Source organism: Pseudoalteromonas sp. T1lg10 (genome assembly GCF_002964545.1).
In the GTDB taxonomy this organism is placed as follows: domain Bacteria; phylum Pseudomonadota; class Gammaproteobacteria; order Enterobacterales; family Alteromonadaceae; genus Pseudoalteromonas.
Genome location: NZ_PQBV01000002.1, coordinates 1 through 186,067, shown reverse-complemented (window position 1 = coordinate 186,067; position 186,067 = coordinate 1). Strand labels below are relative to the sequence as shown.

General features: G+C 49.8%; 145 protein-coding genes, 8 tRNA genes, 1 other RNA gene and 5 pseudogenes. 56 read left to right on the top strand and 103 right to left on the bottom strand.

All coding sequences use genetic code 11. From position 1 onward, the window contains the following. Window positions 1–107 (top strand): annotated as a pseudogene (locus tag C2M17_RS02215) (tyrosine-type recombinase/integrase); the annotation flags it as partial. Here C2M17_RS02215 and C2M17_RS02210 read toward each other — a convergent pair. From C2M17_RS02210 to recC, 8 genes are all read right to left on the bottom strand, one after another. Then, window positions 72–383: a transposase gene (locus C2M17_RS02210; protein ID WP_199774400.1), complete on the bottom strand. Its 312-nt coding sequence runs from the start codon at window positions 381–383 to the stop codon at window positions 72–74. The pseudogene C2M17_RS02215 and the gene C2M17_RS02210 sit on opposite strands and share 36 nt — an antisense overlap. A 128-nt stretch (window positions 384–511) precedes the next feature. Further along, window positions 512–787, bottom strand: a complete 276-nt coding sequence (locus C2M17_RS02205) for a hypothetical protein (protein WP_158677937.1) — start codon at window positions 785–787, stop codon at window positions 512–514. Between the two features lie 386 nt (window positions 788–1,173). Then, entirely contained in the window at window positions 1,174–2,511 is a 1,338-nt protein-coding gene (gene astB / locus C2M17_RS02200) for an N-succinylarginine dihydrolase (protein WP_105199244.1), read from the bottom strand. Between the two features lie 242 nt (window positions 2,512–2,753). Next, window positions 2,754–3,257, bottom strand: a complete 504-nt coding sequence (locus C2M17_RS02195; RefSeq protein ID WP_105199243.1) for an Mpo1 family 2-hydroxy fatty acid dioxygenase — start codon at window positions 3,255–3,257, stop codon at window positions 2,754–2,756. Window positions 3,258–3,313: 56 nt separating this feature from the next. Next, window positions 3,314–3,691, bottom strand: coding sequence for a hypothetical protein (locus C2M17_RS02190; protein WP_105199242.1), 378 nt, complete (start codon window positions 3,689–3,691; stop codon window positions 3,314–3,316). Further along, window positions 3,691–5,532, bottom strand: coding sequence for an exodeoxyribonuclease V subunit alpha (gene recD, locus C2M17_RS02185; RefSeq protein ID WP_105199241.1), 1,842 nt, complete (start codon window positions 5,530–5,532; stop codon window positions 3,691–3,693). Before recD ends, C2M17_RS02190 begins: the two co-directional genes overlap by 1 nt. Continuing rightward, on the bottom strand, window positions 5,525–9,091 hold the full coding sequence (recB, locus tag C2M17_RS02180) for an exodeoxyribonuclease V subunit beta (protein WP_105199240.1): 3,567 nt from the start codon (window positions 9,089–9,091) through the stop codon (window positions 5,525–5,527). Before recB ends, recD begins: the two co-directional genes overlap by 8 nt. After that, window positions 9,078–12,335 carry an exodeoxyribonuclease V subunit gamma gene (recC, locus tag C2M17_RS02175; protein ID WP_105199239.1) on the bottom strand — a complete coding sequence of 1,086 codons (3,258 nt, stop codon included), beginning with the start codon at window positions 12,333–12,335 and terminating at the stop codon, window positions 9,078–9,080. The genes recB and recC overlap by 14 nt, the downstream gene beginning before the upstream one ends. A gap of 159 nt (window positions 12,336–12,494) precedes the next feature. On the opposite strand from recC, the gene C2M17_RS02170 reads away from it, so the two are divergent. Next, a complete protein-coding gene (locus C2M17_RS02170) occupies window positions 12,495–13,040 on the top strand; it encodes a DUF6795 domain-containing protein (protein WP_158683965.1) in 546 nt (181 codons plus the stop codon). A 139-nt stretch (window positions 13,041–13,179) separates the two neighbouring features. On the opposite strand, the gene C2M17_RS02165 is transcribed toward C2M17_RS02170, so the two are convergent. After that, window positions 13,180–14,958 (bottom strand): choice-of-anchor I family protein, encoded by a 1,779-nt coding sequence (locus C2M17_RS02165; RefSeq protein ID WP_105199237.1) that lies wholly within the window; start codon window positions 14,956–14,958, stop codon window positions 13,180–13,182. Between the two features lie 136 nt (window positions 14,959–15,094). Next, the gene (locus C2M17_RS02160) at window positions 15,095–16,138 is read right to left on the bottom strand and encodes an alkene reductase (protein ID WP_105199236.1); all 1,044 of its coding nucleotides are present in this window, start codon (window positions 16,136–16,138) and stop codon (window positions 15,095–15,097) included. 122 nt (window positions 16,139–16,260) lie between these two features. Between C2M17_RS02160 and C2M17_RS02155 the strand changes: the two genes are divergently transcribed. Next, window positions 16,261–16,845 carry a TetR/AcrR family transcriptional regulator gene (locus tag C2M17_RS02155; RefSeq protein WP_105199235.1) on the top strand — a complete coding sequence of 195 codons (585 nt, stop codon included), beginning with the start codon at window positions 16,261–16,263 and terminating at the stop codon, window positions 16,843–16,845. A 187-nt stretch (window positions 16,846–17,032) separates the two neighbouring features. Further along, a complete protein-coding gene (locus C2M17_RS02150) occupies window positions 17,033–17,899 on the top strand; it encodes a patatin-like phospholipase family protein (protein ID WP_233997900.1) in 867 nt (288 codons plus the stop codon). A gap of 33 nt (window positions 17,900–17,932) precedes the next feature. Here the strand turns inward: C2M17_RS02150 and lepB are convergent, their stop codons facing one another. From lepB to glk, 9 genes and pseudogenes are all read right to left on the bottom strand, one after another. Further along, window positions 17,933–18,643, bottom strand: coding sequence for a signal peptidase I (gene lepB, locus C2M17_RS02145; RefSeq protein WP_105199233.1), 711 nt, complete (start codon window positions 18,641–18,643; stop codon window positions 17,933–17,935). Window positions 18,644–18,735: 92 nt separating this feature from the next. Next, complete coding sequence (gene arsJ / locus C2M17_RS02140; RefSeq protein ID WP_105199232.1) at window positions 18,736–19,953, bottom strand: organoarsenical effux MFS transporter ArsJ; 1,218 nt, start codon at window positions 19,951–19,953, stop codon at window positions 18,736–18,738. A gap of 12 nt (window positions 19,954–19,965) precedes the next feature. Continuing rightward, a complete protein-coding gene (locus tag C2M17_RS02135; RefSeq protein WP_105199231.1) occupies window positions 19,966–20,970 on the bottom strand; it encodes an ArsJ-associated glyceraldehyde-3-phosphate dehydrogenase in 1,005 nt (334 codons plus the stop codon). Between the two features lie 27 nt (window positions 20,971–20,997). Continuing rightward, a complete protein-coding gene (locus C2M17_RS02130; protein WP_199775984.1) occupies window positions 20,998–21,342 on the bottom strand; it encodes a metalloregulator ArsR/SmtB family transcription factor in 345 nt (114 codons plus the stop codon). Between the two features lie 139 nt (window positions 21,343–21,481). Then, window positions 21,482–22,485: pseudogene (gap, locus tag C2M17_RS02125) on the bottom strand (type I glyceraldehyde-3-phosphate dehydrogenase). Between the two features lie 17 nt (window positions 22,486–22,502). Further along, window positions 22,503–23,123 (bottom strand): bifunctional 4-hydroxy-2-oxoglutarate aldolase/2-dehydro-3-deoxy-phosphogluconate aldolase, encoded by a 621-nt coding sequence (gene eda, locus C2M17_RS02120; protein WP_105199229.1) that lies wholly within the window; start codon window positions 23,121–23,123, stop codon window positions 22,503–22,505. 24 nt (window positions 23,124–23,147) lie between these two features. Further along, entirely contained in the window at window positions 23,148–25,010 is a 1,863-nt protein-coding gene (gene edd / locus C2M17_RS02115) for a phosphogluconate dehydratase (RefSeq protein WP_105199228.1), read from the bottom strand. Between the two features lie 362 nt (window positions 25,011–25,372). Beyond that, window positions 25,373–26,410 (bottom strand): LacI family DNA-binding transcriptional regulator, encoded by a 1,038-nt coding sequence (locus C2M17_RS02110; RefSeq protein ID WP_105199227.1) that lies wholly within the window; start codon window positions 26,408–26,410, stop codon window positions 25,373–25,375. Between the two features lie 18 nt (window positions 26,411–26,428). Beyond that, the gene (gene glk / locus C2M17_RS02105; protein WP_105199226.1) at window positions 26,429–27,478 is read right to left on the bottom strand and encodes a glucokinase; all 1,050 of its coding nucleotides are present in this window, start codon (window positions 27,476–27,478) and stop codon (window positions 26,429–26,431) included. A 354-nt stretch (window positions 27,479–27,832) separates the two neighbouring features. On the opposite strand from glk, the gene C2M17_RS02100 reads away from it, so the two are divergent. Then, complete coding sequence (locus C2M17_RS02100; RefSeq protein ID WP_105199225.1) at window positions 27,833–28,858, top strand: LacI family DNA-binding transcriptional regulator; 1,026 nt, start codon at window positions 27,833–27,835, stop codon at window positions 28,856–28,858. Window positions 28,859–28,890: 32 nt separating this feature from the next. Here C2M17_RS02100 and C2M17_RS02095 read toward each other — a convergent pair whose 3' ends face one another. Beyond that, a complete protein-coding gene (locus C2M17_RS02095) occupies window positions 28,891–29,355 on the bottom strand; it encodes a hypothetical protein (RefSeq protein WP_158683964.1) in 465 nt (154 codons plus the stop codon). Window positions 29,356–29,731: 376 nt separating this feature from the next. Here C2M17_RS02095 and C2M17_RS02090 point away from each other — a divergent pair, with 376 nt between their 5' ends. Further along, window positions 29,732–30,313: a hypothetical protein gene (locus C2M17_RS02090; RefSeq protein WP_105199223.1), complete on the top strand. Its 582-nt coding sequence runs from the start codon at window positions 29,732–29,734 to the stop codon at window positions 30,311–30,313. A 36-nt stretch (window positions 30,314–30,349) separates the two neighbouring features. Beyond that, on the top strand, window positions 30,350–30,973 hold the full coding sequence (locus C2M17_RS02085; protein WP_105199222.1) for a hypothetical protein: 624 nt from the start codon (window positions 30,350–30,352) through the stop codon (window positions 30,971–30,973). Between the two features lie 68 nt (window positions 30,974–31,041). On the opposite strand, the gene C2M17_RS02080 is transcribed toward C2M17_RS02085, so the two are convergent. The 5 genes from C2M17_RS02080 to C2M17_RS02060 form a co-directional block, all read right to left on the bottom strand. After that, on the bottom strand, window positions 31,042–33,441 hold the full coding sequence (locus tag C2M17_RS02080) for a glycoside hydrolase family 15 protein (RefSeq protein ID WP_233997899.1): 2,400 nt from the start codon (window positions 33,439–33,441) through the stop codon (window positions 31,042–31,044). A 14-nt stretch (window positions 33,442–33,455) separates the two neighbouring features. Then, complete coding sequence (locus C2M17_RS02075) at window positions 33,456–34,943, bottom strand: MFS transporter (protein ID WP_105199220.1); 1,488 nt, start codon at window positions 34,941–34,943, stop codon at window positions 33,456–33,458. Then, entirely contained in the window at window positions 34,933–36,774 is a 1,842-nt protein-coding gene (locus tag C2M17_RS02070) for an alpha-amylase family glycosyl hydrolase (RefSeq protein ID WP_105199219.1), read from the bottom strand. Before C2M17_RS02070 ends, C2M17_RS02075 begins: the two co-directional genes overlap by 11 nt. Before the next feature lie 123 nt (window positions 36,775–36,897). Next, window positions 36,898–38,409, bottom strand: a complete 1,512-nt coding sequence (locus C2M17_RS02065) for a tryptophan halogenase family protein (RefSeq protein WP_105199218.1) — start codon at window positions 38,407–38,409, stop codon at window positions 36,898–36,900. A gap of 62 nt (window positions 38,410–38,471) precedes the next feature. Beyond that, window positions 38,472–41,270 carry a TonB-dependent receptor gene (locus C2M17_RS02060; protein WP_105199217.1) on the bottom strand — a complete coding sequence of 933 codons (2,799 nt, stop codon included), beginning with the start codon at window positions 41,268–41,270 and terminating at the stop codon, window positions 38,472–38,474. Between the two features lie 654 nt (window positions 41,271–41,924). Here C2M17_RS02060 and C2M17_RS02050 point away from each other — a divergent pair. Further along, window positions 41,925–43,542 (top strand): annotated as a pseudogene (locus C2M17_RS02050) (alpha-glucosidase family protein). Between the two features lie 248 nt (window positions 43,543–43,790). Beyond that, window positions 43,791–44,027 carry a hypothetical protein gene (locus C2M17_RS02045; protein WP_105199215.1) on the top strand — a complete coding sequence of 79 codons (237 nt, stop codon included), beginning with the start codon at window positions 43,791–43,793 and terminating at the stop codon, window positions 44,025–44,027. A gap of 122 nt (window positions 44,028–44,149) precedes the next feature. On the opposite strand, the gene topA is transcribed toward C2M17_RS02045, so the two are convergent. Then, window positions 44,150–46,801 carry a type I DNA topoisomerase gene (gene topA, locus C2M17_RS02040; protein WP_105199214.1) on the bottom strand — a complete coding sequence of 884 codons (2,652 nt, stop codon included), beginning with the start codon at window positions 46,799–46,801 and terminating at the stop codon, window positions 44,150–44,152. A 692-nt stretch (window positions 46,802–47,493) separates the two neighbouring features. On the opposite strand from topA, the gene C2M17_RS02035 reads away from it, so the two are divergent. Beyond that, window positions 47,494–48,828: a dicarboxylate/amino acid:cation symporter gene (locus C2M17_RS02035; protein ID WP_105199213.1), complete on the top strand. Its 1,335-nt coding sequence runs from the start codon at window positions 47,494–47,496 to the stop codon at window positions 48,826–48,828. A 74-nt stretch (window positions 48,829–48,902) separates the two neighbouring features. On the opposite strand, the gene sohB is transcribed toward C2M17_RS02035, so the two are convergent. Together sohB and C2M17_RS02025 are read right to left on the bottom strand one after the other, a co-directional pair. Beyond that, entirely contained in the window at window positions 48,903–49,919 is a 1,017-nt protein-coding gene (gene sohB, locus C2M17_RS02030) for a protease SohB (protein ID WP_105199212.1), read from the bottom strand. Between the two features lie 102 nt (window positions 49,920–50,021). Then, the gene (locus C2M17_RS02025) at window positions 50,022–52,445 is read right to left on the bottom strand and encodes a VolA/Pla-1 family phospholipase (protein ID WP_105199211.1); all 2,424 of its coding nucleotides are present in this window, start codon (window positions 52,443–52,445) and stop codon (window positions 50,022–50,024) included. A 197-nt stretch (window positions 52,446–52,642) separates the two neighbouring features. Between C2M17_RS02025 and C2M17_RS02020 the strand changes: the two genes are divergently transcribed. Then, window positions 52,643–53,389 (top strand): YciK family oxidoreductase, encoded by a 747-nt coding sequence (locus C2M17_RS02020; RefSeq protein WP_105199210.1) that lies wholly within the window; start codon window positions 52,643–52,645, stop codon window positions 53,387–53,389. Between the two features lie 75 nt (window positions 53,390–53,464). Here C2M17_RS02020 and rluB read toward each other — a convergent pair whose 3' ends face one another. The 5 genes from rluB to rnm all read right to left on the bottom strand — a co-directional run bounded on the left by rluB (window position 53,465) and on the right by rnm (window position 57,270). Beyond that, window positions 53,465–54,334: a 23S rRNA pseudouridine(2605) synthase RluB gene (rluB, locus tag C2M17_RS02015; protein ID WP_105199209.1), complete on the bottom strand. Its 870-nt coding sequence runs from the start codon at window positions 54,332–54,334 to the stop codon at window positions 53,465–53,467. Further along, the gene (gene scpB, locus C2M17_RS02010; protein WP_105199208.1) at window positions 54,334–54,921 is read right to left on the bottom strand and encodes an SMC-Scp complex subunit ScpB; all 588 of its coding nucleotides are present in this window, start codon (window positions 54,919–54,921) and stop codon (window positions 54,334–54,336) included. The genes rluB and scpB overlap by 1 nt, the downstream gene beginning before the upstream one ends. Window positions 54,922–55,011: 90 nt before the next feature. Then, complete coding sequence (locus C2M17_RS02005; RefSeq protein WP_105199207.1) at window positions 55,012–55,794, bottom strand: segregation/condensation protein A; 783 nt, start codon at window positions 55,792–55,794, stop codon at window positions 55,012–55,014. After that, complete coding sequence (locus C2M17_RS02000; RefSeq protein WP_105199206.1) at window positions 55,791–56,411, bottom strand: L-threonylcarbamoyladenylate synthase; 621 nt, start codon at window positions 56,409–56,411, stop codon at window positions 55,791–55,793. Before C2M17_RS02000 ends, C2M17_RS02005 begins: the two co-directional genes overlap by 4 nt. A gap of 19 nt (window positions 56,412–56,430) precedes the next feature. Further along, window positions 56,431–57,270 carry an RNase RNM gene (gene rnm, locus C2M17_RS01995; RefSeq protein ID WP_105199205.1) on the bottom strand — a complete coding sequence of 280 codons (840 nt, stop codon included), beginning with the start codon at window positions 57,268–57,270 and terminating at the stop codon, window positions 56,431–56,433. 520 nt (window positions 57,271–57,790) lie between these two features. On the opposite strand from rnm, the gene C2M17_RS01990 reads away from it, so the two are divergent. The 6 genes from C2M17_RS01990 to trpA are packed head-to-tail and all read left to right on the top strand — an operon-like array spanning window position 57,791 to window position 64,333. Then, window positions 57,791–59,386 (top strand): anthranilate synthase component 1, encoded by a 1,596-nt coding sequence (locus C2M17_RS01990; RefSeq protein ID WP_105199204.1) that lies wholly within the window; start codon window positions 57,791–57,793, stop codon window positions 59,384–59,386. Beyond that, window positions 59,383–59,973 (top strand): aminodeoxychorismate/anthranilate synthase component II, encoded by a 591-nt coding sequence (locus tag C2M17_RS01985; RefSeq protein WP_105199203.1) that lies wholly within the window; start codon window positions 59,383–59,385, stop codon window positions 59,971–59,973. Before C2M17_RS01990 ends, C2M17_RS01985 begins: the two co-directional genes overlap by 4 nt. Window positions 59,974–59,976: 3 nt before the next feature. Then, the gene (gene trpD, locus C2M17_RS01980) at window positions 59,977–60,981 is read left to right on the top strand and encodes an anthranilate phosphoribosyltransferase (RefSeq protein ID WP_105199202.1); all 1,005 of its coding nucleotides are present in this window, start codon (window positions 59,977–59,979) and stop codon (window positions 60,979–60,981) included. Beyond that, the gene (gene trpCF, locus C2M17_RS01975; protein ID WP_105199201.1) at window positions 60,974–62,338 is read left to right on the top strand and encodes a bifunctional indole-3-glycerol-phosphate synthase TrpC/phosphoribosylanthranilate isomerase TrpF; all 1,365 of its coding nucleotides are present in this window, start codon (window positions 60,974–60,976) and stop codon (window positions 62,336–62,338) included. Before trpD ends, trpCF begins: the two co-directional genes overlap by 8 nt. Before the next feature lie 7 nt (window positions 62,339–62,345). Continuing rightward, complete coding sequence (gene trpB / locus C2M17_RS01970; RefSeq protein ID WP_105199200.1) at window positions 62,346–63,530, top strand: tryptophan synthase subunit beta; 1,185 nt, start codon at window positions 62,346–62,348, stop codon at window positions 63,528–63,530. Beyond that, window positions 63,530–64,333, top strand: coding sequence for a tryptophan synthase subunit alpha (trpA, locus tag C2M17_RS01965; protein WP_105199199.1), 804 nt, complete (start codon window positions 63,530–63,532; stop codon window positions 64,331–64,333). Before trpB ends, trpA begins: the two co-directional genes overlap by 1 nt. Here trpA and C2M17_RS01960 read toward each other — a convergent pair. Continuing rightward, window positions 64,330–64,605 (bottom strand): HU family DNA-binding protein, encoded by a 276-nt coding sequence (locus C2M17_RS01960; RefSeq protein ID WP_105199198.1) that lies wholly within the window; start codon window positions 64,603–64,605, stop codon window positions 64,330–64,332. The two genes, trpA and C2M17_RS01960, sit on opposite strands and share 4 nt — an antisense overlap. 134 nt (window positions 64,606–64,739) lie before the next feature. Here C2M17_RS01960 and C2M17_RS01955 point away from each other — a divergent pair, with 134 nt between their 5' ends. Then, window positions 64,740–65,348 carry an inner membrane-spanning protein YciB gene (locus C2M17_RS01955; RefSeq protein WP_105199252.1) on the top strand — a complete coding sequence of 203 codons (609 nt, stop codon included), beginning with the start codon at window positions 64,740–64,742 and terminating at the stop codon, window positions 65,346–65,348. Between the two features lie 58 nt (window positions 65,349–65,406). Next, on the top strand, window positions 65,407–66,045 hold the full coding sequence (locus tag C2M17_RS01950; protein ID WP_105199197.1) for a CPBP family intramembrane glutamic endopeptidase: 639 nt from the start codon (window positions 65,407–65,409) through the stop codon (window positions 66,043–66,045). A 15-nt stretch (window positions 66,046–66,060) separates the two neighbouring features. Here the strand turns inward: C2M17_RS01950 and C2M17_RS01945 are convergent, their stop codons facing one another. Then, window positions 66,061–67,485 (bottom strand): sodium-dependent transporter, encoded by a 1,425-nt coding sequence (locus tag C2M17_RS01945; protein ID WP_105199196.1) that lies wholly within the window; start codon window positions 67,483–67,485, stop codon window positions 66,061–66,063. A 244-nt stretch (window positions 67,486–67,729) separates the two neighbouring features. On the opposite strand from C2M17_RS01945, the gene C2M17_RS01940 reads away from it, so the two are divergent. From C2M17_RS01940 to C2M17_RS01925, 4 genes are all read left to right on the top strand, one after another. Beyond that, complete coding sequence (locus C2M17_RS01940; RefSeq protein ID WP_105199251.1) at window positions 67,730–68,032, top strand: YciI family protein; 303 nt, start codon at window positions 67,730–67,732, stop codon at window positions 68,030–68,032. A gap of 164 nt (window positions 68,033–68,196) precedes the next feature. Next, window positions 68,197–68,448, top strand: coding sequence for a PepSY domain-containing protein (locus tag C2M17_RS01935; protein ID WP_105199195.1), 252 nt, complete (start codon window positions 68,197–68,199; stop codon window positions 68,446–68,448). Beyond that, on the top strand, window positions 68,448–69,122 hold the full coding sequence (locus C2M17_RS01930) for a response regulator transcription factor (RefSeq protein WP_105199194.1): 675 nt from the start codon (window positions 68,448–68,450) through the stop codon (window positions 69,120–69,122). The genes C2M17_RS01935 and C2M17_RS01930 overlap by 1 nt, the downstream gene beginning before the upstream one ends. Continuing rightward, a complete protein-coding gene (locus C2M17_RS01925) occupies window positions 69,116–70,453 on the top strand; it encodes an ATP-binding protein (RefSeq protein WP_105199193.1) in 1,338 nt (445 codons plus the stop codon). The genes C2M17_RS01930 and C2M17_RS01925 overlap by 7 nt, the downstream gene beginning before the upstream one ends. Before the next feature lie 244 nt (window positions 70,454–70,697). Here C2M17_RS01925 and C2M17_RS01920 read toward each other — a convergent pair whose 3' ends face one another. After that, complete coding sequence (locus C2M17_RS01920) at window positions 70,698–71,714, bottom strand: AI-2E family transporter (protein WP_442792495.1); 1,017 nt, start codon at window positions 71,712–71,714, stop codon at window positions 70,698–70,700. 264 nt (window positions 71,715–71,978) lie between these two features. On the opposite strand from C2M17_RS01920, the gene C2M17_RS01915 reads away from it, so the two are divergent. Beyond that, window positions 71,979–72,869: a TIGR01777 family oxidoreductase gene (locus C2M17_RS01915; RefSeq protein WP_105199191.1), complete on the top strand. Its 891-nt coding sequence runs from the start codon at window positions 71,979–71,981 to the stop codon at window positions 72,867–72,869. A 23-nt stretch (window positions 72,870–72,892) separates the two neighbouring features. On the opposite strand, the gene C2M17_RS01910 is transcribed toward C2M17_RS01915, so the two are convergent. Together C2M17_RS01910 and C2M17_RS01905 are read right to left on the bottom strand one after the other, a co-directional pair. After that, entirely contained in the window at window positions 72,893–75,394 is a 2,502-nt protein-coding gene (locus C2M17_RS01910; RefSeq protein ID WP_105199190.1) for an ABC transporter permease, read from the bottom strand. Beyond that, window positions 75,384–76,100, bottom strand: a complete 717-nt coding sequence (locus C2M17_RS01905) for an ABC transporter ATP-binding protein (protein WP_105199189.1) — start codon at window positions 76,098–76,100, stop codon at window positions 75,384–75,386. The genes C2M17_RS01910 and C2M17_RS01905 overlap by 11 nt, the downstream gene beginning before the upstream one ends. Here C2M17_RS01905 and C2M17_RS01900 point away from each other — a divergent pair, their 5' ends adjacent. From C2M17_RS01900 to C2M17_RS01865, 8 genes are all read left to right on the top strand, one after another. Continuing rightward, entirely contained in the window at window positions 76,101–76,751 is a 651-nt protein-coding gene (locus C2M17_RS01900; protein WP_105199188.1) for an arylesterase, read from the top strand. It abuts the gene before it with no gap. A 135-nt stretch (window positions 76,752–76,886) separates the two neighbouring features. After that, window positions 76,887–76,963, top strand: a tRNA-Pro gene (locus tag C2M17_RS01895). Window positions 76,964–77,221: 258 nt separating this feature from the next. After that, on the top strand, window positions 77,222–77,728 hold the full coding sequence (locus tag C2M17_RS01890; RefSeq protein ID WP_105199187.1) for a hypothetical protein: 507 nt from the start codon (window positions 77,222–77,224) through the stop codon (window positions 77,726–77,728). A 105-nt stretch (window positions 77,729–77,833) separates the two neighbouring features. Continuing rightward, window positions 77,834–78,574, top strand: a complete 741-nt coding sequence (locus tag C2M17_RS01885) for a LysR family transcriptional regulator (protein WP_158683963.1) — start codon at window positions 77,834–77,836, stop codon at window positions 78,572–78,574. A gap of 85 nt (window positions 78,575–78,659) precedes the next feature. Then, window positions 78,660–79,688, top strand: a complete 1,029-nt coding sequence (locus C2M17_RS01880; protein WP_105199185.1) for a CNNM domain-containing protein — start codon at window positions 78,660–78,662, stop codon at window positions 79,686–79,688. A gap of 242 nt (window positions 79,689–79,930) precedes the next feature. Next, entirely contained in the window at window positions 79,931–80,470 is a 540-nt protein-coding gene (locus C2M17_RS01875; RefSeq protein WP_233997898.1) for a helix-turn-helix domain-containing protein, read from the top strand. Window positions 80,471–80,532: 62 nt separating this feature from the next. Then, window positions 80,533–80,952 (top strand): hypothetical protein, encoded by a 420-nt coding sequence (locus C2M17_RS01870; RefSeq protein ID WP_105199184.1) that lies wholly within the window; start codon window positions 80,533–80,535, stop codon window positions 80,950–80,952. Between the two features lie 173 nt (window positions 80,953–81,125). Continuing rightward, a complete protein-coding gene (locus C2M17_RS01865; RefSeq protein ID WP_105199183.1) occupies window positions 81,126–82,634 on the top strand; it encodes a leucyl aminopeptidase in 1,509 nt (502 codons plus the stop codon). A gap of 82 nt (window positions 82,635–82,716) precedes the next feature. On the opposite strand, the gene exaC is transcribed toward C2M17_RS01865, so the two are convergent. Continuing rightward, a complete protein-coding gene (exaC, locus tag C2M17_RS01860) occupies window positions 82,717–84,237 on the bottom strand; it encodes an acetaldehyde dehydrogenase ExaC (protein ID WP_105199182.1) in 1,521 nt (506 codons plus the stop codon). A 156-nt stretch (window positions 84,238–84,393) separates the two neighbouring features. Here exaC and C2M17_RS01855 point away from each other — a divergent pair, with 156 nt between their 5' ends. Beyond that, on the top strand, window positions 84,394–85,287 hold the full coding sequence (locus C2M17_RS01855) for a helix-turn-helix domain-containing protein (protein WP_105199181.1): 894 nt from the start codon (window positions 84,394–84,396) through the stop codon (window positions 85,285–85,287). Window positions 85,288–85,336: 49 nt separating this feature from the next. On the opposite strand, the gene C2M17_RS01850 is transcribed toward C2M17_RS01855, so the two are convergent. The 3 genes and pseudogenes from C2M17_RS01850 to C2M17_RS01840 all read right to left on the bottom strand — a co-directional run bounded on the left by C2M17_RS01850 (window position 85,337) and on the right by C2M17_RS01840 (window position 90,517). Beyond that, a complete protein-coding gene (locus tag C2M17_RS01850; protein WP_105199180.1) occupies window positions 85,337–86,170 on the bottom strand; it encodes a Tim44 domain-containing protein in 834 nt (277 codons plus the stop codon). A gap of 153 nt (window positions 86,171–86,323) precedes the next feature. Continuing rightward, window positions 86,324–89,529: pseudogene (locus C2M17_RS01845) on the bottom strand (amidohydrolase family protein). Between the two features lie 160 nt (window positions 89,530–89,689). Further along, window positions 89,690–90,517 carry a M90 family metallopeptidase gene (locus tag C2M17_RS01840; RefSeq protein WP_105199179.1) on the bottom strand — a complete coding sequence of 276 codons (828 nt, stop codon included), beginning with the start codon at window positions 90,515–90,517 and terminating at the stop codon, window positions 89,690–89,692. 91 nt (window positions 90,518–90,608) lie between these two features. Here C2M17_RS01840 and C2M17_RS01835 point away from each other — a divergent pair, with 91 nt between their 5' ends. Then, complete coding sequence (locus C2M17_RS01835; protein WP_105199178.1) at window positions 90,609–92,975, top strand: DEAD/DEAH box helicase; 2,367 nt, start codon at window positions 90,609–90,611, stop codon at window positions 92,973–92,975. Here the strand turns inward: C2M17_RS01835 and C2M17_RS01830 are convergent. The 5 genes from C2M17_RS01830 to C2M17_RS01810 form a co-directional block, all read right to left on the bottom strand. Then, the gene (locus C2M17_RS01830) at window positions 92,972–95,830 is read right to left on the bottom strand and encodes a ligand-binding sensor domain-containing diguanylate cyclase (protein WP_158681451.1); all 2,859 of its coding nucleotides are present in this window, start codon (window positions 95,828–95,830) and stop codon (window positions 92,972–92,974) included. The genes C2M17_RS01835 and C2M17_RS01830 overlap by 4 nt on opposite strands. 274 nt (window positions 95,831–96,104) lie before the next feature. Next, on the bottom strand, window positions 96,105–96,764 hold the full coding sequence (locus C2M17_RS01825) for a CatA-like O-acetyltransferase (protein WP_105199176.1): 660 nt from the start codon (window positions 96,762–96,764) through the stop codon (window positions 96,105–96,107). Between the two features lie 250 nt (window positions 96,765–97,014). Next, complete coding sequence (locus tag C2M17_RS01820; RefSeq protein WP_105199175.1) at window positions 97,015–98,055, bottom strand: Leu/Phe/Val dehydrogenase; 1,041 nt, start codon at window positions 98,053–98,055, stop codon at window positions 97,015–97,017. A gap of 366 nt (window positions 98,056–98,421) precedes the next feature. Then, window positions 98,422–100,494 carry a S9 family peptidase gene (locus C2M17_RS01815; protein WP_105199174.1) on the bottom strand — a complete coding sequence of 691 codons (2,073 nt, stop codon included), beginning with the start codon at window positions 100,492–100,494 and terminating at the stop codon, window positions 98,422–98,424. Between the two features lie 54 nt (window positions 100,495–100,548). Further along, on the bottom strand, window positions 100,549–102,075 hold the full coding sequence (locus C2M17_RS01810; RefSeq protein WP_105199173.1) for a fumarate hydratase: 1,527 nt from the start codon (window positions 102,073–102,075) through the stop codon (window positions 100,549–100,551). Window positions 102,076–102,232: 157 nt separating this feature from the next. Here C2M17_RS01810 and pabB point away from each other — a divergent pair, with 157 nt between their 5' ends. The 3 genes from pabB to C2M17_RS01795 all read left to right on the top strand — a co-directional run bounded on the left by pabB (window position 102,233) and on the right by C2M17_RS01795 (window position 105,648). Beyond that, entirely contained in the window at window positions 102,233–103,585 is a 1,353-nt protein-coding gene (gene pabB / locus C2M17_RS01805) for an aminodeoxychorismate synthase component I (protein WP_105199172.1), read from the top strand. Between the two features lie 10 nt (window positions 103,586–103,595). Continuing rightward, entirely contained in the window at window positions 103,596–104,174 is a 579-nt protein-coding gene (locus C2M17_RS01800) for an NUDIX hydrolase (protein WP_105199171.1), read from the top strand. A gap of 97 nt (window positions 104,175–104,271) precedes the next feature. After that, the gene (locus C2M17_RS01795) at window positions 104,272–105,648 is read left to right on the top strand and encodes an L-serine ammonia-lyase (RefSeq protein ID WP_105199170.1); all 1,377 of its coding nucleotides are present in this window, start codon (window positions 104,272–104,274) and stop codon (window positions 105,646–105,648) included. A 72-nt stretch (window positions 105,649–105,720) separates the two neighbouring features. On the opposite strand, the gene cysB is transcribed toward C2M17_RS01795, so the two are convergent. Together cysB and C2M17_RS01785 are read right to left on the bottom strand one after the other, a co-directional pair. After that, a complete protein-coding gene (gene cysB / locus C2M17_RS01790; RefSeq protein ID WP_105199169.1) occupies window positions 105,721–106,698 on the bottom strand; it encodes an HTH-type transcriptional regulator CysB in 978 nt (325 codons plus the stop codon). A gap of 309 nt (window positions 106,699–107,007) precedes the next feature. Continuing rightward, window positions 107,008–108,300, bottom strand: a complete 1,293-nt coding sequence (locus C2M17_RS01785; protein WP_105199168.1) for an NCS2 family permease — start codon at window positions 108,298–108,300, stop codon at window positions 107,008–107,010. Window positions 108,301–108,533: 233 nt separating this feature from the next. Here C2M17_RS01785 and C2M17_RS01780 point away from each other — a divergent pair, with 233 nt between their 5' ends. After that, entirely contained in the window at window positions 108,534–108,992 is a 459-nt protein-coding gene (locus tag C2M17_RS01780; protein ID WP_105199167.1) for a hypothetical protein, read from the top strand. 193 nt (window positions 108,993–109,185) lie between these two features. Continuing rightward, a complete protein-coding gene (locus C2M17_RS01775; RefSeq protein ID WP_105199166.1) occupies window positions 109,186–109,644 on the top strand; it encodes a YchJ family protein in 459 nt (152 codons plus the stop codon). A gap of 48 nt (window positions 109,645–109,692) precedes the next feature. On the opposite strand, the gene C2M17_RS01770 is transcribed toward C2M17_RS01775, so the two are convergent. Continuing rightward, on the bottom strand, window positions 109,693–110,229 hold the full coding sequence (locus C2M17_RS01770) for a hypothetical protein (RefSeq protein WP_105199165.1): 537 nt from the start codon (window positions 110,227–110,229) through the stop codon (window positions 109,693–109,695). A gap of 285 nt (window positions 110,230–110,514) precedes the next feature. Here C2M17_RS01770 and C2M17_RS01765 point away from each other — a divergent pair. Next, window positions 110,515–110,599 (top strand) — tRNA-Tyr (locus C2M17_RS01765). A gap of 38 nt (window positions 110,600–110,637) precedes the next feature. After that, a tRNA-Tyr gene (locus C2M17_RS01760) sits at window positions 110,638–110,722 on the top strand. 89 nt (window positions 110,723–110,811) lie between these two features. Here the strand turns inward: C2M17_RS01760 and C2M17_RS01755 are convergent. From C2M17_RS01755 to C2M17_RS01745, 3 genes are all read right to left on the bottom strand, one after another. Beyond that, complete coding sequence (locus C2M17_RS01755) at window positions 110,812–111,522, bottom strand: M48 family metallopeptidase (RefSeq protein ID WP_158683962.1); 711 nt, start codon at window positions 111,520–111,522, stop codon at window positions 110,812–110,814. 88 nt (window positions 111,523–111,610) lie between these two features. Beyond that, window positions 111,611–112,009, bottom strand: coding sequence for a VOC family protein (locus tag C2M17_RS01750; protein ID WP_105199163.1), 399 nt, complete (start codon window positions 112,007–112,009; stop codon window positions 111,611–111,613). Beyond that, window positions 112,002–112,640 (bottom strand): HD domain-containing protein, encoded by a 639-nt coding sequence (locus C2M17_RS01745; RefSeq protein ID WP_199775985.1) that lies wholly within the window; start codon window positions 112,638–112,640, stop codon window positions 112,002–112,004. The genes C2M17_RS01750 and C2M17_RS01745 overlap by 8 nt, the downstream gene beginning before the upstream one ends. 207 nt (window positions 112,641–112,847) lie before the next feature. On the opposite strand from C2M17_RS01745, the gene C2M17_RS01740 reads away from it, so the two are divergent. Then, entirely contained in the window at window positions 112,848–114,038 is a 1,191-nt protein-coding gene (locus tag C2M17_RS01740) for a class I SAM-dependent methyltransferase (RefSeq protein ID WP_105199162.1), read from the top strand. Window positions 114,039–114,097: 59 nt separating this feature from the next. Here the strand turns inward: C2M17_RS01740 and C2M17_RS01735 are convergent, their stop codons facing one another. The 25 genes from C2M17_RS01735 to pspA form a co-directional block, all read right to left on the bottom strand. Beyond that, window positions 114,098–114,397, bottom strand: a complete 300-nt coding sequence (locus tag C2M17_RS01735) for a PilZ domain-containing protein (protein ID WP_105199161.1) — start codon at window positions 114,395–114,397, stop codon at window positions 114,098–114,100. 19 nt (window positions 114,398–114,416) lie between these two features. Continuing rightward, window positions 114,417–114,791, bottom strand: coding sequence for a response regulator (locus tag C2M17_RS01730; RefSeq protein WP_105199160.1), 375 nt, complete (start codon window positions 114,789–114,791; stop codon window positions 114,417–114,419). Window positions 114,792–114,862: 71 nt separating this feature from the next. Beyond that, the gene (gene hrpA, locus C2M17_RS01725; RefSeq protein WP_105199159.1) at window positions 114,863–118,765 is read right to left on the bottom strand and encodes an ATP-dependent RNA helicase HrpA; all 3,903 of its coding nucleotides are present in this window, start codon (window positions 118,763–118,765) and stop codon (window positions 114,863–114,865) included. Window positions 118,766–118,832: 67 nt separating this feature from the next. Continuing rightward, window positions 118,833–119,261 carry a CBS domain-containing protein gene (locus tag C2M17_RS01720; protein ID WP_105199158.1) on the bottom strand — a complete coding sequence of 143 codons (429 nt, stop codon included), beginning with the start codon at window positions 119,259–119,261 and terminating at the stop codon, window positions 118,833–118,835. Between the two features lie 76 nt (window positions 119,262–119,337). Then, window positions 119,338–120,372: an isoaspartyl peptidase/L-asparaginase family protein gene (locus tag C2M17_RS01715; RefSeq protein WP_105199248.1), complete on the bottom strand. Its 1,035-nt coding sequence runs from the start codon at window positions 120,370–120,372 to the stop codon at window positions 119,338–119,340. 171 nt (window positions 120,373–120,543) lie between these two features. After that, a complete protein-coding gene (htpG, locus tag C2M17_RS01710) occupies window positions 120,544–122,451 on the bottom strand; it encodes a molecular chaperone HtpG (RefSeq protein WP_105199157.1) in 1,908 nt (635 codons plus the stop codon). A 144-nt stretch (window positions 122,452–122,595) separates the two neighbouring features. After that, window positions 122,596–123,207, bottom strand: coding sequence for a recombination mediator RecR (gene recR, locus C2M17_RS01705; protein WP_105199156.1), 612 nt, complete (start codon window positions 123,205–123,207; stop codon window positions 122,596–122,598). A 100-nt stretch (window positions 123,208–123,307) separates the two neighbouring features. Beyond that, window positions 123,308–124,096, bottom strand: a complete 789-nt coding sequence (locus tag C2M17_RS01700; protein WP_105199155.1) for a hypothetical protein — start codon at window positions 124,094–124,096, stop codon at window positions 123,308–123,310. Between the two features lie 460 nt (window positions 124,097–124,556). Beyond that, window positions 124,557–125,390: an HNH endonuclease gene (locus tag C2M17_RS01695; protein ID WP_105199154.1), complete on the bottom strand. Its 834-nt coding sequence runs from the start codon at window positions 125,388–125,390 to the stop codon at window positions 124,557–124,559. 55 nt (window positions 125,391–125,445) lie between these two features. Then, window positions 125,446–126,729: a hypothetical protein gene (locus tag C2M17_RS01690; protein WP_105199153.1), complete on the bottom strand. Its 1,284-nt coding sequence runs from the start codon at window positions 126,727–126,729 to the stop codon at window positions 125,446–125,448. 130 nt (window positions 126,730–126,859) lie between these two features. Continuing rightward, window positions 126,860–127,795 (bottom strand): hypothetical protein, encoded by a 936-nt coding sequence (locus tag C2M17_RS01685; RefSeq protein WP_158683961.1) that lies wholly within the window; start codon window positions 127,793–127,795, stop codon window positions 126,860–126,862. Window positions 127,796–127,836: 41 nt separating this feature from the next. After that, on the bottom strand, window positions 127,837–129,150 hold the full coding sequence (locus C2M17_RS01680; protein ID WP_105199151.1) for a restriction endonuclease subunit S: 1,314 nt from the start codon (window positions 129,148–129,150) through the stop codon (window positions 127,837–127,839). Beyond that, the gene (locus C2M17_RS01675; protein ID WP_105199150.1) at window positions 129,147–130,679 is read right to left on the bottom strand and encodes a class I SAM-dependent DNA methyltransferase; all 1,533 of its coding nucleotides are present in this window, start codon (window positions 130,677–130,679) and stop codon (window positions 129,147–129,149) included. Before C2M17_RS01675 ends, C2M17_RS01680 begins: the two co-directional genes overlap by 4 nt. 73 nt (window positions 130,680–130,752) lie before the next feature. Continuing rightward, on the bottom strand, window positions 130,753–134,187 hold the full coding sequence (gene hsdR, locus C2M17_RS01670; protein WP_105199149.1) for a type I restriction-modification system endonuclease: 3,435 nt from the start codon (window positions 134,185–134,187) through the stop codon (window positions 130,753–130,755). Window positions 134,188–134,461: 274 nt separating this feature from the next. Then, the gene (locus C2M17_RS01665; RefSeq protein ID WP_105199148.1) at window positions 134,462–134,788 is read right to left on the bottom strand and encodes a YbaB/EbfC family nucleoid-associated protein; all 327 of its coding nucleotides are present in this window, start codon (window positions 134,786–134,788) and stop codon (window positions 134,462–134,464) included. A gap of 56 nt (window positions 134,789–134,844) precedes the next feature. Beyond that, window positions 134,845–137,337 carry a DNA polymerase III subunit gamma/tau gene (gene dnaX, locus C2M17_RS01660; protein WP_105199147.1) on the bottom strand — a complete coding sequence of 831 codons (2,493 nt, stop codon included), beginning with the start codon at window positions 137,335–137,337 and terminating at the stop codon, window positions 134,845–134,847. A gap of 3 nt (window positions 137,338–137,340) precedes the next feature. Next, a complete protein-coding gene (gene apt, locus C2M17_RS01655) occupies window positions 137,341–137,886 on the bottom strand; it encodes an adenine phosphoribosyltransferase (RefSeq protein WP_105199146.1) in 546 nt (181 codons plus the stop codon). Between the two features lie 208 nt (window positions 137,887–138,094). Then, entirely contained in the window at window positions 138,095–138,439 is a 345-nt protein-coding gene (locus C2M17_RS01650; protein WP_105199145.1) for a 4a-hydroxytetrahydrobiopterin dehydratase, read from the bottom strand. A gap of 10 nt (window positions 138,440–138,449) precedes the next feature. Beyond that, complete coding sequence (gene phhA / locus C2M17_RS01645) at window positions 138,450–139,247, bottom strand: phenylalanine 4-monooxygenase (protein WP_105199247.1); 798 nt, start codon at window positions 139,245–139,247, stop codon at window positions 138,450–138,452. A gap of 237 nt (window positions 139,248–139,484) precedes the next feature. After that, entirely contained in the window at window positions 139,485–140,669 is a 1,185-nt protein-coding gene (megL, locus tag C2M17_RS01640; protein WP_105199144.1) for a methionine gamma-lyase, read from the bottom strand. Between the two features lie 108 nt (window positions 140,670–140,777). Further along, entirely contained in the window at window positions 140,778–141,827 is a 1,050-nt protein-coding gene (locus C2M17_RS01635) for a TIGR01620 family protein (protein WP_105199143.1), read from the bottom strand. Further along, a complete protein-coding gene (locus C2M17_RS01630; RefSeq protein WP_105199142.1) occupies window positions 141,824–143,215 on the bottom strand; it encodes a YcjX family protein in 1,392 nt (463 codons plus the stop codon). Before C2M17_RS01630 ends, C2M17_RS01635 begins: the two co-directional genes overlap by 4 nt. Window positions 143,216–143,291: 76 nt before the next feature. After that, window positions 143,292–143,690: an envelope stress response membrane protein PspC gene (gene pspC, locus C2M17_RS01625; protein WP_105199141.1), complete on the bottom strand. Its 399-nt coding sequence runs from the start codon at window positions 143,688–143,690 to the stop codon at window positions 143,292–143,294. Further along, complete coding sequence (gene pspB / locus C2M17_RS01620; RefSeq protein WP_105199140.1) at window positions 143,687–143,920, bottom strand: envelope stress response membrane protein PspB; 234 nt, start codon at window positions 143,918–143,920, stop codon at window positions 143,687–143,689. Before pspB ends, pspC begins: the two co-directional genes overlap by 4 nt. 82 nt (window positions 143,921–144,002) lie before the next feature. Continuing rightward, a complete protein-coding gene (gene pspA, locus C2M17_RS01615; RefSeq protein WP_105199139.1) occupies window positions 144,003–144,674 on the bottom strand; it encodes a phage shock protein PspA in 672 nt (223 codons plus the stop codon). 189 nt (window positions 144,675–144,863) lie between these two features. On the opposite strand from pspA, the gene pspF reads away from it, so the two are divergent. The 6 genes from pspF to C2M17_RS01585 are packed head-to-tail and all read left to right on the top strand — an operon-like array spanning window position 144,864 to window position 151,230. Beyond that, window positions 144,864–145,955 carry a phage shock protein operon transcriptional activator gene (gene pspF / locus C2M17_RS01610; RefSeq protein WP_105199138.1) on the top strand — a complete coding sequence of 364 codons (1,092 nt, stop codon included), beginning with the start codon at window positions 144,864–144,866 and terminating at the stop codon, window positions 145,953–145,955. A 3-nt stretch (window positions 145,956–145,958) separates the two neighbouring features. Beyond that, entirely contained in the window at window positions 145,959–147,563 is a 1,605-nt protein-coding gene (locus C2M17_RS01605; RefSeq protein ID WP_105199137.1) for an ABC transporter substrate-binding protein, read from the top strand. After that, window positions 147,560–148,594 (top strand): ABC transporter permease, encoded by a 1,035-nt coding sequence (locus C2M17_RS01600; protein WP_105199136.1) that lies wholly within the window; start codon window positions 147,560–147,562, stop codon window positions 148,592–148,594. Before C2M17_RS01605 ends, C2M17_RS01600 begins: the two co-directional genes overlap by 4 nt. Beyond that, a complete protein-coding gene (locus C2M17_RS01595; protein ID WP_105199135.1) occupies window positions 148,581–149,474 on the top strand; it encodes an ABC transporter permease subunit in 894 nt (297 codons plus the stop codon). The genes C2M17_RS01600 and C2M17_RS01595 overlap by 14 nt, the downstream gene beginning before the upstream one ends. Next, entirely contained in the window at window positions 149,474–150,469 is a 996-nt protein-coding gene (locus C2M17_RS01590; RefSeq protein ID WP_105199134.1) for an oligopeptide/dipeptide ABC transporter ATP-binding protein, read from the top strand. The genes C2M17_RS01595 and C2M17_RS01590 overlap by 1 nt, the downstream gene beginning before the upstream one ends. Next, window positions 150,469–151,230, top strand: a complete 762-nt coding sequence (locus C2M17_RS01585) for an ATP-binding cassette domain-containing protein (protein ID WP_105199133.1) — start codon at window positions 150,469–150,471, stop codon at window positions 151,228–151,230. The genes C2M17_RS01590 and C2M17_RS01585 overlap by 1 nt, the downstream gene beginning before the upstream one ends. Before the next feature lie 25 nt (window positions 151,231–151,255). Here C2M17_RS01585 and C2M17_RS01580 read toward each other — a convergent pair whose 3' ends face one another. From C2M17_RS01580 to C2M17_RS01525, 12 genes and pseudogenes are all read right to left on the bottom strand, one after another. Next, a complete protein-coding gene (locus C2M17_RS01580; protein WP_158683960.1) occupies window positions 151,256–152,386 on the bottom strand; it encodes a hypothetical protein in 1,131 nt (376 codons plus the stop codon). Between the two features lie 190 nt (window positions 152,387–152,576). Then, a pseudogene (locus C2M17_RS01575) lies at window positions 152,577–154,477 on the bottom strand (SurA N-terminal domain-containing protein). 158 nt (window positions 154,478–154,635) lie between these two features. Then, window positions 154,636–154,908 carry a nucleoid-associated protein HU-beta gene (gene hupB / locus C2M17_RS01570; RefSeq protein WP_105199131.1) on the bottom strand — a complete coding sequence of 91 codons (273 nt, stop codon included), beginning with the start codon at window positions 154,906–154,908 and terminating at the stop codon, window positions 154,636–154,638. Between the two features lie 224 nt (window positions 154,909–155,132). Beyond that, window positions 155,133–157,493 carry an endopeptidase La gene (gene lon, locus C2M17_RS01565; protein WP_105199130.1) on the bottom strand — a complete coding sequence of 787 codons (2,361 nt, stop codon included), beginning with the start codon at window positions 157,491–157,493 and terminating at the stop codon, window positions 155,133–155,135. Window positions 157,494–157,649: 156 nt separating this feature from the next. Further along, the gene (gene clpX, locus C2M17_RS01560; protein ID WP_105199129.1) at window positions 157,650–158,933 is read right to left on the bottom strand and encodes an ATP-dependent protease ATP-binding subunit ClpX; all 1,284 of its coding nucleotides are present in this window, start codon (window positions 158,931–158,933) and stop codon (window positions 157,650–157,652) included. A gap of 122 nt (window positions 158,934–159,055) precedes the next feature. Further along, window positions 159,056–159,670, bottom strand: coding sequence for an ATP-dependent Clp endopeptidase proteolytic subunit ClpP (gene clpP, locus C2M17_RS01555; protein ID WP_105199128.1), 615 nt, complete (start codon window positions 159,668–159,670; stop codon window positions 159,056–159,058). A 104-nt stretch (window positions 159,671–159,774) separates the two neighbouring features. Further along, window positions 159,775–161,079, bottom strand: a complete 1,305-nt coding sequence (tig, locus tag C2M17_RS01550) for a trigger factor (protein ID WP_105199127.1) — start codon at window positions 161,077–161,079, stop codon at window positions 159,775–159,777. Window positions 161,080–161,592: 513 nt separating this feature from the next. Further along, window positions 161,593–161,669 (bottom strand) — tRNA-Pro (locus tag C2M17_RS01545). 52 nt (window positions 161,670–161,721) lie between these two features. Then, window positions 161,722–161,798, bottom strand: a tRNA-Pro gene (locus C2M17_RS01540). A gap of 21 nt (window positions 161,799–161,819) precedes the next feature. Beyond that, a tRNA-His gene (locus C2M17_RS01535) sits at window positions 161,820–161,895 on the bottom strand. An 8-nt stretch (window positions 161,896–161,903) separates the two neighbouring features. Then, a tRNA-Arg gene (locus C2M17_RS01530) sits at window positions 161,904–161,980 on the bottom strand. 53 nt (window positions 161,981–162,033) lie between these two features. After that, a tRNA-Pro gene (locus C2M17_RS01525) sits at window positions 162,034–162,110 on the bottom strand. A gap of 363 nt (window positions 162,111–162,473) precedes the next feature. Here C2M17_RS01525 and folD point away from each other — a divergent pair. Further along, entirely contained in the window at window positions 162,474–163,328 is an 855-nt protein-coding gene (gene folD / locus C2M17_RS01520; RefSeq protein ID WP_105199126.1) for a bifunctional methylenetetrahydrofolate dehydrogenase/methenyltetrahydrofolate cyclohydrolase FolD, read from the top strand. A gap of 31 nt (window positions 163,329–163,359) precedes the next feature. On the opposite strand, the gene C2M17_RS01515 is transcribed toward folD, so the two are convergent. Then, window positions 163,360–164,256: a DMT family transporter gene (locus C2M17_RS01515; RefSeq protein WP_105199125.1), complete on the bottom strand. Its 897-nt coding sequence runs from the start codon at window positions 164,254–164,256 to the stop codon at window positions 163,360–163,362. Between the two features lie 139 nt (window positions 164,257–164,395). After that, window positions 164,396–165,775 (bottom strand): cysteine--tRNA ligase, encoded by a 1,380-nt coding sequence (gene cysS / locus C2M17_RS01510; RefSeq protein ID WP_105199124.1) that lies wholly within the window; start codon window positions 165,773–165,775, stop codon window positions 164,396–164,398. 187 nt (window positions 165,776–165,962) lie between these two features. Between cysS and C2M17_RS01505 the strand changes: the two genes are divergently transcribed. Next, the gene (locus C2M17_RS01505) at window positions 165,963–166,454 is read left to right on the top strand and encodes a peptidylprolyl isomerase (RefSeq protein ID WP_105199123.1); all 492 of its coding nucleotides are present in this window, start codon (window positions 165,963–165,965) and stop codon (window positions 166,452–166,454) included. A 48-nt stretch (window positions 166,455–166,502) separates the two neighbouring features. Continuing rightward, window positions 166,503–167,240, top strand: coding sequence for a UDP-2,3-diacylglucosamine diphosphatase (locus C2M17_RS01500; protein ID WP_105199122.1), 738 nt, complete (start codon window positions 166,503–166,505; stop codon window positions 167,238–167,240). A 95-nt stretch (window positions 167,241–167,335) separates the two neighbouring features. Here C2M17_RS01500 and miaE read toward each other — a convergent pair whose 3' ends face one another. Next, entirely contained in the window at window positions 167,336–168,106 is a 771-nt protein-coding gene (gene miaE / locus C2M17_RS01495; RefSeq protein ID WP_105199121.1) for a tRNA isopentenyl-2-thiomethyl-A-37 hydroxylase MiaE, read from the bottom strand. A 153-nt stretch (window positions 168,107–168,259) separates the two neighbouring features. Between miaE and C2M17_RS01490 the strand changes: the two genes are divergently transcribed. Further along, window positions 168,260–168,859 (top strand): Yip1 family protein, encoded by a 600-nt coding sequence (locus tag C2M17_RS01490; protein WP_105199120.1) that lies wholly within the window; start codon window positions 168,260–168,262, stop codon window positions 168,857–168,859. Between the two features lie 74 nt (window positions 168,860–168,933). Here the strand turns inward: C2M17_RS01490 and purF are convergent, their stop codons facing one another. The 10 genes from purF to fabB form a co-directional block, all read right to left on the bottom strand. Further along, window positions 168,934–170,448 carry an amidophosphoribosyltransferase gene (gene purF, locus C2M17_RS01485; RefSeq protein WP_105199119.1) on the bottom strand — a complete coding sequence of 505 codons (1,515 nt, stop codon included), beginning with the start codon at window positions 170,446–170,448 and terminating at the stop codon, window positions 168,934–168,936. 17 nt (window positions 170,449–170,465) lie between these two features. Then, complete coding sequence (locus C2M17_RS01480; protein WP_105199246.1) at window positions 170,466–170,960, bottom strand: CvpA family protein; 495 nt, start codon at window positions 170,958–170,960, stop codon at window positions 170,466–170,468. Between the two features lie 60 nt (window positions 170,961–171,020). Further along, window positions 171,021–171,689: an SPOR domain-containing protein gene (locus C2M17_RS01475; protein ID WP_105199118.1), complete on the bottom strand. Its 669-nt coding sequence runs from the start codon at window positions 171,687–171,689 to the stop codon at window positions 171,021–171,023. Window positions 171,690–171,700: 11 nt separating this feature from the next. Then, a complete protein-coding gene (gene folC, locus C2M17_RS01470; RefSeq protein ID WP_105199117.1) occupies window positions 171,701–172,960 on the bottom strand; it encodes a bifunctional tetrahydrofolate synthase/dihydrofolate synthase in 1,260 nt (419 codons plus the stop codon). Between the two features lie 27 nt (window positions 172,961–172,987). Then, window positions 172,988–173,863 (bottom strand): acetyl-CoA carboxylase, carboxyltransferase subunit beta, encoded by an 876-nt coding sequence (gene accD, locus C2M17_RS01465; protein ID WP_105199116.1) that lies wholly within the window; start codon window positions 173,861–173,863, stop codon window positions 172,988–172,990. 187 nt (window positions 173,864–174,050) lie between these two features. Next, complete coding sequence (truA, locus tag C2M17_RS01460) at window positions 174,051–174,839, bottom strand: tRNA pseudouridine(38-40) synthase TruA (RefSeq protein ID WP_105199115.1); 789 nt, start codon at window positions 174,837–174,839, stop codon at window positions 174,051–174,053. A 101-nt stretch (window positions 174,840–174,940) separates the two neighbouring features. Next, complete coding sequence (locus tag C2M17_RS01455) at window positions 174,941–177,181, bottom strand: FimV/HubP family polar landmark protein (protein WP_105199114.1); 2,241 nt, start codon at window positions 177,179–177,181, stop codon at window positions 174,941–174,943. A gap of 347 nt (window positions 177,182–177,528) precedes the next feature. Next, window positions 177,529–178,545, bottom strand: coding sequence for an aspartate-semialdehyde dehydrogenase (locus tag C2M17_RS01450; RefSeq protein ID WP_105199113.1), 1,017 nt, complete (start codon window positions 178,543–178,545; stop codon window positions 177,529–177,531). 17 nt (window positions 178,546–178,562) lie between these two features. Further along, on the bottom strand, window positions 178,563–179,678 hold the full coding sequence (locus tag C2M17_RS01445; protein WP_105199112.1) for a 4-phosphoerythronate dehydrogenase: 1,116 nt from the start codon (window positions 179,676–179,678) through the stop codon (window positions 178,563–178,565). 105 nt (window positions 179,679–179,783) lie between these two features. Continuing rightward, window positions 179,784–180,998, bottom strand: coding sequence for a beta-ketoacyl-ACP synthase I (gene fabB / locus C2M17_RS01440; protein ID WP_105199111.1), 1,215 nt, complete (start codon window positions 180,996–180,998; stop codon window positions 179,784–179,786). A gap of 187 nt (window positions 180,999–181,185) precedes the next feature. Between fabB and mnmC the strand changes: the two genes are divergently transcribed. From mnmC to ssrA, 4 genes are all read left to right on the top strand, one after another. Beyond that, window positions 181,186–183,165, top strand: a complete 1,980-nt coding sequence (mnmC, locus tag C2M17_RS01435; protein ID WP_105199110.1) for a bifunctional tRNA (5-methylaminomethyl-2-thiouridine)(34)-methyltransferase MnmD/FAD-dependent 5-carboxymethylaminomethyl-2-thiouridine(34) oxidoreductase MnmC — start codon at window positions 181,186–181,188, stop codon at window positions 183,163–183,165. Window positions 183,166–183,330: 165 nt separating this feature from the next. Then, window positions 183,331–183,690: a hypothetical protein gene (locus C2M17_RS01430; RefSeq protein ID WP_105199109.1), complete on the top strand. Its 360-nt coding sequence runs from the start codon at window positions 183,331–183,333 to the stop codon at window positions 183,688–183,690. Window positions 183,691–184,158: 468 nt separating this feature from the next. After that, window positions 184,159–184,830 carry a ribonuclease T gene (rnt, locus tag C2M17_RS01425; protein ID WP_105199108.1) on the top strand — a complete coding sequence of 224 codons (672 nt, stop codon included), beginning with the start codon at window positions 184,159–184,161 and terminating at the stop codon, window positions 184,828–184,830. A 164-nt stretch (window positions 184,831–184,994) separates the two neighbouring features. Further along, window positions 184,995–185,351: a transfer-messenger RNA gene (ssrA, locus tag C2M17_RS01420) on the top strand. The last annotated feature ends 716 nt before the right edge of the window (window positions 185,352–186,067 follow it).

Here is a 186,067-nt window from a genome sequence, read left to right as displayed (position 1 = left end):
AACAGTCGGGGATTACAAAGTTAATTACACCACATACGTTTAGACACTCGTTCGCGACTCATCTTTTGCAATCAGGAGCAGACATTCGCAAAGTACGCGGCTGCCTTTTTTAAGAATTCATTTTCCTCTTTCAGGTCGTGCAGCTCACGCTTAAGACGGCGTAACTCCTCGCTTTCATGTTTCGAGTAATCGACGCCTTGAACGGTATTAAATTGCTTGTCGGAAAGACGGTTGAATTGCCTGCGCCAGTTATAGATTTGCTGGGCGCTGATCCCCAGTTCTTCGGCGACTGATTTATTGGTATTACCCGGTAATTCCGCACGACGTACTGCTTCGCGACGGAATTCTTCGGTATAGGCCTGGGTTCTTTTCTTTTTAGTCATGAGACACCTCTTTTTCTAACTATAGAAGGTGTCTACTTTTTTTGGGTAAGTCCTACACATAACGCCCGCCACAAACGCGAGCAACTTGTTGTGAATCGAGCCGCGAAGCGGCGTTTTGATGGCGATTGTTATGTGCCACGCATATCGTTACCACAGTTATGACAGATATACTCAGACCATTCGATAAATAATGTTTTTTTAATATGCCCAATTTTTGGCGCGTACTGCCATGGTTTATTACAAGCTGGGCAAATAATTTCTGAAAGTTTGACCTCAATTATTGTTAGAGCAATGAAACCGAAGAAGAAACCAAATGCAATCAAATAAATGTTGTTCATCAGATTTAAAAACAGCAATAAACAGATTATCAATCTCATGTATAAAAGTCTGTCAAATTTACTCACGGTCTCTCCTTAGCACATTACAGTATCAAGTGATTAGTGTTGACACCGAGGGAGTCTACATAAGCCTATTAGTGCGAATTCCCGGTTAAGGAAGTTATCCACAACCTCACCATTGCCCACCAATAAACTTTTTTATTCAATAATAGCAATAAGTTATCAGGTGTTTTTCTTACGAGCAATTAAGAGATGGCTCATAAAATACGTGCCTTCACTTATTCTGGCCCTACTTGGCTCGCGATATAATTTATTTTCTCATTAAATATCATCAGATTATCTATTATCACCACATAACCGAGCCGGTTTTTTGTGTTACATAGTGTGCCAAACAACTCTAATTACAGGCATAAAAAGAGCAGCCGTCGGCTGCTCTTTTTATATTGCTAAGCTTAATTTTGCTGGAAGGGATACACTGAGCCAATAGAGAGTATCTGAGTCAGCTCATCAAGCGCCGTTTGGCTTTCAGTCATCAGGCTGGGGTCGGCCAAGTCCTTGTCTGAGACTCTGTCACGGTAGTGTTTTTTCACCCAGTCGGATAAAACGGCGTAAAGCCTGTCATCCAATAGACAGGAAGGGTTAACCGCCGCCAGCTCCTGCTGTGACAGTGCAACACGCAAACGCAGGCAAGCCGGTCCGCCGCCATTTTGCATGCTTTGCTTCAAGTCCAAATAGATCACCTCATTAATCGGGTTACTGGCCTTGCATAACAGTGACAGATAGCGCTCCACCCTGCCTATGGTCTGACACTCGCTTGGCGCAATAATGGCCATGCCCCCGCTTGGCAGGCTTACTAATTGGCTGTTAAATATATAGCTTTTAATCGCATCTTCCAGGGTCACGTCTGTTGTTTTCACTTCTATCAGGTGCAGAGGACGTGAACCTGAATATCCGTTGCGGATCTGCGCTATCACCGCCTGCTGCTGATAAAACGCCTGCTCGTGGAACAGAAACACATTTTCGTTGCCAATGGCTATGACATCGTTGTGAAACACTCCCTGATCGATAACGTCGGGATTTTGCTGAATAAACAAGGTGCGCGCTGGGTCGAGCTGATGACTGCGTGCTATCGCTTCACTCGCCTGGCGGGTTTGTCTGGCGGGAAAGGCGGAGGGCCTAACATTGGAATTCATGTCTTCGCCATAGACAAACAAGGCAAGCCCACTGTGGCCGTAACTGTCGACCAGCCTGGTGTAGTTTGCCGCCCCCTCATCACCAAAGAGTGAGTGCTGGGGCAAAGGCGGATGATGCACAAAATGCGTATCATCATTAAAGGTGGCACGCAAAATTTGCCCCGTGGTTTTCGCCTCTATCGCCCGGTGCAGCTTATTATTAAGGTTGGCTGGCGTAAAGTGCACCTTGGCGTCTTGCGTAGCACACCCGGGCGAGACGGTCGCAGCGTTGGCTGCCCACATGGATGATGCCGAATAGCAGGCCTTCAACAACATGGGCTCGGTTTTCGCTGCCTTGTCGATCACCGCCGCATCCGAGCCGCTGAAGCCCAGGGCTCTTAGCGTCGCTAAGTCAGGGCGGGCATTGGGCGCCAGCACTCCTTGGTACAGCCCCAGTTGTACTAAAGACCACATTTTTTCCAGGCCCTGCAGCGCCGCTTGCCTGGGATTAGCCACCTTATTGGCATTGGATTTAGATGCAATATTACCGTACGACAAGCCTGCATAATTGTGGGTAGGCCCTACCAGGCCATCAAAATTAACCTCGTAATAACTCACTGCTGCCCCCTTTTGGTGCGTGATGCACTATGTTGGTTTTGATTGTTCCCGCGTTGTCGCCCGCTGTTTACCAGCCCATCCCCCCAGCTCTCCTACACTAAGGGAGCAAAGCGAATCAGGTGTAAAACGTATCGGCGCGATAAAGAGTAGGCAATCAAGTCCTGTGCCAAGGTGCACAAAAAAGAACTAGTTTGGTTAGGCTGGTAAGCAGCTTTCCCGCAGGTTACCAAGTTCAACACCTGCTAACGGACTTTACCGGCAATCTGTTCAATGTCCTGCTTCAGTCCCCGGTATAGGCCGAGCATAAACAACAGCTCCACCACCACAAACAGCGGGCCGATCACCAGGCCAATCAGATCGTCGACGAACGCCGGTTTCTTCCCTTCAAAATAGTGACCAACAAATTGAAATAACCAGCCGAGCAGGAAGAGCCCAACACCCCAGCCCAGCCATTGTGGCCAGGGTAAGGCGGCCAAAGGTGCCGCGCCCACCAAGACGGCAGCCATCAGTACCGTCATCACTAACCCCAGGGACAGGGATAGAAACAAATAATAAACACAGGTGATGGCAACAGCTATGGTGGCGGGAGTGAGTGTGAGTTCGGGAGTGAGCGTAAAGTTTGGTCGCGATAACAACACCGCCAAGGCATACACTATCAGCGGGATACCGATAAAATGGGTGTAAATGTTGCGCATATCCCTGTGATAGTGGGCATAGTTAGCCAGTTGGCTGACAAGTGATTTCATCGTCTCTAACCTGCTTTACGTATAAAAACCAGTTTAGAGTAAAAAATCCAATCTGCCTACGCATTTTCCGCCGGGCCGCTACCCACCTGATCTTTATAGATAAAATAGCTTCTTATCAGCATAAAGATAAGTGTCGCGCCAATAAAGGCCGCCATCATATGATGTAAAACCAGGTGGCTGGCAATTAAGATGGGCACATCCTCCCATGACTCAAGCGTGAAGAGTTTTATCAGCAACATGGCATAGGCTAAAAGATGCAGCCCAAGCGCGAGCTTGAGTATTTTCGCGGCGCGGCGGCGTAACCAGGGTTCCGGCTTGCCCAAACCCAAGCGCAGCAATAATAACCCCAACAGTGCCAGCACTATGGAAAGGCCACCCAACCCCAATAGTGACGTTTTTACCAATATCAGGGCGAGAATAATGTAAGGCCACATCAGTGATTTGCTCCTTGCAGTCGCTGATAAAGCCCGGAGGCACGACTAATGGGCTGATTAATGGCATGGAACAAGGTGCGCATATCGCAGATAAGCTCAATATGCTTTTTAGCCCGGGTAATGCCGGTGTAAACCAGTTGGCGGTTAAGACGCTGGCCGCCACGGCCCAAGGGCGGTAATACCATGGCGGTATGAGCAAATTCCGAGCCCTGCGACTTATGTATGGTCATGGCAAAGACCTTATCAAACCCGGGCAGGCGCCCCGGCTCTATGGCGCGGATAGTACCATCACTGCCGATAAACATGGCCTTCAGGGCACCGTCCTCGTCCGGTAAAACTATGCCGATATCGCCATTAAAGAGACGTAACTGATAGTCGTTTTGGCTGATCATCAAAGGCATACCTAGATAAAAACGTTGCCTCAAATCGATTAACCCCTGCTGTGCCAAACGCTGTTCAATACGTTGATTAAGCTGTTGCACGCCAAAGGGACCTTCGCGCAGCGCCGCCAGCAATTGATACTGAGCAAAAGCCTGATGCACGGCCTTGGCATCCATCCCCTCACCAGCCAAGTTTAAATAGGTACTGTATTGGGTTGCGGCGCGGTCGATAAGCTGGGAATAGAATCCCTCCTGCAAATCAAAATAGCTGATATCCTCGGCATCGCTTTGCAGCAGCTGCCTGGCGGTATTTTGTTCGGCGCGATTGACCGCATAGGCCAGACGGCCAATGCCACTGCCCTGGGCAAAGCGGTAACTGTGCTGCAAAAAGGCAATATTGTCGCGCAGCAGATAAGGGGTTTGCTGCTGGCTGTGGTACTGGTGCTCCCCACACAGGCCAGCCAATTGCTGCGCCCAAGGCGCGCTGTAATTGGGTAAGTGGCCAAGCTGACACTGGCAACAGAGATCCGCCATGATATTGCCACTGTCCACCGAGCTCAACTGGTCCTTATCGCCGAGCAAAATCAACCGGGTATGCGGCGCCAGGGCATCCACCAGCTTGGCCATCAAGCTGATGTCTATCATGGAGGCCTCGTCGACTACCACCAGATCAGCATGCACCGGGTTGGCGGGGTTATGACGAAACTGATTGGAGTATGGCAAGGTACCGAGCAAACGATGCAGGGTTTGCGCCTGCTCGGGAATAAGCGCCGCCACCTCCTGAGCTGCTTGCGGTAAGTCCAGCTTGGCTCCTTGTATGGACTCGCTTAAACGTGCCGCCGCCTTGCCTGTAGGTGCCACCAGCTCGATATGCAGCGGTGCCTCACGATACAGGGATTGCAAAATGGCCAATAGCCGGGTCACTGTAGTGGTTTTACCTGTACCCGGACCGCCGCTGATCACACAGAATTTGCGCGTGGCCGCAGTGGCACAGGCAACCTTTTGCCAGTTCGGGCTTTGCGCATCCTCGGCGCCAAAATACAATTGGATCAATTCCGCCAGACGGGCATTGTCCAAGGTGATGGGCGCTGTGGCCAACGCGCTAAAACGCTCGGCCAATATCGCCTCATACTCATCATACCGAGCCAGATACAGGGCGTTATCGCGAAGGCGCAGCGGCATCTGCTCACCAATGCAAGGCAACTGAGATAGCCCTAGCTCAATATCAAGCCCAAGTTCCAGCCCTGGCTCAAGACTGCGCAGGTCAAGGGCAAAGGGGTTACTGATATCAAGTGTGGTTAAATCCAGACAGCTATGCTGCTCATTCATGGCCTTAAGCAGCAATAAGAGCAGGTAGAAGCCCATTTCATTGCCGCCGTGCAGGGGCTCACCCAGCAGCAGCTTGGCCAGCTCAATATCCACGGTGCGCACCTTGTCGTGCGCTTGTAGTAACTCAATCACCGCGCTCTCCTTGGGCGAATAAGGCATCCAGTTGATTAATTTCATTGATGCTAAAGGCTTTGCTGTAGACCCCTTGCTGCTGCGGCATGGCGCGCATAAAGGTGTAGATCATGCCGCCCAAATGACGCTCGGGATCGTAATCCGGCAAGCGTTTTTGCAACAAGCGATGCAGCGCCACCATATAAATAGCGCCTTGCACATGGTAGCTGTGCGCATTCATGGCATGAGTGAGGGCATTTTGATCATAGTCCAAGGCGTTATCACCCAGGTAATTTGATTTATAATCAAGCACATAATAACGACCCTGATAACAGAAAATAAGGTCGATAAAGCCCTTTAAGACGCCCTTAACCCGCTCAAAGTCAAAATCGAAGTCATAGCCGAACAAGCTCAGCATAGCGTGGTTAAAGGCTTTTGGTTCGAGCTCAAGCAGAGGCAGATGAAACTCCATTTCCACCAGGCACTGCTTATCTTCCAGCGCCCCCAGACTTAAGCCTGTGTTATCGAGCGGACAGCGCACTATGTCCACCATCCAATGTTGCAATAATTCCAGCCAACTCTCGTCCAGAGCGTACTTGTGCAGGCTCTGCTCACATACCTGTTGCAGCTGGGCTAGCGCCGATTCCTCGCCCTTGGCGACCCCGGCGAAGGAAATTTGCTCTAGGATATCGTGCAAGCAACTGCCCGGCCCCGGCCCCTTGGGGAATTCGTAGCTGCTAAGGCTTGCCTCATCGACGCTCCTGGACGGGTATAAATACTGCTCCATACGATGGTCTTCATCGTCGTCACCACCACCGGCGCCAAAACTCGGCGCTTCATGGCGTTTATAACTTAAGGCACTAAAGCTGGTCGCCCGCCAATGACGCTCTATACCCGCCGGTGGCGTAGCAAGGTGCAATTCAACGGCGTCACTGTGCGCCAGTGCTATATCAGACACGGGCACCTGCTCTGTTAGCATCAGCGCCATATCCGCATTCGTTGCAACCTTGTCGGCCAGTAAGGCATAGAAGTCTGACTGCGGCTCGGCCTCACTAAATAGCAAATAGCCAAGGGCGCAGCTGTGCATCTGCGAGCGCCCTCTCTGCCCTATGCCGTACATTCCTAAAGAACAGTGATAGATAGCGCGGGTCAGCGCCACATAAAGCAAGCGCAGGTCTTCGGCCAAACGCTCACGCTCGGCGGCCATCATGGCCTGCTCGCTCTCGGCCAGATCCAAACGTAACTGGCCGTCGCTATGGTAATAAGCCATGGCGGCGCTGCGATAACTCTGGGCAAAGGGTATAAAGACTATGGGGTATTGCAAACCTTTGGAGGCGTGCATAGTAACGATTTGCACCAACTGCGCATCGGTTTCCAGGCGCAATTGGGCGCTGTCGCCCTCACCATATTCGCTGCTCAGCTGCTGATGAAAATAGCTGAGCAAACGCGTGGTGCCATCAAGTTCAATTTGCTTATGTTGCAGGATTTCGCCCAGATGACGAAAATCCGTTAACGCCCGCTGTACATCCCAGCCCAGATCGTGCCAGCGCTGAGGGAGTTTATTTTGCCAAAGCAGCTGCTCCAGCATGGCCAGGGCACCATCGGCATACCAGCGGCGTCTTAGCTCGGCAAATTCATTTAAAAGCTCACCCCAACGTTGCTGATCATCGCCAAGGGCATAGATCTGTGCCGCCGAGAAATTATAAAAGGGGCCGCTCAACATACCGCGCAGCAAGCGCTCGTCATAAGGCCCGTGCAGCACGCTTAACAGACGATACAAATGCTGCGCCAATGGCTGCTTAAAGACGCTGTCACGAGCCAGATAAACACTGGCCACCCCGGCCTCAGCCAGAGCTTTTTTCATCAGCGCCGCTTCACGACGGTCACGCACTAAAATACAGAAATCGCCGGCACAGGGAGACGTCTCACCCAGGGTTAAACGCCCCTGTTGTGCTTCGCCCAGCAGATAATGGATGCGTTTGGCAAAACTCTCGGCCAAGGCGCCCTGCCCCAGCTCCTTAGAGAGGATCTCAGTGCCACCGCCATGCCAGATAAACTCCATCGCCGCCAAGGGCTTGCCATCAAGGCATAACTGCTCTTTCTTGCCCTTGGCTTTGACATTGAAAAACGGAATTTGCTCGTTATAAATAAAGCTCTGCGGATGGCCGCTAAAGAGGTCGTTCACGCAGCCCACCAGTTGTGTGCTGGATCTGTGGTTGACCGCCAGGGTATACAGGCGCTGCTCATCAAGCTGTTGTTTGGCGTCTATATAGGTAAAGATATCGGCACCGCGAAAGCCATAAATGGCCTGTTTGGGGTCGCCTATCATGGTCAGACCGCTTATCGCCGAGCTTAAAGGGCGATACAGGGTATTAAAAATCCCGTATTGGACGGGGTCGGTGTCCTGAAACTCATCGATCATGGCCACCGGATATTGGCTGCGTATCTGCCGCGCCAACTCACCTTCGCTGTCATTACCTAGGGCCTGATAGAGGCCGCTCAGCAGGTCGTCCGGAGCCAAGAGTTGCTGGCGTTTTTTCGCCGTTTGCACATGGGTGCGCACATAATCCAGAGCGTAAACACACAATAGCTGGGCCAAAGACTGGCCAAAACCGGCGCTGAGCTCACTTAAGCGTTCAAACTCGCTCACCAGTTCATGGCTGAACTCCTTGCCATTTTTCTTATAAATGCTTGGGTCTTGCAGCGACTCGCTTGACCAAAGCGCAAACGACTTTTTGCCTTTATCCAGCTCAAGATCATCGCTGTGGGCAAAGGCCTGCAAAGCGGCAACATTGGCCTTGTGCTTAGGTTTAGCTGTCCCCTTGATATCGCTGGCGGCCAGGGCACTGAAGAAATCGCCGTTTCTAAGCGCCTGCTTAAACGGCTCCAGGGCCTCAAGGTATTGCGCTTGTTGCTGCCAAACCTGGGCTAATGCCTGCTGCGGGTCGTCAAAGCGCGGCTCTATGATCAGTTGCTCGCGATTGATCAGCGGGCTCAGGGTTTTTAGCAAGCTGTAAGGTGACTTATAATGGGCCAACACCGCCTGTACCTGCTGCGCCGATAAGGGGTAAACGAATTGCCGCCAAAAATCGAACACAGCCTGTTGCTGCAATTCACTTTCGTCCATAACGAAATGCAGGTTAAAGGCCATATTGGAGGCAAAGGCATGCTGTTTTAGCATGCGCTGGCAAAAGCCATGTATGGTGAAGATGGCGCTGTCATCCAGAGACTTGGCCGCTGCATCCAGCAGGTTATAGGCCTGCTGTGGCTCTTTGACCTGAGCCAGCAATTGCTGCACCAGCTCATCGCTACTTGCTTTACCAAGCAGCACTTCCTTGGCCTCGGTGATGCGCGCCCGCACCCTGTCTTTAATTTCACTGGTGGCCGCCTCGGTAAAGGTCACCACCAGAATTTGCTCAACGCTTAAAGGCTCACCGTCACTGCCATCTGAGCGCTGGTACATGCCCAACAAGTAACGCAGGTATAAGCCAGTAATGGTGTAGGTTTTACCCGTACCGGCACTGGCCTCAATCAGTTGCTGGCCAATCAAGGGCAAGCTAAGGGGATCAAGAATCTGCATATTTTTGCTCCTCAGCCATCTCATCGATAGGGGCTAACAATTGCAGCGCCCAGTCGCAAAATTCCTGCTCGCATTGGTATAAATCTCGGTAGTCGGCACTGATATAAGGATCGGCACGCTCCGGCACGCCGATATAGGCGCCAACAAATTTTAAATTCGCCTTGCCGATTTCCCCCTGTTGCAACCATTCCCAGGCACTGATAGGGAAAAATGCCGGGCTGCGTGTTTGCGCCTCACGGTAAAGAGCCAACCAGGGTAACAAGAGTTGCTCGGCATGAGCCACAGTTAGCGGTTCAAAACGCACTTGCTCATCAAGGCCCATCACCAAAGTAGTAACTTCCTGGCCGCTTAATTGCGCCAGCAAATGATAAATAAAGCCCTTGATACGGTCCTTGGGTTTAATACTGGCGCTGCGATAAAACACCTGCTCATTGGCGTAAACATGACTTAGCCAGCCCTGAATTTGGTAGCCGCCGACGCTGACATCCACTTCCACCAGCTGTGGCTCTTGCCCACCGATGCGCATTTGCACCTGCTGCGCTAACGCAGTAATACGGGTTTTTAATTGCTCCAGGGTCACTTCAGCCATGATCCCTTGTGGTAACACGCCGCGTTGAATTAACTCGGCATCGTCTACCTCTTTATCATTGACGGCACACTCAAGCAGCTCATCGAGCAGCTGATAGCGAGCCAGAGGATCGACGGTAAAGTGCTCATTATCATCGCTGCCTTCATCTATGTCCTTGATGCGCACCGCCAGCACCTGCTGATAAAAAAACTGCTGGGCACGAGTGGCGCAGTGCAATAAGGCATCGAGCTCGATAATGGACTCAGGTGACGCTGCCAGTGGTTGTTGCTCGCCTTGCTCCGGCCCCTCTTCATAGGTCAAGGCCCAAACCGGATTAAAGCTCTGCCAGCGTCCTTGGCTTTGATAGTAGTCACTGTGAAATGGCTGCAAATGATGTACGGCGGTAAGGGCAGCACTCACGGCTTGGTCCTTATCCGGGTAATAAAAACAGCGGTCGATATATTCGCATAGCTCGCTTAACAAGATAGAAGGCATGCGCTCACTGTTATCACGGCTGGAGCGGCCAATATAGCTAAGATATACGCTGTCACGGGCACTCAAGAGCGCCTCTAAAAACAGGTATCTGTCGTCCAGGCGACGCGAGCGGTCGCCCTTGCGGCGTTTGCTAAAGGGCACCAGGTCAAAACCAATGGGCTGTACGTTACGGGGATAATCCGCATCATTTAAGCCAAGAATACAGACCTTTTTAAAGGGCACCGCCCGCATCGGCATCAGGGTACAGAAGTTCACCTGTCCCATTAAGAAACGCTGACCCACGCCCTTGTCGTCTATGCCCTGTTGCAGGAGGTTTACAAACACCCGCTGTGAGATGAGGCCAAGATAATCACCATTATGGTAATGCTTGTCGACGGCGTTAAAGAGCCTGTCCATGGTCGCTAAATCCACCGCACTGAGACTCGTACTGGCAAACATCTGCTCCAGCACCTGACGCATGGACGCCACTTTTTGCGCCAAGTCTGCATCCGGGCTAAGCAAGGCTTTGGCCGCCAAAAGCGCATTGATAAAGCTCAGCAACTTACTCAAGATATCGCTGTTCATCCCCTCAACCGCATCGGCGGGATACAAACCCAAATAGGGTTCGCTTCGGGTTGCCATACCGAGCAACAAACGCTGTAAGCCCAACTGCCAGGTGTTCAAAGCCAATGTCGGCAGGGCAAATTCACTTTTATGCTCACCGTCTATGCCCCACTTCACCCCGACCTGCTCAAGCCAGACATGGCATTGCTGCAATTCCGGCTCGGACAAGGCAAAACGCTCGCTGATGGCGCTAATTTGCAGCAGGTCCATTAATTCGCTGACGCCAAAGCGACTAAAAGGTAAATTTGCCAGCACTAAAATGGCATTGAGCAGCGGGCGCTCCTGGGCGATAGATAAGTCGGCGATGGCATAAGGAATATGGCGCGCGCCCTTGGCACCACCAAACACCGCCTCGATAAAGGGACTGTATTGGCCGACATCCGGCATCATGACAATAATGTCTTTGGGCGTTAGGCTTGGGTCTTTAGCGAATTCCCGCAGCAGGTAGTCGTGCAGGCATTCCACTTCCCGTAGCTGGGTATGGCAATTGGCCAGCTGCACCGAGGTGTCATCATCGCACACCGGCATCTTGCCTTCGTCGCTTACAAACCAGTGCGTATCTTCGGCCAGACTCTGACCCTTAAAGGCCAGTTCATAGACTTCTTGCTGAAGGCGGCCAAGCAAATGCGGCGCAAATTCATCGTCAAAGCCGTCCAGCCACTTGCCGTCGAGCTGTATTAGTTGCTCTAAATAATCCCGCCCCAGTTTGCCCCAGGACGCCAATAATGGATTACCGACAATATAATAATGCTCGCCCTTTTGCGCCGCATCCAATTCGGGTTTGACCTTATAGCGGCTGTTAACCTTGGCCAGGGTTTTCTCATCAACCAGATCGCCCCAATAATGCTCGCTGGGGTTAAACAAGAAAACCAAGACCTGGGTATGGTGCGCCAGGGCGTTAAACACTTCTAACTGCGACTGAGCCAAGGCCGAGATGCCAAATAAACAGATGCGCGGTGGCAGTTGTACCTTATTACTGGCGAGCGCCGCCAACAAGGCATCATGCATATTGGCGCGGTGATACGGGCTTTGCCCAAGCTCGGCCACCACAGCAACCAGGCTGCGCCATAAATCGGGCTGCCAGGGGGCATGGGAAATATCGACTTCATCCAGCTCATCCACGCCCTGCTCCCATATTTGCAGCCACTGGGGCCGGTACATCAAATAATGGTCAAAAACATCGGCGATTTTTTCGCACAGAGCAAAACGCTTGCTGCCATCGACATCATCTTCAAGATAGCTGGCCAGCGCCTGATACGGTTCTAGAGACAGCTTTTGCATTAATAACTCATAGAGCTTCCAGGCCATATTGGCCTTATTGAATGCGGACTCTTCAGGCACATCGGGCAGAACTTGCTGGTATAAGGACCAGATAAAGCTTGAAGGTAAGGGAAAGTCGACCTGAGCACAGACGCCCTGTTGCTTTGTCAGCTCAAGTTTGAGCCATTGAGACATACCGGGCGAGTGCACCAACACCAGCTCCCGAGCGAAAATATCATCGCTACTGGGGTTCGCTAACACCGCACATAACTGGGCGCTGAGAATCTCCATGCGATTAGACTGAATGATATGCAGCATGCGTAAAAGCTGTTAAATAATAAAGACCCAGTGTACGCAATTTTTCTTCTATACTCTAGGCTACTGTTACATAAGGTGAATTAGCCCATTGGTTTGCAAAAGCCGAGATTATGCAGTACCTTCAGACTTTCTCGGATGATATTTTCACAGGGTGTGAATATGCGTTTAATCGTCTCCAGTTTACTGTGTGCCGGTATCCTAGCCTGCGCCGTATTATTGTTTACCCAAGCCAACTCCAATCGCCCTCAACTGTCCCAATTACTGCTCCAAGCTCATACTCTCTCCCCGCAAATTCAAGGCCGTTTAGCCATAGGTGATACTGACCTGGCCAATATTAAAATTACCCGCACCTTATCCATAGGCCAGCAGCACTTTGTCAGTCAGGCGATCACAGACGAGCATGGCCAGTTCAGCTTTGCCGCCCATACTTCGGATGAGCCCCTGTTAGGGCGTTCACCCGACAGACTATGGCAGGATATCAGCGTGCAATATCAGGGCCAGCAATATGTGCTCTGGTACACCGCCATAGATCATGAAATGGATAATTTGATTGTTCAGGAAGCCCTGTCAAAGCTCGACTGCAACCTGCTTTGGGGAGAGGACGAATTCAGTATTCAGGACAGGCGTCGTATTGGCCTGCCGGTCAATGTCTATTCCATCTGCGATTTAGCACCGGAGCAGATACAAAAAAAGCCGCTCATATGAGCGGCTAAGTCAGGGTTGTCTAATCAGAATTCAAGCAACAAGCAGGTCATTACTTGCCGCCTAGAATAAGTAATTGATATTTCAGTTTAATGACAAAAGTCATAAAAATGTGACCTTAGTCATCACTGCATAAAACCAGTTACTTTACGTCGATTTGCCACACGCTTACCGAACCGGAAATTTCATTGCCTACCACTAAGAGCGGCATGCCGTTAGGGCTTTGCTCAGCACTGATAAAACGCATGCCTTCCGGTGCCAGGTCGCCGGTAATATCGGCGCCTTCGACCAGGCCGCGGTTGCTGGCATAGTTTTTAAATTTCACATCGAACGGATTGGTGATGTCATACACCATGATGCCACCCATACGCTCAAGGCCGACAAAGGCATAGGTGCGACCTTGGACCTGACCTAAAGCCAGAGCTTCAGGCTCGGCACCTTTGGCGTCGGAGCGGGTGTCCCCTTCGTTTTCATCTTCATTATTGTTAAAGGCACTGCCGTGAATCGCCGCGGTAATACGACCTACATCGTCACCAGAGTCAAAGACCAGGCCGGTATTGGCATCCCAGATAGAGAAAGAGCGCGCACCATAGGCATACAGTTGCTCATAACGACCATCCTGATCCGCATCGCCACGTACCGTGCTCACAATAAGACGACCGATATCATCATCGTCGTTATTCACATAGGCAAAGTTATCCGCCAGGTCGAGGTCTTCTGCGCGCGACTCATCGATATAGGCCAAACAGCCATCATCTTCATCAAACTCTAAACCGCCTTCGGCCAAACAGCTGGCTTCATCGGCAGAGTCAAAGAAGTATTCACGACCATCGCCTTCGTTTGCCGAGACCACAAAATCCGCGCCCTGCCATTGGTAGGTGGCAATGGTATCCGGTTGATACATGCCGAACAGGCCTGGGTATTGTTGGAAGTTAATGCCGCCGTCTTTATCCGAGGCATCGATTAGCAAATTGCCCCAGTCCTTAAAACCCAGAGCACGTACTTCCAATGTCATATTTTCAAGGTCAACAACCGCAAGGGCGTTGTTTTCCTGCAATGACACATAAGCGGTTTTGCTGTCAGCGCTGATTGCCACATATTCCGGCTCAAGATCCATGGCTACTGTGGTATTGATCAACTGGCCCTTAATGGTACGGCCGGTTGGGTTGGCAAATACCACACCTTGGGCTTCAAGTTCCGCTTGTTGGTCATTGAATTGACTAAAACCTAGTAGGCTGGCCTCAATCGCCGGCTTACCCGATTCGATAGCAATAACGGCAATTGAACCTTCCGGATCAACACTGTAATCGCCCGCCGGCTCACCTTCATTGGCCACCACCACCTTGGCGCCATCCGGTGTAAAGGTCACCATATCCGGCAGGTAACCCACTTCAACATTGTGTAAGAACAACGGCGCTTCACCGCTGATATCATAAAACGCTACCTGACCTTTTACGCCTGTTTCAGCGGCCATGGCCACCGCCAGTAAGTCGTTGTTGGCGTCGATGGCGATACTGTTGGCATCGCCCGGCGTGTTAGCAGACACATCCAAGGTGGTTGTGATATCAAGATTGGTGCTGCTGATCACCCCTTCGTTATCAGCAACTAAAGCAGCGACATCGAAGTTATCGGCGGCAATAATTTCCACCGTGGCTTTATCGCCGGAGCTGTTAATAGCGTAAATTTGATGGGTACGGGCATGGAAAGCGACGATTTCCGCCGCCCCTTCCGGCGACTCTGCGTTAAGTACCGCGCGACCTACCAGTGTTAATTCCAGATCGCCACTGATAGCCTGACCTGACTCGCCCTGCTCACCTTGAGGCCCTTGTGGTCCGGTTGCGCCCACGCTGCCGTCGTCACCATCAAGTGAACAGCCCGCCAATACGCTGGCCAAAGTTAACGCTATTAATGTTTTTTTCATAACCCTGTCTCAATTGTTGTAAGAAATAGAAAGGGCTAAGTAAATAGTCGGAAGGTGACAATACAATGGCATGCTTATGAAAGGAGGATGACGATTTTATGGCAACGCCGGAACGCTCAGGCGTTGCCAGTGGGGATTAGACTAACTCAGCGAGCATGTCTTCACTGTATGGAGTCAGCGCCTGCTGGCCCTTGACCTTGGCGATCAAATCCGGATTAGCGATAAAGGGGCGGCCTATGGCCAACAAGTCAAAGCGTTCATTGGCAATGGCCTCGGCCCCTTGCTCTGGGGTATAGCTACCAACGCCCACCAAGGTGCCTTTATAGCGTTTGCGTAAATACTCCGAAGCGCGACCACCGAGATAATCAAATTCCATGGCATCATCGAAAATACCCAGATGCAAAAACGCCAGCTCCCGTTGATTGAGCTCCTGCAACAAATAATCAAAGGTCTTGGTGTCTTCGCTGTCACCGGGCTCAAGCAGGAAGTAGGCACCCGGAGACAGACGTAAACCAACACGCTCACCGCCGATACGGGCGGTTATGGCATCAACCACCTCCAAGGCAAAGCGGGCACGATTTTCGGCGCTGCCGCCATAACGGTCGTCCCGCTGGTTAACGCTGTGATGCAAAAACTGGTCGATCAAATAGCCATTGGCACCATGGATCTCGACGCCGTCAAAGCCAGCGGCAATGGCATTTTCTGCCGCTTGAGCATAATCACCGATAAGCTCAGCAATTTGCTCTTGGGTAGCGGCTTTCGGAGTCTGGTAGCTAAGCTCACGCATTCTTGGTACCGTACCTTCTATCCCGATGGCGCTGGCACTTAGCACCTCACCATCAAAAAAGTGAGGATGGGCAACGCGGCCAACGTGCCATAACTGGCAGAAAATTTTCCCGCCCTTGGCATGCACCTCATCGGTCACCTTACGCCACCCGGCTATTTGCGCCTCGCTAAAAATACCAGGTACATTGGGGTAGCCTTGGCCATCGGGGCGAATAATGGTGGCTTCGCTGATGATCAATCCCGCATCCGCTCGGCGTCCGTAATATTCGGCCATGGCCTGGGTGGGAACCAAGTCGTCATCGGCCATACAGCGCGTGAGCGGCGCCATCAAGACGCGATTGTTAAGCTTTAGTTCTGAGGATAAAGCATAGGGTTGTAACAATAAATCCGACATAATGACTCAATAGTTATTTGAATGTTCAATCAAGATAAGGGCACTTGAATGAACATTCAAGTATATCCAAAAAATAAATGATACTATCTTATGCATCTTAAAAATAAGGGACCTCTACGCCCATGCGCAGTGCCGAGTTCGACCGCTCCCATGTCTTAGAGCAAGCCATGCATACCTTTATGGAACATGGCTACGCCAAAGCGAGTATGCAGAAATTAACCCAGGCTACCGGTTTACACCCGGGCTCTATTTACTGCGCCTTTGGCAGTAAAAAGGGGCTGTTTATTGAGGCTGTCAGCTTTTATCATCAACAAAAATTGCAGGCCTTTGAGAGCCTGTTTAGCGAAGACCAGCCGGTACTTTCAAGCCTCAAAGAATTACTCGCCAATACGGTACAGGAGTGTGTACAGAACACCTGTGCCAAGGTCTGCTTGTTAACCCGCTCGCTCAATGAAATCGAAGGCCAGGATCCGGAGATCGCCCGACTAATCGCCACGAATTTACAACAAATTGAGCTCAGTCTTGGCGAGCAAATCGCCCGCGCCCAGCGCCAGGGTGAAGCCATCAGTGATGAGGAACCTTTAGCTTTAGCGCGCTTTATCACCATGGGGGTTTACGGTATGCGCACCTATGCCTTTACCAACGCCGATCAAAGCATTTTAGAGCAGATGGCCACGCAACTGCTCAGAGCCATTGAAAAACACTGACTTGATATCAGCGTGATGCGCCCTTATTGCTATACTAAGGGGTAAGCGCTTATCCAATAAGGCAAATTCTTGGTTAATTGCTTAATCACGCGCCGACCTTAATCGGCGCCCCACCCGATTTCTCTCTTAACGGTAATCGGAAGCCTCTTCACAGTGACGTTAATAACAACAGTAGAGGATGAAACACATGATAAATTCTGCATTGGTTGCCGAAGGCGGCGGCCAAAAAGGTATTTTTACCGCCGGTGTGTTAGATGCATTTTTAGAGCAAAAGTTTACCCCCTTCGATTTAAAAGTTGGCGTTTCTGCCGGCGCCCAGAACCTTGCCGCCTATTGCGCCAGAGCCCAACAGTACGCCCACACGGCGATACAACTGACCACAGAGCAACAGTTTTTTCGCCCGGCGCGGTTTTTTACCGGCGGCAATGTGATTGACCTGGATTGGTATTTTCATGAGGTGCAGCACAATGGCAAGGTGCGCTTTCCCACCACGCCCGCCAACCTGACGCCACAAAGCAACTTTTATGCGGTGGCCAGTCATTTTGACTCCTTCGCCCCCCATTATCTGCACACCTGGCACGATAATATGTTTTCGCACCTGAAGGCTTCTTGCGCCATCCCGTTTTTATATCGCCCCGGAGTTGAAGTTCAAGGGCAAGGGCTGATGGACGGCGGTGTCGCCGATCCGCTGCCTGTACGCTGGGCTCATGAACAAGGCGCGAAAACCATCTGGGTGATACGAACGGTGGAAGCCCATAATGACGGTAAGATGCCCATACTGGAGCGTTTAAAGCCGATCATGAGCCGCATTAATCAGTCGCCGCGCATGTTTGCCATGTATCACCATTATCAACGCCGTTATGCGGAAGCGGTGGACTTTATGAATGCGCCGCCAGAGGGCGTTAACATAGTACAAATAGCGCCGACCCGGCCCTTGCACTCCATGGTGTTGGGCTCAGATCCGGCAACCTTGCAGGACGACTATCGTCTCGGTTTTGAACTGGGAATGGATGCGGTGCAGAAATGGCAAGATGCCAGTGCTTATGTGGGGTGAAATTTAAAGCGGGCTTTCCACCCCACCCTAAGGCTAATCCTGATACAGGCTTTTGCCAAAGCGCTGCGACTTGGGCAAGTAGTGGTCGTTATAATCCAGTGAGTAGGCAATATGATGCGCCTTGCCCTTAAGCTCGGTACGCGGCACTAAGCCATAATAACGGGAGTCGGCACTGTTACGGCGGTTGTCCCCCATCATCAGGTAATGATCGGCGGGGATATGCACGGGAGCAAAATGGCCGCTGGCGCCAGGGCGGGTCTTATCTATACGGATAGCATGCACCACATCACCTAATTCCTCGGTAGCCAGCAGTTCGTCGGCGTTATCCTTTGTGATGGCATAAGTTAGCGCCTCACCGTTGATCGTCAGCACCTCATTTTTCATGGCCAGGGTATCGCCCGGCAGACCCACCACCCGCTTGATCAAGAGCTCATCAGCGGCGGCTGATTGAAACACCACAATATCACCGCGCTCGGGCTCGCCGGTACGCATCAGTGAATAGCTGGTGAAGGGAATACGTAAATCATAAGCCATCTTATTAACCGTGATTTGATCGCCAATTTCTATGGTTGGTAACATGGAGCCACTGGGGACCCGATACCAGTCGGCAAAGGAGCTGCGCATGGTAAATAAACAGGCGAGAAAAAGGATCAGGCCCCAGTTATTTTTGAGGCCTTTATGCAATATCAAGGAAAGAGAAGAAATGGCTAGCGATGATTTATTGTTGGCTGCTTTTTTTAACATCGGACGCTCCGGGCGAATTATGCTTTCATCCTTAGAGCGCCTGGTGTTGGAAAAGTTTAGCTGCAAATGTAACAACTTATATAGTCGCTACATTAGCCTTCGGATTGTTCCCCAGAAGATAAGTGCCGCGACACCCACCAGGTTGCCAGTTGCAGCATCAGGGCACAGGCCAAACAAGCCAGCAAACCGCTGACCTGATACAACCAACCGGACAGCAAGGTGCCAATTAAGCGACCGCTGGCATTGGCCATATAATAAAAGCCCACATCCAAGGATACGGCATCGCGGTCAGCCAGCTTCACAACCAGATAACTGTGCAGCGACGAGTTAATGGCAAACACGGCACCAAACAGCAATAAACCCAGTACTAAAACCCAGGTTTGAGCGTTGCTGTTATTGCCGATAAAGACCAAGGCCAGCAGCAAGAGCAAGGTCACCAGAGCCAGCAAACCACTGTAACGCTGCGCCTGCTTAAACACCGAATGACTGTTACTGCGGGTAAACCTGGGCGCCATGCTTTGCACCACACCGTAGGCAATGATCCACAGCGCCATAAAGCCGCCCACCTGCTGATGCTGCCAGCCCAGTTGGCTGATAAAAAACACCGGCAAGGCCACCACAAACCACACATCCCGTGAGGCAAACAAAAACAAGCGCGCCAAAGACAAGCGGTTTAAGGCAGCGCTTTTAGAAAACACATCCTTAAACTTGGGCTTAAACTTGCTGCGTCCCAAGTCTTCACCCAGTAATACTGAGCTAAGCACAAAGCCCAAGGCTACCAGGGCGATTAACGCCCATACCGCGCCTTGAAAAGACAGCATGGATAACAATAAACCACCAAGAAAGTACCCTAAACCCTTAAGGGCATTTTTCGAGCCGGTAAGCAGTGCCACCCACTGGTATAAACGCCCCTGCTGTTGCTCCTTGACCACGAGCTTAATGGCGCTTTTGGCACTCATTTTATTGAGATCCTTGGCGATGCCACTGAGCGCTTGCGCCGCCATCACCCAGAGCACGGTTAACAGGCTTTTATCCACCAAGAGCATGGCCAGGGCGCCGATTTGCAGCGCCATGCCCAGTTGCATGGTGCGATTAAGCCCGATGCGGGCGCCAAGCCAGCCGCCCACCAAGTTAGTGACGACACCAAAAAACTCATAAAACAAAAACAGCATGGCTATCGCCAAGGGCGTATAGCCAAGCTGATAAAAGTACAGCACCACCAACATACGTAGGGCGCCATCGCTTAGGGTAAAGGCCCAGTAATTGGCGGTGATCACCCCATACTGCTGCAGTGGCGTTGACTTCATCATGATGTGCCCTAATTAAAGATCCGCGGCTACTTTTGCGACCAGCTCGGCGCTACGATTGGCATAGCCCCACTCATTGTCATACCACAAGTACAATTTGGCCTGAGTGCCGTTCACCACCATGGTTGAAAGCGCATCGACTATGCTCGAGCGCGGGTCGGTGCGGTAGTCAATCGACACCAGCGGCTTTTCCTCATAACCCAAAATGCCTTTTAGCTCGCCCTCGGCGGCGGCCTTAAACCAGGCGTTGAGCTCCTGCTCCGTGGTTTCACGCTCCAGCTCGAACACGCAGTCCGTGATTGAGGCATTGGCAAGGGGCACACGAATGGCGTGACCATTAAGCTTGCCCTTAAGCTCGGGGAAGATATGAGTAATGGCGGTGGCCGAACCCGTGGTGGTCGGAATAAGGCTCATGCCACAGGCCCGGGCACGGCGCAGATCCTTATGCGGCGCATCCAAGATGGTTTGCGTATTGGTGATATCGTGCACCGTGGTCATGGAGCCGTGCTTAATGCCGATATTATCTTGCAGCACCTTAACCACAGGCGCCAAACAGTTGGTGGTGCACGAAGCAGCCGTCACAAGATCATGCTCATCGCTCTTATAGAGATGATCGTTCACCCCCATGACGATATTGAGCACGCCCTCTTCTTTAACCGGGGCCGTTACCACTACTTTTTTAACCCCTTGATCTAGGTATTGCTGCAACAACGCACGGGTTTTCATTTTGCCTGAAGCCTCAATCACAATATCGCATCCTGACCAGTCAACCTCGGCAATCGTCTTTTGCTGTGAGCAACTTAGGGTTTGGCCGTTAACCAGCATGTGCCCATCGCTGGCGCTTGGGGCGTGATGCCAACGACCGTGCACGGAATCAAATTCTAATAAGTGCGCCAAGGTGGCGGCATCGCCGCCTGGGTCGTTGATCTGTACAAACTCAAGCTCGGGCCAGTCGAAGGCGGCGCGCATGATCAGCCGCCCCATGCGACCAAAACCATTGATCCCTACTTTGATTGTCATCTGTATCTCCTTTGGGTGAAATTCACCCTAGTTGCAGCATGAAGCCTGGCGCTCGGGCCTGGCTCCCATATTGTCTAAACCGGTTAAGGCCGCAGCCAGAAGGTGCGGGTTCTCAGTTAATGTGGTTTCTAATACCTGACGCTGCCAGCTCGGCAACTGCTCGTTAATGCGGTAGTAGACCCATTGTTTATGCTTGCGCGTACACAAGAGTTGCGCCTCTTTCAATAGCGCTAAATGCCGGGATATTTTCGGCTGACTCAGTCCTAATGCACTGACCAGCTCGCACACACACAACTCCCCCTGATGTAAAATCAGCAGGCAAATAAGTAACCGAGTGTCATCGCTTAGTGCTTTAAAAAAGTTAACGGCCATCTTGTATATATGAAATTTCGTATGTGGCGAATACTAGCCCAGCTTTTTTATATACGCAATATCGTATATAGCTAATCTTTCCTAACGCCAAGGCATAAAAAAAGCCGCTCAAGGCGGCTTTGACATAACAACAATGGAATTATAAAAACTTGGCGAGGTTTTGCACCTGATCCAACATGCGGTTAGAAAAACCCCACTCGTTATCGTACCAGGCCATCACCTTAACCAGTTTGCCATCAACCCGGGTTTGCGTGGCATCGAATACCGATGAAGCCGGGTTATGGTTGAAATCGATAGACACCAGCGGCAGCTCGTTATAGGCCAGCACCTCAGCCATGGCACCTTGGGAAGCGGCCTTCACTGCGGCATTAACTTCCTCGATACTGGTTTCGCGCTTGGCGATAAAGGTCAAATCAACCAAGGACACATTAATGGTCGGCACCCGCACCGCCATGCCATCGAGCTTACCGGCCAATTCCGGCAGCACTAACCCCACCGCCTTGGCAGCCCCGGTTTTGGTCGGGATCATCGACTGCGTCGCACTGCGCGCCCGATAGAGATCCGGGTGATAAACGTCTGACAGGTTTTGGTCGTTAGTATAGGAATGAATGGTGGTCATGCTGCCCTGCTCTATACCTATGGCATCGTTTAGGGCTTTAGCGACAGGAGCCAAACAGTTGGTGGTACAAGAGGCATTGGAAATAATGTTGCATTGAGCATTGAGCACCTCGTCGTTAACACCATGCACTACCGTGGCATCCATATCTGTGCCTGGCGCAGAGAGGATCACCTTCTTGGCACCCGCTTCAATATGCTTGGCCGCCGCTTCGCGGGAAGTAAACAGGCCAGTACACTCTAAAACGATGTCGACGCCGAGCTGTGCCCAAGGCAGGTTTGCCGGGTCGCGTTCCTGCAGCAGCTTGATCTCATATGACCGACGATCATTACATCATCTTGCAGGCTGACTTTTTGCGAAAACTGCCCGTGTACCGAGTCAAATTGGGTCAAATGAGCGTTAACATTAGCCGGTGCCAAATCATTAATGGCAAGGATACTGATGTCTTTATTACGACCTGATTCATACAGTGCTCTAAGGGTGTTACGACCGATGCGACCATAACCATTGATAGCTACCTTAATCATCTTCACTCTCCCCGTTATTATTTAAGTTGGCTGGCTTGGTGCGCAAGTTCTTCTATCGCTTGCCAGTCCTTGTTTTCGATTAATTTTTTATCCAGCATCCAGGTACCGCCGACACAGACTACGTTATCCAAGGCCAGGTACTCAGGTGCGCTTTGTAGGCTGATACCGCCGGTGGGGCAGAATTTAATACCGGGTAAAGGGCCACCGATGGATTTGAGCATGGCCGGACCGCCCGCGGCCGCCGCCGGGAAAAACTTTAAAAAGGAGAAGCCACGCTCGGCGAGCCTCATTACTTCGCTTGGTGTGGCCGCTCCGGGCAAGAAGGGAATATCGCTTTGGCTGGCCAAGGCCAGTAATTCATCGTTCACGCCCGGGCTCACCATAAAGTCGGCACCGGCGTTTACTGAGGCTGCAAAAGTGGCCTTATCGATCACCGTCCCCGTGCCCACATAAGCGTCGGGAACGGTTTCTTTCATAATTTTCACTGCCTCTGCCGCCACCGGGGTGCGCAGGGTAATTTCCAAGGCGCGCAAGCCCCCCTTGTACAGAGCCTGAGCCAAGGGAGCGGCGTCCTCAAGGCGCTCAATCACCACCACAGGAACCACGGGTGCCGATGCTAAAATCTGTTCTATTGCCATGTTAAATCCTCATTCCCAGTGACATTATTCTTGTTCGTAGGCCGGTGCGAAGGCACTGGCTCCTAAATCAGCGCTGCTGACAATATTTCTAAATCCAGCAAACAGTTCGCGGCCGGTGCCATAGGTGGCGCCGCTGTGCACCAGTTCGATGTCACGGGCGGCCAACTCTTCATCGCTGACATGCAGTTTTAGTACGCCGTTTGGCGCGTCTAATGTCAGCAAGTCGCCGTCTTTGATTTTGGCTATCATGCCGCCTTCAACCGCTTCAGGAGCCAAATGAATGGCCGCGGGTACCTTACCCGAGGCGCCGGACATACGCCCGTCGGTAACTATGGCCACCTTAAAGCCTTCATCTTGCAAGCTGGCCATAACCGGGGTCAGCTTATGCAGCTCCGGCATGCCTTTGGCTTTTGGCCCCTGCTCCTTGATCACGGCAATAAAATCCTGGTTGAGTTCGCCGCGAGCAAAGGCGCTTTGCAGCGATGCCTGATCGGCAAACACCTTGGCCGGAGCACTCACTACCTGATGTTGCTCCTGCACTGCGGAGACCTTGATCACCGCCTTGCCAAGATTGCCGGTCAGCAGTTGCAGACCGCCGCTGCGGTTAAATGGATTATCCGCCGGACGTAACACCTCCTGATCATGGGATTGCTCGGCGCACGGCACCCATTTCACCTTGGTCGGGCCATTGTTATCGGAGATGATTAAATTCACATCTTTATCCAAGCGCGGCTCTGTGGTGTAGGTTTCAAGCCCCTCACCCAAGATGGTTTTGACATCATTGTGCAGCAGGCCTTTGGCAAGCAATTGCTTCATCAAATAGCCCATGCCGCCAGCGGCCTGGAAATGGTTTACATCGGCAGAGCCGTTGGGGTAGATACGGGTTAACAGAGGCACGACTTCGGATAAGTCCGCCATGTCTTTCCAGGTCAGTTCAACACCTGCGGCCTTGGCCATGGCCACCAAGTGGATGGCATGGTTGGTCGAACCGCCGGTGGCCAAAAGGCCAACCAGACCATTGATAATGGTTTTTTCACTCATCACCTCGGCCATGGGCACCGCATCCTTACTTGTGACTAGCTGTTTAAGCATGGTCTCTACCGCGTGTGCGGTCAAACCATCGCGCAGCTCGGTATAAGGGTTCACAAATGAGCTGCCCGGCAGGTGCAGGCCCATGATCTCCATCAGCATTTGATTTGAGTTCGCAGTACCGTAGAAGGTGCAGGTACCGGCGCTATGATAAGACTCGCTTTCGGCCTTTAACAGCTCTTCACGGCTGACAAGGCCCTGGGCAAATTTTTGTCTTACGCGGGCTTTTTCTTTGTTGGGAATGCCTGAAGGCATGGGCCCTGCTGGCAGGAAAAATACCGGTAAATGGCCAAATGATAAGGCGCCAATAACCAGTCCAGGGACGATTTTGTCACACACGCCCAAACAGAATACGCCATCGAAAACATCGTGTGATAAGGCGATGGCCGTCGACATGGCAATCACATCGCGGGAAAACAGCGACAGGTCCATGCCATCACGCCCCTGGGTCACGCCATCGCACATGGCCGGCACGCCGCCGGCAACCTGAGCAGTGGCATCGAATTTGGTAGCGATTTGCTTAATTAAATCCGGGTATTCCTTATACGGCACATGGGCCGACAACATGTCGTTGTATGAATTGATAATGGCTAAATTTGGCTTTTCATCACCGCTTAGACGCGCCTTGTCATCGCTTGTACAAGCCGCCATAACATGGGCAAGGTTGCCACATCCGATACCAGCACGTACGCGCGTTTGTGATTTAGCCGCTTGCATACGGGCCAAATAGGCGGCACGGCTCGCTTTACTGCGTTCGATTACCCGTTCGGTGACTTCTTTAATACGCGGATGCAACATAGTTCTGCTCTTTCTTGCCAGTAAGTCGATAAAAGGCTCAGCACATCAGTACAGACTCCCCGCACTGAGGTACTGAGCAGCTTGGATTACCCGTTCAAAGGTACGTTGCCAACTCGTCTCTCACAACCGAGCTGACACCGGTGTCAGGATATTAACTCACAACCATGACACCGGTGTCAACCCTCCATGTAAATTTAGTCTAAAAAATCTATGTTGCGAGTTTTTGACCTTTTATTGCCATTTTTCACACCAGCTGAGGGCACTTGGCAAAGATTGAAGAAAGAGCGCCGAAAACAAAAAACCAACACCTGGGCAAACCCGGATGTTGGTTTTTAATTTCCGTGCAATTGGGGTTTAAAACGTTAGGACTTTGGCGCTGCGGTGGACTCGCGACAAATAAGTTTGGCTTCCAAGGTGATTTGCAGCGGCTCTTTTTGCTGCTCTTCATCGCCATTATCGCCCTGGTTGATTTGCTCGATTAAATGCTCAACCGCCAGGCGTGTCATCTCCTCCACCGGCTGGGCTATGGTGGTGAGCCCGGGCCAGATATGGCGCGCAATGGGAGCATTATCAAAACCGGCAATGGCAATATCGTCGGGGACCTTTAAATCCATTTGGGTGGCCGCTTTGAGTACTGCCGCCGCCATATAATCATTTGAGGCAAACACGGCGGTGGGTCTGGGGTCTAAATGCAATATGGTTTCGGCGCTGTCGGCACCTGAGTGATAGGAGAAATTCCCCTCTTCCACCAGATGCTCCTGATAGGCAATGCCATGTTCGGCAAGCGCCCGGCGATAGCCGTTAAAACGCTGCTCGGTGGCACTGTGATCCGGATGGCCCTTAATAAAGGCAATGTCTTTGTGACCGAGCTCGATAAGCAGCTCGGTAATTTCAAAGGCACCCTGCTCGTCATTGCTGCGCACCGAAATCGACTCATCATCGAGTTTCACCGAAGCCACCCGGGCAAAGGGCACTTTTTTCTGACGTAAAAAGGCCACCAGCTCACCGTGGTCGGAAAACGGTGGCGTTAATACCAGGCCATCGATACGTGAGGTTTGTAACAGTTGCTCAATATTGTCGAGCAGCGCCTGACCGCGCAGCTCACAAGGATGGATCAAGAGATTAAAACCATGTTGATGGCAGGCCGCCAAAGCACCGCTTTGCAGACGGGTAATATAACTTTTCGAAGGATTGTCGTATAAGCAGGCAATAATAAAGCTGCGATTACGGGCCAATCCCCGGGCAATAGGGTTAGGTGTATAGTCGAGCTCTTTAAAGGCCTTAAGCACCTTTTCCCGGGTCACGTCGCTGACGTTGGGCTCATTATTAAGCACCCGGGAGACGGTCTTTTTCGATACACCAGCATAGCTAGCAACACTGTTTATAGTTATCTTTTTCATCGTTGACTAGTATCTTCCTTAATCGCCTTGCCTTGTCGAACAGCCCGTTGAGCTAGCCGTTGGGCTCGCCGTATGAATACAGGCCGCGGCGCCAATAAAGGGAATATGTTCTTGGCACACCAAGGTCACAGGTATTTGACTGTTATACTGCGACATCACCCCTTTAGCAATAAATCGTTCATTAAATCTACTCGTTAGCAGCCGCTGTTGCATACGCGGCAAAATACCGCCACCGATAAATACGCCGCCTAATGCACCAAAGCTCAGGGCTATATCACCGGCAACGCTGCCAAGCCAATCGCAAAAATGGTTCAGGGTACGCTCGGCAATCATACATTCTTTATTTTCTGCCAGAGCCGCTATTTGCGCCGCATCTATGTCTTCTACCGTTTGCCCATGAACCTTGGCCATGGCGCGATACAGACGGGCGATGCCGGGGCCGGCAAAGACATTTTCCACCGACACATGTTGCAGGTCTTCGCGCAGCACATTATGCAATTGACGGTCTAACTCTGTCACCGGGGCCAAACTAATATGCCCCGCTTCACAGCTCATTACCGCCTGTTGACCCTGCGAGCGCACCAGACAAGCGGCGCCAAAGCCGGTGCCCGGTCCGAATACGGCGATATTGGCATGCTCCTGGGCAATGCCTTGCTTAACGCAGATATTATCGCGCTCATTCAAATAAGGAGCGGCATAGGCAAAGGCGGCAAAATCGTTGATCACTTGTAAATTGTCAAACCCGAAACGCTGCTTCAGTTGCTGGGTATTAAATTGCCACCCCAAATTGGTGAGCATCACTTCTGCCCCCTTAACCGGACCGGCTACTGCCAGACAGGCTCGGGTAATGCTGATGGCATTAATCTGAGATAAATAGGCATCGACCGCGTCTTCAAAAGATTTAAAGTCGCAGCTTGGAAAGGTGTGCTGATGTTCAATGGCGAAAGATTTGCTGCTATTGCAGTAGTCGGTAATTAACGCAAAACGGGCGTTAGTGCCGCCAATGTCGGCGACTAAAATAGGTGCAAAAGCCACCTTGTTACCTGCCTGTGGACCTGATGAACTCATTGTCGTTTCTCTTTTTTAATTTATACCAAGTTTTTGGGATTTCCAGGTTTTCCCCAGAGCATTACTTAATCCCAACATTGACTTACCTGGCATAAACTTATTAAGTTTATGTTAGCAGTTCTTTTTTCGCGCTACTGAAAAAAGTGCTGCCCGGGCAGCGGGCAGCCAAACCGTTTTGTGACAACAAAATGATAAAACGCTGACATTATGACACCGGTGTCAGACGGTGATCAATAAAAATTTTCAGTTCCCGCTAAAAATATTGCAAAATGCGCCCCCTATTCGGCCTAATGGCCAAGTGCAAATGCGCACCTAGAATTTCAGCCGGGTTTGTATTAACCCATGAGGACATACATGAAAGGTAAAGCCACCTCCTTCGATATCGCCCACTATGCCGGGGTATCGCAATCAACGGTGTCACGGGCACTGCGCGGCAGCCCCTTGGTCAATGAAGAAACCCGCCGCCGGGTGGTCGAGGTAGCGCGTAAGCTCAATTACAAGGTCGATAAAAATGCCAGTAACCTGAGGGCACAGCAAAGCTCGACTCTGGCGGTACTGCTGTTTGAAGACCCAACCTCGGATGAGTCTCAGATCAACCCCTTTTTCTTGTCCATGCTCGGCTCAATTACCCGAGCCTGTGCCAAGGCCGGCTATGATCTGTTGGTGTCCTTTCAATCCAGCAGCAACGACTGGCACGCCGATTATGCCGAAAGCCACCGCGCCGATGGTATTATCCTGCTCGGCTACGGCGACTATATGGACTACCAAAGCAAGTTTGAGCGCCTGCTAGAGAGCGATACCAAGTTTGTGTGCTGGGGTGCCAATGTTGAAGGACGCCCGGAGTTAACCGTCAGCTGTGACAACAGTCGCGGCGGCGCCCTGGTGGCCGAGCACTTAATTGAATTAGGACGCACCGACTGTGCCTTTATCGGCGATACATCACACCATAGCCCGGAGTTCAGCGCCCGTTTTAATGGCTTTGCCGAGCGCCTTAAAACTCATGGTGCTCATGTGAGCGAACGCAAAATAGCCACCGCAATTTCCACCGAGGAGTCCGGCTATCAGGCGACCAAGTCCTTATTGGCCAATAACATTAAATTTAATGCCCTGTTTGGCGCCAGCGACCTCATTGCCATAGGCGCCATTCGCGCATTGCAGGAGGCAGGCTTAAGGGTGCCCCATGATGTGTCCGTGGTTGGCTTTGATGACCTGGCTGTGGCGCGTTTTTGCACCCCGCCACTGTCGACTGTGCAGCAAAACACCACACTCGCCGGGCAAATGCTGGTCGCTAATTTATTGAATTTGATAGCAAAGCAGGAAGTGGATGTTGCCAGCAGCGTCTTACCACCACAATTGATTGTTAGACAATCAAGTAAATAGGTAATGCAGTTTTGTCTAATAGAAAGGCAGTGTTAGGAAATAATAACCTTTTCTGTTAGCCCTTGTGGCAAGGGTAAACCGAGTTTACTCTTGCCTCTTATCTCCCATATCTCATCCACATCGGCGGCATCGACCTCTAATATAAAGCCGTCTGACAGGCTGATAAATCCGAGTCTCGATGCAAGCTCTTCATCATGGGTTATTAAACCAAATGCTTTGGAACGAGAACTATATCCGCAAATAATAAACTCCAGCCCCTTGTAACGCCCTCTTGTTGCTACTTCATAAGCATTGTTCATATCTGCAATCTTGATGCTTTTACAATAGCGGCCTTCGTTGTCATCTAATTTAAACCCCTTGATATAACCTAACTTTTTTGCATAGGAGATTTCTCTCATATGATCTATATCTGGGTCTGATATGCCATGCCCGTAATACTCCCTGACCAGCATATGGGTATTATTATACAGGGTGTAAGTTCCATTTCTTATTTCCACACTATTACCTCGAGTAAAGCTGGTTTCTCTGGTTTATATCTACGCCAACTTACATCAGGTAAATTCATTGCGCCTAGTTTAACGATCACTTCTTAACAGCGTCTAGATAAAACAACCAAGAACACTCACAGGAGTATAACGCACACCTTGATACACATGCTAATTAACTGCTTGTTTTATTTACAATAATAAATCAAGGGCTATTATGAAAATGCCCCCCTAGTCAATAACAATAAAAGAAGGAACTTGTCCTACGTCTCGCAGCTTTTTCCTAAGTGCATTAAGTATTGCCGTATTAGCCGGTTGTGGTGGCTCAGGCGGCTCTGATTCAACAACGCCCCCTGAACCCAGCGGTAAAACGTTAACCATTACCGCTGTGTATAGGGACGCGTGTGGCAACGAAACCCCGGACAGGGATGCAGCCCTGATCATACATAATGCCGATTATTCCAACAAAGCCACGGTGTATGCCGATGACAATGGCGTCATTAGCTACCCAACAACGAAGGATCACGAAACATTTTCTTTAGTCAGGCTAGTCCAAGAGAAAATCGATGGTATTACGCCCGTAGATTTGCTCACCTTCGTTGACCACCCTGTGATCGATTTAGGAAAAAACGCTTTGCAAACGGATGATACCAGTGCATGTGAATGTAGGACCAGCAATGTACAAGTAGCCATCCCCGCACGCGTTAACAGCTATGTAGAAAGTAGCATGTTATATGGTGCAATGTTCGACACCTATCAAAAAGGCGTTGGTTCAGTCACGTACCAAGCAGTTGTTCAGTGTAAACAAAGTGGTTCCGAGCAATGGCCGCAGCTTTCTGTGATTAACCAGTTTAGCTCGCCGGAGCAAGCGTATGGCGCTTTATTCGCCGACCTCAATGACGGTGGCACAACTGAGGTTGCAGCGGAGCTTGTCGGTACCCCTGTTGTCATTAATTCTGATATGTTTTAAAAGCAAGTCTCTGCTATCGTTGATAGTAATAGTCACTTGTACAATTATGGAGTTAACGGCTCCAAAGATGTCTTCGCTTTCACCCATGAAAGCATAGAGAACCACAGCATTACTGCATACGAACATGAAAATTTAGACAATCCATCCGGTGATGGGTACATCATTACCTCATCAACGGTCAGAACCAAAGAGATTAATCAAGCATTTGATTTACCACCCATGGCTCTGAGCTTAGATGACCTGGCCTCTGTACTGACTCTTGACGGTCAAGATTATGATATAGCCCAAAGCGGCGTAGACTACGCTTTCATTTTCATTGGCATGGAAGCCTCTTACAATAATCGTCCACTTCTTGGCTGGAGTATTTTTGCGCCGCCAAGCGGCACAAGTGTAAACATCGAAAATTTAAACCTTGCTGAGTTTATAGATGAGTCAGTACTTGAGTCTAAGGTGAATTCACTAAGTATGTCTGTAACAGCTAGAGACTATGGCGGCATAGCCGGCTACGAAGACTATATGAAGCGACGTCCGACTAGACAACCCAGTACCTTTAATGACCCTGAATATGCGCAAGCTAAAACCAAGACAGTTCAATTGACAGTCGATGACCTTAGTTACTCGAAATCAGCCTTGTCTAACCTAATACCGACACAGTTTTAAACGACTCCACACTAAAATGCCGCCTATAAATATAGGCGGCATTTTTTGCCTAATTGGACGCAGCCCAATTAATTTTGCTTAAGTTTTTGCTCTACCACAGGATAGTGATCCCACACCCGTTTATCGCTTAGTGAGCGCAGCAGTTTCACGTATTCGGCGTGAGTCCATGCCAGAGGTGTGGCCGAGTTGGTGCCCTGCCCCATCTCATAACCGAAGGGGTTAACGCCAACGCCATCCCATACCTGCTCTGGTAGCATCATGCCCTTATTGGCAAAGCCTTCCATACCGCGTACATAGGTGTGCTGGATATCCGCATACTTCTGCGCCGCAGCGTCGCCTGTTAGCGATTGCGCCACGGCAATTTCATAGTGACCGCGCTCACCGGTAAAGAAGGGCCATACACGACCGCGTTGACCATCGCTATTCACTCCACCCTCGGCGTAGTTGGTACCACGTTTTTCATCTTCACCATAGCCATCGTTACCGTAACGGCGCCAGCCCGGGAAGGCCTCGCCTTCGGCATCGGTGAAGCTGTATTTAACGCGCAGGTTTTCCGCTAGGGTTTGATCATCGTACTCCGGCAGTGATTCGAGTACCGAGTCACTGCTTGCTGCACGTACGCCATAACGCACCAGCTCCAGGAAACCGCCATCGAGGATCAGCTTCTTATCCATGCCCTGACGGCCATTGTTGGCGGCCAACTTGGTATCGGCGTTGGCATTCAGGTCCTGAGCGATACGCACAAAATAACGGCCATTGGCATTGTCGCCCTTGAGCGTACCCTTGGTAGTAAACATCAGGGCTTCAACGTCCTGGTTATATTGTTTGGCCGTTGCTAGGTAACGTGCAGCATTTTTATCATCGCCGCTGAGCTTGGCGATTTCCGCGGCACTGATAAGGCCCGCAATAACCGCGGCCGTGGTTGAGGGCGAATAACCGGCCTGCTCTTCCCAACGCTCTTGTTGGGTTAACGGCGGGGTGATCTGCACATCATTCCAAAGAATTTTCGCCAGGCCACCGTCAACGAGAAAGTCGGCGGCAGGTTTAAGCATATCTGCATACCAGTTGCTTAACTCTTCCTTGGTGAGTACCTCACCCTGGTAAAGTTTCCACGCCAGCATAATAGGCATGGCGGTTTGATCCAGCTGGACACCCACCCATTCCAACTCACCATCAACATGGGTCTTTTGTAAGAACCAGCCACTGTCGCCCTGATTACCGGGCGTGTTTTCATGCACCTGCACCTTAGGCAGGTAGTTGAATGCAGCCTTAGCGGTGTCACTGTCGCCCATGGCCAAAAACGCCATGGCCACCTGATAGAAATCACGCACCCAAACCGCCTTATAGCCTGTGTGCCCCTGCTCGGCTTTGACCGTATCACCCCAAGGGTTCGACAAGGACGCAATAAGCGCGCCGGCGTGAGTTTTATCTTCCTGCGCTTTAAGCACCAGAGCACTGGTGTTAAGCAGCTTGCCGCCGTCTTTGGTCGCAGCGTATAAGTCAGCTACAGACAGGCTTTGCAAATAGTCCTGCCAGCCAATAAAGTCGCCTTGGCCATTGTAATGCGCCAATACTGTGTCATAGCCTCGACTCAGGGTCTTTTGTCCCTCGGCCAGAGCGCTTTGCTCCGTGTTGCCATAGCTCAGTACCAAATCAAATTCGGTACCTTCTTTAATCTCACCCAGGGTCGCACTCATGGTGACGTTCCCGGTTTGCTCGCCGGTGCTGGTGTAGCGGGCAAAGCTATTACCTTTATTGAGCTGGGTTAAACGGTCGCTTTGACCGAAAAAGCCTACCGAAGCATCTTTTAGGCCCCGTTTGCTTTGCAGGCTTAAGAAGTGTTTGCCTTGGCTGTAGGCAAGCAATGCATCGCCGGCCACCTTGGCGCTGTCATTTAAGCCATCATTATTTACAAAGGGATTAACCTGCACATGGGCGCTTAGGCCAGGCTGGTTTGCTTCAAAGCGCACGCGCACCATCAGCGACTGAGCATCCGGATCGGTAAAGATATCCTTGATAATACGAAAACGCCCCTGCTCATCTACACTGGTTACCCGGTAGGCCAAAGAAAGCGGACGGCCTTGCTCGTCGGTATCCAGGTACTCAACCGTGTTTTTTAAGCCATCTTGCTCGCTGACCACAAAGTCATCGCCGGTGACAATAAACTGCATATCGCGAATTTGCGCCTGGTGGATAAGGCCAAACATGGTTTCGGTGATCATACCTTTAGCCAGGGAGAACCACACCTTAGACACGGGGCCGGTCGCAGCCTGCTCGCTGTATTGGCCGTTATGATAGGCCTCAAACGAGGTGCCTATGCCGGTTTTGCCCGAATAGGCCCAATAAGGGGTGTCACCTGGTGCACCCGGCGCTACCGCCTGTACCTGAGTTGTTTGCTGCTCGGCGCTGTTACAGCCCGTCAGCCCTGCGACCAGCATGGCCGCCATAACTGAATTTAAAACTTTCACTGAGTGTCCCCTTATTATTTTACTAATTTGACTCGACTAACCGCGATGGCACCTAGGACAAAGGAAATGCCGCCAATCACTAAGGCATAAATAGGCTGGTTGGCGAACCCATGCTTGAGAATAAGACCCAGGACGCTGGCCGCGAGCAACTGTGGAATAACGATAAAGAAGTTAAAAATACCCATGTAGACCCCCATTTTTGCGCTCGGCAAAGTGGTCGATAGCATGGCGTAAGGTAAAGAGAGAATCGACGCCCAGGCAAAACCTATGCCTACCATGGGTAACATCAACCAGCTTGGATCTGCAATAAACATAAAGCTGATTAGCGCCGCCGCGCCTAAGATAAGATTCAGCGCATGGGTCAAACGTATGCCCATGCGCTTAACCATGATAGGAATAATCAAGGCAGCCAAAGCGGCAAAACCATTGTAGGCGGCAAACAGTACACCCACCCAGTCGGCACCGTCGTTATAGGCCTTGGAAGTCACATCTAAGGTATCGTAGTGGTAACTGGTTACCGCCGCCGTGGTATAAATCCACATGGCAAAGAGTGAGAACCAGCTGAAAAACTGCACCCAGGCCAGCTGGCGCATGGCCGTTGGCATGGTGAAAACATCGTAAACCACGGCGAAAAAGCCGTTTTCTGTGTATTCCTTCGCTTGCTGCCACAGGGCAATGCCTTGCAACAAGGCAAAGGCCACTAGTCCGGCGCCCAGCAGATACAGCTCTTTTTCCAGATCTAGGGCCGTCACCAAGGCGATAATAGACACGCCAATCACACCACTGATGCTCATGGTGCGGCCAAAATTAATCTCTTGCTTTTGCATGTCGCTCTCAAGATGCGCTTCGCTCTTTTCAAACGCCGCCAACTGCTCTGGACTGTATTCCTTGGTGGTAAACACTGTCCACATCACGCTCACCAATAAGAAGGCACCGCCAATATAGAAGGCATATTGCACCGACTCAGGGATCACCCCGGCAGCGGCAGTATTGCTGACATCAAACCAGTTACTCAGAATCCAAGGCAGACTTGAGGCCACCACGGCGCCTATGCCGATAAAGAAGCTTTGCAGCGAATAACCCAGGGCCCGCTGTTTATTCGGCAGATTATCGCCCACTAAGGCACGAAACGGCTCCATGGTAACGTTAATGGACGCGTCCATAATCCACAGCATACCGGCGGCAACCCACAGAGTTGGCGAGTTCGGCATTACCAGAAGTGCTGCCGTGGTCACTATGGCACCATAGAAAAAGTAAGGACGACGACGGCCTAAGCGTCCCCAGGTTTTATCGCTCATATAGCCGATGATCGGCTGTACGATCAAACCGGTTAAAGGCGCTGCGACCCAAAGAATGGGAATATCATCGATATCGGCACCCAGGGTTTGGAAAATACGACTGACATTGGCATTTTGCAGGGCAAAGCCGAATTGTATGCCCATAAAGCCCAAACACATGTTCCAAATTTGCCAGAAGCTCAGGCTAGGCCTTTCAATATTCATCTACTTGGATCCCCATCTGAAACACGGTAACGCCCTGATATGGCAACTTGATTGGAATTTCCTTATCTAAATACAGAGGATCCGTACCCAGGAGGGTTTTCCCGACCATGGCTTCCTCTGGCTCAATATCCACAAACACCGGATGCTTGCCAAAGTTAGCAACCACGACAATACGCTGATCGCCTAGCCTGCGCTCAAAACTGATCACTGCATGGGGCGCCGAGTTTGGCACTGGGATCAGCTCACCGGCGACAATTGCAGGAAGAGAATTAAGCGCCATCAAATCTATATAAAACTGGCGCAGCGCACGCTGCTCATCGTTAAGCGCGCCGCCGTCGAACTTGCCGCCATTCATCCACTGCTGATGCGCGGGCACGCCGATATAATCAAAAATACTGGTGCGCGTTGGGTCGCCGAATCCCGGCTCTTCAGAGCCGTCTTCGCCCACGGTTTGGCCGAAATACAGCATGCTAGGTGAGCGCCCAATCAGGGTTGAGACCGTCATCGCCGGCTTGCCCCAGCGCATATCGCCAGCAAAATCCGGGCTCGCCAGGCGCTGCTCATCGTGGTTTTCCAAAAAGTGCAGCATATGCTGTTCAATATCTGCCACCTCTTGGTGCGTTGCCAGCAGCTCGCTGGCCTCTGCTTTACCTTGAATAATGGCCTTAAGGCTGTCGTAGAAACCGACCTTGTCGTACAGGTAATCCATCTTGCCTAAATGAATATAAGGGCGGTACAGCTCGGGGTTATAAACCTCGGCCAGCAAGAAGGCATCCGGGTTGCTCATCTTGATGGAGGAGTTTAAAAAGCTCCAAAATTCCACCGGCACCATTTCCGCCATATCGTAGCGGAAGCCATCGACGCCCTTTTCGAGCCAGTATTGGGTGATATCGCGGAACTTATACCAGCTATCGGGCAGCTCCTGCTCCTGCCAAAAGGCATAATGGGCACGATAATCCAGCTCGGCGTAGTTATCCGGCAAACGGGGGAAGTCATAGCTGCCATCCGGCTTGACGCCATAGTTGATCTTTACCGTTTCATACCAGTCGTTAATATCCGGCTGGGCCTTGCGAGCACCATTACCTGTCCATTTCGCCGGGCTTTCGGCAAATTTACCGTCCGCAAGCGGGTGGCTTTGGCCGCCCAGCACCTGATAGTTGGTGTCTTGGGGAACAATAAAGTCCTCACCGGCCACATAATAGAAGTTGTTGTCGCGCTTATAAGCGACACTGGTATCGTCATTGGCACCGAAATCTGCAGTGCCCTGAGGCTTGCTGACGGAATGATAATCGCGGGCGACATGATTGGGCACTATGTCGATGATCACCTTCATGCCATGCTTATGGGTGCGTGCGATCAGCTCTTCAAATTCACGCAGGCGGTCGGCGGGTTTGGATGCCAAGTCCGGATTCACATTGTAGTAATCCTTAATGGCATAGGGCGAGCCGGCGCGGCCTTTAACCACGTCTGGATCATCGCTTGGCAGGCCAAAATCGCTGTAGTCGGTCACCATGGCATGGTGCAAAACACCGGTATACCAAATATGAGTGACACCCAGCTCTTTAATGCCTATAAGCGCCGCATCATTGAAATCTGCAAATTTACCGACGCCGTTTTGCTCCAGCGTGCCCCAGGGTTCATTGGTGCTCTTGGTATTACCAAATAAACGGGTAAATACCTGATAGACCACGGGCTTTTGCATCTGCTGCATGCCCTGCTCTGCGGTGTTCTCAGTGCTTGCGTCTTGTTGTTGTGGCCCCTGGCCACAGGCGACAAGCGCGGCGCTGAGCGACAGTGCCAATAACGGCGTTTTCAACTTGCTATTTATCATTCGCTTACTTTATTTATCTTTTGTTATGACAAAAATATTACGTGCTCTAGACCCGCTTGGGTATGGCGTGCATACGTATTCAAACCAGTCCGGTGCCATATTATCGGCGGATTCAGGCGAGTATCAGCGCCCTTGTTTGGCGCTTTTTACTAAGGAACCGAGATAATCCTGGTGGCTCGGCATTTGTGCCACTGTGCGCTCAATTAAGGTGCGCAAACTGGCCAACAATTCGCTGCGCTGCTCGGCGCTAAATTGCTCTGCCAAGGGATGATGTTGCTGCGGCCAGCAATTTTGTCCAAGCAACACCTGCTGCCAGGCAACCTCGGCGAACAGCTCATCCTGATAGCGAAATACCGTACCCGTTTTTTCAAACAGTTCCAGCTTTTGCGTTAAAGAGTCCGGCAATTCCATGCTTTGGCAGTGGCGCCAAAAGGCGCTGTCTTGGCGTTGGTTCAAGGCATAGTGGAGAATGATAAAATCGCGAATTTGCGCCATTTCCGTACTAAATTGCCGATTATAGGAATCCCGCGCCTCAGCGCTAATCTCCCTGTGGGGGAAATGTTTAACCAGACGAATAATCGCCGTTTGAATAAGGTGAATACTGGTGGACTCCAAGGGCTCCAAGAAGCCACTGCTGAGGCCAATGGCCACCACATTGTTTTGCCACTGTTTGCGTCGCTGCCCGGTGCGAAATTTAATAACCCTGGGCTCGGTAATGGGCTTACCCGGCAGGTTTTCAAGCAACTGGGTCATTGCCTGCTGCTCATCCATATACCGGGAGCAATACACCAAACCGTTACCCATGCGATGTTGTAACGGGATTTGCCACTGCCAGCCACACTCGCGGGCGATGGCCCGGGTATAAGGTTTAGGGCTGTGCCCTTCGGGCAATTCGCATTGCACCGCAATAGCACGGTCGCACGGCAACCAGTGGCCCCAGTCTTCAAAGCCCACTCCCAGGGTTTGCTCGATAAGCAAAGCACGCAGGCCGCTGCAATCGATAAACAAGTCGGCTTCAATCTCGCTGCCTTTGTCGAGCGTAAGGGCGCGAATATCGCCGTTGTTATGCTGACTCACCTGCATCACCTTGGCATCTATGCGCGTCACCCCCATGGCCTCGGCACGCTCGCGTAACAATTGGGCATAAAGTGAAGCATCGAAATGATAGGCATGTTGGGTGCCGGGCAATTGCGTACCGGGTATCTGTGCCAGGGGTGTAAAACGCTCGGCTTTGGCAGCCTGATAATTTAATGAGTAATCCCACAGCGAGCCGCTGTAACCCTGCTCTTTTGCGGCATGAAAAATATGGTGGAAGTCACAAAAGGGAAACGCCTTACCGAGTGAGCCAAAGGCATGCATATAGCGCTCGCCCACCTGCCCCCAGTTTTCGAACTCAATACCCAGTTTAATGGTGGCGCTGGTGCGCTCTACCAGGGTTTGCTCGTCTATGCCAAGGGCCTGATTAAAAGCGACTATCGGGGGAATGGTGGCTTCGCCTACCCCTACTGTGCCAATCTGCGTCGACTCCACCAGGGTAATATCCAGACGCGCGCCCATCAGTTTTGCCAATAAGGCCGCACTAAGCCAACCAGCGGTACCACCACCGAGGATCAATACCTTTTTCACTTCCGCCATTATCCTGCTCCTGTGAAAAAGCCCTTGAAAATTCAAGGGCTTTTTTTAACTTCAGTTAAGAGTTATAGCTCATACTTGAAGCCCAGCAAGTAAGTACGACCATAATCCTGGTAGTCACGTACTTGCAGCGAGTTATCACCTTGCAGTGATACAAACGGCTCTTCGGTGATGTTTTGTACCTGGAAGGTCATTTCCAGACCTTCTAGGCCGGCAATACCCGACTCACCGAAGTCATAACCGATTTGCGCATCCCAAATGGTCTCACCTTGGATAGCAACCTGATCGGTTGAGAAACCAGGGCCATAGATATCGCCTTTAAAGTCGCTACGCTTACGCATGCTGGTACGGGCGCTGAAACCATAACGCTCATAGTAAAGAGTAAAGCTTTGAATACTATCAGACAGACCCGGCAGTTCATATTCATCGCCGTTAGGGGTTTCCACATCCTGCTCTACGCCTGTGTGGCTGGCCAGTAAACCAAAACCTTCAAGCTCATCGGCAAAAATATTGAACGGCAGTGCAAGTGACAGCTCGTAACCCCATAAGTCGCCGCCACCGCCATTAATTTTACCCGAGCCGGTCGCCGTGCTGTGCTCTGGCACTAGACCGGTGGCCGGATCAGCAGTGCCACTCATATCCGCTTCATAAATACCGTCGAAAATCCACTCGTTCAGGTCCTTGTAGAACACGGCAACGGAGAAGTAGCCTTCATCGCTGAAGTAGTTTTCATAGCTTAAGTCAAAACCTGTTGCTTCTTTTGGCTCCAGCGATGGGTTACCACCAGATACAGACCAGTGATTGCCGTTTTCATCAGGTCGATCCGGATTGTATGAGGCATCGATAGAGGCATTCATTTCATCCAGACGAGCACGAGAAATAGTCTTAGCTGCACCAAAACGTACGGTTTGATCTTCTGTAATGGCGAAGTTCAGGTTGATGCTAGGTAACAAGTGTGAGTAATCGTGACTGATATCGGTTGGCTCTGCCACTACTAGGCCATCGGCATCAACGCTAAAGGCATAACCTTGTGACGACTGCTCGGTGCGTACATAACGCAGACCAACATTACCTGTCACTGGCACATCACCCAAAGCGGCATCGATATTGGCTTGCACAAAGGCGGCCGTCACTTCTTCTTGCACTGTCCAAGAACGCGTTAAGTGCTTAGAATCGGTCAGGCTCTCGGCCATTAGATTATAATAACCGTCGTCAACAAGGGCGCGGGTATCGTAAGCGATCATCTCGCCCATGCCGATAAAGCTAAGATCGGCTGTACCTAAACGGTATTGCTCTGGTACCACTAGCATGCCTGGGTTGCTCAAGGAGAAATCCGCAAGCGTCATAAAGTAACCTTCAGACAGCTTGGTCTTTTCACGGTCACGGTACGAGATACCAAAATCTATGCTATTGATATATTCGTTATCGAGCAGCTTTTTGGCCGCTAGTTTTAACGTCGTCAGTTCATCTTCAACTTCCGGCGCATTAATAAAGCCATCTTGAGCGGTATTTTGATACTCAGTACCAGTCAGGCCGTAGTGATTATTTAATGCGGCGCTGTGACCCCAAGATAGCGGTCCACCTAGTTGGATCAGGTTAAAGTCACTGTAATCCAGACCATGAGTAAACTGGGCGCCTGTGTTGCCACTGTTGAAGGTGTAGCCCAAGTCATCGGCTACGCCATTGTTGTCGCCGCGACCAGTACCCGAATAACTTTCGATACTCCATACCTGACGGTCTACTTCAGAGCGGCTGGCGTCGAATTCAACCGACCATTCGTCACTTACTTGATATTCAAGATTAAAACCAAACTGAGTAAGCTCGGCCTTACGCTCTTCAAAGTCGTTACGTACGACAACGCGCTGACCTTGGGTAATCGCACTGGTAACAAATCCCGTTTCATCATCAACGGCCAGTGGTGTTCTTGTACCCTGACCCCAGGCAAAAGGTACCTCGATACCACGGAGGATCTTCTCATCAGAGAAATCCACATACAGGGCGTCAAAGGTCATGTTCAGGTCGCTGGTCGGTGCATATTCAAGCACCAACATGGCGGAGTCGCGCTCTAGTGTAGAAGAGCGAACGAAAGGTTTGGCGCCGCCCAGGATAGAATAAGTGTTGCCATCTGGCGTTTCAACATCAGGGTAACCCCATGAGTTCCAACGCTTTTCCTGGTTAGGCGAGCTCATGGTGGTGTAGGCAAAGGCCACACCCAAGGTGTCATCGGCAAATTGATCGATATAAGAGATGGTGCCACGGAAACCTTTATCGTCGCCATCCGGGTTTAGCTTATCGAAACTGGTTTGCTCAAATTGACCATTGAATTGGATAACCTGCTCGCCCTTGCTTAAAGGACGTACGGTTTGCATGTCGATCACACCGGCGATGCCTTCGGCTTCAATCGAGGCACTCGGTGTTTTATATACGGTTACGCCGCTCATGATCTCAGAAGGATACAGGTCAAACTCAACACCACGGTTATCGCTGATTGAAACCTGCTCGCGACCATTAAAGGTAGTGGCGCTTTCGTTTTCGCTAAAACCACGTACGCTAACGCGTGATGCACGGCCATCTAAGCGCTGGGCTGTTAGACCCGGTAGACGCGCGATTGACTCGGCAATAGATGAATCCGGTAGCTTACCAATGTCTTCGGCAGAAATAGACTCTACCACTTCGTTGGCGAAACGCTTGGTGTTGATTGACTCGGCGACGCTGCGGCGGAAACCGCGCACTTCGATCACTTCAACCTTTTGTTGCTCTTCGATGTTCGCGGCGTCATTTTCTTGCGCCAACGCAACATTGCTACTGGCAACCCCGGCGCTGATCAGCGCAAGAGTTAGCATACTTGGTTTGAACATAGACATACTGTTTTACCCCAATTAACCATAATGTGTGGCCGAACGAGGTGGAAGTTAGCGCTGCACCAAGTTGGCTCATGTTGTTGTCACAAAAAATACTAACTCTCGTGCTAAATTAATAACAAATTTATGCATACGTATTCAGGCCCCGCAACAGGCATTTTATTAACATTAAGGTTACAACAACTGTTACATCATTATAGCCATAACGCCCACTGACGCCCCCTGCAGCGAGGACGCATTTGTAAACGTCTTGGGTGGCAAAGAAGAAGCCATTACAACAGGGTAAATGTTAATAAAAGTCCGACCTCTGTCACCACTTGGTTTGCTCAAGCCCAAGCCTTGATTTATGCGCTCGACACAGTGTTAATTGGTCAGACCAAAATTAAATTACACCATACTGGTGCAAAACCCAGCCGCAACGCCCAAATTCAGTGCATTCTCATTATTGCATTTATGACAATCAAGTAATGTGTTTTTCCCATTGGTAAACTTGGTTTGAGTTACTTCCCGCCCCTTTTGCAGCCCAATAGGAGGCTTTTGCTTCTTTTTCTGCATACGTATCCACAATGCATACGTATGCAGTTCTTTTACAAGCCTTTGTAGCATGCCGTATTCTTTTCTCAGTTTGACTAATTAGGTTTTCATCTGGAGTGTGATATGGCAAACCCACAATGGTGGAAAGGTGCGGTTATTTACCAAATTTATCCCCGCAGTTTTCAAGACACCAATGGCGATGGCATTGGCGATCTTCGCGGTATTATCAACCGCTTAGACTATATTAACGATCTCGGCGTGGATGCCGTGTGGATCTCGCCGTTTTTTAAGTCTCCGATGAAAGACTTTGGCTATGATATTAGCGACTACCGCGATATCGACCCCCTGTTTGGCGACCTTGCCGACTTCGATGAGCTGATAGCCGAAGCCCATAAGCGTGACATCAAGATTATTATCGATCAGGTATTAAGTCATACCTCAGATCAGCACCCTTGGTTCTTAGCAAGCCGCGAAAGCAAAGACAATGACTTATCCGACTGGTATGTGTGGGCCGATGCCAACGAAGACGGCACTCAGCCGAACAACTGGTTGTCTATTTTCGGCGGCCCGGCATGGCAATGGGAGCCCCGTCGCGGTCAGTATTATTTGCATAACTTCTTAACCGAGCAACCGGATCTTAACTTCCATAACCCGGACGTACGCAAAGCGGTACTCGATAATGTTGAGTTCTGGTTGGAAAAAGGCGTTGATGGTTTCCGTTTGGATGCCATTAATTTCTGCTATCACGATGCCCAGCTCCGTGACAATCCGGCCAAGCCGAAGGAAAAACGTCAGGGTCGTGGCTTTAGCGAAGATAACCCTTACGCCTTCCAATACCACTATTACAATAATACACAGCCAGAAAACCTAGAGTTTATGCGCGATATCCGTGCCCTGCTCGACAAGTACCCAGGTACAGTAGCGCTGGGTGAGATCTCTTCGGAAGACTCCTTAGCGACCATGGCCGAGTACACCTCAGGTGGCGACAAACTGCACATGGGTTACAGCTTTGAGTTGCTAACCAATGACTACAGCAGTGAATACATTCGCACCACGGTGGAAACCTTAGAAGCGCGTATGCTTGAAGGCTGGCCGTGCTGGGCCTTTAGCAACCATGATGTGGAGCGCGTTGCCAGCCGCTGGTCACCAAGCGGCGAAGTACAGCCACAGCAGGTGAAAATGTTGACCGCACTCCTAGCGTCACTGCGCGGCAGTGTGTGCATGTATCAAGGTGAAGAACTGGGTCTGGGCGAAGCCAGCGTGGCGTTTGAAGATCTGCAAGACCCTTATGGCATCACCTTCTGGCCAAACTTTAAAGGCCGTGACGGTTGTCGTACGCCCATGCCTTGGCAAGACACTGAACAAGGCGGCTTTAGCAGTGCCCAAGCCCTGGCTGCCACTGAGCCCTGCCCACCTGGTAAACAATGTGGCCTCACAACAGCAAGAGCAGGACTCTACCCTTAAGGCCTATCAAGAGTTTATGCATTGGCGTCGCAGTCAGAGGGTATTGCTTGAAGGCGACATCGCCTTTATTGACAGCGATGAGCCAATTTTGGCGTTTCGTCGTCAGCATCAGGGCAAAACCCTGCTGTGTTACTTCAACCTGGCAGCGCAGAGCGCACAGATAGACCTAGAGGCACAGCCTGTGCAGCAGTTTAACCAGCTTAGCCATCACACCGGCACGCTTGAGGGCAACACCCTGACTCTGCCTGGCTTTGGTTGCTGGTTCGCGCAGCTTTAAGCACGCTTTAAGCAAGCTTAAAACCGGTCAACAAGATTCACAGTGACTAGCGCACACCCACAAGAGCACCCTAAGGTGCTCTTTTTTTATCGGCAAATCTTACCTTGCATAACGGCGATTTTCTTTATCCTAACGATAAAAATAACTCACTTTTCTAAGTACCCACACTGAGCTAAAAATACAGCCATGTTGAATGGTTTTGCCCTTGGCAACCATGGCAACGATATTAATTCCTAGAGGATAAGAATATGAAATGCCAAGTTTTAAGTGTGTTATTTGCTATTAGCTTAAGCAATGCTTACGCCAGTGATGATTTACCAGTCGCCCCCGCGGAGACGATCAAGGAGTACACGCAGATGTGCCTAGACTGGGCCAGGGAAGATGACATCGACGAGCAAGGCTTGTACAAGTATGTTTTGGACTGCGTCAACGAGGAGTTGACCTCAGCGGGCTATCAAACTGTAGAAAAAGTAGATATCAAATAACCACTTAGCTTATTCATAGCACGCGCGTTCAAACGCTTGCTATAAGCCTAGGGGAAAATAAAAGCCGCCTGGAATCCAGAGCGGCTTTTTTTATAGCGAGTTAGATGGACTTACTGCGAGCCCTATTTGGCCTTTTTAGCAGCGGCTTTTTGCTTTTCTTCCACCACCCATTTGCCATGCTCATAGGTTGCCTTCCAGCCCGTGGCCTTACCATCTACCTCTGTCATCACATACTGAGACTTGGTTTTGCGGCTAAAGCGGACTATCGCCGGGTTACCATCCGAGTCCTCACTAGGCGCGTCGGCAAGGTAATAGAATTTCGGTGAAATTCGGTCACGGAAGCGTCGCAGCTCTTCCACTTTAGGCGCTCGTGTTTCCCTTGATTTCGGGAAGGTCGAAGCGGCAAGGAAAATACCTGCAGCGCCGTCACGTAACACAAAGTAGGCGTCCGATTTCTCACACTCTAGTTCCGGCAGGTGCACAGGATCTTCTTTTGGTGGCGCCGGCTCACCATTTTTCAACAGCTTGCGAGTGTTTTTACATTCTTCATTGGTACAGCCGAAGTATTTACCGAAGCGGCCGTTTTTCAGCTCCATATCGCTGCCACATTTATCGCACTCGATAATGGGACCATCATAACCCTTAAGCTTAAACTGACCCTGTTCAATAAGATAGCCGCTACAACCCGGGTTATTACCACAGACATGCAGTTTACGGTTTTCATCGATAAGGTAAGAGTCCATCGCCGTTTCGCACTTAGGACAGCGCTTCATCTGCATCAGGGTCGAGGTTTCTACGTCTTCCACCTCATCGGCGTTCACCGCTTCCTCACCTGGGGTAAGATTCATGGTGGTGGTACAACGCTCCTTCGGCGGCAGGTTATAGCCGGTACAACCCAAGAACACGCCGGTTGATGCGGTACGAATACCCATTTTACGACCACAGGTCGGACAATCGATATCGGTTTCCACCATCTGATTTTGGCGCATGCCGCCTTCGGCTTCATCGCCACCGGCAATGCTCAGCTGGCTGCTAAAGTCGGCGTAGAAGTTATCCAGTACCTGAGTCCACTGACGCTCGCCCTCGGCGATATCATCCAGACGTTCTTCCATTTTGGCGGTAAAGTCATAGTTCATCAACTCGGTGAAATTCTCAAGCAGACGATCGGTGACGATTTCACCCATTTTCTCGGCAAAGAAGCGACGGTTTTCAACACGCACATAGCCGCGATCCTGAATGGTACTGATAATGGCCGCATAGGTAGAAGGACGACCAATGCCACGCTTTTCAAGCTCTTTAACCAGACTCGCTTCGCTAAAACGCGCCGGCGGCTTGGTAAAGTGCTGCTGCGGGTCAAGCTCAACCAAGGACAGTTCATCACCGACTTTTAATGCCGGTAGCGCCTGCTCTTCTTCGTTTTTCTTACGTACCGCTGGCTGCACTCGCGTCCAACCGTCAAAACGCATCACTCGGCCCTTGGCTTTAAGCTCAAAGTCACCGGCTTCTACGCGAATGGTGGTTAAATCGTATTGCGCCGGTACCATCTGACAGGCCACAAACTGGCGCCAGATCAGTTCATACAGCTTCTTGGCATCGGCGTCGACGCCTTCTACATGACCTGAAAGTATATTGACATCGGAAGGACGAATAGCTTCGTGCGCTTCCTGGGCATTGCCCTTAGCGCTGTAAATATTGGCGGTTTCCGGCAGATAATTAGCACCAAACTTGTCGTTAACATAGTCGCGACACATGTTTATCGCGTCTTGCGACAGGTTGGTCGAGTCGGTACGCATATAGGTGATATAACCGGCTTCGTACAGACGCTGCGCCAACATCATGGTTTTCTTTACGCCATAGCCCAGGCGCGTACTGGCTGCCTGTTGCATGGTCGAGGTAATAAAGGGGGCACTCGGACGGCTCTTGCTCGGCTTTTCTTCTACTTCGCTGACCACATAACGGGCATCTTGTAAAAGTGCCGTTGCGGCGTCGGCCTGTTCTTTATTTACAGGTTTGAATGCTTCACCTTGTTGTTTGCTCACCAACAGGCGCAGGGCTTCTTTCTTGGCGCTAACATCGGCGTGAATATCCCAGAATTCCTGAGGAATAAAGGCCTTGATCTCGCGCTCGCGTTCAACCAACAAACGCACGGCAACAGACTGAACGCGACCGGCAGACAAACCGCGGGCAACTTTTTGCCACAACAGCGGCGACACCATAAAGCCCACTACACGGTCGAGAAAGCGGCGGGCTTGCTGCGCCTGCACCATATCGGTGTTGAGTTCGCCAGGAGCTGAGAAGGCTTGTTGAATGGCATTTTTGGTGATTTCGTTAAACACCACGCGCTTATACTTATCTTTATCGCCACCGATAATCTCTTCGAGATGCCAAGCAATGGCTTCCCCTTCTCTATCCAAATCGGTTGCGAGATAGATTTCATCGGCATCTTGGGCTAGCTTTTTCAGCTCCTGAACAACCTTCTCTTTACCGGGAAGGATTTCATAATGGGGCTGCCAGCCTTTTTCCGGGTCTATGCCCATGCGCGCAACTAGGTTTTGGTAGTCTCGCTTCTTTTTATAGGCCGCCTTTTCCTCCGGCGCCATTTTACGTACTTCTGCCGGAGACTTGCCTGCAGGTGCTTTGGCTTTACCCGAGCCAGACGTAGGTAAGTCACGGACATGACCAACGCTGGACTTAACGATGAAGTCCTTACCCAGGTATTTATTGATTGTTTTTGCTTTTGCAGGAGACTCTACAATGACTAGCGATTTGCCCATAATAGTCTAAGTTGACCCATCTCTTATATATAATGACTGCCCTTGTCCTGGGCACGAATAAATATAGGTATATCTACTATCACCCATTGTTACAAGCTTTAACACTAAACTTTTATCCAATCAGTGATTTTTTAACCAGCGCTTGCTGCGCTTTTAACCAGAGGCGAATTATGTAAAATAGCGGCCACTGGCTAGGGTCTGTTTATCTTTGCGGTTTACTTTATGTTCAATCTAAACGCATTCTGATCGCGACGCGAGCTATGCAGCTTAGTTATTCTATGTAAATAGTGAGCAACAAAGAGCAGGAGGCGTTTAGATGAACCCACAGGGCAGCGCTTGTAGTGTCTTTCTACTGTGTTATCGCATGCTCATGTAGAATAACTACACCACACATACTCTACCTTGTATAAATACACCTCAAACTGCTGCAGAAACAAACAGCAAAGGTCAACAGACCCTTTTGCGGGGCAAATATATAGGAATAAAAACAAAATTGCCAACCGCGCACCCTGCATTTACCTCCCAAAGCATAAAAACTGATTGTTTATCCCGTGTTCAGAGCCACAAAATCAGGGTTATCGGCCTGCTTATTTAGTGCGCAGATTGATAAAAAGTTATCGTTTTTCGCTGCATTAAAGCCGGTTCGCTGATAGGCTATAGCAAAATTATTATAATGAAGTTGATCGTTACTTATGTCTTCACAAGGTTCATTAAGTCTCACCACACGCATTATGCTGGGTATGGGACTGGGAGTATTTGTTGGCTTCCTGTTCAAATTTATCCTCGGCGGTGAACAAGAATTACTGTTGAACTTAGGGCTTTTTTCCCTGCCAATTAAAGCATTTTTCGTTGATGGCCTGTTCCATATCGGCGGACAAATCTTTATCGCCAGCTTAAAAATGTTAGTGGTGCCCTTGGTGTTTGTGTCCCTGGTTTGCGGTACCTGTAACTTAAGCGATCCGAAAACTTTGGGGCGTTTGGGCGGCAAGTCCATCGTTTTGTACCTTGCCACCACGGCCATTGCCATTACCGTTGCCATCACCCTGGCGCTGCTGTTTAACCCAGGTGAAGGCATCGCCCTGCCTCATGATGCCAGCTTTGATGCCAAACAGGCACCGACCCTTGCGCAGGTGATCATCAGCATGTTCCCGACCAACCCCATTGATGCCATGGCCAATGGCAACATGCTGCAAGTAATCGTCTTTTCTTTACTCTTTGGTGTCGCCATGGCCCTTAGCGGCGAAGCGGGACAGCGCTTAAGCGCAATTTTCGAAGACCTAAACAATGTGATTCTTAAGCTGGTGACCCTACTTATGAACATCGCCCCATACGGGGTATTTTGTTTGATGGCAAAACTCTTTACCACCATAGAAATCGCACTGATCTGGAGCCTGGCCAAATACTTTGGCGTGGTGCTTTTGGCTCTGGCCATCCATGGTTTAATAAACTACTCGGTTATCTTCAAAGTCTTTACCGGCCTAAGTCCATTTAGATTCCTGGCGCAGATGAAAGACACCTGCTTGTTTGCCTTTAGTACCTCAAGCTCCAGCGCCACCATGCCGGTTACCCTTGAGACGGCAACCAAGAAGCTGGGCGCCAGCAACTCTGTGGCTTCTTTTACCGTGCCTCTGGGCGCCACCATTAATATGGATGGCACCGCCATTATGCAGGGTGTGGCCACCGTATTTATCGCCCAGGTCTTTATGGTTGATTTAACACTATCCGATTACCTTATGGTTATTCTTACTGCAACTCTGGCCTCGGTAGGCACAGCCGGCGTACCCGGTGTTGGTCTGATCATGCTGGCCATGGTGCTTAACCAGGTTGGCCTGCCGGTAGAAGGTATCGCCCTGATCATAGGTGTTGACCGCCTGCTGGATATGACCCGCACCGCGGTTAATGTGACCGGCGACTGTATGGTGACTTGTGTGGTAGCCAAGTCCGAAGGTCAGCTCGATGAAGCCGTGTTTAACGACTTAGAATCGGCCAAGGAACTTGAAGAATACAACCCCAAGGCTAAGAGCTAATGGCTCAGGCCTACGGGCTGTGATCTACAAAAAAAGCCTCGCAACACGCGAGGCTTTTTTATCACACTATAAAATTAAGGCCTAAGACTTTTGCTCTTACTCCAAAGGCGCATCCCAAGCTGCTCAATGGTGATGGCAAAATTCTTTGCTACCTTCTCCGCCAGGCCTTTTTTCTGCTTATAGGTCACCTTGTAGGTTTGGTAGTCCTTCACCAGGTTTAATAGCTCATCGTCACTGGTGCTTATTCTATCCACCAGACCCTTGTTATGGGCATCCAAGGCAAACCAATGCTCCCCGGTGGCCACTTGCTCGATATCCAGCGCGGGACGATGCTCGGCAACAAACTGCTTAAATAAAGTATGAGTTTGCTCTATTTCTTCACGGAACTTTTCCCGTCCGGCATCGGTATTTTCGCCAAACAGAGTCAGGGTGCGCTTATATTGACCCGCGGTGATCTGCTCATAGTCAATATCGTGCTTTTTGAGCACCTTATTAAAGTTAGGGATTTGCGCAATCACACCGATAGAGCCGACGATGGCAAAGGGCGCGGCGATTATTTCATCGGCCACACAGGCCATCATATAGCCACCGCTAGCGGCAACCTTGTCTATGGCCACGGTCAGCTTAATCTCAGCATCTTTAAGACGTTGTAATTGCGATGCACCAAGGCCATAGCCGTGTACTACCCCGCCGCCGCTCTCTAAACGCACCAGCACCTGGTCTTTATCCTTATCCGCCAAGCTGATAATGGCGCTCACTTCCTGGCGCAAGGACTCAACTTCATGAGCATCCATAGAGCCTTTAAAGTCGATAACATAAAGCCGCCCCTTGGGCTCTTTGTCCGCCTCTTCCTTAGCCGCCTGCTTGCGCTCTTTATTAAGTACCTTTAACGCTTTTTTATCCAACGTATTGTCTAGGAAGTCATCCTTTATCTGCTTCATCTGCTCGGATAAATCATCTACTTCCAAAGTGCCGGGTTTAGTTTTTGGCTTGGCCGCGGCGCCAACAATAAGAGCAATAACCACACCTATGGCCACCACTATGGTCAGGGCTTTAGCCAAAAACAGGCCATATTCAAACAAGTATTCCACTGAAATTCCTCTTAAATTTACTATGCAGGCAATGTAACACAGCGTACCGACATAAAAAAAGCCGCACCCTAAGGGTACGGCTTCAATCTCTAGGTTATACGCTTACTTGGCGATAACAGACGCATCTGAAATCGGCAATACCGTACCTTTAGTTGCCAGGTATGTAGCAAACTGGCGCTGCATCTCCGCATTAGCCGCGGCGCTGCTTTGCGCATCTTCCTCAGCGGAAGAGCTCAGGCTAGCCGATGGATCTGGAGCTGGGGTTAATAGCGAACCATGGTGACCCTTGGCATAGCGTACCAGGTAACTGGCCGGCTCTGGAGTCATTTTCATCTCGGTAGCAACCGTTGCGCCCATCAAGAGTGACAAAGGAATGGTACCGGCAATCGGGTTGGTTGCCACTTGTACCGGAACTACGGTATCGGGTTTTGTTGTTGTACCATCACCCACTACAGCGGTTGTCAGTACAGGTGTACCCTGAGCATTGACACGCATGGCGTAGTTGGTCGGATCGCCGGCATCAATAATGGTCTGCGCCGCAAATGAGAACTCACTGACCAGGCCTTGAATGTTCGCCAAACTGGCACTGTCGCCCGTGGCTTGCAGTGAAGCCAGGAAGGCCTGATAACTACAAGTTACATAGGCTTCTTGGTTTTCTACATACTGAGCACAGCTGGCCAAGGCATCGCCTTGCATAAAGGCGCTAAAGGCGGCCGATTCTGCGCTACCTGCGCCTAACAATACCGACCCCTGGATAAAGGGACCGAAGGTATCGGAATTAAGTAGGATGCTGGCGGCACCGCCACCACCACTGCTCAGCGCTGCGGTATGTACCTTGAATAATGGGTCTACCTGAGGTGCCAGCGGCGTATTGGTTGTGGCCAAGAACGACGGCGACACGATAGAGCCCATGGAAATGGCACCCAGGCTCACGTCTTGGGCGTTTAGTTCAGGGTCGCCACTGAAGTTTAAGGCCAAACGCAGACCCAATAGATCCGCCGTCGATTGACGTACATTATCACGGCCTACCAACAGGGATTGCAGGTTCATATAGGCCAGGATAGAGCCGGTGGTGGCATTGAAATCGTCTTTACCATCATGGTCAACGTCTATACCGCGCTCACCGTGCGCCGGTAAATCTATGGCCACGGTTGCCAAGCCTTGCAGGCTAAGCGCACCAGTTAATGCCAGCATGTCTTCTTTTTGACGGGTAATACCGTGTTGTAAGATAACCACGGGCCAACCGCCTTCAGGCATGCTCATCGCTGGCAAGCCTAACTGACCACGAATGGCGTTTAGGGTGGCCAAATCGCTCGGCTTGGTGATCTGCACCGGCACATTGGCGTAGCTTTGTACTTTCGGGATCTTATTGTACTTGGTGAGATGACGCTTATCATCTAGACCCAGATCGCGCAGTAACCCACCACTTAGAGCATGACATAAGGCATCCTCGGTCGTTTGTGGTTGTTCAGGGAAAGCTTCACCGACATTGGCTCTATGGGCCATCACCGCAACGGCATTATCGCAGGCACCCTGCCAGTAAATGTCGTTTAAATCGCTAAGCTCGGTGCCTTCAGGAGTCTTTAGATAGTTAGGAAGCAGCACGCTGCCTTTTTCATAACTGACCGCGTTAAACATCACAGGCACATCTTGCATGCCTTGCATGGCGAAGACCTGACCCACGGTAATAAGGGGCTGCTCTGGAATTTGCACCGCAGGCGTCGGCAGGCTTGGCTCTTGTATTGAGGCCGCCAGGATACTCTTAATGGTATTCAAGATTTCGCCGGCCGATTGCATGGTCATGGCCGCCGAATAAATAATATCGTCCTTGCTTAAATCTGTGCTGCCAACAATGACATTTTCATAGCTGTTGAGCACCGCTTGCAGTGATTTTTGCTCTGGCGTCACCAAAGGCTCTTCACCGCTGGCCAAGGCGTAAGTTGACGAAGACGCGATGGCGCGACCTTCACTGTCTTTCAGGCTGGTTGTTAATACCGTGATGTAAGAGCGGCCTTGCGTGAAAGGTTTCAACGGCACTACGGCCACTGCGTCACCACTGCCCTGGGTGATAAAATCTACGCCGAAGCCTAATTCCTTAACGAACTCACAAGCGATACCAGCGGGCACGGCAGCACAGCTTTGCGAGCTTTGATCTGCGCCCATCACCACTTCAAAAATACGCACGCTACCCGGGGTGGCTGCCGAGGTTGGATCTAAGCTTACGCCGGCTGCGAATTTTAAGTCGATTTTAAATGGTGTTTGCGTCGACCAGCCGTCCAAGGCACCAAGGGCCAACTGGGGGCTACTGTAATCATCGCCTTCGCCGGGAATAGCTAAAGTACCGTCTTGAGTGCCGCTAAATAGCAGGTCGTTGGGAACCGACACAGCGCCGTTACTTGGGTCAAAAACCACGGTAGATAGTGGAATGACTGTTGGGGTTTCTGTTTTGATTTCTTCGAGCGTGTCTTCGCTGCCACAGCCAGCGAGAGCAGAAGCTACAGCGAGAGAAAGTAGCATTTTTTTCATTGTGTTGGCTCCAAACCTGTTCTTATTGTTCTGCGCAAATAATGTTAATCAAAATGATAGAAAATCGTTAATGACACATTAGACCAGTTTAACTTATCGTAAACAGGTACGTTTCGCTACTTAAATTTGTAATAAATCACTTACTTGTTTATTGACTGTGGTAAAATCCAGCAAAAATCATGCGCTAGGTGCTACTGATGCAAAACTACAATGCAAGTGCGAATGCACTAGACCAAAAAACTATACTTGTTACCGGAGCCGGCGACGGCATCGGCCGTGTTGCCGCCCTGACTTACGCCAAGCACGGTGCGACAGTGATCTTGCTGGGTAAAACCACCAAAAAACTTGAGGCCGTGTACGATGAAATCGTTGCCGCCGGTTACCCACAGCCTGCGATTGTACCTTTGGATTTAAAAGGTGCAACCAAGCAAAACTATCGCGACTTAGCCGCCACCATAGAGCAGCAATTCGGCAAGCTTGATGGCCTGTTGAACAATGCCAGCATCCTCGGCTCTCTAGGTCCCCTTGAGCACTTCTGCTCATCGACCTTTGAAAGCATTATGAAGGTTAACGTCACCGCCCAAGCGCTGTTAACCAAGGCCATGTTCCCTGTGCTACGCAAGGCGCCGCATGCATCTATTATCTTTACCTCATCGGGTGTAGGCCGCGAGGGTCGTGAATTTTGGGGTGCCTACTCTATCTCTAAATTCGCCACCGAAGGCATGATGCAAACCTGGTCAAAAGAAGTGGGTAAAACCAACATCCGCATCAACTGTATTAACCCAGGTGCCACCCGCACCAGCATGCGTGCCAGCGCCTTCCCCGGTGAAGACAGAGATAAACTGGCGACGCCAGAAGATTTGATGCCGACCTACCTGTACCTGATGAGCGATGACTCAATCGAGGTAAATGGTCAGTCGCTGGATGCGCAAACAAAAAAGTAAGCTAATAATTTAATTTGGCTTAGACATAAAAAACGCCGTATTACACGGCGTTTTTTATTGGCTGTTTCGCAGTGACTATCTGCGTTTCTTTTGCTGCTGCACACGTTGGTTGTGCTTTTTCACTGCCTTACGAATACGGTTCACCTGAGCGCGCTTATCCTTACGCTTAGGCTGCAGCTGCTCTACGGTCAACTTGGTTTGCTTTTCCGGGCGCAGGCCAACACTCTTACGTAGGTAGTTGACGCGACCCAGCTCCAGCTCTTCCCAGCCACCCTGAGGCAAACGTTTATTCAGATCCAGCTCACCGTAGCGTACACGAATAAGACGGGATACTTCCACGCCCTGTGATTGCCACATACGGCGTACCTCACGGTTACGGCCTTCACTCAGGGTCACATTAAACCACTTGTTGATCCCTTCACCACCCATGGGCTTGATGGTATGAAAGCGTGCCGGGCCGTCATCGAGCTCGACGCCCTTGGTCAGGGTTTTCAAGGTGTCATTGGTGACTTCGCCGAAGACACGTACCGAGTATTCACGCTCGATTTCATAGCTGGGGTGCATCAGGCGGTTAGCCAGTTCCCCGTCATTGGTAAACAACAACAGGCCCGAGGTATTGATATCCAAACGACCGATGGCAATCCAGCGATCGCCGTCGATACGCGGCAGGCGGTCAAATACGGTGCGGCGGCCTTCAGGATCTTTACGGGTACACAACTCGCCTTCCGGCTTATGGTACATGATCACTCGACAAATACGCTCCGCCGGCTGCTCAATCTTGACGATATGGCCGTCAACACGGATCACCTGGTTTACTTCAACTCGGTCGCCCAAACGCGCCACCTTGCCGTCAACACTGACACGGTTCCCTTCGATGTACTTTTCCATCTCACGACGGGAGCCAACACCGGCACGGGCTAACACTTTTTGTAACTTTTCACTCATTAAGATGGTTCTCTCACAGAAGGATCATGTAATAGTTTTTCTATCTGGCTGTGTTGCTGCGCCGGTAAGGGCGGTAACTGCTCAAGGCCAGATAAAGAAAAATAGTCTAAAAATTCATTGGTGGTGGCATACAAGGCCGGTCTTCCCGGTACCTCTTTATGGCCTACCACCTTTACCCAGCCCCGCTCCTGCAGGGTTTTGATAATATTACTGGCCACGGTCACACCGCGTACCTGCTCAATCTCACCCCGGGTAATGGGCTGGCGATAGGCGATAAGTGACAAGGTCTCCATCAGCGCCCGCGAATACTTGGGGGCACGCTCCACAAACAGCTGACTTAGCCAGGGGCTGAGACTGCTACAGGCCTGAAAACGATAGCCCGAGCCCACCTTAACCAGACGAATGCCGCGGGTTTGATAATGCTCTTCTATGCTTTCCAGTGCCTGGTTCAGGCGCTTGGGCGCCACGCTGATATCACTGAGTAGGGTTTCTTTTAGTTGTTTTTTTGTCAGTGGTTGTGGTGATACAAAAATAGCCGCTTCAATAAGCTCGACCAGTTGCTCATCACTAATACGTCTGCTGCTCATGACTGCACCTCCGTCGCAGCGGCTATTATGGCAGAGCCGGGCCCGAAGGCAAAGCGCTTCATGCCTCTTGTGGTTTTAGGCGCACATGGATCAAAGACTCGCTCGTGGCCGCTGACACAAGATCAGCCCTTCTTTGGTCAGCTCTAAAATGGCAATAAAGGTGACGACAACACCGGCACGGCCCTCGGATACGGTAAATAAGGCATGAAAGTCGAGGTAACCCGGCGCCTGTTGCAGCCGCGTGAGAATATCACTCATGCGCTGGCGAGTAGATAAGTGCTCTGGACTAATATGATGATGCTCAAAGGTTTTTGCCCGCGCCATCACATCACTCAGGGCCAGCATCAAATCCTGCATGGAGACATCGGGGAACAGCGGCTCGGGCTTGGCCTGCTCGTCAACCAGGGCATGAGCGGTAAAGATATCCCGCTCAAGGCGCGGAATTTCGTCGAGACGCTCTGCCGCCTTTTTAAATTGCTCGTATTCCTGCAGACGGCGCACCAGCTCGGCTCTGGGGTCTTCTTCGTCTTCCCCCAACTCCTGGTGCACCGGTAACAACAGTCGCGACTTAATTTGCGCCAACAGCGCCGCCATCACCAGGTATTCCCCCGCCAGTTCAAGCTGAAACTCGCGCATCATCTCTACATACTTCATATATTGTTCTGTGATGCTAAACACAGAAAGCTCCAGCACATCGAGCTTATGCTTTTTGATCAGATATAAAAGTAAGTCGAGGGGACCTTCAAAGGTTTCCAGTACCACCTCTAAGGCATCGGGAGGAATATACAAGTCCTCCGGCTTTTCTATCACGGCTTCGCCGCGGATAAAGGCCAGAGGCAACTTTTGTTGCTGGGGTACGACTTGCTCTGTCATTGAAATGGACTTGGGTCACCACAGCCTATGCGCAGCACCTCGATATCGTCTTCGGACATATCGATCACAGTCGTGGCCTGCTCGCTTAAATAGCCGCCGTGAATAATCACGTCTACCTGTTTTTCCAAACGCAGGCGGATTTCATCCGGATCTGACTCGGTAAACTGCTCACCTGGTAAAATTAGCGAGCAACTCATCAAGGGCGCATCCAGCTCTTCCAATAAAGCCTGGCTGATAGGATGGTCGCTGACGCGAATGCCTATGGTTTTCTTTTTCTCATTGAGGACCCGGCGCGGTACTTCTTTGGTACCTTTTAAAATAAAGGTATAGGGCCCCGGGGTATTGTTTTTAATCAAGCGGAACATCTGGTTATCGACCCGGGCATAGGTGGCAAGCTCAGATAAATCACGACATATCAGGGTGAAATTATGGTGCTTTTCGATGCCGCGAATGCGGGTGATGCGCTCCTGGGCTTGCTTTTCACCCAGTTGGCAGCCGATGGCATAGCCCGAGTCGGTTGGGTAGACCACCACCCCACCTTGGCGGATAATGTCTACCGCCTGCTGAATGAGGCGACGCTGCGGGTTTTGCGGATGGATATGGAAAAACTGACTCATGGCTGTCCTTGGTATTGTTTTATGACTGTGACTGCCAGCGTTGCCATACGCCATCACAGTCTTTTGGTAAGTATAGGTTCTTTCCTAATTCTATGTAAGGTAAAGGGAAATGGAAATCTGAACCCTGTGAACCTAGCAGTCCATTTTCACGCGCCAGCTGGCCTAAAAACTGCCGCTCACACGGCGCCTGCTGGGTTTGTGCTACTTCCATGGCATCGCCGCCTAGGCCACTAAACTCGCCAATGAGCTTGCGCAGCCATTTATTCGACATCTTGTAACGCCCGGGGTGCGCCAACACCGCCTGACCACCGGCGCTGTGAATAGCGTCGATAGCCGTGCCCATATCACACCAGGTGCTTGGCACATAGCCGGTGTTACCTCGGCTGAGGTACTTTTTAAACACGCCTTGCATGGTTTTTGCGGCGCCCTGGGCCACCAGCACACGGGCAAAATGGGCGCGGGTTACCTGGGCTTTTTCAGCGAGCGCCAAGGCCTGCTCATGGGTGTTTTCAAAACCAGCTTTATCCAGACGTTCACCAATTTTAAGCGCACGTTCTCTGCGTTTTTGCTGCTGTTGACCTAGCAATTCGTTAAGCTCTTCGTTTTCAGTATCGACCTGCAGACCAACAATATGAATTTCAAAACTATGCCAGCGGGTGGATATTTCAACCCCAGGCACTAAGGTCAGCGGCAGGTTCAACTCGCTGATGGCGGCCTGCGCCGGTGCAATGCCCGCCAAAGTGTCATGATCGGTCAGGGCCAAGACATCCACGCCCTTATCTGCGGCGCGCTGCACAAGCTCAGCAACGCTTAACTTGCCATCGGAAAATTGACTGTGGCTGTGGAGATCATACTTCAACGCGGTTATCCCATTGTGGTCTTTTGTTAAATCCCTGCCAGTGTACCATTTTATCCGGCGCCTAGGGGCAACTTATGTCATTGCCAAGGCCAGCAAAGTTTTCTTTGCACTTTTATGCCCCTTGGGGTTGACTCTGATGCCGAGGTAAGTTTTACTAACTGGCATAATTTTTCGGTTCAAAAAGAAATAAATATGCGCTCAGCAAAACTAATTCATATCACTTGGTGGTGGCACTCGAACTAGCGGGTGGGATTAGTCGTGGCTGTAGCCAGCACAGAACTGATAACAAACCCGCTCATGTCGCGGGTTTTTTTGTAACTAAATTTGGTAAATAACAATGATTTTTACTCAGTCTAAACACATGATGATTTGGTGGTGGCACTCGAACTAGCGGGTGGGCCTGATCATGGCTGAGCAATTTTCAAACCCGCTGCTTATCCTTAAGTCAGCGGGTTTTTTATTATGTAGCGTTTAAAACCGAACAAATCGGTTAAAACAAAAGGGAATGAGGACCTTTTTTATGATATTTAGTCACATCTCGACGACCGCCGGGCAAGTGACCAGCATTAGTTTGCGACGGGATTATATTCCGTCGGCGCTAAGCCTGTTTGCCAAGCTGGACAAGAGCAATGCCTTATTGCTGGAATCGGCGGAAATCGACTCCAAAGCCAATTTAAAAAGCCTGGTGCTGGTCGATGCGGCGCTGCGCATCGAGTGCAATGGCAACCAGGTGCAGGTTCAGGCCTTGTCCAATAATGGTGCCCAGCTACTGCCTTATTTGCAGCAACACCTAAGCGATGCCAGCACCGAGTTGCAAAATGACACCCTGAATATTTGCTACCCAAGTGTTAACCAAAACCTTGATGAGCATGCCAAACTCAAGGCCGCTAACGCTTTTGATACCCTAAGACAATGTATTGAGCGTATCGACAGCAACGGTGACAACCCCTTCTCGGTATTTCTCGGTGGCGTAATGGGTTATGACATGGTCGCCAACGCGGAGGCTTTACCCAGCGTGCCCACCAAGGAAAACACCTGTCCCGACTATGTTTTTTATCTGGCAGAAACCCTGGTGGTGATTGACCATCAACAACAAAGCACAGAAATTATCGGCAATGTCTTTAATGGCCCCGAGGTTCATGCCAATTGTTTTGAGGTTGGACAACAGGTTGAGCGCCTAAATGCGCTCTGTGACGACCTGAACGAATTCACGCTAGCGAGTACAACAAATCCCTTATCGCCAAGCCAGGCTCAGGTCGATATTGACGATGCCCGCTTTATGGCCCAGGTTAGGCAATTGCAGCAGCATATTATCGATGGCGATATTTTCCAGGTCGTGCCTTCGCGCACCTTTACCCTGCCCTGCACTGAGCCGCTGGCCGCCTATGCCACATTAAAGCAGCAAAACCCCAGCCCTTATATGTTTTACCTGCGCGATCAGGATTTCAGCCTGTTTGGCGCTTCGCCTGAGTCAGCACTGAAATATTGCGCCAGCAGCAACCAGGTTGAGGTCTACCCTATTGCCGGTACCCGCCCACGTGGCAAAAACGCCGATGGCAGTATCAATCTCGACCTCGACTCACGTATCGAGCTGGATCTTCGTGATGATGCCAAGGAACGCGCCGAGCATATTATGCTGGTTGATTTGGCTCGTAACGATGTCGCCCGCATCAGCAAGGCCGGCACCCGTTATGTTAAGGAGCTGCTTAAGGTCGACCGCTATTCTCATGTGATGCACCTGGTATCGCGCGTTGTCGGTCAATTAAAGGATGATTTAGATGCCCTGCACGCCTATCAGGCCTGCATGAATATGGGCACCCTGGTCGGCGCCCCCAAAGTCAGCGCCGCCCGTCTTATTCGTGAGGTAGAGCAAAAACGCCGTGGCAGTTATGGCGGTGCCGTTGGTTACCTTACCGGCGATGGCTCCATGGACTCCTGTATCGTCATTCGCAGTGCCTTTGTAAAAGACGGCTATGCCCATGTCCAAGCTGGTGCCGGCGTGGTGTTTGACTCAGACCCACAAAGCGAAGCGGATGAAACCCGTGCCAAGGCCAGTGCCGTGCTAAGCGCTATTGCGGCTAGTCAATCTGCTCGCGGAAAGGAGACAAGGGCATGAAATATAAGATTTACTTCTTAGATAATATCGACTCATTCAGTTATAACCTGGTAGATGAGTTTGCCCAGCTAGGACAAGACCTGGTGGTGTATCGCAATACCGTCGATGCCCAGAGCATTTATCAGCGCATGTGCGCCGAAACCCAGCCCGTGGTGCTGGTGCTCTCTCCCGGCCCTGGTGCGCCAAGCGATGCCGGTTGCCTGATGGCTTTAATTGAGCTGTGCCGTGGTCACTTTCCCATACTTGGCATTTGCCTTGGCCAGCAGGCATTGACTCAGGCCTATGGCGGCACTGTCGGTCACGCCAAGGAAACGGTACACGGTAAGTCATCGGCTATTTCCTTGGCACCACATCCGGCGTTTAGCGGCTTTGACGATACTCTGGTGGTGGCCCGTTATCACTCCTTGGTGGCAACCAGCGTACCGACCCAGCTTGAAGTGATCGCCGAGTACGACGGCATGACCATGGCCATTTGCCAGGCGCAGGATAAGGTGCTCGGGTATCAATTCCACCCGGAGTCGATCCTCACGACCAATGGCGCCCAATTACTGCGCCAAAGCCTAGACTATTTGACCGCTAAGGAGTAAGCCATGGACCTGTTAGCACAACTATACCAACAGCAGGACCTGAGCTTTGCCCAGGCAGAAGCGCTGTTTAACGACATTATGCAAGGACGTGTGGACGATATTACCCTGGCAGCCATCCTCACGGCACTCAAAATCAAGGGCGAATGCAGTGACGAAATCGCCGGTGCGGCCTCGGCCATGCGCGCCAATGCGGTGCCCTTTCACACCCAGGCCAAGGACTTAATCGACAGCTGCGGTACCGGCGGCGATGGCGCCAATACCATAAATATCAGCACCACCGCCTCTTTAGTAGCCGCAGCCTGTGGCCTTAATGTGGTCAAACACGGTAATCGCAGCGTCTCCAGCAACAGCGGCTCGTCCGACTTGCTTGCAAGCCTGGGCGTCAATATTAATATGACCCCAGAGCAGGCGGCTAATTTGCTTGAGCAAACCGGTTTTACATTTTTGTTTGCGCCCCTGTACCACAGCGGTGTAAAACACGCCATGGCGGTGCGCACCACCTTAAAAACCCGCACCCTGTTCAACCTGCTTGGTCCCTTGGCAAACCCGGCTAAACCTCAGGCGCAACTGCTTGGCGTGTACGACCCGGCCTTATGCCTGCCGATGGCAAAAACCCTAAAGCAACTGGGTTGCCAACGCGCCATGGTAGTGCACGGCAGTGGGACCGATGAAATTGCCCTGCACGGCGACACTAAAGTCGTAGAGCTAAATGATGGCCAGTTGCGCGAATATACCTTAAGCCCCAGCGACTTTGGCTTGGCACACTTTAGCCTGGACGAACTCAGCGGCCAGGGCCCAGAATATAATGCCAAGGCCACGCGCGCGATTTTAGCCGGCCAAGGGAGCGACGCGCATAACGGAGCCATTATTGCCAATGTCGCCGCCCTGTTGGTTATCAATAATAAGGCGAGCAGCTTTAAGGAGGCCGCCGAGCAGGTGCGCCAGGTTTTGGCCAGCGGCCAGGCACAACACACACTTAATGCCATTATCGAGGTGAGCCATGGCTAATGTTTTAGAAAAAATCGTCGCCGACAAGCGCATCGAAGTGGAAGCGCTTAAACAGGCACGCCCGTTGGCAAGCTTTAGCGCGCAAATCGTGCCAAGTCAGCGCGATTTTTATGCCGCCTTGAGTGCGGCGCCAACGAGTTTTATTCTCGAATGTAAAAAGGCCTCGCCCTCAAAGGGCTTGATCCGCGAGGTGTTTGACCTTGATGCCATCACCTCAGTGTACAAGCACTATGCCAGCTGCATCAGTGTGCTGACCGATGAAAAGTATTTTCAAGGCAGCTATGATTATCTGACCAAGGTACGTACCCTTGTGGACCAACCGCTGATCTGTAAAGACTTCTTTATCGACCCCTACCAGGTTTATCTGGCGCGCCTGCACGGCGGCGATGCCATTTTACTCATGCTTTCGGTGCTCGATGATGACACCTATCTGGAGTTGGCTGCGCTGGCGCACTCCTTAAATATGGCGGTGCTGACCGAGGTCAGTAACGAAGAAGAAGTCACTCGTGCTCTGGCCCTAGATGCCAAGATTATCGGCATCAATAACCGTGATCTTAGGGACTTAAGCACGGACTTGGCCACCACGGAGCGCCTGCGCTCACTTATTCCTGAAGATAAATTGGTGATCTCCGAGTCCGGTATCTACAGCCATCAGGATGTTAAGCGCCTAAGCCCCTTGGTGGATGGCTTCCTGGTAGGCAGCTCACTGATGGCCCAGGCAGATTTAGAAGGCGCCTGTCGCAGCCTGATCCTTGGCGAGAATAAGGTCTGTGGCCTGACTCGCATTCAGGATGCCCAGGCCGTGTACCAGGCCGGTGCCTATTATGGTGGCCTTATTTTCTACCCGGGCTCGCCCCGATATGTGGATATCGACTGCGCCTCTGCCATAGTCGACAGCGCACCGCTGCGCTATGTTGGCGTGTTTGTCGATGCCGATATTGCGCAGGTCAGCGAGTACGCCAATCGCCTTAAATTAGCTGCGGTGCAGTTACATGGTCATGAAGATGAGGCTTATATTCGCACCCTCCGTAACACCCTGCCCCTGACCTGCCAGATCTGGAAGGCCCAGGCGGTGGCCGACACCCTCCCCGTGGGTATTCAAGGGGTGGACAGAGTGCTGTACGACACCTATAGCAAAACGGCCAAGGGGGGTACAGGCGTACAATTTGATTGGAGCTTACTCGGCGGCGCCACGGCGCCCTATATGCTCGCCGGCGGTATTCAGGCCGACAATATCCAAAGCGCCCAGCAAACCCAGGCTTTGGGCTTAGATTTAAATTCCGGAGTGGAGTCCACCCCCGGGAAAAAATGTATTAATAAGATTAACGCTGCCTTTGCGGCAATTAGGAATTACTGAGGTAGTTATGAAAAATTCAGCCTATTTTGGCGACTTCGGCGGCATGTATGTGCCGCAACTTTTGGTCCCGGCGCTCAAGCAGCTAGAAGATGAATTTAACAAGGCGCAACTGGATGCCAGCTTCCAGAAAGAGTTCCACTCATTGCTAAACGAATATGCCGGCAGGCCAACACCCCTGACATTGACCCGCAATCTGGTCAAAAACCCTAAGGTAAAGCTCTACCTTAAGCGAGAAGATCTGCTCCATGGCGGCGCCCATAAAACCAACCAGGTGCTTGGCCAGGCCCTACTTACCAAGCGTATGGGCAAAAATGAGGTGATAGCGGAAACCGGTGCCGGACAGCACGGTGTGGCCACGGCCCTGGCCTGCGCCTTACTGGGCCTTAAATGCCGCATTTATATGGGTGCCAAGGACGTCGAGCGCCAGCAACCCAATGTCTTTCGCATGCGTTTAATGGGCGCCGAAGTGATCCCGGTCACCGCCGGCTCCGGCACCTTGAAGGATGCGGTTAACGAGGCGCTGCGCGACTGGTCTGCCAACTATAAAACCGCGCACTATCTATTGGGCACAGCGGCGGGGCCGCATCCCTTCCCGACCCTGGTGCGTGAGTTCCAAAAAATGATCGGTGAAGAAGCCAAACAACAGGTATTGGCGGCGGAAGGCCGTTTGCCGGATGCGGTGATCGCCTGTGTTGGCGGTGGCTCAAATGCCATCGGCATGTTTAACGACTTTATCGACGAGCCTGGCGTTAAACTAATCGGCGTTGAGCCTGCGGGTAAGGGTCTGGACAGCGGCGAGCACGGCGCCACCTTGTGCAAGGGCACCAAGGGCGTGCTGCACGGTGCCTACACCTATATTATGCAAACCGAGCAGGGGCAAATTGAAGAGTCCTACTCGGTATCCGCAGGACTGGATTACCCTGCAGTGGGACCGCAGCACGCCTATTTACATGAAACCGGGCGCGCCCAGTATGTGGGCATTACCGATGATGAAGCCCTGGATGCTTTTAAGGCATTGGCTCGCAATGAAGGGATCATTCCGGCGCTTGAGTCCAGCCATGCCCTGGCCTACGCCTTAAAGTATGCCGAGCAGCAAGAGCAGGACACCATTTTAGTGGTTAACCTCAGTGGCCGAGGGGATAAGGATCTGGCCCATGTCCACACTGTGTTACAAGCAAAAGGAGAGCAGTAATGAACCGCTATAGCACCACCTTCGCCAACCTAAGCGCCAACAACGAAGGTGCCTTTGTGCCCTTTGTCACCATAGGCGATCCCAACAAGGAGCAAAGCCTGGCAATTATTAAAAGCCTTATCGATGGCGGCGCCGATGCCCTGGAGCTGGGCATTCCCTTCTCCGACCCCATTGCCGACGGCCCGGTGATACAACAGGCCAATATTCGCGCCTTGGCGGCAAATATCGATACCGATACCTGCTTCGATATCATCAAGCAGGTGCGCGAGTATAACGCCGATATTCCCATCGGCCTGCTGTTGTATTCAAATCTGGTGTTTGCCAAGGGCATAGATAATTTTTATCGGTTGGCCAAAGAAGCGGGTGTGGACTCCATTTTGGTTGCTGATGTGCCTTTGCATGAATCCAAGGTCTTTCGCCGTGCGGCCATGAGCCAGGGCATAGCGCCTATTTTTATCGCCACGCCCAATGCCGATGATGACACCTTGCGCCAATGTGCCTCCTATGGCCGCGGCTACACCTATTTGCTCTCTCGCGCCGGGGTCACAGGCACAGAAACCAAAGCGCAGATGCCGCCCCAGGAGTTAGTCACAAAGTTGAGCGAGTATCACGCCGCTCCAGCCTTGCTGGGCTTTGGGATTAGCACCCCGGAGGATGTAAGGCAAGCACTGCAAAGCGGTGCAAGCGGTGCCATCAGTGGCTCGGCCGTGGTTAAAATCATTGCCCAGCATCTGGATGATGAAGCGGCCATGTGCCAAGCACTGCGCGAATTTTGCGCCGAGATGAAGGCGGCGACCCGCTAAGCTTGTAATCGGTCTTTAAGTGCCTTGGCGCACTTAAAGGCCACCTTGTTTTGCCCGGCAATTTCAATTTGTTCGCCGGTTTGCGGATTGCGGCCCATCTTGGTCGGATGATAGCTTAAGGAGAAGTTGCCAAATTTGGGAATAAATACCGCATCACCTTCGTGTAATGAACGACTAATGGCATCGAGCATGGCCGTAAGTGCCGCACCGCATTGCTTTTTCGTTAAACCGCTGTGTTGCCCCATGGCATCAGTAAGCTGTTTTTTGTTCACTTGAATCCCTACTAAAAACTTTAAAGGCGCGCAGCCTAAAAGCGCAGCCCTTAAATGTCAAACCCAGCCTTTACCCTTGAGCTTAGGCGCCGATGCTGGTAAAACACCTGCTACCAGAAGTAATGGATGTGGCTATGAGCACACTAATCGAATATATCCCGCTAATTTTATTTTTTGCCGTTTATAAAATGGTCGATATCTATTGGGCCACCGGGGTCTTGGTCGCTGCCAGCGCCATACAAATGGCCTACGCCTATTTTAAGGAAGGAAAAATCGGCACCCGCCACTGGGTGTTTTTCGCCATCGCCCTGGTGCTTGGCACCATGACCATCTTGTTTCGTGACGAGCACTTTATTCAGTGGAAGGCGACCTTCATCTACGCCATCTTGGCACTGACGCTTGTTATTTCGCGCTGTTTTTTCAAAAAGAACCTGGTACAAAAAGCCTTGGTTGGGCTCTTAAATTCCGTGGCGGAAAAGCAAAGTGACAGCAGTGCCGACAGTAATGCCGGCAGCAGTGATGCCAACAACATCTTGGTACCGCAAAAAGTGTGGGAGCAATTGAATATTTTTTGGGTGGTGTTGTTTAGTGCCATTGCCGCCCTCAATATCTATGTGGCCTATAACTTCTCCCTTGATTTTTGGGTGAATTTTAAGGTCTTTGGGCTGATGGGGATCACCTTTGTTGCCATCATCTTTACCATAGTGCGCGTCTACCCCTATTTTCCTGACGAACAGTCATAACCCTGCCTCAATCCATTGCTACACTTAATGCATCGCGCTGTAGCAATGGAGCGTTTCCTTGACTAATACCCAGTATCGCTGGCTTGAGCTTTTCTGCGTTTTTATCATATTGCCCCTGGTGGGCCTTGGCTTGCGTGAACATTTACAAAACTGGCTGATCCCGGCGCTGATCATTCTCACCGCTGTGTGTTGTTTTATTCTTCTGACCGACCCTCATTTTAAACGCTTTCGCATTACCTCCATGGGCCAGTTTCCGGTAGTGAAAAAGCGCATGGCCACGTTTTTTCTGACCGGCGCCCTGCTCTCTGGGGTCTTGTACGGCATTATCAATCAGGAAAACTGGTTTAGTTACCCACTGCAATCGCCCATGAGCTGGTTGATGCTGCTCATCCTCTACCCCTTGCTCTCAGTCTTGCCGCAGGAGTTGATTTTTCGCACCTATTTCTTTCATCGCTATAAACCTATTATTCCCAATAAGACCAAGCGGGTGTGGCTAAGCGCCGCCGTATTTGCCCTGGCCCATGTGGTCTATGGCAATCTGGTGGCTGTGCTGTTGGCGTTTTTTGGCGGCTTATTGTTTTCTTACACCTATGCGCATTCGCGCTCGACTATCGCCTGCGTGCTTGAACATAGTTTATGGGGCTTGTGGATGTTTACGATTGGGGCGGGCAGTTATTTGGATGCGGGCGCCATATAGGCACCCGCGCTTGATTTAGAAACCAAAGATACTTACGGCGAAGAACTTGGTTGCCACGGTATTAATAAAGATCAGCAATAAGATCACTGGGATAAAGGTCGACAGTGAAAAGTTCAGGTACTTTTCCATAAAGCTGCCGGCATAGCCGTCAGAGCCTTGTGAAAGCTCTTCGCTTAGCTTGGCCTTCTTCCAGCGATACATAACGAAAATACAGACCATCAGACCGTTGAGCGGCAATATGGTGTCATAAAAGACATCATAAACCACATCGAACATGCTCTTGTCGCTGCCGCCATAATTGGTCAATTGTGTCAGCCAATCAACCATGCCAAACGACAGGGTGCAGCCCACGGTCAGAATACCTATGGCGCCGGCTAACACCACAAGCGCTTTTTTACGGCTGTAGCCTTTTTCTTCAATCAAGGTCGCGGTAGGTACTTCAACGATCGACACCAAAGAAGTGATGGCGGCAAAGAACACCAATAAGAAGAATACAAAGGCGACGATGGATGCACCCACGTAACCTATATCGGTTTGCAGTGCCAGCAGAATTTTCGGCAGGTAAACGAAAATCATGGATACAGAAGAGTCGGATAACTCGCTTGGATCCGTGTTCGGATTAAAGCTGAAGATAGCCGGAAGCACCATAAGACCTGCGGTAAAGGCCACCAAGGAATCGGTGATCGCCACCATTTTCGCGCCACTGACGATATCATCTTTTTTCGAGATATAAGAGGCGTAGGTCATCAGGATACCCATGCCCAGCGACAGTGAGAAAAACGCCTGAGATAACGCGCCGTTTAGCACACTGGCATTCATTTTAGAAAAATCAGGTACCACATAGTAACGCACCCCGGCCATGGCGTTGTCCAAGGTCAGCACATAGGCCACCAAGGCAATCAATAAAACAAACAGCGCGGGCATTAAAAACTTTGCCGCCTTTTCGATGCCGTCTTTTACGCCACCGACTAGGATAAGGTTGACCACCACGGCCACCACCAGCATATATGCAAAAACGCTGTATTCATTAATAAAGCGCCCAAAGTTACCCGGATCGGCCAGGGCTTCAAGGTTACCGAAGGCAGTTTGTGCCAGATAGCCGAAGATCCATACGGTGATAACCATATAGAAAACGGCAATCATAAAGGGAGTCAATACAGCTAAAATGCCGGCACCACGCCAACGGGGTGAATTTCCCGATAGCTGGCGATAAGCACCGTAAGGGTCTTTTTGCGCCTTACGACCCATGGCCATTTCCGCCATCATCACAGGAAGACAAATAAAGGCCACAAACAGGGCATAGACGATTAAGAAGGCACCACCACCATTCTTAGTGGCCGATACAGGGAAACCAACCAGGTTACCGATACCAACCGCCGAACCGGCGGCTGCGAGAATAAAGCCCAGTCGCGAGCTAAAGTGTTCACGTTTTTCGCTCATAGAAAAACCTTGTTATTGTTTTAACCCGACTCTAGCAGTGTTAAACCGGCATTTTCAAGCTTTATAGACGTATTTGCCCGAGTAAATCGGTGTGTATTTGTTTACAGCGTAAATTACGTGCATTCGTGTTAATACATGCCCTTTTATTCGTCAAGCGACTATGTCATTGCACGATAAAAATTTACAAGCGCCCTCAATGCTGGCTATCATAAAAGTAATTCATACCAAATACTTGGTTTTATTTATGTTGTACATGATTTACTCAACCGATGTTGAAAATTCGCTGGAAAAACGCCTTGCTGCTCGCCCTGCTCATTTAGCCCGTTTACAGGAGCTTGATAGCCAGGGTCGCTTGTATGTAGCCGGTCCGCTGCCTGCCGTTGACAGTAACGACCCAGGTGACGCCGGCTTTACCGGCTCACTGGTTATTGCCGAGTTCGACTCGCTGCAACAGGCACGGGAATGGGCCGCCGAAGACCCGTATATCGCCGCTGGCGTTTACGACAATTCTGTGGTCAAACCATTTAAAAAAGTACTCGGCGCATAAGTTCAGTAAAGGTTAATTGGTGTTTCGTATGCTAACCAATATGCCACCGCCTGTAGCTATGCCTACGGCTTAGCCTTTGGGATTATCCTCGGACTAATCCAAAGGATAAACCACAGGTTAACCCATATTAGGTTACCGAAGATTCACCGGGAGCTCTTTGAATCATGTTAAGACTAATCGCAGCCATCTTTATCACATTTACACTGTCTCTCTCTGCGGCCCACGCTGGTTCGCCCGCTAAGGTGGTCGATAAGAAGCAGGCAGTGGCGATTGCGAAAGAAGCCGAAAACGGTAAAGTTTTAAAGATTTCGGAACAAAAGGATAAATTCGTTGTTCGAATCTTAAACCCCAAAGGCCGAGTTATCGACATTATTGTCTCTAAACGCACGGGACAAGTTGAGAAGGAAAATAATTAATGCGTATTTTAGTCATCGAAGACGATTTGCATTTAGCAGATAACTTACGTAGCGCTTTAGAAAAAGAGCGTTATAGCGTGGATTTATGTAATGACGGCGAAGCCGGTTTATTCCACATTTGCGAATATCCGCTGGATATGGCGGTGGTCGACCTGGGTCTGCCAAAAATTGATGGTATCGAAGTAATTAAACAAGCCCGTAAAAACGGCGTTGATATTCCTATTCTAATTTTGACCGCTCGCGACCGCTGGCAGGACAAGGTAGAAGGCCTGGATGCCGGTGCCGACGATTACCTGACCAAGCCTTTCCATGTTGAAGAGTTGATCGCCCGTTGTAATGCCTTAATTCGCCGCAGCGCCGGACAGGCCAACCCGGAAATTAAAAATGGTCCTATCCGTATTCATACCCGCTCGCAGCAGGTCTGGGTTGACGACCGTGAGCTTAATTTAACCGCTTACGAATACAAGGTGTTGGAATACCTTATGGTTAATCCGCAAAAGGTAATTTCAAAATCGGAATTGACCGAACACATTTACGATCAGGACTTTGACCTGGACTCCAACGTTATCGAGGTATTCGTACTGAGGTTACGTAAAAAGCTTGACCCTGAAGGCACGCTAAACCCTGTTGAGACCCTGCGTGGTCGAGGATACAGGTTGCGCTCCCAGTGGTAGTCAATCAGGTTTCACTGAAAATAAGACAAGGATTTATCCTTGTCTTTTTGTTGATCGTGGCAATGCCAATTCTCTTTGTCTCAATCGGCAATGCCTATCGCGCCTCCTTGATTGAGGCCACCGAAAAAACCCTCGAAGCACACCTCTACTCCTTAATTTCCGAAGTCGAATACTCGGAGCAAGGGGTGGAAATGCCACGCAGTATTCTTGCCCCAGAGCTCAACCGCGTTACTTCAGACACCTATGCGATGATCTACGCCGGTGAGCAACAGCTCTGGCAAAGTGAATCGGCGCTCAATACCGACTTTAAACCGGATCTCTTTATCACAGAAACCGGCAAGTCCGATTTTCGCCTGGTCACCCACAAGGGTAAAAAATATTGGCAGTTATCGCTTACCGGCATTCTTGGCAATCTCGACCAGGATATAGAAGCGCGCTTTATCCTGGTAAAAAGCAATGATGCCATTTTGCGCCTGATGGAAGGCTTTAAACAAACCTCCATTAACTGGATGCTGATCATGGGTGTGGTGATCACTGTATTGATGATTATCGGCTTTATCTGGAGCTCTCGTCCCCTGCAACGTCTGGATAAAGAAATTAAGGCCATAGAAAGCGGCGACAGCATGAGCATTAAGGGCCATTATCCAGTGGAGCTGCAAACCATTAAGGCGGATCTGAATCTGCTACTGGAATCACAGCTGCGACAAAAAGAACGTTATCGCGCTTCCTTAAGCGACCTCGCCCATGCTCTGAAAACCCCATTGGCGGTATTAAAGTCCAGCCCGCTGGCACAAGATAGTGATGCCCAGGAGCAACTCGACCGCATTAATGTGATGATCGAACACCAATTAAAGCGGGCCGCCACCGGCGCCTCCGATACCTGGAAAAAACAAACCCTGATCAAACCGGTTGCTGACTCCATCTTTAACGCCATGAGCAAGGTATATCGCGATAAAAATATCCAATTTAGCGTCGAGGTTAACAATAACCACTTCTTCCTTGGCGATAAAACAGATTTAATGGAACTGCTTGGCAACCTGGTGGATAACGCCTGTAAGGCCTGCGACTCAAAGGTGAGCCTTAAGGTAGTGCAGAAGAAAAAGCGCCTGCGCCTGATTATTGAAGACGATGGTCCCGGCGTTCCAGAGAATAAGCGTGAATTGTTATTGCAGCGCGGTACACGCCTGGATAGCTATGAAAGCGGGCACGGTGTCGGGATGGCCATAGTTGCCGATTTGGTCAATGGTTACCATGGTCACTTAACCATAGGCGACAGCCCTCTTGGCGGCGCCCTGTTCGAACTAGAGTTTGATTATCAGGAAACCAGTTAAGCGCGGTGACACCCTATACACAGCGCTTTGTAGCTTTCCTGGCCAGCCAAAAACTGGAATAAGCGTACTAGGCCAATAAGTCGATGCTCTCTAGCTCGACTTATACCAGTTCTGTTAAGTATGTGATCAGAGATAGCGTTGGATAAATGATATGCTAACAAGGCGGAATTTTTCTTATGTAGTTATTCTCCATAGAAAAATTCCAACGCAGTTAGCATGATATTTAGCCCGCTAGAATGATTAGCTATTTAAGTGAATTGGTATTATTGGCAACTTGTGCATCGCTGCCTAACAAGGTGGCTATCCAGCGCCCTTCCTCACTCTCTTCAAGGGCAATCTTCACCACCATGGTCAGCGGCACCGACAACAGCATGCCGACACTGCCAAGCAGCCAACCCCAGAAAATTAACGATAAAAACACCACCAAGGCCGACAAGCCCAGGCCTCGCCCCATAAAACGCGGCTCTATCATGTTACCCATCACAGTATTGATAAGGATATAACCACCACCCACTATGGCTGCGGTTAGCGGACTTTGGGTAATAAGCGCCAGCAACACCGCGGGTACGGCGGCAATAATAGAACCTATATTGGGAATATAGTTGAACATAAAGGCAACCACACCCCAAAGCAGGAAGTAGTCGATATCAAGTAGCCACAGCATAAAGGTAACTAAGATACCAGTGGCCAGACTCACCAGGGTTTTAATCGCCAAATAGGAATTGATAGAGGCAAGAAAGCGGTCTATTTGCGCCATTTTCATGTCCGGATCATCCATCGCCAGGTGGATTTTATTGCCTATACTTGGCCCCTCAAACAGCATAAACACTACAGTGACTATGATTAAAAACAGGTTCGCCATCACCCCACCGAAGCCGGTGAGCATATTGGTGGCTACATCTATCATTTTGGCCGGGTCGAACATGGCCATAATTTGCGCCTTATCAAGAAAAATATTGTATTGCGCCAGGGTATTGACCAGCCATTCAAACTCGTTTTTTAGCTGCTCTTTGTATTGAGGTAATTGCGCCGAAAAGTCATTAACCGACTGCCCTACCAAGCCTGCCAGGCTCAGAATCAAGCCAAAAACCAACATGATCACCAGAACAATGGCCAGCCCTTTAGGAATACGATAACGCCCCAAGGCATTGATTAGGGGGCTGCAGATCACCGCAATAAATACCGAGAGAATAAAGGGCACCACCAAGGGGCTGGCAATTTTAATCCCGGCCAAGACGATCACCAGGGACGCCAACACCATTAAACTTTTACTTGCTCCAATAAAGCTAGGCACAGTTAATTCCTTTTTGTTTTTCTGGGGGTTAATTTGCGGTTTTTGAGCGCTAAATCGAAACAAACCTGATCGCGAAGCGACCTAGGCCCGTATACATCTTTCTTATTAACGCCTAGTTTAGGCGACTTACTAATGAAAATAAACTCTTGATATGGGACAAAAAATAGACGTAATCGGCACAGAGCCAGAAATGTCCTACACTTGTATAGAGCGGCTTGGCGTTATAGCGACATGAACATTCTTATTACCGGGGCCACCGGACTAATTGGCTCCGAGCTTTATAAACATCTGTTAAACCATCACAGCGTGACCGTGCTTACGCGCACGCCCGCTAATGCCTATTTGAAACTTGGGCACCGCATCGAAGCGGTACGCAGCCTGGACAAGGTTGATTTCAATGATACCGATGTGGTGATCAACCTGGCCGGTGAGCCCATAGTCAACAAACGTTGGACGCCAGAGCAAAAACAGCGGGTCTATGACTCTCGTATTACCCTCACAGAGGAAATTGCCGAGCGTATAAACCAAGCCGAGAAAAAGCCAAAAACCCTGATCTCCGGCAGTGCCATAGGCTATTACGGCCGCCAAGGCGAACAGGTGATTGGCGAAGATTATGAACATTGTTATGACGAGTTCAGCCACCGGCTGTGCAAAGACTGGGAGCAAGCGGCACAAAAGGCACAAACCCGAGTCTGTTTGCTGCGTACCGGCATTGTGCTTTCCGCCCGTGGCGGCGCGCTGACAAAAATGTTGCCGGCATTTCGCTGTGGTCTAGGTGGGCCTTTGGGCGATGGTCACCAGTATATGTCCTGGATCCACCTTGATGATATGGTGCAGGTGATCATGTATTTAATCAAATACGACCATATCAGCGGCCCCATCAATGCCACCGCCCCACACCCGGTGAGTAATGAAGAATTCAGCAAAACCCTGGCACAAATACTGCGCCGTCCTGCCTTTTTGCGCATGCCCAAAGCAGTGCTGCGACTGTTAATGGGAGAAATGGCCGATCTTATGCTGTACGGACAAAATGTGCAGCCCAAACGCATGCTCAAAGAAGGCTTTCGCTTTCGCCATCCCGAACTAAGACCGGCTCTTGCCCAAATCCTCAGCCGCCATTAGCGGCCTAGGCAAAAACAACCCCACTACATGATTTTACGCAGCAAACCACTGGTGTTTTTATTCAGTGTGCGGGCGATCATGGTGTAGCCCAGAACAGCCACAAATAAGGCACCGGATAAGGGGCCAATCAACCAGATATCCGGATGCAGCTTGCCCGGCAGTTCAAACAAGGTGCGCTGTACGATAAACAAGGCAATATCACTACTTAGCGCTGCAACCACACCAGCCACCAAACCGAGCAAGAGAAACTCATACAGGGTTGCATGACGAATAAGTTGTCCGCGAGCCCCCAGGGTACGAAGTATCACCACCTCCTGCATGCGCTCACCCAGACTCGCCTGTACCTGAGAAATAAGCACCAAGGCGCCGCAAACCACAACTATGGCAAGCACAAAACCAATCGCCAAAGAGACCTGCTCTATGGTTGAGCGAATTTGATCGACAAAGTTATCGACATCTATGGCTGTGATGGTCGGATACTGACGCAGCAACTGGGTAAAGGCCTTGCTTTGCCCCTCATCGATGCGCGCTGCGGCTATATAGGTTGCGGGGAAATCCGCCAGTACATCCGGGCTTAAAATCATAAAGAAGTTCGGCTTTAAGGTGGACCAGTTCACCTCGCGGAAGCTGGTGACCTTGGCCTCAAAGCTCTGTGCGCCAATTAAAAAACTCACTGAGTCGCCAAGCTTTATATCCAAACGTTCGGCCATGGACTGCTCCACCGACACCTCGCCACGGCTTTGCTCGTCAAACCATTGCCCGCCACTTAAGGTATTATGACTTGGCATCTCACTCACCCAGGTAAGATTGAGCTCGCGGCCCACTCCCGAGCGCGCTTCCTCGTCTTTTTTCTCGTTGTCCTCTAACGACACTTCCCGGGCCACGGGCTCACCATTGATGGCATTAACACGACCGCGAATAGTGGGGTAAAAACGTGAGACTTCTATATTCTGGGCCGCGAGGTAATCACCGACCGGCTGCTTTTCTTCCTCTGTGATGTTCACTAAAAAGGCGTTCGGCGCATCCGCTGGCAGCTGAGATTGCCAGTCATTGATCATGTCGTTTTTCAGTACGATTAAAAACAGCAGCAACTTAATGGCCAGTGCAAAACTGATCAGTTGCACCGCATTGGCGTTGGCCCGCTTTTGAATCGAGGCAATGGCCAAAGACCAACTGTTTCCTGGGCTTAAGCCTAGCTTACGGCCACCGCCAAAAATCAGCTTGGAAAGGATAAAGAGCACCAAAACCACCGCCGCCGAGGATAAGAATAAAATGATAGTGATCATAATCTTACCGCTGAACAGCCACATTAAAGCAAAGACGGTAAAGGCAGACAGAGCAAGGTGAATCTTACTCACCAATAAACGGTCACCCAGGTTGCGACGCAAGACCCTAAGGGGGGGAATATCAAAAAGATCCAGCAGTGGTTTAATGGAGAACATTACAGCGCACACCACACCGATAAACACCGCACTTAACCAAGGGCGTATTGACGCCGGGGGCAACTGCACATCCATATTGGCGGCCATGTAATTGCCCGCCGCATACTGCAAGCCATACCCTGCCGCCAAGCCAAGCAGCAGCGAAAAGCCACATACCAAGGCCAGGTGCAGCAGGTAGATATTGCGAATTTGCGAGCGCGCTCCGCCTAAGGTTTTCATCATGGCCACCGGGTCGTACTGGCGCTCACAATAACGCTTTGCCGACACCGCAATGGCCACGGCTGCGAGAATAATGCCAAGCAGGCCCGCCAGCAGTAAAAACCGCTCCGAGCGCTCAAGTGAGTTGGAAATGGGTGACTGTCTGTCTTTAACCCCATACCAGCGTTGATTCTCGGCCAGTTGGGGTTTTAACCACTGATAAAAGGCCTCAACCTTGTCGCTCTCGCCGGCATACAACTGGCGATAAAACACCCGACTGCCGGGCTGGATGACCTTGGTTTTTTCAATGTCTGCTTCATTGAGCAGCACACGGCGACTGCCGGAGAAAATATTAAAGGGCGCGTCCGGCTCTTCACTTAAAATGGCACTGACCGTAAAGGTCGCGGCGCCAAGCTCTAGGCTGTCGCCCACCGCCAAGTCCAGTGAATACATCACCGACTCATTGAGCCAAACCGTGCCTGGCTCTGGGCCACCTTTGGCAACCTGCTCCTGGGCATCGAAATCACGCTTGATCAACAGCTCGCCCTTAAGGGGATACGCTTGTGAAGCCGCCTTGATAGCCGCCAATTGCATGCGCTCATTGGCAAAGAGCATGGTATCGAAAAAGGTAAGCCGGGCAGTTTGCAACCCCATATTTTGCGCCTGCTCCTGATAATTCTCAGGCAAGGCATGATTACTGGCTAAGGCACGGTCGGCGGCGATAAAGGCGTTAGACTTTTGCAAAATAGCCTGGCCGATACGGTCGGTCACCGACGAAAGGGTTAATACAGTCATCACCGCCAGAGCAATGGCGGCACAGATCACCGTCAGCTCGCCACGACGCAATTCTCTAAAAAATAATCGTATCGCTAACTTAGCCCACATGCGCGCGCTCCTGAGGCTCACGTAGTTGGGTTAGCTCACCGCCCTCAATATGCAAGATGCGCTCACAGCGATGGGCCAGAGCTTCATCATGGGTTACCAGCACTAAGGTGGTGCCCTGCTGCTGATTGAGCTCAAATAGTAATTCTTCAATCAGCTTGCCGTTTTTGCTGTCGAGGTTGGCCGAGGGCTCATCGGCAAAGAGAATTTTGGGAGTGCCAACAAAGGCGCGGGCAATAGCCACCCTTTGCTGCTCACCACCGCTGAGTTGCGATGGGTAATGTTCAATACGATGACTCAATCCCACTTTTTCAAGCAATGCCAAGGCCTGCTCTTTGGCGTCTTTTTGATTGGCCAGCTCCGCCGGTAACATCACGTTCTCAAGGGCACTTAGGCTTTGTACCAGCATAAAAGACTGAAACACAAAACCGACCTTTTGCGCCCGCAAGGCTGCGCGGCCTTCTTCATCAAGGCTCTCAAGGGCGTCGCCATCAACAATAATGCTTCCGGATGAGGCTCTATCCAGCCCCGCCAACAGGCTTAGCAAGGTTGATTTACCCGAGCCCGAGGCGCCTACTATGGCCACCGACTCGCCCGGCTTGACATTAAAGCTGATGTCGCTGAGGATCGTTAAATCGCCGTCAAGCGTATTAACGGACTTGGTTAATTCTTTGACTTGAATAATGTTTAATTGAGATAACGCTGACATATGAATGCTTTAATCCTACGTATTTTGCTCGTCCTATTAGTTGTCACTAAACCATTTATGGCTTGGGCTGACAACCAAATCCTGATCCTAGGAGACAGCTTAAGCGCTGCCTATGGTCTAAAACAACACCAAGGTTGGGTGCAATTGTTACAAGATACGTATGAAGAGCAAAAAAAGCCCATTAAATTAATCAATGCCAGTATCAGCGGCGAAACTACCGGTGGCGCACTAAGGCGCCTAGAGGGCATTTTAGCCAGCCACCAGCCCAGCCATGTGCTGATTGAACTGGGCGGTAACGACGGCCTGCGTGGATTCCCTATTCCCAAGATGCAGCAAAATCTCACGGCCCTGATCAAACAAAGCCAGGCGGCCGGTGCCGAAGTGGCGGTGATGGCCATTCGCATCCCGCCCAATTATGGTCCCCGCTACACACAAATGTTTGAGGCCAGTTTCGCCACAGTGGCCGAACAACAGGGCGCTCATCTGCTGCCATTTTTTGTCGAGCAAGTCGCTACCGATGGCTCCTTGATGCAAAACGACAATATTCACCCCAATGCCGAGGCTCAGCCGCTGCTGCGCGATATTATGGCCGAGCATATCGAGGCCTGGTTAGCCGCTCCCCAATTAAGTTCAACTAACGCGGCTAAATAAGACGCAAAAAGCGCTGTGATAACAGCGCTTTTTCAAAAGTGGATAAAAAACCTTATCGATATGAATAATTTATAGGCAAACGATTCAACACCCACTTGCAATTGAAAAAATTATCCGTACTATTGCAGTCCTAGTCGGCATATAGCGCAGCTTGGTAGCGCACTGTCATGGGGTGTCAGGGGTCGCAGGTTCAAATCCTGCTATGCCGACCATTCTTTTCTCTCCCCAGTCAAATCTTAATTCGTTCTCGCACTCAAGGTGCGCTTTATTTCCTAAACAAACTTTCCCCCCTTAAAAAAATTTTTTCTTAGCGAAAACCTTACGTCCTTTTCTTTGTTTGCGTTTAGCCTTATTCCGACGTTATGCCCGTGTGTTGCAAATCCGCACCAGGGTAACGACAAAACAATCCACGCCCTTACGTGATTAAGTTGATACGCTTAAGCGGTCAATTTTGCTCCAAGGGGAACCTGATGCGTTTAACTAACTTACTGTTTTTACTATTAACTCTATTTTTAGCGCCGCTGTTTTGCTCGCAGGCTTTGGCCGCAGGTTCGGCACAGCAAGCAAAGGACGAGGCCGCTATTAAAGCCCTCTTTGCCAGCTATATGAATAAGTACAACGGCTATATACAAGGAAACTCGCTGGCGCATGTAGAGCAATTATATATGCCTCAGGTCATGCTCATGTCCAGTGCTAATCCACCAGTGGCAATGCCCGCCAAAGACTTCAGCAAGCAGGTGGTGGGCTTTCTCGACAGCTTAAAATCCAAGGGAGTGGCCTCGGTCAACTGGCAACAGGTTAATGTGCGCCTGATCGATAAAAACATTGCCATAGCCACCAATCTGGCTGTTCGCTATCGCGATAATGGCGAGGTGTTCAATAAAGTCGGAGCAACCTACTTCTTGTATAAAACAGATGAAAATTGGCGTATTGCTAGTTTTGCGGTACATGAGCATACTGGAGTGCAAACTCTTTGATGTGATACATGGTTATGGAAGATTGGGATGCATATCGCCTGATACTGGCAATACACCGGGGCAAGACGATTAGCACAACTCAATCACAGCCATGGCTATACCCTGGTGGAGTCTGCCCCCTCTGGGTACGCACTCACTTTGGCAGGGCATGCCTTATTGCAAACCGCGCAGCAAGTTGAGGCACTGGTACTCGCAGACAGGCATGCACAACGCGCAAATCACCTAGAACACAGCGGTCAAATTACCCTGTCTCTTCCCCCTGCCATTGCCCAGTACCTGCTTCTTGAAGATTTGGGAGCCTTTGCTAAACGCTACCCACAGATTCGCCTGGTGATGCAATGCAATTATCACCTTGTTGATATCGATAACTGCGAGGCGGATATTGTCATTCGCGTCGCCAATGAACCATGTGAGCATCTGGTTGGCCATCGCGCCGGCGCCGTGTACGTGAATTACTATGCCCAAGAACAATACTTAACCGACACAGCCAGCGAACAATATTCATGGCTGGTTAGTTCTGCCGACGATACCAACACACTTTGGATCAAACAAAGTCCTTTCCCACAGGCTCCCGCCGGCTTAGTGATTGATGATTTAATTGTCCGCCATGAGGCCGCGCATACAGGCCTAGGGCTTATTCGCGGCGCCTGCTATATCGCCGATACCATGGAGCAACTTAGAGTCGTCGGAGATTCTGAGCCACTTGAGTTTGCACAGATTTGGGTACTGACACACCCTACGCTTATTGAAGTCCCCAGAATCAAATTGCTAATGGGCGAACTCTACACTTTACTTAAGCAGAGACAGCATCGATTAATGGGGCGCGCCGCAAAGTTTATCTCTTAGGACCCTTTATTTATGGGTTTTAACCCAAAGATCGTTAACTAAACTAACAATAAGTCACTTTGCTAACAGGCCTATACAACCTACTATGCTATTGCTCATTGCTTTCGCCGTACTCTCTATTGCCGTGTCGTTTATGTGCTCTATTTTAGAAGCCGCATTGCTCTCCATTACACCTAGCTATATTGCTAAACAAAAATTAGAGAACCCGGTTCGCTATCAGGCACTGAAAAATCTCAAAGAAAGGATTGATCAACCGCTGGCGGCAATTCTCACCCTCAATACGGTGGCGCATACGGTCGGGGCTGCCGGGGTTGGCGCCCAGGTCACGGTCGTCTTCGGTAATGGCTATCTGGGTATCGCCTCAGCGGTCATGACAATTCTTATTCTCGTGCTATCAGAAATTATCCCAAAAACCATAGGCGCCCTGTTCTGGCGCCAGCTAGCTGTAGTTCTGCCGCCAATACTCGCCTTCTTAATCTGGATACTCAAACCCTTTATTTGGATTTCGGACAAAATAACCCGCTTACTCGGTGGCAGTGCCAGTGAAGAAGATCTGCGCTCAGAAATTAAAGCTCTGTCCTCTCTTGGCACCGAGCTTGGTAGTGTCGATGAGACCGAGCACAGAGCGATAAGCAACATTCTCGATTTACATACCATCAAGGTGCGCGAGGTTATGACGCCTCGCATCGTCTGTGAAACGCTAAAACCTGACTTGCCCCTTGATGACATTCGCGACAAGGTGCTCAAAAGCCAGTTCACCCGGTTTCCCATCCTGGATGAAGACGAGGCTCCCCACGGCATGCTTTTTAAGTCGGATCTGATTATGGTAGGCGACAAAAAGTTCGCGATTGAGTTTGCTCGACCAGCTAAGGTTGTCTCTGACAACACCAGCTTGGAGCAATTGCTTACCCAACTCCTAGAAGATCAGCATCATATGTGTTTGGTGTATGACGAGTACGGCTCGTGGCAAGGATTAATAACCATGGAAGATATTATTGAGACCATTATCGGCCGCTCAATTGTCGATGAAACGGATCAAATTGCCAACATGCGTCGCTATGCCCGACGACGCTGGCAGAAGCAGAAAAAAGCACAAAAGAAATCACAGGAATAGTGTTTAAGGCAGGTCATCTCGCCAATTAGGATAAGTTGTCGATAACTAAAGCGTTTAAAAATAGTATTTTGGGGCGCTGATTTATTGTGCGCAAAATTTAAAAAATCTTTTTAAAACAACATTCATCACCTATAGTGTCGTATTCGTTACGTAATGATTTCGGGTGCATGTCGCAACCCTAACGTATTGCTGGAGAGGGTCTCTTGCTAATTTGAAGTCCAGTTAGCAAGGAGACCCACAAGATGAAAATGAAAGTAAATGTTCAGGTCATAAAAACCCTGCGTGATAGCCGCTGTTACTCGCAAGAGCAGCTGGCGGAGATGGCAGGATTGAGTTTACGCACGGTACAACGAATCGAAGCCAAGGGCGTTGCCTCATTAGAGTCGATAAAAAGCATGGCCGCGGCGCTGGATATCGATTGCCAGCAATTATTGGCTTTGGATCACAGTGTCCATATGCAAGACAGCGCATGCGCTGCCGGTGCGCCTGAGCACACTCAACCCTCTTCCACAGAGACTGGCTCAGAACCTGTCGCAGTGAAGGCTTCACAAGACCCGACTGCCGCTAAGCCGAAAACCAACAGGCACACCTATCTGTGGAGTATGCTACTGGTCATTGCCGCCAATGCCTTCGGCTTTTGGGGCATTTTTGATGCCTACAATGCCGGGCGCATCGATCAGGATACCATGCGTTTACTAAAAAACCTGGTGTCGCTGGCGCTGCTCTTTTCGGTGGGCCTGCTGGCCTACAAGGGCTACAAAGAAGGTATCTTTAAGTCATAGTCGCTTAACAAAAGCATCGGCGTTCTCCTTGCTAACTCCACTTTAACCAAAGGAGAAAACCCATGTTTAACAATAAATTAGATATAAAACTCATCAGCACAACCATAGCAGTCTTTTTCATATACGTGCTTGTTGCAGGCATAGTATTGGTACAGTTATGGATCCCCGATGGCATCGCACAAGAGCAAGCCATGATACTGGCCGAGCAGGACGTAGGCTTGCAAATTCAGAGCATGCTTGCAGGCCTTATTGGTTGTCTGCTTGTTGCTGCGATGAGTGTGCGTTTTGGTAAGGAGCTGGGATATAAAAATACCCTGGTGTGTGGCATCTTCCTCACCCTTTACGGAATCTTAGGAGTGTACTTGCACCCGCAACATGCTCTTTGGGCGCAATTTATAAAGGTGCTGGCACCACTGCCTATTTCCCTGCTCACGGCCATGCTGCTTTGCAACATGCGTAAATGCTCCCTCAAAACCGCATAATACTTTATCCGCCCAACTAGGTGGCGACACAAGATGGCATAGCCATGTGTCGCCCCGCTCACACACCCAGCACCGACGTTAAACTGTAATTCTCGTTCATTCACCGCCAATTGGTTAATTTTAATAGTGAAATAAGGTAAAAAGGCGCAACTTTGCGAATCTAGGAGAGCAATATGTCGCGTATTTTTAGTCTTAGTGCGGTTGCCGCCACACTCTTGAGTGCTCATGTTTATGCAGCAGATTTTAATTTTACTGGCCTAAGCGGCGCAAAAACCTTAGTGGTTATGCAAACCAAAGGGCAAGACTTACCTGCAGGTCAATTATCTGCAGCAACTCAGGCGCAACTGAAAAAAGCAGCGGACGCCGCTCAATTTGATGCCAGCCTGGGTAGTACATTTGAGCTTCTAGCACCTATTGACTCGAACTATGAACGCATTTTGGTTGTGGGTTTGGGTGACAAGGATGAGTTAAACGCTGCCAATCTGGCAAAGCTGGGTGGCAATGTTCATGGTCAGCTTAAAGCCAATAAAATCACCGATGTCGACCTGGCTTTCGCCGAGGTACAAGGCCAATTAAGCAATGCGCAACTGGCAGCCCAGTTTGCCCACGGTGCCAACCTTCGCGATCACAGCTTCGATGTCTATAAAAAAGACGCCGATAAAACCACCGTCAGCTACCACTTTAGCGTTGCCAACGCCGAGCGCGCTCAAGCGGCCTACCAAGCCCTGAGTCATATCGAGCAAGGCGTATTTCTAGCCCGCGACCTAACCTCAGAAGTGGCCACAGAAATGACCCCGGTCGAATTTGCCAAAGCTGCTAAAGAGCTTGAGCAATACGGTGTCAAGGTAACTGTACTAGGACCAAAACAGCTTAAAAAGCTGGGCATGGGTGCTTTGGAAGGCGTTGGCCGCGGCAGTGAGCATGGCGCCCGCCTAGTTGTTGCCCATTACAAGGGGTCAGACGAGGCGCCTATCGCCCTGGTAGGTAAAGGCATTACCTTTGATTCCGGCGGCTACAGCATTAAAAGCGGCCCGTCTATCGCACGCATGAAATCGGATATGGCCGGTGCCGCCGCGGTACTGGGCACGGTTAAAGCCATGGCGCTGAGCAAGGCCGATGTCAATGTCGTCGCGGTAATGGGTATGGCAGCGAACATGGTTTCTCAATACGCCATTGCCCCGGGTGATGTACTACGCACTGCAGAAGGCTTAAGCGTAGAAGTGGTGAACACCGACGCCGAAGGCCGCCTGGTGCTAAGCGATGCTATGTGGTACGCCCGCGAGCATTATAAGCCTGAGATCATGGTGGATGTAGCCACATTAACCGGCTCTAAAGTACGCGCTCTGGGCGATCGCTACAGCGCCGTATTCTCTGAAGATGATCAGCTTATCAGCGAGCTTACCGCTGCCGGTAAGGTAGTGAATGAGCAGGTATGGCGTCTGCCGCTGGGCTACAAAGACATGCTGAAGTCGGATATTGCCGACTTACAAAATGTCGGCTCGGGCGGTCCGGGTGCCACCACGGCCGCTTCTTTCTTACAACACTTTGCCGGTGACACCCGTTGGGTACATATTGATATCGCCGGTAATGCCCTGTCCAGCAAGGCCAAAGGCGAAGTGAATGTGGGCGGCACAGGTTACGGTGTGCGCCTGCTGAGCGAGTGGATTTTAAAAACCAAATAAGCGCACAGATGAAAAAGGTGGCCAAGGCCACCTTTTTTGTTGGTTGGGTAACCAGCTGGAAAGCCTAGCTAAAAAGCCCGGGTTAGAAGAAACCCAAGGCATTGTCTGAGTAGCTGACCAAGAGGTTTTTGGTCTGCTGATAATGTTCCAACATCATCTTGTGGGTTTCTCGCCCTACTCCGGACTTCTTGTAACCACCAAAGGCCGCATGAGCAGGATAATGGTGATAACAGTTGGTCCAAACGCGACCCGCTTCTATGGCGCGGCCCATGCGATAAGCGCGGTTCATATCCCGTGTCCATAAACCGGCGCCCAGACCAAACTCGGTGTCATTAGCGATGGCAATGGCATCGGCTTCATCCTTAAAGGTGGTAACGCTCACTACCGGGCCGAAGATTTCTTCACGGAATACCCGCATCTGATTGGTGCCCTTAAACAGAGTCGGCTGAATATAGTAACCCTGACTAAACTCGTTATCGAAACGCTCCGCATCACCGCCAATAAGCACCTCGGCGCCCTCGTCGCGGCCAATGCTAAAGTAGCTCATGATCTTATCGAATTGCTGCTGCGATGCCTGGGCACCGACCATGGTTTCGGTATCAAGCGGATTACCGCGCTTAATTTGTTTGGTCCGCTCGACCACCTTGGCGATAAACTCATCATAGATACTCTCTTGCACCAATAAACGCGATGGACAAGTACAGACCTCGCCCTGGTTGAAAAACGCCAGCACAGCGCCTTCCACACACTTATCGATAAACTCATCCGATTGCTCAAGCACATCTTCAAAGTAGATATTGGGTGATTTACCGCCAAGCTCCACCGTTGACGGGATAATGTTTTCGGCGGCACATTTTAGGATATGCGCACCGACCGGGGTGGAGCCGGTAAAGGCGATTTTGGCGATGCGGGTACTGGTGGCCAGGGCTTGGCCGGCCTCGGCGCCATAGCCGTTAACCACATTAAGTACACCCGGGGGCAGCAAGTCGCCAATTACCTCGACCAGCTTTAAAATCGATGCCGGAGTTTGCTCGGCGGGTTTTAGCACCACACAGTTACCGGCAGCCAGGGCTGGCGCCAGTTTCCATGCTGCCATCAGCAGCGGGAAGTTCCACGGGATGATCTGTCCGACCACACCTAGGGGCTCATAGAAATGATAGGCCACGGTGTTTTCGTCGATATCACCGATACTGCCCTCCTGGGCACGAATACAACCGGCAAAATAACGGAAGTGATCCACCACCAAAGGAATATCCGCATTCAGGGTTTCTCGCACCGCCTTGCCGTTATCCCAGGTTTCCGCCACCGCCAACTGTTCCAGATTGGCCTCGATACGGTCGGCAATTTTCAGCAGCAGATTGCTGCGCTCGGTGACCGAGGTTTTTCCCCAGGCGGCTCTGGCCTGATGCGCCGCATCCAATGCCAGCTCGATGTCTTTGTCGTTCGAGCGCGGCACGCGGCAGAAGACCTCACCGGTAACCGGCGTGGTGTTATCAAAATAATTACCATCCACAGGCGGCACCCAGGCCCCACCAATGTAATTCTCGTATTGGGTGGCAAAAGACACCAGGGCGTCGGTTGAATTAGGTTTTGCATAGATCATTGTTATTGTCCTTCTTTGCTGCAATCCCTTTAACGCTAGACCAATTTGCCGATAAAAACTTGATTGTCATTCCATCTTGCTTGACTCCAAGTACACTTTTTGGCCATGCTAGAGCACGCCTTAAACAAGCTATGGTCATAGCAAAGGAGCCTAGCCATGCCAGCAGCCACACACCCAGATGCACTCGAGCGCCTCGATACCTTGGTCGATCACCGCTCGGTGTTTAACGCCGATGGCGTGCAACTGTGTTTATACGACACCTATGAGCACAGTGACGGTGTGCCCTTTAAGGCAGACGAAATTATGTTTTGCGCCATGATCCAAGGGCGTAAGGTGATGCACCATTCGAGCCTGAGTCAGGGCCAGGACTTTATCCCCGGACAGAGCTTTGTAATTGCGCCACAAGAGCATGTAGCCATAGACTTCCCCGACGCCACCTTGAGCACACCGACCCGTTGTTTGACCATAGAAATAGACACCCAAAAGCTGCATCAGGTAGCCGGGCAAATGCGCCTGCACAGTGAGTCTGAGACATACGCGCAAACCGCCACCTTGCAGCTCAACCACAGCGCCAGCACCCAGGGCGTGTATCAAAGATTAATTGAAGCATTTAGTGAAAATGAGAAAGACAGAGGCTTACTCATTGAGCTTGCCAGCACCGAATTACTGGTGCGCTTACTGCGTGAGCAAGAGCATAGCAAGTTACTAAGCTGTGCCCAGCAAGACCCTCAAGCCACCCTATGGCATGCTGTGGTCGCCCATATTGAGCACAACCTCGGCGGCCTTATTGATGTCGATACCCTGTGCAGCCTGGCCTGTATGTGCCGCAGCAAGTTTTTTAACGCCTTTCGCCAGCGCTTTGGGGTCAGCCCTCAAGCCTATATTCTTAAGCGCCGCTTAGAGCGGGCGCAGCTGTTGCTCAATCAGGGCAAGTCGGTGACCAATGCCTGCTTTGAAACCGGCTTTAACAGCGTCAGTCATTTTAGCCGTAGCTTTAAGGGCCATTTTGGGGTGTCGCCGCGGGGCTATCGCCAGCAAGGTGTGAGTTAAACGAAAAAGGCCGCATCTGCGGCCTTGTTAGAGAAAATTAGCGCTTGGCTTAGTCAACCAAGTCTTCGGTGCCGACGATCAACCAAGGCGCCGCTTCACTGTTTTTACGCTCCATATGCCAAATCTCATCGATGCGCTCTTTAGCATGGGCAATACGGTCCTGATACTGGCCGCTAAAGTGGATGCTGATAGCCCACACATCATTGTCGCAGCTGGCGCGAACAATATTGGCATCAACAAACAACACTTCTGTCAGTACTTCACCCTGCTCGGCGCGCAGGGCCTTAAATTCCTCGATAAGCTCGGGAGCCAAATACTCCGACACCAGGTCAAAGTTATTGTCATTCCAGGCCTGCTGAATGGTGACATAGTGCTCTTTGGCAGCGCGTATAAAGCCGACCTGGTCAAAGTTCGGCGGTAGTTGCATGGGCACAGAGCTAGGTTGCGGCTGAGGCTGAGCCGAGGCACTGCTTTGCTGCCACTGACCCTGGCTCGCATAGGCCTGGCCATGCGGCGTTGCCATCATGGGACGCGGCTGGTTTTTACGCATCGCCGAGCGAATAAACTTAAAGAGTAAAAATCCGATACCTGCAAGTAATAGAATTTCCAGCAGTTGCACGCCTTCAAAGTCATCACCCATCATGGCGGCAATTAGACCACCGGCCAGCAGGCCGCCAAGCACACCGGCCATAATGCCTTTTTTGCTCGAGGTTTTCTTCGCCGCCACCGTGCTGGTGTCCGTGGTTTGCTGTTTTTGTGTGGTCTGAGTTTGCTCGGTCTTACCGGTCGTGCGTTTCGAGCCAAACTTTTTACGCGCCTGGGCATCGAAGCTGGCGGTAAACAACACGCTCAATAGCGTTAACATAATTACCAGATTTTTCATGGTTATCCTTAAAAATAAATACTGGCGGCAGTGTACCTTAGCAGCCCCCTAAGGCAAGCAATTCGGGATATCAGGCAGGCTATATGCCCAGTTTTTAATCATAAAAAGGCCCGTAAAATACGGGCCTAAATGCTCTGAAAAACCTAGAAGGAGTTATTCAAAAAACAGCTTAGTACGTGCTTTTTTACCCACTTCCGTCATGGTTTCGGCGTCATATAAACGACCGTTTATCATGGTGTATTGCACCTTATCGGACTGACGAATATCGCTGAGGATATCGCCGTCAATCACAATTAAGTCCGCCAGTTTACCTGCTTCCAAAGAGCCCAGATTTTTATCCAAACCTAAGGTTTTGGCCGGGTCTATAGTGGCGGTGCGGATCACCTCAAGGGGCGTCATGCCGCCTTGGGCAAACATCCACATTTCCCAATGCGCTGCCAGGCCTTCACGTTGACCGTGGGCACCCACATTCACTAACACACCTTGGTCTTGCAACTCGCCGGCAACACGGGCGTTATTGAAGTGGTTGTAGTGATGATCAGGCGCCTTGGTACGACGCATAGAGCGTGGCAATAACTGGTTTTTAGGGACAAATTTACTTAGACGCGGGTGGTTCCACACCTCGGTTTTATCGTACCAGTAGTTCTCACCCCAGATACCGCCGTAAGCCACGCCAAGCGTCGGCGTATAAGCCACGTCGCTTTGCGACCACAGCTGACGAATATCATCATAGATATTGGCCGCCGGAATAGAGTGCTCTATGGTGGTGTGGCCATCTATCACCATGGTGAGGTTATGCTGCAATAGTGAGCCACCTTCAGGTACCACCATCATGCCCAATTCGCGTCCTGCTTCAATCACCTGCTGGCGCTGATCGCGGCGCGGCTGGTTGTAGGATTTGACGCTAAAGGCACCGACCTTCTGCAAACGCTCAAGATGGAATTTGGCATCATCCAGAGAATCAACGTGCGAGGTGTAACCCGGCATATTAGCACCATAGAGGATAGTACCGGTGGAGAAGATACGTGGGCCCACTATCTCGCCGGCTTTTTGCATTTCGCTGGCAGCGAAGATTTCCGTAGTATCGTTACTTGGGTCGTGAATAGTGGTGACACCTAGGGATAGACCGGCCAGGTTTTTCCAGTTCTGCTCGGGAATAATTTCATCACTACCCTGGCCGCCATGGGCGTGGGCATCGATGATCCCCGGCATAATAGTTTTTCCGGCCACATCAATTATCTTAGCGCCTTCAGGGATCTGCACATCGGCCTGTGCACCTACGGCTTTAATATGCTTGCCATCGGTTAGCACCACGCCGTTTTCGATAACCTGCTCACCCTTCATGGTGATCACCTTGGCACCAACCAGGGCAATCATACCCTTAGGCTCGGCCATGGCTTTTTTGAAACCAATATTTTCGCCGCTTTTCACCTTAAAGTCGGCATCGGCATCGCCTTTAATATTGAACATACCGTCGAGAGAGGCATGGTAAAGCTCAGGGCCCAGGCTCCAGTACAGGCGATCGCTGCTACCGCTCCAGCTGATGTTCTCACCAGCGCGCACAGAAAGCTGTTCAACCGGGAACTGGCTGTCTTTCGGGCCAATGCTGATGGTTTTGCCCGCTCAACGAAAGGCGTTACATATACCTTGAAGCGCTCGGCAAACGCCAGGTACTGACCATCGGGCGAGATGCGGAATTCGGTGGCATGCTCGGACTCATACAGCTTACGAATTTTCTTACTCTCTAGCTCAACCACGCTGAAGGTCGGCTTAGGCCAAGGGCTCATCACATAAACGCGGTCATTGTCTTTACCGAATTGCGGCTGATAGCCGTGCTCGGTGATTAGCTCAGGCTTTTTCGGCTTATCCACATTGACCGCATAGATACCCGGTTTAAGCGACCATTCTGGCGCCAGCAAACTGCTGCCGGATGACTTTCTAAAGACCAGGGTTTCACCATCCGGGCTAAATGCCGGTTCCACATATTTGCCCGGCTCTGTGGTTAGGGTATCACCGCGGCCCGAGCGTGCAGAAACAACACGCACACTGCCCTGCTTTTCGTCGTCCCAGGTAACATAGGCGATTTGCTTACCATCACGTGAGAAGGTTGGGAAAAACTCAAAGTGATCGTCTTGCTTGGTCAGGCGTTTGATTTTGCCCGATTCAAGGTCGCGCTTGTAGATATGACCCATGGCCTCGAAAATCGCGGTTTCACCGTCCGGCGACACCTGCACATTGCGCAGCATTTTTACGTCAAATTCATCGGTATCCAGGTTTTGCGTAAAACGCAGCGCCTTTTGAATCGACTTGGTGGTTTCAACCTCAAAAGCGATTTCTTCGCTCTCGCCATTGTCTACGTCCAGCTTATGGATTTTACCGCCGGCCCAAAACACCAAGGACTCGCTATCCGGCGTCCAGGCCATGGTTGGATACACGCCGTGAATGGCCCAGGTTTCCTGCATATCACGCTCAAGCTTATCGTACAGCTTGGTTTCTTTACCTGACTCTAAATCATAGAGGTAAAGCGTGCTTTGGAAGTCATCGCGCTTGATATAAGCCAAGGTCTTGCCATCGGGCGATGGCGTTGGACGAATGGCGCCGCCAGTGCCGCTTAGTATGGTCTCGATTTCACCGGTTTCGCGGTCATAACGCTTAATTTTGTAGATGCCTTGCACCGAGTCTTTGGAATAGTGGAAGGTCTTACCTGGGGTGTCATCCTGAGAGAAATACACATAACGGCCATCCGGTGAAAACGCCGGCTCGCCCAGGTCTTTTTGGTCATTTGGGCGCTCCGTTAACTGCACACCCGAGCCACCGGCCTTGTGATACATCCATACTTCACCGGCACCCAGCGAACGACTGGCGGTAAAGTGTTTACGGGCAACGATAAAGTCGCCGTCCGGGCTCCAGGCCGGGCTGTTCAACAGGCGGAAGGATTCTTTGGTCACTTGAGTTTGCTCTGAGCCATCGACCTTCATCACCCAAATATTGTCGCCACCGCCTTGGTCTGAGGTAAAGGCGATATGTTGGCCATCAGGGCTAAAGCGCGGCTGCATTTGCCAGCCTATATCCGAGGTCAGCTGAGTGGCCTTACCGCCGCTAATGGGCATGGTGTAAATATCACCGAGCAGGTCAAATACCAGGGTTTGACCATCTGGGCTGATATCCACGTTCATCCAGGTGCCCTGGTTGACGCTGATTTTCGCATCCAAAAATTCGCCCTGAGGGCTGTCTACTTGCCATTTTTGTTCTTCTTTTTTGGCTTCCTCGGCATAAGCATTTGGCTGCGCCAAGGGCTGTGCCAACGGCAATGCCAGGGAAATTGCCAGTGCCAAGGCACTGTATAATGGAGTCTTCATAGAGTTCTCATCGGATTTAGTTATTATCACCCCCTACTAAAGCAAAATGTACGACAAAGGGAAAGTCAGTTGGGGTTAATGGGCGAAAATGAGGGATGGATGTCCCCCCATTGCTCTCATTGCTAGGTTTGTGTTTAATCAAGCTTAGCTTATGCGTCAACTAGCGCTGCCAGTCACTGGGATCAAACTGATAATAGTCTTTAAGGACATTAAAAAGCTCGGCATCAAACTGGCGCATGGCGGCGGGCTTCTCGATAAAGGTTTCGGTGGCTACGGCGAAAAACTCCGCCTCATTGGTGGCTCCATAACCATGCATAACATGAGGCATATTGTAGGCGATATGGCTTTTAAGCTTATTAAAGGCGCGCGAACACACCTCACCCCAACGCTGGTAGCTTTGCCTATTTGCCAATAAAGGTGTGCCATTGGTTTGTCCGGTCACCTGGTCGAGTTGATGGGCAAATTCATGAAACACCAGGTTGTGGCCATCGCCGGGCAAGCGATTGCCCTCAAGCACATCATGCCAGCTTAATACCAGGGTGCCGCCAGGCCAGGATTCGCCTTCACGTACCACCTGATGGTAACTGACCAGACCCGCCATATCGCGCTCGGTCACACCGGCATAATAGGCACTGGGGTACAGCAATATCTCTTTAACATTGGGATACAGCGGCCAGGGTTTATTGAGCATAAGCAGACTGGCATTGGCCGCCACTACCAGCTTCATGGCCTCATTGACCCTTAAGCCATCGCGACCTAAAAAACGTTTTTCTCCTAAAAACCAACAGATATGACGCTCCAGCTTAGCCCTGTCCGCATCCGTCATGGCGCGATAGATGGGCATGGCCCTTTGCAGTAACTGCTGTTGTGCCTGGTTTAAAGCGGCACCTTGATATTTACGTCGCCATAGACGCAAACGCAACTCGTCCTGGCGCCAATACACAAGCACAAACACCAGCATCAGGCCTATCAATACGACATTTATCATCTGTTAATTCCTTGACATAGTTACTTGTAAATATGACCCTTAGCCCGCTATTTCAATCTCAACGACACAAATTCACGAATAAAAACACATCATGACGCTTCCCATCTACGCGATAGAGCAGGCCTTTTTAGCCGCCCTAGAACACCACAATGTCATAGTTCATGCTCCCACAGGCAGTGGTAAGTCAACCTGCTTACCCCTTTGGGCCAAAGCTCAGGGGCGCGTTTTGGTGGTGCAGCCTAGACGCATCGCCGCCACTTCTCTGGCGGACTATCTGGCGATGCAAAGGCAACAAAAGCCTGGGCAAGAAATTGGCTTTGCCATTCGCTTTGAGGCCCAACTGAGTGAGCAGACTCAAGTGGTGTTTGCCACTCCAGGGGTGGCCTTGCGCTGGTTTTTCGAAAATAAACTAAGCGATTATGATGTGGTGATGCTGGACGAATTCCACGAGCGTCGCTGGGATACAGATCTGTTATTGGCACTGCTAAAGCAGCATAACAGCCATCGCCTAATCGTCACCTCGGCCACCCTCAATGATGATCGATTGGCCGGCTATTTAGGCGCCAAAACCCTGCACAGTGAAGGCCGAATTTTCCCAATAGACTGTGAATATCTGGCTGACAACAGCCAAAGTATGCCCTCGCGTTTTGACTTGGCCCCACGGGTGCGCCAGGCCTGCGCTTATGCGTTAGAGCACAGCAACAAAGATATCCTGGTATTTTTACCCGGCCGTGCGGAAATTAACAGCTGCCTCAGTGCCTGTCGCGACCTGCCCGCCGAGGGCATTGCCCTGCATGGTGCCAGCCCAGTGAGCGAGCAACGCTGTGCCATGCAAGAAGGCATGCAGCGCCGCATTATATTCGCCACTAACGTTGCCGAAACCTCACTGACGGTACCGGGAATAGAGTGTGTGATAGACTCCGGCCTTGAACGGCGTACCCATCTGCGCAAAGGCAAAACCGTGCTTGGGCTCGATGCCATAGCCAGAGACTCACAGCTACAGCGTAAGGGGCGGTGTGGGCGCACCGCGCCGGGTCTTTATATCGCGCTTTTTGGTGAGCATGCGCCGCTATTGGCACAGACGCCGGTAGAGATAGAGCGCGAAGCCCTGGATGAGTTGGTTTTGGCCAGCGCCTGTGCTGGCATTGCCATAGATAATCTTGAACTGCTGACGCCGCCGGCACCTTCCAGTCTGACTCGGGCAAAACAGACCTTGAGCAAGCTCGATGCCATTGATGCCCAAGGCCTGGCCACCGAGTTGGGGCGACGCATTTATCCCCTGCCCGTGGATGCAGAGCTAGGTTACCTGATAGAAAAAATGCCCAGCTCCACCTTGCGCCAGGCCATGATAGACTTGGCTGCGGTTATCGCCACACCGGCGCAGCTTTATTCGCTGCCAAACCAAGACACACTTGCCGAGTTAGCCAAGGCCTTGGGTGAGCACCTTAAACACAGTGATATCGCCCTGTGCATCGCCGCGCTGCGCGGCCAGTGCAATGAGCACCTGCACATAGAAGAGACGGCTCTGACTGAAGCACAAACCTACAGCAATTATTTACGCTCGGCCTATCAATTGCCCGAAATTGAACGCTGCGCCCGTTTCGATTATCAGGCGCTGATACAAGCCATAGCCAGGGCGCGCCCGGATTGTATTTTTGTGCGCCGAGATAACCGCCGCGGCGGCTTTGGCAATGGCGGACTGGAAATTCGCCCGGCAAAAAACTCCTTGGTAACCGAGGAACAAGAAGCTGCTCTGGTCCTGGCCACTTTTGCACTGGCGGGCAAAGGCAAAAAACACGCCGATACTTTGGCAACCTTATGCGCGCCTTTGACCTTAAAGCAGGTGTTGGAATTTGCCCCGACCACACCAAGACTCAGCAACTATTACTGGCATCCCGATGAGGTAAATACGGACGAGGGACTGGCGGGTGAAATAAGAGCCACCCTGACATACAGCTACGCCCAAGTTACCCTTACTAGCATGGATACCCGGGTAGACGATGAGCAGCTACTGCCTGCGCTAACCGAGCTGATATTAGATGGCACCTTATTTCCCGGGGTTGCTCAGCAGGTGAGCGACGCCCTTGCCTACCATAATCTCTATCTGCTTTATCACCAGCAGGAGCAAGGCCTTGCCACCGCTGGCGAGCATTTACGAGCCAGACTTGTTGAATTAGGAATTCAAAGCCAGGAAGATTTAATGCTTATTGAGGCGGAAGATCTATATTACCAAGGGCTTGAGCCCTGGCAGAGCAAGGAGTTTATGGAGCGTTTTCCGCTGCAACTGGTGTTGCCGGGCATGACTCTAGATATTGAGTATTTATTTAAGGCCAAGCGGGTCATAGTCCATTATCACAGCGGTGAGCGCAAAGAACCACCCAAACGCTGGGAGTTACCCAGTTGGAGTGGTCTGCAAATTCGTTATAAAAAAGCCAGTAAGGTGGTAGATATTCGCTAGGGCAGCTCTTCGCACAAGAGGTAATCCCGGCGATGACCCAGGCAGCGATTGCGGCCTTGCTCTTTGGCCAGATACAGGGCTTTATCGGCGTGTGATAACAATCTATCGGCATTGACCGCGCAGTCGATATCGGCGGCGCCAATACTGACACTGACCTGCAGACCGTGGGCCAGCACCGAGTAATCATAACTGGCTATCTGATGGCGAATGCGTTGTGCCCAGCACAGCGCCCCATCCTCATCAAGGCCTGGGAATAAGATGGTGAACTCTTCACCGCCCCAGCGCGCAAACAGGGCTTGTGGCGGTAAACAGCGGGCGATAATCTGCACCACGGTAGCAATGACCTGATCACCAACCAGGTGCGAATAATGATCGTTAATTTGCTTAAAGTGATCTATGTCTAATAACAGCAGGCTCAGCGGCTGCCCGTCACGTTGAGCTTGGACAAAATGCACCACCAGCCACTGGTCGAAGGCACGGCGGTTAGCAATGCCGGTCAGCTGGTCGTGAGTGGCCTGATGCTCAAAGGCCTGCGCTTGCTTCGCCAGCACCTGAGTTTGCTCCTTCACCCGCTTTTTCAATCTCGCTTCGGAGCGTTTAAGGTGATAAAAACGCAGTCGATAAACAAGCAGCAAGAGCAATAACAAGAGCGCCACAACAAATATTTTGAAGCCTAAAGTTTGCCAGACCTTGGGCGCTACCTTAATCTCTACCGCAGCACCGCTTGCTTGCCAGATGCCATACGGATATCGGGCGCGCACCTCGAATCGATAACTTCCCGGTGGCAAGTTAGTGTATTCGGTAATATGCAGGTTGCCACGGTCAACCCAGTGTTGCTCGTAGCCCAATAAGCGGGTTTGATATTCAATACGCTCGGTCATCACATAACCGAGTCCCGCATAGGTAAAAGAAATACGGTTATGCTCCGGGGGCACATCAACCACGGTATTTTGATAGGCCTGTTGCGGATGGCTATCGAACTGCACCGCCTCTATGCTCACTGGCAACGCCATATTAGCCATACGGGTGAGTTTATTAGGGTCCACCATGACGGCGCCACGCGCAGTGGCTACCCAGACATTATTGTCGTTATGCAAAATAGCCGGATACTGAGAACCGCCATTGGCTTGCGAGCTCAGCATGCCATCCCCCTGATCAAACAAGGTGTATTCCATTTGCCGCGCGGGCTGCTCCATACTGGCGATGATACTTGCACGGCTAACGCGCATAACGCCTCGGTTGCTGCTGAGCCAGAAGTAATCGAATTCGTCCACCACCACGGCAAACAGTTTATCAACGGGTAAGCCTTGCTCCTTGCCCACCTTCTGCAATTGTCCGGTCTCGCCGTTATAGCGTACCAGGCCGCGGTCAGTGGCCATCCATACCTGCCCAGGCTCCATTAGAAAGCCAAAGGCATACTCTGTATCGAATTGCTCATCTAACGACAACCGATAAAACTGGCCCTGCTCGAAGTAGCCCAAGCCAACCCCAGTACCAACCCAAATACGCCCCTTATAATCTTCGCTTAAGGCCATAATAAAGTTGCCCGGCAAACCGTCCTCATCGGTAAAGAACTGCAACTGCCCGTGCCTATCTCGGTGCACTAACCCCCCTGCGGTGCCTATCCAAACACCACCGTCATCCTGCTCCAAAACGGCGCGCACTTCATTGCTGGGCAAGCCGGTATCACGGTTTAAATAGCTGGTTAACTTCCGCCCATCGAAATACATCAGGCCGTCGGTATAGGTGCCGACAAAAATACCGCCGTCACTGCCCGAGGTCAGACTTAATACCGAAATGGGCGCGCCAGGGCGCTGCCCCAGGGGCGTGGCTCGGCCATTTTGATAGCGATTTAAACCATTGCTGGTGCCTAGATACAGGTATCCGTCGCTATGACTTAACAGGGTTCTTACATAATCGCCGGAGAGCCCCCGCGAGTGGCTTAGAGTGGTAAAAGGAGCCTGACGCAGGCGAAATAGTCCGGCATTGGTGCCAATCCAGATACTGCGTTCCTGGTCTTCTAATAAAGAAAGAATACGGTTGCTCGGCAGGCCAACATTGGCATCGAGTTTTTCTAGGCCGAACTCACTGTAGCGAAACAAACCGTGGTTAATGGTGCCAAACCAAATATCACCACGGTAATCGACCATCACCGCCGACACAGACTCATGCTTAAGCGCTTTATCCAGCAACTTGAAGCCTCTGTTCTCCTCACGCCAAATGCCCTGCTCAGCACCCACAAGCAAGCGCTGGTTATGATCCAGCGCCAGCTTATAAGTCATGCCATTGAGGGCATTGTTAGTCGTTTCAGGGCGCTGCATTTGCCCGTTTTGATAAACATATAAGCCATCGCTGCTGGCCACCCACACCTTATCGCCCTGCTCGAGAACATGGTAAGTGCTGGCTCCGGTGAGAAAATGCAGATCTTGCCCTTGATAGCGACGCACTACGCCTCCGTCTTCAAGCGCCAGCCATAATGCGCCATCGCTTACACGCAGCGCAAAGTTGATCATATAGGCTGCAGCAGGCAAGGCCTGCCAAAAGTTGCCCTTGACGCTGCTCACACCGCCGCGAGAGCCGGCTACATACAACTCATGAGTTTGACTATCCAGGCTCAGGCTGCGTATCCCGGAATCGGGTAAACCCGTTTCCTCACCGCGAGTAAACAAGGTGAATTTACGGCCATTAAAGCGCGCCACCCCTTCCCAGGTACCAGCCCAAATATAGCCATCAGGAGTCTGTGCTAGGGCATTAATACTGTTGTGAGGGAGGCCATCACGGGTATCCCAGGTTTCAGCAAAATAATGACTCAGGGGGACATTTTCAGGGACGTTAACAGCCGCATTTGCAAACACGGGGGCAACTTCAGAGCCGGGGGAGCTCGTAGGGATCTGCTCAACTGCCTGTAAAGAAGCAGCAAGAGTCAAAAATACAAAAGTAAATATGCTGAAAATTAACGTCATGGAAATAAAAGTAAAGCGCACCTAGCCTATTTGAATTCTTAATTCTTGGTTTGAGGCAACATTAACATAAGATGAACGTATCACTTTACACGCTTGTGGCGTAATTACAAAGGATTACCTGATCATTTAGCGTCCACCTTCACATTTTTCATGGCTTAACTGTTAACTAGCCGGTTAGGTAGCGCTGCGGATCGCGAAATTTTTGCTGTAATTGTCCAATAAACTGGCCGCTATGCAGGCCATCCATCAGCGCATGGTGCACATCTAAAGATAAGGTCATGCTGCCGGTGCCCTTATCATATTGGCCAAATACCAGCTTAGGCACACCGCTGGCATTACCCTCATGGGTGGCGTGAGAAAAGGCGGAAAAGTTAAGCCAAGGCAGCACAGACACATGAATTAAATCACAGCGCCCTTCACTTTCGGCAAAGCCTTCACTAAACAAGGGCTGTTGTAAGGCTCGGGTCTTGGCCTGAGCGTGCTGCTGACAATACTCGCTAAAACCTTGCACCGAAGGCAAATAACTAAAACGGAAGGTGTCATCGTCCGCCAATTGCACCACGCTGATACTGGGGTTGGCACAATGCACCGGACGGCCATCGACAATGCGCAGACCCATGGGCCAATATTCGGCGGCGCTAATATGTGCCAAATAAAGATAGGCTAAGAAAAAAGACTTTTGCTGAACACGACAATAATCGTACAAGGGTTCGGCTCTGAGGCTGACGCACACATTAAAATAAGGTTGTTGGAAATCTTTAAAAAAGGAAAAGTGCTGCTGCCTTTCCCAGTTATCTAAATCGACATGAGTGTAAGATGTTGACATAAGGTAATTACGTATAAAAAAGGCACGCTCTGGAGCATGCCTTATTCATCATTGCGGCGCAATCTATTACGCGCAAGTAATACCAATTCACTTAAATAGCTAATCATTCTAGCGGGCTAAATATCGTGCTAACTGCGTTGGAATTTTTCTATGGAGAATAACTACATAAGAAAAGTTCCGCCTTGTTATCACATCATTTATCCAGCGCTATATCTGATCACATACTTAACAGAATTGGCATAAGAAAAGATTAAAGCCCGTTGGCAATAATTTCTTCAGCCAGTTCGTCAGCAACCACGTGCGTAGAAACCTGTTCAACGTCTGAACGTTGGAAGATTTCGATCAGGGTATCGTAAATGCCCTCAACGTGCTTGGTAGCCGCTTCTGCGCTGTAACCTTCTTCTTTCGTCTCGTAGTATACGTTGATGATACCACCAGCGTTGATCACGTAATCCGGTGCGTAAAGAACGCCCTTCTCACGCAGAATTTCACCGTGACGAGACTCGGCTAGCTGGTTGTTTGCACAACCGGCAATGATGCCAGCCTTAAGGCGTGGAATGGTATTGTCGTTTACCGTTGCGCCCAGGGCACAAGGTGCGTATACGTCTACATCCAGGTCATAGATTTCATCTATGCCCACGGCAGTCGCATTGAACGCATTAACAACACGGGCAACCGACTCTTCATTGATGTCTGTTACGAATAGCTCAGCACCGGCATTGTGCAGGTGTTTACATAGGTCGTAAGCAACCGCGCCCAAACCTTGTACTGCCACCTTGACGCCCTCAAGGTTTTGGTGACCGTGCTTGTGCTGATACGCTGCTTTAATACCTAGGAATGTACCTAGCGCGGTGAAAGGCGAAGGGTTACCACTTTTACCTTCAAGACCCATTACATAGTTGGTCTCTTTGTGCATAACCATAACATCGCCTGTGGTGATGTTTACGTCTTCGGCCGAGTAGTAGCTACCACCCATACGCTCTAGTTGCTTACCAAAGGCACGGAACAAAGCTTCCGATTTAATCGTTTTCGCATCACCTATGATCACCGACTTACCACCGCCGAACGGTAAACGCGCTACCGCGTTTTTGTAAGTCATACCCTTAGACAGGCGCAGAACGTCTGTTACTGCGTCTTCATCACTGGCGTAGTTCCACAGACGACAACCGCCTACCGCTGGACCTAGCTTGGTGTTGTGAACTGCGATAATTGCCTTAAGGCCTGATTCTTTATCGCTACAAAATACCACCTGCTCGTGGTTATCGAAGTCAACTTGATTAAAAACAGCCACTATTATTCTCCGAACTTTATACCCGAGATACGGGTGCGCTGAAATTGCCGCTGACTCTATCACTAAGTCACGTCTCTTACCACTCAATGAGATGATAAAGTCTCGACTGGTTAACAATGCAAATATTGCTTCCCACTTATCTTAATTATTTGAAAAAAATATGCAGGTAAATACCAAAAAGCAAATTTTGGAACCACTTCAAGCCAGCTTAGTAATAACATCTACCCCTTAGGTAGTGACGTTTACGTCAACGGCAATAATGATGTAAATATTTTAATACGCATTGGGGAGTTGTCTAACCCCGAGGTGGCGGGAGCTGGCGCCGAAAAAGCGCCAGCCCAAGGTTACTGGTCAGACTTGATGATATTACTGAGTGTATTTCGCCATCCAGGTAAATACTTGCTCATACCAGTGTTTAAGATTATCCGGATTGCGGATCCAATGGTTTTCATCCGGGTAAACCACCAGGCGTGAGTCGATGCCCTTGCGCTGCAAGGTAGTAAAGGCACCCAGGCTTTGCGCATAAGGCACACGATAGTCCTTCAGGCCCTGAATCACCAGCATAGGAGTTTGCCAGTTTTCAACAAAGTTGGCCGGGTTATAACGCTTATAGTCCGCGTCTTTAGCCCAAAATGGCCCGCCCATTTCATGCTCAGCAAACCACAGCTCTTCGGTGCTTTGGTGGAAACTCGGCATATCGAACAAACCGGCATGGTTTACCAGGCAGTTAAAGCCGGTCGGCCAGTTGCCTGCTATCCAGTTCATCATATAACCGCCGTAAGAGGCGCCGAGCGCACAAGCGTTATCGGTATCAAGCCACTTATAGTTGCTCTTCACATAGGCCAGACCTTTTTGTAAGTCCTCAAGCGGCTTACCGCCCCAATCCCGGGAGATAGAGTTGGTGAATTCCTGGCCGTAGCCCACCGAGCCATGGAAATCTATCATCACCACGCCATAACCTTGTGCCGCCCACAACTGCGCATTCCAACGGCTATGGAACATATTGCCGAATGAACCCTGCGGGCCGCCGTGCACTAAAAACGCCAGCGGGTAACGTTGCTGCGGGTCGAATAAGGCCGGTTTAACCAAATAACCATACACCTGCTCATCGTTGGCGCCGGTAAACGAAAATTGCTCCGTCTCACCCAGTTGCAGGGTTTCTAGGTTGGCTTTATTCACCTGAGTCAGTTGACTCAATCCGGCACCATCGCGATTAATACGATACAGCTCTTTGGGAGAATTAAGGGCGTGGCGGGAGAAGATGATCTGCTGACCCTGCACCTGCACATCGCCGACGTAACCGTCGGAGAACAGGCTGCGCACATCGCCAAAGGCGGTGCTGATTTCAAATAAGCTGGTTTGTCCTAAATCTTTGGCGGTGGCATAGATTGCACGGCCATTAGGACCAAAGCTAAAGCCCTCGACGCTTCTGTCCCACTGCTGTGCCATGGACTGGCGCTCACCAGTGCGCAGGTCAATCAATTGCAGGGTAAACTTATCCGCTTCAAAGCCGGGTTTACTCATGGCCTTATAGGCAAGATAACGACCATCACTGGAAAACTGCGGGCTTGAGTCCCAGGCTTTATTTTCCTCGGTCAGGTTACGCACCGCACCGCCTTCAATGGCTACTTCGAACAAGTCAAAGTTGGTGCTCCAGGCATTGTCCTTGGCCTTCACCTTGGCGCTAAACACCACCTTTTGCCCATCCGGACTGATGGCCACTTCTTCCATGCCGGAAAATGGTTTGGCCGGCACATCAGTTTGCCATTGCGGCGTCAGGTCTTTGGCATCTTTAATGATCTCCTTGCCCATGCTGGCAACAAACAAATGTCTGACCTTATCATCATTCCAGTGATCCCAATGACGCACCATCAGGCTATCGTAGACCTGTGCATTATGGGCAACACTCTGCTGTTGCTTTTCTTTGTCGAGTGAGCAGGCAAGCGTGTCGCATTCGGGATACACATCAAACGTCACCACCAAGGAGCGGTTATCAGCGCTCAAACGATAGCCTTCGATATCCAGCGGGAATTGGGTGATAGGCTTGGCTTCACCGCCGGCTAATGGCAAATACCAAAGTTGCTGTGAGCCGGAACGCGACGATAGAAAATAGATGCCCTTGCCGTCGGCGCTAAAGCTGACGTCCGACTCGGTGCCGGCGCTGTAGGTTAATTGCTTTACTTGTGGCGGTTGCGCTTGCAGCGACGAGGCCATCGCACCAATTGCATTTAGCGTCTGGGCGTAAAGCTCACTACCCTCAGGCGTTTTAATGGCGTAGATCAGGGTATTACCATCGGGTGACAGCGCCACGCTGTGAATTTTGTTTAGGTTATTAAGTTTATCTACCGTCAGTACATCAGCCTGAGCACTTTGACTGAAACCACTGAGGCTGAGACCACTTAGCGCCAATGCGGCGGCGATACGAGTTGTTGTTATCATTATTTTACTCCATAAAAAAGAGCGCAAAAGCGCTCTTTTTCTAAGGTTTAGACATTACTTTAAAGCGCCGTCCAATTCTTCGATTTTTGCTTTCCAAATAGCTGGACCTTGAGTGTGCGCATTGGCACCTTCGCTGTCTACCGCTACGGTTACAGGCATGTCTTCCACTTCAAATTCGTAGATGGCTTCCATACCCAGGTCTTCAAACGCCACCACGCGGGCTTTCTTGATTGCTTTAGCAACCAGGTAAGCGGCACCGCCGACGGCCATCAGGTAAACCGCTTTGTTTTCTTTGATTGACTCAACGGTTGCCGGGCCACGCTCTGCTTTACCTATCATGCCGATAAGGCCGGTTTTCTCCAGCATCAGGTCGGTGAATTTATCCATACGCGTTGAAGTTGTTGGGCCTGCTGGGCCTACCACTTCGTCGCCAACGGCATCAACCGGGCCCACGTAGTAGATAAACTTGTTGGTGAAATCCACACCCTCTGGCATGCCTTCACCGCTTTCGATCATGCCTTGCAGGCGTTTGTGCGCAGCATCACGACCGGTGAGGATTTTACCGCTTAGTAGCACGGTCTCACCCATTTTCCACTCTTTGATATCGTCTTTGGTCAGGGTATCAAGGTTTACGCGACGCGTGTCTGCACCCACTTCCCAAGTCACTTCTGGCCAGTCTTCAAGCTTTGGCGCTTTAAGGTCGGCCGGGCCGCTGCCATCTAGCGTGAAGTGTACGTGACGGGTCGCCGCACAGTTAGGGATCATCACCACCGGCTTAGAGGCCGCGTGCGTTGGCGCGGTTTTAACCTTGATATCAACAACCGTAGTTAAACCGCCCAGACCTTGGGCGCCAATACCGGTTTTGTTGGCACGCTCAAAGATTTCCAAACGCAGTTTTTCTTCTGTAGTCTCGGCGCCACGCTCCATTAGCTCGTGAATATCAACCGGATCCATAAGAGATTCTTTTGCCAGTACCGCGGCTTTTTCTGCGGTACCGCCGATACCTATACCCAGCATACCCGGCGGACACCAGCCTGCGCCCATGGTTGGTAAGGTTTTTTCAACCCACTCGGCGACATCGTCAGACGGGTTAAGCATGACCATCTTGGTTTTGTTTTCAGAGCCGCCACCCTTAGCGGCGATCATCACTTCCACTTCACCACCTGGTACCAGGTCGATGTGCACAACAGATGGCGTATTGTCCTTGGTGTTCTTACGTGAACCAGCAGGATCGGCAACGATAGAGGCACGCAGTGGATTATCCGGATTTAGGTAAGCGCGACGGGTACCTTCGTCAACCATTTGCTGCACCGTCATGTCCGTTTTATCCCACTTCACGTCCATACCCACTTTTACGAAACAGGTTACGATACCCGTATCCTGACACAGTGGACGTTTGCCTTCAGCAGACATACGAGAGTTAATTAGGATTTGTGCAATGGCATCTTTTGCCGCTTTGTTTTGCTCTTTGTTATATGCTTTTTCAAGCGCCTGAACAAAATCCAATGGGTGATAAAACGAAATGTACTGCAACGCATCGGCAATGCTGTCGATGAAGTCTTGCTGACGAATAGTGCTCATAAATCTTCCTTCATACTGGGTCGTGGTGCCATTAACAAGCAATGGCAGGCACGACAACTCGGTGACGTGCGCACGGTGAGAGACCGCGACTTCTGAAAAAGTGTAACTTATGATACCCTCCCAGCCCGTTTCGGGCTAGCTCTTCGAGTTGAAGATAATGACAAAATCGCAATTGCACTGCATCAAGGCGCCAATACAGGCACAACCCTGTGATGTTTTTACCCATTTTCACCATTTGCCGGGGGCTATTTTCCTCGACTCGGCAAGCGATAGCCATGTCAATAGTCGCTATGACATCATCGCCTTTGCGCCCACCAAGTGGCTCAGTGTTGAAGATGGCAAGGCTATGTTGGACAACCAGCCCCTAGAACAAGACGTTTTTGTGCAAATGCAGGCCGAGCTCGGCGCACTATGCCCGGACAGAGCCCCTTATGGCCTGCCCTTTAACGGCGGTTGGCTTGGCTATTTTGGCTATGATCTGGGTCGCTTATTGGAGCGACTGCCCGAAACCGCCGAAAAAGATATTCACCTGCCCGAGATGCAAATTGGTTTGTATCTCGATGCGCTGATTTTTGATAAGACCGCCAAGCAATGGTATTACCTGGCGCAGCCTAGTATCGACGCCGAAGCCGGATTACAAAAATACCTCAACCAGCTTGAAAAGGCCCCCAAGGCCGGTGGCTTTGCCCTGAGCTCAAAGTGGCAATCGAATATGAGTTATGCGTTTTATGCGCAGCAATTTGCCAAAATTCAGGACTATTTGCGCAGCGGCGATTGTTACCAAATCAACCTGGCACAGCGCTTCTGCGCCCAGTACCAGGGCTGCGAATGGCAAGCCTATCAGCGTCTGCGCGAGCATAACAGAGCGCCCTTTTCCGCTTTTATTCGCCTAACCCAAGGCGCCATTTTGTCCATCTCGCCGGAGCGCTTTATCGAGGTAAAAGGCAAGCAAGTGGAAACCAAGCCCATCAAGGGCACACTGCCGCGTAGTAAGGACGCGCAAGAAGACAAGGCGCTGGCCGAACAACTTGCCAGCTCGCCAAAGGATCGCGCCGAAAACGTCATGATAGTGGATTTGCTGCGCAACGATTTAGGTAAGGTGGCTAAACCCGGCAGCGTCACCGTGCCCTCACTGTTTGCTATCGAGAGCTTCCCGGCTGTACACCACCTGGTCAGCACGGTGCAATCCCAACTGGCCGAAGGTAAGACCGCCATAGATCAGCTGCGCGCCGCTTTTCCAGGAGGCTCGATCACCGGAGCGCCGAAAATCCGCGCCATGGAGATCATCGAAGAGCTGGAGCCACACAGACGCAGCGCCTATTGCGGCTCTATCGGTTACTTGAGCGCCTGCGGCGATATGGACACCAGCATTACCATTCGCACCTTGGTTGCGAACGAAAATAAGCTCTACTGCTGGGCCGGCGGCGGCATAGTCGCGGACTCAAATGTTGATTTGGAATACCAGGAAACCTACCATAAGGTAAATAAAATCTTACCCGTATTAGAGTGAGTATCGCCTTTTGCCAGCAAGTACCTGTGCCCAGTTGATCAGCCGCTTTAACCTCTCGCAGGTTACAGATCCGCAGCCCAAGCGCCACCCAAAACGGCGCAGCGCTGTGGTTATGCTGCTTAGCGACTCGCCCCAGGGCGCTCAGGTCCTGCTATGTAAACGCCCTCGCCATTTACGCAGTCACCCCAGTCAACTATGTTTTCCCGGCGGCAAGCAGGAGCGCCAGGACGCCAGTCTCAAGCACACGGCGCTGCGCGAGCTGCATGAAGAACTCAATATTGCCCCGCGCGAGGTGGATATTATCGGTCACCTCGAGGACATTGAAACCCTGGGCGGCATGGTCATTACCCCCTATCTGGCCTATCTGCACCCAGGTGCCCATTGGCAACTGGATCGCAATGAAGTGGATGCCGCATTTTTTATGCCCTTTTCAACCCTGGTTGAGCGCCAAAACTGGTACCCTCTTCGCGTTGAGCGCAGCGGTTCCCCCTTAGAATTTCCTTTACTGAACACGCCCTACGGAGTGCTATGGGGCGCTACCGAGCGCATCATCAACCAATTCATTCAACAGCTTGGCCTGAACAGCTAAAAAACACCGCAAAGAAAATCAGTTCCCGGGATTACATCTATAATTATTTAACGTTATCATGGCCGACCGTTCAAAGGTTATGTGAGTAATAGGTTATATGATCAGTGCATTCGATATGTTCAGCATTGGTATTGGACCCTCCTCGTCGCACACAGTAGGCCCTATGCGTGCCTCGCGACTGTTTGTCCAAGCTCTTGAGCAGCAAGGTAAGCTTAAGGATGTTACCGAAGTTAAAGCCGAGCTGTTTGGCTCGTTAGGCCAAACGGGGGTCGGCCACGGCTCGGGTAAGGCGGTGATCTTAGGATTAGCCGGCTATGATCCTGAAACCGTTGATGCCGATGCGGTACCGGATATCCTAGACAAAATCGAGCAAGAGCAAGTCATTCACCTCGACAAAAAGCATCAGGTCAAATTTCCCAAGCAAGGCGCGATTGTCTTCCATCGCCGTAAAACCTTGCCCAAGCATTCTAATGCCATGGAGCTGATAGCCTTTAAAGACAAAGAGATTATCGCCTCCCAGGTGTACTACTCCATCGGCGGCGGCTTTATCGTCAGCGATGAAGATTTCGATAAAGAAAAACAGGCGGCACTGGATATTCGCGAGCAAAATCCGGCGCCCTACCTCTTTGATAGCGCCCAGGAGCTTTTAGAGCTGTGTAAAGAGTCAGGGCTAAGCGTCTCCAGCCTAATGATGGCCAATGAAAAAACGCTGCGCAGCGAGAGCGATATTCGCGATGAACTCTTCCATATCTGGGAAGTAATGAAAGCCTGTACCGAGCGCGGCATACGCACGGAAGGTATTTTACCCGGTGGCCTTAAGGTACGCCGTCGCGCCCCAAGCCTGTATTTAAAGCTCAATGTTGAGAGCAATAACGACCCACTGCGCGCCATGGACTGGGTTGATTTATTCGCCTTGGCGGTGAATGAAGAAAATGCCGCCGGCGGCCGCGTAGTAACGGCGCCGACCAATGGTGCGGCGGGTATTTTGCCTGCGGTGCTTATGTACTACCACACCTTTATCAAGGAAGTGGATAAGGAAATCGCCACCCGTTACCTGCTCACCGCAGCGGCTATTGGCATCCTGTATAAGAAAAACGCTTCTATCTCCGGCGCCGAAGTAGGCTGTCAGGGCGAAGTGGGCGTGGCCTGCTCCATGGCCGCCGGTGCGCTCACCGAAATCATGGGTGGCAATGCCACTCAAGTTGAGAATGCTGCGGAAATCGGCATGGAACACAACCTGGGCCTAACCTGCGATCCGGTTGGTGGTCTGGTGCAGGTACCTTGTATCGAGCGTAACGCCATGGGCGCGGTGAAAGCCATTAATGCCTCTCGTCTGGCCATGCGTGGCAGCGGCGAGCAAAAAGTGTCCCTGGACAAGGTGATTAAGACCATGTGGGATACGGGCAATGATATGAAAACCAAGTACAAGGAAACCGCCCGTGGTGGTCTTGCGGTTAATATTATTGAGTGTTAATTCGGCTTCGAGTTACAAATAAAAAAGGCGACCTAAGGTCGCCTTTTTTAATACGCTCAAAAGCGCCAGCGCTTAGCGTACCGGCAGCTCAATATTGGCAAACATGGCATCCACATCGTCCTGGTTGCGCAACAAACAGGCTTTTTCTACTCTGTCTTTAGTCAGATGCGGGGCAAAACGCTCGATAAAGTCGTACATATACCCGCGCAGGAAGGTGCCCTTTCTAAAGCCAATCTTAGTGGTGCTGGCTTCAAATAAATGACTGGCATCGATACAGACCAGATCTGTGTCGCTCACCTGATCTATGGCCATAGAGGCAACCACACCCACTCCTAATCCTAAACGCACATAGGTTTTAATCACATCTGCATCGGTGGCAGTAAAGACGATATGCGGCTCGTGACCATGGGCGTTAAAGGCCTTGTCCAGCTCGGAGCGACCGGTGAAACCAAAGACATAGGTGATAAGTGGATATTGGGCAATATCGGCTATGGTGAGGCTATGGGCCTTTTTCGCCAAGGGGTGATCCTTAGCCACGACAATACTGCGATTCCAGTGATAACAAGGCAGCATCACTAGATCCGAATACAAATGCAATGCCTCGGTGGCAATGGCAAAATCCGCATCACCGCGGGCGGCGGCGTCAGAGATTTGCTGTGGCGTGCCCTGATGCATATGCAAGGACACCGCCGGATACTTTTTCATAAAGCCCTGGATCACACCGGGTAAGGCATAGCGGGCTTGAGTATGGGTGGTGGCAATATTGAGTTTACCCTGATCCGGCAAGGTATGCTCATTGGCCACGGCTTTAATGCCCTCAACCTTAGAAAGAATTTCTCGAGCAATATTAATAATGTCGTTACCGGCGCTGGTAACATGGGTCAAATGCTTACCACTGCGGCCAAATATCTGCACACCGAGCTCGTCTTCAAGCATACGAACTTGCTTAGAAATCCCCGGCTGGGAGGTATAAAGACTCTCTGCGGTGGCGGACACATTGAGGTTATGATTAAGCACCTCAACTATGTACTTTAGCTGCTGTAATTTCATGATATTTACTTTCTTTTATTATTTTACTTAAAAACAAACACAAGCAGCGGCCACAAGGGGCAGCGCTGGGCGCCGCAACGCGTATGTCAATTTAGACAGCCAAACGACGAATCGGTAAACGTCAAAATGAGCCAACTATTGCGGAGGGTTAGGCTAGCATATTTAATTGCCACTCGGTACTGTTGATTTAGCTGTCAGCCCCAGAGGTCTTACCATTACGCACACTGTGCTTACGCTAACACCCTCATGTTAACAGCGAGTACATTATCGCAAGGGAAGAAAAAAGCCGCTTAACAGCGGCCTTCTTAATTAAGACAGGAAGATAAACTTGAGCACAAATAAGGCACTGAGTATCCAGACACTGATACTGACCTCGTTGGCCTTATTACAAACCACCTTCACCGCGGTATAAGCGATAAAGCCTAGCGCAATACCATGGGCAATCGAGAAGGTCAGCGGCGTCATTAGTAATACAACGGCCACAGGGATGGCGTCTGTCATATCGTCCCAATCAACCAGTTTCAGGTTTTGCAGCATCAAGATAGAAACATACAAAATCGCCCCCGCAGTGGCATAGGCCGGCACCATGGAGGCTAATGGCGCAAAGAACATCATCAATAAGAAACACAGGCCCACCACAACGGCGGTTAAACCCGTGCGTCCACCGACGGAAACACCGGCCACCGACTCAATATAAGAAGTCGTAGTTGAGGTGCCCAGCATGGAGCCGGCTATGGTAGCGCTACTGTCGGCGCTCAATGCACGACCCAGGCGCGGCATACGCCCTTCATCATCGGCCAGGCCCGCTTTTTGCGTTACCGCAACCAAGGTGCCCGAGGTATCAAATAAGTCAACGAATAGGAATGCAAAGACCACACTGAGCATAGAGAGCTCAAGGGCACCGGCGAAATCCAGTTGCATAAAGGTCGGCATAATAGATGGCGGCGCCGAGACAACCCCCTGATACTCAACCAAGTCCAACCCAAGGGCCACCAAGGTAACCAGCATAATACTGATCAAAACACCGCTTTTGATATCGCGATACAGCAAGGCGGCAATAATAAAGAAGCTCAAAATAGCCAAAAGCGGACCACTGCTGGTGATATCGCCCATCTGCACCAGGGTCGCCGGGCTGGCAACAACAATGCCGGCATTTTTTAAGGCGATCAAGGCTAGAAATGCACCTATACCCGTGGCGATGGCTCTTTTCAACACTAAGGGAATGGCGTTGATAATCCATTCCCGCACCTTAAACAGGCTTAGCAGTAAAAAGATACTGCCCGACATAAAGACCGCGCCCAATGCCGCTTGCCAGGTGTAACCCATGCCCAGCACCACACCATAAGTGAAAAAGGCGTTCAGCCCCATTCCCGGCGCCAATGCCAGCGGGTAATTGGCCCAAAAACCCATAATAAAACAGCCAATTGCTGCGGCAATACAGGTAGCGACGAAGGCCGCGCCTTGGTCCATCCCCGCTTCCGCCAGCATCGCCGGGTTAACAAAAACAATGTACACCATGGTGATAAAGGTAGTGATACCGGCAATCACCTCACGTTTCACAGAGCTTCCATGCGCTTTGATCTTAAAAACACTCTCTAGCATTGGTCTTTTTCGAGCTAATAAACAAGCCGGCAATGCTAGCACAAATACGGACAAATGACCGCATAAATAGCCGCTTTAACCCATATTTCCGTGCAAACTTTTAATCTCGGCTAAAAAATACCGTTTAAAAAAGAGGCAAAAAAAAGCTTGCACCCAACAACTGTATAAACTACTGTATATGAATACTGTATAAAACACTGTATATCGTTTACTTTACCCCCAGCGAGGCATTTATGTTACATACAGCAGCGGTTCGACACGTAAAAAGCTATCAGCAAGAAAACCCGGCGGCCATTAACCTGGTGCATACAGAAGATGAGATCTCGGCGTCTTTTGAATTACTGAAAATTATCCATCGCTACAATAGCAGTAATGGTTGGACCCTGCTGGTTGCACCGGATCATATCCCCAGCCGCGACCTGCTAGATTCTTGCTCTATCGACACCAGTAAGCTCTTGGTGATCCGCCGCAAACACATTGTTGATTGCGAATATATGCTTAATTGTGCACTGCAAAACGGTCGCTTCGCCGCCATTGTTACCTGGACGGATATTGTTAGCTTGGCGCAACTTGAAGCCATGCAACTCAATACCCATCAGGCCAAGGCACAATTATATTGCTTTGCCTCCGATGCTGACGCGGATTCCGATGCCGTTCAGACCACGCTGCCCCAAGCCATGCAAATTTGCTAATACCAGTTCTGTTAAGTATGTGATCGGGTATAGCGCTGGATAAATGATATGCTAACAAGGCGAAATTTTTCTTATGTAGTTATTCTCCATAGAAAAATCACAACGCCGTAAGCATGATATTTACCCCGCCAGAGCGATTAGCTATTTAAGTGAATTGGTATAAAATGCGGCTTTTGCCTTTGTGGGATCATGTATGTGTTATTGTGGGTCTGAGAAACAGTATACCGATTGTTGTGGCCGCTTTATCAGCGGGAGTGAACAAGCTGGTGATGCCCTTACTCTGATGAAATCGCGCTACAGCGCCTTTTGCACCCAGGCCATTGAGTATTTAGTTGCCACTTGCTCGGCGGCAGCCCTCAAGAATAACCAGGCAGAAGATGTCGCCGAATTTGCCGAAGCGGCTAAATTCACCAAACTTGAGATAGTCGACACCGACCTCACTGCCTATCCAGCCGAGGTTGAATTTAAGGCCTATTATCTATTTGCCAATAGCCTGTGTTGTATTCATGAGCGCTCGACCTTTATCCAACAAGATGGTCATTGGCTTTACGACGCGGGTACCCTGATGCCCACAACAGAACGTAAACTCAGTCGCAATGACTCCTGCCCCTGTGGCAGCGAAAAGAAATTTAAAAAGTGTTGTGGAAGCTAGAATAAAAAAACGCCCTCACTGGGGTTGTGTGGGCGTTGAGAAGAGCACTTATTCTCTTGGGCCAACCGGCACCATAATGTGCGCATAGGGAGTTCCTTTCCACATAACATAGGGACCACCTGCATAGGGATCTGTGGGTAAGCTATCCAAAAGAGCGTTATCCGGCATAATAATCATCAAATGTGGACCTTCTACGATCCATTGATTATCTTCCGTCTCCCCTTCTGCATAAGGGTCGGTATTACTGGCACCACCATCTCCGGCCAGCATATAGGAAATACCTACCGCTTTAGCCTGAAACGGCTTTTTATTGGTCCAGGCATCCGCCCACTCCATCCAAGGCCCATCCATACACATGGGTGCGGTACCGCTTAGGCTTGGTGGTGTAGGAAAACAGGTGTAATTACTGCTGCCTTCTTGCAACACATTTTGTTGCCAGTCCATCACTGTTACCTTATCTCTTAACGTCGGCGGTGCGGCGCTCAAAGCATCCTCTAATAAGGCTTGTTTATCTTCATCAGCAATGGCTGAGCCGGCCAAAGCGGCCAGTGAAGCACTCAGCAGTAGAGCGTTTGTTTTGTTCATAACACTATCCTCAGGTGAGTTTTACTACCTTTAATACTGCCTTAATGAGTATAGACGTACCTGACCCAGTGCCCAGTATTTATGGTTTGTGTTGGCGTGTTATACGCTGACAAATTGTTTCTGTGCTTTCAAATCGTGATTTTATCTTAAAAAGCGACAACCTTGATTTGCATAAACTTTCGACAAGATGACTTATATCTATGCGGTTATCGGCATAATTTAGTATTTCTTTAGTTTTTTTCTTTACTTGAAAGCTCAGTTTGCTATTATCGCCGCCGTTGCTTAGGAGGGGTTCCCGAGCGGCCAAAGGGATCAGACTGTAAATCTGACGGCATTGCCTTCGCTGGTTCGAATCCAGCCCCCTCCACCACTTTTCTAAAGTTTAATAAGCACGCATCCATTTTTAGTGGAGGGGTTCCCGAGCGGCCAAAGGGATCAGACTGTAAATCTGACGGCATTGCCTTCGCTGGTTCGAATCCAGCTCCCTCCACCACTTCTTTCTTACTTGTTTCCAGTAAATAAAATCCAGCTCATCGGTAAACTGCTATAACGCATCGAGCCTAACCATGGCATCGCTTGGTATTAAAACGTCAATTCTAAACTCGTTCCCAGCTCTCGTAACCAGGCCTTAGCTTCTTGCGTCTGTGCACAATGTTGATTAACCAAATGCCAAAACCTTGGACCATGATCCATATATCGAATATGGGCCAGCTCATGCACTAAAACATAATCGATCACCCAGGTTGGTGCCCCCGCCAGCAGAGTATTAAAGGTCAGCCTGTGCCGACGATCACAACTGCCCCAGCGGCGTTTATATACACGTACCTTAATGTCCACAGCCTTTACGCCCATGCGCGATTGCCAATAATCTAATCGCATATAAATAAAGCGCGCTAACTCCTCGGCCATAAATGCCAGTAAGAGCTCTTTAGCTTTCTCCTGCTGATGTCGGACTCGAGCGCTAATACACAGCTCAATGCTGTTATCTTGTAATCTCACCGAGCTGGCCTTAGCACCTTTGATCACCACAGGCACAGACCTACCGAATAAACTTAAGGTTCCATCATCCAGGGGGCGACTTTTAAGCCTGTACAGTTCACCCTGACGATCTAGTTGTTTGCTGATCCAATCTCGTTTACTGGCGACAAACTCGGCGATAAAGCGCTCACAGGTGCCCGTTGGCGCCTTAACCAGAAGTTGTTGGCGTTTGACTATTATGGCGACGGTCGAGCGTTTCCCGCTGTAGGTGATTTGATAGTCCATCGGCACATCGGGTGCCAAATTTGGGAGCACAATAAGGCCTTGTCTAAAATGTTAGCTAATCGTTCGGGTGAATGATATCAGGCTTTTGCAGACAGTAGTTAGCCGCCCCAAGCCAAGGTTAAAGCAATTTATGCACCGCTTCATATTCAAAGCAGGTGATCTCATGCATATTGGCACTGGGGTCGCGAAAATAGAGTGAATGTGAAACCTGGTGATCCGCCAAAGTTACCTTAACATCCTGCCCTTCTAGGTGGCGAAGCCAGTGGACAAAGGCCTGCGCATCGGCGGCAAAGGCAATACCATTGCTGCTGCGGCTGCCTTCAAACAATGCCAGGCAAATGGTCTTTGCCTGATCTTGCAACATAAGTGGACCATCGTCCTGATGGTGATACCAAAATTCCAGCTCCGGGACTATCTCAAAGCCCATCACATTACGATAAAACACCAGGGCCTGCTGCATGTCTTTTACCTGCAGGTGACAATGATGTACTCCTCGTAGTAATGGTGCCTTAGTCATAACTCATCCCAATCTCGTGTCCGAGTTGACGTAAAAAGTCCTGCATATAGGCGGTGCGATGCTCGGCTTCAATGCGAGCACTGTGAGTGTTCATGGTGCTGGCTAAACCCAGTAACTTAACGAAGAAATGATCGAGCGTGTATTTGCCATCATCCGCCTCGCGCTCATGGCAAAAAGGATCGTTAGGATGATACAAACCGCGGCAAATGGCGCCGCCCACCTTCATACAGCGGCTGATCCCCACCGCGCCCAAGGCATCCATACGGTCAGCGTCTTGCACTATTTGTGCTTCCAGCGTCAGCGGGGTGACATTGGCGCTAAAACTATGGGCAACAATGGCATGATGAATGGCCTCTAAATATTGCGTTTCGTAGCCTATGCTATGCAAAAATGTCAGCGCCTTATCGGCGGCCAGCAAAGAAGCCTTGGCACGATCGGGATTGTTTTTCGCTACCGCCACACAATCATGCAGCCAGGCTGCCGGTAAAACCACCGCCATTTCGGCCTGCTCTTGCACACACAAGCGTTTGGCCACCTGCACCACGCGCTCGATATGGGTGATATCATGGGCCGCATCGGCACTGCCGCAATCAAGGATAAATTCTCGGCATTGTTGTTCTAATTGCTGCATTGCTTCGGGCAATATTAGGGCCTGATTATTCACTGTTTCTCGCTCTGTGCTTGGCTTAGTTATAGGCTTATTCAGGCGCATTATAAAATCAGCGCCCAGGTCATTGTAACCGACAATAAAGGACTGATAGCTAATTGGCAAAATTAAATTTGAGTATCGGCCTGCGACTACCTAGAATAGCGCCTCAATTTACTATCAGGAGCTGCAATGGCCGGCGCAATTTATCTTCAACCTGGGCGCGAAAAATCACTTAAGCGCAAACACCCTTGGATTTTCTCCAAGGCAGTCAAAAAAGTGAAAGGCAATTTGGCCCTAGGCGATACAGTGACCGTCTACGACAGCCAGGGTAAATTCCTTGCCACCGCCGCTTACAGCCCAGAATCACAGATCCGTGCCCGCGTATGGAGCTTTGACGAGCACGAGCAAATCGATGTGGAGTTTTTCCACAAACGCCTATTGCGTGCCCTGGATGCGCGCCAACACACCATAGCCGAAGGCGGCTTAACCGGTTACCGCCTGTGTGCGGCCGAGTCGGATGGCCTGCCTGGTATCACCATAGATAAGTTCGCCAACTACCTGGTTTGCCAGCTGCTTAGTGCCGGTGCCGAGCGTCATAAGGGCGATATTGTTGCCGCCTTGCAGCGTATCTTCCCAGATTGCGCCGTCTATGAGCGCTCAGATGTGGATGTGCGCAAAAAAGAAGGCCTGGCGCCGACCACGGGGCCATTAATTGGCGAAGCCCCATCGGCTCCGGTACTGATCGAAGAAAATGGCCTCACCTGCGAAGTGGACATTATCGGTGGCCATAAAACCGGTTTTTACCTGGATCAGCGTGACAGCCGCGCCGCCCTTGAGCGCTATGTCAAAGACAAGGACGTGCTTAACTGTTTCTGTTACACCGGCACCTTTGGCCTGTATGCACTGCGCGGCGGTTGTAAGGAAGTCACCAATGTTGATGTATCACAAAATGCCCTGGATATAGCCAAACGCAATGTTGAGCACAACCAGCTGGACATGAGTAAAGCGCACTTTGTTAAGCAGGACGTGTTTAAGCTGCTGCGCGAATACCGCGAGCAAGGGCGTAAATTCGACACTATTGTGATGGATCCGCCGAAGTTTGCTGAGTCTAAGGCCCAGCTTACCGGCGCTTGTCGTGGCTATAAGGATATCAATATGCTGGCGATGCAATTGCTTAAGCCTGGCGGCACCTTATTGACCTTCTCCTGCTCGGGCTTGATGGAGCAGAACTTATTCCAAAAAGTGGTGGCTGATGCGGCGCTGGATGCGCACCGTGATTTACTAATTGTCGAGCGTTTAAATCAGGCTGCCGATCACCCCATCTCCGGCCCCTACCCGGAAGGCTTTTACCTTAAAGGCCTTGTTTGTAAGGTCTACTAGCCACCTCTGCAACCCGAGAGTGAGTGCCATTTGGCGCTCACTTTTGCTATCGCTTCCGGCTAGCTCACTTCCAGCATCTGCACGCCGACACTATATTGGCCGTCGTCTTCACGGGTGCAACGCACCACACGGGTTAAGGCATTTAAGGGAGCCACACTGGCTGTGGCAGATTGAATTCGTACCTTGATGGTAGCGCCGGGGTCGACGGCAGTATCGAGAAATAACTGCATGCCGGAAGCGCTTAAATCGTGGCAAATTGCCGTGCGACTAAACACCTCCTGGCCCTGATTGACTTCAACGGTAGCCTGGGCATCCACCAACATACGGCGGAAATTGCGTTGCTCTTGATGATAAAGCATAAGGATCTCCTCAAGCTCTTTAAATCAGTGTCTGCAAGCGCTCCATTAGCTCATTCATCGCCAAAGGTTTAACAAAAAACCCATCACATCCAACCTCAAAGGCGTGTTTTTTAGCTGCCTCAGACTCCAGTCCAGACACCATTAAAATAGGGATGTCTTTGGTCTCTGGCGTGTTTTTCAGTATACGACAGGTGTCGAACCCATCCAGCCCGGGCATACATACATCCAGCATGATGGCATCGGGATGAAAAGTAAGCGCTTCTTTTAAGCACTGCTCACCTGATTTTGCGTACTTCAACTCAAACTGCTCACCTAATACATGAGTGTAGAAGGTAAAGTTAAAATACTCATCATCAACAACCAGCAACCTGGCTTTATTCTGTGTACGCAACACGACCTCCGTCCTTGTCTATGCGCTTATCATAATTGTAATTATAACCCAGCAGACATTAAGCTCACTGCGGCTTAAGTCTTACTAAGGTATTCACTTATAACATTAAGGACCCGCTTGGCAGACACCGGATAAGGGGTACCCAAGGTTTGCGCGAATAAAGAAACGCGCAGCTCCTGCTGCATCCAAAATATTTCTGTTAATGCCTCAGGTTGTGGCTCCCCTTTAGGGTGCTTGGCCAGGCATTTTTTATAGGCCTCGGCGACCTTATCCAGCTCCAGGGTGCAGAGACGATCACGATTCGGATCCACCGGCAGTTTTTCCAAACGGCGCTCAATGGCCTGCATATAACGGCTCAGGTCGGCCATTTTATCGGCGCCATGATGACTGACAAAGCCTTTAAAAATCAAGCTCTCAAGCTGGTTTTTTATATCGCCATGGGCGGTGATCATACTGAGATCCACCTTACCGCGCATGCGCTTATGAATGCCATGGGCACGACTGAGCACCTGCTCCACCTGTAAGGCGATAGCAACCACAGTATCGCCAAGCTCGCCGCGGATATGCTCCTTGGCGGCATTAAATTGCTCGGCGTCTCGAATATCGCCGAAGTTTGCCAATAGTTTATCCACGGCGGCGGCGATACAGTCATCAATCAGCAACTGTACCTTGCCAAAAGGATTAAAATACAGGCCCAGCTTGGCTTTATTGGGCAGGTTTTGCTGCAAGTATTTTATCGGTGATGGAATGTTCAACAGCACCATACGACGTAAACCCTGCTGATGGGCCGCCTGCGCCTTGGTCGGCGAGTCAAACAGCTCAATGGCGGTGCTGTCTTTTTTATCTACCAGAGCCACAAAGGCTTTAACCTCGTATTGCCCCTGTTTTTTCACATAGGACTCGGGCAGCGCCTCAAATTGCCATTCGGTCAGCCCTTGGCGCTCAATGCCTTCATCGGCCACCTGAGACAGGGTATTACTGACCTTATCCGCCAGCTTGGCCTTCAGCGTATCCAAATCATAGCCGCGCGCCACCAAGGTATTTCTATCGTCGCGCACCTCAAAGGCCATGCGCAAATGCTCATCCACCGCCAATGGGTCAAATTGCTCGGCTTCAACCTTGGCTCCGGTCATACGGAATAGGCGCAGTGCCAAAGCATCCACCAGCTTACCTTGGAGCGGCTCCACCGAGCTCAATACCGCATCGGCATAGTTAGGGGCCGGCACAAAGTTGCGGCGCTGGGCTTTGGGTAAGGACTTTATCAGCGCACAAATAAGCTCATGTCTAAAGGCGGGAATATGCCAATCAAAGCCCTCATTTTGCACCTGGTTAAGCAGTGCTAGAGGGATTTGCACCGCCACACCATCGACATCCTGCCCCGGCTCAAAGCTGTAGCTCAGCGGCAATACCAGGTTGCCCTGCATCCAAATATCCGGGTAATTATCGGCGGTGATCTCATCGGCACCATGGCGCATCAGCGCTTCCTTGCTCATATGCAAGAAGCGTTTATCCGTACGCTTTTGTTCCTTATACCATTTCAAGAAGCTGACGCGGTTACACACGTCCGCCGGAATATGCTTATCGTAGAACTCGTACAGGGTATGCTCGTCGACCAAGATATCGCGACGGCGCGCCTTGTTTTCTAAGTCCTGTACTTCCTCAATAAGCTTGCGATTCACCTGCAAAAAGGACTCGTTAGCGCCTAACTCCTGCTCCACCAAGGCGGTGCGGATAAAGATTTCACGGCTGACAACCGGGTCGATTTTGTCATACTGGCTGCGCTTTTTCGCCACTATGGTCAGGCCATAGAGGGTTTGTTGTTCGAAGGCGATGACCGCCCCGGCTTTTTTCTGCCAATGGGGTTCGCTGTAGCTGCGCTTGACCAGATGCTGTGCCAGTGGCGCCAGCCAGGCGACATCGATTTTGGCATTGATACGGGCGTAGAGTTTGGACGTTTCCACCAGCTCCGCCGACATCAGCCATTTTGGCCGCTTTTTAAAGAGATTAGAGCCCGGGAAGATATGGAACTGGCTGTTGCGTGCGCCCTGATAAAAGGCGTTTTTATCGTCCTTTTGCCCCACATGACTCAGCAGGCCGCTAAGCAGGGCCTGATGCAGGGTCTCAAAGCTGGGCTCATTGCTCGCGCCTTTTAAGCCCATTTCGTCGCAGATGGTCGATACCTGATAAACGATATCCTGCCATTCTCGAATGCGCATATAGGCAAAGAACTCCTGCTTACAGAGCTTGCGGAACTGATTATTGGTCAGGGCTTTTTGTTGCTCTTCGAGGTAGTTCCACAGGTTTAAAAAGGCGATGAAGTCCGAGTCATCATCATTAAAACGCCCGTGCAGTTCATCGGCCTTGCCTTTTTTATCTTGCGGGCGCTCGCGCGGGTCTTGAATGGCCAGGGCCGCGGTGATGATGATCACCTCACGCATAGCCCCAAGCGGCACACTGGCCAGCACCATTTTTGCAAGACGGGGGTCAAGCGGAATGCGCGCCAAATCGCGACCCATTTTGGTGAGCTCGATTTGACTGCGTTGCTTCGCCGGTTTAACCGCTTCTAACTCTTCAAGTAAACGCACGCCATCATTGATATTGCGGCTATCCGGCGGCTGCACAAAAGGGAAACGGCTGATATCACCAAGGCCAAGGCCAAGCATCTGCAAAATAACCGAGGCCAGGTTTGTGCGCAGGATCTCAGGGTCGGTAAACTCCGGACGCCCTAAAAAGTCTTCTTCGGAATAAAGACGAATACAAATACCCGCTTCCACACGTCCACAACGACCCTTACGCTGATTGGCACTGGCCTGAGAGACCGCTTCAATTGGCAGGCGCTGTACCTTGGTACGATAACTGTAGCGGCTAATACGGGCGGTACCCGGGTCTATCACATAACGGATCCCCGGCACGGTTAACGAGGTTTCCGCCACATTGGTGGCAAGGACAATACGGCGCTTATTACCTGGATGGAAAATCCGGTTCTGCTCGGCATTGGATAAGCGGGCATACAAGGGCAGTATTTCGGTATGCTTGAGGTTGCGCTTGCTAAGGGCATCGGCGGTGTCGCGAATTTCCCGCTCACCATTCATAAAGATCAGGATATCGCCCGGGCCTTCGTCGTAGAGCTCGTCTACGGCATCGAAAATGCCTTGCAGTTGGTCGTTTTCATCCTGCTCCTCGTCGCTGCCGCTAAGCTCTGTGATCGGCCTGTAACGCACTTCCACCGGGTAGGTACGCCCGGACACCTCGATAATAGGTGCGTCGTTAAAGTGACGAGAAAAACGCTCCGGATCTATGGTCGCCGAGGTAATAATGACTTTTAAGTCCGGGCGCTTGGGCAGCAGATTCTTCAGATAGCCGAGAATAAAGTCGATATTCAGACTGCACTCGTGGGCCTCATCGATAATGATGGTGTCGTACTGGTTGAGATAGCGGTCGTTTTGAATCTCCGCGAGCAGGATACCGTCTGTCATCAGTTTAATATAACTGCGCTCGCTGACCTGATCGCTAAAACGAATTTTAAAGCCGACGGTTTGACCAATTTCGCTTTCCAACTCTTCGGCAATACGGGCGGCAACGCTACGTGCCGCTAGGCGACGTGGTTGAGTATGGCCAATTAAGCCTTCAACGCCACGACCTAGCTCTAGGCAGATTTTCGGGAGCTGAGTGGTTTTACCCGAGCCGGTTTCACCGGCAACAATCACCACCTGATGCTTGGCAATCGCCGCTTTAATATCTTCGCGTTTTTCACTAACGGGTAAGGCCGCTGGGAAACTGGGCTTAGGCAACTCGGCCAAACGCTTGGCGCGAGCAGCAATACTGGCATCAATACTGGTGGCAATCTTAGCAAGAACACCCTGCTGTTTTTGGGCGTCGGCTATTTTTTGCACCCCTTGTAGGCGTTTTTTGAGTATAAATTGGTCTTTTTTTAAACACTCATTGAGCTTGGCATACAAGGATTTGCTGGCAGACACACAGGCCTCTAAATAACGGCATAAAATGGCTGCTCAGCTTAGCAAAATATCGCTCTAAAGTGTATCGTTAGACAAAGCGTTTTCCAGGCGCATAATTGTCATGCAAGTGCTTGTCCAGCGCCAACAAAATATGGGCCCGAGTGATGATCCCCATGAGCTTGCCTTGCTCATCGCACACCGGATACATTTTCGGCTTATCTATCTTCATGTTTTCGGCGACCGTCATCACGCTATGATCAGGCGTGACACACAAGGGCTCCTTGGTCATCACATCACCAACCACGCAGTGTGCTTCGTTTTGATAGGTAGAATTAAGCATTTGTTGCAAGCAGTCTTGCTCAGAAACAAAACCAATGACGGTACCGAGATCATCGATCACTGGGCCACCGGTTTGACAGCTTTGAAGAAGTTTTTCCACCGCGCTTTCAATGGACATATCGGCTTTGAAAGTCACAGGTCTGTGGTTATAGTAATCAGCGACTTTAATAGATTGCATACGCACCCCCAAAATTATTAGCGCCAACATTGTAAATATAGTTGGCGCCAGGATTTTTGCGTAGCTAGGGGAGTAATTATTCGTCTTTAAAAATAGCCACATAGGTTGGGGTTGTACTGCTCTTACTGGCGCGATACATACCCGCCGTATTAAACGGCATGCTGATGTTGCCCTTGGCATCGACTATGATCACCCCGCCTGTGCCACCGGCTTCGAACATGGGCCCAAAGATCACCTCGTTACCGGCCTGCTCAATGCTCTTGCCTTGGTATTGCACTCGAGCACAAATATCACTCGCCACCTGATAACGAATAAAGTACTCACCATGCCCCGTGGCCGATACCGCACAGGAGGCATTATCGGCAAAGGTACCTGCGCCTATTACCGGTGAATCACCAATGCGGCCAAAGCGCTTGGCCGTCATACCGCCGGTGCTCGTGCCTGCGGCGATATTGCCGTGGCTATCGAGGGCAACAGCACCGACCGTACCCATCTTGTATTGGCTTGGCAATGCCTGATGCAGGGCCTGATAATCCTTGGTGGCCGATTTGGCCTTATCCAGCTTTTCCTTGGCTTTAAGTAGCGCCTCATAACGGTGCTCGGTATCAAACACACTGTTTTCCACCAACTTCATACCCTGCTGCTGGGCAAACTCTTCCGCCCCTTCTCCACTTAACATCACATGCACAGAATTGGTCATCACCAGACGAGCTAAATCGATCGGGTTTTCAATATGTTTGACTCCGGCTACGGCGCCCGCTGCACGGGTACGACCATCCATAATCGAGGCATCGAGCTCATGCTCACCCTCGTAGGTGTACACCGCGCCTTTACCGGCGTTAAAGTAAGGGGAATTCTCCAGCACATTAATGGCCGCATTGATGGCATCCAGACTGGCGCCCCCTTGGTCTAACACCGCATAGCCTGCTTCCACCGCTTCGCTCAATTTGGCGCGATACGCCTTTTCTTGCTCCGGCGTAAAGCGTGCCTTTTCAATGGTCCCGGCACCGCCGTGAATGGCGATGGCTATGGGATTCGCAGGGGTATCGGCTAGCGACGAAAAAGAAGAAAGACTAAGAAGTGCCAAGGCACCGAGTAAAGACGATTTCATATCTTGCTCTAATGATGGAAATAAGAGCATTCCACTATGCGCATTCTTCCTAACGGGCGCAAGCACTTGCGATAAAGCGTTTTCCTTTTTTCCGCAACGAGTTGCAGGCATAAAAAAAGCCCGAGTGGTTAGCTCGGGCTCAAAGTTGGGATTTTTTTACCTGTTACTTGCTTAAATCAGCATCAGCTTATTCAAGCGGGTTACAAATCCGGCCGGGTCTTTTAAGCTGCCGCGCTCGGCAAGCAAGGCCTGGTCCAGCAGTACCTCTGACCACTGAGTGAACTTGTCTTCGTCCTGCTCATTGTTAAGGTGCTTAACCAACTGGTGCTCAGGGTTTAGTTCGAACACAGGCTTGGTTTCCGGCACCTTTTGACCGACGGACTCCATAAGCTTGATCATCTGTGAGCTCATATCGTGCTCATCGGCAACCACACAGGCCGGTGAGTCCGTTAGACGATGGGTAAAGCGTACTTCCTTGACCTTATCGCCCAGCGCCGTTTTAATGCGCTCAAGCAAGCCTTGCACTTCCTTCTCAGACTCTTCTTGGGCCTTTTTACTCTCTTCGTCGTCCAAATCACCTAAGTCTAAATCACCGCGAGTGATCGACTGGAACTGCTTGTCCTGGAACTCGGTGAGGTGGCTCATCATCCACTCGTCAACACGGTCGCTCAGTAGCAAGACTTCAATGCCCTTCTTACGGAAGATCTCCAGGTGTGGCGAGTTCTTCGCCGCTTCAAAGCTGTCGGCCACCACGTAGTAAATCTTGTCCTGGCCTTCGCTCATGCGCTCGATGTACTGCTCGAGTGACACATTCTGCGTCGCTTCGTCTGTATGTGTTGAAGCAAAGCGCAGCAGCTTGGCAATGGCTTCTTTATTCGCCATGTCTTCCGCCGGACCTTCTTTGATAACGCTGCCGAATTCATCCCAGAAGGTTTGATACTCTTGCGGTTTGTTCTTACCCATGCGATCCAGCATTTTCAACACGCGAGACGTACAGCCCTTACGAATTGTTTGGGTGATCTTGTTGTCTTGTAAAATCTCACGAGACACGTTTAGCGGCAGATCGTTTGAGTCCAGCAGACCTTTTACGAAACGCAGGTAGCTTGGCATAAACTGCTCAGCGTCATCCATGATAAATACGCGTTGTACATACAGCTTTAAGCCGCTTTGACGCTCGCGGTTATACATATCAAAGGGGGCGCGCTTAGGAATGTACAGCAAGCTGGTGTATTCGGTTTTACCTTCCACCTTGTTGTGTGCCCAGGTCAGCGGCTCTTCCCAGTCGTGACCTACATGCTTGTAGAACTCCTGGTATTCTTCATCGCTGATCTCTGACTTATCACGAGTCCACAGCGCCTCAGCCTTATTGATGGCTTCCCAGTGACCCGGTTGTGCTTCGATTTTCTCGCCATCCGGGCCTTCTGATTCTGGCACTGGCTCACGGTACATCTCGACCGGAATGGCGATATGATCTGAGTATTTATTAACGATGCCGCGCAGGCGGAAATCATCGAGGAACTCTTTTTCATCGTCGCGCAGGTGCAGGATGATTTCGGTACCACGGCTGTCTTTGTCGATCTCGGCCAGAGTGTAATCGCCCTCGCCTTTTGATTCCCACTCGATAGCGTGCGTTTCACCGGCTTTGCGCGTGCGCACGGTTACTTTGTCGGCCACGATAAAGGCCGAGTAGAAACCCACACCGAATTGACCGATCAGCTGTGAGTCTTTGGCTTGGTCGCCTGTCAGGTTTTTAAAAAATTCTGCGGTGCCTGATTTAGCAATGGTGCCTAAGGCGCTGATCACTTCATCACGGGTCATACCGATACCATTATCGGCAATGGTCACCGTGCCCTTGTCCTTATCGGCGCTAATACGCACCTTGAGTTCGGCATCGCCTTCGTACAAGTCGCCATTTTCAAGGGCTAAAAAGCGCAGTTTATCTGCGGCATCAGAAGCATTCGATACCAGCTCACGCAGGAAAATCTCTTTGTTTGAATACAAAGAGTGGATCATTAAGTTAAGCAGTTGCTTTACTTCAGTCTGAAAGCCAAGCGTTTCTTTTTCTGATGTTGCTGTCATTTCTCTCTCCGTTAGCAAACAGGTTCAACTGAGTAGGTTGATAACCAGATATGCTCTTGTATATGGGGTGATGCGGTTGGGATTCAAGAGAGAAAAAACGAAAAAAGCGCCAAAAGGCGCCTTTTTGCTGGATTTTAGAGCAAATCAATCGTCGAAGGTAACCTGCTTACGACCGTTAAAGGCATGGGATAAGGTCATGCCATCAACCAGGTCTAATTCGCCACCGACAGGCACGCCATGAGCGATACGCGATGCGCCCACCTGGTATTGCTTACACAGCTCGGCAATATAATGGGCTGTGGTCTCGCCCTCTACCGTCGGGTTAGTCGCCAGGATCACCTCGTTGATCCCTCCCGCAGCCAGTTTTTGCTCGAGCACATCCAGGCCAATTTCTTTTGGGCCTATGCCATCAAGGGGTGACAAGTGACCCATTAATACAAAGTACAGGCCCTGATAGTGCCCGGTTTGCTCCACTGCTAATACGTCGCTGGGCGATTCCACCACACACAGCAGGCCGGAATCCTGGCGTTTAATATTACCGCACAGCTCGCACTGCTCTTGCTCGGTAAAAGTACGACAACTGTTGCAATGACCAATATCCACCATGGCCTGACTTAACGCAGCCCCCAATTGGCTGCCGCCCTCACGGTCACGCTCCAATAAGTGAAAGGCAATCCGCTGAGCCGATTTCGGGCCTATGCCCGGTAAACAACGCAAAGCATCAACAAGTTGAGTTAATTTTGGCGAAAGCTGCATGTAAATTCCGATTAAGCTGCGACACTGTGTAATTCAGCGCTCTATTATGTGGCGTTAAGGTACCAAAGCCAAGCGCAAAAGTATAAGGGAGTTGTTAGCCCTAGTTTGAGGCCGACTCGATTAGCTCTTGATATGGCGTAACTTTAAGTTCTGACTGAGCACTGTGTTTCTCATACAAGAAAGTGGTCGAGCCACCACCCTCTTTGTAGGCATTTAAAGGGCAATCATCGGAAAGGTTATCGCGAGTGCCGCTCAGCAACAAGTCGGCCTTGCCATCGCCGTTAAAGTCGGCGATTAATTGCACAAACAATTTAAACGTATCCTTGACCACGCCACACTCTCGCGTGTGTGAGCCAAGCACGGTCTCAAACAAGCGTGGGTTACTTTTGTTATTAACAAGCGAGAGCTCACCTAGGGTCTTGCCTTTAACCAAGGTTTCAAGCTCACCTTGTGCTTGCTGCTTCATTTCGTCGCTCTCAATCCCACCTGGTAATGGAATGATGCTGGCGGGAATATGGTGCCACCAATTGGCAGAGTCCATATCAAAATGATTTTCCTTGGCCACCTTGACCTGATCAAGCAGGGTCAACTCGGCGCACGCTGCACCGTAGACGAGTTCCCGGCCAAATTCCTCTCGTGATTTGCCATAGCAACCGCGCTTGATCAAAGCCGAATACTCATCGCAACTGGCATATTTTCTTAGGCTTCCCTGTGTATCCGCATCCGGGCAAAAAAATTCACCACCGTCCTCAATCATCCGTATAGAGGGTACCTTATATTCGTCGATTGCCTGGAGGGTATTAAAGCCTCGGTCGCCTGCCTGGACGTGAGTCGAGCCAAGCGCTAACAATTTAACGGCCAATACCATAGCGGTGAGTTTATACTTCATAACAGAGTGTCCTTTCTCTTTGGTTTTTTGAGGGGTTCTTATACCAATTCTGTTAAGTATGTGATCAGATATAGCGCTGGATAAATGATGTGATAACAAGGCGGAATTTTTCTTATGTAGTTATTCTACATAGAAAAATTCCAACGCGGTTAGCACGATATTTAGCCCGCTAGAATGATTAGCTACTTAAGTGAATTGGTATTCTTGTGGTGCCAATGATAAAACATCAGGGTAGATGTGGGTATTGGTCATAGGTACTAACAGGCAAAAAAATAGCGCCCTAAGGCGCTAATTTTTATGATGTTCTTGATTAGAAGGGTATTTTAAAAACAAAGGAGTTAGAAGTTATGATAAGTGCTGGTATGTGTTAAAAACCGCATTTCACCACTTTTCAGCGCGTTTGCTTCACTTTTAAAAACACCTAAATTCTAAATTTTTGGTATCTATTTGGTATCCAAATTTATTTACTTAACTCAGACTCAACCCATGAAGATTTTCTTTCAATTTTTTTGAAAAAAGCATTTCTTAATTGTACCGCCTCTTCACTATAGTGAGCTTCTCTGTGGTGATTTGGGCAAAGAGCTATTACATTTTTTAAATCATCATCTCCCCCCTCTGATAAAGGAATTATATGATGACTCTCTAAGTACACTGAGCCAACTTTAGTTATGAAACCCTTTGCATTGCAATACTCACAGTAGCCTTGTGCACGCAACAAAACCTGTTCTCTAACGACTCTACTCCTACGGTAAGAACTTGCGGTTGACTCAGCTTTTGAAGGGGGTTCTATATTGGTATCAATATAAGTAAATTGGTCGACAAACTCTTGTTGAGATTTATCTCTAACTATCTTGCAATTTCCATTATCATCGTAACTGTGAACATACCAATATTTTGAATCAAGTGCTCTGTAGTCAGGTCTTTTGCTACCTTCTTCCTTACCTAGCAAAATTACCCTCAGCGGTATTCTACACTTAAATGCCTTGGCTATTGATCTATCTAGATGCTTAACTCTCTGCTTTCTAACATTGTCACTGTTAATAAGTCTTGGGTTAAACTCGCATAGAATCTCACCGTCAATTAATTTGATTCGATCGTACCAAAGGTTCACTGCTATGACGTTTTCAACAAGATCTTCAAATGACCAGTTATAACAGTATTTAGGATTGCTGGCGGCATACTTCCCTGCAAAGTTTCCCCAATCACTGGTGTCAATACCTGCTTGAGAAACCAGTTCCATAATGTTTTGCTTTGTAACTGGTCTTAAATCTTTAAACTCTTGTTCAATTTTCATAAGTCGCCGCTTGTACTATGCACATCCGTATAACTTTTAAATTTTAGTTAGCGCGCTAATACTCTCTATTTAGAGAAGCTGACACTTCTTCAATTTCTGGCACTCCATAACCGTTTCGACCAATAATAGGTTTATACACGTACTGAAAATTCACGTTTATTTCATGTCCAGAATATGCTCTATCATCATCCATTTCGCCCTGAATATCCGCAGAGGCTTCCGCTAAGAAATACCCTTCAGTAGTTTTATCAATATCAATAAAATCTGTATGTTCAACACCAAAAGAATGTGCATTTGTCTCGGCTATTGGGCCACTAACAGCTTCATGATTAACTAGTTCGAATACATTGCTAGTATCATCTATAAATTCTTTCGCAACATCTTCCATGAGATCAGACGAAATAAACCTAAATTTATCGACTAACTCAAACATCCCAACTAAATGATCAAATAATGCACCCTCATCAATTGGCTCTTTGTGTTTTTGAATAACGTTCTTCAAATCATTCAATAATTGATTGTCATCATATACAACACAGGTTAGCTCTTCTAATTGCCTAATTGTAAAAGAATTATCAGTGAGCATTGCATCAACATTATCGTAGCCAAAACAAGTGGCTACAGCCTCTGACATTAGCCCTATTGATACATGAAGATCATCGTCCATTAATGACTTAGATAGTGTATCTAGAAATAAATAAAGTGTTGGAAAGTGCGAGTTCACTATCTCTTGATGGTGCTTTGCTTTAGCAATCTCATGAGAGTGTTGTTCTCTCTCTTCTTTACGTTGTGCTTGAGAAGCTTTAATTTTTTCTTGTTGTGCTTCAGACTCTGCTTTTTCTCGTTTAGCAATAGCTTCTTTGGATTCAGCGGCTGCTTTATCCGCATCTGCACGAGCCTTTTCAGCGTCAGCATCTTTTTGTTTCAACTCAGCTTCTAGCTTTCTACCCAAGTAAGGATTAGCAGGATCACCTTTATACAGTTCTTCATTTAATTCTGCCTTTTTCTTGGCTTTTATAATATCAATATCTACAACTTCATCATGCCGCCACTCTTCAGCCTGCTTCAATATCTTGTGACTTAGTACATTCAAATAGGGTAAGCCAAAGGCATAAACTAATGCGACTAATAAAGGCCACAACCACATACTACAATTTGACCACGTGACCACTTTTTCAAATGCTGTTAGCCTTACTTCTAGGTCACCTTTCCCCCAGAATAACAACAAGAAGTGCTTCCAGTTGAAAAGCACCCAGGCTCCCATGAAGGCTCCGAGTACAGGGCTTGTGATCTTTACTTTGTTATCACTGAACCAGCTTTTAACTAAATCTTTTACCATTCCTTGAATATACCTACATCTTCAGTGGGGATAACGGATACCGTTATTGAACAAACATCAGTTCGAAATCAACAACTCATGCAGGCGCTACCATTGAATATTTCAATGACACCCTGTTGAGTTTGTTGTCTTAACTTTTCGCCTGAAACACATAATCTAAAAAAGCTTTCGCTGATTTATGCCCTGCTTCTCTAAATTCAGGGATCGCAGCACCTAGTTTGTTAAAGCGATACTCAATAAAACCATTAGGTTGTGGTGAGAACAAAGCCCGCGTCTCATGCTCAGGGCTTTCTCGCATTTCACCTAGCCAAGGTTTTAATTGCTCATCTTCTATCGGGCTTAATGTAATAAACGTATCAACCAATTCAAAATTAACCGCTTGCCTATCACGGAGGTAGTTAACCATTGTTTGGTAGTAACCACGCATCGCATAACTTCGCGCTATTTCTGACACCGTAACTAAAAAAGGATAAGGCCCTACTGAGTCATAAAAATTTAGGTCTTTATGGTGAAGACTAAAGTCATTTACATCGAACTGCTCAAATTCATCAAAGCCTGCCAAATCATCAAGATTACTCTCAATAAAATTAAGCGCTTCATCTACTAACATAAGTAAGTCTGCATAGTGACTATCTTGCAGGCATTGTTGATAAAGCTGAATAAAGCAATTCAAGGCAACATCATTGTCATTAAGTGATAGCTTACCCTGTGCAAACTCTACTAAAAAGTGACGTGCCAGCGCTTTATCAGCCAAGATATAATCAGCTGAATCTTGGTACAAAAGCCCATGATTAAATAGGTCATCGGGTGATTTAGTCAATGGGTAAACAGATGCCTGCTGCACGTTATAGCTGAAGATATCAGCCTTAGCGAGCGCTTCCATATCTCTATCAAGTAACATGGTAATGCGATTGGATACCGCTTCTAACAATACTTGGTGTTTTGTTTGCACACCAAGTTGTTCAAATGTATCCAATGCTTTTTCTAGCAAAGCTATGGTTGCATCAACATTGCTGGCTTGCATTGCCCTAGTTAGATCAGAGGCGAGTTGCGCTTCTTGTGTCACTGGGTTGTTATCCTTAATCTTATTATTCTCTCTTTGTCATCTTAAACAGCGACGGTTTCAGCCGCTTGTAAAGCTTCATCAACTTCTTTATCAAGTTTACTCAACACCAACTCGCCACGAAACGCTTTTGCCAGTATTGATTGCGTCAGTTTGTCTAAGCGAGCTTTGGCGGCGCTGTATTGCTTTTCTACTACATTAGCGTGTTCAAACAGTTCATTTGCAACCCTAACTATCTCAAACTTCTCTTGTTCACTAGGAAACAATAAATCAATATCTAGTAGTGCTTTCTGTCCAATGTTTCTCATTGATTGCTGGTTACCAGTGGCGCGACTTTCAATTTCTTTCCTACCTGATGGCGACCTCAAAAAGATGTTCAACCATTCTTTATCGCTATCATTCATTACCAAACGGAGAACTTTATCACTTAGCATTAGATTCCTATTGGTTTCGTGAACTATTACTGGCATCCCCAACAATTCGAGAGTGTTGGCTCTGGAAATTAAAAAATCCCCTACTTGTACTCTTCTATTTTCTAGGAATAGTGAGTTGTCGTTTAAGGTCTTACTTTCGTCTTCGTTATAAACACCCCAAGTCACAGCGCTAATTTTAATTATTCCAAATTCATTTGCTTCTGGAGGACGCTCTTGGCATTTGATATTTTTGCCAGCTTCAATTTTTTCAACAATGTCTGAGACTTTAATTGTTGCCCAATCTGGAACTTGATTCTCATCGTGCCAGTCTTTGGTGAGCTCGCCGGAGGTTGCGGCGGCGAGGACGGATTGGCGGAAGCGTTTTAGGATGGTTGGGATTTTATCGAGGCGAGCTTGCGCTGCTTCGACTTTGGCTAATACTGAATCCAGTTTATCTGCAATGCGTTTTTGATCTATAAAAGGAGCTAAGTTTACCTCGATTTCGGCCAAATCCTTTGCTGAAATATTGGGCTGCGCAGCTCCATAAGCCTTTTTGAGAATTTCTTTTTGAAGGCTTTTAATCAAGTAATTGCGAAATCTTGGACAAGAATTCTCTTCATCTACCAGTTTTAGATTTCCAACTCGCTGATTCTGGTAAGCTTCTACATCTGAGTTAAATACACCTGTTTTACCTGTTGTCGCTCCCGACATAGCGATAAGTAAATCGCCCTTAGTTACCAAAAACTTTGAATTTATTTTTGACGAGTCAATATGCGAAGCGGCTTCAGTGGATGCTTTACCATTTTGTATATCTGAAATTCGCACTACTGGAACAGTATTTTCTCCAGCTTCTACATAATCTTTACTTTTAAAAGCAAAACCGTTTTTAAGCTTTACAAATTCACCTAAAGTAGATTTTGTCCATCCTATGGGCAATTGGCTCATACAACAACCTCGTCAGTTTCTTCTGCTGCATCTAGCTCTACTAAAATAGACTGTAAATCGGTAATCGCTCCTGCTAGCTCTTCTATCGCTTCATTAATCAACACATCCGGCTCTGGCAAGTTGGCAGCATCTTCAATGCTGTCATCACGAATCCAAGCAAGGTCGAGTGAATCGTCTTTTGCGGTAATTTCTTCACGGGTGAAACAACGTAAGCGGCAGGTATCAACATCACCCACATCACTGCCGTCTTTATGCTTATCAATAAAGGCTTGGCGCTTAGCTTCATCTACTTGAGTTAAATCACTGCCAACGGCTTGATAAAACTCTGCGAAGTGGGCTTTGGTTAAAACGGTGCGTTTACCAAATTGTGGCATATTGGCACGAAGATCATAGACCCATACTTTTTTGGTGTTACCTTTGTCTTTGTTAATATCTGCTGGCTTTTCAAAAAATAGCACGTTGGTTTTTACACCTGCTGCGTAGAAGATACCCGTTGGTAGTCTTAAAATCGTATGCAGGTTGCACTTTTCCATTAAATCGTTGCGAATTTTGCGCCCAGTTGAGCCTTCAAATAATACATTGTCGGGTAAAACGACTGCGGCGCGGCCGCCTGGCTTTAACATGCTGTGGTACATGGCATGTAAGAACGCGAGCTGCTTATTAGAAGTGTAATGCACTAAGTCATCACGAGTGGGCACTCCCCCACCTTGCTTTGTACCAAAAGGTGGATTTGCCAATATAACGCTCGCTTTTGGTAAAGCTTTGCCCTCGTTAGACAAGGTATCACCAAACAAAACGCCTGCATTGTTATCGTCTACCGCTAGGTCGTGCAGCATCAGGTTCATCATCGCTAGGCGACGCGTATCTGGCACTAGCTCCATACCAAAAAAGGTTTGATGTTGGTAGTGGTCGTAGTCTTGCTCATCTAACCCTGTTACATCAAAGTTTTCTTCCATGTATTGGTGTGCCGCAATTAAGAAACCACCAGTGCCAGCGGTTGGGTCTACAATCACATCCCCCTTTTGACCATTGCGTTTGTCTTTTGGTGTCGGTTTTAACAGTTCGACCATTACCTCAATCAATACGCGCGGTGTGAAGTATTGGCCTGCGCCTGACTTTTTCTCGCTGGCGTTAATTTCTAACAAGCCTTCGTACATATCGCCTAAACCTTCTTGCTTAGCCGAGTACCAATCTAGGTTATCAATTTCGGTAACGAGTTTATTGAGCGTTGCAGGTTTACGAATACAGGTGGCTGCGTTGGCAAAGATTGCTTTAGTGATTAATGACCCATGAGAGCCTAAGTGAATAAGCAACTTTTTATATTCTTCGAGGCGAGTTGCAGCGTTAAACTTTTCTATATCAGACCAGCGGTATCCCTCTGGGATGAGTTCATCTTGGCCTGTTTCTTCGACCATTTTTAAAAAGATAAGGTAGGTCAGCTCATTGAGGTACTCGTGGTAGGTAACACCATCGTCACGTAATAGGTTACAAAGGTTCCAGAGTTTGTTAATTAAATCTTGTGTGCTCATACTACTGCTCTTAAAAAGTGTCGGGGCTAATATCCGAATTAAACCCGACTGATAATGCGCTTAGTATATCTTACTATGCTGATTGCTGTTGCTCGTTGCCTGACCAAATGGCTTTATTAAATTCGCCCAATAACTCAATAATGGGTTGCTCAAATAACTTAGTGGCGCGTTTTACACCGCCTAAACGCTGTTTGAAAATACCTTCGTTGAGGTTTGATTCATCCACTATGATATTAGCTTTCATCTGTGCTGCGATGGTTTCGAGCCATTCTCGCTGTGGCTTTTTCCAGGGCTGACTTGATAGTATTTTGTCGAGTGCCCTATCAACACGTTGCTCGTAAGGAACAAGTGCTTCACCGATAGCCGCTTGGCGGATAAAGCCGATAATACGTGCTGCGATGTCTTCGTTTTTAACCTCTTTCCACGCTACTTTTAAGTCTTCTTCTCTGAATTCATTTTTCTCTAATTCGAGTGCCAGTTCTTTTAGGCTGTCTCGTGTTAGCTCCCAAGGGCGTGTAATGACCGTTTGAATCGCTACCATGCGGTTACTGTTGGCATTGATGAATTGATTAAATGATGAAAGGTAGTCTTCTGGCTTTTGACCACTGCCATACCCTGTTGACGTGTCTATAACTTCATCAGAGTGCGACGATATAACAATTTTGTTATTACTACCCGTACCTGAGATTTTCATATCAAGTAGCTCGCCAAGTCCTGGGTGCTTAACAAACCAGTCAGCGACATCGCTCAACTTCATTTCTTTTAGCTCAGCAGCAAACTCTTTTGGCGGTTTGCCAACAATACGCTCGAAGTCTTGGTTTTGGCTTGATGACAAATAGTTCTTTTTACTTTGCAACTTAGCTAAAAACTGGTCTTTGGCTAATTGCTGCAAGCTTGGATCTGCACTTTGAGTTATTTCTGTTTCAAGCTCACTAAAGGTGATATCTACTTTAGTAACTACAGGCTTCATGGTATTTACTTTCTCAAGTTGCTTGTAGATATCTACCGCATCGAAAATGCGAAAACGTTCCTTGGCTATATCATCACAACGACGAGTGGCACGACCAAGCATTTGTTCAAACAAAATACGGCTGTTAACACGACGTAAGAATACAAGATTACAAATTGCGGGGACGTCTACGCCTGTTGTAAGCAAATCAACGGTTACAGCAATATTGGGTAATCTGTCGTTTTTATAGCGGCGTATTTTTTCGAGTGGTTTATCCGAAGCGCCTGTTATTTTTTGGATCATGTCATCATCGACTTCACCGTGATACGCTTCACAAGCTTCTTTAAGCGCTTCAACTACTTCGTCAGCATGTTTATCTGTTACGCAAAAAATCAAAGACTTTTCGGGTGAGTATGGGTCAAGTGAATCACTTTCTATCAGCCATTTACACACGGCTTTAGTGAATTCAGGTGCTATGACTTTGCGATTAAACTGGGCAACGTCAAAGTTAAGCTCATCAGGCGTATTGATTAAATCCAACTGCTGAGTTTTAGGGTCGTAAACCTGCACTTCTTCGTTTATTTGATAGTTAATACCGTCCGAATTTAATTTTGTATGAATGCGCGTAGGAGGTAAGTGGTCAACTAAGTGACCATCAATAACCGCCTCGGTATAACTATAGGTAAATACAGGATCACCAAAAATTTCCTTAGTATGAAGTGCAGGCGTGGCTGTTAAACCCACTTTAAACGCATCAAAGTATTCAATAACCGCACGATACTTTGACATATAGTCTTTTTGGTCACGGAATTTTATTTCTGTGTCGCTAAGCTCTCTGTCCAGTAGGTAACCTCGGTGACATTCGTCAACAACAATACAGTCATACTGACCTACACCTGGCTTGGCACCATCGTCACTTGGGTACATGATGCGTTTAACTAAGCCTTGCACGGTAGCGATATGAACTTTTGTATCTTCTTCTGGATTAGGTTTTGGTGACTTATCTTGTTCTATACCTAACACTTCAAACGTATCGGCAAACGTGTTTAGGTTTTCCATTCGCACTTCGCCAAAGTCAGTTGTAGCTTGCTCGCCCAACGCGCTTCGGTCAACTAAAAATAGAATACGACGGAACCTTTCTGCTTTTAGCAATCGATAAACTAATGCAATACAGGTTTTTGTTTTCCCTGTGCCTGTTGCCATCGCCACCATTGCGCGGTCTTTGCCGCCTTTAATGGCTTGCTCAACATTTAAAATGGCTTGCTTTTGATATGGACGAAGAATTAGCTCATACTCAAATCCCATGTCGTCAAGCTCAGCGTTGGCCTGCTGTGGCGTTTGGCGAAGATAGGTTTTAACCTCTTGCGGCGAATACCAGCCTTTTAATGCTTTACGACGATTAGTTGTGTCGCGCACATCTAAAAACCAAATCCCACTTTCTTGCTCTAACTGCTTAAGGTAAGCGCGGCCATTGGTTGCAAAGGTAAGGGGAACATTAAATTCACCATATTGTGATGTTTGAACATCTTCTGGTAATTGCTCTACACCACTGGCATAGCGTTTTGCTTGGTCAATTGCACCATAAACATTTTTGGCTGTTTTCTTTGCCTCAATCACACCAACCAAAGTCATACCAATAAACAAAGCATAATCAGCAGGGCCTGATTTGGTCGGCCACTCTGCAATGGCTTTGTTTTTATTCTGCTCAGGGCGAGACCCTTTTGAATAGCGCAGATTTTCTGTGTCGGCTTCCCAACCTGCATCAACGAGTTGCTGATCAATAACAACGCGTGTTTCAGCTTCATCCATCTCGAATGGCGATTTTTCAATGCGCTTAAGTTCTGCTGCTTGCTCTTCTTTAGTTTTAGTGACAAAAGTTTGGAAGTATTCAATGTTAGCAGCATCCATTTTTGCTCGATACTCGGCTAATTTTGCTTCATGCTCTTCAGCTAACTTTTCCCAAACAGCACGGTCTGCTGCCATTCTCTGCGCACGTTCACGCTCAGCTTTTGCCTTTTCAGCTTCCATTCGGCTTAGTTCTTCAGCCGTTTTTAAACGCTCGTCTGTTCGTTGTGACTCAGTATGCAACCTTGAAACTAGCTCTTCTAACCGACGGACATATTCTGAAGGGTCTTGTGGCTTTATAAATTTTTTAATTTTAAAGCCTTTTGCACTTTCACCACCGAAAGTAATGTGGAACCACATCGAAAGAGCATGACCAACCATCAACGATTTAAGTGCATCGCGGTGACTATTACTATCAAAGGTATGGGTTGCTGTGTTCCCCAGCTTACGAATGGTATGAAAAGCATCGCGGACGTTGTCATCAAGGCGAAGTTTATAATCTATATCTCGGAGTAGATCGATTTGTTTAACATTACTACCAGCTTCAACACCTATACGTGCAGCAATAGCTTGAGCAATTGCTTCACCAAGCTGACGCATTTTAATAAGAGAGGTGTTGGGGTCGGGTGAAAAGTTTCTTTCAGCACTTTCGGCTAGTTTAAAAAGCCAATCATGATGTTTTATTAGAAAATCGAAGTTGCTCGTTTGATCCATCTTTAGTCCTTTACTTTATATACTCCGAGGCAAACACTTGTAATGCGCTTTACGACAACATAAGTGCTCTGAAAAATTAGCATTTTTTATACCAGTTGTCAGTATCAAAACGCTCTTCTAGGCAATGATTGCTAGGACTATTTCGCTTTCTATTGATATCAGATATTGGTCGGATATTTGGAGCATTTTTACTTAATTATGGTATCTAATTGGTCTCTTATATTTCAGGCAAAAAAATAGCGCCATAAGGCGCTAATTTTTATATGGTTCTTTATTAGAACGGCATTTTGAAGCCAGGAGGTAGATTCATACCACCGGTTACTTCTGACATGCGTTTTTGGCTTTCTTCGGCTACACGACGTACGGCGTCGTTACAGGCCGCGGCAAGCAAGTCTTCAATCATGTCCTTGTCGTCTTCCATCAAGCTCTCATCTAGCTCAACGCGACGTACATTGTGGCTACCCAGCATGGTTACTTTAACCAGGCCGGCACCGGCTTCACCTGTTACTTCTAAGTTTGCGATTTCTTCTTGGGCTTTTTGCATGCGCTCTTGCATCATCTGCGCTTGCTTCATCATGTTACCCATTCCACCTTTAAACATAGTGTTCTCTCTTCATTTAAATCTATGCTGGCAAAGATAAGGCCAGCGAGGAAAAATTACAATGGCTGCACCGAGTTTTCATCAAGGTTCGCCGAAAATTGCGTCATTAAGCGCTGCACATTGTGATCGCTGTGCATGGCCTCCACCGCCTGTTGCAAACGCTGGGCGTCGAGCGCTTCTTGGATCAGTTTCGGTGTACCCGCTACCTCGGGGCTAAAATCTATATGCAATTCGATGGGCTCGCCCAGTTGCTCGCTAAAACACTGCACCAAGCGTTCGCGCAACGCCGGGCCATCCAGGTGTTGCTGACTGGCGTCGACCTGCAAAAACACCTGATTTTGTTCCTTACGGTAGCAGCTTTGCAAAGCAAACTGACGGGTACGCCCACCTAAATTCATCTCGTCTATTAAGGCCGCCCAGGCATCTTGCTGATGGGCGAATTTAATGTCGCTGATACTGCTGGTAAAGCCCTCAGGCACAGGGATCACCAAAGGCTGCTCTTGCGCCTCGGCATTTGTCACCGGTGCCTGCAATTGTTGCAACAGCTCGGGGGCCAGCTTTTGCGGGTCCGGCTGATGCCTGTCAAGCAGGCGCTGCGCCGGCGTTTGCTTACGCTTGGCCGCTTCTAGCTGTTGCTGTTGCTGTTGCTGTTGCTGTTGCTGAGCAGGCTCTGCCGTGGCAACTGCGGGGGCAACTACAGTTGCTACTGAGGTATCAAAATAACTTGGTGATGCGCTTAGTTCGGCCCGCTCACCCCGGGCCGCTGCCTTTTTTAGGTCATCGCCGCCTTGGGTCACTTCATGGCGGCTTTGCGCCCTTTGGCCAGCTGCGGCTGCAGGCGCAGGCGTTGCCGAAGGCGTTGCCAGCTTACGGTTTTGCAGAATACGGGCGATGGCCGATTGAGTTTGCTCTTCCAAGGCATGCAGCTGCTCGGCCGGCGCCGCCTGACCTTGACTGTCCTGCTCTGGACTTACTGGCTGCATTTGCTCAATGCTTACTGACTGCATCTGCTCAATGTGGGGTTGCGCTTGCACTTGGTCTTGTTCTTGAACAGCACCCTGAGGTGCTTGCTCTAACGCTGCTTGGTGCTGGAACCCAGGCTCTGCTGTATTAGGCTGCACTGGCTCGCCGCCCTGATAACCTAACTCTTGAGCCTGTTGTAGCACGGCATCAAATTGCGCCGCCGCTTCTTGCTCCTGCGCCACTTCCTCATCCATTTCTACAGTGGGTGCAGAGGATGCAGAAGGTACTTCAGGTGCAGCGACCGGCGCTGTCGCAGGTGTAGCCACGGGTGTCGCCACAAGTGCGGACACAGGCTCTGGCTTAGCAGCTTTTGGCGCTGAAGCCAGCTCATTATTATTACGCGCCAGCATGGCACGCAAATTAGCCGCTTGCTCTTGTCCCGAGGCCTTAGGGCTGGCCATTTCGGCCAAATTCGCTGGCGCTGTTGGCATGGAGGCCAAGGCCGCCGGCTCGAAGGCCAATAAACGTAACATCAGCATTTCAAAGCCCACCTGTGGTGAGCTGCTCCATTGCAAATCACGTTTACCGCTTAACAGCAGTTGATACAGAGTATGAATATGCTGAGGGTCGGCGCTGCTGGCCGCCGCACTTACGTATTCGGCGTCGCGCTCGCTAAGCGCCGCGGCGCTGGGCACCAACTGAGTCAGCTGAATGCTATGCATCAGGTTTAATAAGTCATCCAGCACCGCAACATAATTTGGGTTGCGCTGCGCTAAGGCTCGGGTTTGCTGCATCAGCTCGGCGCCATCGTGCAGAAGCACGGCACTCAGTAGCTGCTGGGCAAAACGCACATCCATCAGGCCAAGCATGTCTTTGACCGCTTCTTCCACCAGCTGCCCATTGGTTTGGGCTATGGCTTGGTCGGTCAGGCTTAAGGCATCGCGCATACTACCATCGGCAGCCTTAGCCAATACAGCCAGTGCCGAGTCTTCGTAATGGATTTGTTCCTGGCCAAGAATATGCTGCAGCTGGGTGCTGATCTGCGGTACAGATAAGGCGCTTAGATTAAACTGCAAACAGCGAGATAAGATGGTTACCGGTAATTTTTGCGGATCGGTCGTCGCCAGCAGGAACTTCACATGTTCGGGGGGCTCTTCCAACGTCTTTAACAGCGCGTTAAAGCTGTGTTTGGAAAGCATGTGCACCTCATCGATAAGGTACACCTTAAATTGACCTCGTGTTGGTGCATATTGCACGTTATCGAGGATTTCCCGCGTGTCTTCAACCTTGGTGCGCGATGCCGCATCGATTTCGATAAGATCTATGTACTTACCCGCTTCGATATCTAAGCAGGTGCTACATTGGCCGCAGGGCTGAGCGGAAATGCCCTGCTCACAGTTCAGGCTCTTGGCAAAGATACGGGCGATGGTGGTTTTACCTACGCCTCGCGTCCCGGTAAACAAATAGGCATGGTGCAGACGCTGCTCATTTAGCGCGTTAACCAAAGCTTGTTTAACATGGTCTTGACCAACAAGTTGGTGAAAGGTTTGCGGTCGCCATTTCCTGGCCAGAACCTGATAGCTCATTGCTTAATCGCCTTCGAATTCGACTAGTTTAAATACGTCAATTCCCTGTTGGCGCACGCGTTGCTCACCACCTAAATCAGGTAAGGAGACAACAAAGGCAGCATGTGTTGCTTCGCCGCCAAGCTTGGCAACGAGTTTAGCGGTGGCTTCAATGGTGCCGCCAGTTGCTAATAAATCATCAACTAACAATACCTTATCACCGGCCACTATGGCGTCTTGGTGCAGCTCCAGGGTATCTTCACCATATTCTAACTGGTAGCTTTGTGCAATGACCGCACGAGGTAATTTGCCCGGCTTACGCACCGGAATAAAAGGCACACCTAACACATAAGCCAAAGGTGCGGCAAAGATAAAGCCACGAGATTCGGTACCAATGATCTTGGTAAAGCCCAGGTCTTTATACTTATTCACCATGTGATCTATGGTCAGTTGTAATGCCTTGGGGTCGGCTAACAGGCTGGTAACGTCACGGAACATAATGCCCGGTTTAGGATAATCGGCAACCGTGGCAATGGATTGCTTGATGTAATCAAGATCAGCAGCGCTCATAACTCATTTCATGTTTTGTTTTGTTTAGCGCTGCATTATATACCCAAACGATTTGAAGATACATGCTTGGGCGCTATCACAGGGGGTTCAATACACGGGGGGATAATGTGCCGGCGAGCCCCTTTTTAGTTGCTTTAACACAATGTGAAAAACAAAAAAGCCACCTGGCTAGCAAGTAGCGAGGTGGCTCAAACACGGAAGTATTTAATTACAGAGCAGCAAAAACCGCGTCTGTTTTGGCCGCACAGATGAAATCATTCTTGTGCAAACCTTTAATAGAGTGTGACCACCAAGTGATGGTTACCTTGCCCCACTCGGTCAGAAGACCTGGGTGGTGACCTTCTTCTTCAGCCATGGCGCCTACTAGATTAGTGAACTCTAGTGCTTGCTTGAAGTTTTTGAACTTAAATACACGCTCAAGCTGCATAATGCCATCACGTACTTCAGGCACCCACTCAGGGATATCTCTGATCAATACTGCCAATTCATCATCTGACACCTTAGGCGCATCCGCACGACACGCTTCACATTTTTGTGCGCTTAATTCAGACATTACTAATTCCTTAACTTGCTAATTTTTCTTTAGGGGGAAATTTTGGCTCAAACAAGCCTAATTCTTTTGCTTTAGCTACTAACGCCATTAAATCCATTTGAGAAATATCAAATAAATCATGGATAGAGTTAATGGTGTAGTAAACAGGTTGCATAATATCGATTCTGTAAGGCGTGCGCAGCACATCCTGTACATTCATTGGGTTAATTTCCGGCTCATCACCGTAAACATACTGAGTCTCACCCGGGCTCGATAAGATACCGCCACCGTAAATACGCAGACCTTTTTCGGTTTGCATTAGACCAAACTCAACGGTAAACCAGTATAGACGCGCAAGATATACGCGGTCTTTTTTATCCGCCGCATAGCCTAGCTGGCCGTATTTATGAGTAAACTCGGCAAAATCCGGGTTGGTCAGCATGGCGCAGTGACCAAAGATCTCGTGGAAAATATCCGGCTCTTGCAGATAGTCGAACTCTTCACGGGTACGAATAAAGGTCGCTACCGGGAATTGCTTGTTGGCCAACAGGCGGAAAAACTCATCAAAGTCGATAAGCGCTGGTACAGGGGCAACCTGCCAGCCGGTTTCACGCTCTAGTACTTCGTTCAGCTCATGCAACTGCGGAATACGATCATGTGGCAGGTTAATTTTCTTTAAACCTTCCAGGTACTCATCACACGCCTTGCCTTCGATACAGGCCAGTTGACGCTCAACCAGTTCTGCCCAAATTTGGTTTTCTTCATCGCTCCAGTGGATCACGCCGTTTTCATCGGGTGTCTTGGAAACATACTTGCTTGACTTAGCCATAATAACCTTTGCATCTTCGACCAACCGCGCACCTAAATACGCCATTGGCAGCTAATCTGTGTTAACCAGATACTAAGTAAAAGTACGAAAATTTGTAATAGATGGAGTCGATATGGGTTTTGGGCAAACCCATAAATACGTAAAGATATAAATACACCCTAGTTTCGAAAAATAAACACCCCTTTATTTTAAAGGGGTGCACAATAAATACGTGTAACGTTTTTGATACAGGCGATTTTAAATGGACGCCAAGCCCATTTCTAAATCCGCAATAATTTCATTAACATCTTCAAGACCAATGGAAATGCGTACCAGGCCATCGCTTATCCCGGCGGCGCGGCGCTGCTCAGGCTCATAGGTGGAGTGTGTCATCGAGGCCGGATGCTGTATCAGGGTTTCGGTGTCACCTAAACTCACGGCCAAGGTGCAAAGCTCAAGCGAATTAATAAAGGTCTCCGTCTTTTCTAACGAGGCTTTAAGCTCAAATGCAATCACCCCGCCTGCGTCTTTCATCTGCGTGCCGATAAAAGCATGGCCGGGGTCCCCTGCCAGACCTGGGTAATACACCTTTTCAATTTTTTCGTGAGCGGCCAAATACTCGGCCACCTTATGTGCCCCTTGGCAATGCGCCTGCATGCGTACCGACAGGGTTTTTAAACCACGCAGGATCAACCAGGCGTCGAACGGGCTCATGGTCGCACCTATGTCCTTAAGCACGGTAAATTTTATGGTTTCTATATGCTCGGCGCTGCCACATACCAAGCCTGCCACTACATCGCCATGACCATTTAGGTATTTTGTGGCGCTGTGTACTACTAAATCCGCACCCAAGGTGGCCGGTTTTTGCAACAACGGGGTCAAGAAGGTGTTATCAACAACGCTTATCAACTGATGCATTTTGGCAAAAGCACAGATCTGCTCAAGATCATACACCCTCATATTCGGGTTAGCCGGGGTTTCCAGAAATACCATTTTAGTGTTCGGTCGGCGCGCCGCCTTAATGGCGTCCAGATCACTGAAATCGACAAAGGTCACTTCTACGCCATAGCGAGTGAGCAGATGACTGAATAAGGCATAGGTGCAGCCATACACTGTGCTGGAGGCGATCAGGTGATCGCCGGCGCTTAAAAAGCTCATGACCGCCGCCGAAACCGCGCCCATACCCGTGGCACAGGCCGCTGCATCTTCACATTGTTCAAGTGCCGCCAGTCGCTCTTCCAGTTCACGTACCGTGGGGTTGCCCAGGCGCGAATAAATATAACCCGCTTCTTCACCGGCAAAGCGTGCGGCCCCTTGCGCTGTATTGTCGAAAACAAAAGTAGAGGTTTGGTATAAGGGCGCGGCCAGCGCCCTGTGAGGATCCTGTCGACCTTGCTCGCTGTGGATGCAAAGGGTTTGGTCTGTGTATGTGTGTTTGCTCATAATGCACCTTTTTTCTTTTAAAATAGGGGCATAATTGTTTGAAAAACAAGCACGCTAGCCGCTTGGACGGCCAGCTAACACCATTTTAGGGCCAAAAAAGCGTCAACCTTAGTTGACGTTTTTTTGCTCTTCATTATTTTGCTTATCGGCGCGAGCCAGACGACTGGCCAAACTTTTCACCGTGGCCCTAAGCAGTGAAGGTTTGGCTTCAAGCCGCGGTAAGGGACGACAGAGCTCCATGGTTTTATAGCCGATGCGTGCGGTGAGCACGCCGGCACTGAGGCCCTGCGCCGCCCGAGTCGACAACACGCTCAACAACTTGCCGCCAAAGGCAGTGGCGGCCATATCTGCGAGCATTTCGGTGGAGCCTACAAACAGCATCTGCTTAAGCAAACTGCGGTATAAACGCACCCGGCTCATATAACCGAGCGCCAGGCCATAGTTATTCGCCAAGGTATCCACAAGCTTTAAACCGCGCCACAGCACCGCCAGCATATCGACTACGGCTAAAGGGCTGACCGACACCAGCACAGCAGACTCCACCGCATAACGATTGATCAACTGCTTAGCTTGTTGGTCCTGACTGACCAACAAGGTATCACGATATAAGATCATCACCTCGCGGTCGCTTAAATGATCGCCAATGCGGGCCTTAAAAGTTTCAAATTCTGGGTGGGTTTGAATTTGATTCACACTTTGTAGCCAGGGCAAAGCCTGCCCTATTTGCTCGCTCTCGAGCAAACGCTCGGCCTGCTGCTGATGATGTTGGTTGACCTTTAAACGCTTTAAATTCACCAGTTCACGCCATAACAAGCGCCCCATTAATAGCACAGCCAAGGCGATCACGGCGCTGTATAAGGCGCCTAACCACCATGCGGTGGCAAAGCTGGCCATAATGCTTAGCCCGGTCTCCACCAGGATTAAACTCAGCAGTAAAAATACGAATAAGCGTTTTAACAAGGAGCCCTTGCGGCCCTTGATTGTCGTTTCAATACTTTGTTCAAGCTCAGACTCATCACCAAACACAGCTTCTTCATCACTGATTGGTGCCTGCTCGGTGCGCGCCACTATCTGTGCACCTTTTAGTTCTTCTGCGACCTGCTTAGGGCCTTGCTCTTGTATGCGGCGTCCGGCGCTCAACTTTACTTCGTCGCTCATCGCAGCTTATCTCCCAATAAAAATTCTAAGGCATGGTCGAGGCGCATATGACGCAACTTGCCGTCATTGCCAGGCAGCGGCGCAAAATCAATATAATCAAAACCTTGCTTTGGCCACTGGCCTTCGCTTAGACGATGCCTCGGCGGTTGCGGTGGTAAATAGGTGAGCCAGTTTCCTTCATTCAAGGGTTTACCGTAAATACAGTGCAGATCACGCCCTTGCTCGCTCACCATCTTGCTTTGGGTGGCACACACCCCGGCCATGGCCATGGTGTCCACTTCAACTCCGGCAAAGGCAAGCTCGTTGGCCTTGGCCTTTACTAAGTCATGAAGCAGCAAGGCTAAATCCTGATGGTAATTAACCCCCACCTGATCCGCCTTATTGGCCACAAACAACAGCTTATCTATATTGGGGCGGAACAAGCGTCGCAACAGGTTGCTTTTACCGTATTCGAAAAACGCCAGTAGCTCGGTAATGGCTTCGGCCTGCTCGGCAAAAATGTCCGGACCGAGTTTTAATGCCTGAAGTAAATCCACCAGCACCACCTGGCGGTCAAAACGGCAGAAATAGTCCTTATAAAACGGCTTAACCACCTGATTTTTATAGGCCTCAAAGCGCGCTTCCAACTGCTTGTACTGGGTGTTTTCGCCCTGTAGATCCGGCGTTGGGCATGGGAAAAAAGCCAACAGCGGCGCCCCTTCCAGTTCACCTGGAATAAGCATGCGCCCGGGCTGCAAATTGGCGGCATGGGCATGGGCCTTTATGGCCGTAAGCGTCTGCTTATATTCATTGCTGAGCGCCTTAAGCTGCCCCTCGTCCACCTGAGCCTGACTATCAAAGTCAGCCAGTTGCGCTAAAAAAGCCTCGCTATGGACGCGACGCACTCTGGAATCGAGCATGGTGAGCTGACGTTCACTCCAGGTGGCGTAATCCATGTTCAACATGGGTAAGTCCATTAACCATTCGCCGGGGTAATCGATTAAATCTATGGTCAGGGTTGCGGTGTCGCCAAGTTGCGCCCGCAGCCCGCGTTCGGGACGATAGCGCATGGCCAAGCGCAATGTATTAATGCGCTTGGTGGATTGTGGCCATTGTGGTGGCTCCTGAGTAATGCTTTCAATCGCATGACGATAGCCAAAGGTTGGAATATTCAGCGCTTTTTGTGGCACCTGGGCGGTCGCTATATGGCGTCCTTCACGCATAACGCGAAAAAACGGCAGGTTTTTATCATTGGCCTGCTCGCTTAAATGATGTACCAAGGCGGTAATAAACGCAGTTTTTCCGCTGCCTGACAGGCCGGTCACCGCCAGTGTGATATGACCATCAAGGGTGCGCTGCAGTGTTTTCTTAGCTTTATCTTTAAGTGTGTCAAGGCGAGAGTAGGACAAATTAGCTCCTTTATCCTTATAACAATAAAAGGATAAGCCGACGGGGTCAGCTTATCCATTGGGCAGGATGGGATTATTAGAGTTTGTTTATTTCTCGGCTCACCGTAAAGGTTGGCGAGGTCACATGGGTTTCCATACGTTGAATACGTGTATCCAAATCCGTCATAAACTCTTTTAAATCTTTCAGTGCCCTGCGCGGCGGCTCACCCTTTTGCCACACCTTGGCTTTTACTTCGCCCACATGTGCCGCTTTCTGGGCTTCACCTTTGGTATCCTCGGCAGGTTTGATGTCAAGAATAAACCAGGCGGCAATATAGGCGACGACAGGCAGTGAGCCACCGGAAAGCAGTACGGCGGTCACAAAAATAATGCGTACCAGCCACAGCTCGATATTAAAGTAGTCGCTGAGCCCCGCACACACCCCGGCTAATTTACCGCGTTTGGGGTCGCGATAGAGTTCGCGTTTAGTGCTCATACCTTATTCCTCCACTGCGGAGATTCCTGATCGAGCAAGGTTTCCAGCGTATGAATACGCTCGGCCATTTTTTCGGCCTTATGCGCCAGCTCATTCAATTGACGATGCTCGTGTTCGCTCAAACCCTGGCTTACTTGCTTTTTACTGCGGTAGTGCAGAATAAGCCACAGCGGCGCCACGAATATCATAAATATAACTATGGGGGGCATTAATAACTCTAAATCAAACATCTTCCTCTCCTGCCTGTTGCTTCGGCGTATTATAAGTGTGGGCGTAGCCGTGAAACTTGTCGAGCTCGCCCACTAATCATTGTTATTCTGCTTTGTCACTTTTACCCATTTTCGCTTTAAGCGCCGACAATTCGTCGTCGATCTTCTCATCTTTTTCCAACTGTTCAATCTCGTCGGATAGTGACTTTTGACCTAGCTCGTAAGACTCAACCTGGGCTTCTAAACCGTCGATTTTAGTTTCGTAACGCTCAAACTTATCAAGGGCATCCTGCACCTTGTTACCATCAAGGGTTTTCTTCACATCAAGGCGCGATTGCACCGAGCGCTGACGTAAAATAATGGCTTTTTGACGGGCCTTGGCATCGCTTAGCTTTTCCTGCAAGGTGCTGATCTCTTGCTGTAGCTTATTGATGTGCTCTTCAACGTGCTCCATCTCGCGCTCTAAAGCCACTTGGGCTTCCGCCGCCTTGTTCTTTTCGATAAGCGCAGCACGAGCCAGGTCTTCACGGTCTTTCGACAGCGCCAGCTCGGCTTTTTCCTGCCACTGCTCAACCTGTTTGTTCAGTGTTTCTAAACGACGGCTAAGGTCTTTCTTTTCCGCCAGTGTTTTTGCCGAAGTAGAACGCACCTCAACCAAGGTGTCTTCCATTTCCTGAATGATCAGGCGTACCATCTTTTCAGGATCTTCAGCCTTGTCTAAAATGGCATTGATATTCGAATTAACGATATCTGCAAAACGTGAGAAAATTCCCATAATCTTATACCTCAAATGTAGAAGTCTTCGTTGACTACTCTAGGTGGTATCAAGTAGCTTGCCAACTTTAAAATAACTTAATAAAGCCATATTTTTCATTTAGTTATACCACTTTTAACAAACCTCTTCCTAATCGTCAAATAATGAAATACACTAAGCTTTAGCAAATATTACTAAGAGTTAGTGTAAATGAGTCAGTTTAGTAAAAATGACAATCTACTCGGCCAATCAGACAGTTTTTTATCCGTACTCGATCAGGTTTCACAACTGGCGCCGCTGGATAAGCCCGTACTGGTTATTGGTGAACGCGGTACAGGTAAAGAGCTGATCGCCGCCCGTTTGCACTACCTCTCGCGCCGTTGGGATCAAAACTATGTCAGCCTGAACTGCGCGGCTTTAAATGAAAACCTGCTTGAAAGCGAGCTTTTCGGCCATGAAAGCGGTGCCTTTACCGGCGCCAGCAAACGTCATGAAGGCCGTTTCGAGCGCGCCAATGGTGGCACCCTGTTCCTCGATGAACTCGCCAATACCCCCGCCGCGGTGCAGGAAAAACTACTGCGCGTTATTGAATATGGTGAGTTTGAACGAGTCGGTGGCCGCGCGCCTATCAAGGTCGACACCCGGTTAATATGTGCCACCAATGAAGACTTGCCCAGCCTGGCCGAGAGCGGGCACTTTCGCCATGACCTGCTCGACCGTCTGGCCTTTGATGTGATCACCTTGCCGCCGCTACGTGAGCGCCAGGAAGATATACTGCTATTGGCAGAGCACTTCGCCATCAACATGGCCCGCAACCTAGGCTGGGAGCTTTTCAGCGGCTTTACCACCCGCGCCAAACAAGCTCTGTTGGAATATCACTGGCCCGGTAATGTGCGCGAATTGAAAAATGTTATCGAGCGCAGTCTTTATCGCCACGGCAGTGAAGACCTGGCGGTACACAGCATACATCTCGACCCTTTTGCCAGTCCATTTCGACCGCAAGCCTCGAGTAACCGTAAAGCTGCTATGCCCTTATCAAGCGCTCACGAGCAAACACCAAGTTCTGATGTTCCAGCCGCGGCAACTGCATCGAGCAGCCCGACCCTGCCTGGCTTTAGCTTCCCGTGCGATCTAAAGCAGCTATCCGCCGAATACGAAACCGAACTGTTGCGCCAAGCGCTTAAATTTAGTCAATTTAATCAAAAGAAAACTGCACAAATGCTCGGATTAACGTATCATCAACTGAGAGGATATTTAAAGAAATACAATTTGCTTGATTCGCAGCAAAAACAAGAGGCTTAGCCCGTGTATAAATGGTTGTTAGGCACAGTGGCGGTGGTTCTCGCCGGGTGCCAAAATGAAGATGCCCGCTATGCGCCCATAGAAGGCATGGTGTACTGCGCCGAAGCCAACCCGGTGTCGTTTAACCCCCAGGTGACCACCTCAGGCTCCACCATAGACCTCATTTCCAAACAACTGTACAACCGCTTGCTGCGTATCGACCCGGTCACCGGAGAGTTTATTCCCGAGCTCGCCACCAGTTGGCAAATCAACAAAGATGGCACAGAAATCACCTTTAAACTGCGTGAAGATGTGCAGTTTCACACCACCGCCTATTTTACGCCAACACGCCTGTTTAACGCCGATGATGTGGTTTTCTCCTTTAATCGTTTATTCGATGTTTATAACCCCTATCACTTTGTCGGTGAAGCCAATTACCCATATTTTCAAAGTGTTGGTTTAGATCAATTGATCCGCAATATTCGCAAAGATTCAGAATATCAGGTGACCTTTGAGCTTTTTAACGCCGAGAGCAGCTTTTTAGCCAACCTGGCCACCGATTTTGCCGCCATCACCTCGCGGGAATATGCCATGAAGCTGATGGAAAGCGAGCGTATGGAGCTGTTTGATCAGTATCCGGTGGGCACAGGTCCCTTTGTTTATCGCGAGTTTCAACGGGACCGCTTTATTCGCTATTACAGCCACCCGGATTACTGGGAGCATCAGGTGAACCTCGACCAGCTGGTGTTCGATATCACCCCCAACGGTACCACGCGCATCGTTAAGCTATTGACCAAGGAATGCGATGTTACTCCGCACCCCAGCGCCACTCAGCTCGATGTATTACGCGAGCGCAGCGACATAGACGTGCAGCAACAGGATAATTTAAACATCGGCTATTGGGCCTTTAACACTGAGCGCGTGCCCTTTAACGACCCCGATGTGCGCCGCGCCCTTGCCCACGCCATTAATGTCGATAAAATCATGCAGGCGGTGTATTACGGCCAGGGTGTTAAAGCCACTTCTATGTTGCCGCCCATCAGCTGGGCCTATCAGGAACAAAACAACCTGCCCGAATACAATCCGGACAAGGCCCGGGAGCTGCTGGCCGAAGCCGGTTATGAAAATGGCTTTGAAATGAGTATTTGGGCCATGCCGGTAAGTCGAATCTACAACCCTAACGCCCGCAAAATGGCGGAGCTGATGCAAAGCGACCTGCGCGAGGTGGGTATTAAGGTGCGTATCGTCGAATACGAATGGAACACCTTTTTGCAGCGCGTTGATGAGCATCGCCACGACAGCGTGCTATTAGGCTGGGCTGCCGACACTCCGGATCCGGATAACTTCTTTAGTCCCTTACTCAGTTGCGCCGCCACCTTCAGCGGTAAAAACCCGGCCAACTGGTGTAACCCGGAATTCGACTTTTTACTCACCCAGGCCCTGGCCACCACAGATCAAGCCCAGCGCAAGGCATTTTATGTTAAGGCGCAGCAAATGATCGCCGAGCAGCTGCCGTTGCTGCCTCTGGCCCACGGTAAACGCTCACAGGCTAATGATGCGAATATTCAAGGCATTACCCTGAGCCCCTTTGGCGGTATTTCCCTAGCCCACGCGAGTAAAATGCCATGATATTAGAGTTTGCCATTCGCCGCTTTTCCTTGCTGCTATTTATGCTCTTTACCTTGAGCCTGTTCACCTTTTCCCTGGGCTATTTGTTTCCCGGCGAGCCACTGACCAATTTCAGTGGTATAGAAACCGCGGGCTTTTCACAAAGTGCCGAGCTACGCGCCAAGTATCACCTCGATGAGGGCTATATCAGCCAGTACCTGGCCTTTGTCGGGCGTATTTTACAGGGAGACTGGGGCTTGTCTTTTGCCTCGGGGGATTCGGTTTTTAGCCATGTGCTCACCCTGGCACCGGCCACCTTTGAGCTTGCCGTGTATGCGTTATTGGTATCTGTTATCGTTGGCGTGCCCGCCGGTATTCTCGCGGCGCTGTCGCAGGGGCGTTGGCCCGATAAACTGATCAGCGGCATCACCCTAGTGGGTTATTCGGTGCCTATATTTTGGTTAGCGCTTTTGTTGATCATGATGTTTTGCCTGCAACTAGGTCTGTTCCCCATGTCTGGGCGCATCAGCTTGTTGTACGAAATACCCGCCAGCACTCACTTTATACTTCTCGATGTAATGATCGCCGGTTTTCCCTATGGCGGTCAGGCCTTTGCCGATGCTCTGCATCACCTGGCGCTGCCAACCTTGGTGCTGGCCACCTACCCAACCACGGTATTGGTGCGTTTTACCCGCGATTCCATGCTTAATGTGCTGGAGCAAAATTACATTAAAACCGCTCGCGCCAAAGGTCTTAGCCGCCGCCAGTTGATCATGCACCATGCCTTGCGCAATGCCTTGCTGCCGGTAATTAAACAAATCGGTTTGCAGTTTAGCGCCTTGATCACCTTGGCGATGATCACCGAAGTAATTTTCTCCTGGCCGGGCATAGGCCGTTGGCTTATCGACAGCATTTATCAGCGTGACTTCCCCGCTATTCAGGGTGGCCTGTTAGCCATTTCGGTGTTTATTATTTTTGCGACTATTTTCACCGAGTTACTCTACACCCTGCTCGACCCGATCTCACGGAATCAAGCGCATGGCAAACTTTAAATTATTTACTGAGCAATCCAATATCTCGCCGCTTTCAAGACTGTGGCGTAGGTTTAGGGCCAATCACGTTTCCCTGGTCGGCCTATGGTTGTTCTTGGCGCTGACTGTGTTAGCCGCCACCGCCCCCTTGTTAGCGCCTTATGGTATCAATGAGCAGCACGCCGATGCGCTGCTGATCCCGCCCTCCTGGCACGAAGATGGCGATGTACGCTTTATTCTCGGCACCGATGACTTGGGTCGCGATGTACTTTCCCGATTGATGAACGGTGCTACCTACACCTTTGGTTTATCCATAGTGGCGGCGCTGATGGCCACCCTGGTCGGCGTGCTGGTGGGCACGGTTGCGGGGATCAGCCGCGGACTGCGAGCCAGTTTTTTAAATCACCTGCTTGATATCACCTTGTCTATCCCCTCGCTGCTGCTGGCTATTATTATTATCGCCATTCTCGGTCCGGGTTTGATGAATACCGTCTGGGCCATTATTTTTGCATTGCTGCCACAGTTTATTCACTCGGTTCGAAATCTGGTGGTGGAAGAGCTGAGCAAGGACTATATCAGTGCCTTTCGTTTGGACGGTGCCAACCGTTGGCAAATTTTGGTGCGCGGTATTTTCCCCAATATTTACGAGCACATAGTGGTTATCTTCACCATGGCCTTGTCGCTGGCTATTTTAGATATTGCCGCCTTAGGTTTTCTAAAACTCGGCGCCCAACCCCCAACCGCGGAATGGGGCGCAATTTTGGCGGAAAACCTCGGCTTAATTTATCTGGCGCCTTGGACCGTAGCCCTACCGGGGATCTTGTTATTCTTGGCCGTGCTGTCCACCAACCTGGTTGGTGATGGCCTGCGCAATGTGCTTAAAGAGCGACGGGCGGACTGATGCAGTTACTTGATATTCGCAACCTCACCATAGAACTAAAGACCTCGAACTCCATTATTCGTGTGGTCGACGGTGTGAACTTCAGCCTTAAAGAAGGTGAAGTGCATGCCCTTATTGGTGAGTCCGGCTCGGGGAAAAGCCTAATCGCCAAAGCCCTGGTAGGTGCCTTAAACCAACGCTGGGAAGTGCGTGCAGACCGTATGCATTGGCGCGGCGTGGATCTAATGCGGCTGTCCGATGAAAAGCGCCGTAAGCTGGTAAGCCAAGACCTGGCAATGATCTATCAGGAGCCGAGTCGCTGCCTCGACCCGACGGCAAAAATCAGCGATCAGCTCGAAGAAAGTATTCCCGAAGCGGATTACAGCGGCAATATTTTCCAACGTCGCCGCGCAAAGAAAAAACGGGTGCGCGCCCTTTTACATAAGGTGGGGATCAAGGAGCACTCCAAGGTACTGTCCAGCTACCCCCATGAGCTCTCCGAAGGCATATGTCAAAAGGTGATGATCGCCATGGCCATCGCCCGCTCACCGCGCTTACTTATTGCCGATGAGCCGACCACGGCACTCGATAGCACCACGCGGGCTCAGGTATTCAGACTGTTAAAAAGCTTAAACCAGCTGAAAAACATGTCCATCTTGATGATCTCCCATGAACTAGAAGAGCTCACCGATTGGACTCATGGCATAAACGTACTTTATTGCGGCCAGATGGTAGAAGCAGGGCCGACCGAGCAAGTATTTGCCCATCCGCGCCACCCCTATACCAAGGCGCTGTTACAAAGCCTGCCCGACTACGATATTGCACTGGGCCATAAACAGCCGCTGTATGCCCTAAAAGGCACCATACCTACCTTGCAGCACCTTCCCATAGGTTGTCGTCTGGGTCCTCGTTGTCCCAACGCACAAAAAGCCTGTGTGGTAACGCCCAAGCTGGAAAAAGAGCAGGGCCACAGTTATGCCTGCCATTTTCCACTGCATAAGCAGGAGCAAGACTGATGCAACCACTCCTAAAAGTGCAAGCACTGAATAAGCTGATCAATGTCCGAGCCGGTTTGCTTAACCGTAAAAAGGTGGCCCTGCTCAAGGATATCTCCTTTTGCATTGGTCTGGGCGAAACCCTGGCAGTAATAGGTGAAACCGGAGCCGGTAAAAGTACCCTGGCCAAGGTATTGGCCGGCGCCGATGAATTCAGTAGCGGGCAAATTATTCTCGAAAGTGAGTTAATTAAGGATGGTCCCAAACATTTAGGCGATAGCAGTGCCATCCGCCTGATATTTCAAGACCCGACCACCTCGCTAAATCCGGCACTGACCATAGAGGAAACCCTGGACGATTGTCTGCGCTTTAACACGGATTTAAGCGCTGCCGAGCGTCTGGAAAAAATCAAACAAACCTTGTCTAAGGTTGGCCTGCTGGTCGAGCACCGTCATTATTATCCGCATATGTTTTCCGGTGGTCAGCTACAACGGGTGGCCCTGGCAAGAGCTCTGATCCTGGACCCTAAGGTCTTGGTACTTGATGAAGCTCTCTCTTCCTTAGACCCTTCGGTACGAGCGCAAACGGTGAATCTATTGCTGGAGCTGCAGCGCGAGACGGGATTAAGTTATGTGCTGATCACCCACCACCTAAGTCTGGTAAAGCATATGAGCGACCAGGTGATGGTGCTGGATCATGGCGAAATCGTCGAGTACGGTAACACCCAGGAGATATTCGCCAATCCGCAATCGAAAACCTGTCAACGCCTACTAACCTGCTAACCTGCTAGCGCCAGTAAAAAAGCCTTTAGGGCGTTGTCTGTTGTTTTGGCTCCACAGCCCCCTTCTCAACCAACATATCAAGCATGGCATGATCCTTAACAAGGTAGACTGGAGTTCGGCCAAGCTTATCTTTTTGAGCTAAAAACTCGGGGGAGCGCTCACTCAACCACTTCGCCAATGCATAGTTGTTGTAATACACGGCAAAATGCAAATCGTTAGCCTTGCTTTCAGCCAAATCACTCGGCAGCGTCAGGCCTAATTTTTTAAAGTACATATAACACTCTGGGCTAGCCCCCATACCGATAACGCCGGCTAAATTATATTCTTCATGTCCCGCAATCACGCTCTGCGCCATTTCGCAGCCCTGCTGCTGCGGACCACGGATCAGGTTGGCCTTAAGTTCGGGTATCATAGCGGCAAGTTTCAATACCGCCCTTTGCTCAGGCTCTGACAAGGCGGCAATATTTTTTTCATGCCGTTGCACCCGCTCAATAAACACCTTTGCCAGATTATAGTAGTCCGCTTTATTTCCTTCTTTCGGGTATTCTACGAAGAAATGCGCCAAATCCATCAGCGTATACTTACCCTCTTCTTCAAACATCCAGGCCATTTCCGCCGATTTAACGTAGGACAGCGCCTGAGTCATGTCTATGGTTCTCATCGTGCGCGTGCTCACTCGACTGGTCACACTGAACTTATCCTGTGGATATGACAGCTTTGCACCCGCCTTAACCAGCAGACGCGCTGACTCGACCTGATCGTTATAAACGGCACGAAATAAGGGGGAGAATAAAATTTCATCCTTGGGGGTATAACGCAAGGTCCTTGAAGCCAGATAATCCATATCTGCATCGTATTTTAACAGCACCCGTACGACATCCACCGGATCTTGATATACCGAGTCGCCCTTGACGTCATCCCAGCTGCTTTGCGCCCATGCCAATGCCGCATGCAATGGGGTATAGGATTTATACTTGTCATTATAGACATAAGACGGGTCACCACCTTCACGTAACCAGCGCTCAACTTCAAAGCTATCACCCTTTTGTGCATGGTAAAACACATTATGAGTTGCCGGTGGCATACCTGTTTCCGTCGCTAGCACTGTGTTTCCAAGTTGCAGGCTAGTGATCGCCAAGAGTATAAATCTATACATGAAATTCTCGTTATTCTTATTAGTTGGTTAGATAAAGTCTTGACGTTCGTTTTCCTAAACTTGGCCAAGGCTGTGAATTCTATTTATAGAATATTATTTTATTTAGCATATCAGTTTTGTATGAAATATAAACAAAATACAGCAATAAAAAAGGCCGCTAATGCGGCCTTTCTTTTATACTTTGCGATTATTACTCGCCTTGCGGTGCCATTGGCTTACGCAGTACTTCCGCTTGCGCTTCCAGCGCTTCTACGAAGGTCTGGTAGTTTTTGTTAGCCAACTGCATGGTCAGGCTTTGCTTGATCTGCTCGTTCACCTCGGTTTCGCTCGGCGTGTTTACCGACTTAAGTGCTACCAAGGCTACGTTGCCGTTATTAAGCTCAACCAAATCAACCACAGGAGCCGTATCTGGGTGCGCCAGTTTGAACACCTGCTGAGTCAATGCTGGCGGTACGCTGAAGGTACGGCGCGTTAGCTTATCTTCACTTTGTAGCTCCACACCAGCTTGCTCCGCTAAGGTAGCGATTGCTGTGCCCGCTTGTAGCTCAGCGAATAGAGTCTCGGCCTGCTCTTTGGCAAGCGCTGAGGCTTTTTCTGCTACCAGGATATTTTTAATTTGCTCACTTACCTGGGCCAATTCTTTGGTAGCCGCCGGCTTGTGCTCAACAACACGCACTACCACAACATGCTCACTGCCCAGCTCTAACACTTCAGAATTAACACGGTCTTCAAGCAGCTCTGGCGAGAAGATAACTGAAGCAACATTAGGCTGATTTAGCGGTGCAGGCAGTTGCGCACGCGCTAGCAAGTCTGTTGTTTGCACAGTAGCGCCAATGGCAGTTGCCGCATCTTCCAGGCTATCCGATACTTCAAACGCCAGCTCTGCAAGCTCGGTTTGCTTCTCGTAATAAATGTCGGCTTTTCTACTTTCTCAAGCTCGCTGCGGATCTCAGGCTCAACATCGGCTAAGGCCTTGCTTTCACCCGGCTGTAAGTCGGTTAGTTTAATGATGTGATAACCAAATTCAGATTGAACTACCTCTGAAAGCTGACCCACCTCGGTTAGGGCAAATGCAGCGTTTTCGAAGTCAGGGTCAAGCATGTCGCGCTCAATCCAATCAAGATCACCACCTAGCTCGGCACTCACTATGTCATCTGACTGAGTTTCAGCAAGCTCGGCAAAGTCGGCACCCTGTTGTAATTGTGCAAGCAGCTCTTCGGCTTTTTGCTCGGCCGCAGCGTCGTCTTCGCTGTTCTCGACTAGGATATGAGCAACACGGCGCTTTTCTGGCTCGCTGTACATAGCAATATTCTGCTGATAATACTCAGCAATTTGCTCGGCGCTGATAGGCGCTGCTAATTCAAGATTGTCGGCGTTAAGCTCAACGTAAGCCACTTTAACCTGCTCAGGAGCTAAGAACTGCGCCTGGTTCAAGTCATAGTAGTTTTGAATTTCTTCATCGCTTACGGACACCGTTTCTTTGTACTTGGCATTATCAAGCACTAAGTAATCGATGGCACGTTCTTGCTGCTGCAGACCAACCGCCTGGCTTAGCTCGTTACTAAGCGTGAAGTCGGTACCAGCCAAGGCGCTTACCAGTTGTGAGCGGGTCATTTCTTTACGAAGAAACTCGCGGAAGTCATCGGCCTGGTAACCCATTTGACGCATTACCTGAAGGTAACGGTCGTTGCTGAACTTGCCGCCAAACTGGAAGGCAGGCATGTCTATAATTGCTTTACGTACTTCTGCGTCGCTGATGCGTAAACCCATTTCTGCCGCTAATTGCGATTGTAGTTCTTGTTGGATTAAGCGATCGATAACAGACTGGCGAAGTTGTGCCATAAAGCTTGGGTCATTGGCTAGTTGCGCAAAGTATTCACCGAATTGCTGCTCTTGACGAGCGCGTTCGTTGTCGAATGCTCTGGCAAAGTCGCGCTGCGTGATTTTTACCCCGTTCACCTCAGCGACGGATTGCTCGGTAGTCTGACCTAAGTAGCCCCCGATCCCTGCCAAAGCAAAAGATAAAATCACTAGCCCTAGAATGATTTTGGCCGCCAAGCCTTGCGAGCCTTCTCTGATTTTTTCTAGCATTTATCTTTATCTCTATTTATTTGGTACCCCCTCCACTGTGCTTGGTTTTCGCCTCGCAATAAAGTGAAGGATATAAAAAAAGCGTATCTTAGCAGATACGCTTTTTCACTTGAAGCTAACAATCGTTTTCCGTTTGCTAGCAATTCAAGCTTCGCAAATTAATTAACTGCGTCTTTAAGCGCTTTGCCTGCTTTGAACGAAGGAATGGTTGCAGCAGCAATTTGAATTTCTTCGCCAGTTTGTGGGTTACGGCCGGTGCGAGCAGCACGCTCACGTACAGAAAAAGTACCGAAACCAACTAGAGCAACTGAATCGCCATCTTTAAGTGCATTTGATACTGACTCAATGAATGAATCCAACGCACGACCGGCAGCCGCTTTAGAGATATCAGCATCAGCTGCGATTTGATCGATTAATTGAGACTTATTCACAATATCATCCCCTTACATTGTTATTATCCAGAGCGACTCAGCTTGTGAAAAATGTTCAGCTGGAGAGCATCTCTGTGCTATTTAATTTAGAAAAGAACGCATCCTTTCCAAACGCCTTAATCGTCTTGAAACCTAGGCCACATAAGGCCTAGGCTCAAATCCAGTGCCTAACTTATCACACCTTAGTGATTTGAAAAGCCCTTTGAGAGATTTTTTTACTATTTTCACTCACTTTTTGCGCAATCAGCGCTAAAACGCGCAATTGGCTGGGCTAAAGCTATCTCCAACACCTGGTCAATCCACTGCACAGGGTGAATAGACAGGCCTTCGCGCACATTTTCGGGGATCTCTTTTAAGTCGCGCTCATTCTTTTGCGGAATGATCACCGTCTTAATACCACCTCGGTGTGCCGCCAAGAGTTTCTCTTTTAGGCCACCGATAGGCAATACTTCACCACGCAGGGTAATTTCCCCTGTCATGGCCACATCCGAGCGCACCGGGTTACCGGTCAGACTGGAAACCAAGGCGGTGACCATGGCGATACCCGCACTTGGGCCGTCTTTTGGCGTTGCCCCTTCCGGCACGTGCACGTGAATATCACGCTTTTCGTGGAAATCCGCGTTAATGCGTAGCTTCTCAGCGCGGTCGCGTACTACCGTCATGGCCGCTTGAATCGACTCTTTCATGACATCGCCCAAAGAGCCGGTATAGCTTAGCTTGCCCTTGCCCGGTACCGCCGATGATTCTATGGTCAACAAATCACCACCGACTTCGGTCCAAGCCAAACCTGTTACCTGACCAATGCGGTCATCACCTTCGGCCTTACCATAGTCGTGGCGCTGCACCCCAAGGTATTCCTCAAGGTTGCTCTCGTCTATGGTGATATGCTCCAGGCTCTTATCAAGCAGGATGTTTTTCACCGCTTTACGGCACAGCTTAGAGATTTCACGCTCAAGGCCACGCACACCCGCTTCACGCGTGTAATAACGAACAATACCGATAATGGCGCTGTCGTCTATGGTCAGCTCGTTTTCCTTTAAGCCGTTACGCTTGATCTGTTTAGGAATAAGGTGCTGCTTGGCGATATTGAGCTTCTCGTCTTCGGTGTAACCGGACAGACGGATCACTTCCATACGGTCCAACAAGGGGCCCGGAATATTAAAGCTGTTCGAGGTCGCCACGAACATCACATCCGACAGGTCGTAATCCACTTCAAGGTAATGATCGGCGAAGGTGCTGTTTTGCTCCGGATCTAATACCTCAAGCAATGCCGACGACGGGTCACCACGCATATCCGATGACATCTTATCGATTTCATCAAGCAAGAACAGCGGGTTGCGTACGCCCACCTTGGTCATATTCTGGATAAGCTTACCCGGCATAGAACCTATGTAGGTACGACGGTGACCACGGATCTCCGCTTCATCACGGACCCCACCTAAGGCCATACGCACATATTTACGACCGGTGGCGCGCGCAATACTCTGCCCCAGTGAGGTTTTACCCACCCCCGGAGGACCAACCAAACACAAAATAGGCCCTTTAAGCTTATTGGTACGCTGCTGCACCGCTAGGTATTCAATGATGCGGTCTTTAACCTTTTCTAAACCGTAGTGGTCGGCATCAAGGATTTTCTGCGCCCCGGCCAGATCTTTTTTCACCTTGGATTTTTTCTTCCACGGTACATTGGTGATGGTTTCTATGTAGGAGCGCACAACCGTGGCTTCTGCCGACATAGGCGACATCATTTTCAGCTTTTTGAGCTCGGCCATGGCTTTTTCTTCGGCCTCGGCCGGCATGCCCGACTCGGCAATTTTCTTTTGCAGCCCTTCGAACTCGTCCGGCACATCGTCAAGCTCGCCAAGTTCTTTTTGGATGGCCTTCATCTGCTCATTGAGATAATACTCACGCTGCGATTTTTCCATCTGCTTTTTCACTCGGGCGCGGATCTTCTTCTCGACCTGCAGCAGATCGATTTCGCCTTCCATCATGGCCATCAGGTATTCCAAGCGCTCAGTGACATCACTGATCTCCAGCACCTTCTGCTTTTCCGGTACCTTAATCGGCATATGCGCGGCCATAGTATCGGCCAAGCGCGCCGGCTCTTCGATACCAGATACCGAGGTCAATACCTCAGGCGGGATCTTTTTATTCAGTTTTACATAGCCTTCAAACTGGCTTACCGCACTGCGAATAAAGATTTCATGCTCACGCTCATCAATATCGCTGGAGGGAATATATTCAACCTCGGCAACAAAAAAATCGTCTTCTTGGGTGTATTTTTCGATACGCGCACGCTGCGTGCCTTCAACCAGCACCTTAACCGTGCCGTCAGGCAGCTTTAATAGCTGTAATACGCTGGCAACCGTACCTACGGTATAAATTTCATCACTGGTTGGATCGTCCACCGAGGCGTCTTTTTGCGCCACCAGGAAAATTTGTTTGTCATTCTCCATCGCTGCTTCAAGGCAACGAATGGATTTTTCACGACCGACGAATAGCGGGATCACCATGTGGGGATACACCACCACGTCCCTTAAAGCCAGTACAGGAATCTCTACGCGATCCGTTCTTTCAAGCGTCATGCTAACTCTCTTCGGACTTCTTAAAATTTAATGATTACCCAAGTATATGGGGATTGGCTGGGCAAAGTTCAACAAATTTATAAAAAAAGGAGCCTGAGGCTCCTTTTTATTTAGAATTGCTTATTTTTTACACCACTTCATTGAAATGAAAGGGTATTATTCAGAAGCAGCCTTATCCTGATTATTGTTCTCGTAGATAAGTATGGGGTCTGATTCACCCTTGATCACAGTTTCGTCGATCACCACCTTGCTGACATCTTCCATCGACGGCAATTCGTACATGGTATCAAGCAATACGCCTTCTACGATTGAACGCAGACCACGGGCACCGGTCTTACGCTCCATCGCTTTGTGAGCAATGGCTTTAAGTGCGTCTTCACGGAACTCGAGCTCAACATTTTCCATCGCAAAAAGCGATGCAAACTGTTTAGTCAGTGCGTTTTTCGGCTCATTCAAGATTTGGATAAGGGCATCTTCATCGAGCTCGGTTAATGTCGCAACCACAGGCAGACGACCGATAAACTCAGGAATCAGACCATATTTAACCAGATCTTCCGGCTCGACATCTTTAAATGATTCGCTCAGGCTGCGCTCGGCGCTGCTCGATTTCACATCGGCGCCAAAACCAATTCCGGTATTCTTAGCGCTGCGTTGCTCGATAACCTTATCAAGACCGGCAAAAGCACCACCACAGATAAATAGGATCTTAGAAGTATCAACCTGCAAGAATTCCTGCTGCGGATGCTTACGGCCACCTTGTGGTGGTACCGAGGCTACCGTGCCTTCAATCAGTTTCAATAAGGCCTGCTGTACACCCTCACCAGATACATCACGGGTGATAGACGGGTTATCAGACTTACGAGAAATCTTATCGATTTCATCGATATAAACGATACCACGCTGTGCTTTTTCAACGTCGTAATCGCATTTTTGCAATAGTTTCTGGATGATGTTTTCAACATCCTCACCCACATAACCGGCTTCGGTTAAGGTGGTGGCATCGGCCATGGTGAAAGGCACATCCAATAGGCGCGCCATGGTCTCGGCTAGCAGGGTTTTACCACTACCGGTAGGACCGATAAGCAGGATATTACTCTTGCCTAGTTCAACACCGTCACTGTTACCAGCGTTGCGCAGACGCTTATAGTGGTTATACACAGCAACCGACAGTACTTTCTTGGCGTGTTCTTGGCCAATTACATAATCATCGAGGTGAGAGCGGATCTCTTTAGGAACCGGCAACTTGTCGGATGCGCTCGCCTTAGGTGCGATATCCTTAATTTCTTCCCTGATGATGTCGTTACACAGGTCAACACACTCATCACAAATATAAACGGATGGGCCTGCGATCAACTTACGTACTTCGTGCTGAGATTTACCACAAAACGAGCAGTACAGCAGTTTACTTGTCTTTTCGCCGTCTGTTGGTTTATCGGACATTCAGCTACCTCATTCTTTACGCTACGAGCTTTATTACATTGTAGCAAATGGACTTCTTAAACAAATATACCAAACTTTGCGGCGCATTGCGCCGCCAATTGGTTATAAGCGCGGTAATTAGATTACTTGGCGCGTCGGTCGAAAACAGAGTCAACCAAACCGTATGCAACCGCTGCATCGGCATTCATAAAGTTATCACGGTCGGTATCATTGGCGATTACATCCAAAGGCTGACCCGTGTGCTCTGCCATCAATCTATTTAGCTTATCTTTGATAGACAGGATTTCTTTAGCGTGAATTTCAAAATCAGACGCCTGACCTTGGAAGCCACCCAGTGGTTGGTGGATCATCACGCGTGAGTTAGGCAGACAATGACGTTTACCCTTGGCACCACCTGAAAGTAAAAATGCGCCCATGCTGGCTGCTTGACCTACACACAAGGTGCTAACGTCAGGCTTGATAAAATTCATGGTGTCGTAGATAGACATGCCCGCAGTAACTGAGCCACCTGGAGAGTTGATATACAGGTGAATGTCTTTTTCTGGGTTTTCTGATTCTAAGAATAGCAACTGGGCCACAATCAGATTGGCCATATGGTCTTCAACCGGACCCGTTAAAAAGATGATTCGCTCTTTAAGAAGGCGCGAGTAGATGTCATAAGAGCGTTCACCCTTAGCGGTTTGCTCTACCACCATGGGAACTAAGGCGTTAATCGGATCTGTCATACCATTGTTCATTATTACTTGATTCCTTAATGAGCGACACAAACTAAAATGGCTCGGTGCTTTGCGAGCAAAGCATACGAGCCATTTAAACGTTGCTTGTAACTTAAGTCAACGACTTATTGAGCCGCCTGCGGGTTCATGATGTCGTCGAACGCAGTTTCTACGTCAGTTACTTTAGCTTTCTCAACGATTGCGTCAATCGCTTGCTCTTCCATGGCAACGTTGCGCATTTGCTGCATTAGTTGCTCATTAGCTTTGTAGTACTCAACTACTTCACTTGGATCTTCGTAAGCAGAAGCCATAGTGTTGATTAGCTCTTCAACTTTAGCGTCGTCAGGCTTGATTTCGCCAGACTTGATCACTTCACCTAGAAGTAGACCAGTTTTAACGCGCTTGATAGCTTGCTCTTGGAAAAGCTCAGCTGGAAGCTCAGGCATGTTTTGTGCGTTGCCGCCAAAACGCTGTGCAGCTTGCTGACGAAGTGCGTCGATTTCTTGTGCGATAAGCGCTTTAGGCACTTCGATTTCGTTTTGTGCTAGAAGACCTTCGATAGCCTGCTCTTTTACCTTAGCTTTAACAGCTTGGCTAAGCTCACGGCTCATGTTCTTCTTCACTTCTTCTTTAAGAGCGTCAACGCCACCTTCGGTGATACCGAATAGTGCTGCGAACTCTTCGTTAAGCTCAGGAAGCTCTTGTACTTCTACTTTCTTCACAGTGATAGTGAACTGCGCGTCTTTACCTTTTAGGTTTTCAGCGTGGTACTCTTCTGGGAAAGTTACATCGGCAACAACTTCTTCACCGGCTTTCTTACCAACGATGTTGTCTTCGAAACCAGGGATCATACGACCTTGGCCAAGCTCAAGTGGGAAGTTCTCAGCTTTACCGCCTTCGAACTCTTCACCGTCGATAGTACCAACGAAGTCGATAGTAACGCGTGCATTGTCGCCAGCAGCTTCTTCAGACTCAGTCCATGAAGCGTGTTGCTTACGTAGCGTCTCTAGCATGTTAGCTAGGTCTTCGTCTTTAACTTCAACAACTGGTTGCTCAACTTCGATGTTCTCTAGGCCTTTAAGCTCAACTTCTGGGTAAACTTCAAAAGTAGCTTCAAACTCTAGGTCTTTACCTTCTTCTAACGCTTTAGGAGCGAAAGTAGGTGCACCGGCTGGGTTGATTTTTTCAGCGATGATGGCATCGATGTAGTTGCGCTGCATTAGGTCGCCAGCTACTTCTTGAAGTACAGCGGCGCCAAAGCGTTTTTGGATGATAGAAACTGGTACTTTACCCGGACGGAAACCGTCGATACGCTGAGTTTTAGACAGTTGTTGTAAGCGTTTTTTAACTTCGGTCTCAACGTTCGCTGAAGGAACAGTGATAGTCAGACGGCGCTCAAGGCCTTGAGTCGTCTCAACAGAAACTTGCATGATTTACCTCAATCTTCAAATATGGCGGCTTTGCGCCTTAGTTACATACACGGCGATCGTTTATCATGGCCAATCACGCAAAATGGCAATTTTGCCGCGGTGATGACGGGGGCGATCCCTATGCCTGCACTGCCCTACGGGCACTTATGTTTAACAATAGACGCGGCATTATAACCTAATATTTATAAGAGTCGAGAGCGCAGGCCAAGAAATTAGCGGAACTGCGGCTTTTGCGCCCAGCTTAGCGCATTTTGCATACAGATCACGTGGTAACGACAGCAGATAGGTATAAGCTGATGGTTTCTATGCAGAAGAAAAACTAAAAAGAAAGAATAATTATTTTAATGAGGGGATAACAAGGTCGCTGACTAGGTTTATGTCTGCGACTGCTGGGTGTTTATACCCAGTTAATTTGCTTTCTTATTAAGAAAGTGGTCGGTAATGCAGGATTAAAACCTGCGACTGCTGGGCGACAAAACCCAAACCAAGTGCATTTCTTTCTTATTAAGAAAGTGGTCGGCGATGCAGGATTTGAACCTGCAACCCCTTGGACCCAAACCAAGTGCGCTACCAAGCTGCGCTAATCGCCGATACTCAAATTGTGTTTTCTAAATATGTTTTCGCTTTCACCTTAAGAAAAGGTGGTCGGCGTTGCAGGATTTGAACCTGCGACCCCTTGGACCCAAACCAAGTGCGCTACCAAGCTGCGCTAAACGCCGATATGCGTATATTTAGAAAAATGGGGCGACTGACGAGACTTGAACTCGCGACAACCGGAATCACAATCCAGGGCTCTACCAACTGAGCTACAGCCGCCACAATAATGGCGCACCCGGAAGGATTCGAACCTTCGACCGACGGCTTAGAAGGCCGTTGCTCTATCCGACTGAGCTACGGGCGCGGTGCAACGAATACTTCTTCGTGTGCTATCAAGTATTACTTTCATCTTGAAAGTGGTCGGCGATGCAGGATTTGAACCTGCGACCCCTTGGACCCAAACCAAGTGCGCTACCAAGCTGCGCTAATCGCCGATACTTGCCGCTGCCTAAGGAATCAAACCTGACCCCTCGTTGACAACGGGGTGCATAATAGTGATTTGACCTGACGAGGTCAAACATTTTTTTCGCCCCAACAGTGCGTTTGCTTATTTTTAACCCGCTTTGTTTAAGTTTTGACGATTTTGTTCGATATTTTATCAATTTAGCCCACAAAACAGTGCTTTCCTTATGGTCACAGCTTGGCTATGCAGCGCTTTTCTGCGAAAATATTGGCCTAGTCCGGTGCGGTAACCCCTTTTTATACCGCATGGGACAAATAAAAGTATTTCGTTCTAATTATGTGTGACTATTTTAGCGCCCCCTAAAGAGCACACTCACCCCAATTGAAGGTTACTCATGACGGCAAACATCATTGATGGTAAGGCAATTGCAAAGCAAGTTCGCGCCCAAGTGGCAGCGCGTGTTGCCGAACGTAAAGAGCAAGGTCTGCGCGCACCAGGCCTGGCGGTTGTACTGGTAGGTCAAGATCCGGCAAGCCAGGTTTATGTAGGCTCTAAGCGTAAGGCATGTGAAGAAGTAGGCTTTGTTTCTAAGTCTTACGATCTGCCAGGCGATACCAGCGAACAACAACTTCTTGATTTAGTTGATCAGCTAAATACCGATCCTGAGGTTGATGGCATCCTAGTCCAATTGCCGCTTCCAGAGGGCCTGAACGCCGAGAAAGTACTAGAGCGTATTACTCCACATAAAGATGTAGATGGCTTCCACCCTTATAATATCGGTCGCCTTGCCCAGCGTATGCCGGCACTACGTCCTTGTACACCAAAAGGTATTATTACCCTGCTGGACTCAACCGGCGTTCGTTACAAGGGTATGCACGCAGTAGTTGTAGGCGCGTCAAACATTGTTGGTCGTCCTATGTCACTTGAGTTGCTACTGGCGGGCTGTACTACAACCGTATGTCATAAGTTCACCCAAGACTTAGAAGCCCATGTTCGCCGCGCCGATGTAGTAGTGGTAGCCGTAGGTAAGCCGGAGTTTATTCCTGGCGAATGGATCAAAGAAGGTGCCTTGGTGATCGATGTGGGCATTAACCGCTTAGACGACGGCACCCTGGTCGGCGATGTGGCCTATGATGTTGCCAGCCAACGCGCCAGCTATATCACTCCGGTTCCAGGCGGTGTCGGCCCGATGACGGTTGCCAGCCTGATTGAAAACACCTTGGAAGCCTGTGAAAACTATCACAGCTAAGGTGATGCGCTAAATTCAAAAAAGGCCAGCTTTAAATGCTGGCCTTTTTGTTTTCCCATCGCGAGCGCAGTAATTGCACCCCTTGCGGCGTTACCGAAAATACTATCATCGCCATCATCAAGGCATATTGCCAACCTTGATACGTCTCGGCCAATAACAGCGCCGCCGTAATAATACCCGCGATGGGATTGGCTATGGTGCCAAAGGTAAACTCCACCACAGACATGCGCCCCAACAGCCATACATATAAGCTGTACGCAACTGCGGTGTTGGGCAGCACCAGCCACAAGACTGCCAACCATTGTTGGCGCTCGATGGGATTTTGCAGCGCCTGATACGCCTCGGGCTCAAGATAAAATGCCTGGATAAGCGCAGCAATTGCAAGCAAGGTGCCGCCAAGGATCAGTTGCCAGGTCAGTACCGTCCACCAATGAATATGCATGGAGAACTTTTGCACCAGGGCACTGCCAACCACTATGCAGAGCAAGGAGGCAAATAACGCCAGCATGCCAATCAGGGTTAAACTCACTTCTTTTGGATCGAACAAGAGCCAGGCTAAAAAGACCAGAGCCAGTGCGCAAATGGATTGCACCAAGGCGGGTCTCTGCCCTTTCACCAGCCAAGCATAAAGCAGTGCCACCACAGGTACGGAAACCATGCCAACCCCGGCAATGGCCGCTGGCAAATTAACCGCCATCACAAAGATACAGGCAAAAAACAGGGCGATATTCACCGCAGCCAAAAGCAGCAAGGGGCGCCACTGCCCACCTCTGGGCAAAGAGGGTTTAAGAAGCCACAGCACAACCCCTGCCGGTAAGGCTCGCAAGGCACCAAGTAAAATGGGTGGCCAGTCGGGCATGGCGTACTTGGTGATCGCATAGGTGGTTCCCCATAAGAAGGCGGGGATCATGGCAAGAAAAATATTCATTCGGATTCCTGATTGATAATAACGGCAGCCAGGCTAAAACCTCAAGCTAGCTTGAGGTCAAGACAGAAACGACAAACAAAAACGCCGCGAACAAATGCGCGGCGTTTTTAACAAGGCGTTATACCTTTGCGTTTACGCTTTACGCTTTACGCCAGGTGGTTTTACCGGCGCTGTCTTCAAGCACCACACCCAAGGCCGTAAGCGCATCACGGGCTTCATCTGCCGCAGCCCAATCTTTGTTCTCACGGGCCAGACGACGCTGTTCAATCAGCGCTTCGATGTGCGCCGCCTCATCGTCGTCCTGCTCACCCTGAAGGAAAGCCGCTGGGTCTTGCTGAGCAATACCTAATACTTCCGCCAGCTTAACCAGCAGATAGGCATGTTGACCCGCCGCTGGAGCATCTTCACCCTTAAGGCGGTTCACTTCTTTTGCCAGCTCGAATAACACAGGCAGTGCTTCCGGCGTATTGAAGTCGTCATTCATGGCCGCTTCAAAACGCGCCGCATACTTGTTACCTTTAAGCTCAATCTCAACCGGCTCCACATCACGTAAGGCGGTGTAGATACGCTCTAAAGATGCGCGGGCTTGCTCCAGGTTTTCCTGCGAGTAGTTCAACTGGCTACGATAATGGCCATTGATCAGGAAGTAGCGCACGGTTTCACGATCGTAGGCTTTTAATACCTCACGCACGGTAAAGAAGTTGCCTAATGACTTAGACATCTTTTCTTTATTTACCTGCACCATGCCGGTGTGGATCCAGGTTTTCACATAGCGGCCATTGTTAGCGCAGCACGACTGGGCAATTTCGTTCTCATGGTGTGGGAACTGTAGATCCGAACCACCGCCGTGAATATCAAAGTATTCGCCTAGGTGCTTAGAGCTCATGGCCGAACATTCGATATGCCAGCCTGGGCGACCTTCACCCCAAGGTGACGACCAGCTTGGCTCACCAGCCTTGGCTTTTTTCCATAGCACGAAGTCCAAAGGATCGTCTTTGCCTGCGGCAACTTCAACACGCGCACCGGCCTGGAGCATCTCTAAGTCTTGCTGTGATAGCTTGCCGTAATCATTAAAGCTGGAAACATCGAATAGCACGTCACCGCTTTGCGCTACATAGGCGTGCTCTTTGGCAATTAGACGCTCGATCATGGCGATAATGTCATCCATATGACCGGTTACCGTAGGCTCGATATCCGGCGCCAGAATATTTAGGGCAGCAAAGTCTTCATGCATGGAAGCCGTCATGCGCTTAGTTAAAGCATCGATAGGCTCTTTGTTTTCATTGGCGCGAGCAATGATCTTATCGTCGACATCGGTAATGTTGCGCACATAGGTGACATCATAGCCAAGGTAGCGAAGGTAACGGTTCATCACGTCGAACGACACATAAGTACGGGCGTGGCCAACGTGGCAATAATCGTAAATGGTGATCCCACACACATACATGTCCACTTTATTGGCATTCAAGGGCTCAAAGTGTTCTTTTTGACGTGAAAGTGTGTTGTATATCTGCAACATTACAAGGGGATCCTATCGGTTATATTAATGGCGCTATCTTACCACCGCACTGGGCAAGCCGCCACCGAACAAAAGACCAAAAGCAACAAATTAAAGGACTTAATGGCCCTATCCTCCCTTAGTCAATTGAGTGTTTCACTGCTGTGAGATAAAATAATCTTTTCACCTCAATACATAGAGAATCATCATGGTTGTATTAGAAACCAATATGGGCACCATCAAGCTGGCGCTATTTGAAGCAGAAGCACCTAAAACAGTTGCCAACTTTTTAAACTACGCCAAATCAGGCTTTTACGATGGCACTATTTTCCACCGTGTTATCGATGGCTTTATGATCCAAGGTGGTGGTTTTACACCAGGTATGGACCAAAAGTCTGTGCAAGACCCAATTGATAACGAAGCCAACAACGGCCTAAGCAACAAAGTGGGCACGGTAGCCATGGCGCGTACGCCGGATCCACATTCGGCCACAGCTCAGTTCTTTATTAATGTGAACAACAACGACTTCCTGAACTTCAGCAGCGAAACGTCGCAAGGCTGGGGTTACTGTGTATTTGCCGAAGTTGTTGAAGGCATGGACGTAGTAGAGAAGATCAAAGGCGTAGCCACTGGCTCTGCTGGCTTCCACCAGGATGTGCCACTTGAAGATGTGGTGATCACTAAGGTTACTGTAGAGTAATACTTTAATAAGCGCGGCTCTGTCGCGCTTTTTGCTATTAAGGGCCCTATGAAACGTACGCTGTTTATTTCCGACCTGCATTTGAGCGCCGCTCAGCCAGATATCACCGCCGCCTTCTTTGAGTTTTTAGATACCCATATAGATGCAGATGTGGATGCGCTTTATATTCTCGGTGATTTTTTTGAGGTCTGGGTTGGTGATGATGCCAATGAAGCACTGAGCGATGATATTGCCACAAGATTAAAAGCGATAAGTGATAGTGGCGTGAAGGTCTACTTTATTCATGGCAACCGTGACTTTCTGATCGGCAAGAAATACGCAGCCCAGGCGGGCATGACTTTACTGCCCGAGCAAAGCGTAATCAACCTCTACGGCACACAAGTGGTGCTGCTCCATGGCGATGAAATGTGCACGCAGGATATCGAATATCAAAAGTTTCGCCGCAAGTCTCGCGGTTGGTGGTGGCCGAGATTAATGCTGGCCATGCCACTTTGGTATCGCCGCCGCGTTGCTCGCAATGCGCGCATTAAGAGTAAAATGAGCCAGAAAAACAAACACGCCGAGATTTTAGATGTAGAGCCTGGTGCGGTACTAGACACCTTTACCGCACATCAGGTGGAACTGATGATCCACGGTCATACCCACCGCCCCGCTATTCATGATCATGGCGGTAAAACCCGGGTGGTACTCGGTGATTGGTATGAGCACAGCTCCTACATAGTGGCCGATGCTAGCGGCCTGACCCTGTGCCATGGCCATGAGCGCGAGCGCCTTTACTTTAAATAGCTCACACCGGAAAAACGATAAGCCCAGGCACAATTAGCGCGTGGGCTTTTTTGTTTTAGTTAGGCGTTTTAAGTTGGCCACTTTTTAGTTAACCGCTAAGCGGCAACGGGGGCGCCACTGTGAAACTTAAAATCCTTATCCGGCGAAGCAATTAACTCCGCTTCCACCTCACCAAAAAACGCGATGCGCTCGGAAATATCCTCACCGGCGAGAGCCGAAGCCAGGGTCAAATAATCCTGATAATGACGCGCTTCCGAGCGCAGCAGGGAGACATAAAACTCACCCAGACGCGCATCCACATGGGGCGCCAACATGGCAAAACGCTCACATGAGCGCGCTTCAATATAGGCACCACAGATCAGCTTGTCGATCAAAGCCTGGGGCTCATAGGTGCGTACATGGCGCAACAACCCCTTAGCATAACGGCTGGAGGTGATTTTATCGTAGTCGATACCGCATTCCTGCATGATCTCCAGCACCTGATAAAAGTGGTGCAACTCTTCTTTTATCAACAGCACCATTTTATCTATGAGTTCCTGGCCATAAGGTACGCTGGATTTAGGGATCATGGATTTGTTGAGCTTATTGTGATCGGCAAGAGCGCGCCAATCGCCGACCTGGCGATAGGTAAAGTCTTCATAAGGCTTAAGCCACTGCAATAAGGCCTCACCACTTTGCTCGTCCACCGCATAACGGCGAATAAGATACATGGCGCTCTGCGCGGCTTTGAGTTCACAGATCAGGTGATCGGTCAGAATAATGCGCAGATTTTCCGGCTTTTTCGCTTCTTCAACCCAGGATTGCGGTGTTTCACAGCGCAAAAAAGAATGAATAGGTGCTAATAATTCTTGGTACTTGGCCAGCATAACTTCAATCAATATCTTGGTAATTGGCGCTATTTTACCATATTCATCGCGCGGGGGGACTTTCTTGACAAACCTCTAGCTCTGGACGATACATAAATGAGTGCTGGTGAAAAATAATACAGCCAAAAACCAGTTTATTTAAGGGGTAACTATATGATTCTAAATCATCTTTGGGGCTTGTACGCCCATCCGGTTGAAGAGTGGCAAACCATCGACAACCGCCACGAAAGTCTACTTTACAGCTTATCGCATATTCTACTTATCGCCCTGATCCCCAGTATCATGGGTTATTATTCGGCGGTTCATTTAGGTTGGAGCGTCGGCACCGGCGATCCCGTCTATCTGACTCACGACAGCGCACTGCTTATTGGTGGCGCCATGTATGTGGCCTTGATTGTCGGCGTATTTGCGCTGGCCTATTTGGCTCATTGGATGGCAAAAACCTTCGGCGCCGAGCCGACCTTTACGCAAACACTTGAGCTTGCGGCCTATACCTCAACGCCGGTATTTATGGCGGCCTTTGCAGCCTTCTATCCGACCTTGTGGTTTATTGTCTGCGTTGGTTTGGTGGCGCTCAGCTATTCGGTCTATCTACTCTACACCGGCGTGCCAATCTTGATGCATATTCCTCACGAACGCGGTTTTATCTATGCCAGCTCAGTGGTGACCTGTGGCCTGGTGCTCCTGGTGATTATCCTCGCGGCGACCGCTATTTTATGGACCAACGGCATAGTCTCACCTGTCTTTAGCTAGCCGCCTTCAGCCGCTAGCAATAATTTTAAGCAATAAAAAAGGAGCCAAAGGCTCCTTTTTTATTGTCTATTCGCTTAATCGTCTTGGTTATGAATTTCCAAGTTTGCCGACATCGCCTTTTCACGACCAGACTTGGCCGAGTCATTACGTAGCTCGTCGATACGATTTAGGTAATCCTGGTCGATATCACCGGTCACATAGTAACCATCGAAAACCGAGGTTTCAAAACGGGTGATTTCCGGGTTTTCCTGGGATACTGCGGCAACCAGGTCTTCCAGTGATTGATAGATAAGACCGTCGGCGCCAATGCTGGCATTGATGTCTTCTACTTCACGACCATGAGCGATCAGTTCGGCAGCCGATGGCATATCGATACCATAGACGTTCGGGAAGCGTACTTCCGGTGCCGCTGAGGCAAAGTATACATTCTTAGCGCCGGCTTCACGGGCCATTTCAACGATCTGGGCTGAAGTGGTACCGCGCACGATTGAATCATCAACCAACAATACGTTTTTGCCTTTAAATTCACGGGCAATGGCATTGAGCTTACGACGTACTGACTTTTTACGCAGTTCCTGACCCGGCATGATGAAGGTACGGCCGATATAACGGTTCTTCACAAAGCCCTGACGGTAAGGCAGTTCAAGTACTGAAGCGATTTCCAAAGCGATATCACATGAAGTCTCTGGAATTGGGATCACCACGTCAATGTCCTTATCAGACCATTCTCGTTTGATCTTCTCGCCCAGCTTGGTACCCATGTTTACGCGTGTGGCGTATACCGACATATTATCGATAGTTGAGTCAGGACGGGCAAAGTAAACGAATTCAAAAAGACATGGGTTGTAAACCGACTTATCAGCGCACAGTTGTGAGTACAACTGACCGTCTTCGGTTACATAAATGGCTTCACCCGGAGCTACGTCACGGATAACTTCAAAACCGTCTGTGTCCAGTGCCACGCTCTCTGATGAGAACATGTACTCTGTGCCCTTTTCAGTTTCGCGCTTACCAAAGATAAGCGGACGAATACCGTGCGGGTCACGAAACGCAACCATGCCGTGGCCGATGATCATGGCGATAGTGGCATAACCACCGATAACCTTAGAGTTCACCTCTGAAATAGCGGCAAAGATATCTTCTGCGGCTAATTTCAGCTTGTCACACTTGCTCAGCTCATGGGCAAGCACGTTTAGCAGGATTTCGGAGTCCGAGGTGGTATTTACATGACGACGCGCCTCGTTGAACAGCTGCTCTTTTAGCTGCTCGGCGTTAGTCAGGTTACCGTTATGGGCCATGGCAATACCGAATGGCGAGTTCACGTAGAAAGGCTGCGCTTCCGCCGAGCTTGAGGTACCCGCGGTTGGGTAACGCACATGACCTAGGCCGATATTGCCCTGCAGGCGCTTCATGTGTCTTGTATGGAACACATCTTTTACTAAGCCATTGGCCTTACGCAGACTGAAGGTATTATCTTCAATCGTAATAATACCCGCCGCATCCTGACCGCGGTGTTGCAAAACAGTTAAGCCATCATACAAAGCCTGATTAACAGGCGATGTTCCGACTATACCAACGATACCACACATTAAAATTTCCTCGCCGATTAACGGTTAGCTGAATTTAAAAAGCTTGAGTTGTTCTCGAGGTAGTCAAAAAACCACTCGATCACAAAGCCAAATTCAGGGATAAGTCGAGATGCGCTCCACCAGTTTGTATTTGGGGCTCCGGTAAAGGCATCGAGAAAGAATAGAATAGCGCTGACGACCAACACGCCACGCAAGGCACCAAACACGATTCCAAACACGCGATCGGTACCCGACAAACCGGTGCGCTGCACCAACTCGCCTAAGATGTAATTTAACAATCCACCCAACAACAGCGTAGAGAAAAACAGTATGGCTATCGCTGCGGCATTTCTTAAAAGGGGTTCTGAAATATTGGTTAGGTAGGAAGCTAAATAGGGGTAAAAGATACTGGATACAAAAAACGCAGCGGCCCAAACGGCCAGCGACATAGACTCTTTAATAAAGCCTCGCACTAAGCCAATAATGGTAGACAGTGCAATAATGCCGGCAATGGCGTAATCAACCCAGATCATAATAACCACTAGTCGTTAGTTTGGGGCGCATTCTAGCGGAGCGGGACGTTAAATACCAGATCATTTTGTTACTTGGAACTGGGTAATACGACCTTGTAAATTGGTCAGCTTTTGTAACTTGGGCAGTTGTTGCTCAAGCTTTTCCTTACTTAATTCCGGCCCCACCAACACCTTGGTCAGGGTGCCGTTAGCGGTTTTAACCTCGCGGGTAAAGACCTTGAAACCATTGCTCTTAAGCTTGGCCATCAGCGCATCGACACTGCCTTTGCGGGAAAAGGCACCCAGTTGCACTACATAGGCCATTTGCGTTAAGCCACTTTGTTTGGGACGCTCCAGGGGCTCATCCTTGGTCAGTGTGGAAACCGCCACTGTGGTGCTTTCTGTGCTGGGTTGCTGCGCCTTTGGCTGTGGCGCTGGTGTGCCGGCGGTTTTATCGACGGAATCACCGGCTAAACCATCAACTAAATCCTCAGCTGAGCCAGAATCGAGCTTTTCATCGTCGGAGGCTAATTCTTCGATTTTTTCATCTTTAGGTAAAGGAGCCATATCGGCCTTGTCAGACAAGGCCTGCTGTAAGTCGATAGACTTGAACTCAGGGCGCTCGGGTATGGCTTTAAAACCTTCCTTGTACCGCACCTTATCGCCATCCAAAATATTAGGAATAAAAACAATAGCGGCAACAACTACAATAGTGGTTCCGATCAAACGGTTAACAAACCCTGAGTTCACTCTTACAGCCCCTAACTCTCAAAAAATGTGATTGCTTCTGCTACAGTGTAAAACGATCCGAAAATAATCAAAAGGCTTTGCTCGCAAAGTTGCGGTAAAACCGCCTCAATGGCATCGCCAACACAATTATGGGCGCCGGCTACACTGACCTGCTTGCCTATCGTTTTGGCCAACTGCTCAGCCTGTGTGCCCCTGGGGTTATCCAAGGTAGCCACATGCCAATAATCGACCGCATCCTTCATCGCTTCAATAACATCGGCGTGCTCTTTGTCGGCCAACATACCAACGATAGCATAAATACTAACCCCTTGTTGCTTAAAGGATTGTAAACGCTTGGCGAGAAAACGTGCAGACTCGCGATTATGAGCCACATCCGTGACTACTCGAGGCTGCTCGCTCAGGGTCTGAAAACGCCCGGTGACCTTAAGGGCCTTAAGGCAATCGGCGATCACCGTAATATCCGGTAATAGGTTGAGTTTATAAAGTACGCTCAGCGCCGTGGCGGCATTTTGCGCCGGAATAGCAGGTTGGGCAAAGCACAGATCATAATCGTCCATTTGCCAGCTAAAGGTGACTTCATCTTCACTAAAATGAAAATCGCGACGGGATAGGCATAGATCGGCGCCAATTTCCTTGCCGTAATCGACTACGGTATGGGGTATATCCAAATCGCCCACAATAGCAGGCACACCGGTGCGGAAAATACCGGCCTTGTCATAGCCTACCAATTCGCGGGTATCGCCCAGGTATTCTTTATGATCCAGGTCTACCGTGGTGATCACGCTGGCAACGGGAGTGACTATATTGGTGGCATCATAACGCCCGCCTAGGCCTACTTCCATCAGCACATAATCCACATCCATACGCTTAAAGATGTGCAGCGCCCCTAAGGTGCCGAACTCAAAATAAGTCAGTGCGGTGTCCCCTCGCCCTTGTTCAAGCGCGTTAAAGGCATCCACATGAATTTGATCGTCAAGCTCGGCGCCATTGATGCGCACCCGCTCGTTGTAACGAATAAGGTGAGGCGAGGCGTAGGTACCGACGCTATAGCCCTGGGCTAATAACAGCGCTTCTAAACATTGGGCCGTGGTGCCCTTGCCGTTGGTGCCAGCGATAAGAATGATTTTGCTGCGGGTATCGAGCAGGCCGATTTGCTCTGCCACGCGCTGAACGCGCTCAAGGCCCATTTCAATGTTGGCAGGATGGATCTGCTCTAAATAACAAAGCCAATCATCTAGGCTAGACGATTGGCTCGGTTTCGAATCTGACATAGGTAAGTTTCTAGATTGCCGAGAAATTTACGCTACTCTATGCTCTTGTTCGGTAGAAGGCAAGTTCATTAGCTTGGCCAGCAGACGCGCTAAGGTGTCACGCATTTCGCGGCGGTCAACGATCATGTCGATGGCACCGTGCTCAAGTAAGAACTCACTGCGTTGGAAACCATCCGGCAGGGTTTCACGTACAGTTTGCTCGATTACGCGCGGACCGGCGAAACCGATAAGTGCCTTTGGCTCAGCCACGTTAACGTCACCTAACATGGCCAATGACGCCGATACACCACCCATGGTTGGGTCGGTCAGTACCGAGATAAACGGCAGGCCTTTTTCGCTCATTTTCGCCAGTGCAGCACTGGTTTTCGCCATCTGCATCAGTGACATAAGCGCCTCTTGCATACGAGCACCGCCCGACGCAGAGAAACACACCAGTGGCATGTTGTGCTCTAAACACACATTCACGGCTTCAACGAAACGCGCGCCCACTACCGAGCCCATTGAACCACCCATGTAGGCAAATTCAAACGATACTGCGGCAACAGGAATACCCTTTAGCTGGCCCTTCATGGCAACCAGAGCATCTTTCTCACCGCTGCTCTTTTGTGCAGCGTTGATACGATCTGAATACTTTTTCGAGTCTTTAAATTTCAAGACATCTTTAGGCTCATGCTGAGCGCCCAACTCGGTGCGACCGGCGTCGTCTAAAAATAGCTCCAGACGCTTACGTGCAGTGATACGCATATGGTGATCACACTTAGGACACACGTTCATTGCCTTTTCTAGCTCAGCCTTATAAAGGATGGCATCACACGAAGTACATTTAGCCCAAACGCCCTCAGGGATCTCTTTTTTGCCCGAAGACTTGGTTGTTTTTGGTAAGATCTTTTCTAACCAGCTCATTTGCAACTCTCTTAATGCTTGTTAGTAGCGAGGCGGATGTACCACCCCAAAATTAGCCGATAAATTAGCACAATTAAAACATGAATTTAGTTGCTTAGATATAAAAAACTGGTCGGCGTAGTCTATTACGGCGACCAGTCAAACTTTTGTATGAACTAAATACATCAAAAAGTGACGCTATTTTTCCCTAATTATTGGGCAGAAACAGCGGCCCCAAAGGGGTAGAAGGTATTTGCCACTTCTCGGGATAGTCAACATCCACCAAGTATAAACCATTAGGCTTGGCGGTGGCGCTGGCCTGGGTGCGGTCTTTAAGCTGCAACAAATGTTGCATCCAATCCGGCTCCTGTGCGCCTACGCCTATGTCCATTAAACAGCCGGTGATATTACGTACCATATGGTGCAAGAAGGCATTGGCCTTGATATCTATGACTATATAGTCCCCCACCCGTTCCACATTAAGGTGATGAATATTGCGAAACGGCGTATTGGACTGGCAGTGCACCGCCCTAAAGGAGGTAAAGTCTTGCTCACCCAGCATATAATGACAAGCCGCATGCATGCGCTCGGCATCAAGGGGCTGGTGATAATGGGTCACACCGGAGCGTAAAATTCCAGGGCGATAAGGATGATTGTAAATCACATAACGATAACGACGGGCGGTGGCACTAAAGCGGGCATGAAATTCATCGTCAGCCTGCATGGCATAGCGCACGGCAATGTCGTCTGGCAGCTGCGAATTCATGCCCAGGGTAAAGGCGCCCATATCGCGTTTGGCGTGGGTATCAAAGTGTATAACCTGGCCCGTGGCATGGACACCGGCATCTGTGCGCCCGGCACAGGTGATCTCAACCGAATGATCGCAAATTCGCGATAAGGCCGTTTCAATTTCTTGCTGAATACTGCTGACATGGGACTGGCGCTGCCAACCACTGTAGCGAGCACCGTTATACTCAATTCCTAACGCGACGCGCATTGACACTCTTTTCGATTGCAAAATTTTCGGCATTTTATCTGCTCTGGCCCTAAATAGCTAATCCGGCTGCTTATTAGGGGTTAGCAATCACGCCAAGGCGCTTATCTTTGAAGCCGCTCTTTCAGTGCCAGTGCTTCTTGCTGCAGGGTTTGCGGGCCATTATCAAGCACCTCTTGCAGCGCCTCCAGTGCCGAGTCAAGATCATCGATTTCCAGATAGGCACGGGCCAAATCCAGTTTAGCGCTATAACCGCCGTCCTCGGTATCGACATCTGTTTTAGGAGTATCTTCGAGCAAATCATCAAACTCGCCCAGGCCCACATCCATATTGGCGTCTTTATAAGGCTCCTCAACGAGTTCGGCGTCATCGCTTTGCGCCAGCAGATCATCGATTTCCACATACTGACCTGCGCTGCCCGCTTCTATTTTTTGTGGTGCGGCCGCCAGCTCGGTTTCGTCTTCACTTTGACCATCACTTGCAGCTTCATCAGAGGCTTGGCTAAACGCATCAACAAGGCCATCATTGATGGGTTCAAGATCGGCGAGATCATCATCCGCATCTTGCATCAATGCCTGCAAGTCTACATCACCAGGAATATCGTCCCGTTCCGGCAGCTGCTCCCTTGACTGAGTCGGTGACTCTGCCAATTCGTTAAGCATGGCATCGAAATCCGTGTCACTGATATCCTCAAGAAACGCTTCATCCATTTGCTCATCGTCAAGGGCCGAGTCTTCGTCGTAGTCCGCCGCCAACAGAGCATCGATATCGAACTCATCGGCAACTTCTTCCACTAAGATCTCGGCGGAAGGCTCAGGAGAAGGCTCCGCTAAATCCTCAGGTAAAAACTCGTCGTCTGCCTTTGCCGCATGCTCGGGTAAATCTTCCGGTAAAAGTTCAGCTGAAAGTTTAGCTGAAAGCTCGGCGGATGAAGCGCCTGAATGTTCATCATCTTCACCCTGTACACCAGCTAGCGGCTGATCAATTTCGAATTCATCGGCAACCTCTTCTGGCAAGAGCTCAGCTGAAGGCTCAGGAGCAAGATCTGTCAAAGGCTGGGATAAATCCTCAGGTAAAAACTCGTCTTCTGCGCTTGCCGCATGCTCGGGTAAATCTTCCGGTAAAAGTTCAGCTGAAAGCTCGGCCGACAGCTCGGCTGAAAGCTCCTTGTCTTCGCCCTGAACCTCATCCTTATCTAGCTCTTCGTTCGCCGGCACCTTAGTGACAAATAAGTCATTAATTTCTGCATCGCTCAGCGCGTCCAGATTGTCACTTAGTGACACCGGTTTATCGGTCTCGACATAGGTATCGGCATCAATGCTCGGTAAATCAGAGCTCTGCTGGAATACTGCTTCTTCTTGGCTGATTTCTGCCTTGGCGTTCTTTTCCTCGACGTTCTCTTCCTTGGAATTAGCGGCAAAATCCACTTCATTCGGCTCGTTTAAGGGCTGAGCCGCGGCAACTGCTTGAGTCTCGGCGGTCAATGGTTCTGCTGCCACCGGGCTAGGCGCTTCTTCCTTGCTTCGCTTTTTCAAAAACACCACCACCAGCGCCACAATGGCTAAAACCGGCAACGTCATCATCAGCAACCAAGTCAACCAGCCGGGCAACGCATTAAACCAGTTGGCGTTTTGCTCCTGTTGAATTTGCTGTTGTCGCGCCATGGCCTTACGCTCGGCCATAAACTGCTGCAGCTGTTGTTGCAGCTCGGCATCTTTTTCATCAAGCAGGGCCTGAACCTGAATAAGCTGATCGGTAATTTTCTGCAATTGCGCACGTAGACGCTCATTGTCGGCGAGGATCGACTCGGCATTGCTTACCGAAGCGCTAAGCTGCTGTTGTAACTCGACTAAGCGCTCATTTTGCTCTTGCTTGAGTCGCTCAATCTCTAATTCCAATTCACGTTTTGCTTGTGCTGCCTGCTGTTGACGCACCCTACCGGTTTTAACACTTGCGGTTGTACCCGCAGTTCTGATCTTGGCCCACAACTTATCGTCTTGCTCCGATTTGGCCTTGGCCAAAAGCGGATCTATGGTGCGAATTTCCCGCATCGACGGTATCTGTAAGTAAGCGCCGTCACGCATGTGGTTAAGGTTGTTATCTAAAAAGGAGTTTGGATTCTTTTCATACAGCGCCACCATCACCTGATACATGGTCACTGAATTGTCCGGGCGCACCCTGGCGGCAATACGCCACAGGGTATCGCTCGGTTTAATCGGCCCGATAGCACGAATTTGCCCGCTATTATCAGCCCCTTCCGGATCACGGTTTTCGGTGCTTTGCGCACTGGCACCAGCATGGCTTAAGGCCAGGAGTAAAAAAAACAGGGTAACTAGAGAGCGCATGCTTTTCCTTTACTAACGTTAAGTGCTTTATTTGCAGGGCTGTGGGCAAACGAGCATTTTTTGACGATTCGTTGTTATTTTTGTGCTTTATTGCAATTTATGGCAAGTAACAGCAAGTATTATTCCACTTGCAAACTATAAACCAGATATTGGCGAATATCCACGACCAGTGAGGCAATTTAAATCTAGAACGAAGCGCTTGATATGTATAAAAAAAGCGGCCATTAGCCGCTCTCTTGTAGGTCGGTGCTGTGCGCCGACATGGTGATATTAATTGAGGATTTTGTCGGCATAGAATGCCGACCTACAACCATAGCGGCAAAGGTCGACAACCTGTGCCGCTGATATCAAAGATAATGAGCGATCAGCTCTTCAGCAATCTGTACGCTGTTGGTAGCCGCACCTTTACGGGTGTTATCACTCACCACCCACATATTTAAGCCATGCGGATGAGAAATATCCTGACGCACACGGCCGACATAAACACTGTCGTTGCCGCTGGCATCGGATACCGGCGTTGGGTAATCATGCTCGTCTTCGATAAGCTCAACACCTGGAGCATCCTGTAATAACTGCTTAACGTGCTCAACGTCCACCGGCATCCGGGTTTCTAAATGAATGGCCTCGGCATGACCGAAGAACACGGGGACGCGCACCGCCGTTGGGTTCACCATTACGGTTTCATCACCCAGGATCTTCTGCGTTTCCCACACCATTTTCATTTCTTCGCGGGTATAGCCGTTGTCTTCAAAGGCATCAATTTGTGGAATAACGTTAAACGCCATTTGCTTGGTGAAAACCTTATTGTCCAGTGGGCGACCATTCATCAGGTTAGCGGTTTGCTTTGCCAGCTCGTCAACCGCTTCTTTACCTGCACCCGACACCGCCTGGTAAGTAGAGACATTAATGCGTTCAATGCCGTAAGCATCGTAAATTGGCTTTAGCGCCACCAGCATCTGGATGGTTGAACAATTTGGGTTGGCAATAATATTGCGGTTACGGAAATCCGCCAGACTGGCCGCATTCACTTCTGGCACAACCAGAGGCACATCATAGTCGTAACGGAATTGTGAGGTATTGTCGATAACCACACACCCAGCCTCTGCAGCGATGGGCGCGTATTTTTCAGACACACTGCCACCGGCCGAGAACAAGCCGATATGCGCATTGGCAAAGTCGAACTGCTCAACATCAAGTACTTCTATGGTTTCGCCGTTGAATTCAATCTCTTCACCCGCAGAGCGGCTGCTGGCCAATGGGAACAGTTGATCAACCGGAAATTTTCTTTCCGCCAAGGTCTCTATGATTTGACGACCCACTAAACCAGTGGCGCCCAATACCGCGACATTATATTTTTGCGACATATCTCTTCCTCAAGGCGTTAAATACTAAACCCAAACGCTGCCAAGGCGCTCAGGTAAGGGTTACTACCGCTGAGCGTCAAGGTGCTGAGCTCGCGGCGAACCGGATAGGTTTTGCGCAACAGATCAAAGCCATGGCTATGCAGTTGTGCACGTAAAATGGCGTCATCACGACGCACATCGTAAATTAGGTGTACCAGGGCGCCAAGCTCCTCCTTACTCCAGCTCTCGCTTAGAGTAAGCTGAGTCAGGCTTGGTGTCGGCAAATGCTGTGCTAAATCACTGTTGGGTGTCAGATCCAGGTGCTGACACAAGGCTTGATATAGCATCGAGGTACCACGGCCCTTGCCCTCCAGCGTATGTCCGGCAATATGCACCGTCGCCAGCTCTACATAGGGCAACAGCTCTTCGAGAATATCCGGCTCGTTTTCCCACACATCCAACACCAAGCATAAGTCATCCTCGGCTTGCTGACGCGCTAACAGGGCCTGATTGTCTATCACATCACCACGGCTGGCATTGATCAGAATTTTACCTTCACTCAATGCATCGATGCGCTGCTTATCGAGTAAATGATAGGTGCAATGCTCGCCGTCTTTAACCAGGGGCACATGAAAGGTGATGATATCGGCCTCGGCTAGGGCTGTTTCCAGGCTGTGCCAGTCTCCGACATCGCCGCGCTTCTGTCTCGGTGGGTCGACCAAAAGAGTTTTCACGCCGATAGCGGCGAGTTTATCCGCCAGACACTGGCCGATATTGCCCACACCAACAATGGCGATGGTTTTGTCGAACACAGAAAAATGCTGCTCTTGCGCCAGCGCAAACACCGCACTGAGCACATATTCGGCTACGGCCACCGCATTACAACCCGGAGCACTGGCAAAAGGCACCTGACGCTCGGCTAAGTAAGCTTGATCTATATGATCGACGCCTATGGTGGCGGTGCCGACAAACTTTAAGCTGGTATTTTGCGCCAACAACTCGGCATTAACCTGGGTCACCGAGCGCGTTAGTAATACGTCCGCATCCTTGACCATTTCTGGAGTCAAGGCCCTGCCATCGAATCGCTCAATCTCGCCCAGAGGGGCAAAAAAGGCATCCACAAGGGGCATATTTTGATCTGCTAATATTTTCATTTTTCTTCCCAGAGGGACTAGCGGAGCGCTATTTTAATCATGCTGCTGCCACAAAGCAAAAAAGCCACGCAATTGCGTGGCTTTTTCTGCAAACTCAGGTCGGTATTAAGCTTTGTACTTGCTCATTACCAGGGTCGCGTTGGTGCCACCAAAACCGAAGCTGTTAGACATCACGGTGTTAAGCTCAACATCGCGACGCTCGGTAACAATGTCCAGGCCTTGTGCCTGCTCATCCAGCTCGTCGATATTGATAGACGGTGCTACGAAGTTGTTCTCAAGCATTAGCAATGAGTAAATTGCTTCGTGTACACCGGCAGCGCCTAGAGCGTGACCCGTCATCGCCTTGGTTGCACTGATAGCAGGTGAGTTGCCACCGAACACTTCTTGAATCGCACCCAGCTCTTTTACATCACCTACAGGCGTTGAAGTGCCGTGCGTGTTCAGGTAATCAACCGGCGAGTCCAGGTCTTGCATGGCTTGGCGCATACAACGTACCGCACCTTCACCCGAAGGAGCTACCATGTCGTAACCATCAGAAGTGGCACCATAACCCGTGATTTCAGCGTAGATGTGCGCGCCACGAGCAAGGGCATGCTCTAGCTCTTCAACAACCACGATACCGCCACCACCAGAGATCACGAAACCGTCACGGTTAGCGTCATAGGTGCGTGATGCTTTTTCAGGTGTCTCGTTGTACTTGGTAGACAAGGCACCCATGGCATCGAATTCCATTGCTAGGGTCCAGTGTAGCTCTTCACCACCACCGGCGAAGATCACGTCTTGTTTACCCAGCTGGATTTGCTCAACCGCGTGACCGATACAGTGTGCAGATGTGGCACAAGCCGAGCTGATTGAGTAGTTAACACCTTTAATTTTAAAAGGAGTGGCCAAACACGCAGAAGTGGTGCTCGCCATGGTACGAGGAACCATGTAAGGACCTACACGCTTAACGCCTTTTTCGCGCAAGGTGTCTGCCGCTTCAACCTGGTACTTAGATGAACCGCCACCTGAGCCAACGATAAGGCCGGTGCGCTCGTTAGATACTTGCTCATCCGTTAGTTTGGCATCGGCAATCGCCTGCGCCATAGAAATATAAGCATAGGCTGCCGCATCACCCATAAAACGGAATGCTTTGCGATCAACGTGCTCTTTCACATCTAAGTCGATGCTGCCAGAAACCTGGCTACGAAGGTTGTATTCAGCAAACTCTGGGTTAAAAGCGATACCGCTTTTGCCCGTTTTTAAAGACTCTAATACTTCTTCTTTATTATTACCGATGCTTGAAACTACACCGATACCCGTAATTACGGCTCTTCTCATGAGAATTTACCCTAGCTTATTCCTAAATTGCGTGTAGTGTACGCGCAAATGTCCTACAAAGTGGTCATTCCAGCGTACATCTGTACTCTGAACTTTTCAAGCATGTCGCGATGATCTTTTGGTGACAATATACGTGCCGCCCTAAAGACGTTAAAATAGCGGCCAAACTGTTAAGCCTTGAGTCTTCATGATCACCCACGCGACTATCCATTTTAATGACACCGGCACTCCGGTAGCCGATGCCTTTGACGATGTTTATTTTTCCAACGAAGACGGCTTGGCCGAATCTGACTTTGTATTTTATCAGCATAATCAGATAGATGAGAGACTAAAATCACATCCTCGCAAACATTTTGTGATTGCCGAAACCGGCTTTGGCACCGGCCTTAACTTTCTTAATGCCTGGCAGCGCTTTACCCAGTGTGCCGATAAAAAGGCCGAACGCTTGCATTTTATCTCATTTGAGAAATTTCCCATTCGCAAAGTCGATCTGTCCAAGGCCCTGAATAACTGGCCGCAACTGAGTCAATATGCCGAGCAATTACTGGCCCAGTACCCTGACGCCCTGCCCGGTTGCCACCGTCTGCACTTTGGCAATGTTACCCTGGATTTATGGATAGGCGATGTAAAGGACTCATTGGCTCAGCTTAATTATGGCAGCGCCGGACTGGTCGATGCCTGGTTTTTAGACGGCTTTGCACCGAGTAAAAACCCGGATATGTGGCAACAAAGCCTGTTCGATGCCATGGCTCATTTAGGCCGCGAGCAGGCCACCTTTGCCACTTTTACCGCCGCCGGTTTTGTCCGCCGCGGCTTGAAAGATGCCGGCTTTGAGGTAAAAAAAGTTAAGGGCTATGGCCGTAAACGGGAGATGATAGTAGGTCAACTAACAGCGCCAACAGCACAGGCCAACTGCCCAGCTCCCTATCAGCGCCAGGCACGCGCCTTAAATAAGGTCGCCATTATCGGCGGCGGCATTGCCAGCAGCCTGTTGCTGCATCGTCTTAGCGCCCGCAATATCGCCGCCACCTTGTTTTGCGCCGACGGCGATCTGGCCCAGGGTGCCTCCCACAATAATCAGGGCGCCCTCTACCCGCATCTACAGGCGGATGTATCACCTTCAAGCGAATTCTTTGCCCACAGTTTTGCCTACGCCAGACGCTTGTATGATCAATTACTGAGTGAGGGTTTCACCTTCGATCACCAATGGTGCGGCGTCTTGTTACAAGGGGTAAAGGATGAGATGCGCAAACGCCACGCTAACTTGGTGGCCAAGGATAACTGGCCTAACTGGCTTATTCACAAGGTGGATGCAGAGCAAGCCAGTGAATTAGCGGCAATAGATATCCCTTATAGTGGCCTGTTTATTCCCAAAGGTGGCTGGCTGAGCCCGCCACAATTGGTGCAGGCCTTAGCGGATGCCGCCTGCCAAAAGGTGGCGCATGAGCTCAATTTTAACACCCCTATCCGCTCTTTGAGTCAACAAGACGAGCAATGGTATCTAGAGGGTGAGCAGCAAACCTACGGTCCGTTCGACGATATCTTTATTTGTATGGGTGAGCACAGTGACAGCCTGCTGCCGGGTCAAGGCTTGGCGCTGCAAAGCGTGCGCGGGCAAGTATCACATCTGGAAAACAGCTCGGCTTCAAGTAAACTTAATACCGTGCTTTGCCACAAGGGTTACTTCACCCCAAGTAGCCAGGGCGCGCATTGCATGGGCGCCACCTTTACCAAGGACACCAAAGAGCGGGATATTCGCGCCGAGGATAATGACACCAACTGGCAGCAATTTGCCGACTTTTATGGTGAATGTGATTGGACCGAGGAGTTAGGCACAGTCACAGGCGCTAAGGCGGCCATTCGCGCCACCTTGAGCGATCACCTGCCGCTCTTTGGTCAATATGCACAAGATCATGAATATATGAAGGCCTTCCCACAACTGGGTGTGGGCGTATGGCAGCAAGCTGAGCCCTTGCAGCACGAGTTTAGCGGTTTACACCTCTTTACCGGCCTCGGAGCCCGCGGTTTATGCACTGCTCCCATATGTGCCGAGGCGCTGGTTGCCAGCCTGTGTGATGAACCACTTCCTCTTAGTTTACGTGTTGATCAGGCCCTGCATCCGGCCCGATTTATTATCCGAGGCCTAAAACGCGGACAAATAACATGATTTTTCGTTAAACATGGGTTAACTTTATATATGATAAGTAATAAACCTGAACTGGGATAGTAACTGCTTGAGCTGTAACTTATTTATTCCCTTAACACGGATAAGACGAATAAAGCCCTAACCCTACAATCCAGGTTAATAATTTTATATAAATGGAGTGAAACCATGAACAACGCGCTTCGTCGAGCGGCAACCTTAACATTTGCAGGCCTGCTGATGGCCGCCAGCCACCAGGCTAACGCCGACTTATCTATTTTGCCGTTGCCAGAAGATTTTCAAACCCACATGACGGTGGAAAAAAAGTACCCTATGGTCTTAGACGGTTTCACTCGCCTTAGTGACAGCCAGGTGCAGTCGTTCTATAGCGACAAACTGGGTGAGCCGCTGAAGATCACCAGCGATATCGACCGCTTTACCCTGTTTTATAATGTTGCCGGCCACCCGCTGCGCATTGCCGTATACCAGCGCGGCGAATGGACAGAGATCAGCGCCATGGTCAACGCCAAGACCGCCGGCGACATGTGATACCAATTCACTTAAATAGCTAATCATTCTAGCGGGCTAAATATCATGCTAACGGCGTTGGAATTTTTCTATGGAGAATAACATAAGAAAAATTCCGCCTTGTTATCACATCATTTATCCAGCGCTATCTCTGCTCACATACTTAACAGAATTGGTATAAGCATAAAAAAGCCAGCGGCCCGCTGGCTTTTTACTTTCCCCGAATTCACTAACGCCTTGCTAAGGCTTAGCCATCTGGATCACCACGCGACGGTTTTTGCCCCGAGTCAACCAGGGTATTATTGGACGCAACATCTAATTGGCTCTTTGACCTCAAATTACATTCTGGCTCTATAGGAAATTTAGCAATTTATAAACCTCTCCCTAGAGGCTGCTAGGGTGAGCAACAATAATTTTTCCTTAGCCCTGTTGGCCGGGTCGAGTTTTTGCGATAATAGCCGACCTTTATCGGCTTTGGGCAGTAAATAGATGGCAGACGCACAACAACCTCTTTTTTCACAACGCTTTCGCGGCTTCTTTCCAGTAGTTATCGACGTTGAAACCGCAGGCTTTAATAAAGAAACCGATGCGTTATTGGAAATTGCTGTCACTACCTTAAAAATGGACGACCAGGGCGTGCTGAGCCTAGATCAAACCGAGCATTTTCATATTACTCCGTTTGAGGGCGCCAATATTGAGCAGGCAGCCATCGAATTTAACGGTATCGACCCGTTTTGCGCACTACGCGGCGCGGTTGACGAGCTTGAGGCGATAAAAAGCATTTGTAAGTTTGTGCGCAAGGCGCAAAAGGACGCCGGTTGTCAGCGCTCTGTTGTGGTCGCCCATAACTCCGCGTTTGATCACGGCTTTTTGAATGCCGCCATCGAGCGTTGCAAAATTAAACGCACCCCATTTCACCCTTTTGTCAGCTTTGATACCACCTCACTGGCGGGCTTAGCGCTGGGACAAACCGTGCTGGCCAAAGCCTGTCGTGCCGCCGGCATCGAGTTCGATAACTCCCAGGCGCACAGTGCCCTTTATGACACCGAGCGTACCGCCGAGCTCTTTTGCTATATAGTCAACAAATGGCAAGCCCTTGGCGGCTGGCCTTTGCCGGTCGAAGAATCAGAAGAAGCGCAAGAGCAAACGGCCTCGGAGTAGCTCCGATACCCGCAAACAGGGCTGATGATAAGTCTTTTGGTCTGCAGAGCGCATTTTCTTGCACAGTAATTAGGCTAAGGCTCCTGATTTATAACAATTTCTAATATCGTGCTTGTGGTAAAGGCGCCGACTCAGTTATACTACAAGGACTGAAACGTATTTCAGGGGCTGATTAGGATTCGACGGGATTCAAGAAGCCTAAGGTGCATGTCGAGGTGCGGTTGGCCTCGTAAAAAAGCCGCATTTAAAGTAATCGCAAACGACGATAACTACGCTCTAGCGGCATAATAGCCCGCTAGCACTTCTCCGGTGTATGTCTGTGGACCCGGTTCTGAAGTGTCACCCTACACGGACTCGCTACGGAAACCCTGGCCGGGGTTGAAGGGCTAAAACTAAGCGGCCTCGCCTTTGTTTATCGTGTTCGTCCGAGACTCAAAGGTTAACCAATAGACGATACTAAACATGTAGGACCGAAGGTCGACGCTTTCCGGACGGGGGTTCAAATCCCCCCAGCTCCACCACATAACCGTACTAAAACCCCATTAAGACACTTGTTTTTAATGGGGTTTTTTGTTTCTTGGTGTTTTGGTAGTGTTTCAATAAGTGCTAGAAAGTAGCATCAAATAGCACGTTTATAGCACGAGAATAGAGAACAGATATTCTGCACATCATCCAATGCAGTTTGTTATGATCATAGGACTATCAATAGGCACTAACTTTCTTGGTGACTTGGCCTGCCAGTTTCAGCTTTAAGTTTGTTGCTTTTAGATGCTGGCTCTGCTCGATGGCGAGCAAGGCAAGAGTTTTTTTTGGTTCGTTGGGCTGGTTTCTGGTGGACTTGTTTTGTTATTCTCGACTTTCAATTAATAGATAAGCCACCTTTTCGACATCAAGGAAGATTAAGCCATCATGAGTGCGTTTGAACCAAGCAACGACATTTTCTTTCTTCAAAAAGTAAATATAGCCATTTCATTTGCATACCTTCTAGCATTCCCTGAAGTGGCTCTGCAATATAGAATCGATGGCCTCTTCTTGTTTTGCACTTGTTTAATTTTGTCATCTGGGGTCTTTAGTTGTATGATTCATAGACATCATTTCAATATCCTTGGTGTCTATGAACAGAGAAATTCAACAGCGGCTTACCTGAATTAAGCTGTATGAAGAGACCAATGATGCGGGTTTGGTTTGCCGTAGGTGTGGTATTTCCAGACCAACCCTCCGTAAATGGTGGAAGCGG

Coding starts and splice junctions, on each gene's coding strand:
- C2M17_RS01935 (WP_105199195.1), top strand. CDS start 68,197: ATGTTAAGACTAATCGCAGCCATCTTTATCACATTTACACTGTCTCTC.
- C2M17_RS01770 (WP_105199165.1), bottom strand. CDS start 110,229: ATGAACAAAACAAACGCTCTACTGCTGAGTGCTTCACTGGCCGCTTTG.
- folD (WP_105199126.1), top strand. CDS start 162,474: ATGACGGCAAACATCATTGATGGTAAGGCAATTGCAAAGCAAGTTCGC.
- C2M17_RS01720 (WP_105199158.1), bottom strand. CDS start 119,261: ATGCAATCTATTAAAGTCGCTGATTACTATAACCACAGACCTGTGACT.
- C2M17_RS01855 (WP_105199181.1), top strand. CDS start 84,394: ATGCCAGCAGCCACACACCCAGATGCACTCGAGCGCCTCGATACCTTG.
- C2M17_RS01595 (WP_105199135.1), top strand. CDS start 148,581: ATGGCAAACTTTAAATTATTTACTGAGCAATCCAATATCTCGCCGCTT.
- pspF (WP_105199138.1), top strand. CDS start 144,864: ATGAGTCAGTTTAGTAAAAATGACAATCTACTCGGCCAATCAGACAGT.
- C2M17_RS01825 (WP_105199176.1), bottom strand. CDS start 96,764: ATGTCAACATCTTACACTCATGTCGATTTAGATAACTGGGAAAGGCAG.
- C2M17_RS01590 (WP_105199134.1), top strand. CDS start 149,474: ATGCAGTTACTTGATATTCGCAACCTCACCATAGAACTAAAGACCTCG.
- C2M17_RS02005 (WP_105199207.1), bottom strand. CDS start 55,794: ATGACAGAGCAAGTCGTACCCCAGCAACAAAAGTTGCCTCTGGCCTTT.
- purF (WP_105199119.1), bottom strand. CDS start 170,448: ATGTGTGGTATCGTTGGTATAGTCGGAACATCGCCTGTTAATCAGGCT.
- C2M17_RS02025 (WP_105199211.1), bottom strand. CDS start 52,445: ATGAAAAAAATGCTACTTTCTCTCGCTGTAGCTTCTGCTCTCGCTGGC.
- C2M17_RS02150 (WP_233997900.1), top strand. CDS start 17,033: ATGATAAATTCTGCATTGGTTGCCGAAGGCGGCGGCCAAAAAGGTATT.
- C2M17_RS01930 (WP_105199194.1), top strand. CDS start 68,448: ATGCGTATTTTAGTCATCGAAGACGATTTGCATTTAGCAGATAACTTA.
- miaE (WP_105199121.1), bottom strand. CDS start 168,106: ATGCTGGCCAAGTACCAAGAATTATTAGCACCTATTCATTCTTTTTTG.
- pspC (WP_105199141.1), bottom strand. CDS start 143,690: ATGAGCACTAAACGCGAACTCTATCGCGACCCCAAACGCGGTAAATTA.
- C2M17_RS01920 (WP_442792495.1), bottom strand. CDS start 71,714: ATGGTGTTGGCGTCCCTGGTGATCGTCTTGGCCGGGATTAAAATTGCC.
- rnt (WP_105199108.1), top strand. CDS start 184,159: ATGGCAGACGCACAACAACCTCTTTTTTCACAACGCTTTCGCGGCTTC.
- recB (WP_105199240.1), bottom strand. CDS start 9,091: ATGCAGATTCTTGATCCCCTTAGCTTGCCCTTGATTGGCCAGCAACTG.
- arsJ (WP_105199232.1), bottom strand. CDS start 19,953: ATGATGAAGTCAACGCCACTGCAGCAGTATGGGGTGATCACCGCCAAT.
- trpCF (WP_105199201.1), top strand. CDS start 60,974: ATGGCTAATGTTTTAGAAAAAATCGTCGCCGACAAGCGCATCGAAGTG.
- C2M17_RS01680 (WP_105199151.1), bottom strand. CDS start 129,150: ATGAGCCAATTGCCCATAGGATGGACAAAATCTACTTTAGGTGAATTT.
- C2M17_RS01875 (WP_233997898.1), top strand. CDS start 79,931: ATGAAAATGAAAGTAAATGTTCAGGTCATAAAAACCCTGCGTGATAGC.
- C2M17_RS01635 (WP_105199143.1), bottom strand. CDS start 141,827: ATGAGCGACGAAGTAAAGTTGAGCGCCGGACGCCGCATACAAGAGCAA.
- clpP (WP_105199128.1), bottom strand. CDS start 159,670: ATGAACAATGGTATGACAGATCCGATTAACGCCTTAGTTCCCATGGTG.
- C2M17_RS01985 (WP_105199203.1), top strand. CDS start 59,383: ATGAAATATAAGATTTACTTCTTAGATAATATCGACTCATTCAGTTAT.
- C2M17_RS01865 (WP_105199183.1), top strand. CDS start 81,126: ATGTCGCGTATTTTTAGTCTTAGTGCGGTTGCCGCCACACTCTTGAGT.
- C2M17_RS01580 (WP_158683960.1), bottom strand. CDS start 152,386: ATGTATAGATTTATACTCTTGGCGATCACTAGCCTGCAACTTGGAAAC.
- C2M17_RS01665 (WP_105199148.1), bottom strand. CDS start 134,788: ATGTTTAAAGGTGGAATGGGTAACATGATGAAGCAAGCGCAGATGATG.
- C2M17_RS02210 (WP_199774400.1), bottom strand. CDS start 383: ATGACTAAAAAGAAAAGAACCCAGGCCTATACCGAAGAATTCCGTCGC.
- C2M17_RS02135 (WP_105199231.1), bottom strand. CDS start 20,970: ATGACAATCAAAGTAGGGATCAATGGTTTTGGTCGCATGGGGCGGCTG.
- topA (WP_105199214.1), bottom strand. CDS start 46,801: ATGGGCAAATCGCTAGTCATTGTAGAGTCTCCTGCAAAAGCAAAAACA.
- megL (WP_105199144.1), bottom strand. CDS start 140,669: ATGAGCAAACACACATACACAGACCAAACCCTTTGCATCCACAGCGAG.
- glk (WP_105199226.1), bottom strand. CDS start 27,478: ATGAGTTCATCAGGTCCACAGGCAGGTAACAAGGTGGCTTTTGCACCT.
- recR (WP_105199156.1), bottom strand. CDS start 123,207: ATGCAGCTTTCGCCAAAATTAACTCAACTTGTTGATGCTTTGCGTTGT.
- C2M17_RS01700 (WP_105199155.1), bottom strand. CDS start 124,096: ATGAAGTATAAACTCACCGCTATGGTATTGGCCGTTAAATTGTTAGCG.
- C2M17_RS01905 (WP_105199189.1), bottom strand. CDS start 76,100: ATGTCAGCGTTATCTCAATTAAACATTATTCAAGTCAAAGAATTAACC.
- htpG (WP_105199157.1), bottom strand. CDS start 122,451: ATGACAGCAACATCAGAAAAAGAAACGCTTGGCTTTCAGACTGAAGTA.
- accD (WP_105199116.1), bottom strand. CDS start 173,863: ATGAGCTGGTTAGAAAAGATCTTACCAAAAACAACCAAGTCTTCGGGC.
- cysB (WP_105199169.1), bottom strand. CDS start 106,698: ATGAAATTACAGCAGCTAAAGTACATAGTTGAGGTGCTTAATCATAAC.
- C2M17_RS02045 (WP_105199215.1), top strand. CDS start 43,791: ATGAAATGCCAAGTTTTAAGTGTGTTATTTGCTATTAGCTTAAGCAAT.
- C2M17_RS01650 (WP_105199145.1), bottom strand. CDS start 138,439: ATGTCTGAATTAAGCGCACAAAAATGTGAAGCGTGTCGTGCGGATGCG.
- fabB (WP_105199111.1), bottom strand. CDS start 180,998: ATGAGAAGAGCCGTAATTACGGGTATCGGTGTAGTTTCAAGCATCGGT.
- C2M17_RS01750 (WP_105199163.1), bottom strand. CDS start 112,009: ATGACTAAGGCACCATTACTACGAGGAGTACATCATTGTCACCTGCAG.
- pspA (WP_105199139.1), bottom strand. CDS start 144,674: ATGGGAATTTTCTCACGTTTTGCAGATATCGTTAATTCGAATATCAAT.
- C2M17_RS01880 (WP_105199185.1), top strand. CDS start 78,660: ATGCTATTGCTCATTGCTTTCGCCGTACTCTCTATTGCCGTGTCGTTT.
- C2M17_RS02170 (WP_158683965.1), top strand. CDS start 12,495: ATGCGTTTAATCGTCTCCAGTTTACTGTGTGCCGGTATCCTAGCCTGC.
- C2M17_RS01480 (WP_105199246.1), bottom strand. CDS start 170,960: ATGATCTGGGTTGATTACGCCATTGCCGGCATTATTGCACTGTCTACC.
- C2M17_RS02035 (WP_105199213.1), top strand. CDS start 47,494: ATGTCTTCACAAGGTTCATTAAGTCTCACCACACGCATTATGCTGGGT.
- C2M17_RS01780 (WP_105199167.1), top strand. CDS start 108,534: ATGTTACATACAGCAGCGGTTCGACACGTAAAAAGCTATCAGCAAGAA.
- C2M17_RS02000 (WP_105199206.1), bottom strand. CDS start 56,411: ATGAGTCAGTTTTTCCATATCCATCCGCAAAACCCGCAGCGTCGCCTC.
- C2M17_RS01815 (WP_105199174.1), bottom strand. CDS start 100,494: ATGATAACAACAACTCGTATCGCCGCCGCATTGGCGCTAAGTGGTCTC.
- rluB (WP_105199209.1), bottom strand. CDS start 54,334: ATGAGTGAAAAGTTACAAAAAGTGTTAGCCCGTGCCGGTGTTGGCTCC.
- C2M17_RS01810 (WP_105199173.1), bottom strand. CDS start 102,075: ATGAGCACTATTCGTCAGCAAGACTTCATCGACAGCATTGCCGATGCG.
- C2M17_RS01835 (WP_105199178.1), top strand. CDS start 90,609: ATGACGCTTCCCATCTACGCGATAGAGCAGGCCTTTTTAGCCGCCCTA.
- C2M17_RS01890 (WP_105199187.1), top strand. CDS start 77,222: ATGCGTTTAACTAACTTACTGTTTTTACTATTAACTCTATTTTTAGCG.
- C2M17_RS01740 (WP_105199162.1), top strand. CDS start 112,848: ATGGCCGGCGCAATTTATCTTCAACCTGGGCGCGAAAAATCACTTAAG.
- C2M17_RS02195 (WP_105199243.1), bottom strand. CDS start 3,257: ATGAAATCACTTGTCAGCCAACTGGCTAACTATGCCCACTATCACAGG.
- exaC (WP_105199182.1), bottom strand. CDS start 84,237: ATGATCTATGCAAAACCTAATTCAACCGACGCCCTGGTGTCTTTTGCC.
- C2M17_RS01715 (WP_105199248.1), bottom strand. CDS start 120,372: ATGAAATCGTCTTTACTCGGTGCCTTGGCACTTCTTAGTCTTTCTTCT.
- C2M17_RS01870 (WP_105199184.1), top strand. CDS start 80,533: ATGTTTAACAATAAATTAGATATAAAACTCATCAGCACAACCATAGCA.
- C2M17_RS02155 (WP_105199235.1), top strand. CDS start 16,261: ATGCGCAGTGCCGAGTTCGACCGCTCCCATGTCTTAGAGCAAGCCATG.
- C2M17_RS01490 (WP_105199120.1), top strand. CDS start 168,260: ATGATTCTAAATCATCTTTGGGGCTTGTACGCCCATCCGGTTGAAGAG.
- pabB (WP_105199172.1), top strand. CDS start 102,233: ATGACAAAATCGCAATTGCACTGCATCAAGGCGCCAATACAGGCACAA.
- lepB (WP_105199233.1), bottom strand. CDS start 18,643: ATGTTAAAAAAAGCAGCCAACAATAAATCATCGCTAGCCATTTCTTCT.
- trpD (WP_105199202.1), top strand. CDS start 59,977: ATGGACCTGTTAGCACAACTATACCAACAGCAGGACCTGAGCTTTGCC.
- C2M17_RS01600 (WP_105199136.1), top strand. CDS start 147,560: ATGATATTAGAGTTTGCCATTCGCCGCTTTTCCTTGCTGCTATTTATG.
- C2M17_RS01690 (WP_105199153.1), bottom strand. CDS start 126,729: ATGGTAAAAGATTTAGTTAAAAGCTGGTTCAGTGATAACAAAGTAAAG.
- phhA (WP_105199247.1), bottom strand. CDS start 139,247: ATGGCTAAGTCAAGCAAGTATGTTTCCAAGACACCCGATGAAAACGGC.
- tig (WP_105199127.1), bottom strand. CDS start 161,079: ATGCAAGTTTCTGTTGAGACGACTCAAGGCCTTGAGCGCCGTCTGACT.
- apt (WP_105199146.1), bottom strand. CDS start 137,886: ATGAGCGCTGCTGATCTTGATTACATCAAGCAATCCATTGCCACGGTT.
- folC (WP_105199117.1), bottom strand. CDS start 172,960: ATGTCAGATTCGAAACCGAGCCAATCGTCTAGCCTAGATGATTGGCTT.
- C2M17_RS01955 (WP_105199252.1), top strand. CDS start 64,740: ATGAGCACACTAATCGAATATATCCCGCTAATTTTATTTTTTGCCGTT.
- C2M17_RS02110 (WP_105199227.1), bottom strand. CDS start 26,410: ATGAAAAAGATAACTATAAACAGTGTTGCTAGCTATGCTGGTGTATCG.
- C2M17_RS02075 (WP_105199220.1), bottom strand. CDS start 34,943: ATGAATATTGAAAGGCCTAGCCTGAGCTTCTGGCAAATTTGGAACATG.
- C2M17_RS01915 (WP_105199191.1), top strand. CDS start 71,979: ATGAACATTCTTATTACCGGGGCCACCGGACTAATTGGCTCCGAGCTT.
- C2M17_RS01795 (WP_105199170.1), top strand. CDS start 104,272: ATGATCAGTGCATTCGATATGTTCAGCATTGGTATTGGACCCTCCTCG.
- C2M17_RS01840 (WP_105199179.1), bottom strand. CDS start 90,517: ATGATAAATGTCGTATTGATAGGCCTGATGCTGGTGTTTGTGCTTGTG.
- C2M17_RS02130 (WP_199775984.1), bottom strand. CDS start 21,342: ATGGCCGTTAACTTTTTTAAAGCACTAAGCGATGACACTCGGTTACTT.
- C2M17_RS01695 (WP_105199154.1), bottom strand. CDS start 125,390: ATGAAAATTGAACAAGAGTTTAAAGATTTAAGACCAGTTACAAAGCAA.
- C2M17_RS01990 (WP_105199204.1), top strand. CDS start 57,791: ATGATATTTAGTCACATCTCGACGACCGCCGGGCAAGTGACCAGCATT.
- truA (WP_105199115.1), bottom strand. CDS start 174,839: ATGCGCGTCGCGTTAGGAATTGAGTATAACGGTGCTCGCTACAGTGGT.
- C2M17_RS01505 (WP_105199123.1), top strand. CDS start 165,963: ATGGTTGTATTAGAAACCAATATGGGCACCATCAAGCTGGCGCTATTT.
- C2M17_RS01445 (WP_105199112.1), bottom strand. CDS start 179,678: ATGAAAATATTAGCAGATCAAAATATGCCCCTTGTGGATGCCTTTTTT.
- recC (WP_105199239.1), bottom strand. CDS start 12,335: ATGCTGCATATCATTCAGTCTAATCGCATGGAGATTCTCAGCGCCCAG.
- C2M17_RS01735 (WP_105199161.1), bottom strand. CDS start 114,397: ATGCTTTATCATCAAGAGCAACGCAATTTCCGCCGTATGTTGGTGGAT.
- C2M17_RS02070 (WP_105199219.1), bottom strand. CDS start 36,774: ATGATAAATAGCAAGTTGAAAACGCCGTTATTGGCACTGTCGCTCAGC.
- C2M17_RS01450 (WP_105199113.1), bottom strand. CDS start 178,545: ATGTCGCAAAAATATAATGTCGCGGTATTGGGCGCCACTGGTTTAGTG.
- C2M17_RS01940 (WP_105199251.1), top strand. CDS start 67,730: ATGTTGTACATGATTTACTCAACCGATGTTGAAAATTCGCTGGAAAAA.
- scpB (WP_105199208.1), bottom strand. CDS start 54,921: ATGAGCAGCAGACGTATTAGTGATGAGCAACTGGTCGAGCTTATTGAA.
- C2M17_RS02060 (WP_105199217.1), bottom strand. CDS start 41,270: ATGTCTATGTTCAAACCAAGTATGCTAACTCTTGCGCTGATCAGCGCC.
- C2M17_RS01900 (WP_105199188.1), top strand. CDS start 76,101: ATGAATGCTTTAATCCTACGTATTTTGCTCGTCCTATTAGTTGTCACT.
- C2M17_RS01585 (WP_105199133.1), top strand. CDS start 150,469: ATGCAACCACTCCTAAAAGTGCAAGCACTGAATAAGCTGATCAATGTC.
- C2M17_RS02165 (WP_105199237.1), bottom strand. CDS start 14,958: ATGAAAAAAACATTAATAGCGTTAACTTTGGCCAGCGTATTGGCGGGC.
- C2M17_RS01945 (WP_105199196.1), bottom strand. CDS start 67,485: ATGAGCGAAAAACGTGAACACTTTAGCTCGCGACTGGGCTTTATTCTC.
- lon (WP_105199130.1), bottom strand. CDS start 157,493: ATGACGCTTGAAAGAACGGATCGCGTAGAGATTCCTGTACTGGCTTTA.
- C2M17_RS02020 (WP_105199210.1), top strand. CDS start 52,643: ATGCAAAACTACAATGCAAGTGCGAATGCACTAGACCAAAAAACTATA.
- edd (WP_105199228.1), bottom strand. CDS start 25,010: ATGTTGCATCCGCGTATTAAAGAAGTCACCGAACGGGTAATCGAACGC.
- C2M17_RS02190 (WP_105199242.1), bottom strand. CDS start 3,691: ATGTGGCCTTACATTATTCTCGCCCTGATATTGGTAAAAACGTCACTA.
- trpB (WP_105199200.1), top strand. CDS start 62,346: ATGAAAAATTCAGCCTATTTTGGCGACTTCGGCGGCATGTATGTGCCG.
- C2M17_RS01675 (WP_105199150.1), bottom strand. CDS start 130,679: ATGAGCACACAAGATTTAATTAACAAACTCTGGAACCTTTGTAACCTA.
- C2M17_RS02100 (WP_105199225.1), top strand. CDS start 27,833: ATGAAAGGTAAAGCCACCTCCTTCGATATCGCCCACTATGCCGGGGTA.
- C2M17_RS02065 (WP_105199218.1), bottom strand. CDS start 38,409: ATGGCGGAAGTGAAAAAGGTATTGATCCTCGGTGGTGGTACCGCTGGT.
- C2M17_RS01775 (WP_105199166.1), top strand. CDS start 109,186: ATGTGTTATTGTGGGTCTGAGAAACAGTATACCGATTGTTGTGGCCGC.
- C2M17_RS01500 (WP_105199122.1), top strand. CDS start 166,503: ATGAAACGTACGCTGTTTATTTCCGACCTGCATTTGAGCGCCGCTCAG.
- C2M17_RS01745 (WP_199775985.1), bottom strand. CDS start 112,640: ATGCAGCAATTAGAACAACAATGCCGAGAATTTATCCTTGATTGCGGC.
- clpX (WP_105199129.1), bottom strand. CDS start 158,933: ATGTCCGATAAACCAACAGACGGCGAAAAGACAAGTAAACTGCTGTAC.
- C2M17_RS01785 (WP_105199168.1), bottom strand. CDS start 108,300: ATGCTAGAGAGTGTTTTTAAGATCAAAGCGCATGGAAGCTCTGTGAAA.
- eda (WP_105199229.1), bottom strand. CDS start 23,123: ATGGCAATAGAACAGATTTTAGCATCGGCACCCGTGGTTCCTGTGGTG.
- C2M17_RS01850 (WP_105199180.1), bottom strand. CDS start 86,170: ATGAAAAATCTGGTAATTATGTTAACGCTATTGAGCGTGTTGTTTACC.
- hsdR (WP_105199149.1), bottom strand. CDS start 134,187: ATGGATCAAACGAGCAACTTCGATTTTCTAATAAAACATCATGATTGG.
- C2M17_RS01455 (WP_105199114.1), bottom strand. CDS start 177,181: ATGCGCTCTCTAGTTACCCTGTTTTTTTTACTCCTGGCCTTAAGCCAT.
- C2M17_RS01430 (WP_105199109.1), top strand. CDS start 183,331: ATGAACAACGCGCTTCGTCGAGCGGCAACCTTAACATTTGCAGGCCTG.
- cysS (WP_105199124.1), bottom strand. CDS start 165,775: ATGTTGCAGATATACAACACACTTTCACGTCAAAAAGAACACTTTGAG.
- C2M17_RS02160 (WP_105199236.1), bottom strand. CDS start 16,138: ATGTCGGATTTATTGTTACAACCCTATGCTTTATCCTCAGAACTAAAG.
- dnaX (WP_105199147.1), bottom strand. CDS start 137,337: ATGAGCTATCAGGTTCTGGCCAGGAAATGGCGACCGCAAACCTTTCAC.
- C2M17_RS01515 (WP_105199125.1), bottom strand. CDS start 164,256: ATGAATATTTTTCTTGCCATGATCCCCGCCTTCTTATGGGGAACCACC.
- mnmC (WP_105199110.1), top strand. CDS start 181,186: ATGATCACCCACGCGACTATCCATTTTAATGACACCGGCACTCCGGTA.
- trpA (WP_105199199.1), top strand. CDS start 63,530: ATGAACCGCTATAGCACCACCTTCGCCAACCTAAGCGCCAACAACGAA.
- C2M17_RS01910 (WP_105199190.1), bottom strand. CDS start 75,394: ATGTGGGCTAAGTTAGCGATACGATTATTTTTTAGAGAATTGCGTCGT.
- pspB (WP_105199140.1), bottom strand. CDS start 143,920: ATGTTTGATTTAGAGTTATTAATGCCCCCCATAGTTATATTTATGATA.